Origin of the sequence: Tenacibaculum sp. 190524A05c, assembly GCF_964036595.1 — a bacterium.
GTDB lineage: Bacteria > Bacteroidota > Bacteroidia > Flavobacteriales > Flavobacteriaceae > Polaribacter > Polaribacter platacis.
Genome location: NZ_OZ038523.1, coordinates 1857844 through 2088529 on the forward strand (window position 1 = coordinate 1857844; position 230686 = coordinate 2088529).

The window sequence follows — 230686 nt, forward strand, 5'->3', positions numbered from 1 at the left end:
GAGCAGACAATTAGCTGCGGAATTTGGAAAAAATAACATTAAAGTAAACACCATCGCTCCAGGAATTATTCGAAGTCCATTACAAGGAAAAATGGGCATTGAAGATGCAGATAGTTTAGCTGGACTGCACCTATTGAATCGAATTGGAGAAGCTAATGAAATTGCAGAAGCAGCGTATTATTTAGCTTCATCTGATTTTATAACCGGAGAAACTATAAATGTAGCAGGAGGTCATACTGTTGGCCATAACTTATAAAAATCAAAATTATGTATACAGAAAATATAAAAACAATAGAACAAGTTATTACTAATTACTTTGAAGGAATTTTCTATGGAGAAGCTGATAAACTTGATTCTTGCTTTACAGAAACAGCCATTATTTACGGAGACATTAACGGAGTTCCTTATCAAAAGAGTAAAGAGGAATATGTAAATGGGGTAAGAAACAGACAAAGTCCAAATGAATTAAAAGAGACTTTCAACATGAAAATCGTTGGAATTGATGTTCTGGGGAATACTGCTATGGTTAAAGTTCATTTACCAATGTTAGGTTACAATTACTATGACTATTTATCATTGATAAAATTCGGTGATGATTGGAAAATAGTAAATAAAATTTTCTGCCACGTAGCCTAAAGCTCATCATAATTTGTAATGTAAATCGTCATCAATTTTAAATCCAACAACAATGAAAAAAAAGGTATTTAAATTCTTTAAGATCATTCTGATAATGTTCTTAATTCCAACTCTAATAATTGCTGTTGGTATTATTTGGCCTACATCAAAAATAACAACTCCAGATAGGTTTCATACTGTACTCATAAAATCGATTCATATTATTGATGTACATACTGGAGCGATTTTAGAAAATCGAAATATTTTAATTGAAAAGAATAAAATCATTCGAATTGACAGTTCAAATATATCTGTTGATAATCAAAATACGTTACAAATTGACGGAACAGGTAAATATGCTATTCCAGGTTTATGGGATATGCATACACATTCAAATCAGCATTCTCCTTGGTTGCATCATCCAATTTACATTGCGAATGGTGTTACCGGAATACGAGATATGTCAGGACAACTTAATCGCAAAGACAGTTATTGGGTTGGCAGCAAAGAACGTTTAAAGTGGAATGCTGAATTGAATGTTAATCAAAGAGTTTCTCCGAGATATATTTTACAGAGTAGTTATCAAATTGATGGACCATCTAGCGTTCCTGATGGATTTCCAAACTATTTCAAACTTAACAATACAAACCAAGTAGATTCTTTATTGGGATACTATAAAAATGAAAACGTTGACTTCATTAAAATTTATCAGCAAATCCCTGTAGAATCTTATAAAAAACTGGCTCGTAATGCTCAAAATTACGGTTTACACATTGCCGGACACAAACCAATGTTTTTGAGTTTGGAAGAAGCTGTAAAACTTGGACAAAGAAGTTTTGAACATGGACGCATTTTTCTATTTGAATCTTTTCCAGAAACAGACAGTTTAAAAAACCCTCATAATTGGAAATCATATTTCTCGAAAAACAAACGAAAATTAGTTGAACAATACAATCCCGAAACAGCTCATAAATTAATGAACTTAATGCACTCGGAAAATACACACTGGGTTCCTACTTTACAAACTCTAAAATTTGAAGCATCAGCACACAAAAAGGAATTTCTAGATAATCCGAATTTAAAATACGTAACCAGTGTAAGAAAGAACTTATGGTGGAAAATAGATGCTAATAATAATGCCAAACGAAATCAAACAGAAAACACTAAAGGTGTAAGTGGAAAATTTTACACTATTGCTAAAAAACAAATACAACAAGCTCATGATATAGGAGTTCCTATTATGACAGGAACCGATGTTACCGATTCGTATACCTTCGCTGGATTTAGTGTTCATGATGAATTAATCGATTTGACTAAATGTGGATTAACTAATCTTGAAGCTTTAAAAACAGCTACAATAATTCCAGCTAAATATGCTCATAAAAATCATCTTTTTGGAAGTATCGAAAAAGGGAAAATGGCTGATTTAATTCTACTTAATCGTAATCCATTACAAGACATTTCGAATACAAAAGAAATCCATGGAGTTCTAATAAATGGAGTTTTTTACGACACACAAAAACTTGAAGAATTGAAAATATTTACAGCATCTCAAGCTTCTAGTTTTCACATGAATGTTAAAACACTTTTTAGTCTGTTCAACAGTCCACTCATAAGAGTACAATTCGCTGATTAACTTCTTAAAACCAATAATTATGAGTACTATAAATAAAATACTAGGCTTTACAATCCTTTTATTATTGTAATTCTTACTTATGGGAGTGATGAGCATTTAGTAAACTATTTAGAAAAACTAAATAAAAAATTAAAATAGTTGATAACTTCCAAGTTTATTCTAGCTTCATAAAACAAATGTTAAGCCACTCACAATAAACTCATTATTGCAAGTTTTCAATTCCATTAAAAAAGTAATATATTCAGTTTTTAAATATTATGTAAATATCGCATAAGAAACAAAATTCATGAATATCAATAAATTAATTGTAGTGGTTCTACTTTCCTTCTCTTTTTATAATTGTAAGGTCACGAAAGGTGTTGAAAATCCAAAAGTAAAAAAAGCAATCAACCTTCAAAAAGAAGTGATAGACCATCCGTTATTTAAAAAAATCCTATTGGAATTAGAACAAGAAGGAACAATTGATTGGAGTGAAGGCAGAACTAGTTCTATTCAGGAAGATCTTTCCAATTACGAATCTAATACACATTGGTTATTAGAACAATTCGAGAAGAAAAGGGGATATCATAAAGATGTTGTTTTTTTATGGCGAAAATTCAATCCTTTTTCAAAAACCAAAGCGGCAACTTATCCTTGCAAAGACTCAACTAAATTAAATAAATGGAGGTTAAAAAGAGATAAATATTCCATATTAAATACATTGATTCATGAGCGTGTACATTCTTTCTGTCACATTCATTCACGAAATAAACAAACTAAGCGAGAAAATCTATGCGATGCAGCTTATATAGCTGGAGATTTATCCGAGGCTATTATCTCAAATAAAATGGGAATTAAAGAACGAAGAATGAGCTTACCTATTTGTCCTGCGTTGATTCAAAAAATTGATGAATATGAATTGGTTAAAATAATTAAATAACATCAATCTTATTCCCTGAAATTCAACTTCTTTATTTCAAATTAATGAATTACTTGTTAAGATTTTAATTAAGAAATTAAAAATTAATTCATTAGATTAACCAAAACAATAGACCGATAAATTACTAATGAATAACATACTGAGTACTGAAGAATTTCAACTTGAAATTGAATGGGATTTAAATTCCGGAATTATAAATTCAATATTGAATTCCAATCCTATAGAAGGCGTCGCAAACAATATTGGCGGAGAAGTATTTTTTTATCAGTATGATTTAGATATTCCTTTTAACGGAGAAGAAAAAGAAGTTTTTGAAGAAGGAGACGTTATTTATTGGAAATCTCCAACTGATCCGGAAAAATTTGGGATTTTATTTATGTATGGAAATACAGATTATGGTGATGGCACAAAACCAAGAACTTCAAGTCCTGGAATAAAAATAGGAACCATCAAGGATATAAAATCAATATCAAAAATATCAACAGGAAGTATACTTAAGTTAGGATAACATTTAAAAACAATTCAATGGTTCAATCGTACAAGAAAAAACCCAAACTACAGGAACAATATGATACAATAGTTATTGGATCAGGAATGGGTGGTTTAGCAACAGCTGCAATCTTAGCTAAAGAAGGTCAGAAAGTTTTAGTCCTTGAAAGACACTATACTCCTGGAGGATTCACTCATATTTTTAAACGTAAAGGTTATGAGTGGGATGTAGGAATTCATTACATCGGAGATGTACAGCGAGAAAATAGTATCCTTAAAAAAATATTTGATTACGTAAGTAACGATCAATTAAACTGGGAGGATATGGGTGAAGTTTATGATCGTATTATTATTGGTGATAAACAGTATGATTTTGTTAAAGGTGTTAAGAATTTTAAAGCAAAAATGATCAGCTACTTCCCTGAAGAAGAAAAAGCCATAAACACCTACATTAAATTAGTTTTTGAAGCTGTAAAAACAAGTAAAAACTATTATATCAGCAAAACAATTTCTCCTTTGTTAAATACCCTCATTGGAGGATTTTTGAAAAAACCTTTTTACAAATATTCTGATAAAACTACATACGAAGTTCTTAAATCTTTAACCAATAACGAGGAGTTAATAAAAGTTCTAACGGGTCAGTATGGTGATTATGGATTGCCTCCAAAACAAAGTAGTTTTTCCATGCATGCTTCTGTAGCTCGTCATTATTTTGGTGGAGGAAGTTTTCCCATAGGAGGATCTTCTCAAATCGTAAATACAATTTCACCTGTGATTTCTGATGCTGGAGGTACAATTTTAACTAATGCAGAAGTCGATGAAGTTATAGTTAAGAACAATAAAGCTATTGGTGTTAAAATGTTAGATGGAAAAGAAATATTTGCCAGAAATATTGTGAGTAACGCCGGAATCATAACAACCTACACAAAGTTACTACCTCAACAAACAGTACAAAAGCATAAATTATTTGATAACTTACAAAAAGTAAAACCTTCGGTTGCGCATGTAAGTCTATATATTGGATTAGACGGATCACCAGAAGAATTGGAAATACCCAAAACAAATTATTGGATATATCCTGATAAAATAGATCATGATACTTGTGTGCAAAATTATTTAGAAGATTTATCACAACCCTTCCCTGTTGTATATCTTTCATTTCCTTCAGCTAAAGATCCAGATTGGTCTAATCGTTATCCGAGTAAAAGTTCGATTGATATAATTACTTTAATTCCATATGAAACTTTCGAAAAATGGTCTGATACTTCATGGAAAAAAAGAGGTGATGAATATGAAAAAATAAAAGAAGAAATCGCTCAGCGTCTTTTAGCGGAATTATATAAACAATTGCCACAAGTAGAAGGAAAGGTTTCTTATTATGAATTATCTACACCACTTACAACAAAGCATTTCGTGAATTATCAAAAGGGAGAAATTTATGGATTAGATCATAGTCCAGAACGATATAGACAACCTTTTTTAAAACCTAAAACTCCGATTAAAAATTTCTACCTAACTGGTCAAGATATTGTTACAGCAGGTATTGGAGGCGCTTTATTTTCTGGTGTATTATCAGCAATTGCAGTAACAGGAAAAAACATTCTTAAGAAAATTCAATAAAATATTTTATAGATCATGAAAAGAATTATATCAGTTGTATTGTTCTCGTTAATTATCAGTAGTTGTTCTGATTCTGAAAAGAATGCTATTCAACTTGAAAAAATTAAATCTCTGGAAACTAAAATTGATAGTTTAAATCAATTAGTGGAAAACTCAAAAAGTACGAAGGGACAAATTGCAACCTTCTTGACTTTTCAAAAAGATAATGCAGAACAAGCCATGAATTTTTACATGGATTTATTTGACAATTCAGAGATAATTAACCTGAAACGATGGGAAAAAGGAAGCCCAGGAAAAGAAGGGAAAATCATGCATGCTACATTCAAATTAAATGATAAACTATTTATGTGTAGTGATAGTCCTGCTATCCATGCTTGGGATTTCACTCCTGCAGTTTCAAACTTTATAGAATGTAAAGACGAAAATCAAATAAAAGAATTGTTCACAAAACTTTCTGAAAATGGAAAAGTTATGATGCCCCTCGGAAATTATGGGTTTAGTCAAAAATTTGGATTTGTAGAAGATCAATTTGGAGTATCTTGGCAATTGAATTTAGAATAAGGACTATAACACGATCATGTACAACTTAGTTAAAATAGAAGATGATTCAGCTTATACTATATTCAGGTTTTGCAGGCATTACAGTTTTCTTAGGAGGAATTTTAGCAAATTACTTTAATCATCATGTTAAAGAAAGCCCAGTTAAATATGAAATAACCCATACCTTAATGTCATTCGGTGCAGGTATAATTTTATCTGCTCTTGCATTGGTTTTAATACCGAAAGGAATGCAAGAATTAAATTTATTTCCTTTCATTTTTTCATTTCTTTTTGGAGCTCTCTTATTTATGATCCTCGATCAATATCTAGCTAAAAAAGGAGGACAAACGGCAACTCTTCTGGCAATGATGATGGATTTTATCCCTGAATCTGTTGCTCTTGGAGCTGTTTATGCAATCGAACCAGATATGTCTACATTATTAGCGGTATTTATTGGTTTGCAAAATCTACCCGAGGCTTTTAATGCTTTTAGAGATTTAGTCCAAAGTGGATTCACCATACATAAAACTTTAATCATATTCTTTTTCTTAAGCTTTTTTGGGATTATTGGAGCATTAATAGGACATTTTGTACTAAGTAATTATCCAGATTTAACTTCACATTTAATGACTTTTGCTAGTGGTGGAATTCTGTATTTATTAATTCAAGATATTATCCCTGAAAGTAAATTAGAAAAAAGTTATCTAACGTCTTTAGGAGCTATTTTAGGTTTTTTAATTGGGATTATTGGTGAAAAGATTATATGAAAAATTAGATTTTCACTATTAAAAACTGAGCACATAATTCCTCTTCAATTTTCTTGTTTTGGTACAATTTTTGATTCGTTAAACCTAACCTTTAACCAATCAAAACTACTATAAAATGAAAAAGATCTTCTATCTATTTAGTCTTGCAATTATTACACTTGCTTGTAGTTCTTGCTCTAATGATGATCTCGAAATTGCTGATGATGCAACAGGTATAATCAAATTTGATTATCAAAATAAATCCGTTCATTTTACTGCTACGACTACTAATTTGGAACAAGAAGATATTTACGGATTTTCTGATCCTTCTATCCAATGGATTCAAATGCTACGCTTAGCAAAAACAAATGATTTCTCTCACAAAGTATTCATATTTATGTCGGGAACAGATTTAAACTCATTACTGCTACCCTACACGTTTCAGTCTGGTATTGTAGGTGAGGATGCTCAAATTAATTATACTGTAGATCAAAGAATTGAAACTGATAGCAACGGACAAGATTTTGTTGTTACAAATACATATGCAGCTACTACATATTCAAATGATTTCACCTTAACAATACTATCTAAAGAAGATGGTGTTTTACGAGGTACTTTTGAAGGAAGAATTGAAAATCAAGATGGTGATTCTATCATGGTAAAAAACGGAACCTTCGATGTTCAAATTGTAGAAAAGTAATATCTAAATAAAATATTTAGTACAAACTACCTGTAGAGTAGTTCAATAAATGGCAATAACTTCTCGTTCGTTTATAAATTTCCGAGTTATTGCCATTTTTCATTCTCTTCAATTAAGATTTTCCCACTCATTCATCATCATAATTTTAAATTTTTGTAACTTCAATACACAAATCATTCGCAAAAACTGATTTAAAACACGAGAATTATGACACGAAAAGAGTTTATAAAAATCTGTAGTCTGTTAGGAATATCTTCTGTTTTCCATCCCACTCTTTCGGCATTAAACAAAATTAAATCTAACAATTCAAGCAATAAAAACGATGGTAAAGTATTAATAATTGGAGCAGGAGCTGCGGGTTTAACTGCTGCTTATAAGTTATCACAATTGGGAATTGATTTTCAAATTTTAGAGGCTTCACCTACTTACGGCGGTAGAATGAAAACAGCGAAAGACTTTGTGGATTTTCCAATTCCACTTGGAGCAGAATGGCTTCATGTTGAAAGGGATGTTTTTGACGATGCAATTAAGAATCCTTCTGTTAAAGTAAATATCAAAACTGTTGGTTATTCATCTGATGATTACGGGATATACAATGGAGAAGAACTCTCTATGGACGATATGGGATTTGGAATTGATCAGAAGTTTATTGGTTCATCTTGGCTGAACTTTTTCGAGCAATATATTCTTCCTTCCGTAAAAAATAAGATTTCTTATAACCAAATCGTAAATTCTATTGACTATTCGAAAGATCTAATTAAAGTCACAACCCAAAAAGGTAAATTTGAAGCAGACAACGTAATCATAACAATACCCGTAAAAATACTTCAAAACGATACTATAAAATTTACACCTGATGTACCAGAATATAAAATTGAAGCATTTACAGAAGTTGAAGTATGGGAAGGTCTAAAAGTTTTTATTGAATTTTCGGAAAAGTTTTATCCAACTGCAATCGAAACAAAAGTAAAACCAAAAAACTCTGGTCAAAAAATGTATTACGATGCTTCTTATGGACAAAATTCAAAACGTAATGTGCTAGGATTATTTGTAGTAGGCTCTGCTACTCTACCCTATTTAGAATTATCAGATAATGAATTAATTAAATATATTTTAAATGAGCTTGATGAAGCTTTTGATGGGAAGGCATCTGCTAGTTACATGAAACACATCACACAAAACTGGAGTAAAGAACCGTTTATTGAAGGTGCATATGTAAATGACAAAGAGGGTTGGAGAACAATAAAAAGTTTAGGAAAATCAATAAATAACAAACTATATTTTGCTGGAACTTCCTACACAACTGGTGATGATTGGGGTGGTGTTCATAATGCTATATACTCAGGAATAAGAGCAATTGAAGAAATGTTAGAATAATGTTCACGCAACCATTCTACTTTTTTTACATCTTAAAATAAAAAACTTAGAACAATGATTAAAGTATTCAAAACACTAATAGCGTTAACATTTTTATTCTCAACAATCTCTTTCATGTCTTGCAATGACAATAACGATACTAATGTCAATTGTGAACAATCAGTTTGTACCGAAGAGTTTCGAACTATCCTAATCTTAGTTAAGGACCAAAATCAAAATGCTGTTGCATTAGATAGCTTTCAAACTATAAATACAGCTAATGGAGAAGATGTAACAGTTTCAGTTTCTAATTCCGGACTCGAAATGGCGCGCCAATTTGGTCAATACCCACTATTAAATGATTCCAGTCTAGATACAAATGAAGAAATAGAAGTTCGGTTTAAAGGTTTTATAGATAATCAGGAAGTAATTAATGGTCTATATAAAGTTAGTTCGGATTGTTGCCATATCAATCTAGTTTCAGGAAATGTAGAATTTATACTTCAATAGTATTAAATTCTGTAATTAATTCTTTACTCATAACTTCAATTTTTAGTTATGATAAAACATCACATTAATACCTATTAAATAAACGCAACTAAGTAGCGTTTATTTTTTATTACGTATTTTTGATTTGCGATTTCATGGAAATCTAGGTTGAATTCAAGTATTAAAAACACTACAAATGAAAACAGCAGACCTGATTAAAAATTCGATAGAAGGTGGAACTATAGATATTTTGGATAACATTCATAATAATGAGGTGAATATTGCAATTTATAATAGAAACATACATCACCTCAACTTTGAAATTTATCAATTACTTAAAAGAAAAATTTCACTAAAAGTAAACGGAACCACAGAAAATATTCTGAGCGAAATTGCTCAAACAATTTCAACAGAAGATTACAATTCGTTATACAATGACATTAAAAGCTTATTAATTACTTTTAGCAATATTACAGGCTGCACTAATTTCAAATTATTACTAGCAACTGTAAATACAAATATGTGTAAACGATTTCATATGGATTTTAATTCTTTAAGACTTTTATGCACTTATAGTGGACCTGGAACATTATGGCTTACAGAAGATAATATTAACAGAGAAGCTCTAAACGCTAATGCAGATAATAATTCAATTGTACTCAATTCGAATAATATTCAACAAGCAAATACAGGTGATGTAATTATATTAAAAGGTGCAAACTATGGAAACCAAGAATCTTTAGGTGTTGTTCATCGAAGTCCATCTATTGAAGAAACTAAATTTCAAAGACTTATACTTAGAATCGATGTAGTTCAATAAATTCATTTTTCATATTCATTATGGAATTAAACATAAGTTTTCTTTAATTTTATTGACACCAAAACAAAGATCAATGAAAGTTACTATTATCAGCATTCCAGTAAGAGATCAAGAAAAAGCTTTTCAATTTTACACCGAGAAATTAGGTTTTCTAAAAAACAAAGATATTCCCTTGGGAAATGGAAACAGATGGCTAACTTTAGTCTCTAAAGAAGATCCTAACGGACCTGAAATACTTTTAGAACCTGCACCTCTACATTTTGAACCATCTAAGATTTATCAAGATGCTTTAATGGAAGCTGGAATTCCTTATACTCAATTCGATGTTAAAGATGTTGATGAAGAATATAATCGATTACAAAAACTTGGTGTAGTATTTAGTTTAGCTCCTAAAGAAATGGGAACTGTAAAAGTCGCTGTTTTTAATGATACTTGCGGCAATAATATCCAACTGATTGAGACACTTTCTTAATGTAATTCACACTATTACTAAAATTTATTCGTTCGTAACTTTATGTAAAATTCCTCTAAAATTGTTAATTTTAGAACCTAAATCACCTTAAAGCTATGAAAAAGATATTTGCTATTTTCTTTACACTGTGTTCTTTTACAGCATTCTCACAAAGTCCTAATTATGATCAATTCGAGAAAGAATATGCAAAAGGAAATATAGAAGTAGCTATAAATTACTTGAAAAAAGCTTTAAAAAACGATGAAAAACATAAAGGACTTCTTTATGCTTGGCTTGGTGATGCCTATTTAAAACAAAAGAAATTTAAAGCTTCTGCAGATTGTTACGTAAAGGTTGTTGAACACACCGATGAACTTCAAAATAATGGTTTAATTTATTTTTCAATTGGTACCAATTATTATTTCGCTCAAGAATATAAAAAAGCGATTACTTATCTTGAGAAATCACTTGAAGCTGGTCATAAAGATTCTGGTATTGCAAATAATTTAGGTTGGTGCTATGCCGAAACAAAAAAATATTCAAAAGCTATTGAATACTTTGAAATGGCATATAATGAAGATCCTAAATTAATTAATAACATAAACAATTTAGGATATGCATATTACTTAAATGGTGAACTTAATAAAGCAGAAGAGCTAATTTTAAAAGCACAAAAAATTGATACTAATAATTCTTTTGTTTACCGAAACCTCGGACTGATTGCCCTAAAAAGAAAACAAAAAAATAAAGCTTGTACCTACCTTGATAAAGCAATAGAAAAAGGAATAATTAATGAATGGGGAGAACATTATATTAAAGAATTAGTACTGTATTGTAAAAAATAAATCTTCATTTTTAACAATTCATTTATACTAAGATTTATCCATTCATAATCTTTTCATAAAAACTTTCATTTTAATAGTAACCTATATTCCTTTTTAGGAACATAACTATATATTTACTCAATATAAACTGAAAAATCTATGGAATTAAAAACTACTCTTACAATCTTATTATGCTCTCTTTTTTTATTCATTTCATGTACTGATGAATCCAATGAAGGAAATAATTCAGACGAACCAGTATTAACAAGTCATTATTATTTTGAGGGAAAATTAGGAGGTGAACCATTTACAATTGAACAGAAAGTTTATGATGGCTACAACTTTGTTACAGAATATTCCTTTGATTATGGAGGTACAACCATTTTTTGTGCAAATCAACCTGATAATGAAGTCCATTCTGAGTGTTATTCTGTTTATGCTAGTGGTTTATTAACCTATAATACTCCTAAAGATATTATTTCGGCTAAAATGTATTTTGGACCGATTAAGGCTGAAGAAAAGACTTTAGAAAGTGAAATAAATGGAATTCACGATTTCTTTAATCAAAATAAAGAAGTTAAATTTAGAAGAGATTTCGGCAATACAAATAACTTTCAGGGTAATATAGCTTTCGATTTCTTTCCACCAGAAGGAGACAATCCAAATTACTATTATTCAACTAGATTTAATGACAATAGTGAATATATAGCAAAAATTAGTTCTGTAAATCAAATAGAAGATAATTTCATAATAATTGAAGGTACAATTGACAATTGTAAGCTATTTGATTCTCGAGATGACAAAGATGAAAATCAAGGCTTTAAAATGTTGACCGATTTTAAATTTAAAGTAAAAATTCAAGCTGATTTCAACTTTAATATTTATAATGATTAATGCAATATCAAGAAATTGAAAATTTAAAATCTGATTTTAATAATCACGATATACATATATCAGAGCCTTTTGATTATGTTCGAAAAGATTTGTTTTATATAACTCTTTCTATCGACAATTCTTCCTATAAACTTTTGATTGATGATGAATATGGTGATTTTTCACGAACCAATAAATTGATCAATTGGTATTTAATATTAGCTGCTTTAGAATCATACAGAGAAACTGAGGATATTTTAGAATGGTCTAAAGAATTGTGTATTGAACCAAGCAATTACCTCGACTACTATAAAAATTTAGATAACGTATATAGAGAAATTGAGCATCTATTAGGAAAAATAGATGCTCAAATTAGTTCTTATGATTATAGTTTAAGAACTGGTGTTATGAAAGCTTTATTGAAAGAAAAGCTCGACTGATTTTATTTTGGTTGTAACACCAATTTTTGCTCAGACTTCTCAATTTCTTCCTGATTTAATTTCATTTTAACAAACTCTCCGTTTACATATTGTAAAGCTTGATTTTTATAATACGGACTAAATACATTTCCAGACTGTCCTGTTGGAATAACAGCCACACTATTCTCAATATCAGAAAAATCAATAACTCTTCTTGTTGAAGGTCCAGATTTCACCTTATAATAACCAGTACTATCTAAATGAAATATTTGATTATTCAACACTTCATTTCCTCCTACCGTAGTAAATGGACCTACATTAAATAATTTTCTAAGTATACCTCCTGCTTTACCAATAGCATGTTCATGTTCAACAGACAAAACTCTATCCCATCTCCAATCATCAACATTTTCTCCTAATTGCTTTTCTAAAAACGAAATTGCATTATTAAAAACGCCATTTACTACATCTACTCTTTTCTCAACAGTTTTAGTATTAACGTTATCCCACCAAACTGATTCCTGTCGTTTCACTTGTTCAGCTAAAACTCTTTTTGCCGTTTGAGTATTTAAGAAAATATCAAACCCACTTCTCATTTCATCTTGGTAAGTAGCCTTATAAAATTCGAATAACAGTCTGTTATAAATGGTAGCAGCAACACTGTTTTTAGTGTAACTTCCATCCCAATTACTGACAATTTCATAAGCTTTCTTTCCTGAAGGAGATAAAGAATTCACATCAACTCCAACCAGCATATCTTTTATTATTGTTGAAGCTGTTGAAGAAGTAATATCAAAAATCATATCTTTCATTTCTTCTTTATTGAACTTCTTCTTACTTTCTAAAATATCAACAATTCTTTTAGACCTATCTTGTGGTTGATAATATCCCGGATACAATTTACCTCTAACCGTATCTATTTGATGATTTGCAGAATATACATAATTCCAATCCGGATTTGTTGCTTGCGGATTTTCTTCAAAATCAACATAATCAATAATCTCATCTTTTCCAGAAGCTCCGTCTAAATAAGCTTGTCTAAATAAGCTATCTCTGACTTGATATAATTTTGCTGAAGAAAACCATCCTACATTTCCTTTAGCATCACCATACATAATATTTAAACCTGGCGCATGAACCTTTGCTGCTCCTTTCTTAAAACTATCCATTGAATTTGCATGCGCCATATCGTAAGAAACATCTAACAATAATTGATTCGGAAGTTTCGTATAAATCCATTGCATAGCAATAGGTCTTTCATCATTTAAATGCTCAATAATATCATTCATTATTGGTCCATGACGACTAACTTTTATTTGATAGGTAGTATCTTGCTCTCCTTTAATTTTAATAGTTTTATCAACTATTTCGTACTTCTCAAATCCTTTTTCTGTTTTGTATTCTAAATGATTTTCTGGATTATTTTGTTCTATATAAAAATCAATATCATCATTTGCTAACATAGTTAAACCATAAGCATATTCTCTATTATGACCTAATAACGGAAATGGTGTTAACGCTAAATTGAAACCATAAATTTCATAAGTTGGTGTTTTTATGTGAGATTGATACCAAACAGAGGGTTGCGAAAATCCTATATGCGGATCATTAGCTAAAATAACTTTTCCATTAGCTGTTTTCTCTGGACCTAAAACCCAAGAATTACTTCCTATAAATGGAGAAACAGGTAACTTATCGTAAATCAAATTTAAAGCTTGAGCCATTGTAGCTTTAATCTCAGGATTCTTCTGAGTTTTATTTACCGTTAAATTTTCCGAGAATGACGAAACCAATTCTTGCATATGCTTACTTCCATATTTCTCTTTTATTTCATTCAATATTGGATCAGTTTTATGAGCAGCAGCAAAGCTAAATGCCATATATCCAAAAACATTGTAAATATCTTTAATGGTATATTTCTCTTTTTCTACACCTACTAAATAAAACTCTAATGGAGTTGCTCCTTCCTCTATAAACTGATTAATTCCATCTAAATAAGCCATTGTTAACTTATACGCTTCACTAGACTTATCAATTCCTTCAATACTATTTACTGCAGCTTCCTCAATTCCTAAACCAGAAAAAAGTTTATCAACCCTAACTAAATCTTTCCCAAATATTTCGGCTAATCTTCCAGCAGCTAATCGTCGAATCAACTCCATCTGCCATAATCTATCTTGTGCGTGAACATATCCAAATGCTCTTAAAGCATCTTCGTTATTTTCTGCATTAATATGAGGAACTCCATTATCGTCATAAAACACGGTAACTTTATCTTTTAATCCTGAAATTTCTATTTCTCCATTATAATTCGGAGAAAGAGATTTACTGATAATCCAATAAGAAACGGTTAATAAAATTGCGACGATGAATAAAAAAATTAGGAGTTTTTTTAGTAGTTTCATTCTTAAATATGTTTTATCAAATATAAAGGTTTTAAATTTGTACTTTTGAGTAAACAAACAGCGGATAGATGAAAAAAATTCATATGGTTGACTTACAAAGTCAATACCAAAAAATTAAGGATACCGTAGATGCATCAATACAAGAAGTTTTGAATTCTTCAGCATATATTAACGGTCCTTACGTAAAAGAATTTCAAGCAGATTTAGAAAAATATTTGGATGTTAAACATGTAATTCCTTGTGCAAATGGAACAGACGCGTTGCAAATTGCAATGATGGGATTAGGTTTACAACCTGGAGATGAAGTTATAACTGCTGATTTTACTTTTGCTGCTACAGTAGAAGTAATTGGACTATTGAATTTAACTCCTGTTTTAGTTGATGTTGAACCTGATACTTTTAACATTGATATTGACGCATTAAAAAAAGCAATAACACCTAAAACCAAAGCAATTGTTCCTGTACATTTATTCGGACAAGTGGCTAATATGGAGGCTATCTTAGAAATTGCAAAAGAGCATAATTTATTCGTTATTGAAGATAACGCTCAGGCAATTGGAGCGAATTATACCTTCAAGGATGGATCTAAGCAAAAAGCTGGTACAATAGGAGATGTTGGAACCACATCGTTCTTCCCTTCGAAAAATTTAGGTTGCTATGGTGATGGTGGAGCAATCTTTACTAATGATGATGATTTAGCTCATATCATTAGAGGAATTGTTAACCACGGAATGTATAAAAGATACTATCATGATGTTGTAGGTGTAAATTCGAGGTTAGATAGTATTCAAGCAGCAGTATTAAAGGCTAAACTTCCATTACTAGATGGATATTGTAATGCACGCAGAAAAGCTGCTAAATTTTATAACAACGCCTTTGCTTCTAATCCAAATATTGTAACACCAACTACTTCAAGTTGCGGTCAAATTTGTGAAACTTGCGATTGTCATGTTTTCCATCAGTATACATTACAAATTACAAATGGAAAAAGAGACGAGCTTCACAAACATTTACTAGATAATGGAATTGCCAATGCAATCTACTATCCAGTTCCTTTACACAAGCAAAAAGCATATGCAGATGAACGTTATAATGAGGACGACTTTAAAATTACGAATCAGTTAGTAGAAACAGTAATCTCTTTACCAATGCATACAGAATTGGATGACGAGCAATTGACTTTTATTACGAAAACTATAAATGATTTTTTAAGCTAGAATGAATCAGAAAATTAGAACCGCTCAACTTATTCATGTAACTCAGATTATTGGGTTTTGTATTTTTAATTATGTCTTAGGCGATTTTAAAAATCTTGACAAATTTAAAATTGAGGGTTCTGATTTTATTTATGTTTTAATTCCAATTGTAGCATACTTTTTAGGTCTCTTTATATCGAAGAAAAAGTTAGATAGTATTGCTAGAGAACAATCGACTTCTGATAAACTTACTGCTTATATCAGTTCCTTCATAATGCGCTGGGCTCCGTTAGAAGCGGCAGGCTTTTTTATTTTACTGGTAAAACCGGAATTAATAAATTTAAATATTGGAGTACTTATATTACTCATTCTAATTAGACCATCGAAAGAAAACGCCAAAACTGTTCTGCACTTAAGAGACTCTGATTTCAATTCTTAAATAATGAAAAAAATACTTGTCACTGGAGGGTTAGGATTTATAGGTTCACATACAGTTGTAGAATTGCAAAATGCTGGTTTCGATGTGACGATTATAGATGATCTTTCAAATTCTAAAATTGAAGTTTTAGAAAGTATAAAAGAAATTACCGGTAAGCTTCCTGAATTCCACGAAATAGACCTCAAAGTAAAGAAAGATGTAACTGATTTTTTTAACAACAACAATATTGATGGAATTATTCATTTTGCAGCCTTTAAAGCTGTAGGAGAAAGTGTGCAAAAACCATTAGAGTATTATGAAAATAATATTGGGAGTTTAGTTTATCTTCTTCAAGAAATGCGAGATCGTTCTATTGATAATTTTATTTTTAGTTCTTCTTGTACGGTTTATGGACAGGCGGATGAATTACCAATAACCGAAGAAGCTCCTATCAAAAAAGCCGAATCTCCTTACGGAAACACAAAACAAATTGGTGAAGAAATCATTCGAGATACATGCAAAGCGAATGGATTAAATGCCATTTCTCTACGTTACTTCAACCCAATTGGAGCACACGAATCAGCTAAAATTGGAGAATTACCTCTTGGAGTTCCACAAAATTTAATTCCTTACGTTACACAAACAGCTGCAGGAATTAGAGAACAACTTTCTGTATTTGGAGATGATTATAACACACCAGATGGGACGGCCATTCGTGATTATATCCACGTAGTTGATTTAGCAAAAGCACATATCGCTGCACTCCAAAGATTACTTCAAAAAGAAAATAAAAATAACTTTGAGTTTTTCAATGTAGGTACAGGTAAAGGTAGTTCTGTTTTGGAAATTGTAACTGCTTTTGAAAAAGCTACAAATCAAAAGTTGAATTATAAAATAGCACCACGTCGAGAAGGAGATATTACAGCTGCATATGCTGACACCAATTTGGCTAACAGTGAACTCAAGTGGAAGACTGAAAAATCAATTGAAGAAGCTTTACAATCTGCTTGGGAATGGCAGAAAAAACAATAAATATTCTGAGCAACTTGCTTGACTTCAATAACATTTAACAAAAACTAGTAAAGGCTTCTTTACTAGTTTTTGTAATTTCATCCCATAAATAAAATCCAAAATGACTAAAAATATACTATTGGTATGCCTTTCAGTTTTTATACTGAGTTGTACCTCTACTTCTAAAGACAAAAAAGAAGTAGCTTTAAAAATTGATTATGAGAAAATAACATTAGATAATGGACTTGATGTTATTTTTCATGTAGATAAATCTGATCCAGTTGTAGCTGTGGAACTTATGGTTCATGTTGGTTCTGCTAGAGAAATAGAAGGTAGAACAGGATTTGCTCACTTATTTGAACATCTATTATTCCTTGAATCTGAAAACCTTGGAAAAGGTGGATTAGATAAGATGAGTGCACGTATAGGAGGATCTGGAGCAAATGGTTCAACTTCGAGAGATAGAACTAATTATTTACAAACTGTTCCTAGTGATGCATTAGAAAAAATGATTTGGGCAGAAGCTGATAAATTAGGTTGGTTTATCAATACTGTTACTGATCCAGTTTTAGCAAAAGAAAAACAAGTTGTCAAAAACGAAAAAAGACAAAGTGTTGATAACAGACCTTATGGACACAGACAATATGTTATTGGTAAAAACTTATATCCAAAAGATCATCCATATAATTGGCAAGTAATTGGTTCTTTAGAAGATTTACAGAATGCGACTTTAGATGATGTAAAAAATTTCTTTAAAAAATGGTACGTTCCAAATAACGCTACTTTAGTTTTATCTGGAGATATTGATGTTGCTAAAGCAAAAGAATGGGTTCACAAATATTTTGATGAAATTCCTAGAGGAGGAGAAATCACTCCAGTTCAAAAACGCCCAGGAATTGTTAATGAAACTAAGTACTTATTTTATGAAGATAACTTCGCAAGATTACCTGAATTAACATTAACATGGCCTACTGTTGAACAATATCATAAAGATTCTTATGCTCTTGACATTCTAACAGAATATTTAACTGTTGGTAAAAAAGCGCCATTAAATAAAGTTTTAGTTGATGATTTAAAACTAACTTCTGGAACAACAATGTTTAACTTTACATCAGAAATTGCGGGACAGGTTCAATTAGTAGTTAGAGCTTTTAATAATACCAAACTCGATGAAGTGAAAACTGGAATTGACAAAGCTTTTACTGACTTTGAACAAAATGGAATTCCTCAAAAAGATTTAGATCGTATTAAAGCAGGATTAGAAACTGATTTTTACAGTAGCTTATCTAGTGTTCTTGGAAAAGGATCTCGTTTAGCTTCATATAATACATACACTGGAGACCCAGGTTATGTAACGAAAGAATTAAATGAAACTTTAGCAGTTACAACTGAAGATGTAATGAACGTTTTCAACAAATACATCAAAGGAAAAAACTTTATAGCTACTAGTTTTGTTCCTCGTGGTGATCAAGCTTTAGCTTTAACAAATTCAGAAGAAGCAAAAATTGCAGAAGAGAAAATCGTAATGGGTGCAGAAGAATCTTTTGATGCTTCAATTGCAGCAGAATACGAAAAAACACCTTCATCTTTTGATCGTTCTGTTGAGCCTGAATATGGAAAATCACCTGAAATCAAAACTCCAAATGTTTGGCAAGATAAATTGGATAACGGAATCAAAATCTTTGGTATCCAAAATAGTGAAGTTCCTTTAGTTGAATTCAACTTTGTAATTGAAGGAGGACAACTTTTAGAAGACATGAATAAATTAGGTGTTGCTAACTTAACCGCTGGTTTATTAGAAAAAGGGACTAAAAATAAAACGGTTAGTGAATTAGAAGATGCATTAGCGCAATTAGGTGCTTCTGTATTTGTTTTCGCTACTAAAAATAACATCAGAATTTCAGGAACTACTTTAACTAGAAATTACGAAGCAACTTTGGCTTTAGTAAAAGAAATGTTGTTAGAGCCAAGATGGGATGAAACAGAGTTTGATTTATTAAAGAAACGCGCTATTACGAACTTAAGACAACAAGAAGCTAGTCCGAGGTCAATTGCCGCAAATCAGTATAATACTTTATTATATGGTAAAGATAATATCCGATCTAAAAATATTTTAGGAACAATTGCCTCTGTAGAAACAATTACCATTGATGATATTAAAAACTACTATAATAATTATATTTCTCCTTCTGTTACTACAATGCATGTTGTTGGAGATATTGATCAAAGTAGTATTGTATCTTCTTTAAAAGAAATTAACGACGGATGGAAAGCCAAGGAAGTTAACATTCCTAGTTTCCCGACTCCAGAACCACCCAAAAAATCGACGGTATATTTTTACGACGTTCCTAATGCGAAACAATCTCAATTACGTTTTGGAACTCCGGCATTGGCATTTAATGATAAAGACTTCTATCCAGCTACTGTTATGAATTATATTTTAGGTGGCGGTGGTTTTGCTTCTCAGTTAACACAACAACTTAGAGAAGGTAAAGGTTATACTTACGGAGTGCGTTCTCGTTTTTCTGGAAACAAAGAAAAGGGAGCATTTACTATTTCTAGTGGAGTAAGAAGTAACGTAACTTTAGAAGCATCTCAATTAGTAAAACAAATTTTAGAAAACTACGCTAAAAACTATAACGAGAAAGATTTAGCAACGACTAAAGGATTCTTAATCAAATCAAATGCTCGTGCTTTTGAAACGATGAATGCTAAATTAAGAATGTTAGAAAACATTAGTACTTATAATTTATCTCCTGACTATGTAAAGGGTAGAGAAAAAATTGTTTCTGAAATGACTATTCCTCGCATTCAAGAATTAGCAAATCAATATGTTGATCCTAACAAAATGATTTGGTTAGTTGTTGGAGATGCAGAAACACAATTAAAAAGAATGAAAGACTTAGGATTTGGAGAGCCAGTCCTACTTAATAAACTTCAAGAAAAAGTGAAGCAATAAAAAATAAAAACGCCCTAGCAATTAGGGCGTTTTTTATTTTATAATAAATTGTTTTTTTTATTCAAAGCTTGCTCCAATAGCAGCAACGCTTCTATCAATTTTTCTCATTAAACCTTGTAAAACTTTACCTGGTCCAACTTCTACAAACTCTGCTCCACCATCTGCGATCATTTGCTGAACCGATTGAGTCCACTTAACAGCGCCTGTTAATTGTGCCACTAAATTTTCTTTTATTTCAGCAGGATCTGTAACTGCCTTAGCAACTACATTTTGATATACTGGGCAAATTGGAGTGTTAAAAGTAGTTTCCTCAATTGCTTTTGCTAACTCTTCACGGGCAGGCTCCATTAAAGGTGAATGAAATGCTCCTCCAACTGGTAATACTAAAGCTCTTTTCGCTCCTTTTTCTTTCAGAATATCACAAGCTTTGTTAATTGCTTCAACCTCTCCAGAAATAACAATCTGTCCTGGACAGTTATAGTTTGCTGCAACCACTGTTCCTTCAATTGAATTACAAACTTCTTCAACTACTTCATTTTCTAAACCTAAAACAGCTGCCATTGTAGAGGCTTGTTGCTCACATGCCTTTTGCATTGCCATCGCTCTTGTAGCAACTAATTTTAAACCGTCTTCGAATGATAATGCATTACTTGCAACTAAAGCAGAAAACTCTCCTAAAGAATGTCCTGCAACCATATCTGGTTTAAAATCTTCACCAAGTACTTTAGCCATAATTACTGAGTGTAAGAAAATAGCTGGCTGAGTTACTTTAGTTTGCTTTAACTCCTCCGCCGTTCCTTCAAACATTGCATCTGTAATACTAAATCCTAAAATTGAATTTGCTTGTTCAAATAACTGTTGAGCCAACGGTGATTTCTCGTATAAGTCTAAACCCATACCTGTAAACTGAGCACCTTGACCAGGAAAAATATATGCTTTCATATGTTTCTTTAATCATTTGTTTAATTATGCAAACATAATCAATTTTAATTTTGCTATTTTCGTTATATGACCGAGAAAAACAAACTACTTGCGCATAATATTTATCTCATTCTTGCCGCATTATTTATTGCCTCACTAGTTGCTTCCAACCTTATTTTTCAGAAATTTTTTTATTGGTATCCTTTTGATATTGAAATCTATGGCGTAAAATTATTTGAGGTTTCTGTTGGTTTATTACCTTATCCAATTACCTTTTTAATTACGGATATATTGTCAGAAATATACGGTAAGAAAAAAGCGAATCAAGTTGTAATTACAGGAATTTTTGCCTCATTGTTCTCATTAGGAATAATTTACTTAGGAAAATATTCACCTGCAACAACGTGGTCTCCAGTAAATGACGATACCTTTAATTTAGTTTTTGGAGCAGCACCATTAGCTGTTCTTGCATCTATGTTAGCTTATCTATTCGCTCAATTTGTTGATATTAGAGTATACCACTTCTGGAAAAACTTTACAAACGGTAAGCATTTATGGTTACGTAATAATTTTTCAACCTTCTCTTCACAAATTATTGATACACTAACGGTATTAGTGCTGTTATGTTCATTTGGAATAATTGCTTGGGAACAATTTTTAGGGTTATTGATAAGTGGAGTTATTTTTAAAATAATGATTGCTTTAATTGATACGCCACTATTATACATCGTAGTATATTGGTTCAGAAAAAGATTTAATTTAAAAGAAGGAGAAGAGTTTACGAATCTTCTATAAACTATGAATTCAAGAAAGATATTCTATAATCTATATACAAATACTTTTGATATTGATGCTGGTATAGCAATGTATCTTAATGTAATTACCAATCTTTTGATTGTTGCCATTTTTGGTTATATGATTTATCGATTAGTAAAACTTTTCGGTAGTAAAATGATTCGAAAAATTGCTTCAAAAACTAAAACCGAATTTGACGATATACTAATAAAGAATAAATTCTTTTTAAATTTATCTAGAGTCTTAATATTCATTGTTGTTTACTCTTTTCTAGATTACATTTTTATTGATTTTAATCGGTTATTAAATTATGCACAAAAGATAACCAACGTCTGTATTGTCATTAGTTTCATTCTATTGGTTAAAAGTGTATTGTCTAGTATTAAAGATTATTTAAGAACACTTACAATTTTCAGAGATAAACCTTTAGAAAGTTACGTTCAAATCTTTATGGTTTTTCTTTGGCTAATTGGTTTGATTATTAGTATTTCCATACTTTCTGACAGACCGTTAGCTCGTTTTTTTACAACATTAGGAGCATTTTCCGCAGTTCTACTTTTAATTTTTAAAGATGCAATTCTTGGTTTTGTTGCCAGTATTCAAATCTCAGTTTACGATACAGTTCGACTCCAAGATTGGATAACAATGGAAAAATATGGAGCTGATGGAACTGTAGTTGAAATAAACTTAACCTCTGTAATTGTTCAGAATTTTGACAATACGATTACCAGTATTCCAACATACTCATTAATATCCGATTCTTTTAAAAACTGGCGTGCTATGAGTAATTCAGGTGGAAGAAGAATTAAGCGTGCAGTTTCTATTAAAATGAGCAGTATAAAATTTCTTTCTGATGAAGAAATTGAAAAGTTCAAAAAAATTGAAATAATTAGCCCATACATAACTGCTATAAGCACTGAAATAAGAGATTTTAATACAGTTAATGAGATTAATAAAGAAGTTTTAATAAACGGCAGAAACCTGACTAATTTTGGGTTGTTTCGTAAATATCTGGATGTATACCTAGAACAGCATCCTCAAATCAACAAAAACCTTACGTTTATGACTCGACAATTAACTCCAACTTCTAAGGGAATTCCTTTAGAGATTTATGCCTTTAGCACAATGAAAGAATGGGTGTTTTATGAACGTATTATTGCAGACATTTTTGATCATGTTTGTGCCGCTGTTTCTTTCTTTGATTTAGAAATTTTTGAATCTCCTACGGGAAAAGATATATCTAAACTTAATCGTTAGTATAAAGAGGATGAAATCAACAAATTCGCTTTGGTATTTAACATTACAAAAATTCAAAAAGAATAAAACTGGATTAATCAGTTTAGTTTATATAATTCTTTGTGGATTTGTTGCGCTTTTCTGTTATGTATTGGCTCCAGACAATAGTAGTTCTGCAAACCAAATGAACATAGAAATTCATTCAAAATCACCAGGATTCTCTTCAGAATTCATTCAGGTTCCAAATCAAAATACTTCAAACGAATCATCATGGATTTCAACTTTATTATACGGCAAAAAAATCAATTACACTGAAATTCCAATTTTATCATACGAAATACAAAAGGAGCATATTGAAGTAAAAAAATATGATGGCACATTCAAATCGTTTGACTTAAAACAGTTTGGATCGTCTCCAGAAAATTATATAAAGAAAAAAAACTTCTTTCTAGGAACGGATAAATTTGGTAGAGACTTATGGAGTCGAATTCTTGTTGGAACTAGAATTTCATTTTCTATAGGATTTATAGCTGTTTTTATTTCCTTATTAATAGGAATTCCAATTGGTGCTTTAGCTGGTTATTTTGGTGGTAAAATAGATGCATTCATCATGTGGATGATTAACATAACATGGTCTATTCCTACTCTACTTTTAGTTATTGCAATTACACTTACTTTAGGAAAAGGATTTTGGCAAGTTTTTATCGCAGTTGGATTAACGATGTGGGTTGAAGTAGCTAGAATTGTGAGAGGACAAGTTATAACTGTAAAACAGCAACAATATATTGAAGCCGCAAAAGCTTTAGGATATTCTAACCTTAGAATTATTTTCAAACATATTTTACCGAATATTTTAGCACCAGTAATTGTAATTTCTGCGGCTAACTTTGCAGCAGCGATTCTAATAGAAAGTGGACTTAGTTTTCTTGGAATCGGAGCTCAACCTCCTACTCCATCTTGGGGAGCAATTATAAAGAATCATTACAATTATATTATTCTAGGAAAACCATTTTTAGCATTAGCTCCAGGAATTGCTATCATGAGTTTAGTCATGGCATTTATGCTTTTAGGAAATTCTTTAAGAGATGCTTTAGATGTAAAAAGTTAAAAACAATACTGCTTTAATTCAAGCAGTATTGCATAGTATCTAAAATTCTTAGTGCAATTGAGTTCCGCAACGTCCTGCAATACAAACTTGAAATGCTCCTTGACATTCAAAATGTGAACTGCAGTAATCCATACTTCCTCCATTTACTGATTTCTGAGCTTCTTTACTTAATGTCTTTCCTAAATTTAAAATTGATTTTTTCATTACAAATAATATTTAAAATTGATTTGCCTTGTTCTTTTATGGACATACAAGGTTTATGTCTTTTTCGCGAAAATGTTAAACTATAGATCTACAACTATTCTAACACTTCCAAAACTATCTAGAAATCAAACAAATAAAAAGCAGTGTGTCTTTCAATTTATAAATTAGAAGATAGTCAAGAGTACAATTACAGTAAAATCAAGGTATTTAGAACATTGTTAACTATGCTCTTTAAGATTGTATCAACCGAGTTAAGTTCGTAATTTCGCAACTTCATTAAAAAGAACCCAATGAATTTCACAGTACAATTTACAACTAGATGGGCAGATTTTGACGCCAATATACATATGCGTCATACTGCTTATAATGATTATGCAGCAGAATCACGATTACGTTATTTCAATAAATTCGGTATTACAATTCATGACTTTACAAAAGAAAAAGTAGGTCCAATATTATTTGAAGAAAACACTAAATTTTTAAAAGAAATACACTTAGGTGAAGATATTTCCGTTAACCTTAAAATAACAGGTTTGTCCGAAAAAGGTGAACGTTGGAAAATTCAGCACGAAGTATTCAACAGCCAAGGAAAACTATCAGCAATTATTAATGTTTATGGAGCTTGGTTAGATCTAGCTAAACGTAAATTAACAGTACCTCCATTAAAGTTTCAAGAAATTTTTAAGGATGCTGAGAAAACAGAAGACTTTAAAGAAATACTATTAAAACGTGAATAAAAAAAGAATCATTGCTGCGCTAATTTTAAGCGCAGTTTTATTTTATAAATATTACTTAGAAGACAAGGAAGATTTACAGAATAAGGAAAACAAAACCTCGAAGGATATCGAAGAACCAACCTCTCATTCTTCCTTTAATTTTTTACCTACCTCTACTACGAAACAAATTGTAAAACACAATTATTACACTTTGTCTTATAGTGAGGAACATGAACAAGCAGAATGGGTGGCGTATTCTTTAGATAAAAAAGATATTGTGTACACCAACTTTAAAAGACCCTTTTTCATTGAGGATCCTAAAGTAAAAACAAAATCTGCGCATTGGAGAAATTATAAAAAATCTGGATATGATAGAGGCCATTTATGTCCTGCCGGAGATAGAAAGTTTTCAAAAGATGCATTTGACGAAACTTTTTACACCTCAAATATTTCTCCTCAAAAACACGATTTTAACGCAGGTATCTGGAACAAGCTAGAACAAAAAGTAAGGTATTGGACAAAAAAATATAATCATCTATATGTAATTACAGGCGGTATTTTAACAGACAGTAATTATAAAACTATTGGAAAAGAGAAAGTAGTTGTACCTAAAGCATTTTATAAGATCTTGCTTGATTATACTCAACCAGAAATAAAAGCCATTGCTTTTCTTTTACCTCATAAGGAATCTAATAAACCATTATATGAATTCGTTGTTTCTATTGACGAACTAGAAAAAATTACTAAAATTGATTTCTTTAAAGACTTACCAGATGATCTTGAAGAGAAACTTGAATCTTCTACTGATTATAAAAAATGGTCGTTTAGATAATCAAAAAAGTAAAGTATAAAACAAAAAAAGATCACTTATTAAAGTGATCTTTTTCTTTATATAATAATTCTAATGATTATTCTTTGTAACGCTTAACTCCTTCTTTTAACCAGTTGTAATAAGTTAACTTATCAGTATACTGTTGTGGAGTATTTAAAACTTCCATATCTGGACTTAACTGCACGTAATATGGCTGAGATGCATTCTTGAAGTTTACTGTTTGTAAAGTAGCCCACTTCTCACCGTAAGTTCTAATTTTCTTGATTTTACCACTAGGCTTTACATAATCGAACTGTTCGTCAGCTGGTAATGGATTTTCGTTATCATCTACATAAAGAGAAATTAATACGTAATCATCTTTTAATGTATTATAGATTCTACTTTCACTCCATACATTTTCCTCCATCTTTCTACAGTTAACACAAGCCCATCCAGTGAAGTCAACTAACACAGGTTTTCCAACTTCTTTAGCATAAGCCATTCCTTCGTCAAAATCTTTGAAACAGTTTAATGCTAAAGGACACTTGTTGTTTTCTTGATCGTAAATACTATAGAATTGAGGTGGTGCAAAACCACTTAATATTGTTTGAGGCCACATTGGGTTTTTAGTAACACCAGGAGCTAAATAAACTGCAAATCCTAATACTGCTAAACCTAATATAATTCTTAATCCTGAAATTCTCTTCACTTTTGGTCCTCCAGGGAATCTGATTACACCAAACAAGAATAACGCAGCTAAAACAGTAATGAATATCCAAATTCCGATGAAGATTTCTCTTTTAAGGAAATCCCAGTTACCAACTAAGTCTGCGTTTGATAAGAATTTGAAAGCTAAAGCTAATTCAACAAATCCTAATAATACAGTCACAGCCTTCATCCAGAAACCTGATTTTGGTAATGATTTCAATAAATTTGGGAATAATGCGAAGAACGCGAATGGTAATGCTAAAGCAACTCCAAATCCTCCCATACCAGCAGTTAACTGCATTGGATCACCATCAGAAGTTAACGATCCTGCTAATAAAGATCCTAAAATTGGACCAGTACATGAGAACGATACGATTGCTAATGTAATCGCCATAAAGAAAATTCCAAAAATCCCTCCAATACCTGATGCATTATCAGCTTTACTACTCCATGAACTTGGAAGTGTAATTGTATAGAATCCGAAGAAAGAACCAGCAAAGAATATTAAAACTATAAAGAAGAAAATGTTTAACCACATGTTCGTCGAAATAGTATTTAAAATTTCTGGATCTAAACTCTCTGCAAAATGGAAAGGTAAACTTAATAAAACGTAGATCGCAGCAATAAAGAATCCATATAATAATGAGTTCGTAATACCTCTAGATCTTTTCTCAGATTGCTTCGTAAAGAAAGATACCGTTAATGGAATTAATGGGAATACACAAGGAGTTAAAAATGCAATTAAACCTCCTAAGAATCCTAACATAAAAATGTTAAATAAATTCCCTTTATTTTCATCTTTATCTGTACTTGCTTCAAGTAATTCTCTATTTTTTAAATCTAATTTTAATGAGTTTGTAATCTCTTCACTCTTTTTGTCAACTGTAGCCACAGTTTCAACAACTTCTCCTCCTGTTAATGAAAATGTGAAATCATCATCATAAGGTAAACAAAACTCTTTACAAACTTGAGCTTCAATATTAAGAGAAACTTGAGTTAATGAAGGATCTTCAACAGTAATACGTTGCACTAACGTTGCTTCTTCTACAAAGAATATTTCATCCATTCCCCATATCTCACTGTATTCTGTAACAGTTTCACTCTCTTCTGCTTTTCCTACAACTGTAAATCCAGTTTCACCTTCAGAAGGTTTGATAGACATCGGTAAAGACGCATCTTTTGGATTGTATTGAGAATACAAGTGCCAATCATCATCTATGTATACATTAAAAATTAAATCGTACTCAGTGTCTGAAATTTTCTTCACTGAAGTCTCTACTTCTACTGGATCATCTTGCGCAAATCCCGTAAAAGCAAATCCAAAAATTAATAAAAGTAAGGTAATAACTCTTTTCATTGTTTGTATTGTATTGGGGTTATTTTATATACTAATTTGTAAAACATCTGTGGTAGAGGAATCAATAGAATATCTTCTATCTTGTCTCATCCCAACTATCCATATAATCTCATTATCGGCATTACACAGTAACCATGTTTGGTCTTTTTTGAATCTTGAAAGTTTTTCGTCCTTAAAAAACTTGCTGACCTTTTTTTTGCCAGTCATGCCAATTGGATAGAAGAAATCTCCCTCCTCCCATTTTCTTAAAATTATGGGGAAAGTTACTAAATTTTTGTTAACTAAAACATAATTTTTAGTGACCGTCTCTTTTTTATCTGTATTTTTAAAAGCTAATTTAATAGGTTCCTCTATTTCCTCTATACCTTTTTCAATATAAAACTTGTGATTATCTACTGATAATTGCTCTCTTTCTTTTAAAAGCAAAAAGCCTCTATCCTTAAGTAACACATGACTTTTAGAGTAAATAGTCTTACCTGTTTGCCCTTCTAGCAAATCGGAAATATTACTCCACTCAGTGAAATTATAATTCTTTAGCACTTCATATAAATATGCTTTCCTATTGGTCAATTTTAACATTTTTTCGATGTTAATTTTTATAACATCACCATCTTTCGATTGAATTTCTACTAAAACTTCACTCACTTTTTCGTCAACTATTGCTCTACTTTCAGATAAGTGATCAATCGTCTTAGAAAAACTACTAAGAACATTAGGGTTTAGTTCCTTTAAAGTTGGAATTATGTTATGTCTTATTTTATTTCTAACATACTTCGTTTCTGAGTTAGATTGATCCTCTCTCCAATTGATATGGTTTAACTCAGCGTAGGAGATAATTTGCTCTTTAGAAAAAGGTAATAATGGACGAATTATATTACCATTCTGTTTAGGAATTCCTGTTAATCCGTCTAATCCTGTTCCTCTGGACAAATTGATTAAAAATGTTTCTAAATTATCGTCTGCATGATGTGCAGTTGCAATGTAGTCGGCATTAATTGAATCAGCTAATTCAGTAAACCAAGCATAACGTAATTCTCTTGCAGCGATTTGAATTGAAGTCTTATGTTCTTCAGAATAACTCGCTGTATCAAACTTTTTAATATGACATTTGAAATTCAATTGCTTACCTAAATCTTCAACCAACTTCGAATCAAGTTCGCTTTCCAATCCTCTTAACTGAAAATTACAATGCGCCAATTCGATATCAAACTCTAATTGATTTAACAAATGTACCAGAACAACACTATCTACACCTCCTGATGTAGCTACTATAATCTTCTTGTTTTCTAAATTAGGGAAATTAGAAAAAATGTGTTGTTTAAAGTCTTTTAACATTGGTTTAGCTATGCCTATTTAACCAGGAAATAATATCACTTACAGCTTCTTCCTTGCAAAAATCGTTGTGCAGTTCGTGATATCCTCCTTCGTATAATTTTAGGGTTACAAATTCTGAATTATTAGCCGCAAAATCTTTTGATCCCTCACAACTAATTAATTTATCATCTGTACCGTGTAAAAGTAAAATAGGTTTTTCTAATTGCTTGGCTTTTTCGATGGCCCACGCTCCTCTTTCGATGAATGACAATGAGAAGTTCGGACTAACCTTACCATGAATCAATGGATCTTCATCGTATTTTTTAACTTCATTTTTATCTCTAGATATTGAAGATGAGTCTATTTCGTTATCTAAAGTAACGGAAGGAGCAATTTTCTGAATGATTTTTCCAAAAAACATTTTCCATCCTGGTGGCTGAAAAGCAAGTTTTAAAAAAGCACTTGTAGCGATAACGCCTTTCATACTATTATCTCTAGATAACATGTAATTCAACACAGCATTTCCTCCCATTGAATGACCGTATAAAAAAGTTGTTACGTCTCCAAAAAGTTCTTTAGTCTTAACTATAAATTGATCAATACTATCTAAAACAACTTCATATCCCGGATTGTGTCCTCTTTTTCCAGAAGTTTTACCGTGACCAAAATGATCAAATGCAGCAACACCATATCCATTGTCAACCAGTTTATTTGCTACTTCTGCAAATCTACCTGAATGCTCTCCCAATCCATGTAAAATAATAACTACCGCTTTAACCTGTTCTGGTTTCCAATACTGTCCAAAAAAATCGGTATTATGAAAATTGAAATTTAATGTTTGATGCGTCATTGCTTATTTATTTTAAGAATTAGTTAGTACATATTTCATGGCTTTTGCTTTCAAAAGACATTCTTCGTATTCCTTTTCAGGCGTCGATTTTGCAGTAATTGCTCCTCCTACAGAATATGAAATATACTTTTTTTCTTGATTATACAAAATACTTCTGATGACAACATTAAAATCAAAATCTCCATTTGGAGTAAAATATCCAACAGTACCAGAATACAATCCTCTTTTCGTTTCTTCTAATTCCTCAATAATTTTCATTGCTGAAATTTTCGGCGCTCCAGTCATACTTCCCATTGGAAAAGTATCGCGAATAACATCTACAGGATGAATATCATCTTCTATTTCAGAAACTACTGTTGAAATCAATTGATGTACTTGTTTAAACGCATAAACTTTACACAATTCTTCCACTTTTACTGATCCCTTTTTTGCTGTTCTTGATAAATCATTCCTTACCAAGTCGACGATCATAATATTCTCTGAACGTTCTTTCTCATCACGAGCTAAATCAAACGCATTTTTTTCATCTTCTACAGGATCAACAAATCTTTTTGCAGTTCCTTTTATCGGTTGAGATATAATCTTACTACCTTCTTTTCTAATATACCTTTCTGGTGTAGCCGATAATAAATACAACTCATCATTTTTAAAATATGTTGCAAATGGAGGTTGAGAGATTTTGTTTAAATGGTTATATGTTTCTAAAGGATTTATTTGAGCGTTTTCTACAAAAAACTCTTGACAGAAATTAGCTTCGTATATATCTCCTCTCTTTATATGATCGATTACTTTAGAAACCTTTTTATGATATTCATCTTTATGGATTCTTAATTTCACTTTTAAGGCCTCTTCTTGACGAACAATTTCAGGATGACTTTCTCCATTTACAATTTGCTCGAAATCCTCGTCAATTTCATCGTCAACCATTCTTAAATAAGCAAAAGAGACTTCGTTTCCTTTTATAAAGATGATTTTTTGTGGTTGAAAGAAATACATATCTGGAAAATTCAAACCATCAAAATTGTTTGAAGTTAATTCTTCAGTATCATTCTTCAAGTCATAAGATAAATAACCAAAAAGATAATCACGTGTATACGACTGATATTCTTTTAACTGTTCAAATGCTTGATAATAATCTGTTTTTACAGAAGTAAACTCATCAACTGCTAGAATTGCATCATAGCTTGAATATTGTTGTTCATAGTTATTACTATCTAAAAACACCACAGTTTCGTATTGTTGTCCCCAAGTCAATAATTGCTTTTTGAACATGGCTACATCATCAAGAAAAAAAGTTTGTTCCGTACGTAAAGACATCGAGCAAAAATAAAAAATGATTAGTACATCACATCATTTTTTTTAACCCAACCAACCTTCTCTATCAAGACTTCTGTATTGAATTGCTTCTGCTATATGATTACCAGTAACTTCAGTTGAATTTTCCAAATCTGCAATAGTTCTGCTTACCTTTAAAATACGGTCATAAGCTCTTGCGGATAAATTCAATTTCTCCATAGCATTTTTGAGTAAGGTCTTACTTTCATCAGAAAGCACGCAAAACTCACGAATTTGCTTTACAGACATTTGAGCGTTGTAGTGCACATTATTAAATTCTTTAAATCGTAAAGATTGAATTTTCCTAGCTTTAATCACTCTTTTCCTAATTTCAACACTACTTTCTCCTTTTTTAACTTCCGTTAATTTCTCAAAAGGAACTGGAGTTACTTCGATGTGAATATCAATTCTATCTAATAAAGGACCTGAAATCTTACTCATATACCTTTGCATTTCAGCCGGAGAAGAAGACATGATATTATTTTCATCATTAAAAAAACCTGACGGGCTAGGGTTCATACTTGCTACCAACATAAAACTACTAGGATAAGTGATAGTAAATTTAGCTCTAGAAATGGTAACTTCTCTATCCTCCAAAGGTTGTCTCATCACCTCAAGTACGGAACGTTTAAACTCTGGAAGTTCATCTAAAAACAGCACTCCATTATGTGCTAATGATATTTCTCCTGGTTGTGGATATTGACCTCCTCCTACTAATGCTACATCTGAAGTTGTATGGTGAGGCGCTCTAAATGGTCGTTGACGTAGTACTCCAGAATTTTTCACCTTACCAATTACTGAATGAATTTTTGTTGTTTCTAAAGCCTCATCTAATGTCATCGGAGGTAAAATAGACGGTAATCGTTTTGCTAACATTGTTTTCCCTGCTCCTGGAGGACCAATCAAGACAATATTATGACCACCAGCGGCAGCAATCTCCATGCATCTTTTTATAGATTCTTGTCCTTTTACATCAGAAAAATCAAATTCTAAAGATTCTTCTCCTTGGTTAAAAGCTTCTTCAGCATCAATAATTGTCGGTTCCAAATTTTCTTCCTCATTAAAATGTTGAATAACTTGTAAAATATTATCTACTCCATAAACGGTTAATCCAGAAACTATAGCTGCTTCCTTTGCATTCTCTTTAGGTAAAACTAAATACTTAAATCCTTCCTCTTTCGCCTTTATCGCTATTGGCAATGCTCCTTTTATAGGTTGTAACTTTCCATCCAAAGAAAGTTCTCCCATAATTACATATTCGGAAATATTATCCGTTTGAATTTGACCCGAGGCTCCGAGTATTCCAATAGCAATAGGCAAATCATAAGCAGCACCTTCTTTACGAATATCAGCAGGAGCCATATTTATGATAATTTTCTTTCCAGGGAGTTTATAGTTCACATTGGTAAGTGCCGCTGAAATCCGATAAGAACTTTCACGCACAGCATTATCTGGTAAACCTACCAAATGATACCCAATTCCTTTATCAATATTAACTTCAACAATAATGGTGATAGCTTCCACCCCGAAAACGGCAGAGCCATGAATTTTAACTAGCATATTTTTTTCTTTAGCAATTTGAAACGAAATAAAAACTTTTTAATGAAATACACAATTATCAGTTAAATATTTTCGATAATCGAACTAATTCACATCATTAATTCCCGATTCGCTAGTCAATCAAAAGAAAATAAATATATTTGTGGTCTAGTCTCTATACCCAACATTAACGCTAACTAATAACATTCAATTAAATTAATTATTTGAAAGTGTTTTCTATTTTATATACGTTAAGGTTAAAGTTTACTCTTACTAGTTTACTTTTAGTGTTTTTGTTTAGTTTAAATAGTTACTCACAATCAAGAGCTACTATTTCTGGAACTGTTTCAGACGAATTTGGCGGTACACTACCTGGAGCAAAAGTAAGTATTGAAGGAACTACAATATTTACATCTACAAATGCAGATGGATTTTACCAATTTGATATTGAAGAAGGCGAATATGTAATAAACGTCAGTTTTATTATGTATAACAATATTTCTAAATCCGTGGAAGTGAAAGTGGGAGAAAATGCTACTCTGGACTTTGTACTTTCTGCTGGATTTTCTATTGACGAACCTATATCATTAGGATCGAGAGCACAGCCAAAATCACTTTTAAAAACTACGGTTCCTGTAGATATTATTTTTCCTGAGGAAATTACAAATTCATCTCATTTAGAAATCGGACAAATTCTACATTTCTTAGTACCTTCTTTTCATTCAACTCATCAAACTATTTCAGATGGAACAGACCATGTTGATCCTGCTAGTTTAAGAGGATTAGGACCTGACCAGGTGTTAGTTTTAATTAATGGAAAAAGAAGACACTCGAGTTCTTTGCTAAATGTGAATGGAACTGTTGGAAGAGGAAGTGTTGGAACGGATTTCAATGCCATTCCCAAAGCTGCTGTGGATCGAATTGAAATTTTAAGAGATGGTGCTACCTCACAGTATGGTTCTGATGCTATTGCTGGAGTAATTAATATTATTTTAAAACAACAGACTGAGTTTATAGATATTGATGGTCAATTTGGAACAAATACTGAAGGTGATGGAGAAACCAGGTACTTCGGAGCAAATTTGGGATTAGAATTGGGTAAACAAGGATTTTTAAATCTTACTGCTGAATATCGACAAAGAGAACCTACAAATAGAGCAGGTAATTATACTGGAAGCGTTTATACTTCTGATCCTACTGTTGATACACAACTTATCAATCAAAATAACTTTTTTGGTCAAACTGGATTTAGTGATCAAAGAGTTATGGAAATAGGAAATGCTGGAACGCAAAATCTTAGTTTTTTCTTTAATGGAGAATTACCGATTAACGAAAAGACTACATTCTATTTTCATGGAGGAAGGAACAACAGACAAGGAAATTCGAGAGGTTTTTATCGATTCCCTAAAGATGAGGATAGAGTTGTGTTAGAATTAAATCCGGATGGTTTTTCTCCTGAAATATTAACTGATATAAGAGATGATGCTATTTTAGCCGGAATTACTGGGATAAAAAATGGATGGAATTTAGATTTCAGCCAATCTCTTGGTATAAACACAATCGGGTTTAATGTTGAAAGTTCTAACAATGCTTCCATGGGAATTTCATCACCTAGAGGATTTAATTCTGGTGGTTTTAGATACCAGCAAAGTACTACAAATTTCGATTTAACTAAAAACTTCGATTACTTAAAAGGATTGAATCTGGCTTTTGGAGGAGAACTTCGATTGGAGAATTATCAAATTATTGCCGGAGAGGAAGCATCTTATATAGATGGTGGAAGCACATATATTGACGGTAACGGTGTTGAACAACCTAGAATTCCTGGAGCACAAGTTTTTCCTGGTATTCGACCAGAAAATGAACTGAGTAGATTTAGAACAAATGCTGCTGCATATATTGATGTGGAATTAAATCCAAATGACAATTGGTTATTGAAAGGAGCTATGAGATATGAGTTTTATAATGATTTCTCTGGTCAAACCATTTGGAAATTAGCCTCTAGGTATAGTTTTTCAGATAATTTAAGTATTCGTTCTAGTTTCTCCACTGGTTTTAGAGCTCCTTCGTTACATCAGGTGTATTTTCAAAATGTGAGTAATCAATTTATTGATGGTGATATTAAAGAAGTAGGAACTTTTAATAGCGAAAGTGCTATTGTTAATGACGCTTTTGAATTAGAAAGTTTAAAACCTGAATTATCAAATCATTTTAGTTTAGGTGTAAGTGGAAAAGTAAATAACACATTTACATTCTCCTTCGATTTGTATCAAATAAATATTGAAGACAGAATTGTATTATCGGCTCGTCTTGAAGATGGATTTGAAACTATTTTACAACCGTTTAATGTAAGTGCAGCACAATTTTTAACCAATGCGATTGATTCTCGTACAAGAGGTTTAGATGCCGTAATAAATTATCGTGATAAATTAGGAGAAGGAGAAGTTTATGCTTCTTTAGCAGCGAACTTCAACAATACTAAAGTTGATCGTATCAATATAGAAAGTGGACAAATTGGAGGAATGGATAATTCTGCAATTTTTAATCGTGAAGAAGTTGCCAGAATTGAATCTTCACAACCTAACTTCAAAATTAACTCATTAGTTTCATATGATTGGAATAAATTTATTTTCCAATTACGAAATACATATTTTGGAGAAGTAACATATATGCATCCGAGTGATGGCGATTCTAACAACTGGGCTTTAAATGAGTTTAATGGATTAATAGAATCGAGAGATCAAACGTTTGCCCCTAAAATACTTACTGATTTATCCTTAAGTTATAAATTCGAGAACTGGATTAGATTTAGTTTAGGCGCGAACAATATTTTCAACGTTTATCCAGATAAACATAAACACTCTGCCAACACAAGTCAAGGTAATTTCACGTACAGTAGACGTGTACAACAATTTGGTGTTCAAGGTGCAAATTACTTTTTACGATTAGATTTAAAATTATGATTCGATTAAAAACAACTCGATTATTCATTGTTTTTACAATCATATGTAGTGCGATTCAAATGAATGCCCAATCTAATGATGTAAAACGTCTTCAACGTGCTATTTTCATTTTTAATTTCGCTGAACAGGTTAGTTGGAAAAATGCTCCTGAAGATCAATTTACCATTGGTGTTTTAGGAAATGATAATACCATAACAGATCTTAAAAATTTAGCAAAAAAGAGAAAAATCAAGAACAAACCAGTTCATATCAAACATTTTTCTGCCATTCGAGACGTGAAAAATGTTCAACTAGTTTTTGTAAAACAGCGCTACAATTTTGACATTAATTATTTACTAAAAAAGATAGCAAACCATAATACACTAGTAGTCACCGAAGGATATAGTTACAATTCTTCTATGATTAATATTATAAATGTGAATAACTCTTTTGCTTACGAGTTAAATGAAAAACTATTATCAAGAGAAAATTTCAGAATTGCCTCTTCTTTAAAAAAATTCGCCATTACCTCTTCTGATAAATGGAAACAATTATATCAAACTACAGAGAAGGAATTAATAAAAGCCGAAGAGAAAAAAACCGAACAAAGAGAACTAATTGAAAACAAAGAAGAGCAGATACAATCTCAGCAAAAGACAATTACAGTTCAAGAAAAAGAACTTACGGTAAAAAATGATTCAATTTATGTACAAACTCAAGCTATAGAAAAGCTGTTTGATGAAAATGAATTTCAAAAAAAGAAATACGAGGAAAAACTTTTAATTGAAAAAGAACTTGAAAAAAGAATCCAACATCAGTTTGAATCGATTAAAAAGCAAAAAGAGAATATAAAATCTATAAACTCTGAAATTGAAACACAACAGAAAAAGTTAAATCAACAAGCGGAGGAAATCATTGTAAAAGAAAATATTTTAAAAGAAAAAGACCACAAATTAAATACTCAAAAAACAATTAATTATCTCCTTATTGCTGTAATAGCATTTGCGCTTTTAGTAACCTTTTTGATATACAGAAGTTATGCAGCTGTTAAAAGATATAACAAGGAATTAGCCCTAAAGAATGATAAAATTTACAAACAATCCATTCAATTAGAGTCCAAGAATAAAGAATTGGAGCAATTCGCTCATATTACGAGTCATGATTTAAAAGAGCCGTTAGCTTCTATTTTTAGTTTTGCTAATGAACTTGAAGAAAATCATAAAACCCAATTAGATGATGATGGCGCTCATTATGTGAGCTTTATTACCAGAGCAAGTAAAAGAGGATTGCAATTCATAGATGCACTTCTAGCTTATTTTAAACTGGGAACCTCTGACATTCTTAATACAGAAATTAATTGTAGTGATTTAGTAACCGATATTACAACGGATTTATCCGGTCTGATTTCTAGAAATAATGCAACTGTTAACTATAGTAATTTACCAATTGTAAATGCTTCAGCTATTGAACTTAGGTTATTATTTCAAAACTTAATAAACAATGCCATTAAGTTTAAAAAATCAGATACAAATCCAATTGTTAGTATAACTGCACAAAAAATCAGAGAGAACAATAATCAGTCAAAATATTGGCAATTTTCTGTTTCTGATAATGGTATTGGAATAGCAGATCATAACAAAGAAAAGATATTCGTAATCTTTAAACGATTGCACTCAAAAGAACAATATGAAGGTACCGGAATTGGATTAGCCTACTGCAAAAAGATTGTCGAATCTTTAGGAGGTAAAATATGGTTTGATTCAAAAGAAGGTGAAGGAACTACTTTCCATTTTACATTACCCGCGTAAATTCGTTGTAAAAATGTAACATTTTTAAAGAACCACTTCTTAAAAAACAAGTTTTCAAAAAGTTACTTTAAACACAATTATGAAACATCATTGAACTTTAATCTTTTCTAATCATTATAATTTAGTATCAGTAAAAGAAGTTAATCTTTAAGTATAAATAAATATAAACTTAATTGGGGGATGAAGTTTATACTTTTACTTAAGACTAAAAACATAAAACAACAAGGCTCTAAGTTTTGTTGTTTTTTTTATTAATAAAATTCGAAGCATAAAAAAAGTGCGAAAGAATCGCACTTTAATAATCTCTTGTAAAATATAATGAAGTCTTAAATAATCCCCCTAAAAATTCTTCATTAAATTAATTTTTTAACTAAACCCCAAAAGATTACCCTTCAAATTTAGCCAATACTATCTTACAGTACCTTCAATAATGTTACCTGAAAAAATCACACTTTAGAACAAAAAACCACAGTAAAACAAAGGGTTTGACATGAAAATTACACTGATGTTACCTCTAGAAACTAGTGTTTATGAGCATGTTTATACTCGTTTGGAGTTTGATCATATTTATTCCTAAATGCCGTTGAGAAGTAATTTGGTGATGAAAAACCAACTGAATACGCTATATCAGCAATTGACAAATTGTTATCTCCAATTAATAACTCCTTACTTTTTTCTAATCTAATATTCTGGATATAATCGCTAATTGTTATTCCTAAAACAGCTTTAGTTTTACGATATAACTGTACTCTAGAAATATGTAATTCCTCCGCTAGAATTTCAACAGTAAACGACGAGTCATCTAAATGTTTTTGGATAAGTTCATTCAACTTCCCTATAAATGCAACTTCTTTATCTTTATTCTTTCCCTCAGCTTTATTAGGACGTTCTATTGAAGTATTTAAGTATAGCTGTTTTAAATATTTTTGAATCTGTTTTCTATTGTATAGTAAAGACTCTATAGACTCAGATAACACAGAAAGATTGAATGGTTTCGTTAAAAACATATCAACACCAGATTTCAATCCTTTAATATGAGCTTCATCAGTATCTAAAGAAGTTAACATGATTACAGGGATATGTGAAGTTCTTTCATCGTTCTTTACAAACTCACAAAGTTCGAATCCGTTCTTCTGAGGTAGATTAACATCGCTTACAATAACGTCCGGTATGGTTTCCAATATTTTTGACTCAACATTAATTCCATCCGATTCATGAACCTCATATGACTTTTTCAACTTGCTTTTCAAAAAGAACCTTAAATCGTCATTATCTTCGATAATTAGAACAATTTCCTCATTAGAATTTAAATCTTCTTTAATGTGTTCTCTAGAATCAGTTAGACTATCGCTATGCCCAACCTGAATATCTTCTTCAACGATCAATTGATTCTCAGAAAAATGATCTTCTCCCTTTGGAAGCGAAATAATAAATTCCGATCCAATATTTTCTTTGGAAATGACTTCAATTGTTCCCTTATGAAGTTCAGCATACGCCTTAGCTAAATACAACCCAATTCCAGAACTTGATTGTTGATTGTTATTACCTTGATAAAACTGATTGAATATTTTTTCTTTATCTGTTACTGAGATTCCTATACCTGAGTCTTTTACAGCAATACATACCGAATTCTCTTTTTCAAAAATATCAACACTTATTTTTCCTTGAATCGGTGTAAACTTGAAGGCATTAGACAATAGATTAAAAATCATGTTTCGAACTAACTCTCTATCTACAAATAATTCAAGACTGTTTGCATTAGAATTAAACGAAAACTCAATTCCCTTTTTTTGTGCTTCTTTTTGAAAATTTGAATAGACTGAAGAAACTAAAGCAGAAATACTTGTTCTCGATACTTTTAAATCAAACTCATTATTTTCAAGTTTTCTAAACTCTAAAAGTTGATTGACCATCTTCAACAACAAGTTTGCATTATCATGAATTAAATTCAATTCTTTTGAATCATGATTGGAATTCGAATTCATTAGTGATTCCGTTGAAGACAATATTAGAGAAACCACAGTTTTAAAATCGTAAGAAATTCCTTTAAAGAAATTACTTGCCGTTGTACTAGAATCATCTAACCTTTGCACAGAATCATCATTATTTACATCTCCAGACAATTGATTTTCTTCCATTTTTATTTGCATTGATTGGAATGAGAACTTGTAATAACTTATAACCAAGTAGATACTCCAGCTCGAAACATCAGCTCAATTAACTGATATTTAAAAACTAAGCTACATTCCTCTTATTTAAATCACCGACTACTTACAATCAGTTTTCACTGCGATTTACAAAGCTTATTATACTAAAAATTAGGTTAGAATAGCGAAAGTAACAATAATATTTAAATTAAAATTCATTAAAAGTATTTCGAGATGACTTTATATTATCCATATTGAAAATATAAAAGAATAAAAAAAAGCATCTTAGAAATCTAAGATGCTTTTCAGCTTGTACGGGTGAAGGGAGTCGAACCCCCACGCCTTGCGGCACTAGATCCTAAGTCTAGCGTGTCTACCAATTCCACCACACCCGCGTGTTTTGAATTGTGGGTGCAAATATACATAAAGTATTCAAAACACAAACTTAAATATGATTTTTGTCTCATTTTTTTCTTTCTATTTGCATTTAGTGATTCGTATTTCTTTAAAAATGAATTAACTTAGCCTTAAATAAATTTTATAATGCAAACCATTCAAGAATATATATCTACTCACAAAAACAGATTTATTGAAGAACTTATCGAATTATTAAAAATCCCATCTGTTAGTGCAGATACGGCTTACTCGCAAGATGTTTTAAACACTGCAGATGCCATTATGGATTCTTTAAAAAAAGCTGGATGTGATCATGTTGAATTATGTGAAACACCTGGTTATCCTATTGTATATGGAGAGAAAATAATTGACAAAAACTTACCTACAGTATTAGTTTACGGACATTACGATGTTCAACCTGCTGATCCTATTGATTTATGGGATTCTCCTCCATTTAATCCTGTTATTAAAAAAACAGATATTCATCCAGAAGGAGCAATTTTTGCTCGTGGCGCATGTGATGATAAAGGTCAAATGTACATGCATGTAAAAGCTTTAGAGTACATGACTTCTCAAGGAAACCTTCCGTGTAATGTAAAGTTTATGATTGAAGGTGAAGAAGAAGTTGGTTCAGAAAGTTTAGCTTGGTTTGTACCTAGAAATACTGAAAAATTAGCCAATGATGTAATCTTAATTTCAGATACTGGAATGATTGCTAACGATATTCCATCAATTACAACAGGTCTAAGAGGTTTAAGTTATGTTGAAGTTGAAGTTACTGGACCGAACAGAGATTTACATTCTGGATTGTATGGTGGTGCTGTGGCAAATCCAATAAATATTTTATCTAAAATGATTGCTTCTCTTCATGATGAGAACAATCATATTACTATTCCTGGTTTTTATGATAAAGTAGAAGAATTATCTCGTGAAGAACGTGATGAAATGGCTAAAGCTCCATTCTCTTTAGAAGAATACAAAAAAGCCTTAGACATTGATGCCGTTTATGGTGAGAAAGATTATACAACAAACGAAAGAAACTCTATCCGTCCAACATTAGATGTTAATGGAATTTGGGGAGGATATATTGGTGAAGGTGCAAAAACTGTAATTGCTTCTAAAGCCTATGCTAAAATTTCAATGCGTTTAGTTCCAAATCAAGATTGGGAAGAAATCACTCAATTATTTAAAACTCATTTTGAAAATATTGCTCCCGCAGGAGTAAAAGTTAAAGTAACTCCACATCATGGAGGACAAGGTTATGTTACTCCAATTAACAACATTGGATATCAGGCAGCGAGTAAAGCATATCAAGAAACTTTTGGAGTTACTCCTATTCCGCAAAGAAGTGGAGGAAGTATTCCTATTGTAGCATTATTCGAACAAGAATTGAAAAGCAAAACCATATTAATGGGATTCGGATTAAACTCAGATGCAATCCACTCTCCTAATGAACATTTTGGTGTTTGGAATTATTTAAAAGGAATAGAAACTATTCCGTATTTCTATAAGCACTTTGCAGAATTGAGCAAATAAGAACATATTAGAGTAGCATGTTTAGGCATGCTACTTTTTTTATAAAGAAATGTACCAAGTTGTTCGAAACCATAAATTATTTTTATGCTCAGTTTCTAATACTCTGCCCAATCGGTAATCCAATCCAAATTCAATCTTATCTTTTTTACTCAATTTATATCCTAAATATGGAGATAAACGAATTTCCAAATCCTTTTCATTAAACTGATATAAATACTCATTGGATATTTTCAAATACCATTCGTTAATATCAACTTTCTCTCCATTTAATGCTTTTTGAATTGTAGCTCTGTATCGCGTTCGAAATTGCGTTTTGATATCAGACTGAAAAAACTGTTCCAACCCAAAACGATGAGCTAGTTTAAATGCTTCTAAATTTTGAATACGATTGTAATGCTGTAATAATCTATGAATAGTTTCTCCTTCTCTAAATCGTAAAATATATCCAAAATTAAAAGACTCATTAATATCGGATCTGTAAGATAAAATTGTGGAAAGGTCAACTAAATTATGAGAAAATTGAAAAGCCTCTTTATAAATATCCTCTCTAGCTTCAATACTATTTACCCACTTCAAATTTTCATTTAACTTTTTCGAGATATTAACTTTTGGCAACCAACCAAAACTTAATTTCGATTGGGCTAAAAGATTTGTTCCGAAGAACATAATGATTAAACATAAAAACCTCTTCATCATCCTAAAACTCTAGATTATCATAGTTATCTGGAAGAAATTTTAGCTCCTTAAGCACTTTATTCCCTTCTTCATTGAATAAAAACTCAAATTTTTGATATCCTTTTTTCTCCTTTCCTTTTACAATCAGTTCAAATTTTGGTTGCAAATAACAGGTTCTTTGCAAACATTTTATTAGCTCCTCACCTCTTCCTGTATATTGAAGTTGAACTTTTTTAATGCGGTACTTTCTAAATCTCTTTTTCAATATAGAACTTACATTTCCCATGACAGTCTTGCTTAAACTTGTAAACTTAACTTTTACTTCAATATCTAACACCTCTCCCTTTTCATTAAATTCTAAACTATGTTTATTTCCGTTATGATTAACTTTTGCTTCGAATGTTTTCCCTTCTTGACTTTCCTCAACAAACCACTTTACCTTTTTCTGGAATTTTGCTCTCTTAACAAAATCAATAGCCTGAACTGGAACTTCCTTTAATGAAACTCGATACTCTCTTTCAAATTTGAATTGAGAGTACGAAGTTTGATAAATCAAAATAAGTAGTAATGTTAGTAGTTTGTTTTTATTCATCACAAATCAAGTATATACACAAAACTAATAGAAACTTAATTATTCATTAGCAGGAAACAACGTTTTATTTTTTTTTATAAATTTGCTGAAAATTAAGACTATGAGAAATAAAATTGCGTATTTATCTCTATTATTATGTTGCTCTTTATTTACCTATGCTCAAGATTTGAGTTTAACTGCTATAACAATACCTGCAGAATTAACTAAAGATGCAAATGCTGTAGTTAAAGAAAGCTATACAGAGATAAATTTAAATGCCATAGATGAAATGACCGTTAAACTTAGAAAGGTTACTACGGTTCTTAATAAATTAGGTGATAGACATATTGATGCTGCCATTCACTATGACAGTGATAGGAAAATTACAAAGTTATCTGCAAAAATCTATAACGCTCTTGGAAAAGAAATTAAAAAGTTTTCTAAAAGCAAATTTATTGATGTTAGTGCTGTTAATGGGTTTACTCTTTATTCTGACGACAGATTAAAATATATTGATTACACGCCTACGGAATATCCATATACTGTTGTATTTGAATGTGAATTTAAATCATCTTCTACTGGCTTTATTCCTGAATGGAACCCTCAAGATTCTTATTACATTTCTGTTCAAAGAAGTGAATATAAAATTAACAATCCCAATAACTTTAAAACTAGAATTAGAAAACTAAATTTTGAAAACTATCCAATCAAAAAAGTATCTGATGAAAGTATTCATTATTTAGCGGAAAACGTACCTGCAATAGAGTATGAAAGAAATAGCATTAATTATACAGAAATTTTTCCCAGATTATTAGTTGCTTTAAATCAGTTCAGTCTAAATAAAGTATCAGGAACTGGAACTGACTGGAAAGAATTTGGGAAATGGATGAATGCTAAACTTCTTAATGGAAGGGCAGAGTTATCACCTGCAACAATTGAACAAGCAAAAAACTTGGTTTCTGGCTTAGATAATGATATTGAGAAAGCAAAAAAAATATATGAATTTGTTCAAAACAAAACTAGATATATTAATGTAAGTATTGGTATTGGAGGCTGGCAACCTGCGGCTGCGAATGAAGTTGACAAAATGGGATATGGTGATTGTAAAGGTTTAACGAATTATACAAAAGCTTTACTTGATGTTGTTGGAGTAGAATCTTACCATACTTTAGTTTATGCAAAGGAAAGAAGAGATATTGATAAAAATTTTTCTTCTTTGCAAGGCAATCATATGATTTTGAATATTCCTAATAATGGAAATGACGTGTGGTTAGAATGTACTAGTCAAACTATTCCTTTTGGGTTTTTAGGTGATTTTACCGATAATAGAGATGTTTTAGTAATCACTCCAGAAGGAGGAATCATCAAAAGAACTCCGTCTTATCAAAATGAAACTAATCTTCAAACCTGTAAAGCCAATATTAAATTAGATGCTAATGGAAATATTGAGGCTGATGTAGAAATTACCTCAAAAGGAGTTCAGTACGATGATAAATACCATATAGAAAGTTACTCGAAAAACGATTTAGAAAAATACTACAAGTCTTCAAGATGGTCTTACAATAACAATCTAGAGATAAAATCAACAAAACTGACAAACGATAAAAAGAATGTGATTTTCACAGAAAATATTACTACTACAGTTGCGGATTATGGAAGTATAACGGGAAATGAATTATTGTTAAGAGTGAACATTTTTAATAGAGACACTTACGTTCCTAAACGTTATAGAACAAGAAATTACCCATTACAGATTAGCCGAGGTTATAAAGATGTTGATGATTTTACCATTACTATTCCCGAAGGATACAACATAACAACCTTACCTCCTAAGTACGAAATCACTACTAAATTTGGTACGTACTCAATGGAAGTTAAAAAAGTAGATGAAAAAACTCTTACCTATCATAAATCTATATTAATCAAAGAAGGAACATTTCCTAAAGAAGATTACAAACTATATCGAAAATTCAGAAAACGTATTGCTAAACAAGAAAATTTAAGAATTGCTCTACAAAAACTATAAAATCAAACTTTAAAAGACTATGAGGAAATTATTTATCATGCTAACCTTGTTAGTGTCAATCTCAGTTGCTTCACAAGAAATTAAATTCGGAAAGGTATCCAAACAAGCATTAGAAGAAGAGTATTACCCATTAGATTCAACAGCTAATGCTGCTTACTTACTAAAACAAAGAAAAACATTCTACGAATACAATAGAAATGCAGGGTTTCGAATTGTAAGTTACTTTCATTACCGCTTAAAAGTATACAACAAACAAGGTCTTGACAGAGCTACATTCAAAATTTACTATGCTTCCAAATCTGGTAGTACAGAAAAAATTTCTAGCGTTAAAGGGTATACTTTCAATCTAAATGAAAATGGTGAAATTACTAAGGATAAATTGAGTGATAAAAGTATTTTCAAGGAAAGACAATCTGAATACAGAAGTGTAAAAAAAGTAACAATGCCAAATGTAAAGGAAGGTTCTATAATTGATTTAAAATACAAACTTACTTCCCCTTACATCTACATTGTTGATGATTTATCTTTTCAAACCAATATTCCAATAAAAAAATTACATATAGAGATTGAAACTCCAGAATGGTTTGTGTTTAATAAAATAGGTAAAGGTTTTTATACTATACCTCCAAAGAGTTCGAAAAAAACAAGGGATCTTAATTTTAATGTTGATATTTATGATGGAGAAAATATACCAGCATTGAGAGATAATGAGCCATTTGTTTCTAACATTAATAACTACTATGGTGGATTAAAATATGAATTATCTTATACTCAATTTCCAAATTCCACAATCAAAACTTATTCGGATTCTTGGGAAAATGTAAGTAAGCAAATTTATAAATCTTCTAAGTTTGGAGGAGAACTTGAAAGAACGAGTTACTTTAAAGAAGATCTACAAAATATACTTGCTCAAGCCAAAGGAGATGTTCAGAAAGCTCTTGCTATTTTCGAACATGTTAAAAACAAAGTTCAATGGAATTCAGAATATGGAAAATTCACAAGAGATGGAACGAAAGAAGCATATAAAAAAGGAACTGGTAATGTTGCTGAAATTAATCTAATCCTTACTGCTATGCTAAGAGAAGCAGGACTCGGAGCGAATCCCGTTTTAGTAAGCACTCGTAATCATAACATCCCTATTTTCCCTACTCTAGATGGATTTAATTATGTAGTTAGCTTAGTTGAGTTTACTGACGGGACTTCAATGTTACTTGACGCTACGGAAAAATATGCGATGCCAAATGTATTACCATATAGAGCTTTAAATTGGAATGGAAGAAAAGTTACTAAAGAAGGGTATTCTACTTGGGTTAATTTAAACGCTCCAAAACATTCATCTGAAACTAATACCTTAAAAGTAAAACTTGATGAAGAAGGAACGGTAGAAGGGTTATTAAGAACTAAAGATGAAATGCTTAGCGCAATGTTAGGTAGAAAACGATATAATCAATATGAAGATGATGAAGTTATTTCTAAACTTGAAGAGAAATATGATATTGAAATAGAAAACTTTAGAGCTAGTAATAAAGAAAATGTTTACAAGTCGTATAACAAAATGCTTAAGTTTAGCTCAGAGGATTTAGTTGAAAACATTAATGGTAAATTATTAATTAACCCATTATTGTTCTTAACAGATAAAACAAACCCTTTCAAGTCTGAAGAAAGAACTTTTCCTGTTGATTTTGCCTCTGCTTGGAAAGAAACAAATAATGTTTCAATTCAATTACCAGAAGGCTATAAAGCTGAATCCATTCCAGAACAATTTGCTATCGGATTACCTGATAACCTTGGATTCTTTAAATTCAAAGTAACAAATACAGGTAAAACTGTTAATATTAATTCTATTATTCAAATTAACAGTCCGATTATCGCTCCAAATTACTACAGTAGTTTAAAAGAGTTTTACACAAAAGTTATTGCGAAACAAAAAGAACAAATTGTATTAGTCAAAGGATAACAGCAGATGAAAAATTTACTTGTAATACTACTTATTTTTATAAGTAGTATTTCTGTTTACGGACAAAAAAACAGAAAAACTCCAAAGCTTGGACAAACATCTAGAGCCGAGTTAGAGCTGACAGTATATGAGAAAGATTCTACTGCTGGAGCTTTAATACTTGAAGAGAAAGGATATTCTTATGTTGATGAAGAAAATAATTACGATTTCAGAAGAGATATATACAGAAGAGTGAAAATTTTTAACAAATCTGAATTCGATCGAACAACAATAGAATTAAATTTATATAAGGAAGAGGAAGTAAAATATATAAAAGCTGTAACGTATAACATTGAAGACGGCAGAGAAACCAAGATTTACTTATTATCAAATCAAATATTTAAAAAGAAACTTTCTGAAAATTGGTCTCAAACAACGTTTACCCTTCCTAATGTTAAAGAAGGATCTGTAATTGAATATACGTACAGTTTATTTTCTCCTTATAGTCAAATTGATGAATGGAAATTTCAAACTGACATTCCTAAAGTTAAAAGTGATTTTATATCATCTTTCCCTGGAAATTGGAAATATAACATAAGAATTAGATCAACAAAAAAATTAGATAGAAACAAGTCTTACATTAAAAAATCTTGTTTGCAAGTGGGTGGTTTAGGTGCTGCAGATTGCTCTGTAATGGAATATGGAATGGACGATATTCCTGCTTTTAAGAGTGAAGATTTTATGCTTTCCGAAGAAAATTTTAAAGGGAAACTTATTTTTGAACCCATTTCATTTACCAATACTAATGGTGTAATAAAAAAATACACCCAAACTTGGAAAGATGCAGATCGAACAATAAGAAAAATATTTTTAGATGCTCAAACAACTAAAAAAGGATTCTTTAGAAAAAAATTACCTCAGCAATTATTCTCAGCAAATTCGGAAACTGAAAAAGCAGAAGGCATTTATAAGCACATACAAAATAAACTAACTTGGAATAAAGACTTTAGAACAAAATCAATTCGAGTAAAAGATATTTATAAGAGCAATTCAGGTGGTGTAGATGGAATTAATCTAGTTTTATACAACTGTTTACAAGCTGCCAATATTGAGAGTTATATCGTCGGATTGTCTACCAGAAAAAACGGAATTATTACAAAACTTCATCCATCAATTTCACTATTCAACTATTTTTTAGTTAAGGTTATCGTAGATGGTCAAACTTACTTTTTGGATGCAACTGACAAAAATTTAATATTTGGTGAAGTTCCATATAGATGTTTAAATGGTGAAGTAAGAGTTTTTGACTTTAAAAAAGGAAGTTACTGGGAGCTTTTAAAACCAAAATTCAGATCAAGTGTTCGACATAATATCTCTCTAAAATTTGACGAAACAGGAGAAATGACAGGAGATATTATCTCTTCTGAAAAAGGATATTATGCACTTCGTAAGAGAAGAGAACTACAATCACAATCAGAAGAAGATTATTTAGAAGAATTTGAAACGGATAATTCAATACTTGAAGTAGATGAGTTTACGATAATTTCCGACAAAAAGGACCTCATAAAAACATCCTATCAAGTTAGTATTCCTGATTTTACGTTGGAAGCCGATGTTATCAAACTAAATCCTTTTGTAATTGATAAAAATGGGGAAAACCCATTTAAACTTAAAGAGCGAAATTATCCAGTAGATTTTGGTTATGCTTGGTCTAAATCATATTCAATAAGAGTTTCAATTCCTGATGGATATACTGTATCTAAACTCCCGGAAAACAAAGCAGTTTCTCTTCCCGAAAAAGGAGGAAAGTTAATTTACAGAGTAAACAAAACAGATACCGAAGTAATTATTTACATGAAGTTCAACTTTAGTAAAGCAATTTACTCCAATGTAGAGTATTATTACTTAAAAGAATTTTTCAAACAATTAATTAAACTTCAGGAAGGTTATATAGAGCTTAAAAAATCATAACCAAACACATAAAATTATTTAAAAGTAACATTAGTTGATATCATTCGTCGACAAAAGTAAACCAATTAAAATATCAACTAATGTTACTTTCACAAGAGTATAGGGAAAACTGGTCTGTTTTCTCTAAAATTACCTTTCGATTTGTTTTTCTGTATTTCGGCCTATATATCTTTTTTCTCTTTACAGGACGGATGTTCTTTGAAGATTTTTTCGCTTGGGTCGGAAAAAACATTTTAAAATCTGAGGGACGATTGGAATATTTTCCAACTGGTAGTGGTGACACTACTATGGCATACATCAGTATTTTCGTTCAGGTTATTTTTACAATTATTGGAACCTTTTTATGGTCTATTCTAGATCGAAAAAGAAAATCCTACAACACATCGTTCTATTGGTTATTAGTATTAATCAGAATTGCCTTAGTTGTTTTTATGCTTGCCTATGGATTTGCTAAGGTTTATAAGACTCAATTTCCATCACCTAATCTTTCTCAACTCTTAGAACCTTTAGGAAAGCATTCTCCTATGGCTTTAGCTTGGATATATATGGGACATAGTGAAGGGTTTAATTTCTTCACTGGCTTATTAGAGGTATTATGTGGATTATTACTTATTCCAAGAAGAACTCAAACCTTAGGTAGTATCCTTACGATGATGGTAATGTTTCAAATCGTACTTCTTAACTTATTTTATGACATTCCAGTAAAACAATTTGCAATTCATTTATTCTTAATGGCATCGCTTATTTTCTTCACAGATATTAAAAGAGTTTGGACTGTATTTGTAAAAAACAAATCAGTAGAAGATTATAATTTTTTTCATCCTGTAAAATCAAGAGGCTATCACAAGTTCATTTTTTGGTTTAAACTAATTGTAACTATACTTTTTGTGTCTACTATGGCTTATCAAGGATCGCAAACGGAAAAAACATTTGGAGATGATAGAGAAAAATCCGAATTATATGGAATTTGGGAAGTACATAAATTCACTAAAAATTCAATTGAACGACCAGCAATTGTTACTGATACTTTAAGATGGCGCTACTTAATTTTTGATCAAAAAGGTGTAGCCTGTATTCGAACAATGGATAATAAAGCAACTTGGTATAATGCAGAATATGATGAATTAAAAAAGGAGTTAGCCATTTTCAGAAGATCTGATAGTATAGATCACAAACCATTTCAAATTTCGAAAACAGCAAATGAATTATCACTCAAAGGAGTTTTCAAAAACGATACACTTTCTTTAGAATTAAAAACTGTGGATTTAAAAAAATTCCCGTTAATCAATCGCCCCTTCAGGTGGATACAAGAAACTCCTAACTAAATTAAGTACTGATTTCTCTTAGAGTTTACTGAATTTCAGACAAAAAACAACTCTACACTTGTAGAATTAAATTTTAATTTCTACATTTGTAGAGTTAATTCTAATTTTGTAGAAATGCAGTTAAGCAAAACCGAGGAACAATTAATGCAATTATTATGGAAGTTAAAGAAAGGATTCATGAAAGACATCCTATCCGAATTTCCAGAACCTAAACCAGCTACTACAACAGTTGCTACGCTTTTAAAAAGAATGCGTGATAAAGGATTTATCGATTATAAATTATACGGTAAATCAAGAGAGTATTATCCTCTTGTTAAAAAGACAGACTATTTCTCAAAACACGTTAACGGTTTAATTAAAAACTTCTTTAACGATTCCGCTAGCCAATTTGCATCGTTCTTTACCAAAGAAACAGACTTATCTGTAACCGAATTAGAAGAACTACGTAAAATCATAGACAATCAAATAAAAGAGCAGAAAAAATGATTATGTATTTAATTAAATCATCTATTTGCTTAACGATACTGATGCTATTTTATCAGTTTGTCTTGGAACGCGAAAAGATGCACCAATTCAATCGTTTCTACCTTTTAGGTAGTGTACTATTTTCATTCTTAGCTCCACTCTATAACATTATCGTTTATATACCGATAGAAACAATAGTAGAACCAATGCTAATGGATGAAGCCTTTATTGAAACAGACCTGGTGGTTCAAGAAGAGCCAATAAATTACTTAGTTATTTTATTACTTATTTCAGCAACTATTTCATTTATATTTTTCATTCGCTTCGGAATTAATCTCTTTAAGATTTTTAATAAAATCCGAAGTAATGACAGTATTAAAATCGATAAAGCCGTTTTAGTTCTAGTAGATGATGAAATTAATCCACATACCTTTTGGAATTATATCTTTATTAATAAAAACGACTATACTTCTCAAAATATAGAAAAGGAATTATTAACTCATGAGTTAACGCATGTTACTCAAAAACATACTATAGACGTACTTTTTATAGAGCTATTGAAAATAATTTTTTGGTTCAACCCTCTATTCTATGTACTTAAGAAATTCATTCAGCTTAACCACGAATTTATAGCAGATAACAAGGTGATTCACCTTCATAAAAATATTTCCGAGTATCAGCACTTACTTTTAAACAGAGCTGCTTGGAACAACGATTATTACCTGGCCAGTAATTTGAATTATTCATTAACAAAAAAACGATTAGTTATGATGAGCACAAGAACATCAAAAGTCAACCATTGGCTGAAAAAAATTGCGGTAATTCCATTACTAACTGGAAGCATTTACGTTTTTGCCGAGCGTGTTGAAAAGTTTCAAGAAATAGAAACTATTAACGAACATAGAAACAACGAAAGCGATTCTTATTTAGAAGTTGTTGAAGGAGAAAACACAAAAGAAACGAGTACTCCTGAATACCATTACACCAAACAAACATTTTGGGTTAAAGGTAACAACGGTAAACAAGTTGCTAAAAAGTATTACGAATTATCAGAAAGATTACGCAAAAAATGGTTGCTATTTCCAAAAAACAAAAAGGAAAATTTAACTCAAAGTGAATTAAACACACTTAAAGATGCACAAAATTACGTTGTAAGAATAAACGGTGTTGTAATTAATAACTCTGATCTTTCTAACTACAAAAACACCGATTTTGTTGCTTACTCTTATGATAAGATTCATAAACTAGCAAAGTTAAATCAACAATTTCATTATAATCTATTAACAGGAGATGGTTTTGAGACGTTAAAAAACCTAAAAACGATTATTAAAAAAGAGAAAGCTCAAAACAATTCAAAGCAAAGTATTCCTGATGAAGAATTAACTTCAACTAGTGTAAATCCTGCCAAAAAAGAACAGTTCTTAGCATCGGTAGAAAGAACTAATAATAATGTTGTTTTAAAATGCTATAACTGCAAACGTTGGGCAAAATTAAAAATCCCATTACATAAAGAATTTACAATTACAGACTGGGGTTTCACAAATAACAGCAATATCTCAACAGGTGAATATGCATTTACGATCAAGGTGACAGAAAAGGATGTACACTTTAAAGGATTAAAAAACACTGCATGGCAAACCTTAGGTTTTACATTATTTGAAAATAAAAAGCAGTATATCAATCAGAATGGGATGATTGCCTATGAAGAAAATTTAAAAAAGGACATTGATTTAAAATTAAAGGGAGTTGACAATTTAGAATTATCATTTCCAGAAAACCCTAAATTTACAGTTTCTCAGGAAAGTTATAGCGATGATTTAATTTTTTACAATGAACAAAAATCAGACTATGATCAAATTAGAAAAATTAGCCCTAATTACATCAACAGTAGTCCTGAACGTAAAAATGAGTTAGACGAATTATACTCGCAATTAGGTCTGCTATATTGGGAACTTTCAATTGAGGATAGAAATAAAGCTAAACGCGCTGCTCGCCCTTATGCTCCGTACATAAAAATCAAAAAAATAAACGATTTTTATTACAAGTTACCGAGTGAACTTACAGATGAAGATAAATTGTTTATCCAACCAACACCTCCAAATCCTGATGCAACAGAAGAGGAAAAGGAAAAATATAAACCAATCTTTGCTAAATGGGTTAGAAAGGTAAATAAATACCTGAAAGAGAAAGAGGCACGTCAATCAAATAATGAGTCGCAAGACAAACCCAAAAAAGGAATGGTTAAAATAAATGGTCAAGACCTATATTATGTTACAAATAATAAAGGAACCACATATTATAACCGTTGGGGACAACAAGTTGACAAAACTGGGAAAATTATAAATCCTGAAAAGAAATTTCCTGTAGTAAGAAAAGGAGACGATTCAAATATTCCTCCTCCACCTCAAAAAGCTTCAAAGAAATACAAGGATGTTAAGGTAATTGAGGATAAAAAAGGAGAATTATACATGGTTTTAACGGAAAGTAATGGTAAAAAAGTGGTTAAAAAAATGGCTGACTTAACTCCAGAAGAGAAAAAACAGCTACCACCTCCGCCACCACCAGCTGACCCAAGTACAATTAAAAAGCAAAATTCAAAAATTACTATTGACAAAATAGATAAGTTATCTAATAAAGAAATCCTGTCGATTTCAAATAATGGAAGTCAAAAAGACCCAATTATATACTTAAACGGTAAAGAAATCAATAAACAGGAATACTTAAAAATAGATAAGCAAACTATTAAAAAAGTACACGTAAATAAAAAAGAGGGAAAACACGGAGCAGTATATATTACTACAAAATAACAACCTCATTTAAATATGTTAAAAGCCTCATAAAAGAGGCTTTTTTTGTAACATTATTTTTCTCTCATCGTTCTTATTGTATAAGCTTATAACTATGATCAAACAATTTTTCCTCCTTTGCTCGGGTGTTGATCAAGATTTAATTAAAGATTGTTCCAACGGTGAGCAAAATAAATACGCTGGTATTGGTGCCACTGTATTTTTCACTGCACTTATGGCTGCCATTGCAGCGAGTTATGCTCTTTACACAGTATTTGATAATCCTTATACTTCAATTTTCTTTGGGTTCTTATGGGGTTTATTAATCTTTAATCTCGATCGATTTATTGTTTCTACCATAAAGAAAAGAGAAAAAAAAAGCCAAGAACTCATACAGGTTTTGCCAAGACTATTTTTAGCAATGATTATTGCTGTAGTAATTTCTAAACCTTTGGAACTAAAAATATTTGAAAAAGAAATCAATCAAGTGCTACTGACCAAGAAAAATCAAATGACCTTGGAAAACAAAAATCAAATTGCACAACAGTACATTCCTGAGATTGATAAATTACAATCTGAAATAAAAGGTTTAAAAGATGAAATAACCGCCAAAGAAATTGAAACCAATAAACTTTACGAAACTTACATTGCAGAAGCAGAAGGGAGAAAAGGAACGAAACTTATCGGAAAAGGTCCTGTGTATAAAGAAAAAAGACAAAAACATGATGCTGCACTTAAAGAACTCACTGAATTAAAACAATCGAATTCTGAGAAAATTGACACTAAAGAATCAAAAATAGCGACTTTAATAGAACAGCAAAAAAACTCAGAGACAAAAACCCAACCGATTATTTCAAATTTCGACGGTTTAATGGCTCGAATTGACGCTTTGAATCAACTTCCTTGGCTTCCATCATTATTTATATTTTTATTGTTTTTAGCAATTGAAACTGCTCCTATTTTCACCAAACTAATCAGTCATAAAGGTGAATACGATTATAAGTTAGAAAATCATGAATCGAAGGTAAAATCATGGATTCAACAACAAGTTGATCAACGTAACAAAATAGCTGATACTGATATAGATATCAACACTAAAGTGTACGAAGATTTAAAATCAGAAGAAGAGCTATATAACTACAAACAGAAAATAGCAACCGATTTAATGAAGCTTCAAGCTGATACATTTTTCGAAAACCAAAAGAATATATTATAAATTGAAATAAAATTTAAAAAAAGCTTCTTTTCTCAAAAAATTATGCCTTACCTTTAACCATAATATTTTTAATACATTTTATAATGAAAGAAGGAACGGTAAAGTTCTTCAATGAATCTAAAGGTTTTGGATTCATCACAGAAACAGGTTCAGGAACAGAATACTTTGTACACATCTCTGGTTTAGTAGATGAAGTAAAACAAGGTGATACTGTTGAATTCGAGCTAAAAGAAGGTAGAAAAGGATTAAACGCTGTAAGTGTTAGAGTAATTTAATATAGAACAACATTTAATTTTTTGAAAGCATCTGATTTACAGGTGCTTTTCCTTTTAAATAAAGAATCGAAAACTACTCTTATATTAAAAAGATTTAATACATTTGCACACTCAAAATTCCGAGCTAATTCGGATTTTAAAAATTAATAGATTAATAACCAAGGTCGCGTACCTTAAAAATTAACAAGTATGCCTGTAAAAATTCGTTTACAAAGACACGGTAAAAAAGGAAAACCATTTTACTGGGTGGTTGCTGCAGATTCTAGAGCTAAAAGAGACGGTCGTTTCTTAGAGAAAATCGGAACGTACAACCCAAACACTAACCCTGCAACTATTAACTTAGACGTTGATTCTGCTGTAAAGTGGTTAGAAAATGGTGCTCAACCTACTGACACTGCAAGAGCTTTATTATCTTATAAAGGTGCTTTATTAAAGCATCACTTAGCTGGAGGTGTTAGAAAAGGTGCTTTAACAGAAGAGCAAGCTGAAGCTAAGTTTAACGCTTGGTTAGAAGAAAAAGCTGCTAAAGTTGCTGGTAAAGTAGATAGTTTAGCTAAAGCTCAAGAAGATGCTAAAGCTAAAGCTTTAGAAGCTGAAAAAGCTGTTAATGAAGCTCGTATTGCTGCAAAAGCTCCTGTAGTAGATAGCGAAGATGCTGCTACTGAAGAAGGTGGAGATAGCGAAGAGTAAAAAACAAGACGATAATGCAAACTAAAGATTGTTTTTATTTAGGCAAAATCGTCAAAAAACACAGTTTTAAAGGCGAAGTAGTTATCAAATTAGATACTGACGAGCCTCATCTGTACAAAAATTTGGAATCAGTATTTGTCGAACTCGGCAATAATCTGATTCCTTTTTTTATTGAAAAATCTTCATTGAGCAAAAGCACAATGTTCCGTGTAAAATTCGAAGGTGTTGATACAGAAGCTGACGCCGAAGCGATTTTACGTTCTGGTATTTACTTACCTCTTACCCTACTACCAAAACTTTCTGGAAATAAATTCTATTATCATGAAGTAATTGGTTTTACCGTAAAGGATGTAAATTTTGGTGAAGTTGGAACTATTTCGAGTATTAATGACTCTGCTGCTCAACCATTATTTGAAATAGATAGAGATGGAATTGAATTATTTATTCCAATGATTGATGATTTCATTAAAAAAGTAGATAGGGAACATAAAACTATCGAAGTAGAAACTCCAGAAGGATTGATTGATTTATACATCAATTAATAACCATCAACATAATTTAAAATATCCTTAACATCACTTTCTGAAAGGTTAGGATTATAATGCTCTGATGTATTTGAATTCCATTCAGCATTCAAAGCGATTACATCAATATCCTTCTGATTTATTAGAATCTGCTCATCCTTAATGTATTGAATTAGCCATTTCATTTCTCTTCTTTCTTTTATATTAGTAAGTATTGAATGTCGAGAATGTACTCTATGGCAACTTGAACAGCTGTTATTTAAAAATAATTCCTTACCTCTTTTTACCGACAAAGCTAACGTCGGATCAATCTGTTTAACTTTTTCATTATCTAGAGTATGTTTTGTTTGATCATAATCAGTTGTTGTTTGAATACTTACCATCCAGAAAATCATAAATAACAGAATAATAGCTACAATACTTCCGAAAATTACATTTGCAGAGATTTTCATTTTAATCTTTATTGTTAATGCTAATTAAAACTAGCCAAATAATTCAAAATATCAGTTAATTCTTGATCATTCAAATGCTTCTTATCGTGTTTTCCATTAGACCAATTGTACATTTCTTTTAAAACCAATACTATCGAATCTTTACTCTTAAGTAAGGAAGCTTCATCTCTGATAAATTGGAATAACCATTCTCGTGATACTTTACCAGTTACTAAAGGTCTAAATCCATCTAGCTTATCCGGTTTATGACAGCTATAACAACCTTCTTTGTTAAATAAATCTCTTCCCCTTTTAACTGACAGTTCCATATTTCTCGCTTCCACAACTTTATCAGTGACATCTGGATATTCATATTTCGTTTGAATGCTTACCATCCAGAAAATCATGAATAATAAAATTACAGAGATAATACTTACAAATATGGTATTCGCAGATATTTTCATAACACTATTCTAATTTTTAAATTTCATATAGCTCAATTGGTAAATTATCCGGATCATTAAAAAAGAAAAATTGTTTTCCCGTAAATTCATCAATTCTAATTTCTTGGCAAATTACATTATTAGATTCTAAATAATCTTTCCATGCTTTTAAATCTCTAACTCCGAAAGCAATATGACGTAAACCTGTTGCCTCAGGAAAAGAAGCTCTTTTTGGTGGATTTGGAAAAGAAAATAATTCTATCAAATACGTTCCATTTAAAGACAAATCCAACTTATAGGATGCTCTTTCTTTTCGATAAACTTCTTGTTCTACTTTAAATCCTAAAATCTGCGTATAGAACCACTTTGAAACATCATAATCAGAACAAATAATTGCGATATGATGAATAGTATCAATTTTCATTTATTAAAATTTGAATTCATAAACACAATCTTTTTCCCCTTCGAATACACTTTGCTTTCCTATATAGGCAAAACCTAGATTCTCCAATAATCGCTTAGATCTTTCATTTTCCGGCAATGTAAAAGCATAAACTTTCTCTTGTTCGAATGTATCCTTAATATACTCCATCATCAACACTGTAGCTTCACTTGCATAGCCTTTACCTCTTCCTTTGGGTAATAAAGCATAACCAACATCAATAAAATCTAGTTTATCTCTTTGCAATGCTGAAGTCATACCAATGGGCTCATTTGTTTCTTTAGAAATAACCGTAAAAAAACCCAAACCATTTAATAATGCGTTTTTAGGTAATGTATTTTCTAGATATGTTTTTGTTTGTTCTACCGATCTTAATCCTTTATCATTTATATAGGTAATCCAATCCGGATCATTAAATAATTCGAAATAAAATGAAGCTTCTTCAACGGCAGCGTCTTTAATAATTAGTCGGTCACTTTCAAGTCTCATTTGGCTATTTTTTTATCAATAATACGATTTTTAAAAAAGGTTATATCTTTCAGAACAAATATTTTAACATGAAAAAACTAATATTATCCCTACTCGTAGTTATCTGTTCATGCGCATCCTCTAACGAAGAACAAGATAAAAAAGAAATCCTAGCATTAATGAAACACCAGGAATCCGACTGGTCTAGACATGATTTAGATTGTTTTATGTTAGGATATTGGAAATCAGACTCATTAAAGTTCCAAGGCAAAAAAGGTATTACTTATGGATGGAAACAAACTTTAGAAAAGTATAAAAAGAGTTATCCTTATGCAGAAGATACTGGAAAGTTAAAATTTAAAATTAGATCAATCTCGAGAATTGAAAGTAATAGTTATTATGTAATGGGCGAATATCATTTGACTCGTGAAGTTGGTAATGCCGATGGAATTTTTATGATTATTTTCAAAAAGATTAAAGGTGAGTGGAAAATTATTGCAGATACTTCGTGCTAATTTTTCAATTTAAAGATTACTTTCGCAAGCACAAATACAAGCAATGAGTTTATTACAAGAATTACAAGATAGAAGTGGAAATCAATGTGAGTTATGTGCTTCAACACAAAATTTAAGTATTTATGAAGTTCCTCCTATTTCTACTGGCGGTGTTGACGGAAGTATTTTAGCTTGCGAACACTGTATCGAACAAATTAATAATCCAGAAACTGTAGATTCGAATCATTGGAGATGTTTGAATGATAGTATGTGGAGTGAATTTTCTGCGGTAAAAGTTGTTGCTTGGCGAATGCTTCATCGATTAAAAAAAGATGGATGGTCTCAAGATCTTTTAGATATGATGTATTTAGAACCAGAAGAATTATCATTTGCTCAAGCCACAGGAGATCATCTAGATGAAAGTGAAAAAATAATTCATAGAGATAGCAACGGAGCTATATTACAAGCCGGTGACAATGTAGTATTGATAAAAGATTTAAAAGTAAAAGGATCAAGTATGGTTTGTAAACAAGGAACAGCTGTAAGAAGAATTTCTTTGGATCCAGAAAATGCTGAATACATAGAAGGAAAAGTAGATGGACAAAATATTGTTATTGTAACTAAATATGTAAAAAAACTGTAATAACAGATGTCAATAACTCATAAAGAAAAACATTTACAGGCAACAATATTCAAAATTGAAAATGTAAAAAGAGAGCAAAATTTTCTTTTGAGACATCTTTGGAAAGTTATCGGTTTAGGCATACTCTTTTCGTTCTGGGCACCAACAAGAAGATCAAAAAGAGAGTTTTTACAACATGGAGAATCAATGTTAGATTTAGGAGAATATTCTTATACCAATTTAGTTTTAATATGCGCTGGTGTTTATACTTCTCTTTGTTTTTATTTATCATCTAGTTTCTAAATATCAGGATCAACGAAAATTAAAAAACCTGGAAGAGTTAAAACGCAACTTAGAAAGGGAAATCAAAGAATACAACCAATAAAAAAGCAGCTTTTCAGCTGCTTTTTTTATTTCTCTGCGTTATAATATACTTTGTAATATTTCATCTTCTTGTCCTCATCATATCCTCTTTCTAAATAGTCTGAAGCTGCGTCTGGAGCATCAATATCAATCTTTATCTGAATATTCGTATCTAACTTAATTTCTGTTTTCAACTTCCCTTTCTCCTTCTTTAAAACAATATCTGAAACCTCGAAGTTATTTCTCACCAATACATCATTCAATTTTTCGAAGTGCTTCTTATAGTCTTCAAACATATCTTTATGCTTGTCATCTTCAAAAACCTCATCCTTGAAAGCATGATAATCTACACTTTCATGTTCTTTAAAATAATCAACAGTATTAGCTAAAAAGTTTCCTTGTTCGTGTTTTCCGTATTCTGGTTTAATAATTTCCTCAGAAAAATCTCTACATAATTCTAAATAATGCTGAGTATGTAAGTTTCGATCATCAGCAAACTTTACATTTAAGAAGTTCTTAATCCAATATTGCGCATCATAATTGTTATTATCAACCGATAACACAACTGTTCCTTCTGTATCAGATGAATTTAAAATCAAACATCCCTTATCTAGTCTTTTTGTTGAAATTCCTTTTTGAACCACAACATCAAAACTATCTTCATCCAAGTAAGTTTGAAAGAAGTCTACTTTACTCTCAATTTTAAAAATTCCAACCGCTTCAGTTAACACATCTTTGTACTCAATTCCTTCAAAAAGAACTACTAAAACATCACCTGTTTTTATTTGAGCTGAGTTTGATTGTTCATACAAATGATTAACAACATTCTTTGAATTTTCAATAAACGTTTCTTCATCATCAAAAATTTGAGAAGCATAATTATTGATCTCGTTTAAACGAACATCAGCATGATGATTAAAACGATAACTCTGTGTAACTCCACCAAAAGGCTTTAGTAAAAAAGGAAGCAATAAATCGTAACTTTCTTCATCAAAACGAACTAAGCTTTCAGAAAATGCATTCTGTCCGCTATTGTATTTGTTTGCTACTTTGTGAATTATACATTTTGTTATTTCTACACGAGTTCTTTTAATCATCTTTCTAAAAATTAGGCAACAAAAATACGTATTTTAGTATCGTAAAAAACAGTTGATTTATGAAATTATTAGGTATTGGATCTAGAATTAATCATCCTGAATATGGATTTGGTGTAGTAACAAATGTAGATAACAAACATTATTGGGTTACGTTTCAAGAAAATGGTTTAGAAACTATTACTCTCGAGGACGAATTTGAAACTATCGAAGCTGTAGAGGATGAAGTAGATACTATCAGTTTTTATGAAGTTGAATCTTCATTACGTAAAATTTTAAAGCAATGGAGCGATGTCTCTGAAATCGTTCCTATTTCAGATAAATTTAAAGGAGGTAAATTGATTATAGAACCTGCTGATACTAATTTAGCTTCAAAAGAAATTCCGATTGACACATTTTTCCATAAAATTGTTATGGTTAGAGATCGAATTAGAGTCATGGAGCAAAAAATAAACTCTAGTAAAACTCTAGACGATCAGGATAAAATAGACCTACAACAATACATTACAAGGATTTACGGTAGCTTAACTACTTTCAATGTTTTGTTCAAGTTAAAATCCGATCATTTTGTTGGAGTGAAGTCTAAATAAAAAAAATGCGGCAACTAATAACCAGTAAATTATTATGCTTGCCGCACATATTTATAATAGGGATTATTATAAAAAGGTTCTCCGTCCGAGCGGCAAATGTAACTAATCCGTTAAATATCAAATGTTAAAACACTGATTTTAACATAATTTAACTAAAATCTAGTGTTAATTGATCTGGTAAAAGTTTAAAAGATTTCCTGTGATATTTAGTTGCTCCATGGGATTTAATCCCTGCTCTATGTTCTTTCGTTGGGTATCCTTTGTTTTTCTTCCAATTGTAAACGGGAAATTCTTCATGAATTTTCGCCATAAACTCATCTCTGTAGGTTTTTGCTAAAATTGATGCTGCTGCAATACTCATAAACTTTGCATCTCCTTTCACGATAGTTTCAAAAGGAGTTTCTCCGTAAGGTTTAAATTTATTACCATCTACGATTATAAATTCTGGTTGAACGTTTAACTGAGCAATTGAACGATGCATTCCCTCTAGTGAAGCTTGAAGTACATTTAGTTCATCAACTTCTTCATTATGTATAAAAGACACTCCATAAGACAGAGCGTTTTCTTCAATGTACGTTCGAAGTTCATTTCTTTTCTTTTCTGATAATTGCTTAGAATCATTCAAAAAAGGATGTTTAAAATCTTCAGGTAAAATTACTGCCGCAGCTACAACAGGGCCCGATAAACAGCCTCTCCCCGCTTCATCTGTTCCTGCCTCTAAAGTAAATCCACTATAATTTAATTTTAGCATAACACAAATTAACAGTTTTCGAAGATAACATTCACAAATATTTTCGTTTTATTATTTTACATTTGCCTTTATGAAACAATTGTTCATACTTGTATTTTTTTTAGGATGTTTAGGAACTTTCGCTCAATTTAGAACTGTAAATGGAGGATTTGGAGGTTCTGGAGTAAATAGAGTTAATGATTCTATTTCTAGTGATGAAATTAGCGTAAAATTAAGTGGAAAGACAAAGTATACGGATTACAAAGTCATCAATCTAAAAAAACGAGATACAATTTATATTGATACTACTTTAAATATTCAAAAAGAATACACTCATAACTTTAGAAGAAAAGATAATTTTGAATTATTGTCTTTTCACAACCAAGGACAAACCTTTAACTCATTAGGATATAACTTTAGAAATATTTCTGAATTTCCAGATATCGGTTTTAATGCGAAACAGTTTAATTATTTAAACATTGATGATATCGATTATTATCGTGTTCCGACACCAACTACTGAAATAATGTACAAAACTGGTCAAGAACAAGGTCAAGTGCTGGATGCTTTATTTACTTTCAATTTATCAAAGCGATTAAACCTGAGTTTTGCCTACAGAGGTTTAAGATCATTAGGACAATATCGCCGTTCATTATCAAGTACAGGGAATTTTAGAGCAACTATGACATATAGTACTCCTAAGGATCAATACAATGTTCGAACACATTTAACCACTCAAGATTTTACTAATGAAGAAAATGGTGGACTAACAACTGAATCTTTAAATAATTTTCTATCTAATGACCCTAACTTTACTGACAGAGGAAGATTAGATGTGAACTTAACAGATTCGGAAAGCTTATTCGATGGAACTCGTTTTTATTTAGATCATAATTTTAAACTTTTTAATAGTAAAGACACGACAAATACAAAGAACTTTACCAATTTAAAAGTTGGACATAAACTTCATTATGAGAAAAAGTTCTTCACTTTTGAACAGGGAAATGTTACTACCACAGCATTTGGAGAAGCCAGTAAAACTTCAGGTGAAGTAAGAGAATCATCAGATTATAGATTAATTAATAATCAAGGATACTTAGAATTCAATTCTAAATATGTTTTAGGTAGATTTAGAGTAAAAGCAAATTACACTACCGTAAATTATGGCTATGATACTATTTACAATAGTAACATATTAATAAATAAAAAACGTTTAACTGGTGACGCCATTGCTTTAGGTGCAGACTGGAACGGAAGAGTCGGAAATTTTAAAGTTAATGCAAATGCTCTTGTAACTCCGGGTAGCGGATATTTAGCAGGAAATCACTTTAGTGGTGAAGCTATTTATGAAAAAGATAGTGTATTTAAAGTAAAAGGAACAGTATTACTTACATCAAAAGCTCCTAGTTTTAATACTCAATTTTTCCAAAGTGTTTATAACAAGTATAACTGGGAAAATAATTTCACAAATATCGACACAAGAAATCTCGGATTTTCTTTTAAATCGAAATGGGGAAATGCGAGTGTTGATTTTACGAACATTGAAGATTACGTATACTTTGATACAGACAGTTTACCAAAGCAATTTAATGGCTCTATAACTTACTTAAAAGTGAAAGCAAATAAAGAGTTTAAGTTTTTCAAGAAGTTTGCGTTAAACAACACTATAATGTATCAAAATGTATCTAGTGGTAGCGAAGTATTCCGAGTTCCTGAATTTGTAACTAGAAATACATTATACTACACAGATCATTGGTTTAAAGGCAATCCTTTAGAAGTACAAATTGGAGCTACGTTTAAATATTTCATGAAGTTTAGAGCAAATGCTCATAATCCATTATTAGGTGAATTTATTCTACAAAATGATACCGAAATAGGATTCCCAGCGGTAGATGTATTTTTTAATGCGAAAGTGAGAAGAACTCGAATCTTCTTTAAAATTGATAATATAAGTTCCAACTTTTTACAAGACAAAAACTATTTTTCTGCACCTAGTCATCCATACAGAGATATGTCAATTCGTTTTGGTTTAGTGTGGAACTGGTTCATCTAACTCATGAAAGAATCCATAAAAAAATCATGGCTTTTATTCTTAATTGCTAGTCTTTCTTTAGGATTAGCTCCTTTTAAAGAACCTCATATTTTAGGAAAATTGAAATGGATAGCCGGCGGTAATGCTTTTAGCGGTAATGAAGCAATGAAGCTCATGGATTGGTTTGACACCTTTTTACACGGAATGCCGTGGATATTATTGCTAACATCCATCACATTAAACATCTTTTCTAAAAGTAAATAATTCAGATACTTTTAATACTCAATAAGTGTCCCAAAAAAAGACTTAGGTAAAATCCAAGTATACAATACTCTTACAATCAATTTCCAGTCATTTTTATAAGCGGGCTTCCATTGCAAATTTTTAGGATAAACAATACAGTCTACTTTTCCATAATGATCTTCATATGAAAACTTGTCAAAATACAAGTCACCAGTTAATCGGGTTCCACAGAGATTTTCTATTAAATCAATATTGGAAGTATGAAATAATGGTAATACATACTTTTGATACTCTTTATCGATAAAAAGGAGATAGGCCTCTTCATCATCAATCACTAATCTAGGGGATAAAATAATATACCTAATTTCTGAAATTGATAATTTAAAAGGCTTACAATATAAATACAGTCCTATTTCTTTACTAGTTCCAGTATATTCAATTATACCTTCCCTAATAGAAATCATACTAAGATTTAGCAAGCTGTCTAATTTTAATCCTGAAAGCAGCGAAGATTAACGTCATAAATGGACTTAACCAGTTAAACATAGCGTAAAAAGCGTAATCTACAACTGGTACACCTAAAACACCTGAATGATAAGCTCCACAAGTATTCCAAGGAATTAACACAGATGTAACTGTTCCTGAATCTTCTAAAGTTCTACTTAAATTTTCTGGAGCTAACCCTTTGTCTTTAAAAGCTTGTGCATACATTTTTCCTGGAACAACTAATGCTAAGTATTGATCTGATGCAGTTACGTTTAATCCAATACATGTACATACTGTACTTGCGAATAATCCAAATATACTATCGAATAAATTCAACATAAAACTACTAATCTTTGCTAAAGCTCCAATGGCGTCCATAATACCTCCAAAAACCATTGCACATAAAATTAACCATATTGTGCCAAGCATTTTCTTCATTCCTCCAGCAGTAAATAAATCTTTTAGAACTTCATTATCGGTTGCAACAGAAGTATCAACTGTAATTGCTGTCATTACTCCTTTATAAGCTGAATTAAAATCTAATTTTTCTACCCCCGCTACTTGAGCAACTACCTGAGGTTGAAAAATAAGCGCAAAAATCCCTCCTAAAATAGTACCTACTAATAAAGCGATTAATGGTGGTGTTTTTTTAATAATTAAAACAACAACAACAATCGGAACTATAAATAGTAAAGGTGTAATATTAAAAGCCTTATCAATATCAGCAATCATTTGTCCAGTATTCGCTTCTCCAGAAGCTGACTGTGCAAATCCTAATATCAAAAAGAAAATAAAAGTTACAATAAAAGTTGGTACTGTCGTATACGCCATATATTTAATATGAGTAAATAAATCAGTACCTGCCATTGCAGGTGCTAAATTTGTAGTATCTGACATTGGAGACATTTTATCTCCAAAATATGCTCCAGAAAGTACAGCTCCCGCAGTCATTCCTAATGAAATATCTAAAGCTCCACCGATTCCAATTAATGCGATACCTACAGTTGCGGCAGTTGTCCATGAACTACCTGTAGCAACAGAAATTACAGCACAAATAATTAAACATGCTACCAAGAAAATTGTAGGATTTAAAACTTGTAATCCATAGTAAATCATAGAAGGAATAATCCCACTAATCAACCAAGTCCCTGCCAAGGCTCCAACCATTAATAAAATCAAAATTGCACTCGCTGTGGATTTCACATTCTCTGCGACCTCATCCATCATGAGTTGAAAACTTACTTTATTTTTGAAACCAACAATCGCTGCAACAACACCACCTATCAATAAAATGAATTGATTACTTCCACTTAAAGCATCATCTCCAAAAACATAAACGTTGTAAGCTAACATTCCAATTAATGCAAAAACTGGTATAATAGCTTCCCAAATTGATAGATTTTTATTCTGCTGTATTTTTTGATCTTGAATTTTTATTTCAGAACCCTTGTTAGTTTCTCCCATTGGTTGATTATTTTGGTTTGTAATGTTACGATTTTGTTAAGACTTACGCAAGTGAAAACCGTTTGCTACTTTTGTATACATATGGATTCATTAACGCAAATAGTTTTAGGAGCTGCCTGTGGTGAAATTGCTCTAGGAAAGAAGATTGGAAATAAAGCTTTATTGTTTGGTGCGATAGGAGGAACAATTCCCGATTTAGATGTATTTATTGGAAATCTTTTTTACTCTAATACTATCGATCAGTTGATATTTCATAGAGGCTTTATGCATTCCATTCCGTTCGCAATACTTGCTGCATTTGGTTTTGGTTATCTGATACATTGGTTATATAATACCGGTAAAAGAAAAGACACAACAACTCGAAAAGATTGGGTTTGGTTATTCTTACTTTCTATTTTAACTCATCCTATTCTTGATTGTTTTACACCTTATGGAACACAACTATTTTTACCTTTTTCAGATTATAGAGTTGCATTTAATAATATCGCTGTAGCCGATCCATTATACACTTTACCTTTTTTAATCAGTTTGATTGTTCTTATGTTTTATAAAAGAGGGAGTGTAAAACGAAATTGGTGGCTTAAAGCTGGAATTTACGTTAGCTCTGCATACATGATATTAACTATTATGAATAAATTCTATATCGACAGTGTTTTTAAAAAATCATTTAAACAGGCTGGAATTGAATATTCAAGATTTACCGTACAACCATCTCTCTTAAATAATATTTTATGGTATGGTGTTGCTGAAACAGATTCAGACTATAAAGTGGGTTACTATTCAATTTTAGATAAGAATTCCGTTGCTACAGATTTTATTTCTGTTCCTAAGAATCAGGATTTATTGGATATGAACGATATTGATTTGAAAAAACTAACCTGGTTCAGTAATCAATATTACAACTTAACTTCATTACCTGACGGAGAGTTTCGTTACAACGATTTACGATATCCATTAATTCAGAATGATGCTAATAGTAGTTCTGTTTTTGGTTTTCGTTTGTATAAGAATGGAAATCGTTGGGAATATAAAAATGATGCTGAACGTTTTAAAAACACTTCTCCTTCAGAATTATTTAGTTCTATTTGGGAAAGAATGAAAGGAAAATAAAAAGCCTCAATTCAACATTGAGACTTTTATTTTGTATTATTAAACGAAGCTTTCTTCTTTTAAAACTCCTACTTGCTGCATACAAGATTTCATCATTTCATATGTTCGTTCAATATCATTATCTAATCCTATTGAAAAACGAATAAGTCCATCTGTCAATCCCATATCAGCTTGTTCTTCTTCTGGTATTTCTGATGAAGTTGACGAACCTGGGGCAGAGAATAATGTTTTGTAAAATCCTAAACTAACTGCTAAATACCCTAAGTTTTTATTCTGCATAAGCTCCATAAGCTCATTCGCTTTATCTAATGAACCAACATCTATAGTCAACATTCCTCCATAACCGTATTCTTCATTTATCATAGATGAAAATAACTCATGAGAAGGATGTGATGCTAAACCTGGATAAACCGTTTTCAATCCATCTGCTTCAAATTTTTGAGCCAAATACATCGCATTTTTACTGTGCTGCTTCATACGAATATGTAAAGTTCTCATATTCTTTAAAATTGAAGACGCTCTTAAACTATCCATAGTAGAACCTAATAACATACAAGCTCCATCGTTTACGTTTCTTAAATCGTCTATAAATTGCTGTGTGCCGCAAACTACTCCACCAACAGTATCTGATGATCCATTGATAAACTTAGTTAAACTATGCACAACAACATCTGCTCCTAATTGAGCTGGTGCAATAGACAACGGCGAAAACGTGTTATCAACAACTAATTTCAAATTGTATTTTTTCGCTAGTGCTGCTAATCCACGAATATCTGCAACTTCTAATAATGGGTTACTCACAGACTCACAATACAATACTTTAGTGTTTTCTGTAATGGCATTTTCTACAACATCCAATTTAGTAATGTCAACAAAAGTTGTATTGATATTTAATTTTGGAGTAAAATTCTTCAAAAAAGCATAGGTTCCTCCATAAATTGTTCTACTTGAAACGATATGATCACCAGCTCCACATAATTGCATTAACACTGGAGTGATTGCTCCCATTCCCGATCCTGCCACATTTGCAGTTTCTGTACCTTCCATTTCTGCCAATGCTTCACCTAAGTATAAATTTGAAGGAGAAGTATGACGAGAATATAAATAACATCCATCAGCGTTTCCTTCAAAGGTATCGAACATTGTTTTTGCAGAAAGAAAAGTATATGTTGAAGAATCTGATATAGATGGATTTACACCTCCAAACTCTCCAAAGTATTGTAAATCTTGAATTTTATTAGCTGGTTTAAATTTCATGAGTATAGGTTTTTGTTTTCTCAAAGCAACGTAAAAACCTAATTAAATTCAATATATTTAAATAAATACAGTTTTTTATTCACAAAAAACAAACTAAACCAGTTTAATATTCATTTTCAATTAAAATAAACCTAACTTTATAGAAATATTTTCAATATGAAACTTGACAACATTGACAAAAAACTTATAAATCTACTTCAGGAAGATAGTAAACGTACTAATAAACAACTGTCGTTATTACTAAATTTATCTGTTACTGCAGTTTTTGAACGAATCAAAAAATTAGAACGCGCAGAAATAATTACTCGATATATAGCTCAAGTAAATCCTAAAAAAGTAGATAAGTCTTTTATTGTGTTTTGCCAAGTAAAACTAATTCAACATTCAAGAGAATATTTATCTGTTTTTGAAAGTGAAATTTTAAAACTAGATGAAGTCTCAGAATGTTTTCATATTAGTGGAGACTATGATTATGTCTTAAAAATCTATGTAAAGGACATGGAAGAATATAGAGAGTTCATGGTAAATAAACTTACCACAATTAAACATATTGGTAGTACACAAAGTTCATTTATGATTGGTGAAGTTAAAAACTCAGCTAAAATCAACGTATAAAAAAAGCCATTGCTTTCACAATGGCTCTATATATTCAAAAGAAAGTACTATTCATGTTTTTGAATTTCCTTCTTTACTTCTTCATCAGTTCCTGTAACTTCTTTAACTTCAGTTTTTGTTTCTCCGTTTTCAGTAGTTTTAACAGTGATTTTTGCCTTTACTTGATCTCCACCAGCTTCTTTCATTTCAACTCTAATCTCTTTAGCAGTTTTTTCAGCATGAGTGTTTGCTGAATGTCCTCCTAAAATTGGAGCAATTACTAAACCTACTAAACAAGTTAACTTAATTAAGATATTCATTGATGGTCCAGAAGTATCTTTAAATGGATCTCCAACTGTATCTCCAGTAACTGCAGCCTTATGAGCATCAGAACCTTTAAATGTCATCTCTCCATTAATTTCAACTCCTGCTTCAAATGATTTTTTAGCATTATCCCAAGCTCCTCCAGCGTTATTCTGGAAAATAGCCCACATTACACCACTAACACAAACACCAGCCATGTATCCTCCTAAAGGTTCAGCACCAAATAAAAGACCAATAATAATTGGAGTAATTATGGTAATTAAACCTGGTAAAATCATTTCTTTTAATGCTGCTTTTGTAGAAATATCAACACACTTTGCATAATCTGGAGTTCCAGTTCCTTCCATAATACCAGGAATTTCTTTGAACTGACGACGAACTTCTTGTACCATTTCCATTGCCGCTTTACCTACAGACTCCATCGCTAATGCTGAGAAAATTACTGGAATCATACCTCCGACAAATAACATTGCTAAAACATCTGCCTTAAAAATATTAATACCGTCAATTCCCGTGAATGTAACATATGCAGCAAATAAAGCTAAAGCCGTTAAAGCAGCTGAAGCAATTGCAAATCCTTTTCCTACAGCCGCAGTAGTATTTCCTACAGAATCTAAAATATCTGTTCTTTCACGAACGTGGTCTTCTAATTCACTCATTTCCGCAACTCCACCAGCATTATCTGCAATCGGTCCGAATGCGTCAATTGCTAATTGCATTGCTGTTGTCGCCATCATTGCAGAAGCTGCTAATGCTACACCATAAAATCCAGCAAGTGCATAAGATCCATAAATTGCCGCTGCGAATAAAATAACAGATAAAAATGTTGATTTCATTCCCACAGCTAATCCCGCAATAATATTTGTTGCTGCTCCAGTTGAACTATTTTTTACGATATCTAAAACTGGCTTTTTACCAAGACTAGTATAGTAAGCCGTTACTGTTGAAATTAATGCTCCAACTGCTAAACCTATCATACATGCATAAAACACATGGCGAGAAGGAACTTCTTGTAATCCTTCACCGAAATAATTCATTTGTAAAGTTTCAGGTAACATCCAACGAATTAAAAACCAACTCGCTACTAATGTAATTACAATTGATGCCCAGTTTCCTAGGTCTAAAGCTTTCTGAACCTCTGGTTCTTTAGCTGAATTATCTTTAATATTAACTAAGAATGTTCCTATAATAGAAGCTACAATTCCAACACCAGCAATTACTAATGGCAATAAAATAGGTCCCATTCCATTGAAAGCATCAGTAAACTGAGCTGTAGTAGACATGTCTCTAATCAAATAGTTTCCTAAAACCATTGCAGCTAGTACAGTAGCAACATAACTACCAAATAAATCAGCTCCCATTCCTGCAACATCTCCTACATTATCACCCACATTATCAGCAATAGTTGCTGGGTTTCTTGGATCATCTTCAGGAATTCCTGCTTCAACTTTCCCAACTAAATCTGCACCAACGTCAGCAGCTTTAGTATAAATACCTCCACCAACTCTTGCAAATAAAGCAATACTCTCAGCTCCTAATGAGAAACCTGCTAAAGCTTCTAAGGCAATAGTCATTTCCTCATAAAAGTTTCCTTCACCTGTAACAAACATTGAAACGAATAATAAAAAGAAAAGACTTAATCCTAATACTGCTAAACCAGCAACACCTAATCCCATAACAGTTCCTCCACCAAAAGAAACTTGTAAAGCTTTTGGTAAACTTGTTTTTGCTGCTTCTGTAGTTCTTGCATTAGCATCCGTAGCTATTCTCATTCCAATATTACCTGCTAGTGCAGAAAAAATCGCACCGATTATAAAAGCAATAACTATAATCCAGTGTGTAGTATCAACATATTGAGATATAAGGAATAGTGCAATTGAGGCGATAATTGAAAATATTAAAAGAAGTCTGTACTCCGCATTTAAAAATGCTAATGCTCCTTCTTTAATACTTTTAGAAATTGACTGCATTTTTTCATCTCCAGCATCTTGTTTCTTTACCCAAGACATTTTGATGAACATAAAAACAAGCCCTAAAACAGCCAATATAATTGGCACATACACTATGTTTGATTCCATAATTTTTAATTAATTGATTAGTTTATTGCCCTAAATATAACAAAATCAAACTCTAAACAAAAAAAGCTCATTACTTAAGTAATGAGCTTGAATATTTCGCAATTGGAATCTTAGATTTTAAAGCTTCCTTTTTCTTGGTGTTCGCTTTCTTGGTAACGAGCGATACACTTATCTAAAATGTCATACGCTTCGTCAGCATCTCCCCAACCTCCTACATCAACTTTTTTCTCTTCTAAATCTTTATATACTTGGAAAAAGTGAGTGATTTCTTTCTTACGGTGAGGGTTTAAATCAGATAAATCGTTGTACTTATTCCAAATTGGATCTGAAACAGGAACACAAACGATTTTTTCATCTGGACCTTTTTCATCTGCCATATGGAATACACCGATTGGTTTTACTTCCATAACACACATTGGGAAAGTTGGCTCAGCTCCTAATACTAAAACATCTAAAGGATCTCCATCTAAAGCTAAAGTTTCTGGAATGAAACCATAGTCTCCTGGGTACATCATTGAAGAAAATAACATCCTATCAAAACGGATTTTCTTTAAATCAAAATCGTACTCGTATTTATTTCTACTTCCTTTAGGTATTTCTATTAATACATCAACAGTTTGTTTCTCTTTTGCTGTCATAAATTTTACTTCGTTTCAAAAATCGGTTTGCAAAACTACGGATAAATTAGAGTTTACACACAAACTTTAGCCGTTATTTTTAGGTTAAATTAAGATTAAAGTCCTGGTTTAATACCAATTCGAATTGCAAACTTTGGAGTTGGTACTGCAATACTATTTGCAGGTGCTCTATAATCACTTCTCCAAATTGCATCAACTCTTAAAAAACGAAGGTTTCCATACCCAATATTCTCAAACCCAAAACCGTATTCATAGTACACACGATTTGGTGCATTGTACTGAATATTCTGAACTCCTGCAGTATTTACAACACCATCATTTAAATCCCTGTTCCCTTGGTTAACCGTACCATAAGCCGCGCGGAATGTCAATAAACTTCTTAAATTTAATTTTCTAACTAACGGAATTCTATTTAAAATAAATCCATTAAAATGATGCTCTAAGTGTGTAGACAAATAAGTATCTGTTACAAAATCATAGAAGTTCAATAATGAAAATGTATTCGGAACTAATGAGAAAGACTGGTTCGCAGGAATTACATTCATCAATGAAACAGGAACCTGCCCAAACGTTTTACCTCCTTCAACTGTGGTGTCTAATAATCCGAATTTCCCTAATAAAATAGGTTGATTATATTTTAATTGAATTCTATCATAATCGTGAGTTCCATTTAAAACTCCTTTATACCCATGACGATAATTTAAAACAATAGATGGGAATACATTTCTTCCATATCGTTGTTCAACTCCCAAACCGTATACGAATCTTCCTGGAGTGAAGCTAATATATACATCCGAAGCAACATCAGTTACACTTGAAATAAAGTTGGTATCACCCGGATTCTCTCGATAACTTACTGAGAAGTTTTCTGGACTTGCAGAACTGATACGAGAATGTGATAAATTAAAACCTAATCTTAAATTATTATGTATCGCATAATCAAAATTAGCTGCATACTTTTCTACATTAGATAAGAAAAAGTTATTTCCTCTTGAGAATAATGCTGTAGACCCAAAAGTATTTCCTAATAATTGAGTTGTATTAAAAAGTGAGCTTCCTAATTGTTCAACATCTTTTTGATAAGCAGCACTAACAGCAATCCTAGGTTGATAAGACAATAGATACTTTGCCTCTAAACCATATTTAAACTCTTTATCTTTAAAACCGTATGCTAAATGTCCAGCTAATCTAAATCTATCATCTTTTGTTTTAAAGGTTCTAAAACCAATTCTAGTTCTTAATCCTTCTACTTCATTATTCGCTAAGGCAGTCCAGAAGGGTCCGAATTGAAGATTTAAAGCATCTATATTAATGTAACCACTAGAAATTGTATTGATAAATCCAGTTATTTTTTTGATTCTCTTTTTACTTTTAACTGAAGTGATTAATTTATACGTATCCTTATTATCTTCTTTCTCCTCTTTCTTCCAAAACTCTTCAGATTTATAATATTGATCTGGACGAATTTTTTGTGTTTCAAAATCGTAAAAGTCTTCTGGTAATGGTTTTTCTAAGACGTAATCTTCGTAATTAATGGTCTTTTTAATAGTCAGACCTTTATTAGCATCATTTTTATCTAAGAACGTAAAGTCTCCTTCATAAGCATTCCTTGTTGGAATATAAATACTATCATTTCTTACTTCAAATTCTTTTTCGAAAGTTAAACCTCTAACAAAATTTAAGTTTGCTCCTTTTACAACTTCCATACGAAGTTTCTTAATAGTAAAGTCTTTATCTGCAACCCAAAAATTTCCTTTAAACGCTAAATCTTGATCTCGAATTGGAAAGAAATAGATGTTGTAAAGCTTCTTATTATTGTTCACAACACTATCATATAATACATAATCATACGTAGCAAATCCATCTGTAGATAATGGACTAACAAAAGATTTACGTAACAGCGTAATATTATTTCTGAATACATCTATATTCTGAAAAGTCATAGACATTCTATCAAAAACAAATCCTTGTGCTCCTAATCCTTCAGCTTTTTCTGCAACAATATCTTCTCGTTTTTTATTTGAGACATTATTACCGTACACTTTAGAAATCTGTTCACTTAAGAAAATAGGAATGTAGTAGTTTATTCCGTCGCTATCATATTGAATTTCACTGATAGCTTCTTTATATTGATCTTTGAAGATACTTTTGATAAATACAGTATCTAAATTATTTAGACCAATCTCGATAGTTTTGTGCTTCTTGAATTGGTAATGATCTACCAAATCCACTCCATTTTTTCTCTTCCTCTTCCAAATTTCTTTTAAAATTCGATAAGCAGGATTTTCTTTTTTCTTTAATCTCTTTTTAGGTTTAGTAACAACAATAACTTCCTCTAAAACATCAGTACCTTCTTTAAGCACGATGTTTAGGTATTTTGTTTTTTTACTAACCTTAATAGTTTGAGTTTGGAAACCAACAAAAGAAACCTCTAAAACACCTCTGTTCTTCTTGATTCTGAAAGCGAATCTCCCTTCATCATCAGTACTTGTTCCTTGAGTAGTTCCTTTAATAATCACATTTACGAATGGTAAAGGATTATCATACTCATCTACCACCGTTCCTCTTAATGTTAATTGCGCATTTAATACTAAACTCGCAAAAAGGAGCAGCGCTGTAATTTTTAATTTCATAGGTATTTTACTTCAAAAATCCTTTTAGTTCGAAACTAAAAGGATTTTCTTACAATTATCATCTCTCTAATTATCAATATCTTACTTGATATACATTACCTCTTTTACAGCTTTTACTACATCTTTAGAATTTGGCAACCATTTTTCTAATAAAACTGGAGAATATGGTGCTGGTGTATCAGCTGTTGTAATTCTTTTGATTGGAGCATCTAAATAATCAAATGCTTCATCTTGTACTCTAAATGTAATTTCAGAAGATACACTACCAAATGGCCAAGCTTCTTCTAAGATTACTAATCTATTTGTTTTCTTAACTGATTCTAAAATGGTTTTATGATCCATTGGACGAACAGTTCTTAAATCAATAACTTCTATTGAAATTCCTTCCTCTGCTAATTCATCAGCAGCCTTATATGCTTCCTTAATAATTTTACCGAAAGAAACTACAGTTACATCAGTTCCTTCTCTTTTAATATCCGCAACACCAATTGGTAACACATACTCTCCTTCAGGAATTTCCATTTTATCTCCGTACATCTGCTCAGACTCCATGAAAATAACTGGATCATCATCTCTAATTGCTGCTTTTAACAATCCTTTTGCATCATATGGATTTGACGGAACAATTACTTTTAATCCTGGACAGTTTGCATACCAGCTTTCGAATGCTTGTGAATGCGTAGCCGCTAATTGACCTGCAGAAGCAGTTGGACCTCTAAAAACGATAGGACAATTGAACTGTCCACCACTCATTTGACGAATTTTAGCAGCATTATTAATAATCTGATCAATACCAACTAATGAGAAGTTAAACGTCATATATTCAACAATTGGTCTGTTACCATTCATTGCAGATCCTACAGCAATTCCTCCGAAACCAAGTTCAGCAATTGGTGTATCAATAACGCGTTTCGCTCCAAACTCATCTAACATTCCTTTACTTGCTTTATAAGCACCATTGTACTCAGCAACTTCTTCTCCCATTAGATAAATACTCTCATCACGACGCATTTCTTCACTCATTGCTTCGCAAATAGCCTCTCTAAATTGTACTGTTTTCATATGTGTTTTATTCTAGTAGTTGTTTATTCAATTTGCAAAAGTAAAAAAATTACTATTAACAGAATTAACAGAATGTTAAAATCAGCGATTTAAATGATATTTTTGAAGAGAAATTTATTATGCATGCATAATAAATCAAAAAAAATGCTTAAATTCGTCGCACGAAATTAAGTGTTTTTAAAACAAACCTATATGAAAATATTAGTATGTATCAGCCATGTACCTGATACCACTTCAAAAATCAATTTTACTGAGAATGACACTAAGTTTGATACTAACGGTGTTCAATTTGTAATAAATCCATACGACGAATTTAGTTTAACACGCGCAATGTGGTTCAAAGAAAAGCAAGGTGCTTCTGTAACTGTTGTTAATGTAGGAGGACCAGAAACTGAACCAACATTAAGAAAAGCTTTAGCTATTGGAGCAGATGATGCTATTCGTGTAAATACAGTGCCAACTGATGGTTTTTTAGTTGCTAAAGAATTAGCTGAAGTTGTAAAAAACGGTGGTTACGATTTAGTATTAGCTGGAAAAGAATCTGCTGATTATAATGGACAAATGGTTCCTGGTATGTTAGCTTCTTTATTAGGATTCGATTTTGTGAATGGTTGTGTAGGAATTGAGGTTGATGGAACGAATGCTACATTAGATAGAGAAATTGATGGTGGTGAAGAAAAAGTTTCTTCTAGCTTACCATTAGTTGTTGCAGGACAAAAAGGTATCGTTGAAGAGAAAGACTTAAGAATTCCAAACATGAGAGGAATTATGATGGCTCGTAAAAAGCCATTAAGCGTTGTTGAAGCTTCAGGAGCGAGTGCATCAACAACTACAACAACATTTGAAAAACCAGCACCAAAAGGTGATGTAAAATTAGTAGATAACGTTGATGATTTAATCAACTTATTACACAACGAAGCAAAAGCAATTTAAATTTAAAATCAAAACATTTTAGTGGATGCGTTTAAACACCATCCACTAAAATTCTAACAAAATTAAAGAGTATGTCTGTATTAGTTTTTGCCGATTCATCGGAAGGAAAATTTAAAAAAACAGCTTTTGAAGTTGTTTCATATGGAAAAAAAGTGGCAGAGCAATTAGGAACTAATGTTGTTACCTTAACTATAAATGGAGGAGATGCATCTGAATTATATACTTACGGTGCAGAAAAAGTTGTTGAAGTAAAAAATGACTTATCTTCTTTTAACGCTAAGGCTTACGCTGCTATTATCAAACAAGCAAGTGAAGCTCAAGGTGCGGATACTGTAATCATTGATTCTAGTGTTGACGGATTAACTGTAGCTCCATTAGTAGCTGTAGGATTAGAGGCAGGTTATGCTTCTAACGTAGTAGATTTACCAAGTAGTACTGCTCCTTTTGTTGTGAAGCGTAAAGCGTTTTCAAACAAAGGATTCAATAATACTGAAATCTCAACTGAAAAAAGAGTTATTGGTGTAGCTAAAAACTCATTTGGTGCGCACGAAAACGCAGTATCGGGTTCAGCTGAAGGTTTAGATGCTTCATTACCTGAATTAGGAGTTTCTTCTGTTTCTATTGATAAAGCTACAGGAACAGTTACAATTGCTGATGCAGATGTAGTAGTATCTGCAGGACGTGGGTTAAAAGGACCTGAAAACTGGGGAATGGTTGAAGAATTAGCTGACGTTTTAGGTGCTGCAACTGCATGTTCTAAACCAGTTTCTGATTTAGGTTGGAGACCTCATAGTGAGCACGTTGGACAAACTGGAAAGCCAGTAGCTTCTAACTTATACATTGCTATCGGAATTTCTGGAGCTATTCAGCATTTAGCTGGAGTTAATGCTTCTAAAGTAAAAGTAGTAATTAACAACGATCCTGAAGCTCCTTTCTTTAAGGCTGCTGATTACGGAATTGTTGGAGATGCTTTCGAAGTTGTACCTCAACTTATTGAAAAATTAAAAGCTTTCAAACAAGCTTAAAAAGTTAAATATATTAGCAAACCTCAAAAGAATTTCTTCTTTTGAGGTTTTTTATTCTAAAGAACTTTCCATACCCATATTTTTTATTAAATTGTGGCACGCTAAAGCAGTCTATTTTAGACCGCTTTTTTTTGCAGGAAGACAGATACATGAGCTTAGTAAGATTAACTATTAAAGGAATTTCGTACAGTCAAACACAGAGCGGTGCATATGCACTTGTTTTGAGTGAAATGGAAGGAACTCGTACTTTACCCATAATTATTGGTGCTTTTGAAGCACAATCTATAGCAATAGCTTTAGAAAAAGAAATACGCCCTCCAAGACCACTGACACACGATTTATTCAAAACATTTGCTGAACAATTTCAAATTCAACTCAAACAAATTATTATTCATAAATTAGTAGATGGAGTTTTTTTCTCTAGTTTAATTTGTGAAAGAGACGGAATTGAAGAATCAATAGATGCCAGAACTTCAGATGCTATTGCGTTAGCAGTACGTTTTCAAACTCCCATTTTCACTTATGAAAACATACTTGACAAAGCAGGTATTTATTTGAAAGCAGAAGAAAAGTTTAGCGATGAAGAAGAGGAATTAGAAAAAATTGAATTGATTCCTGACACCGAAGTATCTGAATTGGATGACTTCTCTGCCTTATCTTTAGGCGAACTAGAAACAAAACTACACGAAGCTGTTAATAATGAAGATTATGAATTAGCAGCTAAAATTAGAGACGAAATTGACAAACGCTCTTAAATTTGCGTAACAACATGAAAAAAATCTTTTCGATATTACTTGTATTTTTTTCAATAGTAATACAAGCCCAAACTATTGAAAAAAACTGGAACTTCTCTTCTATTGAAAACATCAATAAAGAAGGAATCGTAACAATAAACAAAGGAGATTACTTTAAACTAAAAGATGGAAAGTTTTCTTATTTCTTAGAAAATAAGGATAGTTTATATGCCTATGGGAATTATATTTCTCAGAATAACCTTTTAATATTCAACTACACTAAACCAAAAGATACTGTTCGCTATTACAACATTGTCGAATTGACTAATGATAAGCTTGCAATTTCTGAAGGTGACATTACATATAACTTTAAAGACACAGAAGCTTTAGTTCCTCCTGTTAAAGAAGAAACTACCCAAGCTTCGGATGCTTCTAACCAAATTATAGCAAGCCAAGGATTTACTTTTAAAAGTTTTTATCGTGGTGTAATTGGTATGATTGTTTTATTAATCATTGCCTTTTTATTCAGTTCAAACCGAAGAGGTATTGATTGGAAAACTGTAAGCTTAGGTTTAGCTTTTCAATTGATAATTGCGATTGGAGTTCTTAAAGTACCTTTTGTTCAGAAAGTTTTTGAATTTGTTGGTGCTATTTTCGTTAAAGTATTAGATTTTACTAGAGCAGGAAGTGAGTTCCTATTTAGTGGACTGGTATCTGACATGAGTTCGTTCGGATTTATTTTTGCTTTTCAAGTATTACCTACAATTATTTTCTTTTCAGCACTAACATCTTTACTTTTCTATTTAGGTGTTATTCAATGGATAGTAAAAGGATTAGCTTGGTTACTTTCTAAAGTCTTAAAAATTTCAGGTGCTGAAAGTTTATCTGTAGCAGGTAATATTTTCTTAGGACAAACGGAAGCACCTTTATTAATTAAAGCCTATTTAGAAAAAATGAACCGTTCTGAAATCCTATTAGTAATGATAGGTGGAATGGCAACCGTTGCGGGAGCTGTATTAGCTGCGTATATTGGATTTTTAGGTGGTGATGATGAAGCACTACGTTTATTATATGCTAAACACTTATTAGCAGCCTCAGTTATGGCAGCGCCAGGAGCTATTATCATTTCTAAAATTTTATATCCTCAATTGGAGGAAGTTAATACTGACGTAAAAGTATCTTCTGAGAAAATTGGATCTAATATTCTAGATGCAATTGCAAACGGTACTACTGAAGGATTAAATTTAGCCATGAATGTTGCTGCGATGTTATTAGTATTTATCGCTTTTATTGCAATGCTTAATTACGGTTTATTTCTTGTTGGAGGAATAACTGGATTAAATGAATGGATTGCTAGTAACACATCTTATGAGAGTTTTTCTCTTGAGTTTGTTTTAGGATATATTTTCGCCCCTTTAATGTGGTTAATAGGTGTTGCTAGTGAAGACACGGCATTAATGGGACAATTATTAGGAATTAAACTTGCGGCAAGCGAGTTCGTTGGATACATACAATTAGCGGAACTTAAAAATGTTGCTAATGCAACACACTTAACGTATAATAAATCCGTTATTATGGCAACCTACATGTTATGTGGGTTTGCAAACTTTGCCTCTATTGGAATTCAAATAGGTGGTATTGGATCATTAGCACCAGGACAAAGAAAAACGCTTTCTGAATTTGGAATGAAAGCCTTAATTGGTGGTACAATTGCATCATTAATGTCAGCTACAATAGCTGGTATGATTATAGGATAAGAAAAATAAAAAACACAAACCCCCCAACATTGTGGAATCAATTTTCGAGATAATATTGATCGGCTTTGCCGTTGTTATGATTTATGATATCATAGGATCATTATTATCAAGATATTTAGGTTTTGAATATGTTTGGTGGGCTTTTGGGTCTTTTATAATCTACGGTGTTTTTACTTCATATATAGATCGAAATAACGGTTTAACTTTAGCTTTAATAAGTGCTTTTTCACTCGGCGTTTTTGATGGAACTGTTGGATTATTAATTGCAGATAAACTTAAAGCTACTATTAGAGAGAAAGATCGTGAAGTAATTAAAATTAACTTCTCACTGATTATTCAGATGGGAATTATAGCAGTAATAATGGGTTTAATAGCTATTTTAGCCTTCTAAAAAGCAATAACAAACTGACTTTATAACACTTACTTTCTTTTTGTTCATTTTTTTATATATTTATATCACCCGAAATCCAAATAAAATGAACCACTTATTTACTTTTGAAAGACAACTATCTTTCCAAGCAAAACACTCAATTTTTTACTTTTTCCAATTATTCAAATTATCATCATAAAAAATTGATATTCATTTTTATTTGATTACATCACTTAAACAAACGAATATTTTTAATTAACCTCGGTGAGTCTTATTGACTCCCAAATAAATCAATTTTTATCATGAAGAAAATTTCTGAATTAACAGGATTTAAAGTTCTTTCCAAAAAAGAACAAAGTGAAATTAACGGAGCAATTTCAAGACCTTATTGTAAAGGAAATAATCAATGCTGCGTACGTGTAAGTCCAACTTTCGAATTCTGCGACTACGGATATTGTCAAGGATTTGGACAATGCATATGGGCATAACTTAAGAATTAATCAACCAAAATAAATCTTAACAATGAAAAAAATCTCAAATTTAAAAGGATTTAAAGTTCTTTCTAAAAAAGAACAAAGTGAAATTAACGGATCTGTAGTCAGCAGACCTTATTGTGGTGGACCAAGACAATGTTGTGTTAGAACTCCACAAGGTTTTGAGTTTTGTGATTACGGATATTGTATCGGTCACGGACAATGTATCTGGGCATAGTTATCGGTTGATAACTTGCTGAAAACAATTTTTAAAGCATCAACATTTTTTGTTGGTGCTTTTTTATTTTTACCCAAAATTAAGACGATATATGAAGCAGTATTTAGATTTAGTAAAACACGTTTTAGAAAACGGTAATGAAAAAGGTGATAGAACAGGAACTGGAACGAAAAGTGTTTTTGGTTATCAAATGCGTTTTGATTTAAGTGAAGGGTTTCCAATGGTAACGACGAAAAAGTTACATTTAAAATCTATCATCTATGAACTATTATGGTTTATTAAAGGAGATACTAACGTAAAATACTTACAAGAAAACGGAGTTAGAATCTGGAACGAGTGGGCAGATGAAAATGGTGATTTAGGTCCAGTTTATGGGCATCAATGGAGAAATTGGAATAGCGATGAAATTGATCAGTTAAAAGATGTTATAGAAACGCTTAAAAATAATCCAAATAGCAGAAGAATGCTAATCTCTGCATGGAATCCTAGTGTATTACCAGATACATCAAAGTCTTTTTCTGATAATGTAGCCAATGGAAAAGCGGCATTACCTCCTTGTCATGCTTTTTTCCAATTTTATGTTGCTGACGGTAAATTATCTTGTCAATTATATCAAAGAAGTGCAGACATATTTCTTGGTGTTCCATTTAATATTGCGAGTTATGCTTTGTTTACAATGATGGTTGCTCAAGTTTGTGGATATGAAGCTGGAGAATTCATTCACACTTTTGGAGATGCTCATATTTATAATAATCATATGGAGCAATTAGAATTGCAACTATCTAGAGATCCTAGACCTTTACCAACGATGAAAATTAATCCATCAATACAAAATATTGAAGATTTTGATTTCGATGATTTTGAATTGTTAAATTATGATCCACATCCACATATTAAAGGAGTGGTTGCCGTTTAAAATATTTTAACGTTCTTTTATAAAATTTAGACTTTTAATTAGTTAAAATCTGACTAAATTAGTAACCAAACAACTAGATTAAAATGATTGCAGAAATCGACACTATCAAAGAAGAGATATATGACATTGTAGCTGAAATTGATGATGAGAACGTTTTATTAGCTATCAAAACTATCATCACTAATATTCATTCGAATGCTATTGATCAGGTTACAGATAAAAGAGACTTAACAGGATACATTAAAGAATGGGTAAAGAACATGTAACCGTTCCCAAAATTTTATGATTACAATTATTGCCGCTATTGGTAAAAACAACGAATTAGGAAAGGATAACGACCTAATTTGGCATTTACCTGAAGACCTAAAAAGATTTAAAAGAGTAACTTCTGGACATCACATATTAATGGGAAGAAATACTTTTGAAAGTATTGGAAAACCATTACCTAATAGAACTACCGTAATTATTACTAGAAATAATGACTATTTTAAAGATGGTTGCTTAATTGCAGGAAGTATTGAAGAAGCGATTCAACTGGCAGAAAACGATGAGGAAATTTTCATTATAGGTGGTGCTCAAATTTACAAACAAGCTATTCAAAACCCTTCTGTTAAAAAACTAGATATGACTATTGTTCATGAAAGTTTTGATGCCGATGTATTTTTCCCAGAAATTGATTCAACTATCTGGAAAGAGGCGGCTAGAGAAGATTTTAAAGCTGACGAAAAAAATAAATACGATTATAGTTTCGTTACTTACCTTAGGAGATAAATAGAGTTTAACTAAAAATAGATCCCTGCCTTCGCAGGAATGACAATACTAAATGTCTATTCAACTTACATCAGTTACCAAAACATACGGAAAACAAAAAGCTGTAAACAATATTTCTTTTTCTGCTAAAAAAGGAGAAATTGTTGGATTTCTTGGACCAAATGGAGCAGGGAAATCAACTACAATGAAAATTCTTACAGGTTATATTCAACCAACAGAAGGATCTGTAACAGTGAATGATATTGATGTTATTTCGAATAGTTTAGAAACAAGGAAAAGTATTGGATATCTTCCTGAACACAATCCATTGTATTTGGATATGTATGTTAAGGAATATTTATTGTTTCATGCAGATGTTCATCAGATTAAAAATTATGATTTAGAAGAAATCATAAACAAAGTTGGCTTAGAAAAAGAAGCTCACAAAAAAATCAATCAGCTCTCTAAAGGATATCGCCAAAGAGTTGGTTTAGCAGCTGCTATTTTGCACAATCCTGATGTGTTAATTCTAGATGAGCCAACAACTGGTTTAGATCCTAATCAATTAGTTGAAATTCGCTCTTTAATTAAAGAATTGGGAAGGAATAAAACCGTTTTATTATCTACGCACATCATGCAAGAAGTTGAAGCTATTTGTGATCGAGTGATCATTATTAATAACGGTGAAATTGTAATTGATAAAAAACTAGCTGAATTAAAAGATAGCAATCAACAAGTCATCAAAGTAGGATTCGACTACAAAATCGAAGAACAATTCTTACAACGCTTATCTGATATCACCACAATCAAAAATAATTACGATAATTCTTGGACTTTAACTTTTGAAACCGAAGAAGACATGCGTCCTAAATTATTTGATTTTGCTCAAGAACATGGTTTAAAAATCTTAGAATTAAACTCTGAAAATAAAAATCTAGAGACCTTATTTAGGGAACTGACAAAAAAAATTGTTTAACATTTAAATTATAATAACATGAAAAAAGGAATAGAACTATTCAAAAAAAACAATCAATCGAAAATTATTCAAAAAAATAAACTTCATTATATATTTGGAGGTGACAATTCTGATAATGGTAAAAAAGCTATTTTCATTTACCATCCGAATGGAGCACCAACTAACAATAATTAAAAAAAGAAGAGGTTTACTAATAACCTCTTCTTTTTTTTAATTCAACTTATAATTGATGTGTTGTTTATCCAGTTCTGCTAGGAACTCATTTGATATTTTAATTTTCGTTGTTCTACTTGGAACATCTAACTCCAACTTCTCTTCTACATCGTATATTACAAAACGAAGATTATGAGAACCAGAATTCGTAACGAATAAATGTTGTAAGTTTTTAATAGTATTTTCCTTTACTTCGTTCAAAGGCATTTTTATTGTAATTTTCTTACACATTTTATCCATGATATCATGTAGCAAGTTAAATTCTACAAACCCTACTCTAGGATCTCCTTTTACACCTTCTTTATTAACCCATCCAGGCTTAACTATGGTTTTTACGTATAAGAACGAATTAGGCACTAAAAAGTGCTTGAACTTCAAGTATTCTTCACCAAAAATTCTAAACTCAAAACTGTCGTTATAATCTTCAATAGTGAATGCAGCCCAACCTTTACCAGCTTTTGACACTCTATGTTGCACATCCGTAACAATACCTGCAAATGCTAATCCTAAACCTTCATATTTCTTAAGATCCTTAAAATGACTAACAGCAGCATTACAAAAAGTCAATTCATTCTTGAAATCATCTAAAGGGTGAGCAGAAATATACATTCCAACCATTTCCTTTTCTTTTGCCAGTAATTCCATGGTTCCCCAAGTATCACATTCAGGAATTATAGGTTCTGGCAATTCAACTTCACTGGCTTCTCCAAATAAAGAAACCTGAGATGAATTTAAATTTTCCTGATATTTATTTCCAAAACGTAATGCTCTTTCTAAAAAAGTTTGGCCTTTTTCATCTTGAACATAATATTGTGCTCTATGTGTTTCAACAAAAGAATCAAATCCACCTGCTAAAACTAATCCTTCAAAAGCTTTTTTATTAGCCACACGAAGATCGACACGTTTTGCTACATCAAAAATAGATGAATAGGGTCCGTTTTCTTTTCTTTCATCTATAATTGCTTTTACCGCAGAAGCTCCAACACCTTTGATTGCAGCCATTCCAAAACGAACAGCTCCTTCTTTATTTACTGAGAATTTAGAATACGATTCATTTACATCTGGTCCTAGTACTTCTAATCCCATTCGTTTACATTCCTCCATAAAGAATGATACCGTTTTAATATCATTCATATTATTGGAAAGTACGGCTGCCATGTATTCTGCAGGATAATGGGCTTTCAAGTATGCTGTTTGATAAGCAATCCAAGCATAACATGTTGAGTGAGATTTGTTGAAGGCATAAGATGCAAATGCTTCCCAATCCTTCCAAATTTTCTCTAAAGCCTTTTCATCATGACCGTTGGCCTTTGCTTGATCAACGAACTTAGGTTTCATCTTCGCCAGAACCGCAGCTTGTTTTTTACCCATTGCCTTACGTAAAACATCGGCCTCACCTTTGGTAAAATCAGCTAACTTTTGAGACAGTAACATTACTTGCTCCTGGTAAACCGTAATTCCGTAGGTTTCCGCTAGATACTCTTCCATAGCAGGAAGGTCATATTCAATTTCTTCGTCTCCGTGCTTTCTTCGAATAAAAGAAGGAATATATTCTAAAGGACCAGGACGATATAATGCGTTCATTGCAATAAGGTCGGCAAAAACGGTAGGTTTTAGCTCACGCATGTATTTTTGCATTCCGGGAGATTCGTATTGGAAAATACCAACTGTTTCTCCTCTTTGGAATAATGCATATGTTTCTTCATCGTCAATTGGGAAGTTCTCGGGATCGAGTTCTACACCATGACGCGCTTTTACAATCTTTACCGTATCTTTAATAAGGGTTAATGTTTTTAACCCTAAGAAATCCATTTTTAATAATCCTGCACTTTCCACAACCGAGTTATCGAATTGTGTTACGTACATGTCAGAATCTTTTGCTAAAGATACTGGAACGAACTTGGTAATATCATCTGGCGTAATAATCACACCACAGGCATGAATACCAGTATTACGAACCGAACCTTCTAGTACAACCGCCTGATTAATTGTGCTTGCTTCTAATCCCGTTCCTTGTGCAATTGCTTTTAATTCATTTACATTCTCTTTTTCTTCAGCACGTAAACCAGCTACTTTTCCTTTACTTTTTTCATCTTCACCAAAAATATTCTTCAGTTTAATACCCGGAACTAATTTGGCTATTCTATCTGCTTCAAATAATGGTAAATCTAATACTCTGGCAGTATCACGTAAAGATGATTTTGCCGCCATTGTACCATAGGTAATAATTTGTGCTACTTGATTTGCTCCATATTTCTCGATTACATAATCCATTACACGACCACGACCTTCATCATCAAAGTCAATATCGATATCGGGCATGGATACACGTTCAGGATTTAAGAAACGCTCAAAAAGTAAATCATACTTGATAGGATCAATATTTGTAATCCATAAACAGTAGGCAACTACAGAACCTGCAGCCGAACCACGACCTGGACCTACGGAAACTCCCATTTCACGAGCAGCACGAATAAAGTCTTCTACAATCAAGAAATATCCCGGATATCCTGTTTTTGCAATTACATCTAATTCAAAATCTAAACGTTCTCGAATACTATCTGTAATATCACCGTAACGAATTTTTGCTCCTTCATAGGTTAAGTGACGTAAATAATTATTCTCTCCTCTTTTTCCTCCATCAACTTCATCTTGTGCATCTTGAAATTCCTCTCCAATTTCAAAGGCAGGTAATAATACATCACGGGCTAACGTAAACCCTTCTACTTTATCAACAATCTCTTGAATATTACTAATTGCTTCAGGTATATCAGCAAAAAGATTTTTCATTTCTTCGGTAGACTTGAAATAGTATTCATCGTTTGGTAAACCGTAACGATAACCTCTACCTCTACCTTTTGGTGTTGCTTGCTTCTCACCATCTTTTACACATAATAAAATATCATGTGCATTAGCTTCTTCTTTACCTAAATAGTAGGTATTATTTGTAGCAACAATTTTAACGTCGTGCTTTTTAGCGAACTCTAACAACGTACGGTTTACAGCATCTTCATCTTCTTGGCCGTGACGCATTAATTCTACATAAAGGTCATCTCCAAATTCTTCCTTCCACCACAACAGAGCTTCCTCTGCCTGTTTTTCACCAACATTTAAAATTTTATTTGGAACTTCACCATATAGATTTCCTGTTAAAACAATAACATCTTCTTTATATTGTTTTACAATTTCTTTATCAATTCTTGGTACATAATAAAATCCATCAACAAAGGCTATTGATGACATTTTAGCTAGATTATGATACCCTCTTTTATTTTTGGCTAACAGAACAACTTGGTAACCATTATCTTTTCTTGACTTGTCTTTATGATCTTCACAGATAAAAAACTCACAACCTACAATTGGCTTTAAAGGAGTTTCTGCTGATTTATTATGATTTGCAACAGCAGATGTAAAATGAAATGCCGCCATCATATTTCCAGTATCCGTTAAAGCAACGGCACTCATATTATCTTTTGCAGCAGCATTTACTAATCCATTAATTTGAATGGTTGACTGTAATACCGAGAATTGAGAGTGATTATGTAAATGCGCGAACTGAACACCTTCAAGTTTAGCTAATCCTTCAGAAGTAGACTGTGTATTTGCACTATCTGACTCTTTTGCAATACGTTTTCTGATTTTATCACTTTCAGCTTTTAAGTTTAAATGTTTTAAACCAATTAACTGAATCGGCATTGGATTGTTCTCCGAATACTTTCCGTAATAATCGTCAGCTACATCAAGCTTTTCAACCGGATAATGTTTTAAACGTAGTAGTTCTAAAAAACAACGTGTTGTAGCTTCAACATCGGCAGTTGCATTATGCGCTTCATTAAATCCTACTCCAAATAAATGTTGGTGTAATTCGGTTAGTGTTGGTAATTTAAACTTACCTCCTCTACCTCCAGGGATCTGACACATCGATGCAGTTTCCTCTGTACAGGTATCTAAAACAGGTAAACTTTCCAGATTATTTTCTACACCCAATCTATAGAATTCACAAGCCATAATGTTGACATCAAACCCAACATTTTGACCCACTATAAATTTTGTTTTTGCTAAAGCTTCATTAAACAACTCTAAACCTTCGCTTAAAGTTATTCCTTGCTCATTTGCTAAATCTGTTGAAATCCCATGAATCCTTTCTGCATCAAAGGGAATATTAAACCCATCCGCTTGAATTAAGAAATCATTGTGCTCAATTAAATTTCCCATTTCATCATGTAACTGCCATGCAATTTGAATTGCTCTTGGCCAGTTATCAGTATCTGTAATTGGTGCATTCCAGCTTTTCGGTAAACCCGTAGTTTCTGTATCAAAAATTAAATACATTCAGCAAAAAAGTTCTTGTGATTTTGAAAAAGTAAAGTTACGATTTATTCATCACATGATAAATCATTTCATTTATTATGATTATTAATAATTTCCCTTATTTTTACTTCAACCTAATTTTATATAAAATGAAGAATGTAATATATGTATTCTTAGCTGCGTTGGTACTGACATCGTGTAAGAAAAATGATTTTGTAAACTTCTCTGGGAAGATTACAAATCAAAATTCAGACTCAATTGTTATTGCTAACGGACAAAAAGGATATCAAAGAGTAATTAAATTGGATGAAAATGGTGCTTTTAAAGATACTTTAAAAGTTGATGATGGTTTTTTCTCTTTATTTGATGGAAAAGAATATGCTACGGTATATTTCAGAAATGGAGATGAAATTACTATGAATGTTGATGCTAAGGATTTCAACAACTCAATTATTTTTGCTGGTAAAGGAGCTGCAGAAAGTAACTTTATGGTAAAAACAACTTTAAATCAATTAGAGTTTAACAAAGGAGTTTTAGCAATGTTAGAATTACCTAAAGCTGATTTTGATGAAAAACTAAACTCTTATGTTTCTGGTTTTACTTCACGTTTAGGAAATAAAGTTTTAGATACTGCTTTTGTTTCTCTTCAAAAAAATAATATTGAAGGATTAAAGGCTCAATTAACAAATATGCATGATGAAAAAATGTATATTAAAAATGAGTTAGCTAAAGGTAAAGTAGCTCCTAAGTTCGTTGACTACGAGAATCCTCAAAGAGAAACTTTTTCTTTAGATGATTTAAAAGGAAAATATGTATACATTGATGTTTGGGCTACTTGGTGTCCTCCTTGTTTAGCTGAAATTCCTTCTCTTCAAAAATTAGAAAAGGATTATCATGATAAAAACATTCAATTTGTAAGTATTTCTGTAGATAAAAGAGATGACTATTTCACTTGGACGGATATGATTGAAGAGAAAAATTTAGGTGGACTTCAGTTATATGCAAATGAAGACAAAACGTTTTCTGAAGCATATAGAATTAGTTCTATTCCTCGTTTTATCTTAGTTGATCCAGAAGGAAATTTAGTGAGTGCCGATGCTCCTAGACCATCTGATCCGAAACTAGTTGAATTATTTAGTTCTTTAGGAATCTAAAATATTTAAGCCTCACAAATTGTGAGGCTTTTTTTATAGTTTAAAGTTTATCTTTTCTCCTGTCATTTTTTGTGCTAAACGATTAATTGCTTCTTCTGTTAATTGCAATATTCTTGGGTAACCTCCTGTAACTTGACAATCTCTCATTAAAATTATTAATTCTCCCGAAGGAGTTAATTGTACTGTTCCTGGTAAAACTCCAGAAGACAAAATTGAAGGTAGATTATTTTCTACTTTTTCTGTTAGCATATACCCCATCCTACTATTCTTTGGTGAAATTGAAAATGTGATAGTATTTAGTTTTTCTTGCTGTTCTTTTGTTAATAAATTGAACTCAGGTCCTCTAAAACATTCTATGATTGAACTTGTAAAATGTCCTTCGTCAATTTTAAACTTTGCGTATGTATTTTCTAGTTTTTGATTTATTGTTGGCGTAGAAATTATTTCTTCTTTACTTAAAATAGATTCTTCAGTAATTCCTTTATACATACTTCTACTATTCAACTTAACTTCAGAACAAATTCCTCCTTTAACAGCTAGATAAATCCTAAGACCGTAGATTCTATTACCAAAAGTGAGTTGATCTCCTTTTGACACAAAGATCCTTTTGTTTACAGAGATTTGTTGATTGTTTATTTGAGGAGAAAAGTTAGCTCCGGAGATGCAAATTTCATGATCTGCTAAAAACTCAAATTTTGCATTTCCATATGTAATTTCGAGTACAGCAGCATTAAGTTTGTTATTCAATATTGCATTGGCTAGTTGATATGAACGTAAATCCATTGCTCCGGAAGTAGGAACACCAAAATGAGCGAATCCAAATCTTCCTTCATCTTGAATTGTAGTTGAAATTCCTGGTGAAATTACTTTAATCATAGATTTCAATTTTACTTAATTCATACTCTCCCAAAGAAATTTCGATTTCAATTTTTTGAAACTCGTGTTTACTTACAGGATTAAATTTCAATTGATCCCCAGACTTTGCAAAACAAGGCAGATCATTTTCAAGATTAAAGAAGTTTATTGGTGTCTTCCCAATTATATGCCAACCTCCTGCACTTTTTTGCGGATAAATTCCTGTTTGTTTACCTCCTATTGCTACAGAACCTTTGGGAACTTTTAAAAGTGGCGTTGATTTTCTATTCAGTTCAAGTTTAGCATCAAGACCTCCTAAATATAAAAACCCAGGAAGAAATCCGACAAAATAAACGGTATACATTGCTGAGCTGTGTAAAGTAATTATTTCCTCAACAGAAACTCCCAGCTCCTTTGACATGTTGGAAAGATCAAATCCATATTCCAAGTCATAACATACAGGAATTGTCCAAAGATGTTTTGCTATACTATTTTGAGATTTTAATTCATTATAAATTACTTTCAACTCTTGTATCTCAGCTTGAAAATTAATTATTTCATTGTACTTGAGGACTAAAGAATTATAACCAATTATAAAATCTATTATTCGTTCTTTTTTTCTTTTAAAAATAGCTTCTTTATAATTGTTAATATCACTAATAATTTCAGGAGAAATCTTTTCCTCCCAAGCTATTAAAATTGCCTTGTCTCCAAAGTTTTTATATTCTAAAGTATTAAGCATCTTTTGCAAGCTTCTCTCTTAGATATTGAAGTAATTCGACTGCATTTTTATGATCTCCATGAACACAAAATGTATCTGCTTTAATTTGAACTGAACTTCCTTGAACTGAAGTAACTTTTTCGGAATTTACCATTTGTTTCAATTGTTGAAAAGCCAAGTCATTATTCGTAATAATAGCATTAGGTTGTGCTCTTGAAACTAAAGATAAATCATCATTATAACTCCTATCAATAAAAGCTTCATATTTAACTTTTATTCCACTACTAATAGCAAGCTCAGCTATAACTGAGTTATAAGGAGCATATAAATAAACTGATTCTTTTAACGCCAACAATTCATCAATAATAACTTTTGCGTACTCCTCACCTTTTGCAGCTATATTATATAACGCTCCATGTGGTTTTACATGATGCAAACGTTCTCCCTGTTCCTCAGTTTTACTTTTTACCAATTGAATCTGATTTCGAATACTTTCTTGAAGTTCAGAAAAGGAAATATCCATAATTTTTCTTCCGAAATTTTCTCTATCCGGAAATGATGGATGCGCTCCAATTTTGACATTATATGCTTTCGCTAATGAAATCACCTCATCAATTATCTCTGGACTTCCTGCATGTGCAGCACAAGAAATATTACACGAATTGATGTAAGGCATTAAAAACTTTTCATTACCCAATCCTTCTGCTACATCACAATTGATATCTATACTTTTAGTAAACATTTAAAACTTTTAGAATACTTTTTAAGCCTAAGAAAATAGTGAACACTAGTAAACATAATCCAATAAAGTTTTGTGTTTTGGTGTTCTTGAATTTTCCTAAGACTGATTCTTTATTCATTACCCAAAGTAAAATTCCAGCGATTAATGGTAACAATAAACCATTAGCGACTTGAGCAACTTTTATTATTTGTATTGGTTTTACACCTAATGAGGAAAATAAAATTCCTAGAACTAAAATGAAAATCCAGACTCCTCTAAAATTTTTAGATTTCAAATTTCCTTTCCAGCCTAAACATCCTTTTGCAACATAAGCAGCAGCTAAAGGTGCAGTTATTGCAGAAGTAATACCAGCTGCAAATAAACCAATTGCCAAAAAGTACTTTGCAAATGCTCCATATAATGGTTCTAATCCTTTTGCTAAATCTGAAACATTCGCAATTGTATCTGAGTTTATACTTGCTGCAGAAATGATAATAGCCATCGATACTAATCCTCCTAATGCAATCGAAATAATTGTATCCTTTTTTACACTATTGATATCCTCAGGTTTGTTCCATTTTTCTTTCACAAGAGAAGCATGTAAGAAAAGATTATATGGAACCACAGTTGTACCAATCAAAGCGATTACGGTTAATAAACCATTCTCTGGAAGTTTAGGAACTACTAACCCTTTGAAAATTTCAATTACATTGGGTTTTGTTATAATTGCTGTGATTAAGAAAGATAAACTCATAATAAGTACCAAACTCACTAAAACTCTTTCTAAAAACTTATAGTTACCCACATATAACAATGCGAATGCGATTATTCCTATTAAAATACTCAATGCATTTACATAAAATGGACCGATCATATAGTTTTGACTTCCTAGAACAGTTTCTAAACCTAATACTGCTCCGCTAATATTTCCTGCTTCATATAAAGAATTCCCGATAACAATAGCGACTAATATCAGAGCAATTAAAACACTTTTAAAAACAGGATTTTTAACTTCTTCTCGAATAACTTCTGATAACCCTTTTTGAGAAATAATTCCTAAACGAGCCGCCATTTCTTGTAAGAAGATCGTAGCCAAAATCGAAATGAGCATCGCCCAAAGCAAATTGAATCCAAAATTAATCCCTGCAATAGTACAGACAGTTACTGTTCCTGGACCAATAAATGCCGCTGCTACCAGAGTTCCTGGGCCAATATTTTTTAATAGCTTTTTAATCATTCTTAGAAGATTTTAATGCATAAATAGCAAAACTACCAAGCCAATGTCCTCCTTCATAACTATCACCAACTAAATTTGGCAATGAGTATTCTATATGCTGATTTGCAATTTTCTTTAAATGATTTAATTCTGAAGATCCTTCTATAATTTTATTTAACGCCCAAGCTCTAGAAAAATTCACACCATCTAAATGGACTAATTTACCATCTGTTCTATCCGAAACTTCTCCTACAGGAAATTGAAAATTTACATCTTTCAATTGTGGTAAAAATTTATCAAACCAATCATCAAACAATTCTTTAGATAAAACTCGTTTCATAATTGCCGCTTCTTGTAAGCATGGAGAAAGAAAATCAAATCCACTCGGCTCCCAAGACAAAGGGCAATTCTGATCTTTTAAATAGAACGCTTTTGCTCTAGTTTCAATTAACAGCTTCAATTCTGTATTACTAACAGTATTGGCGTAATCCCAAGCAAAAGTTAATCCAAATGCAGTATTAGTATGCTCTCCTACTCTAATTGGATATTTCAATTTCGGTAAAAATTCAAAGTATTTTCCAACAATCAAATCTGTAAGAGGCTGTAAGTTTTTCTCAAGGACTCTGGCAGTTTCATCATCCCATGTATGTAATTCTTCAGCTAATTTTAATAACCAAGCCCAACCATAAGTACGCTCATAACTTTTATTGTATTTTCCATAAAAGTATTTTACTTCTTTTTCTATATTCTCTTTAGATATATTTTGAAGTAATTGCTCTTTAATTGTTGCTGCATTATCAATATTCGGAAATTGTTTCAACAGTGCAACTAAACTCCAATGTCCATGCACAGATGAGTGCCAGTCGAAACAACCATAAAAAGCAGGATGTAATTCTTTTGGAGATTTTAAATCTTCTCCACTTCCAATTGTTTGATTTAACTTATTCGGATATTCAACATTAATGCAATGTATAGGTAAACTTGCTAATTTATTTGCTTGTTCAAGAGTTAAGGATAAACTCTCTACCTCCACTACTTCAACCGTATTAGCGTCTGATGATTTTGTTTCCTTTGAGTCAGATTTTCCCGTTTGTCCACAAGAAATAAGAACTATTGAAAATAGAGATATAAAAAAAGATTTCATTTACATATAATTTGGTTGTCATAAATGTAGTGAAATGAAATTACAATTAGTTTCATAATTACTTAAAGTAGTTATTAGTATTTTGATTACGATTTCTTAATTTCGCAGCCTATGAAAAGAATAATATCCCTGCTATTTTTATTTGTATACATTTTCACTAATTCTCAAGTAAAACTATCTCATAATATTGGTGATGATTTAATTCCTACGACTATTTATGCTTGTAGTTGGGGAGGTATAAAATGGGCTAGAAAATTTAATCTCAGAGATTTTGGAATTACCAACAATGAAAATTTTATTATAAACTCTGCGCAAATAGGGTTGTTCAGAACTGGTAGTTGGGATGTAAACATTCAGTTTAATATTTATAAAGTTGACTCAAACTTTCCTAATTCATTTTCCGATGCTGATTTGATTGGTAGTAGTCAAGCTCAAAGCGCTCCTTACATACCAAATAATTTTCCTCCTGAGATAATGACTATAAATTTTGATACGCCAGTTATTATTCCAAATGATGTAGAAATGATATTAGTCGAGGCCTTTCAATTGCATAGTACAGCTAGTTCAGCTATTGCCTTTGCAGCCGGTACTGAAAACGACAATGATTTTTCATGGTTTAAATCTGATAATGGTGGATGTCCACCTGATGAATATACTTCAACCATAGATTTAGGAAGACCCGATACTAATTTTTATATCACTGTAAACGGACAAAAACAAACTATACTTCCATTTGAAATTATAAACAATTCAGTCTGTAATGGAGAACAAAGCAATTTTAATTTAACAAACCAATCTGAAGTTAGTTCTGTTATTTGGAATTTTGATGAACCTTCTTCTGGAACTAATAATGTCTCAAGTAATTTAAACGCCACACATACATACACTTCTAATGGCACTTATACTGTTACAGCTATTGTTACCCATACTGATGGAACAGTTTATACTATTGAAAAAGAAACTACTATTTATTCCGTTCCAACCGTAAGCACAAATTTATTCTTAAATCAATGTGATAATGATACAGATGGTTTCTCATTATTTAACCTTAACGAGATAGACAAACAACTAATTTCAAACTCTGATAATTATAACATCTCTTATTTTGAAAGTTTAGCAGACGCTGAAAATAATAACAACCCTATTCAAAACACAAATACTTACCAAAATCAAATTGTAAGTATTGATACTATTTGGGCAAGAGTTGAAAATACAAATAGTTGTTTCTCTACGAGTGAAATAAAACTAACTGTCTCTACTACCCAAATACCGACATCTTTTCAGAAAACTTTTTACAGTTGTGATGATGAATCTAATACAAATGATGGTGTAGCGTCTTTTGATTTTAGTAGTGTTACTCAGGAAGTAAAAAATCTATTTCCTTCTAATCAAAATATTTCAATTAGTTATTTCGAAAATGAGACAGACGCTTTGTTTGGAACTAATCCTATTCCTGAATCTAATCTCAATAACTTTAGGAATATCAATAGTCCGTATCAACAAGACATTTACATTCGAGTAGAGAATTCTTTAAATGATGAATGCTTAGGATTTGGTAACTATATCACTCTAATTACGGAAAAAGTACCAGTTGCAAATCCTTTAACGATTTCTCCTGAATGTGATAATGATGGAGACGGATTATTTCCTTTCGATACTTCCAATATAGAAAATATAATTATAGGATCTCAAACCAATGTTGCTATTAGTTATTTTGATGAAAACGGGAATAGTTTACCTAGTCCATTACCGAATCCATTTAACACTAAAAGTCAAACCATAAAGGTAGTAGTTCAAAATAGCATCTCACAAGCCTCTAATGGGAAATGTAGTTCTGAAACTACTATTGACTTTATTGTAAACACTGTACCATCTGTTACAAAAATTGAAACACAAGAAACCTGCGACACAGATTTTGATGGAATAGCTTTATTTGACACCTCGCAAATTGAATCAAAAATAATAGGAAACCAATCAGGGTTAATTGTCAAATATTTTGATGAACATAATGTGGAACTTCCAAGTCCATTACCTAATCCTTTCTCATCTCACTCACAAAGTATCAAAGTTAGAGTTGAAAACCCAATTTATACAGGTTGCTTTCAAGAAACATCTGTTGAGTTTCTTGTAAATCAAAAACCTGAATTTGAAATTGAAAGCTTAGCAATTTTATGCTCTAATTTAAGTTCGACAATTGATATTAATATACAAAATCCTACTGGAAATTATATCTATCAATGGAGAAACGAGCTCAACGAAATTATTAGTAACTCAGAAAGTATTACAGTAGACGAAGGAGGAATATACTCTGTTTCAGCCTTTTCAGACAAAGGTTGTCAATCGGATATTAAGTCCATAACTATTCAAGAATCAAGTATTTCATCTTTAGTAAAAGAAAATCTTGAAATTATAGACGATTCAGATAATAATAGTATTACCATTAACACTGGTAATATTGGAATTGGTAATTATGAATTTAGTTTACTTGATAACAATAATAATACGATTTATGATTATCAAGACGATCCCTTTTTTGAAGAGTTAGATGGAGGATTCTATACAATTCTTATCAGAGATAAAAACGGATGTGGTATTCAGTCTTTTGAGATTTCAATTATAAGTTATCCAAAGTTTTTTACTCCAAATGGCGACGGAATGAACGAAGTTTGGCATATTAAAGGATTGGGAAAAAGCTTTTATACTAATGGAATTGTCAACATCTATAATCGATTTGGTATACTTTTGTACACTCTGAGTATGGATGACTCGGGATGGGATGGTAATTATCAAGGAAATCCTCTACCATCTAATGATTATTGGTTTGAAGCAAACCTTACCACTCCTGCTGGTAATAGAATTATAAAAAAAGGAAGTTTTAGTCTATTAAGAAAATAAAAAAGACTCGCTAAAAGCGAGTCTTAATTTATACTATAATAAGATTTTAATCTTAGTATCTGTAGTGTTCTGGTTTATATGGACCTTCAACAGTTACACCAATATACTCAGCTTGATCTGTACGTAATTCAGTTAACTCAACTCCAATTTTAGCTAAGTGTAATTTTGCTACTTTCTCATCTAAGTGTTTTGGTAACATGTAAACATCATTCTTATACGCATCAGCATTATTCCATAATTCGATTTGTGCTAATGTTTGGTTTGTGAATGAATTAGACATTACAAAACTTGGGTGACCAGTTGCACATCCTAAGTTTACTAAACGACCTTCAGCTAAAATGATAACATCGTTTCCGTTTACGTTATACTTATCAACTTGAGGCTTAATTTCAACTTTAGAATCTCCATACTTCTCATTTAACCAAGCCATATCGATTTCATTATCGAAGTGTCCGATGTTACAAACGATCGCTTTATCTTTTAAAGCTTCAAAGTGCTCACCACGAACGATATCTTTGTTTCCTGTAGTTGTAATAACGATATCCGCATTTCCAACAACAGTTTCTAATTTCTTAACTTCAAATCCGTCCATTGCAGCTTGTAAAGCACAAATTGGATCAATTTCAGTTACCGTTACGATAGATCCAGCTCCACGGAAAGAAGCAGCTGTTCCTTTACCAACATCTCCATATCCACAAACAACAACTCTTTTTCCAGCTAACATAACATCAGTAGCACGGCGAATTGCATCAACTGCAGATTCTTTACATCCGTATTTGTTATCGAACTTAGATTTAGTTACAGAATCATTTACGTTGATTGCTGGCATTGGTAAAGTACCATTCTTTACTCTTTCATATAAACGGTGAACTCCTGTTGTAGTTTCTTCAGATAATCCGTTGATTCCTTCAGCTAACTCAGGATATTTATCTAACACCATATTTGTTAAATCACCACCATCGTCTAAGATCATATTTAATGGCTTCTTCTCTTCTCCAAAGAATAAAGTTTGCTCAATACACCAATCAAATTCTTCTTCGTTCATTCCTTTCCAAGCGTATACTGGAGTACCAGCAGCAGCAATAGCAGCAGCAGCTTGATCTTGAGTAGAGAAAATATTACAAGAACTCCAAGTAACTTCTGCACCTAAAGCTTGTAAAGTTTCGATTAAAACCGCAGTTTGAATGGTCATGTGTAAACATCCTGCAATTCTAGCACCTTTTAAAGGTTGCTCATCTTTATACTCTTCACGTAAACTCATTAAACCTGGCATTTCAGCTTCTGCCAATTCAATTTCTTTTCTTCCCCAATCTGCTAAAGAAATATCTTTAACTTTGTAAGGAACATACGCAGCGGTTTTTGTGCTCATATTTTTGTATATTTATTATATTCTGTTTTGAGTCGCAAAATTACAAAATAACTTTCTAAATCATGCCTCTATATAAAACAATCAATATTAACAAACATTCTAAAGTTTTGATTTGGAAGATTGAAGAGTCTTTCGACACACTTTCTGAAGGAATTGAGTTATCTCCACAAAGTGCTGATCGCGTGTCTCAAATGAAATCAGAAATACATCGAAGAGGCTTTTTAAGTGTTCGTCATTTGTTGAAAGAAGTTGGTTATTCGGATAGTGATTTGTTTTATGATGAATATGGAAAACCACATTTAAAAGATGGTACTCAAATTTCTATTACGCATTCATTTATATTTTCTGCTTTAATCATTTCTAAGGAAAATAAAGTTGGAATTGACATTGAAAAAAGGCGTGATAAAATTGTAAAAATTGCACATAAGTTTACTCCAATTGAAGAGTACAAATCCATTGCAAATCATGATGCATTAGTTAGTAAATTAACTATTGTTTGGGGAGCAAAAGAAAGTTTGTATAAAATCTACGGAAAGAAAAAGTTACTTTTCTTAAATCACATTTATATCGAAGATTTCTCTTTTGACACCAGCTCAACAACAGGAAAAATATTATATGAAGGTGTTACTTCTGAATATGATATTCATTTTGAGGAAATAGAAGATTTCACGTGTGTGTATGCTTTTTAATTTTTTTTCCATAGTGTAAAGTTTTGGTATGAGTTTTGATTTTATTCTGCTCATCACTTAAAAACTAAATTACTATGAAATTACAATACTTATTACTGATTAGTCTAACAATTCTATTCTTCAATTGTAAAACAGACAAATTAGAACCATTTGTTCCTGAAAATCACTTAGCAAGTTTTCAAACTGAAAAACCTCAGTTTTTCGATTTAGATACTTTAGACTACAAAACAATTATTGGAAAACATGGCACAAAAATAATTTACTACAGAGAACTTTTTGATACTATTTATAAAGATCCTATTCAATTAGAGTTAATTGAATTGTATGACTTTAAAGAAATTCTTTATCGAAATATTCCAACCATAACAACAAAAGATGAATTATTAGAAACATCGGGAGTCTTAAAAATTAAGTTCACTTCTAATGGAAAAGAACTAGAAATTAGAGAAGGTCAGAAACTATTAATTTACCCTCCTACTGGTAAACTTAAAAACAATGATATTTTCTTGTCAGAAAAAGATTCTATAACAAATATCAAATGGAATATTACTGAACAAAATTATGTTTCTAAATCTATATTACTAGGAGGTGGTATTTCGAAAAGAATATATATTCCTTTTGACTCATTGTCCGAAAATGAAAAAAGCAGAATTAAAAGTAACCAAATAATTAATGCAGATGAATTAATTCACCTAGAGCTGAGAAACGAACTTAACTCCTTTATTTTAGAAAGTATAAAAGAAAAATGGATTAATATTGATAAATTCATTCAACCAGAGAAGAGAATTTCTTTTAATATTGAAGAAAACATTGACTTCTCGGGTTATAATACTTATGTACAGTATGAAGATCTCAATTCTTTTTTGTCTTACACGATGACAGAAGACATGTTAACTCTTAAAAACATTCCAATAAAAGGACGAGTAAACTTGATTGTTGTAGGTAGAAATTTAGAGGAAATATTCTTTGACAAAATAAATCTAAATACTATTTCTGATAATTCTGAGATTAAATTAAATATGAAAAAAACTTCAAAACAAGATCTGAAAAAACTATTTGAATAATAGTCTTTATTTTTGCAGGAAATACTATTCAATGAAAATATCAGTAGAGTTAACACTTACTCCGCTTCAAGATAATTTTGAAGAACCTATTATTAATTTCATCAAGAAACTTAGAGCTTCTGGTTTGACTATTCTTGAGAATCCTTTGAGCACTCAAGTTTATGGAGATTACGATACAGTAATGCAATTATTAACTTCAGAAGTTAAAGAAACCTTTGAAGCAATAGACAATGGACTACTTCAAATGAAAATTGTAAAAACTGATAGAAGCGACTATGAACCAAATTTTTGATTTTTTATTCAGCCAATACGAAGGATCAAGTACTCTTGATGTTACGTTAGAAATAGTGGCTGTGGTTTTCGGTTTTCTTTCAGTTTGGTATTCTAAACAAAATAAGATTTGGGTTTTCCCTACTGGAATGATAAGCACGGCTATTTTCGTTTATCTTCTTTTGAAATGGGGATTACTTGGTGATATGATGATTAATGGTTATTACTTCATCATGAGTGTTTACGGTTGGTATATTTGGACACAAACTAAAGACGGACATGTAGCACATCCAATTTCAAGAACCACTTTAAAAGAAAAGAAAATTAGTGTTGCAATTTTCTTTGCTACATTGATTTTTGTGTATGTTGTTTATGCAACTTTCGACAAATGGAATGATTGGACAGCTTATATAGATACAATTACCACTGCTGTGTTTTTTGTAGGAATGTGGTTAATGGCAAGAAGAAAAATAGAAAACTGGATTTACTGGATTATAGGTGATCTTATTTCTGTGCCTTTATATTTATACAAAGGCTTTGTATTTACAAGTTTTCAATATTTAATATTTACATTTATAGCAATACTAGGATATTTAGCATGGAAGAAAAGCTTAGACAATCCGAAATTAATTTAGTAAAGGTAGTTCTGTTTGGCCCAGAAAGTACTGGTAAAACAACACTTTCTCGTCAGCTTGCTCGACATTACAATACAGTTTGGGCACCAGAATATGCGAGGGAATATTTACAAGACAAATGGAATAATGAACGTAAAACTTGTGAAGAAAGTGATTTAATTCCAATTGCTATCGGTCAAATGGATTTAGAAAACTCTCTAGCAAAAAAGGCTGACAAATTATTGATTTGTGATACAGATTTGCTAGAAACTAAAGTATATTCAGAAGAATATTATGGTGGATTTGTAGATCCGTTATTAGATGAATTCGCTATTAAAAACACCTATGACATTTACTTCCTAACATATATAGATACACCTTGGGAAGAAGACGATTTAAGAGATAGACCTGAACAACGTGAAGAAATGTTTAACGCGTTTAAAAATGCTCTAGAAAAATATAATCGTCCTTATATTCTTTTAAAAGGAGATAAAGAAACCAGATTAAAAAAAGCCACTCAAATTATTGATGATTTGATTGCTAAAAAAGAAAATCTACATTCATATTCAGACTCTTTGATTGATTTAGATCTCCATTTTTTACATCAAAATATTGATCCAAATACATTAATGCACTAATCTTGGATAAAAGTAACATTCAAACCGAAATTCAATTTAAAGCTATTAGAAGTTCAGGACCAGGTGGTCAACACGTGAATAAAGTAGCTTCCAAAGTTGAATTGTATTTTGATATTCAAAATTCTCAAGGTTTAACTTCTCGCGAAAAAGAAATTATTACAACTAAACTTGCAAATAAAATATCTAAAAACGGTCAATTACTTTTATACTCTCAAGAAAGCAGATCACAACATAAAAATAAAGAAATTGTAACTCAACAACTTTTTCAACTACTCACTTCAAGTTTAGTACAACCTAAAAAAAGAAGATCTACAAAACCAACCAGAAGTTCATTAGTTAAAAAAGCTAAAAACAAACAAAAACATTCTTTAAAAAAGCAATTAAGGCGAAAACCTAACTTAGATTAACTAAATTTCTTACTCGTTAATTTAAAATTCCACCTTACCTTTGCACCGTTCTCATAAAGGGGTGCCAATTATAGGCTGAGATCAAACCCATAGAACCTAGAACAGGTAATGCTGTTTAGGGAATAATGAGTGCTAATTGAACATGTAAATGTTTTTTAATGAAGTATAAAAAGTTATGCTTCACTCTAAATGCGCTCATACATACAGTATTCAAAAAACAACGAATAATTGCCTCTTTTTATTCATTTATTTTAAAAATGAAGTTTTTAAACATTTGTAAAAGAGTGAAGATGTTAGTATCTCTTTTATTCATTTCAATTTCATTAGCGGTTAATGCACAAACAGAGCAAATAACTGGTAAAGTAGTTGATAGTAATTCAAAACCATTAAATGGTGCTAGTGTAGTTATTCGAACTATAAAAAAAGGATCTATAACTGATGCTGATGGTAACTTTTCTATGAGAGTTCCTAAAGGAAGTTATACCCTTGAAGTTTCTTTCGTTGGATATACTACTATTAAAAAAGAAATTGCCTCAGGAACTAAAGACGTTTTGATTACATTAAAATCAGAAGATGAAGTTTTAGATGAGGTTTTAGTTTCATCAATTCGTGTAAAAGCAGACGCTCCAGTTACACACTCAAACTTATCTAAAAAACAAATTGCAAAACGCAATTTAGGTCAGGATATTCCTGTATTATTAAATTATTTACCTTCGGTGATTTCCTCATCTGATGCTGGTGCTGGAGTTGGATACACATACATGAGAGTTCGTGGTTCTGATGCAACAAGAATTAACGTAACTATAAACGGTATTCCATACAACGATCCTGAAAGTCAAGGAACGTTCTGGGTTAATTTAGGAGATTTTGCATCTTCTACGCAAAGCTTACAATTACAGCGTGGAGTTGGTACATCAACTAATGGATCAGGAGCATTTGGAGCAAGTTTAAACATTTTAACTGATGCTATTTCTGAGGAAGCTGGAGGAGAAATTTCGAATTCATTCGGATCTTTTGGAACTAGAAAACATACCGTAAAATTTACTACTGGTAGATTGAATGATCATTTCGAATTCTCAGGACGTTTATCTAATATTTATTCTGATGGTTACGTTGATAGAGCTTTTACAGATTTAAAATCTTACTTCTTACAAGGAAGTTACTCTGATGAAAACACTTTAATTAAAGCTGTGGTATTTGGTGGACAGGAACAAACGTATCAAGCATGGTTTGGTTTAACTGCTCAGCAATTAGAGGAAGACCGTCGTCAAAACCCTTATACTTATGATAACGAAACGGATAACTATTGGCAAGACCATTATCAGCTGCACTGGAATGAGAAGTTTAGCGATAAGTTATCTACAAATATCGGTTTAAATTATACTCGTGGTAAAGGATATTTTGAGCAATATAAGCCTGGAGAATCTGCTCCAGATTTCAATAACTTAATAGTTGATGGAAGTGATGTAATTGTTCGTCGTTGGTTAGATAACCATTTCTATGTATTTAATGCGGCTGCAACTTATACTACTGATGGAATTGAAATTATTGCCGGAGGATCTTACAGTAACTATACAAATGATCATTATGGAGAAGTAATTTGGGGAAGTGATCTAGCTCCAAATACGAATATCAGAGATCGTTATTATTTTAGTGATGCTAAAAAACATGATTTAAGTTCTTTTATCAAAACAAACATTAGAGTTAATGATAAATTAAACGCTTATGTTGATTTACAAGGAAGGTTCGTGAGTTATAGAACTGGCGGACTAAATTCTGATAGAGTTCCTTTAGATATTGATAAAGATTTCAACTTCTTTAACCCTAAAGTAGGTTTAACGTATAAATTAAACGACGCTAACAGTTTCTATTTATCATACGCACGAGCGAACAGAGAGCCAAATAGAAATGATTTTGAAGGTGGAAACACACAACATGAAACTTTAGATGATTTTGAATTAGGATGGCGTTTAGCAACAGATAATATTAAAATAAATACGAACTTATTCTACATGGATTATACGAATCAGTTAGTATTATCTGGAGCTATTAATAATGTTGGAGAACCTTTAAGAGAAACAAGTGGAAGTAGTTTCCGTTTTGGATTAGAGATTGATGCAGATATTACACTAACAGAATATCTTGCAGTTAAACCTAATTTAGGTTTAAGTACAAACCAAAATAGAGATTTTAATGCGCCGATCGATGGAGTTCTTGAAAATTTAGGAAACACAAACATTTCTTTTTCTCCTAATGTGATTGTAGGAAATTCATTAGTATTTACTCCTACTGATGATCTTCAAATTGCATTTTTATCTAAATATGTAGGAGAACAATTTATGGGGAATTTAGGTGGAAGAATTTCTAATAACGAAAAATTAGATGGTTACTTTACTAGTGATTTAAATATTATCTATGAAGTTGAAACAAACAAAATTTTCGATTCTATAGTATTTACGGGATTAGTAAATAACATTTTTAATAAAGAATATGTAGATAGAGGATACTATTTCTTCTTTGATGATACTTGGACAACGCCAGGTGTTACTACTACAGTTGATGGAGCAGGATATTATCCACAAGCTACTATTAACTTTTTAGCAGGAGTTACTTTTAAGTTCTAGTTTTATATATTATCAAATAAAAAAGCCGAGTTTGAAACTCGGCTTTTTTTATATTATTGAAGAAACGATACTACCACACTAAAAACAATATAAATCGGATATCCATAAATGGAAAATTTATACTTGTAGTCTTTTTCTTCCTTATTCTTTACGCTAAAAATTGTGAATATAATTCCTGCAACTAAAAGCAAAAATATAATTATTGATAATCCCATCATTCGTATGTAAAAATTTTCCGCGCTATGCACAAGTGGAAAATAATTGTACGCTAAATATCCTGACAAAATATTCAATAACACAATGTAAACAAGAAGCCGGAAAGACCAACTCTTATAATTTGTTTCCTTTTTCATATAAATTTTTATTTCATTCTTCCTACTGCACAGCTTACAAATGATTTTGCTTTGTGCATTATATTATTAGTATCTCCAACTTCAGGATATCCTAATTTAGAAAGTTTTTCTTTTATAGTTTCTACTAAACTATCAGGAGAGTTGAACGTAACTTTTGAATCCGTAACATTAACATCTACATTATCTACTCCTTTTATTTCTGACAATTCTGAAGTGATTGTTTTTGCACAACCACCACACTTTAGGTTTTCTATATAAATCTCTTTAATCATTCTACTTTATTTTTCTTAATCCACTCCTTATATCCTCCTTTTACATTATATACATCGAAACCATTATCCACTAAAACTGATGCTGCTATTTTACTTCTACCGCCTGAACGACAATACACATATACAGGCTTTTTTTTATCTAGAACTTCAATAACTCTCGATTCAAAATTATTTGAAATCATGTTCACCTGAACAGCATCGAAAATTATTCCATTTTTAGTTTCTGAAGAGGTCCTAACGTCTAATAACTGAATATTTTTATCTTCTTTTAGAACTGTTTTTAAGTCATCAACTGTTATGTTCTTAACTCTTGAATCACTTTTGACACAAGAAGTTAAAACCAAGAGAAATAGAAAACTTAAAATTAACTTCTTCATGATTTCTTAACTGCTTAAGAGGACAAACAAACTGGCGTAGTTGTTTTAATATTCGTTTTTCGTATTGCACCAAACCCTCCAGCTACATCAATAACATTATGCATTCCTTTAGCTTTTAATATAGATGCTGCAATTACAGATCTGTATCCTCCTGCACAATGAATAAAGAAGTTTTTATCTTGAGGGAATACACTAATATAATCATTTAAATAATCTAATGGCGTGTTTTTCACATCTTTTATGTGTTCATTTTCATATTCTCCAGGTTTTCTAACATCAAAAACAATAGCATTTTTTCCAATTTCAACTTCTAAATCTTCAGCTGAAACAGATTGTAATGTATCTATAGTTTTACCAGAATTCTTCCAGCTTTCAAAACCGCCTTCTAAATATCCTATTACATTATCAAAACCAACTCTAGCTAACCTTGTAATAGTTTCTTGTTCTTTACCTTGAGGTGTTACTAAAACAATTGGTAGATTAATATCTTTAATTAATGCCCCTACCCAAGGTGCAAACGTTCCATTCAATCCAATAAACATTGATTTTGGAACGAATCCATCAATAAAATCAGATTGGTGACGCACATCTAATATTAAAGCATCGTATTTTTCAGTTTTCGAAATAAAATCTTCTACAGATAAAGACTTGGTTCCTTTTTCAAGTATTGTATCTATAGATTCATATCCTTCTTTATTCAATTTTACATTCAAAGGAAAATAGTCTGGAGGTGGTAATAAACCATCAGTAACTTCTTTAATAAACTCCTCTCTAGTCATATCAGCTCGTAAAGCATAATTTGACTGTTTTTGGTTTCCAATAGTACTCACAGTTTCTTTACTTAAATTCTTCCCACAAGCCGAACCAGCTCCATGAGCAGGATAAACTATCACATCATCATTCAATACCATAATCTTATTTCTTAGGCTATCAAATAAAAAACCTGCTAAATCCTCTTTTGTGATATCACCTTTTTGTGCTAAATCTGGCCTTCCAACATCTCCAATAAATAAAGTATCTCCACTGAATATTGCATAATCTTTCCCTGATTCATCTTTCAATAGATATATTGTACTTTCCATCGTATGACCTGGCGTATGAATAGCAACAATTTCTAAATCTCCAACAAAAAATGATTCATTATCCTTTGCTATATGCGCATCAAAATTTGTTTTTGCAGTTGGTCCATAAACAATTTGAGCTCCTGTTTTTTCTGCTAACGTAATATGTCCACTAACAAAATCAGCATGAAAATGGGTTTCAAAAATATATTTAACCTTAGCATTATCCTTCTCTGCTTTGTCTAAATAAGGCTGCACCTCTCTCAAAGGATCGATTATTGCTGCCTCTCCTTTACTTTCTATGTAATAAGCTCCTTGCGATAAACATTTGGTATAAATTTGCTCTATCTTCATTCTCTTTATTATTTATTTATACGCCTGATGTATATACTGCGCATATTTCTTTTGATTTTGATTATCTCCTGTTTTATAAAATAATACAGCCCAGTTTACTCTCATAAAAAAATGATCAATGCTAACAACATCTAACATTCCTGCTTTGAAAATTGCATCTCTAACGGGACCTTTAATACCTGCAAAATAAAATAGAATTCCTTTCCTTTTATAAAATACTATTAATTGCTTCAGCATTTCAATTCCTGTACTATCTACTCTATTTATACTCTCACCATCTAAAACAATTAGTTTTAAATTTTCACCTTTCTTATTCGCCATATACTCCAGTTGCTCTCTAAAGTAATTTGAATTTGCATAGAATAATTGGGCATCAAATCTAAAAACTAACACGTCGTCATCTATAATAACTTCTTTAAATCGGTTTTTATTTCTATAAAAATCTGAATCTGGCACTTTACCTAATTCTACTACATTTGGTCTAGAAGTTCTAAAAATTAAAACGATTAATGATAATCCTACTCCAATAAGGATACCATACTCTATACCAAAAAATAATGTCCCACAAAAAGTAGCTAGTAATAACCAGAAGTCCAAATTATTTGCTCTCCATAAATATCTTGCCTCCTTTATATTTACCAATCTAAATACAGCAACTATAATTATTGCAGCCAGCACTGTTTTAGGTAAAAAATAAAATACTGGAGTTAAAAACAATAATGTTAATATCACTAAAGCTGCAGAGATAAATGCTGCCATTCCTGTTCGAGCTCCAGCATCAAAATTAATTGCCGATCTAGAAAAACTAGATGTCGAAGGATATGCTTTAAAAAACGATCCGAAAATATTACTTAACCCTAAAGCTATTAACTCTTGATTGGAATCTATCTTATATTCATCCTGTTGCGCTTCTATAAACTTACCTATTGAAATAGTTTCTAAATATCCTACCATAACCAAAGTAAAGGCCATTGGTAACAATTCTCTTATCAATCCAAAATTTAAATCTGGCATTGCACACCCTGGTAATCCAGAAGGAATACCTTCAACAATAGCAACTTCAGCAAAATATCCTCTAAATAAATACATTGCTGCAATTCCTAGTACTACAACAATTAGCGCATTTGGTATCTTCTTATTAATTCTTCTCAGAACTATAATAATAATACTAGTAATAACACCAATACACGTAGTCTTTGTATCGAATTCTAAGACTTTAGAAAGAATATCATCTAATAGAATATGTATCTGATCGCTTTGTAAAAAATCAACTCCGAAAAAGTTTTTAAATTGATTTAAACCAATTGTTATTGCTACAGCCGAAGTAAAACCCGTAATAACAGGTTTAGATAAAAAGTTCACAATAAAACCTAGACGGAACACGCCCATAAGAAACTGTATAGTACCTACAAGTAAGGCTAAAAATATCGCAATAGCGATATAACTCTCCGACCCTATTAAGGCAATGGTAGAAATACTTGCAGCTACTATCAAAGAATCTGTTGCTACTGGACCAATTGCCACATGCCTTGATGATCCAAATATAGCATAGACTATTTGCGGAATTAATGCTGAATACAATCCATAAATTGGAGGTAACCCAGCAATTAATGCATAAGCTATACCTTGAGGTATTAATACAGTTGCTACGGTAATTCCTGCGACAATATCACCTTGAAGTTGCTCTTTTTTATACTTTGGCAACCAATTTAAAATCGGTATGTATTTCTCTAGCTTCACTTAAAACAATTCTCCTTGACTACTTCCTTTTATCTTTCCTAAATGTTTATAAGCTAAATCGGTAACTTCTCTACCACGAGGAGTTCTCATAATAAATCCTTCTTGGATTAAAAACGGTTCGTAAACTTCCTCTATAGTTTCTGAATTTTCTCCTACTGCTGTTGCTAGTGTTGTAATTCCTACAGGACCTCCTTTAAACTTATCAATTATGGTGTGTAAGATTTTATTATCCATTTCATCTAACCCGTGAGCATCAACATTTAATGCTTTTAAGGCATATTGGGCAATACCCAAATTAATCTTTCCGTCTCCTTTGATTTGAGCAAAATCTCTAACACGCCTCAATAAAGCATTTGCTATACGAGGAGTTCCTCTACTTCGTCCTGCAATTTCAATTGCTGCTTCCATTGAAATTGGAACTCCCAATATCATTGCACTACGTTGGATAATAGTTGTTAATAATTCCGTAGAATAATAATGTAATCGACTACTAATTCCAAAACGCGCTCGCATTGGTGCTGTCAGTAAACCAGATCTTGTAGTAGCTCCAACTAAAGTAAATGGCTCTAAGTTGATTTGTACTGTTCTTGCATTCGGACCAGATTCGATCATAATATCGATTTTATAATCCTCCATTGCTGAATATAAATACTCTTCTACTACCGGACTTAGTCGATGAATTTCGTCTATGAACAACACATCTCTTTCATCTAAATTTGTAAGTAAACCAGCTAAATCTCCTGGTTTATCCAAAACAGGACCTGAAGTAACTTTGATTCCAACGCCTAATTCATTGGCAAGAATGTTTGCTAAAGTTGTTTTTCCTAATCCTGGAGGACCATGAAACAATGTATGATCTAAAGCCTCATCTCTTTGATTAGCTGCTTCAACAAATATCTTTAAATTTTCAATTGCCTGATCTTGGCCTGTAAAATCATCAAAGGAAAGGGGACGTAGTTTCTTTTCTACATCCATTTCTTCTCTCGAATAATTTGTATTTTCAGGGTTTAAATGCTCATTCATCTGCAACAAATATAAAGTTTTTCAACCTCATTGATAGACTAAATTCTCCATCATAAATTCAAGGATTTTTATAAAATTATTCAAAATCACTAAAATTTGTTAAAATTTTATATCAATAACTTATCTTTGTTGCCCACTCATTCCTAAAATAAAATGAAAACAGTATTTAAAAAATTATTTTACTTATGTCTGTTCACATTAATAACAAATGTTTATGGACAAAAAGACGATTCTAACCAACCGCAAAAAGCAGTTTGGAAAGGAAAATTAGATTATCGATTCGTTCCAAGTATTAAGGAACAGTTACAAAACAAAAGTTTTATTCCCGCGACTATTAACAAGGATAACTTTTATGGTAAAGATAAAAGAGCAAAAGGAAACAAAGTTGTTCCAGGTAAAGGATTACCAGTAGGTTTAGATCCTTTATTAAACACGCAAAGTAGAGCTCCTCAAAAGCGAATCAAATCTACAAGTTTAACCTTTGAAACTACAAATAGTACTTCTACGCCATCAGATCCAACTGGTGCTGTAGGTAGAGATTACTATATCGCTTCATGGAATACTTCGTTTAGAATTTTCAATAAAGATGGAACTCCTGCTACTCCTGCCGCTAGTTTAGCTACATTATTCCCTGGTGGAGCTGATGGAGATCCTATCGTACTTTATGATTCTCAAGCCGATCGTTATATCGTAACGGAATTTGAAGATGCTCCAAATGGATTTCATGTGGCTATTTCTCAAACGAATGACCCAGTTAATGGTGGATGGCACGTATATAGTGCAACATCTTTCCAAACAGGTACTTTCCCTGACTATACAAAATTTTCTATTTGGTCAGATGGATACTATGTAACAGCTAATATTTCTGCGAGTGATAACGCTGGAAATACAAGAAACGGACAAGTTTGGGTATTAGAGAGAGATAAAATGTTAACTGGTGATACTTCTGCTAGTATTCAAGCATTCTCTTTACCTGGAATGGCAACAAATGGTTTTTATAGTCCGCAAGCATTTAATGTTACAGACGGTAATTTACCAGCAAGAGGAAATGCGACTATTGTATATATGCAAGATGATGCTTGGGCAGGTGTTACATCTGATCACTTAAAGTTATGGACAATAAATGTAGATTGGACAAACTCATTAAATTCAACAATTTCAGCTGCAACTCAAATTCCAACGGCTCCGTTTACAGGAGTATTTGACGGTGGAGGATTCGCAAACCTTCCTCAACCAACAGGACCAAGTATTGATGCTATGCAAGCTACAATAATGAATCAAGCACAATTTAGAAAGTTTGCTACACACAACTCAGTTGTATTTAACTTTGTTGTTAATACAAATGCTACAGGTAAATTGGCTGGTGTTAGATGGTACGAATTAAGACAAAATGGCGATGGACAACCTTGGTCTATATTCCAAGAAGGTACTTATGTCGCTCCTGATGGAAGACATGCTTTTGGTGCTAGTATGGCTATGGACGGTGCTGGTAATATTGGTATGGGATATTCTTCTGTAAGTTCTACTGAAAGTATTTCTCTCAGATATACTGGACGATTTAAAGATGACCCACTAAATTCAATGACAGCTTTAGAAGAATTAATCGTTCAAAGTACTTCTGACAATACAAACACTAGGTATGCAGATTATTCTCATTTAACGGTTGACCCTTCTAACGATGCTGATTTTTGGTTCGTGAGTGAGTATTTCAACAATGGAGCAAGAAGTAATATGGTAGGTGTTTTTCAACTAAGCCCCCCACCGAACAATGATGTTGGAGTTAGAACTATCACCAATCCAACTAGTGGAGTATTAACTAATACAGAAGACATTACTATTTCAATTAAAAACTTTGGTACCGATGATCAATCTAATTTCCCAGTAAGTTACTCTATAAATGGAGGAACGACTGTAACTGAAACTTACACAGGTACTGTTTCTCAAAATGAAACTGCTTCTTTTACTTTCGCTACAAAAGGTGATTTTTCAATATCTAACCAGATATATACCATCGTAGCATCTACAGGATTATCTGGTGATGAAAATGCATCAAACAACGAAGCTACTGTTGAAGTAATTAATGCAGTTAATACTTGTACCCCTATAGCACTTCAAGGGTGCGGCCTTGATGGTATTAAACGGTTTATTTTAGGAACTATTGATACAGATGATGGTAACGATGGTTGTAATACTACCGGAACAGTACAGGGTTATGTTGATCGTAGACTTTTAACTACAGATCTTGATAGGTCATCTACAACATCATATACATTAAGAGCACAACATAATTGGACAGCACAACCTACGAGTGAAGTATTGTCTGCTTGGATTGATTTCAATGATAACGGTACATTTGAATCAACAGAACAATTAATTACGGGAGTTTCCTTTACTCAGGCTAACAATTTAGATAATTTTGAATTAAACATCCCTACATCAGCACCTTTAGGAAGCCATATTTTGAGGGTTAAAGCGATTGATGGAACTGCTGCGGGTGATATTAATGACCCTTGTAGTAACTACGATTATGGTGAAGTTCATGATTATTCGGTTAAGATTGTTGATTCAACTTTAAGTACGGATGATGTAATCTTAGAAAATTCGGAGATTAAAGTTCTTACCTTACCAAACAAACAGTATCAAATTGAATTGATAACAGATTATGAAGATTTAATTAGTTTTAGAGTATTTGATATTTTAGGTAAACAAATAGTATTTAACAATATTATTAAGCAAGGTAATAAATACAGTTACTCTTTAGATATGTCTTATGCTACTCCAGGAGTTTATTTAATTAAAATGGGAAGCGCAAGAAGTTATAAAACAGTCAAGTTATTAGTTAAGTAATTCTATAACTATTGTAAAATAAAAAAAGAGATGAAAATTATTCATCTCTTTTTTTTATTTCTAACACTTTTATTGGACGGGCTTCAGTACATCTATTTTGCATTCTAAGCGAACTATACTTGAGCCAAATATTTTGACCAGATTTACCATCTGTGTATTCAAAATCAACAGGATCTAAGACTTCCTTAGAATCTGTTAAATTAATTAAGATACTTCCGCATCCTGAGTTACTCTTATTTTCGTTTAGAACGGCTTTAACATAGCCATTTTGAAGAAATGATTCATCCGTATTACTTCCATTTTGTGATTCTGCTGCCTTTTTACTTGAATTACAGCCAAAAAAACAAATACTTAATGTTAATACTAGGGTAAGGTTTTTAAGTTGATTCATAAATTTAAAATTAATCCATTCGGAATATAAGCAAAAAAAAACCTTTCATCGAAATGAAAGGTTTTTTATTTTATATAAACATCTTTATGATGGTTCTTCCCCGTCCTTTAATGGTGTTGTTTGTAAAACAAAATCTTGTCCGTGAATATAATTACCATTATCATCTGTCTTACTATAGTCATACGCCCAACGGTGTACTTCTGGAATTTTACCTGGCCAGTTACCGTGAATATGTTCTACAGGCGTTGTCCACTCCAACGTATTTGACTTCCAAGGATTTTGTGATGCTTTCTGACCTCTGTACATCGAGATAAAGAAGTTCGCTAAGAAAATTAACTGTGCTAAACCTCCTATGATCGCCATTACTGTCATGAAAACATTGATATCAGCTAAATCATCAAACATTGGGAAATACGTATTTGTATAATAACGACGTGGTAAACCAGCTAATCCGATAAAGTGCATTGGGAAGAATACTCCATACGCAGAAATGATCGTTAACCAGAAGTGCCAGTATCCCATTACTTTATTCATCATTCTACCATACATCTTAGGATACCAGTGATAAACACCTGCAAACATTCCAAATAAAGCAGATACACCCATTACTAAGTGGAAGTGTGCAACTACGAAATATGTATCGTGAATATTAATATCCAATGCAGAATCTCCTAATACTAATCCTGTTAATCCTCCTGTTACGAACGTAGATACTAAACCTATTGAGAATAACATGGCTGGATTTAATTGTAGATTACCTTTCCATAACGTAGTAATATAGTTAAATGCTTTTACTGCAGATGGAATTGCAATTAATACTGTTGTGAATGTAAATACCGAACCTAAGAATGGATTCATTCCTGAAACGAACATGTGGTGTCCCCATACGATTGTAGATAAGAATGCGATACCTAAAATCGACCCGATCATCGCACGATAACCAAAAATTGGTTTTCTCGAGTTCGTAGAAATTACTTCAGATGAAATACCTAATGCCGGTAATAAAATAATATATACCTCAGGGTGACCTAAGAACCAGAATAAGTGTTCAAATAATACTGGAGATCCACCTTGATAATGTAATACCTCACCTGAAATGAAAATATCTGATAAATAGAACGATGTTCCGAAACTTCTATCAAAAATTAATAATAATGCTGCAGATAATAAAACAGGGAATGAAATAACACCTATAATAGCTGTTACGAAGAAAGCCCACATTGTTAAAGGCAATCTTGTCATTTTCATACCTTTTGTGCGTAAGTTTAATACCGTAACTATATAATTTAATGATCCTATTAAAGATGATGCAATAAAAATTGCCATTGAAACTAACCATAATGTCATTCCTGTACCTGAACCTGGAATAGCTTGCGGTAATGCTGAAAGCGGAGGATAAATTGTCCATCCTGCAGATGCTGGACCTGCCTCAACAAATAATGAAACTACCATTACAACAGATGAAAGGAAAAATAACCAATATGAAATCATGTTTAAGAAACCTGATGCCATATCACGTGCTCCAATCTGTAATGGAATTAATAAGTTTGAAAATGTACCACTTAAACCAGCAGTAAGTACAAAGAATACCATGATTGTACCGTGAATAGTAACTAATGCTAAATACGTATCAGGATTCATTATTCCATCAGTTTGCTGATGAGAACCTAAAAAAGCTTCAATAATTGAAAATGACTTTTCTGGCCAAGCAATTTGTAAACGGAATAACATTGACATGAATACACCAATAATTCCCATGAACATTCCTGTAATCAAAAATTGCTTAGAAATCATTTTATGGTCAGTACTAAAGATGTACTTTGTTACAAATGTTTCTTTATGATGGTGATGTTCTGCTGACATAATTTAATATATATCTTAATAAATTTATTTAAAACCTTACTTAATAACTTGAGCTAATGTTTTTTGCTCTCCTAACCACTTTTTGTAGTCTTCTTCTTCTACAACTGTAATCTTCATCTGCATGTTATAGTGAGAAGCTCCACAAATCTTGTTACATAATAATAAATAATCGAAAACATAAGGATCTTCTCCTTTTGCCTGACGAATTTTATTAATTCCTTTTGCCTTAGCAATTACCTCTGGATTCTTACGCATCTCTTCAGTAGTAAACTTTGGAGTAAATGCGAACTGAGTTACCATACCTGGAACACAATTCATTTGTGCTCTAAAGTGAGGCATGTAGGCTGAGTGAAGTACATCTTGCGAACGGAATTTGAATAAAATCTTTTTCCCTTTAGGTAAATACAATTCTGTAACCTGCTTATCATCCTGAGCTTTTGGATCAGTCATATCAACACCCATTGTATTTTGTTTGTTGATATTGATAAAATTCACATTACCTAAACCTAATTCGTTATCAGCACCTGCATAACGAGCATCCCATCTAAATTGTTGAGAATAAACCTCAATTACAATTGGATTCTCATCATCTCCAACATACATAATGTTGTTCCATTGCCATAAACCGTATCCGATTAATAAAACAATTGTTACAGCTGGAATAACCGTCCAAATTAACTCTAACTTGTGGCTATCAGCAAAGAATAATGCCTTTTTGTCTTTATTACCTCTATACTTGTAAGTAAAGAAGAAAATTAAGAATTGCATGATAAACTGAACAACACCAATTAAAATAAATGTGATGTTAAAAAGCGTATCGTCATGCTCTCCTTCTAAAGAAGCACTTTCTGGTAACATGATTACATTCATTGCTAATAAGCAATAAATCATCATTGCATACAAGAAAACCATAAACCCTAGGGCTATCTTTCCTTGTTTGTTGTTATCATCATCCGTTGCAATTACGCTACGTAAATTCATTACGCGTGTGATTTGCCAAAAACTTACTCCTAGTGCTACTGCAATGAAAATATAAAATAGAGCTAGCATACTTATATACTTATTTTTTTATTCTTAATATTAATGATGGGCGTCGTTATCTTCTCCTCTGTGTTCAATGATATAATAGTGGTGCGTTTCACTTTCATGTAAGAAAGGATTCCCTTTTGCAACCGGATCAGCTTTAGAAAATGCCGTAAATGTTGCGAAAATGAATAATCCTAAGAAGAATAAAAACGCGCTAATTTCACCAATTCCGAATCCCCATTGTCCACCTACAGTACCTGGCATAATCATAACAAATAAATCTACATAGTGACCTACTAATATGAATAATCCACCAATTACTAAAATCCAAGGCACAGTTTTGAAATCACTGTTAATTAATAATAGGATTGGGAAAATGAAGTTTAAAGCTAACATTCCAATGAATGGTACAATATACTCTTTGAAACGTAATGCATAGTAAACAGTCTCTTCTGGCATATCTGCATACCAAATTAACATGAACTGTGCGAACCATAAGTATGTCCAGAATACAGAGAAACCAAACATAAACTTAGCTAAATCATGGATATGACTATCGTTTACCATTGGTAAATGACCTTTAGCTCTTAAGTACAATGTAACTAAACAAATAACTGTTAATGCTGATACTAAGAATGTAGCTAAAACATACCAACCGAATAATGTTGAGAACCAGTGAGGATCAATACCCATAATCCAATCCCAAGACATCATACTTTCTGTAATCATAAATACTACTACAAATCCTACAGATAAATTGTAAAGATTCTTATGTAATTTTAAATCTCCATTATCTTGTTGAATTGACTTTTTTCTAATAATATAACGGAAACCATTCCAAGCTAATAAATAAAAGATACTTCTAATTACCCATCCTGGAACATTCATAAACCATTTCTTCCCGTCTACGATTGGATCATAGTTTTCATGACCTAGTGTAAACGTACCTTCAGCCATCCAAGGGAATAAGTGATTAAAATGCATTACCGTTAAAATGATAAAAACAAGCATAATAACACTTACATAATGAATGTTTGCAGTGATAGCCTCCATTACTCTAAATAATGCGATTGACCATCCAGCTTGAGCAACTCTTTGCGCAGCATAAAAAGCAAAAACTAATAAAGTAATTCCTAAGAAAAACAATAATGATACGTAAACAGCCGACCAAGGTCTATTTTGCATTTGATGAAATGCATGCTCAGCATGGTGATCTCCGTGATGTCCTGCATCAGCGTGGTGTCCTCCAGCTTCAGCATGAGCAGCATCAGCCTTTTCAGTATGTGCTTTGTGCTCTTTTACAGTTTCGTCGCCATGAGATCCTACTACGTGATCTGTATGCTCTGCTACTGTTTCCTTTGCGTGAGTTGAATCTTTAATATGTTCAGCATGATCTTTATTAGTTTCATTAACTAAAGTATCTCCTGCATGTTTAGCGTGGTCAGCAACAGTTTCTGTCGCGTGCTCTCCTACTTCATGCTTTACATGATCAGATACCTTTTCGTTATCATGACCATCTGCTTTAGTCTCTTTGTGATCAGCTGAATGCTTATCTTCTGTTTTATGACCAGCATCTACATGATGAGTATCATCTCCGTGAGATGCTCCATGTCCACCATGATGTGACGCTTCCTGAGCTGCTAAAATTTCTTTTGCTTCTTCTAATGAACTCGGTGCATCCATGAAACTGATAACAGTTCCTAACAAACCTACAGCCATTAAAACAATAGCAACCATTTTTAATTTTCCTGAAAACTGGTACATATCTTAACTATCTATTATAGACTTATTTTTTTAATTCGCTTCTTAATTTTTCTACATACTGAACAACTTGCCAACGCTCTTTGTAAGTAAGTTGAGAAGAATGAGATCCCATCATGTTTTTACCATACATTAAAACGTGGTAAATACTTCCTTCAGTAATATCTCTGTCTTTGTAATTAGGAATACCTAAGAACTTTTCTCTCTCCATTAAGATTCCGTTCCCGTCACCTTTCTTACCATGACAAACAGCACAGTAGATACCGTACATTTTCTTTCCATTCTCTAAATTCTCTTCAGTTTTAGCTAATGGATTTTTTAACTCAGTTTTAGCCTTTTCATATCCGTCATTAGTATCAGGAATATCATAAGCTACAACTCCATTTCTACTAACTGTTCCAGCAACAGGTAATCTGTTTACTGGCACATCTCCAGCTGAAGAAGTTCCGTTAGCATCGTATGGTACAGACACATACATGTCTGGCATATATTGTACTTGAGGTTTACGTTTATCGTTACAAGAAGCAAATACTGTAACAATAACTAAAGCAATAACTATTTTTATACTCTTCATATCTGTCTATTAGTGCTTATCTACTACTTTAATTTCTACTGCTCCTGTTGTTTCTAACAAAGCTTTTAAATCTTCTTCGTTATCATGAACTGGAATTTCCATTAGGAAATGGTCATCTGTAGTTCTAGGATCTGGGTTCTCAGCTTCTTTAAAAGGCCAAATTCTACTTCTCATGTAGAAAGTAATAACCATTAAGTGAGCTGCAAAGAATACTGTTAATTCGAATAAAATTGGAACGAATGCTGGCATATTCTCATACCAAGTAAAGCTAGGCTTTCCTCCGATATCTTGAGGCCAATCTGCAATCATTGTATACCAAGTTAACCAAATTGCAATTGACGTTCCTGTAATTCCATATAAGAACGCAGTAATTGCTAAACGAGTTGGAGCTAAACCTAAAGCTTTATCTAACCCGTGAACTGGGAAAGGAGTATATACTTCTTCAATATGATGATGTTCTCCTCTTACTTTCTTAACGGCATCCATTAAGATATCATCATCATTGTATAATGCGTGAATTACTTTATTAGTGCTCATTGTTCTCGTCTCTTTGTTTTTTATAATTCTCTCCTGAAGATTTTAAAATCGTCTTAATCTCTGCTGTTGGAATCACTGGGAATGTTCTAGCATATAATAAGAATAATACGAAGAAGAATCCAATAGTTCCGATGAAGATACCTACATCAACAAATGTTGGCTCAAATCTCCACCAAGTAGAAGGTAATTGACCTTTACTTAATACAATCGCGATAATATCAAAACGCTCAAACCACATTCCGATGTTAATTGCAATAGATACTAAGAAAGAAACAACGAAACTTCTTCTATACTTCTTAATCCATAAGATTTGAGGAATGATGATATTGAATATCATTAATGACCAGAAAGCCCATCCGTAAGCACCAGCTTCTGCACCAAATGATAAATATGTATAATTTTCATATGGCGAACCTGTATACCAAGCGATAAAGAATTCTGTAGCATATGCAACAGCTACAATACCTCCTGTTAAAATAATTACGATATTCATATACTCGATATGTAAACGAGTAATATATGCTTCCATGTTAGTTACCTTACGCATAATACCTAATAAGGTTTGTACCATTGCGAATCCTGAGAAGATCGCACCAGCAACGAAGTAAGGAGGGAAAATTGTTGAGTGCCATCCTGGGTTTACAGAAGTAGCGAAGTCAAACGATACAATTGTGTGTACAGAAAGTACTAATGGAGTTGCTAAACCAGCTAACACTAATGATACTTCTTCAAAACGTTGCCAATCTTTTGCTCTTCCTGACCATCCGAATGATAATAAAGCATAAATCTTTTTTTGGAAAGGCTTTACTGCTCTATCTCGTATTGTAGCAAAATCAGGTAATAAACCAGTCCACCAGAACACTAATGATACCGATAAATACGTAGAAATTGCAAATACATCCCATAATAACGGAGAGTTAAAGTTAACCCACAATGATCCAAATTGGTTAGGAATTGGTAATACCCAATATCCATTCCATGGACGTCCCATGTGAATAATTGGGAATAATCCTGCTTGGAATACGGCAAAGATTGTCATTGCCTCCGCAGAACGGTTAATTGCCATTCTCCATTTTTGACGGAATAATAATAACACGGCTGAGATTAGTGTACCTGCGTGACCGATACCTACCCACCAAACGAAGTTGGTAATATCCCAAGCCCATCCAATGTTTTTACTTAATCCCCAAACACCAATACCTGTTCCTACTGTGTAGAAGATACATCCAAATCCCCATAACATTGCTGCTAAAGAAATGTAGAATGCAACATACCAGTGTTTGTTAGCTTTTCCTTCTATTGGTCTAGCTATATCTTCTGTAATATCATGGTAACTCTTATCACCAAGTATTAAAGGTTCTCTATAAGACGATTCGTAATGACCCGACATAATCTATATTCTTATAATTTAATTAAGCTTCGTTTGTATTTCTTACTTTCACTTGATACACTACGTTTGGTTTGGTACCAATGTAATCTAACACGTAGAAAGCTCTTCTATCTTCTTTTAACTTCGCAACAGCATCTTTCTCGTTATTAACGTCTCCGAATACCATAGCTCCAGTTGAACATGCTTGTGAACATGCAGTTTGGAATTCATCAGCTTTAACAGCTCTACCTTCTCTCTTAGCTTTTAAGATGGTAGCTTGTGTCATTTGAATACACATAGAACATTTTTCCATAACTCCACGAGAACGAACAACAACGTCTGGGTTTAATACCATCTTACCGTATTCGTTATTCATGTTGAAATCAAATTCCTTATTATCCGCATAGTTGAACCAGTTGAAACGACGCACACGGTACGGACAGTTGTTCGCACAGTAACGAGTTCCTACACAACGGTTATATGCCATTTGGTTTTGACCTTGACGACCGTGAGAAGTTGCAGCAACCGGACAAACTGTTTCACATGGTGCGTGATTACAGTGTTGACACATCATTGGTTGGAAAGTAACCTCTGGATTCTCAGCAGGATTTTCTAAAGCATCGAATAAGTCTCCTTTACTTAATTCTAATACTTTCTCAGTATATCTTCTTTCTAAATCCTTGTTAGGAATATTTGGATTCTGAGCTTTAAACTCATCCATAGTCATAGCTACACCTTCAGCGTATTGCTTATCTTCTACAGTTGAAGAATAGTAACGATCAATACGTAACCAGTGCATATCTCTACCTACACGTACTTCATCTTTTCCTACAACTGGAACATTGTTTTCAGCATGACATGCTACAACACACGCTCCACATCCTGTACATGAAGTTAAATCGATAGATAAGTTAAAGTGATGCCCTAAACTTCTATCGTGATCATCCCATAAGTCTACTTTTTTGTCAGTAGCTTCAGTTTCTTGGTGATCGTAAGATACCATGAACGGTTGATTCCACGTATGTTTTGGATCTAAAGATTTATCATTTACTTCTTTTAAAGTAGCTTCTCTTAAGATATCGTGACGACCAGCTAATGTACTTTGAACCTGAATACAAGCAAACTTATGAGTTCCACTTACTTTCTCAACAGACACATTATACTGAACGTTTTTACTATTTGCATATAAAGGATAAGCATTTACCCCAACTTGCATTTCTTTTTTAAGACCTTGAGTTCTACCGTAACCCAAAGCTAATCCTAAAGATCCATTAGCTTGACCTGGTTGAACAATCACTGGCACTGTAACTTCTACTCCATTTACAGTAACTTTTGCATAATCACCATCGATAGCTCCATTATCTTTAACAGGATTGGTAAATCCTAACTGCTTAGCATCTGCCATAGACATTGTTAAGTAGTTATCCCATGAAGCACGAGTAATTGGATCTGGCAATTCTTGTAACCAAGGGTTATTTGCTTGTTTACCATCTCCTAATGCCGTAGAAGTATACAAAGTTAACTCGAATTGAGTTGATTTTGTTTTTGCTAATTCATTTGCAGCAGCATTTACCGTTAAGGCTCCTGAAATAGCATCTTCATTTGAAGACTCTTCAGAAGTTTCAGTTGATGCAGCAACAGGAGTTCCCATGTAGAAACCATCATGTAAAGCTTGATTCCAAGAAGAACCATTTAACACAGTAGTACTCCAAAACTCCTTTAAAGTATCATAATAGTTTTTACTTGCTCCAGACCACTTTAATAACACATCTTGGAATTGACGCGTATTAAATATTGGCGCTATTGTTGGTTGTACTAAACTATACTTTCCTGCTGTAGCCATTACATCTCCCCAACTCTCTAAATTATGAGGAGCTGGTAATGTAATTTTAGCAGCAGTTGCAGTTGCATCATCTTGAGTTGAAAGCGCAACTGATAAATCTAAGTTCTTAGTAGCTTCACCAAATCCAGTTAAAGAATATACTGGATTCACATTATAAGTTACAAGACCTTTAGCTTTTCCTGATTTAATATCAGCAACTAATTCTGCCACCTTGGCATCGTTTCCTTGACGAGTTAAGTTTACAGCTTTAGTATCTATTACTTCACTATTTAATGCTTTATTAATTGCTAAAGCAATCATTTGAGCATTTTTATCATTTATTCCAGTTACAACAACAGCTTTACTACCTGCGTTCTTTAAATCGGTTGCAAGTTTATTGATTTGAGCATCAATTGGAGTGTTTTCTGTTGCAATGTTTTGACCTGTAATAGCATTAAACAACTTGATTAATGCATTCACTTGGATAGAAGGCTTAGCCACAATACGCTTATCAGCATTTGCTCCTGATAAAGACATGTTACTTTCGATCTGAACATGGTAAGACATTTTACCAGAATCAGCTCTTCTTCCTTCCGCATAAGACTTTTCGTACCCTCCTTGCCAATCTCCTAAGAAATCTGCACCGATAGAAGCAATAACTCCAGCCTTACTAAAGTCATAATTAGGTAATGCACGAACTCCATACATTGCTTCAAAAGCATCTGTTGTTCCACTCTCAGAAACAGCATCGTAAGTTACATGCTTAACATTTGGATATTTTACTAAGAAATCAGCAACTACTTTCTCTGTAGATGGACTTGCTAAAGTTCCAGTCATTAAATACACTAATGCATTTGCGTTTTTAAGACTCTCTAACTTTGCAATGATTTCTTTATCAGCATCAGCCCAAGTAATTTGAGCATCACCTTTTCTTGGTTCTTTTACACGTAAGTCGCTATCGTATAATGATAACACAGAAGCTTGAGTACGAGCATTTGTTACTCCACCTGCTTCTTTGTTAGGCATTACTTGAATTGGACGACCTTCTCTAGTTTTCACTAAAACGTTTGCAAAATCAAATCCGTCTGCAATTGTAGTTGCATACCAATCTGCTACACCTACCACTATATCGTTAGGTTGAACTACATAAGGGATTGATTTTCTTACAGGTCCTTCACATGCTGCTAATGAAGCTGCAGCTGTTGAAAAACCTACATACTTTAAGAAATCTCTACGTGAAGTAGATGAACCTTCAAGAGTTTCTTTATCTCCTAAAAACTCGTCTGTAGGTATTTCTTGTACAAACTCTTTATTACGTAGCGTTTCAACAACAGAACTATCGTTTAGTTCTTCAACACTTTGCCAGTATTTTTTGTTTGAAGCCATTTATATAACGTGTTTTTCTACTTTCTTAATTATTAATAGTGGCACTTACCACATTCCTTACCACCTAACTGAGCAATCGTTACTTGATCAACTCCATACTTCTTAGCTAACTCTGCGTGGATTTTAGCATAGTACTCATTTCCTTTCAAGTCAACGTTAGTTTCCTTGTGACAGTCAATACACCATCCCATAGTTAATGGAGAATATTGATATAATTCTTCCATTTCTTCTACTGGTCCGTGACACTTTTGACATTTAACTCCAGCTACAGTTACGTGCTGTGAGTGATTGAAGTATGCAAAATCTGGTAAATTATGAATTCTAACCCACTCGATTGGCTTAGTATTACCAGTATATTTTAATTCATCTTTATCCCAACCTACATGTTCGTAGATTTTAGCGATCTCTTTATCTAACTCAGTTTTTCCAACTACTCGACCACCTTCTTCTAAAACAACTTGAGTTCCTTCAGCAACCTCAGAAATATTCTTGTGACAGTTCATACAAACATTTAAAGAAGGAATTCCTGAATGCTTCGAGTGCTTCGCTGCTGAGTGACAGTACTGACACTCGATTTTATTATCTCCTGCGTGAATTTTATGTGAGAATAAAATTGGTTGAACTGGTTGATAACCTTGATCAACACCAACTTTAAATAAAGTCCCGAATAAAACGTATGCTGTAATTAAAGCACCGAAGATTACGAATAACACATGTAAGAATGTATTTTTCTTTACTCCTTCCCAAACTTCAGCAGCTTGACCTAATAAACCAGGAGTTTTTGGAGCCCCTTTAAGCTCACTTACAGTCTTTAATAAATTACCGATGATTAAGAATGCAACAACGATTGCTGCAGCTAAAATCCAGATTAACCACTTAGGAGCAGGATCAACTGGCTCACCTCCAGTTGGTCCAGTTGGACCTGCCGAACCACCTCCAGTAATATTCCCTACAGTAGTGTAATATAGAATATCATCAATATTTTGATCTGTTAACTGAGGGAATGCAGTCATGTTTGATTGACCCCATTCTTCATATAAAGCAATTGCATCAGCATCACCTGAAGCTCTTAACTCAACATTGTTACGAATCCATTTTTTCAACCATTCGTTTTCTCTTCTTTCTTCAACTCCACCTAAAGCTGGACCTGTAGATTTTTTATCTAACTTGTGACAAGACGCACAGTTAGCGTTAAATAATTTTCTACCCGCTTTTTGACGTTCTACATCAACATCTTGGGCATTTACCGAAAAACTTATTAGAAATACAAATAAGAAAGTAAGGCTACTAACGAGGATTCGACTAAGTTTACTGTGATGATTCACACTTTTCATACTGTAAAAATATATTTTTTGTATCTATTCTGTATGTTATTATAACAAATGAAATCGTTTTATTTCATTCCTATAAACTCGGACAAAATTACTACTTATCTATAAAATAGGAAATGTTAAGAGAATCCTAATTTGTAATTTATATTTATTCTAAATAACAAGACTTAGCAATCTATTAAATAACAAGTCGTTACTTTTGTAGAAAACATGGAATATGCGTAAAAGTTGTAAAAATTTAATTGTTTTAACCTTCTTTTTAATAGGCTTTATAAATGTAAATTCTCAGTCTAATTACACAGACAATGAGAGCATTAAATCCTTGTTAAAAAAGAAAAGGAGTTACAATAAGAAAAACGAAACTATCTACAAAATTCAGTTGTACAATGGAACTGAAGGAAGAGCAAGAAATATTAAGCAAAACTACATGATGAAGTTTCAGGGTGTTCCAAAATTAAAATATGAAGCACCTGAATGGAAAGTTCAAGTTGGTAAATACTACAGCAAAATTCAAGCTGATAGAGCCTTAAATAAAATCAAAGAAAAATTCTCTGGAGCTATAGTTATTCGTTTTAAGAAATAATCGAACTTAGCTTTTTAGCAGAAAATATTCAACACTGACTCCTTCATTTCATTATGAAGGAGTTTTTTTTTGATTTAAAAACAAATTTTATATTTGGATAAGGGAAGGATAAATTTTTAGCATTAATAAATGAAGCATAGACATGTTATTTCCTTAGTGATTTATTTCTTCTTTACCGTTGGAATATTAGCCTTAACTAGAACCGTTATTCTAGAAATTAAAACAGGTAATATCTGCCCTCGAGTTTTGGGAATACCAATGTGTTTTCCCATCCTCACATGTTTTATAATAGCCTTAATTACGCACATTACAAATAGAGCAACGTACTTATACTTCGTTTGTATTGGTTTTTCTTTTACCGTAGCCCTAACAGCTTCTATTTTACATATCGCAGGATACTTTACTTGTCCTTTAACTATTTTAAAAGGCGTACCTAAATGTTTTTATGCAGTTGGATTATTATCCGGTTTATTGATATTAAAAACAATACAATATAAAGAAATAGAAAAAGGCCCTGTTTAAAACAAGGCCTTTTATAATTTATGTATAGAAAAGTGATTATTTCAACTTTTTCTTAACTGCTACTTCAATGTAAACTTCGATTACATCCATCTCTTTGATATCATTGTATCCTTTGATTTGTAATCCACAGTCATATCCTTTTGTAACCTCTTTAACATCGTCTTTGAAACGTTTTAACGAAGCCAATTCACCATCATGAACTACGATTCCATCTCTAATAATTCTAACATTAGAATCTCGAGTAATCTTACCACTCATAACCATACATCCTGCAATATTTCCAATCTTAGAAATTTTATAAACCTCACGGATTTCAACATTACCAATAACCTCTTCTTTCATCTCAGGAGATAACATTCCTTCCATTGCATCCTTAAGGTCATTAATAGCATCATAGATGATAGAATATGTTCTGATATCTACCTCTTCTCTATCGGCAACATTTCTTGCATTTCCTTGTGGTCTTACATTAAATCCGATAATAATTGCATCAGATGCCGAAGCTAATAACACATCAGATTCTGTAATAGCTCCAACTCCTTTGTGTAAGATATTAACTTGAATTTCTTCAGTAGATAATTTCTGGAAAGAATCTGTTAATGCCTCTACAGAACCATCCACATCTCCTTTTAAGATAATGTTTAACTCTTTGAAATCTCCTAACGCAATACGACGACCAATTTCGTCTAACGTTAATGTCTTCTGAGTTCTTACAGATTGCTCACGTTGTAATTGAGAACGTTTAGCAGCGATTTGTTTTGCTTCTCTTTCGTCTTCAAACACATTGAATTTATCACCTGCTTGAGGTGCACCATCTAATCCTAAGATTGATACTGGAGTTGATGGACCTGCTTCTTTAATTTTGTTACCTCTTTCATCAAACATAGCTCTTACTTTTCCACTATGTTTACCTGCTAATAAGTAATCTCCGATTCGTAAAGTACCAGCCTGAACTAAGATTGTAGAAACATATCCTCTACCTTTATCTAACTGAGCTTCCACTACAGTTCCAATAGCACTCTTATCTGGATTTGCCTTTAACTCTAATACTTCAGCTTCTAACAATACTTTTTCTAATAACTCATCAATTCCTTGACCAGTTTTTGCAGAAATTTCTTGTGATTGAATATTACCACCCCAATCTTCAACTAATAAATTCATAGATGATAATTGAGTTTTAATATTATCTGGATTTGCGTTTGGCTTATCTACCTTGTTAATTGCAAATACAATTGGTACATCTGCAGCTTGAGCGTGAGATATTGCTTCTTTCGTTTGCGGCATTACATCATCATCGGCAGCAATTACAATAATTACTAAATCCGTCACCTGCGCACCACGTGCACGCATTGCTGTAAAGGCCTCGTGACCTGGTGTATCTAAGAAGGCAATTTTTTGACCTCCATCTAAAGTAACACTATACGCACCAATATGCTGAGTAATTCCTCCACTTTCACCTGCAATTACATTTGCCTTACGAACGTAATCTAATAACGATGTTTTACCGTGATCTACGTGTCCCATTACAGTAATAATCGGAGCACGAGGTAATAAATCTTCTGGTTTATCTTCAACCTCTTCGATAGACTCTTCAACCTCTGCACCAACGAACTCAACTTTATAGTTAAATTCTTCTGCAACTATTTGAAGTGTTTCTGCATCTAAACGTTGATTCATTGTTACCATCATTCCTAACATCATACATGCAGAGATGATATCTGTAACAGGTTTATCCATCATGGTTGCTACTTCACTTACAGTAACAAACTCGGTTACCTTAAGCACATTTTCTTGAGCAGCTTGCATTTCAGCTTCAGCTTGTTGTCTGTGCTGATCTCTCTTCTCTCTTCTATACTTAGCTCCTTTACCTTTACTAGATTTTCCTTGAAGCTTTTCTAGAGTTTCTCTTACTTGTTTTTGGATTTCTGCTTCTGTTAGCTCTTCCTTTTTAACCTCAGGTCTTCTCCCTCTTCTATTACCTTGATTTCCTCTTCTGTTACCTTGGTTTCTATTTCCTTGACCGCCACGATTATTACCTTGTCCACCACGGTTGTTGTTTCCTTGACCACCACGGTTGTTTCCTTGTTGATTTTGGTTTCCAGTTCCTGGCTTAGTAATTCTTCTACGTTTCTTTTTATCTGCGTCGTTACCCTTATTTGCTTCTGGCTTCTTTTTCTTTGGTCTTTCAAATTGTTTTAAATCAATTTTCTGACCTGTCATTTTAGGACCATCAAGCTTTTGGTACTTCGTCTTGATTTTTTCTGCGTTATCTGGAGTAATCTCCTTTTTAGGCTCAGCTTGCTTTTTAGGCTCTGGCTGCTTCTTAGGTTCAGTTTTTTCAACAAAACCTTTAGGAGCTTCTTTCTTCTCAACCTTAGGAGTTTCTTTCTTTTCTACTTTAGGAGCAGGAGTTACTGGTACAGTCTCCACCTTTTTAGGTTCAACTTTAACCTCTTCCTTCTTAACTTCAGGTTTCTTTTCTTCTACCTTTGGTTTTCGCTCTTCTTTAGGAGTTTCTACTTTAGGCTCTTCTTTTACTTCAGGAGCTTTGTCAGCATTAATATCTATTTTTCCAACAGTTTTTAATTGAGGCTTTTCGGCTTTAGCTCTAAGAACTTCTTGCTTTTTAGCTTCTTCTTCAGCACGCTTTGCTTCTTGTTCAGCTTCGATTCTTTTGCGTATTTCCTCCTTTTCTTTACGCTTTTCTTCGCTTACTTCTTGAGAAGCAACACGCTTAGACTTATCCGTTTGGAAACCGTCTAATAACACTTGGTACTCAGAATCAGAAATCTTGGTTGTTGGACGCGCCTCGATTTCGTGACCATTCTTTGCCAAATGTTCCACTGCTCTATCTAAAGAGATATTTAATTCTCTTAAAACTCTGTTTAGTCTTAATTTTTTAGCTTCAGCCATAAATAGTTTAATACTTTATATTTTATAAGTAGAAACATTATCTACTTATTGATTTCGATTTAAAGGCACCGAAAAACCTTAATATTATTAATCTTCGAATTCTTCTCTTAAAATTCTCTGAACCTCAACAATAGTTTCTTCTTCTAAATCTGTTCTTTTTACTAGCTCAGTAACATCTTTATCTAAAACACTCTTCGCTGTATCAAGTCCAATTTTTCTGAATTCTTCGATCACCCATGCTTCGATTTCATCAGAGAATTCTGTTAATTCTACATCTTCTTCTTCAATTCCTTCACGTTGTACATCAATATCATATCCTGTTAACTGACTTGCTAAACGAATATTAACTCCTGATCTACCAATTGCTTTAGAAACTTCCTCTGGTTTTAATAGAACATTTACTCTACCTTTTTTCCCATCCTTCTCCTCTTCAAATTTGTTGATCGTTACTGAAGTAACCTTAGCTGGACTTAATGCCCTTGCAATATACAACTGTTCGTTCTTAGTATAGTTAATTACATCAATATTTTCATTACCTAACTCACGAACGATTCCGTGGATACGAGAACCTTTAACACCAACACAAGCTCCTACAGGATCAATTCTATCATCATAAGAATCTACAGCGATTTTTGCTTTATCTCCTGGTATTCTTGCAACACCTTCAATTGTAATTAATCCATCAAATACTTCAGGAATTTCTTGTTCAAATAACTTCACTAAGAAACCTGGAGCCGTTCTAGATAACACAATAGATGGTTTATTTCCTCTTAATTCGACCTTCTTGATAACTCCTCTTACAGAATCACCTTTTCTAAAGAAGTCTGAACGAATTTGCTCAGTTTTTGGTAATACTATCTCATTACCTTCATCATCTAATAAAATAACCGCATTGTGACGGATATGGTGAACTTCAGCACTGTAAATCTCTCCTTCTAAATCCTTGAACTGCTTGAATACATTTGTACTATCGTGCTCATGGATTTTAGAAATTAAATTTTGACGTAATGCTAAAATTGCTCTTCTTCCTAAATCGATTAATTTAACCTCCTCAGATACATCTTCACCTATCTCAAAATCTGGCTCAATTTTTCTTGCTTCTGATAGCTCAATCTCCTCATTATCATCTTCAGACATTCCATCTGCTACAACGACACGATTTCTCCAAATTTCTAAATCTCCTTTATCTGGGTTTATAATGATATCAAAATTATCATCAGAACCGTATTTTCTTTTTAATGCAGAACGAAATACTTCTTCTAAGATAGACATTAACGTAACCCTGTCTATACTCTTATTGTCTTTAAAATCTGAAAACGACTCAATTAATGCAATATTTTCCATTCCTGTATTATTAAAATATGATCTTCACTTTTGCTTCTGTTATAATATCCATCGGTATTTCTTCAACTTTTTCTACCGTATGTTTTCCTTTACCAATTGGTTTTGGTTCTCTTGCTTTCCAAGTTAGCACTATGCTATCTTCTTTAACTTCTATTAACTTTCCTTCGAATTCATTGTCGCTAGTTTTCACTTTCAACGTTCTATTCAAATTCTTGTTATACTGACGCTTAACCTTTAACGACTCTGATATATCTGGAGAGGTAACTTCTAAAGAAAAATCTTCTTCTTCCCTATCTAAGTTATGCTCTATGTTCCTACTGATTCTAATAATTTCATTTAACGGAACACCTGAATCTCCATCTACAATTACTTTGATTTTGCTATTTGCAAGAAACTTTAAATCGATTAAAAATAGTGATGGATTTTCATCCAAAGCTTCTTGTAATAATGCTCTTACTTTATCTTGATTCATTTTAGGTATAAAAAGAGGGGACTTGCGTCCCCTTCATACATCTTATTTGAGAAATTCGGTGCAAATATAATAACTAATTCTATATAAAACAAACGTTATAGCCTTATAAGAATGATATTCAAACCAATAAAAAAAGAGAAATGAACCTACAGAAAAAAATGCTTTTCACCCTTTTAGCTGTAAGATTAACCTTGTAATTTTATAGGATTAAAAATTAAACACTATGATTGTATTACTTGATAATGGACATGGAGGTCTTATAAATGGGGAATATCAAACCAAAGGAAAAAGAAAAGATTGGGGTGATGATGGAATAATTTATGAAGGTGAATTCAATAGGGCTATTGTGAACGGAATCATTGAAGAACTCACCAAATTAAACATCTCGTATGTGAATCTTGCTCCAGAATATAGAGACGTTACACTAGAAACACGAGTAAAAAGAGCTAACAAATACCCAAAGAATTCTTGCTTCTATTTGAGCATACATTCTAATGCGGGAGGTGGACACGGAAGTGAAATATTTACCTCACCAGGAGATACTAAAAGTGATAAAATTGCTACAATTTTTGGAAATGAGTTTAAAAACGAGTTTCCTGACCGAAAATTAAGAACTGATTTTAGCGATGGTGATTTAGACAAAGAAAGACGATTCTATGTTTTAACAAACACCAAAATGCCAGCAATTTTGACCGAGAGTTTCTTCATGGACAACTTAGATGAATTCAAAAACATACTCAACACAAAAGAGGGAAGACAAAAAATTATAAACTACCACCTAAAAGCTATCATTAGAACCAAAAACGAACTGTTCTGATAAAAACAAAGCCTCTTAATATTATTTAGAGGCTTTAGAAGGATTAAAAAAAAGTAAAACTTACGGTTCACTATATCTTATTATCGTTGTTTTTCTTTTGAAACAAAGTAGGCTTAACAATCAACATTGCCCATCCCCAATTTTGGGTACTGGATGGATTCGAAACTCCTTTTAAAACCTCCATTGCATCACTTGCAAACAAATGGGAATAACCTATTTTTAGCGTAGCAAATGACATTACCTTTTGAGTAAAAACCACATCTACTTCTGTTCCTAAATAATTCTCTGCTCCAATATCTTTATCAGACATGAAATAATGAATTTTACCAAGAAGACTAGACTTTGTACCCGTTTTAAAAACAGCTTTCGCATACATATCTTTCAAACCAACTGAGTTTGCATGATTTCCAACATAGAAATAATCCATAAACCCATTAAACTTATGATTAGTTCCAAATATTGGAAAGAAAGAACTTATTTCCCCATCGGTAGCCCCATTGTCATCTCCACTTAAAATCTCGAAACCTAAACCGAACAAAGTTTTGTTAGGTTTATAATTTAACTCAAGCATTGCATTATAAGCAGACAGATCAACATTATCGAAAAACTCACCTGTTTGCGCATAAAGATTTGCCAATATTTTAAATGAATTGTTAGGCTTAGAAACCAAATGAACACCAAAGGTTTGACGATTAACCACTCCTTCTACAGGTGTTTGACCAGCCAAATTTTGATAGGAATTATTAGCGAAAAGAAAACTACCTGAAAAAGATTTCCACTTTTTATTGGCCCAAACATAAATCATGGATTTATAATCAAAAACAGCTCGCGCATCTCCAGCATTATTAGGGTCAAAAAGAGTTCCTTGTCTACTTACACCGTTTTGATTGAAAGACAAACCAAAATCCAATTGAAATCCATTTTGCTTGTAATTAACCAAAGCTGCATCATGAAATCGTCCTTGCATTGCCCAATCCAATCCTCCAAAAATCCTTTGGTCATCATAAGACAAAACTTGTCTTCCAACTTTAATCATCCAATTTTTATTGAAATTAAATCTAACCCAAGCTTGAGCTAACGAAAAACTATTATTCCCATCATTTGGACTTATTTGAGGAGTATCTCCCCAAACACTTACATCTTGTACACTAAAAAAAGTTGAGAAATTTTCGATTGCATATCCTAAGTTCAGTCGAGATCTTTGTTGAACAAATAATCCTGGATCAACACCTTCTGGAATTAAATTACCAAAACCGTGTGAATACTCTAATCGCGGCCTAATATCTAACCCTACATTGAACTCTTGAGCATCCAAATAATTTGAACACAACGCCATTAGGATTATTCCAACTATATATTTTTTCATACCAGAAAAGTTTTAATGAATAGTAAATCATATAAATCAGACTCAATAATTTAAAGTTTAACCTTCTCATAGGAGATGGTAACTTTATTAAAAGCCTTAGTTAAATCATTACTAAGCTTGTACATTTCCTTTGGAGTAAAACCATTCTTAAACAACTTTTCTTCATTATTCCTTACCAATTCCCATTTTGCCATTGCAGCACCAAGAACTTCTTCAACTTTTGCATTATTGAAATTTGATATCAGTAAATCGGTAATCGCATCATCAATATTCGAATACACACCTCTAAGACGCGCTTCATTATTCTTGTCTTTTAAACTACCACTATTAGCAAAGTAATATAAAGCCAATCTCTGACTCAACATTCTTTGTTTACCTGCCCTATTAATCGTCTGTTTCAACTCAACATCCTCTTCAGACAAACTATCGTCTGAGCTGGCATTATTAGCATTTTTAGACTCTAAAATTACTGCTTCAACAACATCGTTCGTTTCTTTTAGTAAAATAGAATTTGTAGCTATCACTTCTTTAGCGTTTTTCAAATTCGGCACACCTTCAATCAAAGACTTAAACTTACCCCAAGTTTTATTCACTTTAGAAATCAAGTTCTTTGTTAATTGAGACTGAGAGTTAGCTCCTAAAATTTTATTCTGTTTTTCAAATATGATCTTAGTAGTTAATAAATCTCGCTTTGCTTTTGCATCTGTAGGATTTCCCAATAAATACAAATATGTTTTAGCGAGTTTTTGCGTTAACATTCTTTGTTTTCCTGAAATATTAACGGCTTTATTAAAAGTCAACATTCCATATTTAGACTGACCATTAATATTCATTGGTTTTGCAAATAACAATACTGTACATGTTAGTGCAAATATTTTGAATAACGTAGTTTTATTCATAACTGTTTAAATTAAGTTAGTATTAATAATTGTTTGTTTTAGGAAGACTAATATTCCTGAATACTGAAGTTTGAAATTTTACCTTCGGGAGACAACTTTAGAACAACTAACATAGAAGCATTTTCGAATTCAGTTAAATAACTATTTCCGGACTCCTCTTCTAAAATCAATTCAGAATTACCCATTGCTCCTTTTTCAGAATGAGTATCCTCTATTATTTTACTAAGTTTTTGTTTTGTTAAAACTGCTTGTAGATCTGCAGTAAATAAATCGAAAATTTGATCTGTACTTTTCGCATTAAAAGCCTTGACTATAGAACCCAAAACATTATTATAATCTTCTTTCGTTTGAGAGAATGAAAATTGTACAAAAAACAACAGTGCAATTGAAAGAATAATTTTTCTCATATTACTAGGGATAAAGAATTAAAAATTATTTCTTCGGGGAGATGCTGTTCGGTAAATATAGTTAAAATTTTGTTAATGAGCGATTTAAAATGTTAACTCATTAAGAAAACTACAATTTTAGAGGCAAAAAACAATCATTTTGATAACGGAGAAAGATATATAAAACAAAAAAGCTTCTAACAATGTTAGAAGCTTCTGTTGGCCTACAAGGACTCGAACCTTGAATATCGGTACCAAAAACCGGTGTGTTACCATTACACCATAGGCCAATTTTGTGGGTGCAAATATAACACAAAATAACGTCTTAAAAAATTAAAACGTTATTTTTTTTTGAAAAAATCATTACTCGGATACTAGTGTACCTTTATATGCTAAACCTCCACTATCAATTATCATATACTTAAATATTCCTTTCTTATCTGATTCTAAATTAAATAACACTTCTTTTCTGTTGTTACTCTTTGTTTCTAAGTCTCCATTAAAAATTGCTCTTCCTAAGATATCATAAACCATTAAAGTAACTTTATCTGATTCTTGAGGTAATCTAATTGTTGTTTGTCCTCTAAAAGGGTTTGGGTAATTTGAAACTCTATCACCACCATCTACACTAAAATCATCAACAGACAATACTGAATTACTAGCTCTAAATGCAACGTTATTAATTTCTAATTGAAAATCTTCAGTATTCACATAATCTCCGATTACAGAAAATACAATTGTTTTCACATCGTTAATTTCAGAACTATTTCCATTTCCGTCTACAAAATCACTAAACGCAATTTGATGTTCAGTTAGATCTTCATTTGCTGGAATTACATATCTCATTCTATTATTCCAATTATCTAAACCTTCAGTCATTAAAACCACTTCTATATCATGAGACGTTCTCATTTCAAAAGCTGCAAAGTTATACGCCGCTACATCTAATGTTTGATCTCCCGGTAATACATGTCTAAATACATTCATTGTTCCGAAAACTTCTCCGTATACTGAAATATTACGATTCACTTCATGTACACCTTCTTCGTCAAAAATATCATCATTCGAAACTTCAAAACTTGAAATTGAAGCATGTTCGCTTAAGTAATCTAAACCCCATGGCCCGTCCGCTAAATACAATCCGTCTGTTGCACTTGAAGTAGTTGTTGATAATGAAAAACCAACATCAAATAATACTCCTGTATCAATTACTAACATTTGATTCCACTCTCCTGTTAATTCTAAACTTTCCGTATAATTAACCATATCCGAAACTTCAGTAGCTTGAATATTTCCATTGAAAAGAACCTCTTCAGATTCATTTTTATTAATTACATTAAGATATAATTTTCCGTTTGAATACGTTCCTGAACTCACAAAAACCGAAGGGATTTCTGTGTTAGTTCCATCACTTACTAAAGCTTTTTCATTTGTAAACGTATCTAATATGTAATTTACATTAGAGAATACTTGAGAATATGTGCTTCCCCAAACTTGGAAATTAAAATAGTTTCCTTCTGGATATTGCTCAATGTTCCAATAACTATGTAATTCATTTTGAGCATCACCAATTTTAATTGAAAAACCTACAGTGTATTCTACTAAACCATTAGCTCTTTTAATTTTAGAACTTACCATTTTATGGCCTCTTGTAATTATGGTTCTAATATCTTCAATTGTTGAACTATTCAAACGATCACAAATTGCTTTTGAATGATCATATACCGCTCCTTCTGTTCTAGTTGCTAAAATTGCTGAAACTCTGTCACTACCATTATAATAATCCGCTGCAAAAACTTCTAAAGCGTTTGTAATTCCTAATAAGTCATCAGGACTAGAAATCGATGCTGTTTCAATACCATACATTCCAGTTTCAGGTAAATAACCCATGATTGAATTACTACTCTTATTTTGCATTGAACTCTTATCGAATCTCTCTTGGAACTTCTGCAAGTTCTTATATGTTTTGTTTTTACTTCTCTTTAAATTTCTTTTCGCTATTAACTCTGCTAACTTACCATTACTTTCTAATCCTCCATCATAAGATGAAGTCACATTACTTCTTGAAGAAACGTCTGCTACATTAGTCGTTCTCATTGCTTCATATGGAGAAGCCGTGATGTAAAAAACTGCATCATTAAAATCGTTATCACAACTATTATAATCTCTACGAATATCTTCAAAACCTAGAATTACTCTTTCATTTTCAGGATCTGCTAATAATACATTATGATGTCTTAATTCTGGATTTGATTCTGGATTAAAATCAGGATCAGAAAAAACAGTCCAATGCCCCCATCCTACTTTTTGTTGAGAAGAACTCCAAGCATTTGCCATTAACACCCATCCAATTCCTGTATTTGCAGGAAAACTTCCAATCTTAACCTTATCACCAACTTGTAATCCTCCTCCACTACCTAAAGCAGAAGCATTAGGGAAAATTATAGTAATATCTTCTTCAGCTGGAGCTGATGTTGGTGGATTATCTAAATCATAAGTGTAAAAACCTAAAACATTTCTGTATCCCGCTCCTTCAGAAATAAACGTAACAAACACATCAGCTGCTTGAACTAACTCAACATTAGTATCGTAACCTGCTGTAATATATTGAGGATTATAATCTGGTACTGGATACGACTCTGGAAGTGCATCACTAATCATTTGTAAAGTTTCAACTGAAACATTATCACCAGGATTTTCAAGATAATCTGGAGTTCCATTAGAAGAATAAGTTCCTAAATATTGGTAGTTCTGAGCAATTGCCAATTGCGATATAAAAACGATAAGAAGTAATAATTTTTTCATAATGATAAATTTTATACCTCTAAATTACATTCAAGCTTTTTAAAAAATCGCAAATACAGCCGAATGGTAGCTAAGTGTTGCTTAAATAAAAAAAAGTGAGCACTAACACTAAATATGAAAAATAAAAAAAGCTTCAGCAATACTACTGAAGCTTTCAACGTTGGCCTACAAGGACTCGAACCTTGAATATCGGTACCAAAAACCGGTGTGTTACCATTACACCATAGGCCAATTGCAAATGCGGTCGCGAATATACAACAATTTCCAAATTACGAACAAAAAAAATTACTTTTTTTAGTTTTAACATTACTTTAGAATGTAAAAACTATCAGCAAATAAGTTATAGTGTACTTTTGTTTGTGCTCGTAAAAAATAATATATCTACTATATTAATAATAAATTATAGTACATTCGCATTGATTTTTTAACTCTATTATGAAAGACTTTAGCTACAAAAAATGGAACATTATTTTAGGATGGGTTTCATTTGGTATTGCATTAATCACGTATACTTTAACCTTAGAACCTACAGTTAGTTCTTGGGATTGTGGAGAATATATTTCAACCGCTGTTAATTTAGAAGTTGGTCACCCTCCAGGTGCACCTTTATTCCAAATGCTGGGAGCGTTTTTTGCTATGTTTACTAATGACCCAAGTAATTGGGCCTATATGGTGAATTTCATGTCTGGATTAGCTAGTGCTTTTACTATCTTATTTATGTTTTGGACTATTACTAATTTGGCAGAAAAAGTAGCTAGTAGAAATGGAGTTTTTTCAATTGGAGAACAAATTGCTGTACTGGGAAGTGGATTAGTAGGATCCTTAGCATATACATTTTCAGATAGTTTTTGGTTTAGCGCAGTAGAAGGTGAGGTTTATGCGATGTCATCGTTTTTAATGGCACTACTATTTTGGCTTGGTTTAAAATGGGAAAGTGAAATCAATACACCTAGAGGACATAGATGGCTTATTCTAATTAGTTTTGTTGTTGGACTTTCTTTTGGTGTTCATATACTTTCATTATTAGTAATCCCTTCTATCGTTTTGATCTACTTCTTCAAGACATACAAGGAGATCACATTAAAAACAACAGCGATTGCAACATTAGTTTCAATATTTGTTTTAGCTTTTGTATTTAAATTCTTATTCCCGTTTACATTAAAGTTCTTTAGTGTATCGGAGCTTTTCTTTATCAACTCTATCGGATTACCATATAATTCTGGGACTATAATCGCCGGAATTGTTTTAGTAGCTTTATTCTATTTTGGATTAAAATACACCAGAGACAAGAAATTGGTTTTTACAAATACCATAATTCTTTCGTTATTATTTATCATGATTGGATTTTCTACTTGGTTAATGTTACCAATTAGAGCGAATGCAGATACAATTATTAATGAAAATAATCCTTCAAGTGCTCGTGAATTATTAGCATATTATAATAGAGAGCAATATGGAGATGCTAATGTTTTTTATGATAAGTATTATTCATTCGCCTACAAAAAAGAGCAAGAAACTACTACCGACGATTACGGAAATACAGTTTATGCTTACAGAGATGATAAGCCTAAATATGAGAAGATTAATGGTAAATACGAAATTGTAAATAACTACAAGAATGTATTACCAAAATGGTCAGATAAACATAAAGGATTCATTCCAAGAATGGTTGATCCTGGATCTCAGCAGTATTATAAACAAATTGCTGGTATTCCACAAAGAAGTACTCGTAGACCGACTTTCTTTGAAAACATAAAATTCATGATGAATTTCCAATTTGGTTACATGTACGGAAGATACTTTATGTGGAACTTTGTTGGAAGACAAAATGATATTCAAGGTCATTTAGATAATAATGGAAATTGGTTAAGCGGTATTAAGGTTATAGATGAAGCTAGATTAGGTTCGCAAGAAAAACTTCCTGACAATTTAAAAAACAATAAAGGAAGAAACACTTACTTCTTTTTACCTCTTATTTTAGGTATTCTTGGATTACTGTATCATATTAAAGAAGATAAAAATAACTGGTATACATTGGCCTTATTCTTTGCTTTTACTGGTTTTGCAATTATCTTCTATACCAACCCCAAACCTTTTGAACCAAGAGAGCGAGATTATGCAGTTGTTGGATCATTCTACGTATTTGCCATCTGGGTAGGTTTCGGAGTATTAGCTTTATATGATAGTCTAAAAGGATTTATGGATAAGAAAATGGTTGCATTAGGAGTTTCCATATTCTCTTTGTTGGCTGTACCAGCTTTAATGGGATTCCAAAACTGGGACGACCATGACAGAGGAGATCGATACTTAGCTCAATTAAATGCTCAAACTTATTTAGAAAGTTGCGATCCAAATGCTATTTTATTTACCATTGGAGATAATGATACTTTCCCTCTTTGGTATATGCAACAAATTGAAGGTGTTCGAAGAGATATTAAAATTGTAAACACGAGTTTATTTGCTACAGATTGGTATATCGATCAGATGAAGAAGAAAACATATGATGCAGATCCAATTCCATCTAAACTTCAACATCACCAATATAAATATGGAACCTTAGATGTAGCATATCACATGCCACACCCACAATTAAAAGATTCGGTAATTTCTTTAAGCACTTTCATGAAATGGATTGCAAGTAGTAATGATGCAACTTATTACGAAACTGAAAGTGGTGTAAAAGAAAAGATTTATCCAACTAATAAAATTAGAATTCCTGTAAATAAAGCTAATGCTTTAAAGTATGGAATCGTTGCTGCTAAGGATGCAGATAAAATGGTTGACTATATTGATATTCAAATTGATGATGTAATCACAAAGAATAGAATATTAATGTTAGACATTCTTGATAATTTTGACTGGACTAGACCAATATATTTTACTGGTGGTGCAAATGCTTCGGAAGAATACATTTGGTTAAAGGATTATTTACAGTTAGATGGAATGGCTTTTAAATTGGTTCCTATTAAAACTCCTATAGCAGACAGATCTATGTTTGATATGGGAAGAATCGACCCAGAAAAAATGTATGAAAACATTAAAAAATGGGATTGGAAAACAATCAATAATGGTGAAATATATTTAGATGAACAAGCTAAACGAAATGCCATTTCACTTCGAAATAACTTAATGCGTTTATCAGAAGAGTTCTTAATTAAAGGTGATACTGCAACAGCTAAAGAAGTTCTCGACCTTTCTTTACATAAAATGCCAATTGAAGATTTTGATCATTTCAGTATTTCTTTAGGATATCCTGAATTATACTATAGAATTGGAGATAAAGATAAAGCAAGACAAACCTTTGAAACATTAGCTACAATTTTCAAACAATATTTAGATCATTACTATACTTATAGTGTTGAAGATTTCCAATATGCTAAGGATGATATTGAAACTAATTTATATATGTACCGTACTTTAGTTTTAAATCAAGTATTAAGGTTTGATGATGATGAAACTTATGGAAAGAACGCCTTATCAGAATATCTTGAGATAGAACGTCTATTCATGGGTGATAATGGTATTGAAGAACAACTTCAACAACTTCAAATGTTAGACTCAATGGAAACTAAACGACAACAAGCGATAGATTCCGTTAAACCATAAATAAGTTAAGGCTGCCAATTGGCAGCCTTTTTTATTCTCTAGTATTTTTCACTCTAAATAATTCAAGAAAACATTCATGCTTAGAATCACCATTCTTATAACTCATTTTTAAAGCCTTGTTACATTTTTCCAAAAACAGAACATAACCGATGGTAAATTTGGTTGTAACCTTAAACCAAATTAAAATGAAACTACGTATATATCCTTCAATAGGAATTGCAAGACTAGGAAATGGTCCAACAAACAAAAAAGATGTTGTGTTTACACCAGAAGTTCCATGGGCAAACTTATATGAAGAAAACTTAGAATTTCACACCAATGATGGCGCATTAAAAAAGCAGGCTCAACGATTTTATATTTATGAGTGTGATGATAATGGTAAACCTATTCGTAAAATTGATCCATCTTCTTGTGATATTCAATGGACGGTAGAAGTAGCGAATAAAAAACCATTCTGGTACGATTTTAATAATAGTTTGGATTTATCAGTAAATACTGATAATCACAATTTGAGTCCTAATTTTTTCACAAAAAACATTGCTCCAGGTATTAGTACATCAAGAAGAAATCCAAATGTTTTAAACGAACAATTAATCAACAATAAGGATTATGATTATAGACAAGAATTAGTAAATAGTCCTAGTCCAACCACAATTAACTCAACAAATACCTCGCCTGTAAAATTAGGTGGTAAATTTCCATTTCCGTTAAAAGGTGAAACTGACAGTAAGATTGCAGCTGCCATGAATTTAGATGCTAGAGATGTAAATTTAGGTGCAGTTGAATATGATGAAGGAAGCCTTATATTTTATCCCGGAGACGGAATCTCTGCTGCTTTAATCCCATCTGATTTAAACACAGATTTTGCCGACAACTCCAATTGGTACGATGATATATGTGATGGAAAAATCACAGCTAAAGTCACAATGAATGGAAATACGTATGAATTGAATGATGCTGACTCAGCTGCGTGGGTTGCTACTGCTCCACCAGATTATGCTCCGCAAATTCAACCTTTATCTACAATGTATGATCTTATTTGTGGTATAGCAAGTGAAGATTTTACCACAGATTTTAGTTTAATATTCCCAGTATTATATCGTTTATACAGGATGCAATGGGTGAATTTAAGTGACTTCTTAGCTCCTTCTTTCAGAGAAACGATAGATGAACTAACACCAGAAGAATTCAAAGCTCTATATAGTAATTCCAAAGCGGCACAACCAGTAAGAAATAAAATCTTTAACTTATTTAGAGATCCTTTATACAACTATACTAACGAACCTATAATTCCAAGTAAAAGTAAAACCGACATCACTAATATTGGTAGCGGTACACAGGAACTAAAATATCCTTTTTATCCAGGAGATGGGATTAATTATCCAGGTAGTCCTGCACAATGGTTTGCTATACCTCCAGTTTTATATCATGAACTGAAAAAATGGAAAGATGGTAATTTCAGCTCGTTAGAAGGTGATTTTACTAATATGGATGAATTAGGAAAACATTATCAAAATCAATATCTAGAAGCTGCACAAGACCCAGCTAAATCTGCTTTATTGATGACAAGAGCTGTATTGGAAACTCTTTATGGAGGTGGATTTCATCCTGGAGTCGAATTAACTTGGCCGATGCGACATGCTCAAATGTATGCTGAAAACTCGTTAGCTTACGCTGATATTACTCCTGGAAATTCATTCTTTGGATTACGAGAAATTCGAGTTGCAGCTGCTTCAAAGGAGGAAAAAGAAAAGATCTTTTATAATGATTTTGGATTTCAAATGAATTCAGATGATGTAAAAGCCTCTATGAATGATGGAGATGCTAAAAGTTGGTTATGGAAAAGTACACCAGGAGATTTAACCAAATGGATGGGGATTCCTTGGCAATCCGATGCAGGAAGTTGTCAAAAAGTGTTTTTAGATAGTCAATACCCAATTCCAGCTTGGTGGGCAGCAAACTTACCAGTTGATGTATTAACTGAAGAAAGTTTAGTAGCCATGAGAAATACTGAATTAAAGTCGGAAACTATTCAATACGTTTATGCGAACAGACTTCCTTGGTTAATGACAACAGACACTGGATATGTAGGATATCATGCTGAAGGAGGATATATGAATGGTTTAATAAACATGGTATACAAATGGAAGAATGTAGGAGTTGTAGCAGGAAGAAAATCTAACGTTAATGGTATACCAGAGTTAGTATATGTTGCCGCTGAAAGTAAAAACGTAAAAAATAAAACTTCTATATTTTTAGGAAAAGCTGTACCTGGAAAACCTGTAACATTAAGTCCTCCTAGTACTTTTTATACAAACACTAGAGAAATGGTTTGGATACCTGATAATGCTACTATCGTACTAGCTTCTAACTTAGAAGGTACAGGAGAAGTTTTTGTTGATGATGTTTTCGAAATGAAAGTAAATGGTGAATCAGTTTTCAAACACGATTTCAGTAATAATTGTAGTGGTAAAATAACACCTCAAGCACCTATAGATATAACTTCTAATCTACAAAACGTAGTTAATTCTTTTGTAACCATTGAAGTAAATTATATTGATAAATGTGGAGGATATGAATCTTCTTCAGAATTTTACTTAGTTATAAAATAGAAATATGAGTCCTGAGACATTACATACCGATGCACTAATTGTAGGAAACGGAGTTTCAGGACTCATTTTACATTATGTATTGCAACGAAAAGGAATTAACAGCATACTGCTATCAAAAAGTAACAATCAACAAAACTTACCGCTAGCCGAGACTTTGCCTCCTAGTACTTTGGAATTATTATATGAGATTGGACTACTGAATTTGTTTGCATCACAGGCTAAGAAAACATATGGATACCAATCAAAATGGGTTGGTTCAAATATTATTGATGAATCTTTCTTTTTAAAGAATAAATTCGGATATGGATTAAAAATTGACAAGAAAAAGGTTATTCAATCTTTAAAAGAACGATGCAATCAAATCATTGAAATTAATGAAGTTCATATTGACTCTAAAACTGAATCAAGCGGTAACATATTCGTAAAGAATAATGAGAATAAAAGTTTAAACATTCATACATCATTATTAATCGATGCCACGGGTAGAAAAAGACATCTATTAAAACAAGCAAAGATTAAAGAAATATCATACGATGATACTTTAGCATTTCTATGTTATGTTCCAAAAACAGGACCTAATTTAAAATATGGATTTTTAACTGAAGTATTTTCGAAAGATTCTTGGGGAACAGTTTCAGACCTTAATGAAACAACAAGAATTATATCGCTTTATACTTCAAAAGAAAACAAACAAATTTCTCTATTCAAGCAATATAAAGAATGGGAAAACTTATTATACAAAACTGATGTTTTAAAACATTGTCTCCCAAAACAAGGAAGCTTTAAAGTATATGGACGACAGGCAAATTCATCGATTCCAGAAAAAATAACACATAACAATATACTCAGCATTGGAGATGCTGCTTTAGCTTTTGATCCAATTGCATCACATGGAGTTTCTAATGCAATATATACGGCAAAAGAAGCCGCACGTTCTATTGAAAAACATTTAGCTAATGACCATAAGAGTTTAGAAAACTACGAACAAAAATTATATTCAATTTTCAATGAATACATTTCGCAAAAAGAAAAGCTTTACAAAATGAACTTCCATAAGTTAACAACATAAAAAAGGTTGCCAATTGGCAACCTTTTTTATTAATAATATATTTTCAAAATTCGTTTAGAACTTAAACATACTGTTGAACTAAACCAATTAGAGTATTTGCATCTTGCTCTCCTGTCTTTCTCCACATCATCTCCCCTTTTTTATAAATCATAAAAGTAGGATTTCCTTTTACTCTAAGTGCATCAGCTAAAATTTCATTCTTTTTAATATCAATCTTAATAACCTTTGCCTTATCTCCTAAAGCCGCAGCAACATCTCTTAATGTTTCTACACTGTTTTCAGCATCATCCCAATCAAAGTAAAAATCGATTAATACGGGGATATCGATGTTGATGATTTCGCCAAACTTTGTCATTTTTTTAATAATTTATTTAAAAAATACGGCTAAAATTACTATTTTTTTATTAAGCATCAACGATTTAACTCAGAAAAAACGTTAAAATCACGCTTTTTTTAACTCAATTACAGTTATTTCCGGCCAAATTCCTACTCTACCCGGAAAAGCATGATATCCAAATCCTCTATTTACATTAATATATCTTCCGAATTCTTTATATAGTCCAGCCCATTGCTTGTACACATATTGAGAAGGACTCCATCTAAAAAACCCTGGAATTTCTATACCAAACTGTAAACCATGTGTATGTCCACTTAATGTTAAATGATAGTTGAAATCATTATCCTTTACTTTTAAATCCCAATGTGTAGGATCATGTGTCATTAAAACTTTAAAATCTTCTTTTTGAATTCCTTCAGAGGCTTTATTCAAATCACCAGATTTTTTAAATCCTTTTCCCCAATTTTCAACACCAACTAAAGCTATTTTCTCTCCATCTTTTTCAATATATCGATGTTCATTTAATAACAGATCAAAACCGATTTTCGGATGAATATCTTTAATCGCATCAAAGTTTGCTTTTTTATCAGCTTCTGTTTCCCATTGAGAGTAATCTCCATAATCGTGATTTCCTAAAATAGAATACTTTCCCATTGGAGCTTTCAAAGCACTGAACATATCAATCCAAGGATCCATTTCTTTGGCAAAATTATTTACGATATCTCCAGTAAATAAAATCATATCTGAATTCTGCTCATTGATTAAATCCACACCATACTGAATTTTCTCTTTATTATCGAAACTTCCTGAATGGATATCTGTGATTTGAGTGATGGTAAATCCATCAAAAGCTTCTGGTAAATCTTCAAAAGCTAATTGATATTTTAAAACTTTATAATTGAACTTTCCTTTGAATATCCCATATAGCATACTTGCAAAAGGAATTGCAGCTAATCCTAAAGCGAGCTGAGAAACAAACTTTCGTCTACCCGCAACAGATTCGGTGGTTTCTGATGAAAAGAATGAGATTCCTTTTTTGACATAACGAAACACATCTTCCCCAAACATTACGATCAGAATAAATAATTTTGGCAATAACGCTAGTAGCATAAAACCAGCTGCCCATTGAAACTGTCTGGTTTGACCCGAAGTTCTATCTGATGAAAATATAACGTAGAAAAAATTAAGATAAGCCAAAGCTCCAAAAGCCAGCCAACCATATTTTATGAATTTGTTTTTTGTAAGTGTTTTAATTGCTTGAAACGCATAAATTTCTAAAACTATAATAAGAGAAGAAATAATAATTACAGGGATTACCCAACGAGGCATAATTTTATTTTTAATTTAACCCAACAAAGATACGGCTATCTTACAATACATTATATACAGCTAAACAATGGAATATGATAAATAAGTGTTAATAAAAACTATAACCCTAGTAAGAATTCCTTTTATTTTAAAACTTTCACTAACTGTTTCACAATTGCATTAACATTCATACTTGTTGAATTATCAAGGACAACAATTGCATTTTTAAGTTTAGTATTTCTTGCGAAACTTGTTCTCGCTCCTAACCAAGAACCATTATGGGCATGTGCATCTTTCCCAAAAATAGACCAACCAAAACCATAATTGATAACAGTTCCATCATTTAAAACTGTTTCTTTAAAAGCTTCTTCCATGGTAGTTTTAGATAACAGATGATTATCATACCAAAACTGATTCCATATTATAAAATCATCAATACTAGAAAACACTCCTCCATCTCCAGCTATGCCATCTAAAACTCCTGGTTTTAACTCTACAACATCTCCTAATATATTTTCAAAAGACCAGGTTTTATTTGGAAAAGTTTTATCCTTGGAAAGTAAATTCCAAACTCTTGTATTCTTCATCTCTAACTTATCAAACAACTCGGTTTGCATAAATTCTTCAAATGATTTTCCTGAAACACTTTCTATAATTGCTGCTAATAGCACATATCCTGTATTGTTATAAGAATGAACTTCATTCGGGTTATTTTCTAAAGGTAAATTTTCTTTAGCTAATAATTCAACCATCATAGGAATGGTTAAGGCACTTCCTATTTCTTTCTTATATTTTTTAGGAAAATCCATATAAGCGTCTGGAATTCCTGATGTATGAGTCAATAAATTTCTAATTGTTACTTTTTCATATGGTAAAGCAGGTAAATACTTTGTTATAGCATCATCAAAATTCAATTTACCTTTTTCTTTCAACAACATAATACCTACTCCAGTAAATTGTTTTGAAACAGATGCCAATCTAAACGATGACTGAGGTGTTAATTTTTCCTTTCTTGTATAATCTGTAAAACCATATGTCTTTTTAAGCAATACACTATCATTTTTAATCAACAATACTGCACCATTAAATTTATTATCTTTTTGAAGTTTGGCTAACCATTTATCTGTTTTCTCTACTTTTTCGATTAGACTATCATTCTCACTAAGGACTAATTCGTCAATTTTTGACATTTTATTAAATGCCCAAATACTAGCAACTCCAAAAGCTAGAATCCCAAGTATTACAACCGAAATTATAATTTTCCAAATTAGTTTCATTAGTTTAGATTTTATGGTTAACTGTCTGACGTAAATTACAAAAGTTTGTTTCAATTTTTACTCTTTTTTTTCGAACGGCAGTATTATTTTGTAGTTTTACATTCTTCAATTCGAATACACATATGACTACCAAAAAAAGACTTTTTTTATTAGATGCGTATGCATTAATCTTTAGAGGATATTATGCTTTCATAAAAAATCCAAGAATTAATTCTAAAGGAATGGACACTTCAGCCATTTTAGGATTTACCAATTCTTTGTTAGATGTTATAAAAAAAGAAAAACCAGATTATTTAGCGGTTTGTTTTGATAGAGGTGGTAGTGTAGATAGAGTTGAAATGTTTCCTGAATACAAAGCAAATAGACAAGAAACTCCTGAAGCTATTAGGATTGCTGTTCCTTACATTGAACAAATCTTAGAAGCAATGAATATTCCTGCGATTGTTAAAGAAGGATTTGAAGCTGATGATATTATTGGAACTTTAGCAAAGAAAGCAGAAAAAGAAGGATTAGAAACGTATATGGTAACTCCAGATAAGGATTATGCTCAACTGGTTTCTGATAGTATTTTTATGTATCGTCCTCCAAGAATGGGCAATGGATACGAAAAATGGGGAGTTGAAGAAGTTCAGAAAAAATTCGAAGTTGAACGACCTGAGCAAGTAATTGACTTCTTAGGAATGATGGGAGATTCAGTAGATAACATTCCAGGATTACCAGGTGTTGGTGAAAAAACAGCTAAAAAGTTCTTAGCAGCATATGGTTCTATGGAAGGTTTATTTGAAAACATTCATGAGCTAAAAGGAAAAATGAAAGAGAAGGTTGAAGCTAATCAAGAATTAGGTTTACTTTCTAAAAAGTTAGCTACAATTATGCTTGATGTTCCTGTTGAACTGGAACAAGACAAGCTTATTTTTGAGCAACCTGATATTGAAAAAACGAAAGCAATTTTTGCAGAATTAGAATTTAGACGATTAACAGATAATTTCTTAAAAACATTTTCTCAAGAAAGTTCTGCATCAACTTCTGATCCTAAACCACAACAAGCTCAAAGCACATCTGGACAATTTGATTTGTTCGCTACTCCAGGCGCTGGAAATGCAGCGACAGAAAGCATTAATGGTTTTAAAACTGTTACAAACACTTCGCATTTCTATCAACTGGTAAATACACCTGTTTCTAGAAAATTGTTGCTAGATAAACTTATGCTTCAATCATCAGTTTGTTTTGATACGGAAACTACTGGTTTAAAATCTTTAGAAGTTGAACTAATTGGAATTGCTTTTTCTTGGGAAGAAGGAAAAGGATATTATGTTTCTTTCCCAGAAGATCAAGAGGAAACACAACAGATTTTAGAAACATTCAGACCGTTTTTCGAAGCTGAAAACATTGAAAAAATTGGCCATAATATAAAATACGATATCAAAGTATTATCTAATTATAATATGCCTGTAAAAGGTAAATTATTTGATACGATGATTGCTCATTATTTGATCAATCCAGATATGCGTCATAATATGGATATACTTTCTGAAACGTATTTAAATTACCAGCCAGTTTCTATCACTGAATTAATTGGTAAAAAAGGAAAGAATCAACTTTCAATGAGAACAGTTGATTTAGATAAGCAAACAGAATACGCAGTTGAAGATGCTGATATTACTTTACAACTAAAGAATCATTTTGAAAAAGAATTAGCAGCAGGAAAACTTACCGAATTATTTGAAAATGTTGAAATTCCATTAGTATCTGTATTAACAAATATGGAGATTGAAGGGATTAATTTAAATACTGAATTTTTAAATAATTTCTCCAAAGAACTTTCTTCGGATATTTCTTCTTTAGAACAGAAAATATATGAGCAAGCTGATGAAGAATTCAATATTGCTTCTCCGAAACAATTAGGTCCAATTTTATTTGAAAAACTAAAATTAGTAGACAAACCTAAGAAGACGAAAACTGGTCAGTATTCAACAGCTGAAGATGTGTTATCATCTCTAAAAGAGCATCAAATTGTTTCTGACATTTTAGAATATCGTCAATGTAAAAAACTATTGAGTACTTACGTTGATGCCTTACCAAATGAATTGAATCCTAAAACACAACGTGTTCATACTGTGTATGCTCAAGCTGTTGCTGCAACAGGACGATTAAGTTCAAATAACCCTAACTTACAGAACATTCCTATTCGTACAAAGAGAGGACAAGAAGTTCGTAAAGCCTTTATTCCAAGAGATAAAGATTATACTTTATTAGCTGCGGATTATTCTCAGATTGAATTACGTATTATTGCTGCGTTAAGTGAGGAGGAAACAATGATTAAAGCTTTCCAAGATGGAGAAGATATTCATGCCTCCACTGCGGCAAAAGTTTTTAATGTGGCTTTAGATGAAGTTACTCGTGAACAACGTAGTAATGCGAAAACAGTAAACTTCGGAATTATCTATGGTGTTTCTGCATTTGGATTAAGCAATCAAACAAATTTATCTAGATCAGAAGCAAAAGAGTTGATTAATGCGTATTATGAAACCTATCCGAAATTAAAGAACTTTATTGCGCAACAAGTAGATTTCGCGAGAGAGCATGGTTATGTTGAAACTATATTAGGTAGAAAGCGTTATCTAAAAGATATAAATTCAAGAAATGCTATTGTTAGAGGTGCGGCGGAAAGAAATGCTGTAAACGCTCCAATACAAGGTAGTGCTGCAGATGTTATAAAACTGGCCATGATTAACATTCAAAAACGTTTTGAAAAAGAACAATTCAAATCAAAAATGTTATTACAAGTGCATGATGAATTGGTTTTTGACGCTCATAATGATGAATTAGAAACCATTAAACCAATTATTAAAGAAGAAATGGAAAATGCATTTAAACTTTCTGTTCCTTTAGATGTAGAAATTGGATTAGGAACAAATTGGTTAGAAGCACATTAATTTTAGTCAAAATATTTTAATATTAAGAGCTCACGAAACGGTTTCGTGAGCTTTTTTTATTTCTATCTAACTTCTAAAACCTAAAGTTATTAACACGAAATCGTATGCGTAATTCATTTTAACTTTTCGCATTATTTTCTTCATACTTTTTTGCTCTACATTTAAGAAAGCTAAGAATTCTTATTGAGCATTCTCTTCAATAAAATTCTAAAAGAGTTATGAAAGATTTTGAATGAAAATTGACCTCCCAGTTGCTTGAAAGCATCTTTTTACTCTCTTCTTTTTATGCTATTACATTGATTTAATAATAAATCAATCACAATAGATTGCGCAATTCAGACCTAAGAAATTATGTCTATAAACTGGTATTTCAAATTTAGCGGAAACCGAAAAGCTTACGAGTAGGTATAATTTTAATCAATCACGTAATGAAAGAAGACATTTTAAAACAGATCAAAGCAACTGTACTTAGTAAAAAAGAGACTAAAACAATAGTTGGTGGTTATGATGGATCTTTTACAGGAAGTTGTTCATTTATAATTTGTGGTGGAATTGGCAACACAGACGGATGGGCTTATAAACAAGGTTGTCCAACTACAAGTTCTGGTAGAAGACTTTATGTTTACAAACCAAACCCATCTTTATTTTGCTGGCAATAAACCGTCATATTAAATAACTAAAAACTCATGAGACTCTTAACAATCTAGGAGTCTCATGTTCTCACATCTCACATTCAAAATATACATATGAAAGTTATTCAAAGCTTTTGGTCAAAACCAAGCATGAATCAATCAAACGATCCTAACTCTCGATTTAAAGGAGGCTGGTTAAAACAAAAATATTCCTTTTACAGTCAGGCATTGAGTTGCTTAACATTTAAACAATTTTACAACGATGTTGAGTTATACACGGATACTAAAGGAAAGGAATTACTAATTGATCAATTGAATCTTCCATATTCTAAAACACATATTACTTTAGACAAAATCAATTCCTATAACCCGAAGCTTTGGGCACTTGGGAAAATTGTTTCTTATGCAGAACAAACAGAACCTTTTCTCCATGCTGATTCTGATGTGTTTATTTGGGAAAAGTTTCCAGAAGAGATGTTGTCTTCTCAATTATTTACTCAAAATATTGAAGTTAACTTTCCGGCCTATCAAGATGCTTTTAATGATATTCTAATCAACTTTGATTGGATTCCTACTGAATTGATTAACTCATTATATAAAAATCAAAACATCCATGCTTTTAATGCTGGAATTATTGGAGGTCAGAATCACGAATTCTTCAGACTATTAAAAGAGAAAGTTTTGTCTTTTATTGACGAAAATGTTCATCTTTTCGAAAAGATAGATGTTGGTATTTTCAATACAATTTTCGAGCAACAATTAGGATTTGCTTTGGCAGAGAAAAACAATATCCCAATACATTACTATTTACAAGATGTTGACTCCGATTTTTCAAAAGTAATTAATTTTCATACCGTACCTTTTGATTCTAAATATGTTCACTGCATTGGATACGCTAAAAAATCAGAGTTTGCTTGTGAACAATTAGAAGCTAGATTACAATATCATTTCCCTGATTTTTATACCCAACTCAACGATAACTTGAAGTCAGCATTTCCAGACGATAATTTTGATTGCGATTTTCCAACGGAGCGAATGGATCACTTATTTAAAATCTATAGTTGGTTAGAGACTAAAACCATAGAAGATATATTCAATTCTGAATTTCAATTGAACCCGAAGGTTAATATTTCCGAAGATAACGGTCGTTACTATATTGAATATCCATTACCACAAAATGGAACGCTTCAAAGGGAAGAAATAAAGGACTGGTTGGCTATCTTATTATACTTTGAACAACCAACTAGTATCAAACAACTGTATAATGAACTTTGCCTAGATGAAGACTTTTTAAAAGACACGAATAAAGATGAGCTAAAGGATAAGCTAATCTCTTATGTGATGGATAAGTTTATGTTGTTAGAAATATTGAAAACAGAGTTTTAAAGATCACTTTAAAATACTCTTTATTCTTTGCTGTAACTTTGGAATAACATGTTCCTCAAACCATGGGTTTTTTGACAACCAAAATCTATTCCGTGGCGAAGGATGTGGTAAGGTAAAAAACATTGGAAGATACTCTTCATAATGATTGACAGTATCTGTAAGTGTTCTTTTTGCTTTCTCTTTTAAATAATATTTCTGAGCGTACTGCCCAATCAAGAGAACGAGTTCAACTTGCTCTAATTTGTCAAATAAAGGTTGATGCCATTTAGGAGCACATTCTTTTCTTGGTGGTAAATCTCCAGATTTTCCCTTTCCTGGATAACAAAAACCCATTGGAATTATTCCGAAAAGTTCTGGATTGTAAAACTCCTCATCTGAAACAGACAACCATTTTCTTAGCTGTTTGCCACTTGCGTCATCCCATGGAATACCAGAAGCGTGAACTTTTGTACCTGGAGCTTGTCCAACAATAATAATTTTAGAAGATTCTGTAGCCTTTACTACAGGACGTGGTTGGATAAAATCTTTACAGATAACACAAGAACTTATTTCATCTAATAACTGTTTCATAAAACTAAGTAACAAAAAAAACACCTACTATGTATATGATAGTAGGTGTATTCTGTAAAATAGTTTTTGTTTTTTAGTGTCTGATTGCGTAGCTCGCTCCGCTACCGAATTCAGCTAAAGTAGTAAATAAACTTCTAAAAAAACTATTTACCCTTTTAAGTAATAATTTCCCCATGATGTTAATAATTTAAAATAATCCCAATACAAATATACGACACAAACGTCTGATTTTCACAGGATTTTACCCCTTTTTGTATCAAAAGCATAAAAAACAGCATGGTTGGATGCAAAATCCACATAATTTACATGGAAATTAATACTAATTAGTCAATTTTAAGAAGTTTTCGAACGCTACATAATAAGGTTGATCCTTCAAAACAGGCAAATCTACGCTCTCCGCATTAGCAAGCCCAACACCTGCAAACCAGACTTTTGCGTTCTGTTTTTTTGCGTGTTCTTTAAAAGTTTCCATCCAAACTGTATCATAAGAATTTGGATTTTGAAGATTATTAGAAGCCTTCACTAAAACAAAAATTGTAGGTTCTCCTTTTTTAAACAATACGAACTGTGGATGTTTTTTCAATTCACTATTAATTGCAACAAATTCATACCCCATTTCTTGCAATTTCTTTCCAACAATGTTCATCGCCAAATTATGTAATTCCTGATCGGTAAGAACTCTCATTATTTTCTTTTGTTTCGTTTGTTGTAATTTTTATCTCCTCTTGTTTTAGGCTTTTTATATTTTTTTGCAATTTCTCGTCTATAACTTCCACCTAAATTCACCTTCTTATTCTTTTCTTTCTTTTCATGAAAAGCTGGTCCAGGAACATACTCTTGTGAAGTTCTATTATTAGACTGGGATTTATCTTCTCTTGGTCTCTCCTCTTCGGTTAATTGACTAGAAATCTCTACAGGCTCAGGTATTGTAACTAAAGGAATTTCATAATTCATTAATTCCTCAATTCTTTGCTTAGCTTCTTTTTCCCTCTCTGTAACTAATAAAATCGATTTTCCTTTGTGCTCTGCCCTACCTGTACGACCAATTCTGTGCATATAGTTTTCAGGATACTGAGTAGGATTAAAATTAATTACGTGCGAAATTTCTTGTAAATCTAAACCACGAGCAATAACGTCTGTTGCAATAAGTATTCTGTGTTTTCCCTCGTTGAAGTTTTCAATAGACTTCATACGATAATTCTGTGTTTTATTTGAATGAATTACACAGTTTTGTCCAGGAAACTCTTCTTCTAACAAGTTAAAAATCCTATCAGCATTTCTTTTGTTCGGAGCAAAAATTAATACTTTTTCATATTCTGATTTATCGAACAATAAAAAGTTCAGAAGATTCATTTTTGTATAAAAATTTGGAACATCATATGTTGTTTGCTCAATATTATCTAAAGGTGTTCCACTTACAGCAATTGCTATTTTTCTAGGAGCCGTAAAGAAATCCTCAATTAAAGCTTCGACATCTTCCGTCATTGTAGCAGAAAACATAATATTTTGTCTCCTTTCTGGGAGTAAATCAAAGATGTTTAACAGCTGAAATCTAAAACCTAAATCAAGCATTACATCTACTTCATCAATAACCAACTTTTGGATTGACTTCAATTTTAAAACTCTACTTAACGCTAAATCGTACAATCTTCCGGGAGTTGCGACTATAATGTCACATCCTTCGGCAACTGCCTGCTTATGCCTATTTAAGTTAACTCCACCATATACACCAAGTACACGTAAGGTCATATATTTTGCCAACTTTTCGATTTCATCAACAACCTGAATTACTAATTCTCTTGTAGGCACTAAGATTAATACTCTTGGATTTAATTGCTTTGAAAATTTTAAATCTCTAAGAATAGGTAATACATACGCAAAGGTTTTACCTGTACCTGTTTGTGCAATCCCTACAATATCTTTTCCTGATCTAACTACAGGAAATGCTTCTTCTTGAATTGGTGTTGGATGTTCGAATCCTAAATCGAGAATTGAGTTCCTCAATGGGTTCGATAAATCTAAATCTTCGAAAGTTGTCATTTAACTTAATTTCCGCAAAGGTACAACCAATATTTTGTATATTTAAAGTGATAATTGATGATGATATGAATACTCCGAAACGTTTAGAACAAGCCCTAATAAAACTATACAACGCCTTTCATAATAACCAATTAAATCCAGAATGTTGCTCAGCTTGTGCAGTAGGTAATATTTTAGATAATCATGATAGTTGGAAACATTTATCTGATGACCATGGTTCTACGGATTTAAGTTATGTTGGACGTGTTCACCAAAGGTTAGGACGCAGATTTAATGGTTACACTCCTATAGAATTATTACAAATTGAAAAAACCTTTCTAGAAGCTTGTGGATTTACTGTTCCACTTTGTCATTACAATCCTAAACCTAAAAACTCTACAAACAAAGACAATCTTTTTAATGGTTTAAATGCCGTAGTGGCCTATTTATGTGAATTAGAAGGAATTCATAATGTTATGGATTATTCAAGGATTTTTGAATTTGAAAACGAAGATCCTGTATATCAATTCGATGTAATTTATCAGTAGTATAAATCAGTTAAAACTTAATTCTTTTCCTATCTTTCGAGTTGTAATACATGTTTAGTATTTCTTTAAAGCAACTATGGAAGTTATTGAGTCTTTTAAAAGTTTTTATAGAAAACATGCAGTTATAATTAGAAATTTAACTGTACTGATATTACTTTCTATTATTACGAGTCACTTGACCAATCATGAATTATTTTCTCCAAATTCTTCTTACGATTTTCCATGGGAGTCCACATTAATTTCCGTTGGATTAGGGATTATAATTAGCTGGATTGCCCATCAAAATTTTAAATACTACACTACACATTACTTTTCCAAATCCGTATCTACAACTGTAATTATAAGATATGTTTTATCCACTTTAGGCATTATATCTATTGCTTATCTTGTTGTTTATTGTTTGCTTATTTGGCTCACACATAACAATTTTGAATTCTATTATTTCTTAATAGGGTTACTTGTAACATTATTATTATGTGTAATTGCAATGACCTTAATGTATGGAGAGAAAATTTATAAACTTCATAAATCAAACTTTTCAAATCTATCATTAACTGTTCAAAGAAATGGAAAAACGGTCAAGGTTTCTTATCAAGAAATTGCCTATTTCTTTAGCGAAGAAAAAGTTGTTTACATTATGAAAATAAATGGAGAATCTATTGCAACTGAATTTACCTTACAAGAGCTTGAAGAGAAGTTAATCCAAAATGTATTTTTCAGAGCTAACCGACAATTTATTTTACATCTCTCATCCATAAATGAAGTTACTACTATCGAAAATGGTAAACTTCAGGTTTCATTGCAACCTAAAAAAACAGATTCAGATCACTTACAATTAGTTGTAAGTCGTTATAAAAAACAAGAATTTTTAAATTGGTTTAATCCATCTGAAAAATAACAGCTACTATTCAGTATTTATTTTACTACCATTCAGTAAAACATCAGTAAAAACAGTAGTTTAACACTATCTAATCTTATTGCTTTGTAATCGAATTAATACTTAAACGAATTACAAATGACCACTTTTAAAACTAAGATTTTACCAATTATTACTATTCTTTTAATTTTCTTGTTCTGGTATTCTTCATTATCAGTTTCATATTTGGTAATGATTGTACCAATGCTTTTTGTTCTTTTAGTAAGCTATGTTGAATTTAAATCTAATTTTTTAAAACAATTAGGATTTTCTAGTTCTAACTTCAACAAAAAAAACATATTGATTCATGCTCCTTTAATAGCTTTTGGCCTTTTCTTAATTTACTATTATGTGTTGCTTCCTTTGTTAACTTACATAACAAACCAACCTATTGACTATTCTGATTTTGATGCTGTGAAAGGAAATCCTGTTTCATTAATATTTCTATTGTTATTTGTTTGGATTTCTGCAGCGTTTGGAGAGGAAATCGTATGGAGAGGTTATTTTATGAAACAGTTTGCGAAGTTTTTTGGAGATGGAAAAATTAGCATGACTATCAATATTCTATTATTCGGAATTCTCTTTGGGCTTATGCATTCTTATCAAGGTATAACTGGACAATTATTAACTGGTATAATTGGTATGATATTATCCTATATTTTTTATAAAAAGAAATATGATTTATGGTTAAATGTAGCTATACACGGTTGGTTTGACACCATTGCTATATTAGCTTTATACTTCAACCTTGGGCAATAAATTAGACAAAAAAAGCCGATGCAATGCATCGGCTTTTTCAATATTTCTTAAAGTAAAGACTATTTGTAAACTTCTTTGATAAAGTCTTCGTAACTTAATTCTTTACTCTTAAACTTCATGTTTTCTTTGAAGAACGTTAATAATTTCTGAGAAATTAATTGAGTTTGTAAACGTTGTGCTTCATCTTTGTTAGATAATACTCTTCCTGCGATGTTGTTTAACTCCTCTTCTTCTGGATTCATGTTACCAAATTGAGCCATTTGAGCTTTGATAAATCCTTTTGTATACTCTAATAACTCTGGGTACTCTAACTTGATTTCGTTATCCTTCATAATCTTTCCTTCGATTAATTGGTAACGTAATCCTTTTTCAGACTTAGTATACTCTTCTTTAGCTTCCTCAACTGTTAATTCTTTTTCTCCAGCAGTTTGTAACCACTTTTGTAAGAAATCAGCAGGTAAATCAAACTTTGTGTTTTCAACAAAATGCTCAGTTACTGCATTTAATAATTGTTGATCAGCTTGTTGTTGGAATTGACCTTCAGCATCTTGCTTGATTTTCTCTTTTAACTCAGTTACAGTAGTAACACTTCCGTCAGGGAAAATCTTTCCAAATAACTCTTGATCTAAATCTGCAGGCTCAGTTCTATTGATCTCTTCAATAGTAAATGTTACTTTAGTATCTAACTCATCAGCTACTTCTTTAGTAACACCTAAAACTTGAGATAATTTGAAATCTTCTTCGAAAAGTTTCTTAGTATCTAATTCGATAACGTCTCCAACTTTAGCTCCGATAAATTTCTTTTCGTTTTTCTTTCCTTTTAAATCATTTACTAAGAAAGTAGACTTTTTGTTAATTTCATTTTCTTCATTAACAAAAGTACCTGTTACATTAGCATGCTCTTCACCTTCTTCTAAAGTGATTAACTTTCCGTAACGGTTCTGAATATTCTCAACTTCTTTATCAATTAACTCATCTGTAGCAACGATTTTGTATTCAGTAATCTTGTTCTTACCTTTTACATCAACGTCAAATTCTGGAGCTAATCCTAATTCGAACTCAAAAGAAAACTTTTCAGTATCCCAAGAAAAATCATCCTTAACAACTGGTAATGGATTTCCTAAGATGTCTAATTTTTCTTCTACTAAGAAGTTGTTTAAACTTTCTTGTAAAAGCTTGTTTACTTCATCAATCATTACTGCTTTACCGTACTGCTTTCTTACCATTCCCATAGGAACATTTCCTTTTCTGAATCCAGGAATATTAGCTTTTTTACGGTAATCGTTTAAAACCTCTGTTACTTTATCTTTATAATCTTCAGCAACAATATCAACTTTTACAATGGCATTTAATGCGTCTATGTTTTCTTTTGTAATATTCATTTGACTATTATCTTCTTAAAAAATTGGGTGCAAAATTACTATTTTTAAATTAGTCTAACAAGCATTTTATACATTTGAAATAAAGATACTTATATAAAACTTATCTATTCTTTTTTTCTTCTTTCAGCATACCGAACAAAACCGACCTAAATATTGACAATAAAACGCTAAATAAAAGTGCAGTAAAAAATCCGTTCACATAAAATCCTGAAACTAATTTCCCTGCCATTAGAATGATTATTGCATTAATTACAAATAGAAATAATCCTAATGTTAGAATTGTTACCGGTAATGTGAGTATGACTAAAATTGGACGTACAAATAAATTAAGTACTGCAATAACTACTGCAATGATAACCGCTGTCATATAATTATCTACAACGATTCCACTTAATAAATTTGACAATACTAAAACAGCTAAGGCCGTTAGTAATAATTTAACTATTAATTTCATTTTCTTCTTTTTACATTTAAATAATCCACAACTATACCAAACTCAAAAACAAGAACTTTTGGCATAAAGTATTTGAAATTCATGTATAAAATGGCATTTAATTTAGAGAAAGGTTTATTTTTACGAAAAAAAGTATGGAAACCTATAATGATTACAGTTTCGGATTAATAATTGGTCAATTGATCTCTTTTGTTTTTATTATTCTTCTGTTCTATGTAGCATTTAGATTTGTAAAATACTTAAATCTTAGAATAAAAGAAATGAGCGAAAACAAATAATCAAAAATCCAAAATAACTTTATTTCAATTTAATTTACATTAAATAAATTTTTCATAACAATACTTGAACTGCTAATGAAAAGTATCTTCAAAAAGTATAATCTTGCTATTAAGAACAATATCGTTACTTCTGAAGATAGTAGCAAACAAATTTTAGTTCATTTTCTATTATTTTGGAATAAAATTAAAGACATAGAGGAAGATTTATTACCAGAACTTATGTTAATAATCAATGAAGTATTGGACTTTAATGATATTGGTGCTGATGTTATAGGTTTAGCCTATGTTGAAAAACTAAAGACAAAGTTAATGGGAAGTGATTTAGGGCATCCCGAACTTATCCTTCCTACTAGCGATTTTCACAAGATAATTATGGAATGGCTTACAATTTTAAGAAACACCATCAAAACATAAAGAAAAATTAACCTATAGAGCATTCATGAAAAAGGGATTTGAGCTATTACAATCACGAAGCTTTTCTGACCAAGTCAATTTTATTAACTTGGAGAAAAATCACAAACTTGAATTACCTCCTATATATAAATTATTCGCTAAAAACTTCTTACTTAAAAATAGTTTTATAAGTTATGAAACTTACATTCATCCAGATTACAATGATGAAAGATATTTAACCTATTATAGTTACACACCAAAACCAAAAATTGATTTTACAGGATTTAATTCCATTGAAAAATCCATACTTATTTCTAAAGAAATTGAACAAAATGATGATATTCATTTCTTAACTATAGGATATTGTACTATTGGTGGGATTTTATTAGGAATAACAGGAGAAAACAAGGATAAAATCTATTATTATGATCCTGACGGACATCCTAAAACTCACATAGAACTAACTAATGATATTTTTGATTTTGTTCGCGGGCTAGAAGAAAAATTGGTGCCAGAAAATGAGCTACCTATAATAAAGTACTCACAACTTTATAAAAAATGGGGAACTAATTCTTGGTTAGTTAAAGAAATAGGTGAATAACGATTTGGAAACAGAATACCTCTGCGCTTTGACACTTTATTTTATTTCCTATAAATTAGCGCACAAAAAATTAAACATATTCACCAATGCTTGGAATTATTTTTACCTTATTAATGCTTGTAATGCTGCAAGCCGTTTTAGGATTCGATAACTTATTATACATTTCTTTAGAATCTAAAAAAGCACCAGAATCAGAACAAAAACGAGTTCGTAAAACAGGAATCTTAATTGCAATTGGTTTACGTATAGTTTTACTTTTCATTTTAGTTTCTATTATTGATTTTTTCCAAGAGCCATTTTCTTGGTTAACTGGTGGCGTCGATAACGTTGTGAAGTTTGCTTTTAATGGACATAGTTTAATTGTATTAGCTGGAGGTGGTTTTATTATCTATACAGCCATCAAAGAAATTTGGCATATGATTTCTATTAAAGATTTAGATCATGATGTGGAAGGAAATGGAAAAAGAACTAAATCTGCTAATGCTGCAATTGTAAGTATTGTAATCATGAATTTGGTTTTCTCTTTTGATTCTATTTTAGCAGCAATTGGTTTAACTAGTGAAATCGATAGTTCAACTACTGCTTTTATTGTAATGGCAATTGCTATTGTAATTAGTGGTTTATTGATGTTATTTTTAGCCGATAGAATTTCTGCTTTCTTAGCAAAAAATAGAATGTACGAAGTTCTTGGTTTATTTATTCTTTTAGTTGTAGGAATAATGTTAGTAACTGAAGGAGGACATTTAGCGCACATCAAATTATTTGGAAACCCTATTGAGCCAATGAGTAAAACTACGTTCTACTTTGTAATTGTAGTTTTAGTAATTACCGATATTGTTCAAGGACGTTACCAAAAGAAAATATTAGCAGAACAGAAGAAAGAGCAATAATCTCTCAAAAAATATTTTAAATAAAAAGCGACACCAATTAGTGTCGCTTTTTATTTACTTTAATAATTGCATCTCCATATAACTATCGTGTTCTAAAGCCATAACAAAACCATTTACTTTTTCAATAGTTGCTCCGACTTTCTTCTTTTCCATTTCTGCAGTATATGCAAGATCTAAGCTTTTACACCCAAGCATTTTGGAACGTAAAACAGTTTGATACAAAAGTTGCTTATAAATACTTTTCTCTCTTGCATAATTATAATCTAAACCGACTAATTGAGCGTAATACACTCCAGCAATAACAACACTAATCATAACACCAAGTAGAGTTTCAGAGTCTTCTTTAGCATATATATTTATGAAATCATAATCATCTCTTTTTTGAAAACTCTCAAAAAGTTTAAATGGCAATTCAAACACAGATATTTCAGCAGATTGACTATGAACCTCTTTATAAAGATTATAGACTTTCAATAATTCTTCATCAGTTTTAGGTTTATTATAATCAATCACAAAATCATCTTCATATTTTAAGATTTCTTTTCGTAGAGAGTATCTGTATTTTTGATTCATTTGTCCCATAAAATTTTGAAATGAATTCCAGTTCAAATCTTTAACAGAACAATTATTTGGAAACTCCAAATTCAGAAAACCAAGTTCCATTAAATAGGACTCCAATTTTTTGTTTTCATCATCTGTAAAATCTCGAAGAATAATTTTAGACACCTTTTCTTGTTCAGCAACTTGCTGTAGATTTTCTACATATTGTTGAACTGCAAACTTCCAATCAGAATGCTTATAGTTGATATATATACTTCTTCCTTTAGTAAAAGGTGTTCCTGTAAGCAATGTTCTAGACGTTAAGTAATATTTATTTTCCGTTCGCAGCTGCCTGATTTTTTCAGATAAGCTTTTATCTTCTAACAAGTCCTCCATCATCAAACTAACAGAAAATACTGAAGCTAAGACAATACTACCTTTTGAATCTTTAATAATCTGATATTTAAAATCCCAATTATCCTCTTTATGTAAATTATCAGAAAAAACATTTTCTAAGGCCAATAGGTTCTTAGAACTATTCATTCCATTTTTAGAAAATAATCTATCCCATTGCTCATTATCGATTTCTGAAATACTGTTGAATCTCTCCTCCTTTAAAAATGAATTTTCGTTTTTCGTAGTTAAAGATGTATCGTAATCACCTAAGAAAGGGTCCAATCTAAATTGTTTAGCAACATAATTCGGTGAACTTCCTTCATCTAGCAAACCAAGTAAATATTCTTCTTTTAATGCAACCAACATTGATTCTATTTGAGAAACACTTAAGTTATTCGTAATCATAAATCGAATTCCTCCTCTTTTAATTGGAGTTGCAGGATAACCTGCACTATTAAGAAAAAAACCACGTTCTTTCATTCTTCTTATAATGTTCAAGATTATTTTAGGTAATCCTACTGGAATAAAAAACAAAGGAGAATCCGTAATCATATATTGAGGTAGATCTAGTTCTTTTAACCTTCTATTCGTGTAAGCAACTTTTTCTTTTAATGCCATTTGAATATCCTCGAATTCATCAGATTGATGAAGTTTGGCTGAGGCAATTCCTGCCCCCAACATTGGTGGTTGTATTGGACCAGAAAATATTAAAGTAGTTCCACAGTTTTTAACCTTTCGATACATCTCTTTGTTAGGAAAAACTAAGATTCCACCAGAAGCTGCAAAAGATTTGTTTAACGAAGTAGCTAACACCATTTTTTCATGATGCTTCATTTTGCTTCTAACATAACCTGCTCCTTTTACTCCAGTCCATCCCATTCCGTGTGCATCATCAATATACAAATGAAACTTTTTATACTTATTTAAAAGTTTCTCTAGTTGAACTAATGGCGCATAATCTCCATACATAGAATAGACTCCATCAGCCATATACCAAATCTTATTAGCTTTGTCACTTAGTGATTTGATTTTACTTTCAAGAGCATCCATATCATTATGAGGAACAAGATAAACGGGGGTTTTATTTGCTTTTAAAATCTGAGTAGCCATTTGTACACTCGAATGCACTTGTAAATCCAGTATCACAACATCATTTGGCTCAACTATAACAGGTAGTGCGGCTAAATGACCTAAAGTTGTACTTGCTGTTGCGATTACAGGTTTTTCGAAAATTGTAGATAATTCATGTTCCAATTCATCATAAAGTCCAATAGATAAATACGTTCTTGATGTGGAGAATTGTGTACCATAATTATCAACGGTAGCTTTTACTGCATTTTTAAGTTCGGGGTGATACTCTAAACCGAGATAACTACAGGATCCAAAATTCACAAACTTATCTCTATCAACAAGAATTTCGGCAGAGTCTAATCTATCTCCATTTGTTGATTTCTGTAGAATTCCTCTTTCTACAGCATCGTCAATTAGTTTGTCTAAACTATTAATCATATTTTATTTGGTTAGTGGGTTAATTTAATTTCATCTGGAAACACAAAAAAAGGCATTTTCGTATCTCATCAAGTTTATTTTTTTACATTTTTAAACCTTTTACAAAAAACATAGTCTTAGATAAAAAACAATGAGATTATGAGGACATTAAAAACACTTTTATTCGCAGGTTTAGTATTATCAATTAGTACTGTAAAAGCACAATCATTAGGAAACACGAAAGAGGCAATTGACAATAGAAAAGCAATGGTTGTTAACAATAAACAATTAAAAAAAGATATTGCCCAACTTCATACATTTAAGAAGAAGATTATTGCTTTTGAAGAAGCATTTATTGCTCACGATACAAAACAAATAAAGGTTCTAAAAGCTGATATCTTATCTGATATGAAAAGAGAGATTAAACAAAGTAAGCGCAAAATAGAACAAGATCAGAAAGAATTAAAACAAAGCCGAAGAGAGTTAGCTAGATCAAGACGAGAAGCTTCAAGACATAGAAACAAAAGATCGAGGGCTCATAGAGATGATGTACGTGATAAAAGAGATGATAGAAGAGACAAGAATGATGATGTGCGTGATTTAAAAGCACAGATTAAAAGAACAGAACGTCAAAAAGAAATTATGAAAACTATTAAGGCTTATAATTTCTTGGCAAAAAAGGCTCCAGGAAAACACAAATTAATGACAAATTCAAAATTATTAAATGAGTTTGCTAAAACTATGGAAGCTGATATTGCGGCAACAAAACTAGAGATTATCGAAGATAAAAAAGAGATAATCGAGGACCGTAGAGAAAGAAGAGAAGACAGAAGAGGATAGATTAATGAGGCATTCCCTTACCCAGAAAGCATCTTGTAAAATTACAAGATGCTTTTCTTTATTTTATAAAATTGATTACTGCTTCATAAAAATCCTTAGGATTTTCTGCATGTAACCAGTGCCCGGCATTGGTAATTGTTTCCAGACTATATTTCGGAAAGTGCGCATTCAATAATGGAGCATCTTCATCTAAGATATATTGAGAATTCCCTCCTCTTAGGAACAATGTATTTCCATTAAAAACACTTCCAACAGGCAAGGATTTTATAATCTCTTCATAATTCTCAGTAAGTGATTTTAAATTAAAACGAAATGCTAATTGTCCTTTTTCTATCCAATACGTATTCTTAAGTAAAAACTGACGAACACCCATTTGAGGAATTAGCTCTGATAATTTTGCATCGATTAATTTACGAGTACTATGAATTGAAAAATCAATTGAGTTTAATGCTCTTATTATATCTTGATGATGTGGCGGATAAACTTTAGGAGCTATATCAGCAACCATTAATTTATCGATTACTTCTGGATATTTAGTAGCGAATAACATTACAGTCTTCCCTCCCATTGAATGCCCAAGTAAATCTATCTTATCTAAGTTATGATATTGAATGTACTTGTATAAATCCTCAACTAAAAGATCATAATTAAACTCTTCTGAATGAAAACTTCTACCATGATTCCTTTGATCAACTAAGTGAACCTCAAAATTTTCTTCAGCAAATTTATTAGCCAAGCTTTTCCAGTTGTCACCCATACCAAAAAAACCATGTAATATTAGTAATGGTTTTCCTTCTCCAACTATTTTAGAATGTAAAATATTCTCCATAATTATTGTAGTCGATGTAAATACATATTCACAACATTTTCAATTCCTAAATAAATACTTTCAGAGATTAAAGCATGACCAATTGATACTTCAGCTAGATTCGGAATATTATTTTTAAAAAACTCAATGTTATCTAAGTTTAAATCATGACCTGCATTTATACCTAATCCTAATTCATGAGCTAAAACTGCAGCTTCTATATAAGGTTTAACAGCTTCTTTGTTTCCTTTCTCAAATTCCTTAGCGAAATCCTCAGTATACAATTCAATTCTATCTACTCCTGTTTTTGCAGCTCCTTCGATCAATTTTAAATCAGTTTCAATAAAAATCGAAGTACGGATCCCTGCATTTTTAAACTCAGCTACTACTTCTTTTAAATAAGATTGATGTTTAATTGTATTCCATCCTGCATTTGAAGTAAGTACATCTTCACCATCTGGTACTAACGTTACTTGAGTTGGCTTGATATCTAACACCAAATCAGTAAACTTTTGAATTGGATTCCCTTCAATATTGTATTCTGTGGTAACTACAGGTTTTAAATCGTAAGCATCTTGATAACGAATATGACGTTCATCTGGCCTTGGATGAATTGTAATTCCATTTGCTCCAAAATCTTGAACATCTTTTGCTACTTGTACTAAATTAGGCACATTTCCACCTCTTGAATTTCTTAGCGTAGCTATTTTATTAATATTTACACTTAATTTTGTCATCTCGGTATTTTAAGGTTACAAAAATAACCTATTAAAAGTTTTTAAACTATATTCGTAACAATGAATATTAATGACTACATTTTAAAGGAAATTAAAGCGCTTTCCCCTGAGAACACTGTAAGTGACGCGCTTAATTTATGTGAACATTTACCTATTACACATATTCCAGTTGTAAAAGACAATAAATTAGTTGGATGCTTTGCGGAAGATGATATTCAAACTATTGAAAATACAAATGCATCTTTACAGGAATACATTCATTTAATTCAGCATTTTCATGCTCATAAAAAATCATCATTACTAGAATTAATTTCATTGTTCGCAGAGAACGATTGTAACATTATTCCTGTATTAGAAGAGCAACAAAATTATATTGGTTATTATGATTTAAGAGATATTTTGGATGTTTTTGCTGATAGCCCTTTTATGCATAATGACAATATTACGCTTATTGTTTCGAAGTCAAAAGCGGACTTTTCTATGAGTCAAATCTCTCAAATAGTTGAAAGTAACAAAGCGAAACTATTAGGTTTATACGTTTCTAGAGAAACTGTTGATGATGTTGAGGTAACTTTAAAAATTTCTTCAGAAGAAATGAATGAAATTATTCAAACTTTTAGAAGATATGATTACAGTGTAATCTCTCAGTTAGAAGACGACATGTACCTAGAAGAATTAAAAGACAGAGCGAATTATTTCAAGAAATATCTTGACATGTAATTCTTTGAATTAAAAACCATTATCCATTGAAAAAAGTAGCTATATATGCGCAATCTTATTCTGTTTCTAGTGAGAAAGAGATTAAAACTTTAATCAAGGTTTTAGAAAAATATAATACCGTAATTTTTATTGAAAAGGATTTTTACAACCTGCTTTCAGAACATGATATTTTAAACAAGAAATATCCTGTTTTTGCAAGTTTCGATGATCTTTCAGATTCTTTTGACGCATTATTTTCTGTTGGTGGTGATGGAACGATTCTTAGAGCAGTAACTTATGTTCGTGATTTAAACATTCCTATTTTAGGCATAAATTCAGGTAGATTAGGTTTTTTAGCAACAGTCCAAAAGAAAGAAATCAAAGAAGCAATTGCTTTATTGATGGAAGGGAAATATTCCATTCAAGAAAGAACACTTTTACAGCTAAAAACAATTCCAGAAACGAATACGTTTTCGGAAGTAAATTTCGCGTTGAATGAAATAACTATCGCCAGAAGAAACACAACTTCTATGATTGGTATTAAAACCTATTTAAATGAAGAATATTTAACCAATTATTGGGCAGATGGTTTAATTATCGCCACTCCTACTGGGTCTACAGGATATTCATTAAGCTGCAATGGTCCTGTAATTTTACCCGACTCTACAAGTTTAATAATTACACCAATTGCGCCTCATAATTTAAATGCAAGACCAATAGTTATTCCAGAAGACACCTCTATTCAATTAGAGATAAGCGCGAGAGAAAAAGATTTTCTTATCTCTTTAGATTCAAGGATAACCACTGTACCTCAAGAAACTAAGGTATATATTGAAAAAGCACCTTTTACAATCAAAACTATACAACTAGAAGATCAATCATATTTAAAAACATTACGAAAAAAATTATTGTGGGGAGAAGATATCCGAAATCAAGCATCCTCTTAAAACCATAATTCACCACAATAATTCTCTAAAAAGAAAGTTAATCAAAAAGACAGATTATTAACTTTTTAAAGCAAATTCAATTCCATATATTTGCACGCTATTTCTTACAATGAAGAGGTTTATATTAATATTATTTACATTTATAACAACTGTTTCTTTTGCACAAATCCATGAAGCAGGGATTTTCCTTGGTGGATCAAACTTTATAGGAGACATAGGACGTACTCATTATGTACTACCTAACAAATTTGCAGGAGGAATTGTTTATAAATACAACCTTAATCCAAGAATAGCATTAAGAGCTAACTATACAGCTCTTCCTATCAGTGGAGATGATAATGACGCTGATAATTTATTCAGAGAACAAAGAAACTTTAGTTTTAATAATACCTTACACGAATTCGCAGGAGGATTAGAATTTAATTTTTTCGAATATAACGTTCGTTCATTAGGACAAACATTTACACCATATATATTAGCACAAGTTGCTGCTTTCAACTATAAAGTTCCAGAATCTATAGTAGGTGGAAATGTACAATTTACAAACGAATTTTCACTGGCCGTTCCTTTAGGAATAGGAATTAAAGGTAGAATTTCCGATCATTTAGCTTTTGCATTTGAGTCTGCCGTTCGCCTTACTTTTGTTGACGATATTGATTACACTACGGATAAAATTACTTCACTAAATTTTGGTGGTAATGGTAATGATTTTTATACTTTTACCGGGTTTTCATTAGTATATACTTTTGGAAGACCGGCTTGTTATGCAGATAATGAATGATTTATGGATGAAAAACTACGAGGTATAAACTTAAATAACGTTCCTAGACATATCGCCATTATTATGGATGGTAATGGTAGGTGGGCTAAAAAACAAGGCATGCAGCGTGTTTTTGGTCATAGAAATGCCTTAACAGCAGTTAGACAAGCGGTTGAAGCTTCTGCCGATATTGGAACAAAATTTATTACTCTTTACGCCTTTTCTACAGAAAACTGGAATAGACCAAAACTAGAAGTTGATGCATTAATGAGTTTATTAATAAACTCTCTTCGCAAAGAATTACCTGATTTTCATAAAAACGGAATTAAGGTAAATAGCATCGGAGCTACAGAAAAATTACCTAAAAAAGCACAAAGAGTGCTTCAAGAAGTTATTCATGAAACTCGAAACAACAGCACTATAACACTAACATTTGCTTTAAGTTATGGTAGCCGTGAGGAAATTGTTAATGCTATCAAAAACATATCTAAAAAAGTTGTTAATAACGAAATTGATGTAAAAAAAATTGATGAAAAAATTATAAATAATCATTTATATACATTTAATTTGCCCGACGTTGATTTAATGATTCGAACTAGTGGGGAACAAAGAATCAGCAATTTCTTATTGTGGCAAATGGCATATGCAGAACTCTACTTTACGGATGTATTATGGCCAGACTTTAGAAAAGAACACCTTTTCGACGCAATAATAAACTATCAAAACAGAGAACGTAGATTTGGAAAGACAAGTGAACAGATTGGAACAGATGTATAGAAAGTTATTATTAGTATTTTTAGTTTTCGCTGGTACCGCGATTACAACAGCTCAGGACACACCAAAAGATACTATTAATCCTAGTACAAAGGTTACTACTAAAATTGATTACGAAAAAGGTAAAGAATATATTTTAGGTGGCTTTACAGTTACAGGATTACAAAAATTTACAGAATCTACAGTAAAAGTTTATACAGGATTAGTAGAAGGACAACCTATCAAACTACCTGGAGACAAATTAACTAGTGCAATTAAAAAATTATACGAGAGTAAGCAGTTTAGTGCTGTTGACGTATACTTATCAAAAATTGATGGAACTACAGTTTATTTACAATTTGATGTTGTTGAACTTCCAAAGTTAAATACAGTAACAATAACAGGAGTTAGTAAATCTAAAACTAAAGAAATTCAGAAAGAAACTGAATTAAAAAGAGGTGTACAGGTTACCGATAACTTAATTGTAACTACGCGAAACTACATTACAAAAAAATATACCGACAAAGGATTCTTAAAAACTAAGGTATCTTTAAATACCAAAAGAGACACTACAGATACGAATACCGTAAGTATGTTTATTCATATTGATAAAGGAGATCGTATTAAGATTAAGAATATTGACTTTGTAGGAAACAAAGCATTATCTCAAGGAAAGTTAAGAGGATTAATGAAAAACACTAAGAGAAAGTTCTTGGGTCGTTTTTGGAAATCTTCTAAATATATTGAAGATGATTTTAAAACGGATTTAGAAAGTATTTTAGAACGCTATAGCGAGTTAGGGTATAGAGATGCACGAATCTTGAATCACCAACTTACTTGGAACGAAGACAATACAATTAATATCCAAATTGAATTAGAAGAAGGAAGACAATATCGTTTTGCTGATATTGTATTTGTTGGAAATAAAAGATATACTGACGATTTCTTAAATCAATTTTTAAAGATTGAAAAAGGAGATGTATACAACGGAAAAGTTTTAAAAGAAAGAATATCTGGTGATGGTACTCCTGATTCTCAGGATATCCAAACATTATATCATAACAATGGATACTTATTCTCTTCTGTAAATGCAGTAGAAACTAAGGTAAAGAATGACTCTATTACAGTTGAAATTAGAATTAGAGAAGATGAACCTGCAAGAATTAGAAAAGTAACTGTTGTTGGTAATGACAAAACTAATGATCATGTAATTTATAGAGAATTAAGAGTTAAACCAGGTGATTTATTTAGTAGACAAAATATTATCCGTTCGATTCGTGAAATTGGTCAGTTAGGTTTCTTTGATACAAATGTTGTTCCTGATGTAAAACCAGACTATCAAAATAAAACTGCTGATATTGAATTTTCTGTAGTAGAAAAAGGAGGTAGTCAAATTGAACTTCAAGGAGGATTCGGTGGAGGATCGTTTATTGGAACTTTAGGACTTTCATTTAACAACTTCTCTATCAGAAACATTTTCAATAAAGATGCTTATACTCCACTTCCTATGGGAGACGGACAAAGCTTATCTTTACGTTTACAAGCGAGTAGAACAAACAATACCTATAGTTTATCATTTACAGAACCTTGGTTAGGAGGTAAAAAACCACAATCTTTATCATTCTCTGTTTATTTCTCGAATCAATATCGTTTTGATTTCAGAACAAACACTGTTGATAGAGGACAAAGTTTAGGTATTTTCGGAGCATCTATCGGGTTAGGTAAAAGATTACAATGGCCAGATGATTTCTTCCAATTATCACAAAATATAAGTTATCAAAGAATTGCTTTAGATGATTTCCCTTATCGAGTGGGTAACTCTAACTCTATTCTGAACAATGGAGATTTAAACAACCTTGCATATACTGTTACATTAAGTAGAAACTCTGCAGGTCCAAGTTTAATTTTCCCTACTTACGGTTCACAATTTACATTGAGAGCGAAAGCAACTTTCCCTTACTCTTTAGTAAACGGAAAAGACTTAACAGAACCAGCTAATTTAACAGATGATGAGCGTCAAGACTTTTTAGCTGATCGTTACAATTGGCTAGAATACTATAAAATATCTGCAAAAGGTAAATGGTATACTTCATTAGCTAAGAAATTAGTTTTAATGTCTAATTTTGAAATGGGTTATTTAGGAACTTATAATGACGATTTAGGATTAACTCCGGTTGAACGTTATTTTGTTGGTGGAGATGGAATTGCTCAAGGACAATTAGACGGTAGAGAAATTGTAGGTTTAAGAGGTTATGAAAACAACAGAATTTCTTCTGTTGAAGGAGGATCCATCTACAATAAATTCCAATTAGAATTACGTTATTCAATCACAGATAAACCATCTGCTTCCATTTATACACTAGGATTTTTAGAAGCTGGTAATGCTTATGACAATTTTAGTACATTTAATCCGTTTGAATTGAAGCGTTCTGCTGGACTAGGTGTTCGTATATTTATGCCAGCGTTCGGATTATTAGGTATTGATTTTGCCCACGGATTCGATCCTTTACCAGGATTTACAGAAAAATCTGGATGGCAAACGCATTTTATTATTGGAAGACAGTTCTAAAAACTTACATTTGTGATGTGTATTGCTTTTGGCACGGTTTTTTCTAAACACATTATAAAGATGAAAAAAAACATTTTAACATTCGTTCTTTTACTTATTGTAAGTAGCGTTGCTGCGCAAAAATATCAAAGACTTGCTTTTATTGATATGGATTATATTTTACAAAATATACCCCAATATATAGAAGCTCAAAATGCTTTGAATGATAAAGTCGCAAAATGGAGAGCTAATCTTGATAAAGAAGCAAGAGCTATTGAAGTTTTAAAAACTGACTTAGCTAATGAAAAAGCCATATTAACTCCAGAGCTAATCGCAGAGCGTGAAGAAGACATTTCTGTAAAGCAAGATGCACTTAGAAAATTAGAGTCTTTATACTTTGGCACGGATGGTGATATGTATATTATGAGAAAGAAGCTAATTCAGCCGATTCAAGATCAAGTATACAATGCTGTACAGACGATTGCATCTCGTAAAAAGTACGATTTTGTTTTTGATAAATCTAGTGAGTTAATAATGTTGTATTCTAATAAAAAACACGATATTAGCGGCCTAGTTTTGAAGCTTATAAATATTGATCAGAAAAAGAAGTCTAAGCGTGATAAAATAGCTGCTAAGAAAGAATTATTAAGTAATAATGAATTATCTGAAGAAGCGAAGCAAAGACAAGCTAAAAAAGAAGCTTTAAAACAAAAGAAGTTATCTGATAGAGAAAAGAAATTAAAGGAGATTGAAGAAAAAAGACAAGCTCGTTTAAAGGCAAGAGAAGAAAAAAGAAGATTACTTAGAGAAAAGAAAGAAGCTTTGAAAAAAGCAAAAGAGGCGGCGAAAAAGAAAGAAGAAGAAGACAAAAAGAAGCAGGAAGAAGATAAGAAGACTGACGGAGATAATAAAACAGGTAAATAACACGAAAAAAGGAACATAAAATTAAAATTATAACAAACATGAAACATTTAAAGACGTTATTATTAGTTGCGATTTTTACGATTGGATTAGGTGGTGTGGCGAATGCTCAAAAAGTGGCACATATTAATACCGACAAATTATTAGCTGAGATGCCAGAAACAAAAGCATTAAAAGCTGAGCTTGATAAATTAAGAACTACATATAGAAGCGATATCGAAGGAATGTTTAAGAAACTTGACGCTAAAATTAAAAAATACGAAGCTGAAGGTAAAACACAAACACAAGAGGTTAACGTAAAAAGAGCTCAAGAAGTTCAGTTAGATCGTCAAAAGATTGCTCAAGCTGAGCAAACTATGAATCAAGAAATGGCTAAGAGATACCAAGAGAAAACTACACCAATTTTAAAGAAAGCAGAAGATGCAATTAAAGCTGTAGCTGCTGAGAAAGGATTCATTTACGTTCTTGATGCTTCTCCAGGTAAAGGTTTATTAGTTTACGACAAAGGAGAAGATATTCTTGCTGCCGTAAAAGCTAAATTAGGATTCTAATTATAACCTAATAATATTATTATAAAATCCTGCTTCATGTAAGCAGGATTTTTATTTTTGTATTAGTAATGAATTCATCAGAAAAACAACCTATAGGCATTTTTGATTCCGGAATTGGAGGAACTTCCATTTGGAAAGAAATTCATTCATTATTACCTAACGAGCAAACTATTTATCTATCCGATAGTTTTAATGCTCCTTACGGCCAAAAATCTCGTCAAAAAATCCTTGAACTTTCTATAAAAAATACTGAGTTTTTACTAGAACAAAATTGTAAAATTATAGTTGTTGCTTGTAATACTGCTACTACTAATTCAATTAAATATTTGCGTAGCTCATACGATGTACCTTTTATTGGTATAGAACCTGCTATAAAACCTGCTTCCATTCTTACCGAATCAAAGAAAATTGGAATACTTGCTACGAAGGGAACTTTAAATAGCGAATTGTTCGAAAAAACCTCTTCTAAAATTGATCAAGAAGTCCAAATTATTGAACAAATTGGTGAAGGATTAGTTGAGCTAATTGAAAGTAATCAGATAAATTCTCCAGAAATGGATGAATTATTACAACGATATTTACAACCTATGCTTAAAGAACATGTAGACTGTTTAGTTTTAGGTTGCACACATTATCCTTACTTGATACCTAAAATAAAAAAAATAGTTGGAGAAAGCTTAAAAATCATTGATTCTGGCGAAGCTGTTGCAAGACAAACAAAGAATATTCTTCAGCAATTAAATTTACTATCTCAACATCCCAATAGTAAAGAAAATGTTTTTTATATCAATAAAGACAAAACCGTTCTACAGCACATCCTAAAAGGATACACCAATGTAAATATTATTCAAAAACACTTTTAAGTAAATTTCTTTTAGAATAATTGTCCGTTGATATTTGGACAAGCAGCTAATCTCTTCTTTCTACACAACACATTTAATCCTAAAGAGATTTGATGAAATCCTGCATCTGAAAATAATATATCTCCAAATTGTTTAGTGTAGGTATAAGAAACCATAAAACGATTAAAGTTAACTCCAAATATTGGAGATATATGCTGAGAATTACCAAAAGTATTTCCTCCAAAAGAACTTCTAAATGAAGCCGCTAACCATAATCTGGTCTTTTTAAAATTTTTGTAAACTTTTACGTTAAGATCCAAAATCTTCTCTTGAGTTTGTTCTTTAAACTGGAACATAAATGAAGGCTCGTATTGAATCTTAGTTTCATCTCCAAAAAAGTAACCTGCTCCTAAAATGTAATTTCTAAGATTTAAAGCATCAAATTCGTTTCTTAGATTATCTTTAGCAGATAAAAATATATTCTTAATGGTTAAATAACTAGACAATCCTTTGTAGTGATATCCTAAACCGAAATCCGCATTAACATATAATTCACTTTCAATTAATTGTCTTACCGTAGGATCTCCTGAAAATGTACTTTGATCAACTTGATTTTGAACTGCAGACATTGACAAACCGAACGATAATTGGTTAAAGGTATTTCCTCTATCTAACTCTAAATGGTAAGCATAAGTTCCTTGGAATGCTTGTTGAGAATGAAAACCGTTTTTATCATTAAAAACAATTGCTCCGTAAGCTGCTTTTGAATCGGGACCTGTTTTTGCGTGAAAACTTAATGTTTGTAATTCTGGTGCATTATCTACACCTAACCACTGGGTTCTTGCAGTTAATCTAATTTTACCACAATCTCCAATACCAGCAGCCGCTGGATGGATTAAATAAACATTATCAGATAAGTAATCTTGATATATTGGTAAGGTTTCTTGAGCCTGTATCCCCACAGCCGCCAAAACCAAAAAACTAAATTTAATCAATCCCTTCATTGAAACATGTACATTAAGCTGGCAAATATATACTTTTTCCCTCGCAACTCATTAATATTAAATGTTAAAGAAGGTGAAATGTTTGCAGAAAACTTAGGTTTAAATTCAAAAAAAAACAAAAAATTCAATAAATAGAACTTTCCGTCTAAGATTTCGTACAAAAAAATTACTCCTCCCTTATTTAAACGAGCTGAACATCATATACGCCAAATGATTAACGATAACTCTTTAAATATCTTATATAGATGTGTCTCTTTTTAAAAATTATATCTAAAAAAGACAAATTTTAACTAAAGTCAAATCTTATTTAGCTTTTTATTAACATAAGTTAATATTATCTTTAGTTCACATTCCCCCCACGTTCTTCTCGAACTACCGAATAAGAAATGAGCCCTTCTAAAAGCATAGAAGGGCTTCTTTTTTAGATTATAGCAAAAGCTATAAGGCTTATTATAAAACTATACATAATTACCAATGTAATTTCGAACGTGTAATTATCTTTACTTTTATTCATAGTATAACATCTCGTTTGATATGATTCTACACTTAAAATGAACATTTAACTACCTTCACTTATAAGTTATGCCTTTTGCTAAAGTTTTGAGCATTAGTTATTACATCTATAATAACAGTTAACCTAACCTCTTCCCCTACCAACTATATTAAGATTTTCTCAATAGCCAGAATTTGAAGTAATAAATAATCTTGTATATAAAAAAACTCCCCTTTTATAGAGGAGTTTCAATTTCTAAAGCAAAGCTATTAGGTAAAAAATGATGCTATACATTAAAATTAGTGTCATTTCAAACCGGTAATTATCTTTACTCTTTTTCATTATGAGTTATCTTTTTATAAACCTTCTTACTCCTTTACCATTCTCTGTTTCAATAATCATAAAATAGATTCCATTAGCAAGATTTGTAACATCAATTATATCAGACGTAGTTGAAGAAATAATTACTTCTCGACCAAGACTATTATAAACTTTTACCTTTTTAATGCTTTCTTGAGATTCGATGTGTAATAAAGTATTAACAGGATTTGGATACAACTTAAATGGAACTTTAAACTGTTCTTCATTCACTCCTAAAGTTGTAGAAAAACTCGCTGTAACTGTTTTATCAGCATCCATAGTAATTGTAACTTGAGTTGTCGTACCAGTTGCATCTCCACTCCACGAATCGAATTGATAACCTGAATCTGGTATTGCAGTAAGTGTAACTATAGTACCATCGTCATATGTTCCATTAACAGGATTTGGACTTACTGTAACACCTCCGTTAGTTGCATTTATAGTTAATGTTCTTTGAATTGGTGAAAACATTGCTGTTACCGTTTTATCAGCATCCATAGTAATACTTAATGGATTAGTTGTACCAGATGCATCTCCACTCCATCCATCAAACTGGTAACCAGCATCAGGAGTAGCCGTTAATATAACCGATGTTCCATCATCGTATGTTCCACCAACTGGATTTGGATTTGTTGAAACTGAACCATTCGTAGCATTTAAGGTAAGTGTTCTTTGGATTGGTGAAAACATTGCTGTAATCGTTTTATCCGCATCCATAGTTATGCTCAATGGATTGGTTGTACCAGATGCATCTCCACTCCAACCATCAAACTGGTAACCAGCATCAGGAGTTGCAGTTAATGTAACCGATGTTCCATCGTCGTATGTTCCACCAACTGGATTTGGATTTGTTGAAACTGAACCGTTAGTAGCATTTATGGTAAGATTCCTTTGGATAGGAGAAAATATTGCTGTAACTGTTTTATCCCCATCCATAGTTATACTTAAAGGATTTGTTGTACCAGATGAATCTCCACTCCAACCATCAAACTGGTAACCAGAGTCAGGAGTAGCTGTTAATGTAACCGATGTTCCATCATCGTATGTTCCACCAACTGGATTTGGATTTGTTGAAACAGAACCATTTGTAGCATTTATTGTTAATGTTCGTTGTATTGGTGAAAACATTGCTGTAATCGTTTTATCCGCATCCATAGTTATGCTCAATGGATTGGTTGTACCAGATGCATCTCCACTCCAACCATCAAACTGGTAACCAGCATCAGGAGTAGCTGTTATTGTAACTGATGTTCCATCATCATATGTTCCACCAACTGGATTCGGATTTGTTGAAACAGAACCATTCGTAGTATTTAATGTTAACGTAAATTGGTCTACCGTACTAGGATTAAACTCATAAGCTCCCATATCTACGGTTGTATTAAAAATACGTTCGTTACCTTGTAAATCAAGTGTAAATATTCCCGAAGGAATTTTTGAATTGTCTCCAGTGTCTATAACCGGCGAGTTTGATTTCAGTGTAAAATCACCGTTCAAAGCATTAGTGAATAAAGGATTACTAGTACCTATTCCTGTAGTATTTGAAATATTACCAAAACCATCTTGTCCTACCGAATTTCCAACTTTATACTCTTGAAAATCCAATTGATTGGTATCATTTAGCATAGAGATCATTACATTATTAGCCGCATTTCTATTTTCCCAAATGATAGAATTATATACATGTAAAGAATTGAGCTGACCTACACTTGAAATTCTCGACGCATTTATTAATGTTGCATCACTACTTGAATTGGTGTTATTTTTATTATACGCAAAAGTACAATTGGTAATTGTTACTCTTTGAGAAAAATTAAGGTCTTGTCTAAACCAAATAATTCCAGAATTACCTTGACCTGTAGGATTAATTGATTCTAGAGTATTATTTTCAAATAAACAGTTCGTAATTTTTATATCCAAAATATCATTACTTGCTCTGGTATACAACGTAACCCCTCCGTTTCCATAGTTATTTTTGAATATCGTGTTCTCAATATTTAAAAAACCATTTTGATCGATCATTTGAACAACACCAAAACGACTTACTACATTTTTCTCAATGCTACAGTTTTTAACCGTTACATTAGTCGCTTGTATTAATATTGCACTTCCTTCTTGAGATTCATTTGCTGATGATTTATCGGCGTGACCGTTAGCTATTGTAAGTCCATCGAGAATACAATTATCAGCTTGAATTTTTACAATATGAATTGTATTATCAGTACGATTTACGCCTGTATAACCTACACCAGAATCATCACCGTTAACATCTCCATCCAAAATAGTTTTGTATTGTGTAAAATCCCTATCCGATAACTGGCTTTCTGTTCCATTAAATCCGCCATATAGTTTAACATTCGATTGATCAAGTACAAAACTATCTGTTCTAATTGATCCAGGAGAATACATTCCTTCTGCTATCCAAACTACAGTGTTACTCGCATCGTTAGCTAGTGCATCTTGTAGGTCGGTATATGCATTCGTCCAAGAACTTCCATCATTATTTCCTGTTGCATCCTTATCAACAAAAATCACATTTAAATTTGCTGTAGTATGCGAAGATTCATAACAGCCATAATCTATACTTAAAGATTGAATTCTTTCATTGCCTAGAAGGTCTGTAGTAATTCCACTCGGCATTTTAGAAGAATCCCCGTTATTTACAAATGGTGAAGAAGATTGAAGAGTAAAATCTGTACTACTTGTAAAGACTGGATTAGCATTGGAAATGTTCGCTGTACTAGCGTTAATATTAAAAATAAAATCGAGCGTAGGGAAATTATTGAAATTATCTTCACCAACAGATGTTTCAACTACAAAATCATTAGTTCCTGTCTGAGAAGTATCATTCCCAACTGAAGTCATAGTTCCATTTATAGAGTTCCTATTTCCCCAAAAAATAGAATTATACACGTTTACAGAAGAAGATCTTGTATTCGAAGACGACCTAGATGCATTAATTAAAGTTGCTGGAACACTTACATTAGCAGTTCCTCTAGTTTCATTTTTATTATTCACTAATGTACAGTTCGTAATTGTTACATTTTGTGAAAAATTAAGATCCTGTCTAAACCATATAATACCCGTACTACCTCCTCCTGAAGGAGAAGCAGATTCTAAAGTGTTATTTACAAATAAACTATTAGTAATAGTAATATTTAAAGTATCTCCACTTGCTCTTGTATATAGAGTAACACCTCCGTTACCATAATTATCTTTAAATGTTGTATTTTGAATATTCAAAAAACCACTTTGATCAATCATTTGAATAACTCCAAAACGTTGAACAACATTCTTCTCAATACTTGAATTTTTTATAGATACATTTTGAGCATCTATTAAAATGGCACTTCCTTCTTGATTATCGCTTGTTGAAGAATCATTTGCATGACCATTAGCAATCGTAATTCCATCAAGAGTACAATTATTCGCCTGAATCTTTACAATATTTAGAGTATTCTCATCTCTGTTAACTCCAGTATAACCAACACCAGTATCGTCTCCATTAACATCACCATCTAAGATTGTTTTGTATAACAATACATTTCGATCAGACAAAAGAGTTTCTGTACCGTTAAATCCACCATAAAGTTTGACATTAGTTTGGTTTAAAATGAAACTGTCCGTTCTATTTGTCCCGGGAGAATAATTTCCTTCTGCTATCCAAATTTCATCACCGCTGGAATCATTTGCCAGTGCATCTTGTAAATTGGTATAAGCATTTCCCCAAGAAGAACCATCATTACTTCCTGTGGCATCTTTATCTACAAAAATTTGTGCGTTTACCAGAACACATGTAAATAAAAACAATAAGCATAATTTTATTTTCATAATAAATTTCATTTTTACATTATGAAAACAAAGGTGTTATTTTAAACAGCTGATCTTGTTTTTATTTAGTGAACTGTTAGGTTTTTTAAGTGAATTGCAATTAGTTAAATACTCTATTCACCATTTGAATAAATTCGTCTTTACGATCTCTAGCAATTGGAATAGTATTAAGGTTTTTCATCACAATATGAAAACCATCTTTCTTCACCAATTCTTTCATAAATTTTAAGTTTATCAGATACGATCGATGCGGTTTATAGAATAAAGGTTGGTTCACTAATTGCTCGGTAAAATGTTTTAAGGTTCTACAAATTAATTCGGTTTTTCCATTTTCTAAATGGACCTTTGTATAAACACCATCAGCCTCGAAGTAAATAATATCTTCATGAGAAACGAAAATGATTCCCTTTGGAACTTCTAATGCAATTTTATTTAGTGACAATTGATGTAGAGCTTTTTCTAAATTTTCTAATTTATTTTTAATTTGATTATCGCTATTTACCTGTTTTGCTCGCTCAAATGCCTTGACAATTTCTCTCTCATCAATTGGTTTTAATACATAATCAATAGCTGATAATTTAAATGCTTCAACGGCATATTGTTCATAAGCCGTTGTGAAAATTATTTGAAAGTTGATAGGTTCATTTTCGAAAAAATCGAGAATTTCTAACCCTGAATGTTTCGGCATTTCAACATCAAGAAATACAATCAATGGTTTTTCATCTTTAATAAGCTTAACTCCTTCAATAAGGTTTGAAGCTTCTAAAATTGTATGAATTTCCTTACAACTGTCTTCTAAAATAGATCTTAATACTCGTCTAGATCTATTTTCATCATCGATTATTATTACTTTCATAGGGGCAAGTTTATAGTTACTACAGTACCAATTCCTTTTCGCTCTTCATCATAAAGATCTACTATTTTTACTTGGATGTTTTTATTCATAGCTGAATTTAAAAGAGTAACTCTTTTTTGATTAGCCGATGTAGCAAAAGAAACATGGCTTTTATGTCTTTTTTCGTTTATTTTCGCTGCAGACTCTCTTCCTATTCCATTGTCAACAATGGTACACTGTAATGCTTTTGTATCACTATTTTTTACAAACGAAATTTCCAGTTTTTTATCATCCGTTTTGTGTAGCAAACCATGTTTTAGAGCATTTTCTACATAAGGTTGAATTAATAATGACGGAACATAAATATCCTTTTCTATTAATTCTTCATCAACACTAATTTCATAATCAAAATCACCTTCAAATCTTTCCTTTTCGAGTTCCAAATATAAATTTAGAGTACTCAATTCATCTTCTAACGATATTTCGTTCTTCCTACTTTGATCCAAATACAAACGAATAAGTTTGGCAAATCTAACTAGGTAATCTCTTGCAAGCTTTTTCTCATTGATTATTATATAATCCTGAATTGAATTTAATGCATTAAAAATGAAATGCGGATTCATTTGAGATCGTAAATTCTCTAATTGAGAAAAGGTCAAATCACGATTGATCTCTGCTTTCTCCAATTGTATTTTTTGTGTTTCTTTTAATCTTCTTGTTCTTTTCCTAAAGTAAAAGATCACAATCATTATAGATACCACGGATGAAAACAACCAAAACAATTCAGTTTTATAAAAAGGTAAAGTTACTTTAATATTAATGCTATCGCCTTCAGAAACTTCTCCATTTACCTCGTCAATAATTCTAAATCTTAATTCGAAATCACCTTCAGGTAAACTATTAAACTTCACATAATCCGAACCTCTTGTTAGTGTTATCCAATCTTTATCAACTCCTTTTAAAATGTATTGATAGATTATAGATTGATTGGAATGAAAACCTTTGATATTAAAATTAAATCGAACATTACTTGATTCTTGGGGTAATTTATAATTGGCAAGAATCAAAGTGTCTTTCTCTTGAATTTGAACCGATTTGATATACGGTTTCTGAAGTTTGCGCTCTTTGAAAATTTTCGTTTTGTCAAAACTGAATAATCCCAAATTTGAAGATAACAGTACATCATTTCCTAAAACTTCTATATGCTTAATGGCATAAGAGTTTATTCCGTCTTGCTTTGTTAAAATTTTAAATGAATCAGTATTGGAATTGTACAGTTGAACTCCTTTTTCTGTAGCAATCCATAAATCATTTCCGTCAGTATTAATTGTATTCACAAAATTTGAAGCAAGGCCATTTTCTTCATTCAATTTCTTTATTACAATACCATTTTTAATTCCATAAATACCTTTATCATAAGTAGAAACCCATACAATTTCATTTGTAGATTCAGTCATTTTAAAAGTATAAATAGGATTTTGATTAATCTTAATTTCCTTTTTAGCCTTTAAATCATTCGAATATAAATTCAAACCATCAACATCACTAACATAAAGTTGATTATTAGATTTTGAAAACAAAGATGTATAAGCTCTTTTAAAAGTAATTCTTGCTATTTGACTTTTCCCTTTCACAATATAAACACCGCTAGATGAGCTAACAACATATGTAGAATCGTTAATTACATCAGTATTTTTAATTCCAGATGTATTAATTATATTGATGCTATCCTTTCGGTTAAAAGCATCGAAGGTGAAAAAACTCTTATCTGATGCATATAATGTTTTTCCTGCCTTTTTATTGAATGATATACTCCTTATAAATGAATTATTAGAAACCAGGTTTGTTTTAAAAATATTAGATGTTTTATAATACTCTAAAAGTTTACCTGATCTGGTTCCGATGTAACATGATGAATCATTTATCTTTTCTAAAACAGAGATATTATTCACATTGGAAATCTTTTTTAATTGCTCATTAGGTATTATATAAATACTATTATTTAATGTTGATATCCATAAATTATTATTAACATCTATCAATGCTTTTGTTACAAATATTCCTTTGAGGTAATGATCCTTAATTTTTAATGAATTATTCTTTTTAGTGCATATATACATGCCATTGGAAGTTGAGAAATAATAGTTATTATCTCTTTCGAATAATCCTTCGATTCTATGGGTATTTAAAGCTCTTGGAATTTCAACTGGTAGCAACTCATTATCGTACTCATAAAAACTATTATTTCTATGTTCAGCATTGCTTTTTATAAGACAAAAACCTTCTTTAAGTTTATAAAAATTTGAAAAAGTAATATTATGAATCGTTCGATCACTAATTAATTTAGCTTCCTCATTTTCAAAATCATATGATTTCAACTTAAATCCCTTAGAAGTGTAATATAGAATATCATTAAATACAAACCCCATAGAAGTACCAGTAACTGTTAAAGGTAAATCTCTTTTTTCCTTTGTCTTTATATCTATTGCACAAACTTTTTGGGCTCCTTCTCCTAAATAAATTCTAAATACAAGCTGATCATTCAAAAAAACAAAATCCGTATACGCGCCTTTGATAATGTTTTGATAGTTTCCAAATAACTCTAATTTATTTTCTTCAACATAAAAAAACTGTCCTGCTAAATTATTACACCAAACACGGCCATAAGGGTCTAAGGTTAAATTAAAGAATGATCGTCCTTGCTTTTTCGGATGCGTTAATTGAGTAAAGTTTTTTCCATCAAATTTGAACAATCCTTTATTTGCTGCTATCCAAATATCTCCTTTTTTATCTTGCAGTAAATCATAAATCTCATTATCAGGAAAGCCATCCTTATCAGTAATATGGATAGAAATTGGATCTTGGGCATGAATACCCAAGAAAAGTAAAAGAAAGTAAATATGGAATAAAGACTTTTTCAATACATTACTATTATATCTCAAATTTACGATTAATTAGAAGTTGATGAATAGAAATTTAATGAACTGTTATCTTTTACTTGTAAACCGCAAAACTTTAAATAAAAAAAGCTCTTCTAAGTTAGAAGAGCTTTTATGTTTACAGCAAAGCTATTAGGTAAAAAATGATTCCATACATAATTATTAGGGTCATTTCAAACCGGTAATTATCTTTACTCCTTTTCATGTATTATAAACTTATCTCTTTATAAATCTTCTTACTCCTTTTCCTGTTTCAGTTTCTATCATCATGAAATAAATTCCGTTAGCAAGATTTGAAACATTTATAGCGTCAGATACAGATGTAGAAACTTTTACTTCTCTACCAAGACTATTGTAAATTTTCACCTCTTTTACATCCTCCTGAGAATCGATATGCAATACATCATTCACTGGATTTGGATATAATTTAAAAGGAACTTTAAACTTCTCTTCATTTATACCTAATGTACTTACAGAGAAGATAGCTGTTACAGATAAATCTGCATTCATTGTAACACTAATAGGGTTTGTAGTTCCAGTAACATCACCACTCCAACCATCAAACTTGTATCCTGAAATTGGTGTTGCAGTAAGCTCCACTACAGTACCTACGTTATAAGAACCAACACCTGTTGAAGGATCTACTGAATCTGGTGCAGTATCTACTGAAATATTACCATTAGTTGAAGCTAATATTAATCTAAATTGAACAATAGCGAACATCGCTGTAACCGTCTTGTCAGCATCCATTGTTATATTCAATGGGTTTGTAGTTCCTGATACGTCTCCACTCCATCCAATAAATTCATAACCTGCGTTTGGAGTTGCCGTTAATGTTACCGCAGTTCCATCTCTATAAATTCCATTAGTAGGATTTGGGTTGGTTGTAACAATTCCGTTTGTAGCGTTTATAGTTAATGTTCTTTGAATCTGTCTGAATACAGCTGTAACACCTTTATCCGCATCCATAGTAATATTAATCGGATTTGTAGTTCCAGAAAGATCTCCTGTCCATTCTACAAACTCATAACCTGCATCTGGTACTGCTGTTAACGTTACTACTGTTCCATCGTCATAATTTCCATTTACTGGATTTGGATTCGCTGTTATCGTTCCATTAGTTGAATTAAGCGACAATGTTCTCTTAATAATTTGGAATACAGCAGTTACAGTTTTATCTGCATCCATTGTAATGTTTATTGGGTTTGTCATTCCAGCAGCATCTCCACTCCATCCTACAAATTCATAACCCGCATCTGGAGTTGCAGTTAATGTTACTGAAGTTCCGTCATCGTAAGTTCCGTTTGTTGGATTTGGATTGGTTGAAACAGATCCATTGGTAGCATTAATTGTAAGCGTTCTTTGAATCTTACTAAACATTGCCGTTACTGTTTTATCAGCATCCATAGTCACGTTAACTGAATTTGTAGTTCCAGTTGCTGCTCCACTCCATCCATCGAACTGATAACCAGCATCTGGAGTTGCAGTTAATGTTACTGTAGTTCCATTCGTATACGTTCCATTAGTTGGGTTTGGATTTGTCGAAACAGATCCGTTTGTAGCGTTAATAGTTAAAGTATATTGAGTATTAGCACTAGGATCATATTCAAATGCTCCCATATCTACAGTCGTATTCAAAATTCTATCATTTCCTGCTAAATCCTTAGTAATTCCAGATGGAATTTTAGTATTATCTCCAGCATCTATAGCAGGCGATCCCGTTTGTAAGGTAAAGTCGTTATTGTTAACATCAGAGAATAATGGATCCGCATTACTCGTATTTGTCAAGAACAATAAATTAGAAAAGTTATCCTCACTAATTGAGTTGTTTACAAATGTTTGATTTGGTAATGAAGTATGACCTGGATTTATAGAAACTCCTGTTACTCCTGAAACTCCTTGATCGTTAAAATAGAAAATCGAGTTATTAATTGTAGCAGTATGTGTACTATTTCCATCAGTTCTTCTACTTAAGGCTAAAGTTCCATATTGAGAACTTGCAGTAGTTCCTCTATCTAAGTTATTCGCGAAAGTACAGTTGTTAATTGTAGTTGTTAACGTAGAACTTGTACCATTTGCACGAGCCCAAAGCGCACTTCCTGTAAATCCTCTTGCACTTGTACTTTGATCAACAGAAATATTTTGTTCAAACAAACAGTTCGTAATATCTAAAGTAACCGTTCTATTGTTATTCACTAAGAAGTATAAACCACTACCATATCTACTGTAGTTATTATAAAACTTACAGTTTTCAAATGTCATTCCCGTATTCACATTTAAATATGTTCTAATAGCTCCACCATTAATTCCAAGATTTTGGTTAAACTCACAATTTCTAAAAATTAAGTCTTCAGTTTCACTTTGAATAAAAACTCCACCTGCATATGAATTTGTGTCGCTTCCATTAGCATGCCCATTGTTAATTTTAAATCCATCAATAATTACATTATCTGCATTTAAAATTTGCATCACGTGATAATTGTTATCTGATCTAAATGATGAAGAAAAACCAATTGCTGCTTGATCATCTCCATCTACATCTCCAGATAAAATAGTTGGATTACTCTTTACATCTCTTTCAGATAACATTGTTTCCGTTCCATCGAATCCTCCGTAAATTTTTATTCCATCAATACCTACATTAAAAGAATTTGTTCTTGCACTACCTGGCACATAAGTTCCTGCTGCTACCCAAATTTCAGTTGTATTTGAATCTGCTTCGCTTAACGCTTCAGATAAATTAGTCATGGCATTTGCCCAAGAATCTCCAGAACCATTTCCTCCTGAAACATTTGCGTTTACATAGTATTTTGTTAATGCTGGAGTTTCTGTGAATTTTTGCATTGATAATTTCCCTCCATCTTGATACATTACATAAAGACTATTATCTGCCTGATTTACTTCAATATCTACTATAAATCCAGCTGCTGCTGTAGAAATAGGTAATGTTGGTAAACTACTCCATTGAGAAGAAGACGTTTTATATCGTTGAATTTGTAATTGATTAGACGCATCTGAAAACATTAAATACATAAAGTTTCCTTGTGCTCTGTCAACCAGTTTTAAATAATCTCCTGTATTTCCTCCAGTATTTAATGGCTGTGGTAATCCTAAATTCGTAGACTGACCAAAGAAGATTCCTGAAGTTGCACTTATAATATTATTACCTACCCAATAGTTATTAACCATTGAAAGTTTATTGAAACGGTTTCCAACCAAATTACTTCCAGAAACTGTAAATAACGAACCTCCAGTAGCATTATTAGCCTGAACTTGTGAAGTATTATTGTTAGCAATAACCTGAGTATTCATAATAGTTTCACCATTTCTACTTGTTGTAACTATATGATCATTCGATAAGTTTGGAGCAATTGCTGTTCCAGACCAAGATCCATTTTGTTTTACAATATATACATACGTTTGTAACGTACTACTTACCGTTCTATGATAATAAAGTACAGGTTCATTATTTGAGTTAAAAACAAACTCTAAAGGTGCAGTTCCTCTTGGTGACCATAATGGTGGCTGACTATCAAAAACCCAACTAGTTCCGTCAAATCTATATACTTTAATTACGTTATTATCTCTCCAAGCAACCCAAGGTTGATTATCTACTGGGTTAATTGCTATTGACACTAACGAAGCATCCAATAATCCCCAAGCTGATGTTGTTCCTACATTAACCCAACCAGCACCATCTAACTTTTTTACAAGCGGAGCTCCTAGCCCACTAAAAGTAGGATCTTGATATACAACATATGGTGTTCCATTTGAATCAAATGTGAAATCTGCATCACTGGTAAAAGAAGAAAACTGTAGATTTCCTACTTGACTCCACTGAGCAAACCCAACGGTTGTTACAAAAAATAAAAGGTAAAGTAATTTTAATCTCATGACTGTAATTTTATGTTCCTTAATGACACAAAATTGTTCCATTTTCATGGAATTTTATGAGTACAACTTCTGAAAGTAGGTTTTGAGTTGCTGAATTGTATCTTCTTCTTTTTTATGATTTTACACTTTAAAAAAGCACATATAAAAACAAATAAAAAAACCTTGCGAACATAACGTTTGCAAGGTTTAATCCCCGAAGTAATCAAAATACTAATACTACATAATAGTATGATTTATTTCTTAAAATATTTGTTTACTAAACTTACTGGGATATCCTTCGAGAATTTATCTGAATAGTTTTTTTCGATTACTAATTCTTTTGAAAAACCACTATCTGTACTCTTTTGATTGATCTTAGCTGCATGAATATCTGTATCATCTCCATTTACATATAAATAATAAGCAATCAATTGTCTGTCTGTTACCTCATCAGTAACTCTATCCATTTTTTCTTTCCACTCATCTGAGTATACAACTAGCTTTCTAATTTCTAAGTTTGCGTTATTTCTGTATTGCTTTAACTTCTTATAAATTGCTTGTTCACAAAGTTTAGCTAATTCAGGAGTATGTAATTTTCCTTCTTTCGGCATGAATTTAAAACATCCAATTTTCACTCTCTTTTCAAAGTCTTTCACATAATTTTTCGCCTTTTCACCGCTCCATTCGTCAAACTTCTCGGCACTTGGCGCGGCAATTACGAAAGGACCTTTGATATTAGATTTTGAAGATGCAAAATATGGATACTTACCTCCAATTTTTTTCCCTCCATCGAAAGCGTAAATTAAGTATACATTATCTGGAGTTTTAATTACTCTCTTTGATGGTGATGGAACTGGCGTAAACGAATGCTTTGTTCCGTTTTGATCTGTAACGTCTTTTAATTCATCAATATGAAAAACTTCTTCACCTTCTTTTACAAAATTGCTGCTGTATACTCCGTCAACACCTCTATGATAATCGTCTTTAGCAAATCTTGGGTGTAATACAAAAGCCAATTTATTCTCTGCTCCGAAATAATAAGCCGTGTATTCTTTTCCACTTCTCTTTTCTGTTTTTGTGCGTACTTCTAAATTTGTAAATCCGCTTGCAAATCTAGAACTCATTTTATTCTTTGAAACATAATTTGCTTCGCTCTTAGAACTTGATGAACTAGATTTTGACTTTTTAGAACTTGACTTTTTTGATAATGATTTTTTAACTTTTTTAAAAAATTGCGCATTAACCTCAGAAGTTCCTAAAACTGTAAAAATTGCAAGTGCGAAAAACACTAAACTCTTTTTATTTAAATTTTTCATGATATTATGATTTTATAGTTTTTGATACTCCAAAGTTGGGATAACTATATGATAATTAGGAGCTCAATTTTCTGAAAGTGGCGTTTCAATTTCTGAAATGATAACTTCTTATCCTTTTCATTTTAAGATAATAAGCATAAAAAAAGTCGCTAAACGCGACTTTGTAGTTTATTGATAATCAAAAACTTAAACTAAATACTTTGAACAATTGTAAGAAACTCATCTCTTTTATCTTTTGAAATAGAAACTGCCTTGTTGTTTTCCATCACAATATAACCTCCATCTTTTTTAACATACTCTCTTAGATATTTTAAGTTCACCAAAAAAGATCTATGTGGGCGATAAAACACTTTTATATTATTTAAAGCTTCTACAAAAAATTTAAGTGGTTTACTTACAAATACGTTTCCTCCCATTGTTGAAACTCGAGTATACATTCCATCAGCTTCAAACATTATGATTTTATCTACTTCTACAAATTTAATTCCGTTGGCGTTGGGTAATCCTATCTTTTTGAAATTAGACTTTTCTAAGCTGGATTTTAGTTCTTGTAATCTTATATTGATTTGTGAATCTCCCACAAAATTCAAAACGCGTTCAATTGCTTCTTTTACTTGATTTGGTCTTACCGGTTTTAATAAATAATCAATAGCTGATAACTGAAATGCTTGAACTGCATATTCGCTATATGCTGTTGTGAAAATAATCTCAAAATTATAGGAATCTTTCTCTATAAAATTTAATAATTCTAATCCTGAATGCTCTGGCATTTCTATATCTAAGAATACAATTCTCGGTTCTTCTTCCTTTATTAATTGAACTCCAGATAGCAAATTATCAGCTTCTGAAATTTCAGTAATCTTAGGACAGTTTTCCTCGATTAGGATGCGAAGAACATTTCTTGCTCTTTTTTCGTCATCAATTATTAGTGCTTTCATCTTAAGATTTTATGATTGGTATGGTTAAAATCACTCTCGTTCCTTTAGGTTCTTCACTCTCTAATAAATCAATTATCTCAACACCTATTTTTCGCTCTTTCCCATAATTCAATAAATCTAACCTTTGAGTATTTGCATTTAAAGCGAAGGATTTATGATTTGGTTTTAGTCTGCTTTTTATTTCTTCTGATTTCTTTCTTCCAATTCCATTATCTTCAACAATACATTGTACCACTGCATCTGAAACATGAGAAATACTAACATTTAATTTTCTATGATTCTTTTTATGTAACAGTCCGTGTTTTAATGCATTTTCGATATAAGGTTGAATTAACATTGTTGGAATTTTAATGAGCTCGGAATTCACTTTTCCATCAACATGAAAATAATAATCTAATTCATCTTCAAATCGAAGTTTTTCTAATTCTAAATACAGATTTAGATTATGAACTTCCTCTGGTATAGAAATTAATCCAGTATCACTGTAATTCAAATAATTCCTAATTAGGTCGGCAAATTTCCCGAGATAATCACTAGCTAAAGACTTTTGATTCAATACAATGTATTCTTGAATTGAGTTTAATGCATTAAAAATAAAATGCGGATTCATTTGTGCCTTTAACGCTTTTAATTCCGAATCTCTATACTGCTTCTCTACCGCTAATCTCTTTTGAGTTTCTTTTAATTCTAATGCAATTACTTCGGCTTTTTTCTTTGCTTTCATTCTACTTAAATAAAACAAAGAAGCAATCAATATTAATACTCCAATGATTACCGAACCGATGAATAAGTTTCTGTTTTTTGAACTCTCTAATTCCGCATAATTCTTTTCCTGTTCAATTTTATCTGTTTCATATTTGATTCGAACGTCTTCAATGATTTGTTTCTTTTCTTTACTATCAATACTATCTCTAGCTGCTATATAAATCTTATTGATAGAATCGGCCAGTTTATTTTTCTGCTGAATACTGTAATTGACATATAAAATCTGAGCGATTCTCTTTTTCCAAAACAGATTTCCTTGATCTTCATAAATTCTTAAAGATTTTAAATACCAAGGTTCTGCTTCTTGATGTTTAAACTGCATAGAGTACATTGTCGCTTTTGAAAAGTAAGGTCCAGCTAATCTTGCTTTGTTATTGGTTTCATAAAAGTTGATGATATCATCAATAACCAATTTAGCTTTATCAAATTTTCTATGGTCTTTATACAATGAAGCAAGGGAAGATTTAAAAGCATATTCTCCTCCTTTATTTTTTACTTTTTGTGTAATTTCAATCCCTTCTTTAAACCGCTTTTCAGCTCCATTAAAATTTTTACTCATTCGTTCCGCTTCTGCATAATAATACAGATTTCGGAAGTGACTTCTACTACTCGGTTTTGATTTTGATAAATTATAATTCTCTTCCGCTAAAGACTTTGCTTGCTCATAATTTTTATTGTTAGAATAGGCAGTAAGCAACTGAACATTCGCTTCTTGAATTAGCGTACTATTTTGCAAAGAATCGGCTATTTTTTTAGAATTAATTCCAAATTCCATAGCTTCTGTTAGCTTACCACGCTGTAAATAAAGTCTTGCTAAACCTGTTAAACTAGACGATTCTAATTTTTTAGATTTTAATTGTTTAGAAAGCAACAATGCTTCTTGAAGTTTTTCTTCAGCTTCTTTATAATTTGCCCTTTGAATTCTTTTTGCAAATGAGAGTAATTTTTGAACTTTAAGAGTATCTTCAGTTTTATAATTAGCAATTTCTGTTCTTAAACTATCAATTAACTTGTTTTGACTGAAGGAAAAATTAAAACATATAAAAGTAAATAGAAGTAGTAGTTTTCTCATATTGTGCTTTTTACGGTATATCAATATCCATAAAAAAACCAAAATACTTTAATTACAACTTCTAAAAATCAATCCTTAACTTCTAAATACAAGTTTTATAAGGCTAAATGTTTTGTACTATAGTTAAGAATTCTTCTTTTTTATCTTTTGAAATAGAAACAGATTTGTTGTTTTCCATAACAATGTAACCTCCATCCTTTTTTACATACTCACGGAGGTATTTTAAATTCACTAAATACGAACGATGAGGACGATAAAACGTGTTAATTTTTTGTAAGGTACTTACGAAAAACTTTAAAGGTTTGCTTACCAAAACTTCTTCTGAAACCGTTGAAACTTTTGTATACATTCCATCTGCTTCTAGCATTATAATTTCGTTAAAATCGACAAACTTAATTCCGTTACTATTTGGTAAACCGATCTTTTTAAAATTAGATTCGCTTAAGCTTACTTTTAGCTCATTTAACTTTTTATGAATGTCTTTATTCCCAATAAGTTTTTCAGCTTTATCAATCGCTTCTTTAAGCTCATCTCCATCTATAGGTTTCAATAAATAATCAACTGCATTTAGTTTAAAAGCTTCTATAGCGTAATGATTATATGCTGTTGTAAAAATGATTTGAAAGTTAATTTGATCTTCATTTAAAAAATCTAAGATTTCTAAACCAGAATATTCTGGCATTTCAATATCAAGAAATACAATTTCTGGTTGAAATTCTTTTATAAGCTCAACACCCGAAAGCAAATCATTTGCCTCTTTTGTTTCCTTAATCTTTGGGCATTCTTCTTTTATAAGTGTTTGTAGTACACTTCTCGCTTTTAATTCATCGTCTATAATAACTGCTTTCATATGGGAATTTTTTAGGAATACTTTAGTGCTACTTAAACAGGAATATCAATAGTTACAATTGTTCCTCTTGGCTCTAAAATATCGTTGTACTTATCTTTAATTTCTAGTTTTATTGGAAATTCTCTCGTTTTATTAAGCAAGTCAATTCTTTTTGCATTTGCTTCTGATGAGAATGACTTTGGTTTAAACGCTTTTCTATTATTTATTTCAGTAGATACTGCTCTTCCTACTCCATTATCTTCAATAACGCAATGCAGAGTACTTTTATCGTAATCGAAAGAGAACGTAATGTCTAATTCTCTATTTTCCTTTTTATGTAATAATCCGTGCTTAATAGCATTTTCAACATAAGGTTGAATCAAGAAAGTTGGAATTTCTATCAACTCTTGATTCATGCTTTGATCCACTTGAACAGAATACGTAAAAGATTCTTCAAATCGATCTTTTTCTAATTCTAAATAAAAATTTAAAGCGGATAACTCTTCATCTAATGAAATTGTATTTGACTGACTGTGTTCTAAATACATTCTGATTAACCTCGAGAATTTTACTAAATAGGTCCTCGCTAATTTCTTCTCGTTATTAAGAATATAATCTTGTATTGAATTTAATGCGTTAAAGATGAAGTGTGGATTCATTTGACTTCTTAAACTCTCTAACTTTAAGAATATATTTTCTAACTCTTTAGTTTGTTTATCTATAATTAATTTTTGTCTTTCTTGAAGCTCCTTATTCTTTCGGTTGAAATACATCCAAATCAAAAATCCGAATAGTACTGTTAGCAAAAGAAAAAACCACCATTGCTCATAAAAAACACCTTTTACTTTTAAATCGATTGTTTTAATCTCTGAGTATTTATCTCCTTTTTTGGCTCGTAATTGAAAGGTATAACTTCCTTGTGCCAGCTTATTAAAAATAACGGTATTGGTTTTCGAAGATTCTTCTTGCCAATCACCATCATCATCTGAGTTCGTTAGTAATCTATACTCATATGAGATATTTTCACTGGATAAAAAACCTGTGGTATTGAATCTGATTTCAATTTTTTCACTACCTGTCGGAATACTATAAGAAGATGTTATTTCTCTTTCTATATTATCAACACTAATAGTTGTAAAATATGGTTCTGGTTTAGACTTATCGATACTATTAAAAACAGTATTCACATCAAAAGAGAATAATTCATTTGGAGTACTAACATAGAGTCTATTTTTTATAAATTCTAACCCAACAAAATCATAAGATGGTATTCCGTTTTTCTTGGTTAAGTTCCTAAAGGTTTCGTCTTTGAAATTGAACTCTTGAATACCCTTCTCTCCAGCAATCCAAATCGAATTTTTATTAGATCTGAAGAAACTGTTGGTATTAGATAATAATCCATCATCAGTTGTATAATGTTTTACAACCTTATTATCAATTACTTTGTAAAACCCGTTCTTAAAAGACAAGCACCATAATGTATTATCATTGGTAGTTATAATGTCTCGAACAAATAATGAATTTCCATTATGTTTTATTTCTTTCTTTTCAGAAAAATCTTGATTAAAAACAAATACTCCTTTAACAGAACTTATGTAATGTTGTTTTAATCTTTTACTACTTAAACAGCTATATCCACGGTTTTGATCTAGTGCTTTCTTTCTATTCCATCTAAACTCATATTCACTCAAATCAAATACAGCAGAACGGCTTCCGGTGGTTATGATCACAGAATCATTCCCTATAAAAGAATAATCCTTAGCATTTAAATTGATATATTTTTTAAAAAAACTAAGTTTATTATTTGTTCTTTGAAATGACTCACTACCTCTAGATGCCTGAAGAAAGTATCTATTTCTTATAGAATCATACATAATGAATTTGACATCATCTTTTCTATCATAAATAAATCTTTGGTTTTTATTGTTTTGGGCATCAAACATATAAAAATCCCCTTTACTTCCAACCAAAATTAACTCATTGTATTTTCCTCTAATCATCTTTTTAATTCCATTCGGTTGGGAACAATTAAAATTTGACTTGAAATCTAGGTTTGGATACACATGAATTCCGTCGTAATTTGAAGACACCCAAAAGTTGCCATTCTTATCTTTAATTATATCTGTTGTTGAAGTTCCTTCTAGAATCTTTCGCTTTAAAACTAAGTTACTATCCTCTAGTTCATAAACATAAACTCCTTCATTAGACAATACATAATAGACATCATCGATAACTCTTATTTCCTGAGTTATAAATCCAGGATCTGAATTTCTTATACTGTATCCGAAATTATTCTCTACATCAGAATTTATAATGATTTTATTTACTGATCCACTACGACTTAACGTGTTTAAAACTAAAACATCTTTAATTCTAGATAAGTGTGCTCTTTTAAGTCTTGTACTGTTATAATCAATTTTTTTATTAGTAATTTCTACCTTAAAATCACTAGTCAACTTACATAAATACCCTTCATCATTAAAAAAATATGCGACATTATTTATAACAATTATATAGCTATAATAGTAGTTTGAACTGACATTTGTGTATAGTATTTCTCCACTTATTTTATCAAGAACCAAGAGCCTTGAAGAAACCGAGAGATATAACAAATTATTATGTGCTTGAATTCTTGGCAAATTTCCATTAAAGAAATCTTTCAATTTTTTAAATAATATTACCTTATCGTTTTTAATACAAAAAAGCTGTCCCGATAAATTCGTGTACCAAATTATCTTATCCTTATCTAATATTGGAGTAAAAACAGATAAACCAACTTGTTCAGGATGTGTGTATAATTTAAATTCATAACCATCATATCTAAACAGTCCTTTATTTCCTGCCAACCAAACAAATCCCTTATCATCTTCAACTATACTATAAAACTCTTTATCTGGAAGCCCTTCCTTCTCCGTTAGATGAATAGAAATGGGTTCCTGCGCTGAAAGAAATTCAACACAAAATATGATAAAAAAAGATAGCATAATCCTCATATACCAAAGCTACATTAAAAAACGGAGTTTTTACAATTCAGTTAATTCTCAAAGATATTGTGAATGTCGCGTAAAATGCATTGTGGATTTCTAAAATATGAATTTGAGTTTCTAAACGGAAGTCATTAAAAAAAGAAACCCACTCAACTGAAAAGCTGAGTGGGAAAATTGCTATGAAAAAGAAGCTAACACGTCTGCTAGCGTTTTGTATAACACAATTAGCGTGCCAAAAGTGTATATAAAAAACATGTTCGGAATATTTTAATACTCCGAACATGCCATAACCAAACTAAATCAATTTGAAAACTATCTTCTTTTTATAAAAGTGGTTTTCCTTTTAATCTTGATTCTATCCTACGTTTTTTAACGGTAATTCTCTTCATTATGTCCATCAGCTTTGAATCTTTCGTTTTTTTATAAATCTCGTTCAAAGCTAAAACAAGTCTCTTCGCTTCTCTTGAAGCTACAACTCTATCACTAGTGGACATATTTTTCATTTTTGCTTGCTCAAATGCTAGTGCTTCTGCTACAATATCCATAATAACCTGTTTTTTGTTTAACTTTACATAAAAATACATAAACAAAACTAATTACAGAAATATTAAACAACTATTTAACAGAATTTTAAAAATCTTTTAATTTTCAAATTATTAATCTTCAAATCTAATACTGCTTCAACAAAAATTGAATCAAATCAGTTGTTGTTACAATTCCAATTAATTCTCCTTCTTCAACAACAGGCAACGCATGAAACTCTCTAGCTGCTAAGATTTCTGCAACTTCTCTTATCGTATTGTTTTTTTCAATAGTCACAACATTTTTTGTCATCACTTGTTCAATTGTAAAGACACTATTTAACACTACATCAACTTCAGTTTCAAACTCCTCTACAGTTTCCGCATAACTCACTCGCATTAAATCAGTATGGCTCAACATTCCTATAACTTTTTGACCTTGTACTATCGGAATATGACGAATTTGATGTGTTTTAAAAAGTTCTTCAGCAGTAGTTAAATCGTCATTAGAATTTAAAGTGATTACGTTATCACTCATGATTTTTGAAATTGGTTCTCTTTTTCTCATAAGATTATCCTTAAATATTTAAAATTGAAGTTTATTACATTTTAACTGTTAAGACAGGTAACGCAGCATGATTCACAACATCTTCTGCTATACTTCCTTCTAAAAAGTGTTCGATTCCGTGTTTTCCATGCGTAGGCATTACGATTAAATCACTTTCATTTGTTTTTGCGAATTCTAAAATTCCTTCTTCTATACTAAAATCAGAAACTTCAGCAACGGTTAAATTTCCTGTTTCACCTACTTTCTCTAAAAATCGTGCAATTCTATCTTTCTTCTCTCTCGTAGTTCTAAACTTAGCTCCAGGAGTATTAACGTATAACAACTGTAACTCGCAATTAAATAAATCGGCCATTGCTTTAGCTTTCTTAAATGGTTCTATAAAATCATCAGAAAAATCACAAGCAAAAATTGCCTTTTTAAATGTATCTGCAACTGGTAGTCCTTTAATAACCAACACAGGAATTGTTGAATTTCTAACGACAACTTCTGTATTAGATCCGTAAAAAATCTCCTTTAAACCTGTTGCTCCTTTAGATGATAATAGAATTAAATCTGCTTGCTCATCTTCCGCTACTTTATGCAAATCAGAAAAACTTTTATGATGCTTTATTATTGGAGTAACTGTTACATCTTTTAAATACGGTTTATCTAAAAATTCTTTGAACTTTTTCTCTGTTAGTTTCAACTCAAAAACAATCTGTTCGTTGATATATGAATTCGATACAGAAATAACCGAATTAGAAGTTTCTAACATATGAACAACTACAATTTCTGCTTTATAAGTATTTGCAAAAAAAGCTGCAGTTCTTAATGCATTCTCAGAATGTAAAGTAAAATCTACGGGTACAATAATTTTTTTCATTTGACTAAGCTTTAAAAGATTACACTATAAAAGTACCTCGAGAATACAGTTTAAACTATGATATTTATCAGCTAGAAGAATTAAATTATTAGTTACACAATGGAGTTTGTTCAACTAAATTACTGACAGAAGCGGCTGGAGAAATATATGGAATATTCAATCCTAAACCTCTTAAAATAAATAACACACCAATGGCAATAACTACCATTGGAATGACTTTTTTAAAGTATCGGTTCAATCGAAGATTTGTGAACTTACCAATGTACACGATAGAGCTCATTAATGGGATTGTTCCTAAACCGAATACAATCATGTATAAACTTCCTTGAAAAGTTGAGTGTGTTGCAACAGCTCCTATTAAGGCCATATAAACTAATCCACATGGTAAAAAGCCATTCAAAAAGCCTATTGCGAAAAATGTATCATTCCTTTTTTGTTTTAACTCTTTACCGAGAGTAGACTTTATTTTTGAAATGTATGTGTTTAAAGCTTTGGTTGCTTTTAGTTGATATACCAACTTTGGGAACAGTATAATTATAATCATTAAAGCCCCCGTAAATATTGACAGATGTTGTTGAAAAACGAATAATTCAAATCCTCGTCCTAATAATCCAAAAAGAACTCCCAATAATCCATAGGTAAGTAATCGTCCACTATGATAACTCATTAATTGAAAGAACTGCTTTACTTGATTAGTTCTGTCTAATGGTAACATAAAAGCAATTGGACCACACATACCTAAACAATGTAAGCTTCCTAACAATCCTAATATGAATGCAGTGTAGAGCATTAATAAATTATTTCCTTTTTGTGGAAATAGTTTTGATTATTGTAAGTAAAATCAATTACCACATCCCAACGACCGTTCACTAAAGCTTTTTCAGAAATAACAAATCTGTGTTGGTTCAAATTGATTTCTATTTCACTATCCAAGGCTTTATTTGACGGACGATACAAAAAGATTTTTCCTTTGATTTTCGTTGGAATTAAATCCTTTGGAAAATTTACTTCTAGTCCATCAGGTACTTTCTGAATTACTAGAGGATGCTCTAACTTATTTAAGTTTTTTGAAGCATCAATATGATATTGATATTTTAATTCTTTCTGATAGTAATTTTCCGTTACTAAATCATGATTATACTCATTATTACTAATCATCGTAACCACCATAAACATAATGAATGTTATAAATGCAATAATTGCAATTACGATTCCAGTACTCCAATTAATTCTCATCTTTTACTTCTTTTTATTTACCAAAATTTTCTCGGTCCGAGGAAATTTGTGGTTGTAGTTTCAATAAGTTTATCATTACTATAAACTCCTACTTTTAGTTTTACTTTATCCTTTGTTAATTGAGATTGATGCAGTTCTATAAATAACGATCCTTCTGCCATTCCTTGTTTTGGAACTACGAATGATTGATGTGTTACGATCTCTATTTTTCCTTCATGTGATAGTAATTTATAGGTAATATCTCCAATCTCTTCCGTGGTTTTATTCACTATTTTATATGAATAGACATTACTAATAATACCATTGTCTTTTCGTTCATAAAGTTGACCAGGTAATCTGAATATTTTAGCTTCAACATCATTTCTTAAGAATAACATTCCTATTAATACTCCAAACAGAATTGTAAGGACTGCTGCATATCCTTTCATACGAGCGGTAAACTTAAAAGGAGTTTTCTTCTCAATATTATCAATACTTGCAAAACGAATCAATCCTTTTGGATAGCCTACGTTTTCCATCATAGTATCACATTCATCAATACAGGCTGTGCAATTAATACATTCTAATTGAGTTCCATTTCGAATATCAATTCCGGTTGGACAAACATGTACACATTGTTTACAATCAATACAATCTCCTTTTCCTGAAGCTGCCCTGTCTTCTTTCTTATTGAATTTTGCTCTTCCTTTTTCTTTTTCTCCTCTTTTATAATCGTACGCAACAACCACTGATTGATTATCTAATAATACTCCTTGTAATCGACCATAAGGACAAGCAATAATGCATACTTGTTCTCTAAACCAAGCAAAAACAAAGTAGAATACTCCTGTAAAAATCAGTAGAGCAATAAAGGTTGACAAATGATTCAATGGGCCATTTTGAATGTATAATAACAATTCATCACTACCTATAATGTAGGCTAAGAACACATTGGCAATTAAAAATGAGATTACAAAAAACACAAACCACTTTAACAAACGCTTTCTAATTTTCTCTGCATTCCATGGTTGTTTCGATAAACGAATTTGCTTTCCTCGATCACCTTCAATCCAATATTCAATTTTTCGAAAAACCATTTCCAAGAAAATTGTTTGAGGACAAATCCATCCGCAAAACACGCGGCCAAACACTACTGTAAAAAGGGTTATAAAGACAACACCAATTATCATTGATATGACTACCAAATGAAAATCTTGTGGCCAAAATGGATAACCAAAAACTACAAATTTTCGCTCTAAAACGTTGAATAGCAAAAATTGATTTCCTTTTACTTTTATAAATGGTGAAATGAAAAGAAATAACAACAATGCATAGCTCACATAACCTCTATACTTGTAGAATTTTCCTTTTGGTTTTTTAGGAAACACCCAAGCACGTTTACCTTCTTTATCTATAGTCCCAATACTATCTCTAAAATGTTCTCCCTCGGGTGTTTCCATCTATTACCTATTAAAAACTAATTATTACAGTTACCTATTATTCTATTTATTGTTCCAGATATTTATTCTTCCGTCCATATCTCTCCTTCTGGTTTCTTTGGTTTAGCTGGAGTTGTTCCTCCTAAAGAAATTACATAACTCGCTACCTTCTGAATATCTTCAGGTTTTAAAACACCTTTCCATGCAACCATTCCTTTTCCATCTCTTCCTCCTTTATAAATGGTATTGAAAACATTGTTGAATCCACCTCCTAAAATCCAATATTCATCGGTTAAGTTTGGACCAATTTTACCTCCTCCATCACGAACATGACAAGACGCACAATTCAAATTAAATACAGCCTTTCCTCTTCTTAAATCGGCAGAATCTGTTGATAGTGCAACTTTCTCTATATCGAAAGCATTCGGAGTTTTCTGTTTGTATTGTTCCATTTCATATTTTGCCTTAGCCATGGCTTTTTCATATTCCATTTCTTGCGTATCTCCACCAGCAATATGAAATCGAATTAAATACACTACGCCAAATACGATTGTAGCATAGAATAAATATACCCACCATGGTGGTAATACATTATCCAACTCTTTAATTCCATCATAGTTATGATCTAAAATAATTTCTCCTTCTTCTTCAAGTTCACGAGATTTCGTCCAACGTTTATATTGCTTTTTTAACCAAGCCCATTCATCAACTTCCTCTGGGACAATTCCTTCTTTTTCCATTTTTAAATCTTCAGCTATTTTCTGAATGGTAAAACTGAAATATTCCTTAGCTAGAATTACTAAACCTAAGAAGGTTATGAGAATCCATACTAACGGGTTTTCATATAAGCTAAACGGATTTTCATAAGCTAGTACCGCTTTTATAATTGCCCAAAAGCTTACAAAAACAAATACTATATATAGTATCGATTGAAAAATTCTTTTCATGATTAACGGTTTAATTGTCTAATGGTAAATTGCTTACTTTACTGATATACTCTTTTTTTGCCGTTGCTACCCACCAGAATAACAACACGAAAAAGGTGAAAAATATGGTTAAGGAAATGATTGGATAAATCTCTATTCCTATGATACTCTCTAAATGGTTCTTTACAAATTTTAACATCGCCTTATTTTTTTGAAAGTTTATCCTTAACGTCTTTTACTCTAATATCTACACCTAATCTTTGGATATAGGCAATCAATGCTACAATCTCTCTATCTTTCATTTCCACGAAAGGCAATCCATTTTGCTCAGCATACTTTTTACTTTCTTCGTAATTCTGAACAAAATCAGGATCGTTGTATAAGTTCTGTTGAATTTGCATTCCTTGCTCATCCATACTCTTTTGCGCATTAGTAATATCTTCATCCGTATAAGGAACACCTAGTTTTACCATGGCACGCATTTTTGCTTCTGTTTGCGATTTATCTAACTTATTCTTGATAATCCATTGGTAAGCTGGCATGATAGATCCTGGTGATGTACTCTGTGGATCGTACATATGATTAAAGTGCCAGTTATCATTATACTTTCCTCCAATACGATGTAAATCTGGACCGGTACGTTTACTTCCCCATAAGAATGGATGATCGTATACAAATTCTCCTGCTTTTGAATATTCACCATAACGCTCTACCTCACTTCTAAACGGACGAATCATTTGTGAGTGACACGATACACATCCGTTTGAGATATAAATATCTCTACCTTCTAATTCTAAAGCACTATATGGTTTTACTTCCTCGATATATGGAATGTTAGACTTGACCATTAAGGTTGGAACAATCTGAATCAACCCTCCAATAAGAATCGCTATTGTTGCGTAGATGGTTAATTTGATTGGCTTACGCTCTAACCAAGTGTGCCAAGTTTCTCCTTTTGTTCTGTATTTTGAAACTTTTGTTAACGGAGCTGCTTCTGCTAAATCATCGGTTACTTCTTCTCCTCTTTTTACTGTTTTTACGATGTTGTATAACATTACAATCGCTCCAACAATGTATAAACTTCCTCCGATGGCACGAATCCAATACATTGGAACAATTTCTTGAACTGTTTCTAAGAAGTTTCCATACGTTAATGTTCCATCAGGATTGAATTGTTTCCACATAAATGCTTGTACAAATCCTGCTACATACATTGGTAGTGTATAAATTACAATACCTAAAGTTCCTATCCAGAAGTGGAAATTGGCTAACTTTCTAGAGAATAATTTTGTCTTGAATAACTTCGGCACTAACCAATAAATCATACCGAATGTCATAAACCCATTCCAAGCTAACGCTCCTACATGCACGTGTGCAATAATCCAATCCGTAAAGTGAGCAATCGCATTTACATTTTTTAAGGATAACATTGGACCTTCAAAGGTTGCCATACCATATCCTGTAATGGCTACTACCATGAATTTCAATACAGGATCTTGACGTACTTTATCCCAAGTTCCACGAAGTGTTAATAATCCATTGATCATTCCTCCCCATGATGGTGCGATTAACATAATTGAGAATACCACACCTAAGTTTTGCGCCCAGTTTGGTAAAGCTGTATATAATAAGTGGTGTGGACCTGCCCAGATGTAAATGAAAATTAACGACCAAAAGTGAATAATCGATAAACGATACGAGTATACAGGTCTATTCGCAGCTTTCGGAACAAAATAATACATCAACCCTAAAAACGGTGTTGTTAAGAAAAATGCTACCGCATTATGTCCGTACCACCATTGTACTAATGCATCTTGAACTCCTGCATACACAGAGTAACTTTTTAATCCGCTTACAGGCAACTCTAAACTATTAAAAATATGTAATACTGCTACCGTAACAAAGGTTGCTAGGTAAAACCAAATCGCCACATATAAGTGACGTTGACGACGTTTTAAAATCGTCCAAATCATGTTTACACCAAATACCACCCATACCAAAGCTATGGCAATATCAATGGGCCATTCTAACTCTGCGTATTCTTTAGAAGTGGTATATCCTAAAGGTAATGTAATAGCGGCTGCAACAATAATCAACTGCCATCCCCAGAAATTAATGTTACTCAGCAAGTCGCTGGCCATTCTTGTTTTTAACAAGCGTTGTAACGAGTAATACACTCCCGCATAAATAGCATTTCCTACAAATGCAAAAATTACCGCGTTGGTGTGTAACGGACGCAAGCGACCAAAACTTAACCAGGAAATTCCGTCGGTAATATTGGGAAATAAAAACATGAACGCTAAAAGTAATCCTACTGAAAACCCGACTATTCCCCATAGTAAGGTTGCGTAGATAAATTTTTTCACGATTTTGTTATCGTAATAAAATTGTTGCATCTCCATAATTAATTGAATTATATATCTATTCTTTGTTAGTTTCCTCTGTGATTAACTCGTCGTCGAACAACATTCTTACGGAAGGTGTGTAGGTATCGTCATACTGTCCTCTTTTCACACTTACAATGAAGGCGATAAAAAACACAATCGCTACAATTACACTGGCGGTAAGCATTACATATATCACTCCCATGTTGTTGAATCTTAATTACGGACCAAATGTATTCTAGCATTCTTCTTTATACTATGACATCGGTCATGTTTGGGAAGTTTTCACTTAGGAATTTGTTAATTATGGGTTGAGAAATTGTTGTTAGAAGTTTTCATATGCCAGTTCGAGTGATTTAGAAAACCGATTAGATTTCTAAATTGTATCAAGAACGGTTTTGAATGAGTAATTACATCTCGATACTAAATCATTATGCATTTCATTACTCATCTTTTCACTCGATTTGACAAAAGAGTTCCATTGTCAGTTCGAGTGGAATTGATTGGAATGCAGTGGAAAACAATTTTGTACCGAGAACGAGTTTTGAGTTACAAACTACATCTAGATAAAAAATCATGATACATTTCATTTCTCATAATTTTACTCGATGTGACAATTCGTAATTAAAAACTCATAATTGCTTCTATATCGTCATAGAAAACAACTTTGTTTCTGGTTGTTTTCGTTGTAATCGCATATCAAAAGCCATGCAGATGTTTCTTATAAATGGTCGTGCTTCTTTTCGAACTTGGATGGAGTTGTTGTTGATATCTATTAACTCATCCACAGCGATTTCTTCTAATAATGTTAAAGATTGTGGCAACTCTGTAAACATCTGGTTTTCTTGTTTCCAATCTGTTTGAAAATGACACATGATGTTTAAAATATGCTTACGAATTACTAAATCTTCTTCTGTTAATATATGTCCACGGAATACTGGAATTTCTCTTTGTTCTACCAACGATTGATATTCCTTTACCGTTTTTACATTTTGTGCAAATCCGTACCAAGAATCACTAATCGATGACATTCCCAAACCAATCATTAGTTGTGTTTTGCTCGATGTATATCCCATGAAGTTTCGGTGCAAGGTTTGCTCTTCTGTAGCTTTATATAAAGGATCGGATGGCAATGCAAAATGATCCATTCCGATTTCGTGATAACCAATATCTGTTAGTAATTGTTTTCCCAATTCGTATAGTGCACGTTTCTCATTATCTTTCGGTAAATGCTCTTCACTAAATCCGCGTTGCCCAACTCCTTTTACCCAAGGCACATGTGCGTAACTGTAAAAGGAAATACGATCTGGTAATAATTCTTTCGTTTTTAAAATAGTATCGGTAATACTTTCACGCGTTTGAAATGGCAATCCAAAAATTAAATCATGACTTACCGAAGTATATCCAATTTCTCTTGCCCATTCCGTAACTAATTGTACTTGCTCGTATGACTGAATTCTGTGAATGGCTTTTTGAACTTGAGGATTATAATCTTGTACTCCATAACTCACACGAGTAAATCCGACATCGTACAACGCTTGTAATTGTTCTTTGGTTGTATTGTTCGGATGTCCTTCAAAACTAAATTCAAAATCTGCATGTTTGATACTTCCTTCTAATAATCCGTTCATCAATTTCTGCAATTGACTACTTGCAAAAAATGTTGGAGTTCCACCACCTAAATGAATTTCTTTAATTACTGGAGTTTCATTCATGTGAGTTTTGTACAACTCCCATTCTTTTAACAACGTATTGATGTATGGTTCTTCTACTTCGTGACGTTTGGTAATCTGTTTATGACAAGCACAAAATGTACACAAACTCTCACAAAACGGTAAATGAATATACAGACTAATTCCTTCCTTTTCATTGCTTTCTTGAAAAGATAATTTAAAACTTTCTATCCACTTTTCTTTTGAAAAGGTATCTGCATCCCAATACGGAACAGTAGGATAACTGGTATAACGTGGACCTGGAATATTATATTTTTGAATTAGTGATTTCATACTACTCTTGCTATTTTTTACTAAAAATGATTATTTCATTGAAACGGTATGAAACCAAAAAATCAACATTAAATTCTAATAAGAATCTGTATTTGTAGTTCCTGAAGTAACCAATGCAACACCCGAAGACGTTCCTAGTCGAGTTACTCCCATTTCAATATATTTCTTTGCGGTTGTTATATCTCTTATACCTCCAGCTGCTTTAATTTGTACTTTATCCTTTACTATGTCTTTCATCAATTGAACATCTTCAAAAGTTGCTCCGCCAGTTCCGAATCCAGTAGATGTTTTAATGAAATCAGCTCCAGCATTCAATGCTAATTCACTCACCTTTTGGATTTGCTCTTTGTTTAAATAACAGTTCTCAAAAATGACTTTCAATAGGTTCTCTCCTATTCCTTCTTTGATTAAACGGATTTCGTTTTCTACATAATCAAAATCTCCCTCTAATAACTTTCCAACATTAATAACCATGTCAATTTCTGATGCTCCGTTTTTAATACAATCTTTCGCTTCAAAAACTTTAGCTTCTGTTGTCATTGCTCCCAAAGGAAAACCAATAACCGCAGCTACTTTCACATTTGTTTCAGTCAATTCTTTTACTGCTAATTCCACATTCGAACCATTAACACAAACTGCATAAAAATTGTGTTGTTTTGCTTCTGCACACAGTGTTTTTATTTGTGCTGATGTTGCTGTAGCTTTTAACAAAGTGTGATCGATATATTTATGTATTTCCATATTCATTATTTGATTTTTCTTCCTACAAAATTCGTTGCAATGGTAGTAAATACCACAATACTAATTGAACTTAACGGCATTAAAATTGCCGCAATAACAGGAGATAACTGTCCGGTTACGGCAAAATACAATCCGATAAGATTGTAAAATATAGAAATAATAAAACAATAATGAATAATTTGAATCGCTTGCTTTGATGCTTTTACAAATGCTGGCAATTGTTGAAACTTCTTCGCGTCTAAAATGGCATCGCATGCCGGTGAAAACACGTTGATATCTTCCGAAATGGCAACACCTACATCACTTTGTTGTAGTGCTCCTGCATCATTCAATCCGTCACCAATCATAGCCACTTTTTTATTTTCTTCTTGTAGAGAAGCAATGGATTTTAATTTGTCTTCTGGTTTTTGATTGAATACTAACTTAGCGTCGTTTGGTAACAGTGCTTCCAATCGTTTTTGTTCACCATCATTATCACCAGAAACTACCGAAAGGTCATAATTAGAAAACGCTTTGAATACCGTGTCCACATCTTTACGATAGCTATTCTTTAAAGTAAACTTTCCTTTGTAATCGTTTTGCATACTAATATGAACAGAAGTATCCGCATTATGATTCCCTTCATTCTTTACAAAAGGAGCTGAACCTACTTTTACCAAGGTATCATCTACCACTGCTTCAATTCCTTCTCCCACATGTTCTTTCACCATTTTTGGAGCTATTGTTTCAACTGTAGCAAAAGAATTATATATCGTTCTACTCAATGGATGATTCGAAGTTCTTAGTGTAGACTTCAATTGAACTTTCTCTTCATTATTCAACTGAACTCCTTCATAACGAATTTCTGTATCCATATTGGTAGTTAAAGTTCCTGTTTTATCAAAAACCAATGCATTGACATCTGCCAGACGTTCTATCACTGAAGCATTCTTCAAATAGAATTTTTGCTTTCCGAAAATGTGCAACATATTCCCCAATGTAAATGGAGCAGCCAATGCAATTGCACAAGGACAAGCAATGATTAATACAGCAGTAAATACATTCAATACTTTTGAAGCATCAGTAACAAACCAAAATAAACTTGCTAACACAGCAATTGATAATACAATTACTGTAAAGTGCTTACTGATTTTATTGGTGATGCTTGTGTAAGATGAAAGCTTGTCTTTTTTAAATACGTCGTTACTCCATAATTGAGTTAAGTAACTTTGTTCTACCGCATGCATGGCTTCAATTTCAATAGCACCTGCCACTTGTTTTCCCCCTGCAAATAATTTATCACCAGATTGTTTCGCTATTGGAACAGCTTCACCTGTCACAAAACTGTAGTCAATCTCAGTTTGTTTACTTATTAAAATGCTATCTACCGGAATGATTTCCTGATTACGAATTAACAATCGATCTCCTTTTTGAATATCGAAAATTTGAATATTTTCTTCCTGATTATTCCCTACAATTTTGGTTACTGCAATTGGGAAATACGATTTGTAATCACGTTCAAATGATAAATAGCTGTAGGTTTTTTGTTGAAAGAATTTCCCTAATAATAAAAAGAAAACTAACCCTGTTAAGCTATCGAAGAAACCACTTCCTATATCTAAAATAATTTCCGCTGAACTACGAACAAACAATACGATGATTCCCAAAGCAATTGGAATATCGATATTTAATAGTTTTGAACGAATCCCTTTATAAGCCGAGATAAAATAGTCTTGTGCTGCGTAAAAAACCACTGGTAATGAAAAAGCGAACATCAACCAGCGAAACATGTGTTTGTATTGCTCCAGCCAAAACTCGTTTACTTCAAAATATTCTGGAAACGACATTAACATTACGTTTCCGAAAGCAAATCCCGCTACTCCTAATTTGTAAATTATACTACGATCAACTTTCTTATTTTCTGTGCTATAATCCTCTAACGAAATATATGGTTCATAACCAATAGAACTTAATAATTCCACCGTTTGCTTTAGAGAAATTTCATCTTTAGCAAAGGATATTCTCACACTCTTTTTAGGAAAATTAACTTGAGAACTCTTAATTCCAAGATGTAGTTTTTGCATGTTTTCCAGAATCCAAATACAAGAACTACAGTGAATATGTGGAATGTATAAATTCACTACTTGAATGGTTGCATCATTGAATTCTAGTAGCTTTTCAATAATATCTTCATTCTCTAAATAATCGTACTTGCCTTTGATATCTTCTGGAGTTGCACCTGGGCTATTTTGCAAGTCATAATAACAGGTTAAATCGTTTGATGAGAATATCTCGTACACCGTTTTACAACCGTTACAACAGAAACTTTTCTCGTCAAAAGTAATTGTTGTATTCGGCTGACATTCGTCTCCGCAATGGTAACAAGTTGTTTTCATCTTATTCGTTTAACCACAGCAAAGGTTTGAATTGTAGGAATGATAAACTATGATATTTATCAGGCTTTATTCTGATTCATATATTTTTCAACTTTACTTCATTCTGTTCATTTTGTCTTGAAACAAAACGAACCAAAAATTCAAGACTTAAATTCTCATCGGTCTAATCTCATTTCATATTGGAAATAAATGAACTCCTCCGAAGTATCGTCGTCAAACAGCATTTATTCCTGATCAATATTTCAATGGATTGACACTCGACTACGAATTCTATGTCCTTTGAAATAAATCTAAATGACAAGCTTTCTATAAATAATAGTTGTTCTTAATGCTTCTTTAAACAGCTTGACCTCGATCCTGAAGCATCAGGACGGGAGAAGTAATATCTCTAATTCTCCTTTTTATTCTGAAATAAATTCAGAATGAAAAAAAGGGCTTAATCAAATTGTTTAAACCCTTTTAACACAACTATTGCTACTAACGATCAACTATTAAAAACTAATTATATAATATCCCTTTACTATAATTAGATCTTCATTTCATTTATGAAAAAATCTCTAACATATGCTTTAATTTGATTCTCAGTCATACTGTCTTCTTTTTTAAAAGCAACGATTTTATCAAAGAGATCTTTATTCGAAATTTCTATATGTTTATGAAAATATTGTGGTACTTCAGCCGGACCAATAATTAACAATTCATCTGTTTCTTCAATTTGATCAACTATTGAATTGAAATAATTTTTCAACTGATGTTTTTCTTTCTTCATGTATTTACTGTCTTGCACTACATCTTGTGGTCCTCCTTTAAAACGCGTTCCTGATCCACCCCAAACTTTAAAGTCGTTAACTTCAGATTTTACAACTATTAAATTTTCTACCTCTTGTTCTATTTTCACGATAAACGCATTTCGCTTATCTAACCAAATTCCTGTTTTCATCTTCAACTATTTTAAAATTAATTTGCTTGTGGTACTACCATTAATGGTATTGTAATCTTATGACCTAGTTTTTGAATTACAGGTTCTCTAAAGATTTTCTCTATGAAACTATGTTCATTTTTGGTAATTGCTAAAAGATCAATTTCAGCATCTTCAATAAAGTCTAATATTTCTTCTGCAACTTTATCATATAAAGGCATTACATGGAAGTAATAATCAATTCCTTCAAATTCTTTCTTCAGTTTATCAAGGTTTTCTTGTTGAATATCTGTGAGCGTATCATCATCAAGTATATGCATTATCAAAATCGTTGCATTATGAAGTTTTGCTAAGAACTTAACATCTTCAATAACCTTTGGAGAAATTGATTTTAAATCCGTTGGAAACCCTATTTTATTAATAGTTTTAAACTCCATTTCATCTGGAACAATTAAAGTTGCACATTCTTCTGTTTGATTTAAGACATTTACAGCATTACTACCGAAAAACATTTTACGTAAACCTGTCATTCCTTTAGTACCCATAACCACCAAATCTATCTTGTGTTTTTTGGTATTTAGTTTTACAGAATCTACCAGGCTATCGAAACTTAAAATGGTCTTCTGACGGTTTTTGAATTTCGTATCTGTAATGGTAAAATATGATTTTAACTTATTCAGTTTAATCAATGCTTCTTCCCTGATCGATTGGGTAAATTTATGAGTGAGATTATTCAATCTAGACACTTCTATATCTACAGAATGTAGATGATAAAACTTACATTTTTCATTCTCAAATAAATTCAATGTATACTTTGCTGCATCAGTTGCATTCTTCGAAAAATCGGTTGGTATTAAAATATTCTTCATTTTAGTAAGCTTTAAATTTAGTATTGAGGTTAAGCCGCTTTATGTTTATCAAGTTGTCTTTTAACTTGATCTATAGCATTTGTTACTGCGATTTGATAATCGTTTTCATTGGCAGAAGCAAATAAATGCAAGCCTGGCTTCTTCATTTCAACTTCACAAATTCTTCCTTTATTCTCTGAACTATTTTCGTATTTGATGTACACATTAATATCAATTAGATTTTGATAAAACTTTGTCACCTTTTCTAATTTCTTTAAAATGAACATTTCTAGATTTTCACTAGTATTCATTCGAATAAATTGAATATTAATATTTGCCATAACTCTTATCTTTTTGGTTCATAACAAAGGTATTTCTAGAATATTTTTTATGTAATGATATAAATCAGTTTTGGTGTTTTTTTCAGTATTTTATTGATGTAGAATTAAAATTGGTTTAAATAAACTTTTATTGATTTTTGTGGTGGAATTATCAATAAACAAACGATCTAAAACTGAAGTTTCTTCAATCAACAAAACCGTTAAATCAATTGGATTTGTTTGTAAAACGTAAGATTTTACATAATTCAACGGAATATTTGATATCAACTGGTAATTAACTTGATCATGATTTTTTAAAATGAACTGATCTTTACTTGCAGTGGTGTAATCATTATTATTAACCACTCTTACCACTTTCAATATTTTATCTTGTAATATAGAAGGAGAAAGTATAATCTCTAAACTATCCTTATCATCTAATAAACATAGAACTTCTTTAGGTTTTGACAATACTGCTTCCTGCGGAACAATTATTGTTTCAGTTCGAATAGAACGAATTAGCTTTAAAGTATTACTTCCAAATATTTTTTCTCTTAAACTATTCGCACCGTCAAATCCTGTTACAATAGTATCGATGTTATATTTTGATACATATTCTTGAACAGCATCAATAAAATTATTGAATCGGATACTAGCTTTAAAAGTGGTATTATATTGATTTTCTAAAGTGTTTTTGATGATTTTAAGTTTCTCTTTATCATCACCAATTACTGTATCATAAATACTATCAGAACTTGCTAATTTCGACAGAGATAAATTTCCCGCCTTGCTAACATGTAATATGAAATAATTATGCTCTTTCTGAGAAAATAATGAACATCCGTAATGCATTGCATGCATCGAAGATTCTGAAAAGTCCGTTAAAAAAAGAATGTTTTTCATAATAAATACTTTTAATCAGCTTTATTTTACTGAGATAAAAGTATTTATACGATGGAAGTTACGAAATGATATAAATCATTACTCAACTAATTTCAAGGCTTCAACATCTAAGATTTTAATGTTTCTTCCTTCTATTGAAATAAGTCCTTGCTTTTTTAATTTGGAGATACTTCGAATTAGCGTTTCTGTAGCAATACCCGCAACACTAGCTAAATCGTAACGAGAAATTTTTATTGGATCTTCTGGCTTTCGATTTATTTTCTCAGCAAACTTTAATAACGTAGCTGCAGTTTTTTTGTGAACAGAGTTATATGCCATATCTATCAACTGTTCTTTTACGTCTTTCAGATTATCCGTTAATAAATCTACCAATTCTAAAACTACCTTATGGTTTTTGTGTAGCACATTTGTCAGTTCAGATTTTTTGATTCCCACTAATTCAGTTACACTAATAGCCACAGCAGTTTCTTGATATGCCTGATTCTGAGAAAAAGAAGTATACCCAAACAAATCATCTTCTTTATATAGCGAAGTTGTTAAATTCTTTCCTTGTTCGTTGAGTTTAGAACATTTTACGGCTCCTTTAGTTACTAAAAAAATATAGTTAGAATTGTCTCCTTCTTCGTAAACAATATCATCTTCTTTATATTGAAAAATTGTTCCGTTATCATCAAAGAAGTTTTTTAAATCATTTAAATTTCTTAGTTCTCCCTCAACTTCTTCTTCAACATTTTGCTCTCGACGTTCCTGTAAAATAGAAGATTTTGCCAACCTACTTTCAATTGCTTCTAACAATTCTTCCTCTGTAAAGGGTTTAGTGATATAATCATCTGCTCCTAAATTCATTCCTTTACGAATATCTCCTCTTTCTGTTTTTGCAGATAAGAAAATAAATGGGATAAATTGAGTTTCTTCATTCTGAGACAAAGCTTCTAAAACACCATATCCATCCAATTCTGGCATCATAATATCACAAACGATTATATCCGGTTTGGTTTCTTTTGCTTTCTCTAAACCTAGTTTACCATTTGCTGCAGTAACTACATTATAATACCCTGAAAGTTCTAATAATTCTTCTGTGTTTTCTCTTAATGTTACATCATCTTCTATGAGTAAAATTGTTTTCATATTACTGCTTTGTTTGGTATTTGTATGGTAAATGTTGATCCTTTATGCTCTTCACTAACAAATGTAATTGTTCCACCTAAATTTTCTAAATGACTTTTTACAATGTTTAACCCGATTCCTGTCCCTTCATTTAGCAATACATTCTCTGCTCTAAAATAACGTTGAAAGATATTCTTCTGATCTTTTTCTGGAATTCCAAAACCTTCATCAATTACTTTAATTAATGTATTTCTATTCTCTTGTGAAGTAGCAATTGTAATTTTTGTGTCTTCTGGTGAATATTTAATGGCATTACTTAATAAGTTCGAAATCGTCAGTTCTATAATCTTTATATCTTGGTAAATTTCATCTTCAATTATATCACTCTTTACAATAATTTCTTGTCCACGTTTTAGTAGTAAATCTAAATTACTGATCGTTTCAGATATTACATTTTGTAAACTAAAACTAGATAAATTATAGTTTACTTCACCTTTTTCAAGTTTTTCAATTGATAAGAAATCGTTTAAGATATTATTTAAATAGTGAACTTTATTGTTAATTATAGAAAGATGTTTTTCTCTCTTTTCCTGTTGTTCCGTTAGTTTATACTTTGCCAGTAACATACTTGAAGTTAAAATACCGCTTAAAGGAGTTTTAAACTCGTGAGAAACTAGCGATAAAAACTTTGTTTTTAACTCATTTAATTCTCTCTCTTTCTTTAATGCTACTTTCGCTTTCTGTTCTGCTTCAATTCTCTTTTTGTTTTCTTCGTCTAGTTCCTTATTTATCTTCTCTAATTCATCAACCGTCGTTTTCAAGTTTCGAGTTCTTTCTTTAACCTTATTTTCAAGCTTAGTATTTAATTCAAGAATCTCTAACTCTTGATGTTTCCTCAAAGAAATATCAATTACTAAAGCCATAATATATTTTTGACCTTGTATTTCTAACGGATTTAACCCTACTTCAATTGGAAAAATATTACCTTCTTTATGAACAGCATACAAATCTCTCCCTCTACCCATTTGTCTTTTCTCACGAGATCCCATAAAACTTTTGAAATGTGCACCATGGTTTCCCTTATATTTTTGAGGAATCAGAATTTCTAGATGTTGATTCAGAATTTCTTCTTCTTTATATCCAAAAGTCTGTAAGGCGGAAGAGTTAACTACTGTGATTTTTTGAAACTCATCTACTACAATTACCGCTTCAGAAACAGCTTCAAAAAGGGTATCAAAAACTACTTTATCTTCTTTTGAAAACATTACTAATTCTATTTACAGTAAAGATAATCCTTTCTAAAATATTGAAAACTGACTTTTATCATTTACTCAACAAGATCCTTCCAATAGCTTTGTATATAAATACTTACAAATGAAGGCTAAAAACCTAAATATTACTTTTTATCAAAATATCGCTAAAATATTTTATGCTGTTGCTAAGGCAGATAATATTGTGGCTAAAGAAGAGATTAAAATCTTAAAAAAAGTAGTTAAGGAAAATTGGCTGGAAGTAGATGAAACTTTTGATGTATTTGGTACTGATACTGCTTATCAAATAGAAATTGTTTTTGATTGGTTGTATAGTAAAAATGCAACTTCAGAAGATTGTTACAATGATTTTGTAGAGTATTACCAAAATCACTCTTATTTCTTTACATCTGAAATCAAAGCGTTGATTCTAGAAACATCTGGTAAAATAGCGAGTTCCTTTGCTGAGAAGAACAAATCCGAACTTATGCTATTGGCGAAACTAAGTATTGAATTCAAAAAAGAAATCGCTTAAAAGTATTTATTATGAAAACAGTATTTCGATATTTATTACAGTTAGCCCTAATTTCTATTATACTAACTAGTTGTACTTTGGAATCTAAATTTGGATTACCCAACACAGATAAAGTTGATCAAAATTTAATTGGTGTTTGGAGCACACCTTGTATTATTAATCAAGAAAGTGATACACTTACCATAAAACCATTAAATGAATATTCTTATAAACTACTTTTTGATACCAATGAAGAATTAGCAGCATATTCAGTAAAGATTAAAGATTATAACATTATCAATATCATCTCGAACGTAGATGGAAACAACCTGTTTTATGGATATGAAGTTGAAAAAGATACACTTCGTTTTTATGAAGTAAATCCAGAATTATTAAAGAGTGATATTTCATCACAAAAAGAACTCAACGATTTCTTTACTAAAAACATAAACAAGCATAATTTCTTTATGAATGCTTGTATTATGATTCGAAATAAAGACCTTTAACTAATTCATAACACCAATTATTATGAAGAATATTATACTCATATTGATAGTAGCAACCTTACTTACAAACTGCTCTTCTAATAGACTAGTGCATCAATATAAAAACCCAGAAACTGGATTTTTTGAATCGAATAAACTGTTTATAATTGGTTTAGAAGGTAACCTAGAACTGAGAGAAGAATTTGAAAAGAAATTATCCCAGGCTTTTGATAAAGAAAAAGTGAGAAGTGTTAAGAGTATCGACTTTTTTGAAGATTCTTTTACCAAAGAAAAAAAGACTTTAGAAGAACTCAATACAATTGAACAAACATTGTTAAACGCAGGATTTGATGCTATTCTTATTACTAAGGTTTTAGGAACAGAAAAGAGATATTATACTTCTAGAATGTTACATGAATTTATGACTAGTAATCAGACCTTCGAAGATTATTACTTTGGAAATCAATACAAGTATCTAAAGCAAAAAGGTAAAAAAGAGGATTATACCATTCACATTATTGAAACTTCATTGTACTGTATTTGTCCTGAAAAGGAAAGAGAATTATTATGGAGAGGAGAAATAGAAATCAAAGATTCAAACAATAATTCAAAGAACATTCATAATTTCATTGATGTACTTTTTGAAAATTTAAAAGAAAACGAGTTGCTACTTATTTATGAATAAGACCATTACCTATTGATGGTGTGAAAACTATTTAAAACCAATAGATTATCCTTACTTTTTTAAGAGTTTATTAATGAATATATCAAATAAAAAACTGTAACTTTCGTTATTAAATAATTATAAACTCTAAAAACCAATCACACTATGAAAAAGCTTATGTTAGGCTTATTCGCCGTTAGCCTTGTTGCGTGCAACAACGCTGAACCTGTAAACTACGTCCTATTTAATGGAACAATTAAAAATCCAAACAGTAAAAGTTTAACCATTCTTGATGGTTCTAACAAACCTGTTAGACAAATTAAAGTATCTGACACTGGAGCATTTGCTGATACTATTTTTAATGCCAATGGTTACTATGCTTTTAATGACGGAAAAGAAAGATCTGAAATTTATCTTCAAGATGGCTATGAATTGACTTTAGACATGGATGCTAAAGAATTTGATGAGACAATTAAATATTCTGGAAACGGAAGTGATGTAAACAATTACTTGTCTCAAAAATTCATGACTAAGGAAAAAGCTGGATCAACGTTTCAGTTATATTCAATGGATGAAGATAAATATTTATCTACCATGAATACCTTAAAAGAGGACTTAGAAAAATCTTTAGAAAATGTAGATGCTAAGTTCGCGAAACAAGAGAAGGTAAATTTAAATTACGAACATCTTAATCATTTAACTCAGTACGAACCTGCACATGGTTACTTTACAAAAAATAGAGATTTTAAAGTTTCTGAATCATTCCCAAATGCAATCGAAGGAATTGACTTGAATAATGAAGAACATTATAAACTATATAACTCATATAAAGGAATTGTAGGTTATGGTTTTGCTAAAGTTGCTAGAGAGAATGCTAAGAAAAATGGTACTTCATACGAAACAGAAGCAATTGCACATTTGAAAGAATTAAAGAGTGATGTTATTAAAAATGATATCCTTAATGGTTTTGTAAGACAAGTAAGTGTTATGAATCCTAATGCAGAAGCTTTATACAAAGGAATTATGGAAATTTCTACTGATGAAAAGCTTAAAGAGAGATTAACAAAACAATATAACGCTATTTTAACTCTAGCAGAAGGTAAAGATTCTCCTGTTTTTGTGAACTACGAAAACAATGCTGGTGGAACTACTTCTTTAGCTGACTTAAAAGGTAAATATGTATATATTGATGTTTGGGCAACTTGGTGTAAACCTTGTAAAGATGAAATCCCTCATTTAAAGAAAGTAGAAGAAAAGTATCATGATAAGAATATAGAATTCGTTAGTATTTCTATTGACGAAGAAAAAGATCATGAATTATGGAAAAAGATGATTAAAGACGAAAGTTTAGGTGGAACACAATTAATGGCAGATGCTGCTTGGGGTTCTAAATTTGTGCAAGAGTATCAAATTAACGGAATTCCACGTTTCATTTTAATTGATCCAACAGGGAAAATTGTAAAATCTTATGCTCCTAGGCCTTCAGATAAAAAGTTAATCGAATTATTTGACGGATTAAAAATCTAAAAGTTCAATTACTTTATAAAACATAAAAAACCACAGTAAACTTTACTGTGGTTTTTCAATTATGAAAAGTTGATTCGACTAAAATCCATCTCCAGGAGCCTCTGGTGAAGCTGCTTGAGCTTTTTTCGGATTTAAAATTAAATATGTTCCTAAAGCTGTTATTGCTGTATATTTTCCGTAATTCCCAATTTTTTGTAGGGCTTCTTTTCTAGTTATATCTTCTTTTTTTGACTGTATTTCTTTCATGATAAATTTCTTATTGAGTGTTTACTCTACAATTACCTTCTTAGTTATAGTTCCAAAATCTGTGGCTAATTTTACAATGTAAATTCCAGCAGAGACATTTGACAAGTTTATTCTATTAACGCTGTTAACATTAGCTTTAGAAGTTGTTATTTCTTCTCCCAATATTGAATATACTTTTGCAGAAGCATTAGCAGTTAAACCCGAAACAGTAATTTCTTTTTTCCCAGATTTAAAAATATTTACCTCAGATAAATTACTATCAATATCATCTGTACTTAATTTTGAAGAAATGGTATGAATATAAAATCTACCCACTCCATTTATTGCAGAAGATGAAGTAATAGCATAATCATTTTCATCATTCATTTTTACAATCTTACCTTCTTCTCTATCTTCAATGTATACTTCTAATTCAGAAGGTAATCCTAAGCTTGAAACTGTAAATGAAACTTTAGTATTTGCAGCAAGCTTTAATCCAACAGGTATAATCATATTCTCATAATCAGAATTTGGCAACGATTGAATAGTAAAATCTTCATTAGATTCTTCTAATAAATGAGTAAACACATCAAAATTTGCAGCTCCAAAGTTTCCAACATCATAACCTGGATCTAATCCTTTTGTTGTATTTGAAAAATACTTGATTGTTGTTTTTACTGAAACCTCATTTGCAGTAGCTATTACATTAATAGTTGGTGTTTGGTTAGCTGTTCCTTTAGCAAAAATCCCTCCAGTAGTTGGTTGAGTTAAAAGTTGACTATGATCTAATGTTATTGAGCTTGCACTAGATCCTGCTTTTATAAAAAATCCTTGACCTGGAGCTAATGAATTTTCTGAAGTAACTAAGGAATTGGCAACATACTTATTCTGTGTATTATCCCAAACATATGCTGCAACAAAAGCTGGATCCATACTTGCATTATTATCTGCTACGAAATTATCTCCTGTATTTTCATTTAATGGTAAAAATGCTGTAAACGGATTACCAACAGCGTTCCATTCTGAAGCTACAACAGTTTTAGTTACAGTACTCGTTTCTACAGTTCCTGTGAAACTTACTTGTCCATCAGTAGCTCTAGAAATAGCATAACCTCTACCTTTTTCAAAAGTTAAGGTATTCGTAGTTAAATCATCTGTTGTATAATACACCCATTTCGCTCCATCTGCATTACTATCATCATAGTATGCAATTGCATATCTATTTGGTGTTACACTTGTATTAATCCTTATATTATTAGATGCATTTTCAGCAAACTCTTTAATGCTTTGTCCAACCACAGGAGAACTTACAACATGCCATTTATTGGCAAGTAATCCTCCTCTTAAATACGTCACTGTTCCCGAACCAGAAGCTGTTCCTTTAACTATTAAAGAACCACTATTTGTTTCTCCTGAATTTATTGTAACAGTTCCATTGTTTGTAAAATCTCCATCAACTTGAGCACTCGACATGTCAAGAATTACTAATGATGAAGAAGCATCTATGGTAAGATCTTTCATTTGGGCATCTGTTCCAATTCCTATAACAGGTTTATCAGTTACATTCGGAATTGTAATATCATAAGTAGTTTCTGGAAGTGCATTAATATCCCAGTTTCCAGCACTTGCCCAATCTGGATCTACTGCTCCTGTCCATGTTGCAGAAGTAATTACAACTGCTCCTGTAGAATCAAAACTATCTCCTGTAATTTGTGAACCTGGAGTATTTGTGCAATCAGCCGTATTAAAACCAGAAGTTGTTGGTCCACACGCTGTAAAAAACTGATCTAAGAATACAGAACCTTCTTCAAAAGTTACATTTGGACTTTCATTAATATCAGCATATTTAAATTTAATACTGAATAAATGTGCTGCTGTACTCGTAACATTATTTCCAGCAAAAGATCCGCTACTCGCCAATTGTTGAAATGACGTAGAAACTCTAGAAGTAGTATTATCATTTACAACGAACGATTGGTAAGCTGCAACTGCTCCTCCAAAGAATGAAGTTGCTAAAATTGAACCATCTGGTTGAGTCATTTCAAAATTTCCATTGGTATGCACATTATCTCCAAATGCAGCTGTATTGTAGTTAAAATAAATTTGTCCTGAGCCTATAATAAAATCAGTATCAGACGAAATGTAAATATCTGCTTCATAATAATCATTTGTACCGTCATTAGTATTTCTAGCATTTACAAATGTGAAGCTAATATTTTGGGCAAAAGTAATTGCCGAAATAAAACTTAGTATTAATGTAATTATACTTTTCATTTTTAAATTTTTAATAGGATTATGTTATACTCTTTGTATGTTTATTACTTGCATATGAATTCCATTGAACGATTTTTCAATTTGTACTTTCGACAGCCAAAAAAGCGTTCCATGATGGATAATTGGTAGAAAAGCAAACTTTTGTATTACTCTTCTCATCTTTGGTTTTCTATGAGATTTTAATATTATTTTCATTATCGTATTTCTTAAATTACTTATAGGATGTAAGTAGCACATGAGAGAAGGATTTAATGGTATATCCCACAAGTATAAAGTGTGTGTGTTACCTTCTCTTCATGTACTTCTATTTACCCTAAGTCTTAAAATTGTTCTCCTTTACCTATATTTTGTAGTATTACATTGATATCTGAGTTTTGAACTTGACCGTTCATATCGACATCAAAAATGCTGTAACCAGAAATTCCAATTTGTAAAACAGCTCCGTTTAAATCTGCATTTTGAACTTGACCGTTTGCATCAAAATCTCCTAAAAGCAATCCATAATTTCCATTAGTTAAATCACTTAAAGCGGCAGTACCTCCAGTAATATTATTTGGATCGTTAAAATTTATTAAGGTTGCTGTAGTGTCTAAAGCATAACTGGTATTAGATAAAATTGTGACATGATTTCTATGAGCAATAGCAACATAAAACTCATCCTTCCAAGCTGTTATTGTAGGATTTGAAACACCATCAACATCTACAATAGTTCCATCTCTTAATAGTAATGCCGATTTGGTATATCGTATCTCAGAAACATCATTTGCATTTCTTAATTGTATTTCAATCCAATCGACCACAGCACTATTTCCTGTTGTATCAAAAACAGTTGGCTCGCAAGTAATTGCATCTGCATAAGGAGAAGTAGTCGGAATGTGATTATTGATTCTTAAATCATCATTCATAATTCCCGTATTCCTATCAAAAGGACCTTCTAAAAACACGTTAACATCAACTAAACATGATTCACAATCTGTGCTGAAATATGATTGTGCATCAATAGAAGTCCAATTTGTAGTTGAGTACGCTACATCATCAACTTGAATACAATTTAAATCAGGATTTCCATTTGCTGCCATCCTTAAGAAATTTGAATTATTTCCATTATTCAATTTCAAAACAGATAAATTTGAATTATCTACTCTAAGATCATTCAGTTGACTATTTTCAGAAATATCTAATGCCTTCAAATTTGTTTCTCCTAGATCAAGAGTTAATAAAGAGGACAATGAAGAAACATCGATAGTTTCAATTGCTGTTCCATCGGCATAAATAGTAGCCAGATTGTTTAAGTTCTCACCAAAAATAACTGTCGTTAATAACGGATTGTCATCGATATCGATTCTGGTAAGTGCTGTATTTGCTGAAAAATCTAAGCTTGTAACTTGGTTCAAATCGATATCAAAATCTTCTAACAGAGTATTACTTGATAAGTCAACAGTTGTTAAATTATTAGACTCTAAATTCACATCATTAACTAATGTGTTTTTCGATAAATCAATTGATGAAAGATTGTTATAACTTAAATCAGCATTTTCTAACAGTGTGTTTTTCGATAAATCAATTGATGAAAGGTTATTATTATCTAAATCAAAAACCTGTAAATTAACATTGGTAGTAAAATCAATTGCATTAATAGCATTGTTATCAATTTCTACATCTCTTAAAAGTGTACAACCAGTAAAATTTATAGCAGTTAAGGTTGCCATATCATCCGCATCTACAGTAGTTAAGAACGTATTATTACTAAAGTCTAAAGTGGTGAAGCTATTCTTATCACAATCAATTGTCTCTAATTTTAAATTTCCAGAAAGATCTAATGTTGTTAATGAATTAACTGAGCAATTCAACGTGATTAATGATGCGAAAAATTCAATTCCTGTTAAATCTGAAATACTTTGACTATTCACATCTAATTCTTTTAAATGAAAAATATTCTCTAAAGGAATTTGATTGTCGCTACTAATATCATCATACGCAGCTAAAGCGGTTTCAAATGCAGAATCTGGAATGGAAATATAGGAAGTACATTGTGTAGCATTAAATGTAGTTTGATTATCAATATTTGTAAAATTAGCAGTTGCATACGTTTCATTATCAACAGTAATACAAGTTAAATCTGCATTGTTACGAGCATCAAAAGAAGTTATACTTGTGTTTGCTCCATTTTTAATATTCAAAATTAGTAATGCATTTGTACTAACATCAATACTAACAAGCTTTGTTAAGCTAGACAGATCTAAAACCTGAAGTGCATTGTTTTGCATATTCAGATTTTCAAGCTCTGTATTTTTTGAAAAATCTGCTGTTTTTAAGCTGTTACCACTTGTATTCAAAGTTTTCAACGCTATAAAACCTTCTATTCCCGTTAAATCCGCAATATTTTTATTTGAAATATCTAAGTCTTCAATAGTTTCTATACTCGCTACAGGAATGTGATTATCATTTAGAATATCATCAATAGCTGAAAATTCCGCCTCGAAGTTATCATCTGGTATATAAATATGTGAATCACATCCAATGCTATACGTTACATCTGAAGTAAAGTTATTTGTAGCATAATTTACATCATCAACTGATACACAATTTAGATCTGCATTTTGTCCAATACTTAAATTACTTAGTTGTGTTAAATCAATATTTCTTAGATCTAAACTATTTAGGTTATTACCGAAAATCTGAATAACAGTAAGCTTAGTATTATTACTAAGATCTAAACTTTCAAGTTCATTTGATCCAGCACTCAAAAATGTAAGATTGATAGCATCAGTAAAATCTAATGTCTTAATAGCACCTGTATTTACTTGAAATAATTCTAAAGCGGAATTTCCACTTAGTGTTAATGTCGCTAAATTGTTATTTGCACTACCGTTTATGGTATTTAGGTTTGATAATCCAGTAAAATCAAGACTGGTGAAGTCACTACTTCCAAAACTAAACGACTTTAATGCAGTATTATTTGTTAGATTTATTGTAGTCATCGTAGTTTTTTCCACAAATAAATCTTCTAAGTTTACTAATGCTGAAACATCTAAACTTGTTAATGGATTTTCATCTAACTCCAAATAAGTTAAAGCGGTATTATTAGAAAGATTTATACTACTCAAATTACAATTCTCTGCTGTCAGTCTGGTAAGATTTGTGTTTTGTGAAAGATCAATTCCAGAAGATAAATTCAAATCACTGATATATAAGTAATCTAAATTTATGTTTGCTGATAAATCTAAGGTTGTAAAACTATTCTCACCAATGAATAATTGTTCTAATGCAACGTTTTTACTTAAATCTACAGAAGTTAAAAGATTGTTGTTTGCTCTTAATTCTTCAAGTATTGGAAAAGCTTCAATTCCTGTTAAATCTGAAATTTGATCTCCACGTACATCTAAACTTGTTACTGTTGCTACATTAAGTCTTGGAACTTGCCCATCATTAGCAATATCATCATATGCTGCTAGTGCAGTTTCAAAATTAGCATCTGGAATAGAGACATATGTACAATCAGTTTCATTGAAAGTTGTATACTCATCAATACTTGTCCAATTTGCATCACTATACGTAACATCATCCACTAATACGCAGGTTAAACCGCTATTTCCAGAAATACTAAATGTATTTATATTAGTATTATTTCCGTTTTTAACGTTTAAATAGGTCAGTTCATTTCTGCTGATATTTATTGATTGTAACAATAAATTATTAGAAAGATCTAAAGATGTAATTTTATTATCTCTAACATCAATTTTGTCAAGATTTGCTAATGTTGATACGTCTATACTCGTAATAATACAATCGTCGATAACTATTTCTTCTAACGATGGTAAATTCCCAAAAGTTACTGTTGTTAGTGCTGGGTTTTCCTCTGCATTTATATCTTTAAGAGTAGGAATATCTGGAAAGTGTAAACTTGTAAATAAATTCTCTCCTAAATCAACATCAAGTAAGGCTATATTTCCTGAGAGATCAATTGTAGTTAACTGATTTTCTTCTAAATCTAATTCTTGTAATGCCGTATTACTAGTTAAATTAATAGAATTAATTTGATTAGTAGACAAATCTGCTTCTCTTAAAGCTGTGTTTGAAGATAAGTTTAAGGTTGTAAGGTTATTTCTTGCTAAATCAATTTCCGTCAATTTAGTATTTGAACTTAAATCAATAGATGAAAGTTGACAGTTTCCCAAATCAAATACTTGTAACTCTATATTTCCACTTAAATCTAACCCAGCAGAGAAATCATTACCATAAGTATATAAATGTGTTAATGCCGCATTACTATTTAGATTTAAAGTTGTCAAATTATTATAGTAACAACGTAAATCTTCTAAAACAGGATTACCGGTTAAATCAACAGATGCTAATTCATTACTTGGAATTCGAAGTATTTTTAGCTTTGAACTATTGGTAACATTGATACTTGTAAGATCATTATTCTCACAGATTACTTCTACTAATTCAGTATTAGCACTTAAATTTAAAGAAGTTAGTTGATTCCTACTCACTTCTAAATATTTTAAGTTTTTGTTAGATGAAAAATCAACTGTTATAAGCGAATTATTAGAACAATTTATCTCTTCTAAAAGTACAAATCCCTCTATTCCTGTTAAGTCTGAAATCCCTCTATTATTAAGATCTAATGTTTTAACTGAGTACACCACATCTCTTGGAACTTGCCCGTCTCCATCAACATCGTCATATCCCATATCAAACAAAACTCCTTCAAAAGTACCGTCCGGTATTTGAATATAATTGGTACAGTTAGTATCACTAAATAAAGTTTGATTATCAATATTCGTAAAGTTGGTTGTTGCAAAAGTTGCATCATCCACCAAAACACAAGTCAAGTCAGAATTTCCTGTAGCATCAAAACTCGTTACGTTTAGATTGTTTCCATTTTTAAAATTTAATGAAAATAGCTCATTGTTGCTGGCATTAATACTTGTTAAATTTACCAATTGAGAAGTATCTAAAACTCCTAAAGAATTATTGGAAACATCCAAAGAAGTAATTGCTGTATTAGCACTTAAATCTAGAGACTGGATATTATTATTAGCAACATTTAAAGTCGTTAACGCTGTAAAGTTCTCAATACCTTGTAAACTTGAAATATTTGAATTTGAAACGTCTAAAGATTGTAAACTAGAAATTGAAAGAATAGGGACTTGATAATCATTTTGAAAATCATCTAATCCTAAATTATATAAAGCATTTTCGAAGTTTAAATCAGCGATGTAAACATATTGATTACAATTCGTTGTAAAGTTAGTATTCGTATCTGCATTAAAATTGTTTACCGCAAACGAAACTTCATCTACAGAAACGCAACTCAAATTTGGGTTGTTCTCAATATTACAGGTGTGAATATTTTGATTATTTCCATTTCTTAAATCAATTGATGTTAAATTGTCTGAAGTAATATCTAGACTCGTTAAAAGTGGATTATTACTTAGATCTAAGGTAGTAATATCGGTACCAGTTAATGAAATACTGCTAAGTTTAGCTGCATCTGAAAGATCAATTGAACCAAGACTTGTAAATGCTAAATTAATACTCGTAACGTTTACTGCTCCAGAAAGTGTTAGTGTTGTAAAGTTTCGGTTGTTATAACAATTGATATTTTCAATACTTAACAAGTTCGTTACATCTAAAGAAGTAAGATTATTATTCGTACAATTCAAGTATCTTAAACTACTATTGCTTAATACATTTAAGCTCGTAAGATCGTTATTAAAAAGATTTAGATTTTCTAATTTAGTTAATGCTGAAATATCTAAACTTGTAAAATCATTATTACTCAGAAACAATTCTGTTAACTCAGTATTGCTAGACAGATCAATTGATGAAAGGCTATTTCTTTGTGCATTAAGACTCGTTAATGAAGTAAATCCTTCAATTCCTGATAAATCAGAAATCCCTTCATTTTCTATGGTTAAACTTGTTAGGTTTTCAATATTTGCTGTTAAAACTTGTCCATCTCCTGAAACCGTATCATAACCTAAAGTTACTAAAGCAGCTTCAAAATTGGCATCGGGGATTTGGGTATACTGCGCATTAAGAAACGAAGTAATTCCAATAGTGAAATAAATTATTAATTGTACTTTTTTTCTCATTTTATTTAAATTAAACTCCCTTTATTACAAGGAATTACACACACTCTATTTTTAGGACAAACCTAAGTTCTGACTTGATAATTTTTATTGATTTGTAGTGGACAATTGGACTACACCTAGGAAGACATTTAGGAGACTACACATCTATATTGAATACAAATTGTCGCAGAGATTCTTTCGGAGCAATACTTAATCTAACCTTGATTCTTTGAATAGCTTTCTTTACTCCTGCCATTGAAATACCTAGAAAAAATGAAATCTCTGAATTGTTAAATCCCATTTTTATAAAGGAAGCCAGTTTTAAATCATTACTCGTTAAGTTCTTATTATTCTGGAGTAATTTTTTGTAGAACAAAGGATGAACCTCCTCAAAATGAGCTTTGAATAAATCGTGATGATATCCTTGTTTTAGTTGCTTCGAAATTTCATTGCTTAGACTGTTTAATTCTTTGCTTATTTCTGAACCAGGAAGTTTAGTTAAACTATCTATCTTCTTTTTCACTTTTTCCAAATACTCATTTTTAGAATCTATATTTAGGTAATTGGTAGATAGTATTCTGTTTAACTGATTTGTTTTGATTAATGAATCTCTCAAATCAAACCAATATTTAATTGCTGTGGTTAATGTTTTTACAATCGATTCATAATTGTCTTTATAAGCATAAGAAAAAACACCTTGATCTAAAATTGTAAAGGCTTCTTTAATTGAAATTCTTTCGGACAATAACAGTATCACGGGAACATCTTTGTATTCCTCTATTTCTTTTAACGATTGAAGAAACAACTCCCATTTAATTCTATGGCTCGTATCTATTAAAATTGCATTCGGACTTTCTTTCCACAGGCTAATTTCTTGCGGAATACTTTCTATGCATTGTACTTTGAAATTACTTTCTGCTAATTTCTCTCGAATACTACAATCTGTATTTTCAGTTATAATCGTTACCGAAAAAGTATTCGTTGCTACCTTACTTTTAAAATCGGTACTAATCATTAATTAAATATTTCATTGCTGTTTCCTTATCCGTAAAATATTTGATATTACTTTTCGTATATGAGATATAAATCTTCATTAAAAGCGACAATATTCCTGATGCACCTACAATTACAGATTTCTTCATTTTTGGTTGTACTTGCTTTCCCAACATCTTAATAGTTCTCATTGCTCTAGGACTTGTTTTCATTTGATATGCATAAACAAAAGCTCTGATTGATTTATCTGGTCTTCGCATTCCTAAATCAACTGCTTTTAATACATAATCAATGATCTCATCATCCGTAGTTAATCCAGAAAAATCAATTTCTATATACTCTACATTTTCATAATGCTTCCAAACTGGGTGAACATTCAATCTTGTGTTATTTGCTAAAACCATTTCCATAAATTTTAGGGATACATAATATTTCCGCTAAGTAACAATTGAAATGATTCTTAAGAAAAAATCAAGAGGAGACATCTGGGGAGACAAGCCTTAAAAACACTGTTAATCAACTATTTGAATCTGTTCTCCACGACCTAGATTTTGACGAATTATATTAATATCCGTGTTTTGAATTTGCCCATTCATATCTACATCAAAGATGGAATATCCTGAATTTCCGAGTTGTAAAATTGTACTATTTACTCCCGAATTCTGAATCTGACCTGTACCTTCAACATTACCTGCTGGTAAAGCAAAAACTGAATGTATTACTTCAACTAAAGCATTACTACCGTTTAAAACGCTTCCGTCTGAGGTAAAATCAACATTAGCTTCATTTCCACTAAAAGTTATCGGATTCTTAGTTACAACCGTTAAATGATTTCTATGAACAACAGCAACATAATAGTTCCCTTGCCAAGCACTAATTGAAAGATCTGAAATACCATCAGCACTACTAACACCACTATTTTTTTCTAATAAGAATGATTTTGCCGCAATTATTGTATTTATATCATCTGCACTTCTCAATTGAATTTCTATCCAATCTACTGCATCAGAATTTTCTAGTACTGAAGCTTCGCAAGTAGCTCCATCTGAATATGGAGAAGTAGTTGGTAATAAATTGTTAGTTCTTAAATCATCGTTCATCTCAAAAGTTGAACTATTAAATGGTCCTTCTAAAATTACTCTCGCGTTAAAAGTGCAGGATTGGCAATCTTCACTGAAGGAATTTTGAGCATCAACTGAGGTCCAATTAGTTGAAGAATATGTTGCATCATCAACCTGAATACAAGTTAAGTTTGGAGTTCCTGTTAATAATAGATTAGTAACATTTAAATTATTTCCGTTCTGAAGATTCAGCTGGTTTAAATCGTTATTACTACTCGCTACCAGATTCGTAAGCTTCGAATTTTTACTTAAATCCAAAACAGAAATATCAGTATCATTAACAAATAAGTTTTCTAGTAAAACATTGTTACTTACATCTAATGTTTCTAATCCTACATTATATCCACACCATAACCTTGTAAGTTTTAAATTTTGGCTGACATCTATTTTTTGTATTGAACCATATAAAACATCAAGTTCTTCAAGTGCTGTAAAATCTTCAATACCGGTTAAATCTTCTATTGAATGAAAGTTAATTTGAATTTCAGTAACAGTTTCTATCAAATCTGTTGGTACCTGACCATCTCCAGAAATATCGTCGTAACCGAGGTTTTCTAAAGCAGATTCAAAATTACTGTCGGGAATTGAAGTATAGTTACAATAGGCATCTGTAAAACTGGTATGATTATCAATATCTCCTGAAAATTTTGTCTCAAAGTGATCCTTATCTGATACAGCTATACAAGTAAGATTTGTATTTCCATATGCTCTAAAACTTGTTAATGTACTATTAGCACCGTTTTTGATAATTAAATTAGTGAGTTCATTATCATTTACCCAAACTGCTTTTAGTTGTGTATTTTTAGAAAAGTCGAGATTATTGAATTTTCCTCCATAAAAATAAGCGGTCTGTAAACTGGTATTTGTACTTAAATCAACACTCGTAAGATTCACATTGGTAAGTGATAAACTTTTTAATTTTGTATTAGTACTTAAATCAATAGTATTTAAAGCCGAATCATCGATAGATAAATGTGTTAACTCTGTATTTGTACTCAAATCGATAGTTTCAAAAACTGCATCTTTCAAAAAGATACCTGAAAGCTTGGTATTTAATGATACATTCAAAGAAGTTAAAGGACTATCTTCCAGGTAAATTTCAAGTAAGTTTAAATTATTACTAAAATCAGCAGTTGATAGTTCGTTTCCGTCTCCAAAAATGGATTGAACAGCGACGAAATCCTCTATTCCGGTTAAATCTTTAATCTTGTAAGCAGAATAGTCAAGATCTAAATATTTAATTGTTTCAATACTTGAAGTTGGAACTTTTCCATCTTGTGAAATATCATCATATCCTTGATCTTCTAAAATGGCTTCAAAAGCAGTATCTGGAATATCAGTGTATCTACAATCATGATCTGCAAAATACGATTGACTATCTCTTGTACTACTCCAGCTATTTTCAAAAGTTGATGGATCATCTACTGTAATGCAAGTTAGATTTGCATTTCCTGTACTCGTAAAATTTGTTACGTTGGAATTGTTACCGTTTTTAATATTTAGAGAAGACAGATTATTGTTATTTACTCCGATAATCCTTAACACTGTATTCTTACTCAAATCTAAATCAGTAATTGCATTTCCTCCAGCATATAGTTGCTGGAGCGCTGTATTTTGAGTAAGATCCAAACTGGTAAGATTACTATTACTAATTCCTAATGCTCTTAATAGTGGACTTTTAGTTGGATCAAAAGTTTCAATATCATTATTCTGCACCCAAGCACGCGTTAAAGCAGTACATTTTGTTATGTCTAAATTTTTAAGATTATTATTCTCAAGTAGTACTAAATCCATTTTAGTACACCCGGTAATATCTATACTTTCTAGACCATTATAACGTCCTGAAACAACTGTAAGCTCTGTATTATTACTCAGATCTACACTAGTTACCGAATTATTATTAAAAATTAAAGATTGTAACGCTAAAAAATCTTCAATTCCTGATAAGTTTGCAATTGATTTATTTGAAATATCTAAAGATGTAATACCTTCAATTTGATCTGTCGGAACTTTTCCATCTCCGGAAATATCATCATACCCTAAATCTTCTAAGGCCGTTTCGAAATTACTATCAGTAATTGTAGTATACTCTTTTACCGTAAGGGTTGCAGCACTTGATAGTATATCATTTCCACAATCATCTGCCAAATACACTCTGAATTTATAGCCATTAGCACTTAAAGGAACATTTGTTAACTCTAAAGTTGTACTATCTTTTCCGGTAACAGTTAAATCATCAAATCTTGTGTTCCAAGCGTTTCCATCTTCACTTACCAACCACTGTGCAGAAGTAAAATTTACACCTTCAACTGTAAACTGCACTGTTCCATTTACCTCAACAGTAGCATTTGCTGGCGATGTAGTTATTTCAGGAACTACAGGAACGTGTGCTTCACCAACACCCACAGCATAAAATGCATTTGTAACAGAAGTAACCTCTTGAGAACACGCTCCATGTAAATCAGTTGCAGCTTGGATTGCCGCTACTCTTGCATCTGCATAATCTGAAGTTGATGTTAAATAATTTTGTTGCATTTGCCAAACAATATTAGCCGCATCATACACATTGATGGCTGTAACACTATAGGCATTACCAATATCATTGGTACCCGATCCTCCGTTGTACAATAACCAAAACCAATGATTCAACACACCACTATTGGTATGAACTCCACAATAATCATTTCCATTTTGACTTGGAGTACAATTAGTTGTATCATACCAATACGTTCCTCCATAGGTATCGGGCTGACCATAAGAATTTGGATTTGAAAAAGATCGTAATGCACCACCTGCATTTTGGTCGTTAATTCTAGAAGGATCTGTATTGGTT

At 31.6% G+C, this 230686-nt stretch carries 194 protein-coding genes, 3 tRNA genes and 1 riboswitch (2 of these 198 running past the window's edge); of the genes, 96 read left to right on the forward strand and 101 right to left on the reverse strand.

The window, feature by feature from the left end; genetic code table 11:
* The 16 genes from ABNT61_RS08095 to ABNT61_RS08170 all read left to right on the forward strand — a co-directional run.
* A protein-coding gene (locus ABNT61_RS08095; RefSeq protein WP_348745535.1) for an SDR family NAD(P)-dependent oxidoreductase crosses the window boundary here: on the forward strand, nt 1–256 show its 3' end. 488 nt of this gene lie to the left of the window's left edge; only the last 256 of its 744 coding nucleotides appear in the window; the start codon falls outside the window, past its left edge; its stop codon occupies nt 254–256.
* An 11-nt stretch (nt 257–267) separates the two neighbouring features.
* Complete coding sequence (locus tag ABNT61_RS08100; protein WP_348723600.1) at nt 268–636, forward strand: nuclear transport factor 2 family protein; 369 nt, start codon at nt 268–270, stop codon at nt 634–636.
* 52 nt (nt 637–688) lie between these two features.
* Nucleotides 689–2251 (forward strand): amidohydrolase family protein, encoded by a 1563-nt coding sequence (locus ABNT61_RS08105; RefSeq protein WP_348745536.1) that lies wholly within the window; start codon nt 689–691, stop codon nt 2249–2251.
* Between the two features lie 286 nt (nt 2252–2537).
* On the forward strand, nt 2538–3170 hold the full coding sequence (locus ABNT61_RS08110) for a hypothetical protein (RefSeq protein ID WP_348745537.1): 633 nt from the start codon (nt 2538–2540) through the stop codon (nt 3168–3170).
* 127 nt (nt 3171–3297) lie between these two features.
* The gene (locus ABNT61_RS08115; RefSeq protein ID WP_348745538.1) at nt 3298–3678 is read left to right on the forward strand and encodes a cyclophilin-like family protein; all 381 of its coding nucleotides are present in this window, start codon (nt 3298–3300) and stop codon (nt 3676–3678) included.
* 17 nt (nt 3679–3695) lie between these two features.
* On the forward strand, nt 3696–5279 hold the full coding sequence (locus ABNT61_RS08120; RefSeq protein ID WP_348745539.1) for an NAD(P)/FAD-dependent oxidoreductase: 1584 nt from the start codon (nt 3696–3698) through the stop codon (nt 5277–5279).
* A gap of 15 nt (nt 5280–5294) precedes the next feature.
* A complete protein-coding gene (locus ABNT61_RS08125; protein ID WP_348745540.1) occupies nt 5295–5840 on the forward strand; it encodes a VOC family protein in 546 nt (181 codons plus the stop codon).
* A 41-nt stretch (nt 5841–5881) separates the two neighbouring features.
* Nucleotides 5882–6586: a ZIP family metal transporter gene (locus ABNT61_RS08130; protein WP_348745541.1), complete on the forward strand. Its 705-nt coding sequence runs from the start codon at nt 5882–5884 to the stop codon at nt 6584–6586.
* Nucleotides 6587–6701: 115 nt separating this feature from the next.
* Nucleotides 6702–7265 carry a hypothetical protein gene (locus ABNT61_RS08135; protein ID WP_348745542.1) on the forward strand — a complete coding sequence of 188 codons (564 nt, stop codon included), beginning with the start codon at nt 6702–6704 and terminating at the stop codon, nt 7263–7265.
* A gap of 207 nt (nt 7266–7472) precedes the next feature.
* Entirely contained in the window at nt 7473–8642 is a 1170-nt protein-coding gene (locus ABNT61_RS08140; RefSeq protein ID WP_348745543.1) for a flavin monoamine oxidase family protein, read from the forward strand.
* 54 nt (nt 8643–8696) lie between these two features.
* Entirely contained in the window at nt 8697–9131 is a 435-nt protein-coding gene (locus ABNT61_RS08145) for a hypothetical protein (protein ID WP_348745544.1), read from the forward strand.
* A 175-nt stretch (nt 9132–9306) separates the two neighbouring features.
* Nucleotides 9307–9930, forward strand: a complete 624-nt coding sequence (locus ABNT61_RS08150; protein ID WP_348745545.1) for a DUF1826 domain-containing protein — start codon at nt 9307–9309, stop codon at nt 9928–9930.
* Nucleotides 9931–10003: 73 nt separating this feature from the next.
* Entirely contained in the window at nt 10004–10402 is a 399-nt protein-coding gene (locus ABNT61_RS08155) for a VOC family protein (RefSeq protein ID WP_348745546.1), read from the forward strand.
* A gap of 95 nt (nt 10403–10497) precedes the next feature.
* Complete coding sequence (locus tag ABNT61_RS08160; protein WP_348745547.1) at nt 10498–11226, forward strand: tetratricopeptide repeat protein; 729 nt, start codon at nt 10498–10500, stop codon at nt 11224–11226.
* Between the two features lie 138 nt (nt 11227–11364).
* Nucleotides 11365–12099 (forward strand): hypothetical protein, encoded by a 735-nt coding sequence (locus ABNT61_RS08165; protein WP_348745548.1) that lies wholly within the window; start codon nt 11365–11367, stop codon nt 12097–12099.
* Nucleotides 12099–12518 carry a hypothetical protein gene (locus ABNT61_RS08170; protein ID WP_348745549.1) on the forward strand — a complete coding sequence of 140 codons (420 nt, stop codon included), beginning with the start codon at nt 12099–12101 and terminating at the stop codon, nt 12516–12518. The genes ABNT61_RS08165 and ABNT61_RS08170 overlap by 1 nt, the downstream gene beginning before the upstream one ends.
* 2 nt (nt 12519–12520) lie before the next feature.
* On the opposite strand, the gene ABNT61_RS08175 is transcribed toward ABNT61_RS08170, so the two are convergent.
* Nucleotides 12521–14902: a penicillin acylase family protein gene (locus ABNT61_RS08175; protein ID WP_348745550.1), complete on the reverse strand. Its 2382-nt coding sequence runs from the start codon at nt 14900–14902 to the stop codon at nt 12521–12523.
* Nucleotides 14903–14970: 68 nt separating this feature from the next.
* Between ABNT61_RS08175 and ABNT61_RS08180 the strand changes: the two genes are divergently transcribed.
* The 4 genes from ABNT61_RS08180 (at nt 14971) to ABNT61_RS08195 (ending at nt 20486) form a co-directional block, all read left to right on the forward strand.
* Complete coding sequence (locus ABNT61_RS08180; protein WP_348745551.1) at nt 14971–16119, forward strand: DegT/DnrJ/EryC1/StrS family aminotransferase; 1149 nt, start codon at nt 14971–14973, stop codon at nt 16117–16119.
* Nucleotide 16120: 1 nt separating this feature from the next.
* Nucleotides 16121–16537 (forward strand): hypothetical protein, encoded by a 417-nt coding sequence (locus ABNT61_RS08185; RefSeq protein WP_348742450.1) that lies wholly within the window; start codon nt 16121–16123, stop codon nt 16535–16537.
* Nucleotides 16538–16540: 3 nt separating this feature from the next.
* Nucleotides 16541–17548: a UDP-glucose 4-epimerase GalE gene (gene galE, locus ABNT61_RS08190; RefSeq protein ID WP_348745552.1), complete on the forward strand. Its 1008-nt coding sequence runs from the start codon at nt 16541–16543 to the stop codon at nt 17546–17548.
* 100 nt (nt 17549–17648) lie between these two features.
* Entirely contained in the window at nt 17649–20486 is a 2838-nt protein-coding gene (locus ABNT61_RS08195) for a pitrilysin family protein (protein WP_348745553.1), read from the forward strand.
* Nucleotides 20487–20543: 57 nt separating this feature from the next.
* Here ABNT61_RS08195 and fabD read toward each other — a convergent pair whose 3' ends face one another.
* The gene (fabD, locus tag ABNT61_RS08200; RefSeq protein WP_348745554.1) at nt 20544–21428 is read right to left on the reverse strand and encodes an ACP S-malonyltransferase; all 885 of its coding nucleotides are present in this window, start codon (nt 21426–21428) and stop codon (nt 20544–20546) included.
* 66 nt (nt 21429–21494) lie between these two features.
* On the opposite strand from fabD, the gene ABNT61_RS08205 reads away from it, so the two are divergent.
* The 3 genes from ABNT61_RS08205 to ABNT61_RS08215 are packed head-to-tail and all read left to right on the forward strand — an operon-like array spanning nt 21495 to nt 24546.
* Complete coding sequence (locus ABNT61_RS08205) at nt 21495–22202, forward strand: queuosine precursor transporter (RefSeq protein ID WP_348712520.1); 708 nt, start codon at nt 21495–21497, stop codon at nt 22200–22202.
* A gap of 3 nt (nt 22203–22205) precedes the next feature.
* Nucleotides 22206–23459, forward strand: a complete 1254-nt coding sequence (locus ABNT61_RS08210) for a mechanosensitive ion channel family protein (RefSeq protein ID WP_348745555.1) — start codon at nt 22206–22208, stop codon at nt 23457–23459.
* Nucleotides 23460–23469: 10 nt separating this feature from the next.
* Nucleotides 23470–24546, forward strand: a complete 1077-nt coding sequence (locus ABNT61_RS08215) for an ABC transporter permease (RefSeq protein WP_348745556.1) — start codon at nt 23470–23472, stop codon at nt 24544–24546.
* A 48-nt stretch (nt 24547–24594) separates the two neighbouring features.
* Here ABNT61_RS08215 and ABNT61_RS08220 read toward each other — a convergent pair whose 3' ends face one another.
* Nucleotides 24595–24750, reverse strand: a complete 156-nt coding sequence (locus ABNT61_RS08220) for a hypothetical protein (RefSeq protein WP_348723627.1) — start codon at nt 24748–24750, stop codon at nt 24595–24597.
* Nucleotides 24751–25040: 290 nt separating this feature from the next.
* Between ABNT61_RS08220 and ABNT61_RS08225 the strand changes: the two genes are divergently transcribed.
* Together ABNT61_RS08225 and ABNT61_RS08230 are read left to right on the forward strand one after the other, a co-directional pair.
* Complete coding sequence (locus ABNT61_RS08225) at nt 25041–25487, forward strand: acyl-CoA thioesterase (RefSeq protein ID WP_348712524.1); 447 nt, start codon at nt 25041–25043, stop codon at nt 25485–25487.
* Complete coding sequence (locus ABNT61_RS08230) at nt 25480–26298, forward strand: DNA/RNA non-specific endonuclease (protein WP_348745557.1); 819 nt, start codon at nt 25480–25482, stop codon at nt 26296–26298. The genes ABNT61_RS08225 and ABNT61_RS08230 overlap by 8 nt, the downstream gene beginning before the upstream one ends.
* A 76-nt stretch (nt 26299–26374) precedes the next feature.
* Here ABNT61_RS08230 and ABNT61_RS08235 read toward each other — a convergent pair whose 3' ends face one another.
* The 5 genes from ABNT61_RS08235 to ABNT61_RS08255 are packed head-to-tail and all read right to left on the reverse strand — an operon-like array spanning nt 26375 to nt 33401.
* Nucleotides 26375–28342, reverse strand: coding sequence for a protein-disulfide reductase DsbD family protein (locus ABNT61_RS08235; RefSeq protein WP_348745558.1), 1968 nt, complete (start codon nt 28340–28342; stop codon nt 26375–26377).
* Nucleotides 28343–28366: 24 nt separating this feature from the next.
* Complete coding sequence (tilS, locus tag ABNT61_RS08240) at nt 28367–29677, reverse strand: tRNA lysidine(34) synthetase TilS (RefSeq protein WP_348745559.1); 1311 nt, start codon at nt 29675–29677, stop codon at nt 28367–28369.
* Between the two features lie 4 nt (nt 29678–29681).
* Nucleotides 29682–30506: a lysophospholipase gene (locus ABNT61_RS08245; RefSeq protein ID WP_348745560.1), complete on the reverse strand. Its 825-nt coding sequence runs from the start codon at nt 30504–30506 to the stop codon at nt 29682–29684.
* A gap of 12 nt (nt 30507–30518) precedes the next feature.
* Nucleotides 30519–31823: an aminodeoxychorismate synthase component I gene (pabB, locus tag ABNT61_RS08250; protein WP_348745561.1), complete on the reverse strand. Its 1305-nt coding sequence runs from the start codon at nt 31821–31823 to the stop codon at nt 30519–30521.
* Between the two features lie 42 nt (nt 31824–31865).
* On the reverse strand, nt 31866–33401 hold the full coding sequence (locus ABNT61_RS08255) for a YifB family Mg chelatase-like AAA ATPase (RefSeq protein WP_348745562.1): 1536 nt from the start codon (nt 33399–33401) through the stop codon (nt 31866–31868).
* Between the two features lie 209 nt (nt 33402–33610).
* On the opposite strand from ABNT61_RS08255, the gene ABNT61_RS08260 reads away from it, so the two are divergent.
* Both ABNT61_RS08260 and ABNT61_RS08265 read left to right on the forward strand, forming a co-directional pair.
* Nucleotides 33611–36343, forward strand: coding sequence for a TonB-dependent receptor (locus ABNT61_RS08260; protein ID WP_348745563.1), 2733 nt, complete (start codon nt 33611–33613; stop codon nt 36341–36343).
* Nucleotides 36340–38130, forward strand: a complete 1791-nt coding sequence (locus ABNT61_RS08265) for a YfiR/HmsC family protein (protein WP_348745564.1) — start codon at nt 36340–36342, stop codon at nt 38128–38130. Before ABNT61_RS08260 ends, ABNT61_RS08265 begins: the two co-directional genes overlap by 4 nt.
* A gap of 521 nt (nt 38131–38651) precedes the next feature.
* Here ABNT61_RS08265 and ABNT61_RS08270 read toward each other — a convergent pair.
* The gene (locus ABNT61_RS08270) at nt 38652–40268 is read right to left on the reverse strand and encodes an ATP-binding protein (protein ID WP_348745565.1); all 1617 of its coding nucleotides are present in this window, start codon (nt 40266–40268) and stop codon (nt 38652–38654) included.
* 322 nt (nt 40269–40590) lie between these two features.
* Nucleotides 40591–40672, reverse strand: a tRNA-Leu gene (locus ABNT61_RS08275).
* A gap of 148 nt (nt 40673–40820) precedes the next feature.
* On the opposite strand from ABNT61_RS08275, the gene ABNT61_RS08280 reads away from it, so the two are divergent.
* Entirely contained in the window at nt 40821–42209 is a 1389-nt protein-coding gene (locus ABNT61_RS08280) for a dipeptidase (RefSeq protein WP_348723640.1), read from the forward strand.
* 39 nt (nt 42210–42248) lie between these two features.
* Here the strand turns inward: ABNT61_RS08280 and ABNT61_RS08285 are convergent, their stop codons facing one another.
* Together ABNT61_RS08285 and ABNT61_RS08290 are read right to left on the reverse strand one after the other, a co-directional pair.
* Nucleotides 42249–42905: a DUF2490 domain-containing protein gene (locus ABNT61_RS08285; protein WP_348745566.1), complete on the reverse strand. Its 657-nt coding sequence runs from the start codon at nt 42903–42905 to the stop codon at nt 42249–42251.
* 1 nt (nt 42906) lies between these two features.
* Nucleotides 42907–43476 (reverse strand): hypothetical protein, encoded by a 570-nt coding sequence (locus ABNT61_RS08290; RefSeq protein WP_348745567.1) that lies wholly within the window; start codon nt 43474–43476, stop codon nt 42907–42909.
* Nucleotides 43477–43576: 100 nt separating this feature from the next.
* Between ABNT61_RS08290 and ABNT61_RS08295 the strand changes: the two genes are divergently transcribed.
* The 10 genes from ABNT61_RS08295 (at nt 43577) to rimM (ending at nt 56687) form a co-directional block, all read left to right on the forward strand.
* Nucleotides 43577–45481 (forward strand): DUF3857 domain-containing protein, encoded by a 1905-nt coding sequence (locus ABNT61_RS08295; RefSeq protein WP_348745568.1) that lies wholly within the window; start codon nt 43577–43579, stop codon nt 45479–45481.
* A gap of 19 nt (nt 45482–45500) precedes the next feature.
* On the forward strand, nt 45501–47438 hold the full coding sequence (locus ABNT61_RS08300) for a DUF3857 domain-containing protein (RefSeq protein WP_348745569.1): 1938 nt from the start codon (nt 45501–45503) through the stop codon (nt 47436–47438).
* A gap of 6 nt (nt 47439–47444) precedes the next feature.
* On the forward strand, nt 47445–49388 hold the full coding sequence (locus tag ABNT61_RS08305; protein ID WP_348745570.1) for a hypothetical protein: 1944 nt from the start codon (nt 47445–47447) through the stop codon (nt 49386–49388).
* A gap of 251 nt (nt 49389–49639) precedes the next feature.
* On the forward strand, nt 49640–50713 hold the full coding sequence (locus ABNT61_RS08310; protein WP_348745571.1) for a hypothetical protein: 1074 nt from the start codon (nt 49640–49642) through the stop codon (nt 50711–50713).
* Nucleotides 50714–50827: 114 nt separating this feature from the next.
* Nucleotides 50828–51199, forward strand: coding sequence for a BlaI/MecI/CopY family transcriptional regulator (locus ABNT61_RS08315; protein WP_348712542.1), 372 nt, complete (start codon nt 50828–50830; stop codon nt 51197–51199).
* A 62-nt stretch (nt 51200–51261) separates the two neighbouring features.
* Nucleotides 51262–53985, forward strand: coding sequence for a M56 family metallopeptidase (locus ABNT61_RS08320; RefSeq protein WP_348745572.1), 2724 nt, complete (start codon nt 51262–51264; stop codon nt 53983–53985).
* A gap of 94 nt (nt 53986–54079) precedes the next feature.
* Nucleotides 54080–55180, forward strand: coding sequence for a DUF4407 domain-containing protein (locus ABNT61_RS08325; protein ID WP_348745573.1), 1101 nt, complete (start codon nt 54080–54082; stop codon nt 55178–55180).
* Between the two features lie 83 nt (nt 55181–55263).
* Nucleotides 55264–55455 carry a cold shock domain-containing protein gene (locus ABNT61_RS08330; RefSeq protein WP_348712545.1) on the forward strand — a complete coding sequence of 64 codons (192 nt, stop codon included), beginning with the start codon at nt 55264–55266 and terminating at the stop codon, nt 55453–55455.
* 189 nt (nt 55456–55644) lie between these two features.
* A complete protein-coding gene (locus ABNT61_RS08335; RefSeq protein ID WP_348712546.1) occupies nt 55645–56145 on the forward strand; it encodes a 30S ribosomal protein S16 in 501 nt (166 codons plus the stop codon).
* Between the two features lie 14 nt (nt 56146–56159).
* The gene (rimM, locus tag ABNT61_RS08340; RefSeq protein WP_348745574.1) at nt 56160–56687 is read left to right on the forward strand and encodes a ribosome maturation factor RimM; all 528 of its coding nucleotides are present in this window, start codon (nt 56160–56162) and stop codon (nt 56685–56687) included.
* Here the strand turns inward: rimM and ABNT61_RS08345 are convergent.
* From ABNT61_RS08345 to ABNT61_RS08360, 4 genes are read right to left on the reverse strand one after another with little or no spacing between them, the layout of a single operon-like run.
* Entirely contained in the window at nt 56684–57121 is a 438-nt protein-coding gene (locus ABNT61_RS08345; RefSeq protein WP_348745575.1) for a c-type cytochrome, read from the reverse strand. The two genes, rimM and ABNT61_RS08345, sit on opposite strands and share 4 nt — an antisense overlap.
* Nucleotides 57122–57141: 20 nt before the next feature.
* The gene (locus tag ABNT61_RS08350) at nt 57142–57564 is read right to left on the reverse strand and encodes a c-type cytochrome (RefSeq protein WP_348745576.1); all 423 of its coding nucleotides are present in this window, start codon (nt 57562–57564) and stop codon (nt 57142–57144) included.
* Nucleotides 57565–57580: 16 nt separating this feature from the next.
* Nucleotides 57581–57967, reverse strand: coding sequence for a VOC family protein (locus tag ABNT61_RS08355; RefSeq protein ID WP_348745577.1), 387 nt, complete (start codon nt 57965–57967; stop codon nt 57581–57583).
* A gap of 3 nt (nt 57968–57970) precedes the next feature.
* The gene (locus tag ABNT61_RS08360; protein WP_348745578.1) at nt 57971–58474 is read right to left on the reverse strand and encodes a GNAT family N-acetyltransferase; all 504 of its coding nucleotides are present in this window, start codon (nt 58472–58474) and stop codon (nt 57971–57973) included.
* 68 nt (nt 58475–58542) lie between these two features.
* On the opposite strand from ABNT61_RS08360, the gene ABNT61_RS08365 reads away from it, so the two are divergent.
* Genes ABNT61_RS08365 through ABNT61_RS08375 form a run of 3 tightly spaced genes read left to right on the forward strand, consistent with a single transcriptional unit; the run spans nt 58543 to nt 59872 of the window.
* Nucleotides 58543–58968, forward strand: a complete 426-nt coding sequence (locus ABNT61_RS08365; RefSeq protein WP_348742422.1) for a DUF4440 domain-containing protein — start codon at nt 58543–58545, stop codon at nt 58966–58968.
* Between the two features lie 43 nt (nt 58969–59011).
* On the forward strand, nt 59012–59590 hold the full coding sequence (locus ABNT61_RS08370) for a PhnA domain-containing protein (RefSeq protein ID WP_348745579.1): 579 nt from the start codon (nt 59012–59014) through the stop codon (nt 59588–59590).
* 6 nt (nt 59591–59596) lie between these two features.
* On the forward strand, nt 59597–59872 hold the full coding sequence (locus ABNT61_RS08375; RefSeq protein WP_348745580.1) for a hypothetical protein: 276 nt from the start codon (nt 59597–59599) through the stop codon (nt 59870–59872).
* 107 nt (nt 59873–59979) lie between these two features.
* On the opposite strand, the gene ABNT61_RS08380 is transcribed toward ABNT61_RS08375, so the two are convergent.
* Nucleotides 59980–61029 carry a nucleoid-associated protein gene (locus ABNT61_RS08380; RefSeq protein WP_348712555.1) on the reverse strand — a complete coding sequence of 350 codons (1050 nt, stop codon included), beginning with the start codon at nt 61027–61029 and terminating at the stop codon, nt 59980–59982.
* Nucleotides 61030–61088: 59 nt separating this feature from the next.
* On the opposite strand from ABNT61_RS08380, the gene ABNT61_RS08385 reads away from it, so the two are divergent.
* Nucleotides 61089–61616, forward strand: coding sequence for a hypothetical protein (locus tag ABNT61_RS08385; protein ID WP_348745581.1), 528 nt, complete (start codon nt 61089–61091; stop codon nt 61614–61616).
* 148 nt (nt 61617–61764) lie between these two features.
* Here ABNT61_RS08385 and ABNT61_RS08390 read toward each other — a convergent pair whose 3' ends face one another.
* Entirely contained in the window at nt 61765–62367 is a 603-nt protein-coding gene (locus tag ABNT61_RS08390) for a ribonuclease HII (protein ID WP_348745582.1), read from the reverse strand.
* A gap of 70 nt (nt 62368–62437) precedes the next feature.
* On the opposite strand from ABNT61_RS08390, the gene ABNT61_RS08395 reads away from it, so the two are divergent.
* Nucleotides 62438–64399 carry a putative porin gene (locus ABNT61_RS08395; RefSeq protein WP_348745583.1) on the forward strand — a complete coding sequence of 654 codons (1962 nt, stop codon included), beginning with the start codon at nt 62438–62440 and terminating at the stop codon, nt 64397–64399.
* Between the two features lie 3 nt (nt 64400–64402).
* Nucleotides 64403–64642, forward strand: coding sequence for a hypothetical protein (locus ABNT61_RS08400; protein ID WP_348742416.1), 240 nt, complete (start codon nt 64403–64405; stop codon nt 64640–64642).
* A gap of 11 nt (nt 64643–64653) precedes the next feature.
* Here the strand turns inward: ABNT61_RS08400 and ABNT61_RS08405 are convergent, their stop codons facing one another.
* Complete coding sequence (locus ABNT61_RS08405; protein ID WP_348745584.1) at nt 64654–65085, reverse strand: hypothetical protein; 432 nt, start codon at nt 65083–65085, stop codon at nt 64654–64656.
* A 1-nt stretch (nt 65086) separates the two neighbouring features.
* Nucleotides 65087–66571 carry a Na+/H+ antiporter NhaC gene (nhaC, locus tag ABNT61_RS08410; RefSeq protein WP_348745585.1) on the reverse strand — a complete coding sequence of 495 codons (1485 nt, stop codon included), beginning with the start codon at nt 66569–66571 and terminating at the stop codon, nt 65087–65089.
* An 81-nt stretch (nt 66572–66652) separates the two neighbouring features.
* Here nhaC and ABNT61_RS08415 point away from each other — a divergent pair, with 81 nt between their 5' ends.
* Nucleotides 66653–67681: a metal-dependent hydrolase gene (locus ABNT61_RS08415; protein WP_348745586.1), complete on the forward strand. Its 1029-nt coding sequence runs from the start codon at nt 66653–66655 to the stop codon at nt 67679–67681.
* Nucleotides 67682–67720: 39 nt separating this feature from the next.
* On the opposite strand, the gene ABNT61_RS08420 is transcribed toward ABNT61_RS08415, so the two are convergent.
* On the reverse strand, nt 67721–68938 hold the full coding sequence (locus tag ABNT61_RS08420) for an aminotransferase class I/II-fold pyridoxal phosphate-dependent enzyme (RefSeq protein WP_348745587.1): 1218 nt from the start codon (nt 68936–68938) through the stop codon (nt 67721–67723).
* 156 nt (nt 68939–69094) lie between these two features.
* Here ABNT61_RS08420 and ABNT61_RS08425 point away from each other — a divergent pair, with 156 nt between their 5' ends.
* A complete protein-coding gene (locus tag ABNT61_RS08425) occupies nt 69095–69553 on the forward strand; it encodes an Lrp/AsnC family transcriptional regulator (protein ID WP_348723677.1) in 459 nt (152 codons plus the stop codon).
* A 47-nt stretch (nt 69554–69600) separates the two neighbouring features.
* On the opposite strand, the gene ABNT61_RS08430 is transcribed toward ABNT61_RS08425, so the two are convergent.
* From ABNT61_RS08430 to ABNT61_RS08445, 4 genes are all read right to left on the reverse strand, one after another.
* Nucleotides 69601–71934, reverse strand: coding sequence for a sodium-translocating pyrophosphatase (locus tag ABNT61_RS08430; protein WP_348745588.1), 2334 nt, complete (start codon nt 71932–71934; stop codon nt 69601–69603).
* 110 nt (nt 71935–72044) lie between these two features.
* On the reverse strand, nt 72045–72572 hold the full coding sequence (locus tag ABNT61_RS08435) for an inorganic diphosphatase (protein ID WP_348712566.1): 528 nt from the start codon (nt 72570–72572) through the stop codon (nt 72045–72047).
* A gap of 95 nt (nt 72573–72667) precedes the next feature.
* Entirely contained in the window at nt 72668–75205 is a 2538-nt protein-coding gene (locus ABNT61_RS08440) for a DUF5686 and carboxypeptidase-like regulatory domain-containing protein (RefSeq protein ID WP_348712567.1), read from the reverse strand.
* Nucleotides 75206–75286: 81 nt separating this feature from the next.
* Complete coding sequence (locus ABNT61_RS08445; protein WP_348723679.1) at nt 75287–76267, reverse strand: pyruvate dehydrogenase complex E1 component subunit beta; 981 nt, start codon at nt 76265–76267, stop codon at nt 75287–75289.
* A 192-nt stretch (nt 76268–76459) separates the two neighbouring features.
* Between ABNT61_RS08445 and ABNT61_RS08450 the strand changes: the two genes are divergently transcribed.
* The 12 genes from ABNT61_RS08450 to ABNT61_RS08505 all read left to right on the forward strand — a co-directional run bounded on the left by ABNT61_RS08450 (nt 76460) and on the right by ABNT61_RS08505 (nt 84613).
* Complete coding sequence (locus ABNT61_RS08450; RefSeq protein WP_348745589.1) at nt 76460–77200, forward strand: electron transfer flavoprotein subunit beta/FixA family protein; 741 nt, start codon at nt 76460–76462, stop codon at nt 77198–77200.
* A 71-nt stretch (nt 77201–77271) separates the two neighbouring features.
* Nucleotides 77272–78225 (forward strand): electron transfer flavoprotein subunit alpha/FixB family protein, encoded by a 954-nt coding sequence (locus ABNT61_RS08455; RefSeq protein ID WP_348745590.1) that lies wholly within the window; start codon nt 77272–77274, stop codon nt 78223–78225.
* Nucleotides 78226–78374: 149 nt separating this feature from the next.
* Complete coding sequence (locus ABNT61_RS08460; protein WP_348712571.1) at nt 78375–78980, forward strand: bifunctional nuclease family protein; 606 nt, start codon at nt 78375–78377, stop codon at nt 78978–78980.
* Nucleotides 78981–78994: 14 nt separating this feature from the next.
* A complete protein-coding gene (locus tag ABNT61_RS08465; RefSeq protein WP_348745591.1) occupies nt 78995–80716 on the forward strand; it encodes a nucleoside transporter C-terminal domain-containing protein in 1722 nt (573 codons plus the stop codon).
* Between the two features lie 31 nt (nt 80717–80747).
* A complete protein-coding gene (locus ABNT61_RS08470) occupies nt 80748–81107 on the forward strand; it encodes a hypothetical protein (protein ID WP_348745592.1) in 360 nt (119 codons plus the stop codon).
* A 281-nt stretch (nt 81108–81388) separates the two neighbouring features.
* Nucleotides 81389–81574 (forward strand): hypothetical protein, encoded by a 186-nt coding sequence (locus ABNT61_RS08475; protein WP_348712574.1) that lies wholly within the window; start codon nt 81389–81391, stop codon nt 81572–81574.
* Between the two features lie 34 nt (nt 81575–81608).
* Nucleotides 81609–81797 carry a hypothetical protein gene (locus ABNT61_RS08480; protein ID WP_348712575.1) on the forward strand — a complete coding sequence of 63 codons (189 nt, stop codon included), beginning with the start codon at nt 81609–81611 and terminating at the stop codon, nt 81795–81797.
* Between the two features lie 91 nt (nt 81798–81888).
* The gene (locus tag ABNT61_RS08485) at nt 81889–82713 is read left to right on the forward strand and encodes a thymidylate synthase (protein ID WP_348712576.1); all 825 of its coding nucleotides are present in this window, start codon (nt 81889–81891) and stop codon (nt 82711–82713) included.
* An 83-nt stretch (nt 82714–82796) separates the two neighbouring features.
* The gene (locus ABNT61_RS08490; protein ID WP_348723691.1) at nt 82797–82979 is read left to right on the forward strand and encodes a hypothetical protein; all 183 of its coding nucleotides are present in this window, start codon (nt 82797–82799) and stop codon (nt 82977–82979) included.
* Between the two features lie 16 nt (nt 82980–82995).
* Nucleotides 82996–83484: a dihydrofolate reductase gene (locus ABNT61_RS08495; protein ID WP_348745593.1), complete on the forward strand. Its 489-nt coding sequence runs from the start codon at nt 82996–82998 to the stop codon at nt 83482–83484.
* 52 nt (nt 83485–83536) lie between these two features.
* Nucleotides 83537–84439, forward strand: coding sequence for a gliding motility-associated ABC transporter ATP-binding subunit GldA (gldA, locus tag ABNT61_RS08500; protein ID WP_348745594.1), 903 nt, complete (start codon nt 83537–83539; stop codon nt 84437–84439).
* 18 nt (nt 84440–84457) lie between these two features.
* Nucleotides 84458–84613 carry a hypothetical protein gene (locus ABNT61_RS08505; RefSeq protein ID WP_348745595.1) on the forward strand — a complete coding sequence of 52 codons (156 nt, stop codon included), beginning with the start codon at nt 84458–84460 and terminating at the stop codon, nt 84611–84613.
* Nucleotides 84614–84649: 36 nt separating this feature from the next.
* Here the strand turns inward: ABNT61_RS08505 and dnaE are convergent, their stop codons facing one another.
* Complete coding sequence (gene dnaE, locus ABNT61_RS08510; protein ID WP_348745596.1) at nt 84650–88984, reverse strand: DNA polymerase III subunit alpha; 4335 nt, start codon at nt 88982–88984, stop codon at nt 84650–84652.
* 128 nt (nt 88985–89112) lie between these two features.
* On the opposite strand from dnaE, the gene ABNT61_RS08515 reads away from it, so the two are divergent.
* Complete coding sequence (locus ABNT61_RS08515) at nt 89113–90117, forward strand: TlpA disulfide reductase family protein (RefSeq protein ID WP_348745597.1); 1005 nt, start codon at nt 89113–89115, stop codon at nt 90115–90117.
* A gap of 33 nt (nt 90118–90150) precedes the next feature.
* On the opposite strand, the gene ABNT61_RS08520 is transcribed toward ABNT61_RS08515, so the two are convergent.
* The 5 genes from ABNT61_RS08520 to ABNT61_RS08540 are packed head-to-tail and all read right to left on the reverse strand — an operon-like array spanning nt 90151 to nt 94774.
* A complete protein-coding gene (locus ABNT61_RS08520; protein ID WP_348745598.1) occupies nt 90151–90993 on the reverse strand; it encodes a biotin-dependent carboxyltransferase family protein in 843 nt (280 codons plus the stop codon).
* Nucleotides 90986–91714, reverse strand: a complete 729-nt coding sequence (gene pxpB, locus ABNT61_RS08525) for a 5-oxoprolinase subunit PxpB (protein WP_348745599.1) — start codon at nt 91712–91714, stop codon at nt 90986–90988. The genes ABNT61_RS08520 and pxpB overlap by 8 nt, the downstream gene beginning before the upstream one ends.
* Complete coding sequence (pxpA, locus tag ABNT61_RS08530) at nt 91707–92435, reverse strand: 5-oxoprolinase subunit PxpA (RefSeq protein WP_348745600.1); 729 nt, start codon at nt 92433–92435, stop codon at nt 91707–91709. The genes pxpB and pxpA overlap by 8 nt, the downstream gene beginning before the upstream one ends.
* A complete protein-coding gene (locus ABNT61_RS08535; RefSeq protein ID WP_348745601.1) occupies nt 92425–93651 on the reverse strand; it encodes an Nramp family divalent metal transporter in 1227 nt (408 codons plus the stop codon). Before ABNT61_RS08535 ends, pxpA begins: the two co-directional genes overlap by 11 nt.
* Nucleotides 93644–94774 carry a DUF2891 domain-containing protein gene (locus tag ABNT61_RS08540; RefSeq protein WP_348745602.1) on the reverse strand — a complete coding sequence of 377 codons (1131 nt, stop codon included), beginning with the start codon at nt 94772–94774 and terminating at the stop codon, nt 93644–93646. The genes ABNT61_RS08535 and ABNT61_RS08540 overlap by 8 nt, the downstream gene beginning before the upstream one ends.
* 111 nt (nt 94775–94885) lie before the next feature.
* Here ABNT61_RS08540 and ABNT61_RS08545 point away from each other — a divergent pair, with 111 nt between their 5' ends.
* Nucleotides 94886–97669, forward strand: coding sequence for a T9SS type B sorting domain-containing protein (locus ABNT61_RS08545; RefSeq protein ID WP_348745603.1), 2784 nt, complete (start codon nt 94886–94888; stop codon nt 97667–97669).
* Between the two features lie 52 nt (nt 97670–97721).
* Here the strand turns inward: ABNT61_RS08545 and ahcY are convergent, their stop codons facing one another.
* Nucleotides 97722–99038: an adenosylhomocysteinase gene (gene ahcY / locus ABNT61_RS08550; RefSeq protein ID WP_348712591.1), complete on the reverse strand. Its 1317-nt coding sequence runs from the start codon at nt 99036–99038 to the stop codon at nt 97722–97724.
* A gap of 62 nt (nt 99039–99100) precedes the next feature.
* On the opposite strand from ahcY, the gene ABNT61_RS08555 reads away from it, so the two are divergent.
* From ABNT61_RS08555 to ABNT61_RS08585, 7 genes are all read left to right on the forward strand, one after another.
* Complete coding sequence (locus tag ABNT61_RS08555; protein ID WP_348745604.1) at nt 99101–99727, forward strand: 4'-phosphopantetheinyl transferase family protein; 627 nt, start codon at nt 99101–99103, stop codon at nt 99725–99727.
* Nucleotides 99728–99801: 74 nt separating this feature from the next.
* Nucleotides 99802–100791, forward strand: coding sequence for a hypothetical protein (locus tag ABNT61_RS08560; protein WP_348745605.1), 990 nt, complete (start codon nt 99802–99804; stop codon nt 100789–100791).
* A 31-nt stretch (nt 100792–100822) separates the two neighbouring features.
* The gene (locus ABNT61_RS08565) at nt 100823–101083 is read left to right on the forward strand and encodes a thiamine-binding protein (protein ID WP_348745606.1); all 261 of its coding nucleotides are present in this window, start codon (nt 100823–100825) and stop codon (nt 101081–101083) included.
* On the forward strand, nt 101067–101696 hold the full coding sequence (gene pnuC / locus ABNT61_RS08570) for a nicotinamide riboside transporter PnuC (RefSeq protein ID WP_348745607.1): 630 nt from the start codon (nt 101067–101069) through the stop codon (nt 101694–101696). Before ABNT61_RS08565 ends, pnuC begins: the two co-directional genes overlap by 17 nt.
* Entirely contained in the window at nt 101660–102313 is a 654-nt protein-coding gene (locus tag ABNT61_RS08575; RefSeq protein ID WP_348723717.1) for an ATP-binding protein, read from the forward strand. The genes pnuC and ABNT61_RS08575 overlap by 37 nt, the downstream gene beginning before the upstream one ends.
* A 2-nt stretch (nt 102314–102315) precedes the next feature.
* On the forward strand, nt 102316–102720 hold the full coding sequence (arfB, locus tag ABNT61_RS08580; protein WP_348745608.1) for an alternative ribosome rescue aminoacyl-tRNA hydrolase ArfB: 405 nt from the start codon (nt 102316–102318) through the stop codon (nt 102718–102720).
* A 47-nt stretch (nt 102721–102767) separates the two neighbouring features.
* A riboswitch (TPP riboswitch) is annotated at nt 102768–102860 on the forward strand.
* Nucleotides 102861–103010: 150 nt separating this feature from the next.
* Nucleotides 103011–105344, forward strand: coding sequence for a TonB-dependent receptor (locus ABNT61_RS08585; protein WP_348745609.1), 2334 nt, complete (start codon nt 103011–103013; stop codon nt 105342–105344).
* A gap of 361 nt (nt 105345–105705) precedes the next feature.
* On the opposite strand, the gene ABNT61_RS08590 is transcribed toward ABNT61_RS08585, so the two are convergent.
* The 5 genes from ABNT61_RS08590 to ruvB are packed head-to-tail and all read right to left on the reverse strand — an operon-like array spanning nt 105706 to nt 110524.
* Nucleotides 105706–105969, reverse strand: coding sequence for a heavy-metal-associated domain-containing protein (locus ABNT61_RS08590; RefSeq protein WP_348745610.1), 264 nt, complete (start codon nt 105967–105969; stop codon nt 105706–105708).
* Nucleotides 105966–106346: a rhodanese-like domain-containing protein gene (locus tag ABNT61_RS08595; protein ID WP_348723723.1), complete on the reverse strand. Its 381-nt coding sequence runs from the start codon at nt 106344–106346 to the stop codon at nt 105966–105968. Before ABNT61_RS08595 ends, ABNT61_RS08590 begins: the two co-directional genes overlap by 4 nt.
* A gap of 14 nt (nt 106347–106360) precedes the next feature.
* Nucleotides 106361–107761 (reverse strand): MBL fold metallo-hydrolase, encoded by a 1401-nt coding sequence (locus ABNT61_RS08600; RefSeq protein WP_348745611.1) that lies wholly within the window; start codon nt 107759–107761, stop codon nt 106361–106363.
* A gap of 12 nt (nt 107762–107773) precedes the next feature.
* Entirely contained in the window at nt 107774–109501 is a 1728-nt protein-coding gene (locus ABNT61_RS08605) for a solute carrier family 26 protein (RefSeq protein ID WP_348745612.1), read from the reverse strand.
* Complete coding sequence (gene ruvB, locus ABNT61_RS08610) at nt 109502–110524, reverse strand: Holliday junction branch migration DNA helicase RuvB (protein ID WP_348723727.1); 1023 nt, start codon at nt 110522–110524, stop codon at nt 109502–109504. It abuts the gene before it with no gap.
* A gap of 153 nt (nt 110525–110677) precedes the next feature.
* Here ruvB and ABNT61_RS08615 point away from each other — a divergent pair, with 153 nt between their 5' ends.
* A complete protein-coding gene (locus tag ABNT61_RS08615) occupies nt 110678–113371 on the forward strand; it encodes a GEVED domain-containing protein (RefSeq protein ID WP_348745613.1) in 2694 nt (897 codons plus the stop codon).
* Nucleotides 113372–113408: 37 nt separating this feature from the next.
* On the opposite strand, the gene ABNT61_RS08620 is transcribed toward ABNT61_RS08615, so the two are convergent.
* From ABNT61_RS08620 to ABNT61_RS08660, 9 genes are all read right to left on the reverse strand, one after another.
* Nucleotides 113409–113762, reverse strand: a complete 354-nt coding sequence (locus ABNT61_RS08620) for a hypothetical protein (protein WP_348745614.1) — start codon at nt 113760–113762, stop codon at nt 113409–113411.
* An 84-nt stretch (nt 113763–113846) separates the two neighbouring features.
* Nucleotides 113847–115625 carry a cbb3-type cytochrome c oxidase subunit I gene (locus tag ABNT61_RS08625; RefSeq protein WP_348712607.1) on the reverse strand — a complete coding sequence of 593 codons (1779 nt, stop codon included), beginning with the start codon at nt 115623–115625 and terminating at the stop codon, nt 113847–113849.
* Between the two features lie 36 nt (nt 115626–115661).
* On the reverse strand, nt 115662–116675 hold the full coding sequence (locus ABNT61_RS08630) for a cytochrome c oxidase subunit II (protein WP_348712608.1): 1014 nt from the start codon (nt 116673–116675) through the stop codon (nt 115662–115664).
* A gap of 30 nt (nt 116676–116705) precedes the next feature.
* Complete coding sequence (locus tag ABNT61_RS08635) at nt 116706–118415, reverse strand: quinol:cytochrome C oxidoreductase (RefSeq protein ID WP_348745615.1); 1710 nt, start codon at nt 118413–118415, stop codon at nt 116706–116708.
* A 22-nt stretch (nt 118416–118437) separates the two neighbouring features.
* Complete coding sequence (locus ABNT61_RS08640; RefSeq protein WP_348723736.1) at nt 118438–118986, reverse strand: cytochrome c; 549 nt, start codon at nt 118984–118986, stop codon at nt 118438–118440.
* Nucleotides 118987–118995: 9 nt separating this feature from the next.
* Nucleotides 118996–119523 (reverse strand): DUF3341 domain-containing protein, encoded by a 528-nt coding sequence (locus ABNT61_RS08645; protein ID WP_348712611.1) that lies wholly within the window; start codon nt 119521–119523, stop codon nt 118996–118998.
* The gene (nrfD, locus tag ABNT61_RS08650) at nt 119513–120913 is read right to left on the reverse strand and encodes an NrfD/PsrC family molybdoenzyme membrane anchor subunit (RefSeq protein ID WP_348745616.1); all 1401 of its coding nucleotides are present in this window, start codon (nt 120911–120913) and stop codon (nt 119513–119515) included. The genes ABNT61_RS08645 and nrfD overlap by 11 nt, the downstream gene beginning before the upstream one ends.
* Before the next feature lie 22 nt (nt 120914–120935).
* Nucleotides 120936–124100, reverse strand: a complete 3165-nt coding sequence (locus ABNT61_RS08655) for a TAT-variant-translocated molybdopterin oxidoreductase (protein ID WP_348745617.1) — start codon at nt 124098–124100, stop codon at nt 120936–120938.
* 32 nt (nt 124101–124132) lie between these two features.
* Nucleotides 124133–125434: a c-type cytochrome gene (locus ABNT61_RS08660; RefSeq protein ID WP_348745618.1), complete on the reverse strand. Its 1302-nt coding sequence runs from the start codon at nt 125432–125434 to the stop codon at nt 124133–124135.
* 214 nt (nt 125435–125648) lie between these two features.
* Here ABNT61_RS08660 and ABNT61_RS08665 point away from each other — a divergent pair, with 214 nt between their 5' ends.
* Together ABNT61_RS08665 and ABNT61_RS08670 are read left to right on the forward strand one after the other, a co-directional pair.
* Nucleotides 125649–126014 carry an SPOR domain-containing protein gene (locus tag ABNT61_RS08665; RefSeq protein ID WP_348712615.1) on the forward strand — a complete coding sequence of 122 codons (366 nt, stop codon included), beginning with the start codon at nt 125649–125651 and terminating at the stop codon, nt 126012–126014.
* Nucleotides 126015–126143: 129 nt separating this feature from the next.
* On the forward strand, nt 126144–126536 hold the full coding sequence (locus ABNT61_RS08670; RefSeq protein WP_348723744.1) for a hypothetical protein: 393 nt from the start codon (nt 126144–126146) through the stop codon (nt 126534–126536).
* Nucleotides 126537–126572: 36 nt separating this feature from the next.
* On the opposite strand, the gene infB is transcribed toward ABNT61_RS08670, so the two are convergent.
* The 3 genes from infB to rimP all read right to left on the reverse strand — a co-directional run bounded on the left by infB (nt 126573) and on the right by rimP (nt 131265).
* The gene (infB, locus tag ABNT61_RS08675; RefSeq protein ID WP_348745619.1) at nt 126573–129449 is read right to left on the reverse strand and encodes a translation initiation factor IF-2; all 2877 of its coding nucleotides are present in this window, start codon (nt 129447–129449) and stop codon (nt 126573–126575) included.
* 87 nt (nt 129450–129536) lie between these two features.
* A complete protein-coding gene (gene nusA / locus ABNT61_RS08680) occupies nt 129537–130793 on the reverse strand; it encodes a transcription termination factor NusA (protein ID WP_348745620.1) in 1257 nt (418 codons plus the stop codon).
* A 10-nt stretch (nt 130794–130803) separates the two neighbouring features.
* On the reverse strand, nt 130804–131265 hold the full coding sequence (rimP, locus tag ABNT61_RS08685) for a ribosome assembly cofactor RimP (RefSeq protein WP_348745621.1): 462 nt from the start codon (nt 131263–131265) through the stop codon (nt 130804–130806).
* A gap of 223 nt (nt 131266–131488) precedes the next feature.
* Here rimP and ABNT61_RS08690 point away from each other — a divergent pair, with 223 nt between their 5' ends.
* Complete coding sequence (locus ABNT61_RS08690; protein WP_348723747.1) at nt 131489–132082, forward strand: N-acetylmuramoyl-L-alanine amidase; 594 nt, start codon at nt 131489–131491, stop codon at nt 132080–132082.
* Nucleotides 132083–132152: 70 nt separating this feature from the next.
* On the opposite strand, the gene ABNT61_RS08695 is transcribed toward ABNT61_RS08690, so the two are convergent.
* From ABNT61_RS08695 to ABNT61_RS08720, 6 genes are all read right to left on the reverse strand, one after another.
* Nucleotides 132153–133448: an alginate export family protein gene (locus tag ABNT61_RS08695; protein WP_348745622.1), complete on the reverse strand. Its 1296-nt coding sequence runs from the start codon at nt 133446–133448 to the stop codon at nt 132153–132155.
* Between the two features lie 50 nt (nt 133449–133498).
* Nucleotides 133499–134347 (reverse strand): type IV pili methyl-accepting chemotaxis transducer N-terminal domain-containing protein, encoded by an 849-nt coding sequence (locus ABNT61_RS08700; RefSeq protein WP_348745623.1) that lies wholly within the window; start codon nt 134345–134347, stop codon nt 133499–133501.
* Between the two features lie 47 nt (nt 134348–134394).
* Nucleotides 134395–134754, reverse strand: a complete 360-nt coding sequence (locus ABNT61_RS08705; protein ID WP_348745624.1) for a hypothetical protein — start codon at nt 134752–134754, stop codon at nt 134395–134397.
* Between the two features lie 198 nt (nt 134755–134952).
* Nucleotides 134953–135023: transfer RNA gene (locus tag ABNT61_RS08710), tRNA-Gln, on the reverse strand.
* A 73-nt stretch (nt 135024–135096) separates the two neighbouring features.
* The gene (locus ABNT61_RS08715) at nt 135097–137538 is read right to left on the reverse strand and encodes a DUF4114 domain-containing protein (RefSeq protein ID WP_348745625.1); all 2442 of its coding nucleotides are present in this window, start codon (nt 137536–137538) and stop codon (nt 135097–135099) included.
* Between the two features lie 160 nt (nt 137539–137698).
* A tRNA-Gln gene (locus ABNT61_RS08720) sits at nt 137699–137769 on the reverse strand.
* Between the two features lie 204 nt (nt 137770–137973).
* On the opposite strand from ABNT61_RS08720, the gene ABNT61_RS08725 reads away from it, so the two are divergent.
* From ABNT61_RS08725 to ABNT61_RS08735, 3 genes are all read left to right on the forward strand, one after another.
* Nucleotides 137974–141144: a DUF2723 domain-containing protein gene (locus ABNT61_RS08725; RefSeq protein ID WP_348723756.1), complete on the forward strand. Its 3171-nt coding sequence runs from the start codon at nt 137974–137976 to the stop codon at nt 141142–141144.
* A gap of 185 nt (nt 141145–141329) precedes the next feature.
* Nucleotides 141330–143756 carry a LodA/GoxA family CTQ-dependent oxidase gene (locus tag ABNT61_RS08730; RefSeq protein ID WP_348745626.1) on the forward strand — a complete coding sequence of 809 codons (2427 nt, stop codon included), beginning with the start codon at nt 141330–141332 and terminating at the stop codon, nt 143754–143756.
* A gap of 4 nt (nt 143757–143760) precedes the next feature.
* Nucleotides 143761–144825: an NAD(P)/FAD-dependent oxidoreductase gene (locus tag ABNT61_RS08735; RefSeq protein WP_348745627.1), complete on the forward strand. Its 1065-nt coding sequence runs from the start codon at nt 143761–143763 to the stop codon at nt 144823–144825.
* A gap of 61 nt (nt 144826–144886) precedes the next feature.
* Here ABNT61_RS08735 and ABNT61_RS08740 read toward each other — a convergent pair whose 3' ends face one another.
* The 3 genes from ABNT61_RS08740 to ABNT61_RS08750 all read right to left on the reverse strand — a co-directional run bounded on the left by ABNT61_RS08740 (nt 144887) and on the right by ABNT61_RS08750 (nt 147747).
* Nucleotides 144887–145180, reverse strand: coding sequence for a thioredoxin family protein (locus tag ABNT61_RS08740; RefSeq protein ID WP_100923649.1), 294 nt, complete (start codon nt 145178–145180; stop codon nt 144887–144889).
* A gap of 87 nt (nt 145181–145267) precedes the next feature.
* On the reverse strand, nt 145268–146491 hold the full coding sequence (locus tag ABNT61_RS08745; RefSeq protein ID WP_348745628.1) for a metallophosphoesterase: 1224 nt from the start codon (nt 146489–146491) through the stop codon (nt 145268–145270).
* A gap of 122 nt (nt 146492–146613) precedes the next feature.
* Nucleotides 146614–147747, reverse strand: a complete 1134-nt coding sequence (locus ABNT61_RS08750) for a serine hydrolase domain-containing protein (RefSeq protein ID WP_348745629.1) — start codon at nt 147745–147747, stop codon at nt 146614–146616.
* Nucleotides 147748–147869: 122 nt separating this feature from the next.
* Here ABNT61_RS08750 and polA point away from each other — a divergent pair, with 122 nt between their 5' ends.
* The 3 genes from polA to ABNT61_RS08765 all read left to right on the forward strand — a co-directional run bounded on the left by polA (nt 147870) and on the right by ABNT61_RS08765 (nt 152701).
* A complete protein-coding gene (polA, locus tag ABNT61_RS08755) occupies nt 147870–150683 on the forward strand; it encodes a DNA polymerase I (RefSeq protein ID WP_348745630.1) in 2814 nt (937 codons plus the stop codon).
* 428 nt (nt 150684–151111) lie between these two features.
* The gene (locus ABNT61_RS08760; RefSeq protein WP_348745631.1) at nt 151112–151342 is read left to right on the forward strand and encodes a hypothetical protein; all 231 of its coding nucleotides are present in this window, start codon (nt 151112–151114) and stop codon (nt 151340–151342) included.
* 87 nt (nt 151343–151429) lie between these two features.
* Nucleotides 151430–152701 carry a DUF6734 family protein gene (locus tag ABNT61_RS08765; protein WP_348745632.1) on the forward strand — a complete coding sequence of 424 codons (1272 nt, stop codon included), beginning with the start codon at nt 151430–151432 and terminating at the stop codon, nt 152699–152701.
* Between the two features lie 3 nt (nt 152702–152704).
* On the opposite strand, the gene ABNT61_RS08770 is transcribed toward ABNT61_RS08765, so the two are convergent.
* The 3 genes from ABNT61_RS08770 to ABNT61_RS08780 all read right to left on the reverse strand — a co-directional run bounded on the left by ABNT61_RS08770 (nt 152705) and on the right by ABNT61_RS08780 (nt 155311).
* The gene (locus tag ABNT61_RS08770; protein WP_348745633.1) at nt 152705–153271 is read right to left on the reverse strand and encodes a uracil-DNA glycosylase family protein; all 567 of its coding nucleotides are present in this window, start codon (nt 153269–153271) and stop codon (nt 152705–152707) included.
* A gap of 319 nt (nt 153272–153590) precedes the next feature.
* Nucleotides 153591–153956 carry a Na(+)-translocating NADH-quinone reductase subunit F gene (locus ABNT61_RS08775; protein ID WP_348712632.1) on the reverse strand — a complete coding sequence of 122 codons (366 nt, stop codon included), beginning with the start codon at nt 153954–153956 and terminating at the stop codon, nt 153591–153593.
* Complete coding sequence (locus ABNT61_RS08780; RefSeq protein WP_348712633.1) at nt 153956–155311, reverse strand: DEAD/DEAH box helicase; 1356 nt, start codon at nt 155309–155311, stop codon at nt 153956–153958. Before ABNT61_RS08780 ends, ABNT61_RS08775 begins: the two co-directional genes overlap by 1 nt.
* Nucleotides 155312–155376: 65 nt before the next feature.
* Here ABNT61_RS08780 and ABNT61_RS08785 point away from each other — a divergent pair, with 65 nt between their 5' ends.
* From ABNT61_RS08785 to ABNT61_RS08795, 3 genes are all read left to right on the forward strand, one after another.
* A complete protein-coding gene (locus ABNT61_RS08785) occupies nt 155377–155838 on the forward strand; it encodes a Na(+)-translocating NADH-quinone reductase subunit F (protein WP_348712930.1) in 462 nt (153 codons plus the stop codon).
* Nucleotides 155839–155914: 76 nt separating this feature from the next.
* Complete coding sequence (locus ABNT61_RS08790; RefSeq protein WP_348745634.1) at nt 155915–156736, forward strand: LytTR family DNA-binding domain-containing protein; 822 nt, start codon at nt 155915–155917, stop codon at nt 156734–156736.
* A 117-nt stretch (nt 156737–156853) separates the two neighbouring features.
* Nucleotides 156854–157513 carry a CPBP family intramembrane glutamic endopeptidase gene (locus ABNT61_RS08795; RefSeq protein WP_348745635.1) on the forward strand — a complete coding sequence of 220 codons (660 nt, stop codon included), beginning with the start codon at nt 156854–156856 and terminating at the stop codon, nt 157511–157513.
* A gap of 59 nt (nt 157514–157572) precedes the next feature.
* On the opposite strand, the gene tig is transcribed toward ABNT61_RS08795, so the two are convergent.
* Together tig and ABNT61_RS08805 are read right to left on the reverse strand one after the other, a co-directional pair.
* The gene (gene tig, locus ABNT61_RS08800; RefSeq protein ID WP_348712637.1) at nt 157573–158895 is read right to left on the reverse strand and encodes a trigger factor; all 1323 of its coding nucleotides are present in this window, start codon (nt 158893–158895) and stop codon (nt 157573–157575) included.
* Between the two features lie 100 nt (nt 158896–158995).
* A complete protein-coding gene (locus ABNT61_RS08805; RefSeq protein WP_348712639.1) occupies nt 158996–159349 on the reverse strand; it encodes a phage holin family protein in 354 nt (117 codons plus the stop codon).
* Between the two features lie 353 nt (nt 159350–159702).
* Here ABNT61_RS08805 and ABNT61_RS08810 point away from each other — a divergent pair, with 353 nt between their 5' ends.
* From ABNT61_RS08810 to ABNT61_RS08820, 3 genes are all read left to right on the forward strand, one after another.
* The gene (locus ABNT61_RS08810) at nt 159703–160041 is read left to right on the forward strand and encodes a hypothetical protein (RefSeq protein WP_348745636.1); all 339 of its coding nucleotides are present in this window, start codon (nt 159703–159705) and stop codon (nt 160039–160041) included.
* A gap of 25 nt (nt 160042–160066) precedes the next feature.
* The gene (locus ABNT61_RS08815) at nt 160067–160621 is read left to right on the forward strand and encodes a hypothetical protein (RefSeq protein WP_348745637.1); all 555 of its coding nucleotides are present in this window, start codon (nt 160067–160069) and stop codon (nt 160619–160621) included.
* Nucleotides 160622–160707: 86 nt separating this feature from the next.
* The gene (locus tag ABNT61_RS08820; protein ID WP_348745638.1) at nt 160708–161511 is read left to right on the forward strand and encodes a TerC family protein; all 804 of its coding nucleotides are present in this window, start codon (nt 160708–160710) and stop codon (nt 161509–161511) included.
* 54 nt (nt 161512–161565) lie between these two features.
* Here the strand turns inward: ABNT61_RS08820 and ABNT61_RS08825 are convergent, their stop codons facing one another.
* Nucleotides 161566–163956 (reverse strand): aminotransferase class I/II-fold pyridoxal phosphate-dependent enzyme, encoded by a 2391-nt coding sequence (locus tag ABNT61_RS08825; RefSeq protein ID WP_348745639.1) that lies wholly within the window; start codon nt 163954–163956, stop codon nt 161566–161568.
* Between the two features lie 138 nt (nt 163957–164094).
* Here ABNT61_RS08825 and ABNT61_RS08830 point away from each other — a divergent pair, with 138 nt between their 5' ends.
* Nucleotides 164095–164775 (forward strand): hypothetical protein, encoded by a 681-nt coding sequence (locus ABNT61_RS08830; protein ID WP_348723780.1) that lies wholly within the window; start codon nt 164095–164097, stop codon nt 164773–164775.
* A gap of 58 nt (nt 164776–164833) precedes the next feature.
* Here ABNT61_RS08830 and ABNT61_RS08835 read toward each other — a convergent pair whose 3' ends face one another.
* Nucleotides 164834–165604 carry an alpha/beta fold hydrolase gene (locus ABNT61_RS08835; RefSeq protein ID WP_348745640.1) on the reverse strand — a complete coding sequence of 257 codons (771 nt, stop codon included), beginning with the start codon at nt 165602–165604 and terminating at the stop codon, nt 164834–164836.
* A 2-nt stretch (nt 165605–165606) separates the two neighbouring features.
* Complete coding sequence (locus tag ABNT61_RS08840) at nt 165607–166320, reverse strand: pyridoxine 5'-phosphate synthase (protein WP_348745641.1); 714 nt, start codon at nt 166318–166320, stop codon at nt 165607–165609.
* 60 nt (nt 166321–166380) lie between these two features.
* Here ABNT61_RS08840 and ABNT61_RS08845 point away from each other — a divergent pair, with 60 nt between their 5' ends.
* The 8 genes from ABNT61_RS08845 (at nt 166381) to murI (ending at nt 174362) form a co-directional block, all read left to right on the forward strand.
* Entirely contained in the window at nt 166381–167040 is a 660-nt protein-coding gene (locus ABNT61_RS08845; protein ID WP_348745642.1) for a CBS domain-containing protein, read from the forward strand.
* Nucleotides 167041–167066: 26 nt separating this feature from the next.
* Nucleotides 167067–167966, forward strand: a complete 900-nt coding sequence (locus ABNT61_RS08850; protein ID WP_348723788.1) for an NAD kinase — start codon at nt 167067–167069, stop codon at nt 167964–167966.
* A gap of 109 nt (nt 167967–168075) precedes the next feature.
* Nucleotides 168076–168747, forward strand: coding sequence for a DUF6089 family protein (locus ABNT61_RS08855; RefSeq protein ID WP_348745643.1), 672 nt, complete (start codon nt 168076–168078; stop codon nt 168745–168747).
* A 3-nt stretch (nt 168748–168750) separates the two neighbouring features.
* Nucleotides 168751–169503 carry an isoprenyl transferase gene (locus tag ABNT61_RS08860; protein WP_348712652.1) on the forward strand — a complete coding sequence of 251 codons (753 nt, stop codon included), beginning with the start codon at nt 168751–168753 and terminating at the stop codon, nt 169501–169503.
* Nucleotides 169496–172048, forward strand: a complete 2553-nt coding sequence (gene bamA / locus ABNT61_RS08865) for an outer membrane protein assembly factor BamA (RefSeq protein ID WP_348745644.1) — start codon at nt 169496–169498, stop codon at nt 172046–172048. The genes ABNT61_RS08860 and bamA overlap by 8 nt, the downstream gene beginning before the upstream one ends.
* 60 nt (nt 172049–172108) lie before the next feature.
* Nucleotides 172109–172951 (forward strand): OmpH family outer membrane protein, encoded by an 843-nt coding sequence (locus ABNT61_RS08870; RefSeq protein WP_348745645.1) that lies wholly within the window; start codon nt 172109–172111, stop codon nt 172949–172951.
* Between the two features lie 38 nt (nt 172952–172989).
* Entirely contained in the window at nt 172990–173499 is a 510-nt protein-coding gene (locus tag ABNT61_RS08875) for an OmpH family outer membrane protein (protein ID WP_348712655.1), read from the forward strand.
* 68 nt (nt 173500–173567) lie between these two features.
* On the forward strand, nt 173568–174362 hold the full coding sequence (gene murI, locus ABNT61_RS08880; RefSeq protein WP_348745646.1) for a glutamate racemase: 795 nt from the start codon (nt 173568–173570) through the stop codon (nt 174360–174362).
* Between the two features lie 11 nt (nt 174363–174373).
* Here the strand turns inward: murI and ABNT61_RS08885 are convergent, their stop codons facing one another.
* The 29 genes from ABNT61_RS08885 to ABNT61_RS09025 form a co-directional block, all read right to left on the reverse strand.
* On the reverse strand, nt 174374–175345 hold the full coding sequence (locus ABNT61_RS08885) for a type IX secretion system membrane protein PorP/SprF (protein ID WP_348723798.1): 972 nt from the start codon (nt 175343–175345) through the stop codon (nt 174374–174376).
* 841 nt (nt 175346–176186) lie between these two features.
* The gene (locus ABNT61_RS08890) at nt 176187–180029 is read right to left on the reverse strand and encodes an InlB B-repeat-containing protein (protein ID WP_348745647.1); all 3843 of its coding nucleotides are present in this window, start codon (nt 180027–180029) and stop codon (nt 176187–176189) included.
* Nucleotides 180030–180129: 100 nt separating this feature from the next.
* On the reverse strand, nt 180130–180885 hold the full coding sequence (locus ABNT61_RS08895) for a LytTR family DNA-binding domain-containing protein (protein ID WP_348745648.1): 756 nt from the start codon (nt 180883–180885) through the stop codon (nt 180130–180132).
* Nucleotides 180882–183785, reverse strand: coding sequence for a histidine kinase (locus tag ABNT61_RS08900; RefSeq protein WP_348745649.1), 2904 nt, complete (start codon nt 183783–183785; stop codon nt 180882–180884). Before ABNT61_RS08900 ends, ABNT61_RS08895 begins: the two co-directional genes overlap by 4 nt.
* Before the next feature lie 234 nt (nt 183786–184019).
* Nucleotides 184020–187697, reverse strand: coding sequence for an InlB B-repeat-containing protein (locus ABNT61_RS08905; RefSeq protein WP_348745650.1), 3678 nt, complete (start codon nt 187695–187697; stop codon nt 184020–184022).
* A gap of 233 nt (nt 187698–187930) precedes the next feature.
* Entirely contained in the window at nt 187931–188992 is a 1062-nt protein-coding gene (locus ABNT61_RS08910) for a hypothetical protein (protein ID WP_348745651.1), read from the reverse strand.
* Between the two features lie 191 nt (nt 188993–189183).
* Nucleotides 189184–189930, reverse strand: a complete 747-nt coding sequence (locus tag ABNT61_RS08915; protein WP_348745652.1) for a LytTR family DNA-binding domain-containing protein — start codon at nt 189928–189930, stop codon at nt 189184–189186.
* Between the two features lies 1 nt (nt 189931).
* Nucleotides 189932–191767: a histidine kinase gene (locus tag ABNT61_RS08920; protein ID WP_348745653.1), complete on the reverse strand. Its 1836-nt coding sequence runs from the start codon at nt 191765–191767 to the stop codon at nt 189932–189934.
* A 103-nt stretch (nt 191768–191870) separates the two neighbouring features.
* Nucleotides 191871–192617, reverse strand: a complete 747-nt coding sequence (locus ABNT61_RS08925; protein ID WP_348723810.1) for a LytR/AlgR family response regulator transcription factor — start codon at nt 192615–192617, stop codon at nt 191871–191873.
* 32 nt (nt 192618–192649) lie between these two features.
* Entirely contained in the window at nt 192650–195580 is a 2931-nt protein-coding gene (locus ABNT61_RS08930) for a histidine kinase (protein WP_348745654.1), read from the reverse strand.
* A gap of 326 nt (nt 195581–195906) precedes the next feature.
* On the reverse strand, nt 195907–196128 hold the full coding sequence (locus ABNT61_RS08935) for a hypothetical protein (protein ID WP_348712670.1): 222 nt from the start codon (nt 196126–196128) through the stop codon (nt 195907–195909).
* A gap of 124 nt (nt 196129–196252) precedes the next feature.
* Nucleotides 196253–196672, reverse strand: a complete 420-nt coding sequence (locus tag ABNT61_RS08940; protein ID WP_348745655.1) for a CBS domain-containing protein — start codon at nt 196670–196672, stop codon at nt 196253–196255.
* A 34-nt stretch (nt 196673–196706) separates the two neighbouring features.
* Nucleotides 196707–197534, reverse strand: coding sequence for a universal stress protein (locus tag ABNT61_RS08945; protein WP_348745656.1), 828 nt, complete (start codon nt 197532–197534; stop codon nt 196707–196709).
* 88 nt (nt 197535–197622) lie between these two features.
* Complete coding sequence (locus ABNT61_RS08950; RefSeq protein WP_348745657.1) at nt 197623–198324, reverse strand: sulfite exporter TauE/SafE family protein; 702 nt, start codon at nt 198322–198324, stop codon at nt 197623–197625.
* Nucleotides 198324–198770, reverse strand: a complete 447-nt coding sequence (locus tag ABNT61_RS08955) for a FixH family protein (RefSeq protein ID WP_348745658.1) — start codon at nt 198768–198770, stop codon at nt 198324–198326. Before ABNT61_RS08955 ends, ABNT61_RS08950 begins: the two co-directional genes overlap by 1 nt.
* 17 nt (nt 198771–198787) lie before the next feature.
* A complete protein-coding gene (ccoG, locus tag ABNT61_RS08960) occupies nt 198788–200209 on the reverse strand; it encodes a cytochrome c oxidase accessory protein CcoG (protein ID WP_348745659.1) in 1422 nt (473 codons plus the stop codon).
* 62 nt (nt 200210–200271) lie between these two features.
* Nucleotides 200272–201135 (reverse strand): cbb3-type cytochrome c oxidase N-terminal domain-containing protein, encoded by an 864-nt coding sequence (locus ABNT61_RS08965; RefSeq protein WP_348745660.1) that lies wholly within the window; start codon nt 201133–201135, stop codon nt 200272–200274.
* Between the two features lie 10 nt (nt 201136–201145).
* Nucleotides 201146–201313 carry a CcoQ/FixQ family Cbb3-type cytochrome c oxidase assembly chaperone gene (locus ABNT61_RS08970; protein ID WP_348712680.1) on the reverse strand — a complete coding sequence of 56 codons (168 nt, stop codon included), beginning with the start codon at nt 201311–201313 and terminating at the stop codon, nt 201146–201148.
* Nucleotides 201314–201317: 4 nt separating this feature from the next.
* Entirely contained in the window at nt 201318–203516 is a 2199-nt protein-coding gene (ccoN, locus tag ABNT61_RS08975; RefSeq protein WP_348745661.1) for a cytochrome-c oxidase, cbb3-type subunit I, read from the reverse strand.
* 19 nt (nt 203517–203535) lie between these two features.
* Entirely contained in the window at nt 203536–203703 is a 168-nt protein-coding gene (gene ccoS / locus ABNT61_RS08980; protein WP_348745662.1) for a cbb3-type cytochrome oxidase assembly protein CcoS, read from the reverse strand.
* A 439-nt stretch (nt 203704–204142) separates the two neighbouring features.
* A complete protein-coding gene (gene hemN, locus ABNT61_RS08985; protein ID WP_348745663.1) occupies nt 204143–205504 on the reverse strand; it encodes an oxygen-independent coproporphyrinogen III oxidase in 1362 nt (453 codons plus the stop codon).
* 75 nt (nt 205505–205579) lie between these two features.
* Nucleotides 205580–206245: a deoxyribose-phosphate aldolase gene (gene deoC / locus ABNT61_RS08990; protein WP_348745664.1), complete on the reverse strand. Its 666-nt coding sequence runs from the start codon at nt 206243–206245 to the stop codon at nt 205580–205582.
* Between the two features lie 5 nt (nt 206246–206250).
* Complete coding sequence (locus ABNT61_RS08995; RefSeq protein WP_348745665.1) at nt 206251–208620, reverse strand: heavy metal translocating P-type ATPase; 2370 nt, start codon at nt 208618–208620, stop codon at nt 206251–206253.
* A gap of 526 nt (nt 208621–209146) precedes the next feature.
* Nucleotides 209147–209560, reverse strand: coding sequence for a hypothetical protein (locus ABNT61_RS09000; RefSeq protein ID WP_348742952.1), 414 nt, complete (start codon nt 209558–209560; stop codon nt 209147–209149).
* Between the two features lie 17 nt (nt 209561–209577).
* On the reverse strand, nt 209578–210408 hold the full coding sequence (locus tag ABNT61_RS09005; RefSeq protein ID WP_348742953.1) for a universal stress protein: 831 nt from the start codon (nt 210406–210408) through the stop codon (nt 209578–209580).
* Nucleotides 210409–210437: 29 nt separating this feature from the next.
* On the reverse strand, nt 210438–210728 hold the full coding sequence (gene hpf / locus ABNT61_RS09010) for a ribosome hibernation-promoting factor, HPF/YfiA family (protein ID WP_348742954.1): 291 nt from the start codon (nt 210726–210728) through the stop codon (nt 210438–210440).
* 90 nt (nt 210729–210818) lie between these two features.
* Complete coding sequence (locus tag ABNT61_RS09015) at nt 210819–211610, reverse strand: universal stress protein (protein WP_348742955.1); 792 nt, start codon at nt 211608–211610, stop codon at nt 210819–210821.
* Nucleotides 211611–211688: 78 nt separating this feature from the next.
* On the reverse strand, nt 211689–212738 hold the full coding sequence (locus ABNT61_RS09020; RefSeq protein ID WP_348742956.1) for a response regulator: 1050 nt from the start codon (nt 212736–212738) through the stop codon (nt 211689–211691).
* Entirely contained in the window at nt 212735–213982 is a 1248-nt protein-coding gene (locus tag ABNT61_RS09025; RefSeq protein WP_348742957.1) for a PAS domain-containing sensor histidine kinase, read from the reverse strand. Before ABNT61_RS09025 ends, ABNT61_RS09020 begins: the two co-directional genes overlap by 4 nt.
* A 109-nt stretch (nt 213983–214091) precedes the next feature.
* On the opposite strand from ABNT61_RS09025, the gene ABNT61_RS09030 reads away from it, so the two are divergent.
* The 4 genes from ABNT61_RS09030 (at nt 214092) to ABNT61_RS09045 (ending at nt 217157) form a co-directional block, all read left to right on the forward strand.
* Nucleotides 214092–214502 (forward strand): hypothetical protein, encoded by a 411-nt coding sequence (locus ABNT61_RS09030; RefSeq protein WP_348712696.1) that lies wholly within the window; start codon nt 214092–214094, stop codon nt 214500–214502.
* An 11-nt stretch (nt 214503–214513) separates the two neighbouring features.
* Nucleotides 214514–214987: a hypothetical protein gene (locus ABNT61_RS09035; RefSeq protein ID WP_348742958.1), complete on the forward strand. Its 474-nt coding sequence runs from the start codon at nt 214514–214516 to the stop codon at nt 214985–214987.
* A 22-nt stretch (nt 214988–215009) separates the two neighbouring features.
* Entirely contained in the window at nt 215010–215651 is a 642-nt protein-coding gene (locus ABNT61_RS09040; RefSeq protein WP_348712699.1) for a hypothetical protein, read from the forward strand.
* Between the two features lie 144 nt (nt 215652–215795).
* Nucleotides 215796–217157, forward strand: coding sequence for a TlpA disulfide reductase family protein (locus tag ABNT61_RS09045; protein WP_348742959.1), 1362 nt, complete (start codon nt 215796–215798; stop codon nt 217155–217157).
* A 78-nt stretch (nt 217158–217235) separates the two neighbouring features.
* On the opposite strand, the gene ABNT61_RS09050 is transcribed toward ABNT61_RS09045, so the two are convergent.
* From ABNT61_RS09050 to ABNT61_RS09075, 6 genes are all read right to left on the reverse strand, one after another.
* Nucleotides 217236–217403, reverse strand: a complete 168-nt coding sequence (locus ABNT61_RS09050) for a hypothetical protein (RefSeq protein ID WP_348742960.1) — start codon at nt 217401–217403, stop codon at nt 217236–217238.
* Nucleotides 217404–217424: 21 nt separating this feature from the next.
* Complete coding sequence (locus ABNT61_RS09055; RefSeq protein WP_348742961.1) at nt 217425–219656, reverse strand: T9SS type A sorting domain-containing protein; 2232 nt, start codon at nt 219654–219656, stop codon at nt 217425–217427.
* Between the two features lie 320 nt (nt 219657–219976).
* Entirely contained in the window at nt 219977–225760 is a 5784-nt protein-coding gene (locus tag ABNT61_RS09060; protein WP_348742962.1) for a hypothetical protein, read from the reverse strand.
* Nucleotides 225761–225896: 136 nt separating this feature from the next.
* Complete coding sequence (locus ABNT61_RS09065; RefSeq protein ID WP_348742963.1) at nt 225897–226754, reverse strand: hypothetical protein; 858 nt, start codon at nt 226752–226754, stop codon at nt 225897–225899.
* Nucleotides 226747–227136, reverse strand: coding sequence for an STAS/SEC14 domain-containing protein (locus ABNT61_RS09070; RefSeq protein WP_348742964.1), 390 nt, complete (start codon nt 227134–227136; stop codon nt 226747–226749). Before ABNT61_RS09070 ends, ABNT61_RS09065 begins: the two co-directional genes overlap by 8 nt.
* Before the next feature lie 108 nt (nt 227137–227244).
* Nucleotides 227245–230686 carry the 3' portion of a M4 family metallopeptidase gene (locus tag ABNT61_RS09075; RefSeq protein WP_348742965.1) on the reverse strand. 1292 nt of this gene lie beyond the right edge of the window, so the window shows 3442 of its 4734 coding nt (coding positions 1293–4734); its start codon lies off the right edge, out of view; its stop codon occupies nt 227245–227247.

Bases quoted from the DNA above. Each gene is read 5' to 3' on its own strand.
- ABNT61_RS08910 (WP_348745651.1), bottom strand. From the start codon at position 188,992: ATGAAAAATTTAAATAAAAAGAGTTTAGTGTTTTTCGCACTTGCAATT.
- ABNT61_RS08150 (WP_348745545.1), top strand. From the start codon at position 9,307: ATGAAAACAGCAGACCTGATTAAAAATTCGATAGAAGGTGGAACTATA.
- ABNT61_RS08700 (WP_348745623.1), bottom strand. From the start codon at position 134,347: ATGAATAAAACTACGTTATTCAAAATATTTGCACTAACATGTACAGTA.
- ABNT61_RS08450 (WP_348745589.1), top strand. From the start codon at position 76,460: ATGAAAATATTAGTATGTATCAGCCATGTACCTGATACCACTTCAAAA.
- ABNT61_RS08725 (WP_348723756.1), top strand. From the start codon at position 137,974: ATGAAAGACTTTAGCTACAAAAAATGGAACATTATTTTAGGATGGGTT.
- ABNT61_RS08810 (WP_348745636.1), top strand. From the start codon at position 159,703: ATGAAAAGTATCTTCAAAAAGTATAATCTTGCTATTAAGAACAATATC.
- nrfD (WP_348745616.1), bottom strand. From the start codon at position 120,913: ATGTCGGGTCATTACGAATCGTCTTATAGAGAACCTTTAATACTTGGT.
- ABNT61_RS08490 (WP_348723691.1), top strand. From the start codon at position 82,797: ATGATTGCAGAAATCGACACTATCAAAGAAGAGATATATGACATTGTA.
- ruvB (WP_348723727.1), bottom strand. From the start codon at position 110,524: ATGAATGAGCATTTAAACCCTGAAAATACAAATTATTCGAGAGAAGAA.
- ABNT61_RS08165 (WP_348745548.1), top strand. From the start codon at position 11,365: ATGGAATTAAAAACTACTCTTACAATCTTATTATGCTCTCTTTTTTTA.
- fabD (WP_348745554.1), bottom strand. From the start codon at position 21,428: ATGAAAGCATATATTTTTCCTGGTCAAGGTGCTCAGTTTACAGGTATG.
- ABNT61_RS08825 (WP_348745639.1), bottom strand. From the start codon at position 163,956: ATGATTAATAGTTTAGACAAACTAATTGACGATGCTGTAGAAAGAGGA.
- ABNT61_RS08620 (WP_348745614.1), bottom strand. From the start codon at position 113,762: ATGAATCAACTTAAAAACCTTACCCTAGTATTAACATTAAGTATTTGT.
- ABNT61_RS08125 (WP_348745540.1), top strand. From the start codon at position 5,295: ATGAAAAGAATTATATCAGTTGTATTGTTCTCGTTAATTATCAGTAGT.
- gldA (WP_348745594.1), top strand. From the start codon at position 83,537: ATGTCTATTCAACTTACATCAGTTACCAAAACATACGGAAAACAAAAA.
- ABNT61_RS08955 (WP_348745658.1), bottom strand. From the start codon at position 198,770: ATGAGAATTAATTGGAGTACTGGAATCGTAATTGCAATTATTGCATTT.
- ABNT61_RS08855 (WP_348745643.1), top strand. From the start codon at position 168,076: ATGAAGAGGTTTATATTAATATTATTTACATTTATAACAACTGTTTCT.
- ABNT61_RS08415 (WP_348745586.1), top strand. From the start codon at position 66,653: ATGGATTCATTAACGCAAATAGTTTTAGGAGCTGCCTGTGGTGAAATT.
- ABNT61_RS08460 (WP_348712571.1), top strand. From the start codon at position 78,375: ATGAGCTTAGTAAGATTAACTATTAAAGGAATTTCGTACAGTCAAACA.
- ABNT61_RS08140 (WP_348745543.1), top strand. From the start codon at position 7,473: ATGACACGAAAAGAGTTTATAAAAATCTGTAGTCTGTTAGGAATATCT.
- ABNT61_RS08820 (WP_348745638.1), top strand. From the start codon at position 160,708: ATGCTTGGAATTATTTTTACCTTATTAATGCTTGTAATGCTGCAAGCC.
- ABNT61_RS08590 (WP_348745610.1), bottom strand. From the start codon at position 105,969: ATGATTAAAGAGATTTATATAGAAAACCTAAAGTGTGGTGGTTGTGCA.
- ABNT61_RS09055 (WP_348742961.1), bottom strand. From the start codon at position 219,656: ATGAAAAGTATAATTACATTAATACTAAGTTTTATTTCGGCAATTACT.
- bamA (WP_348745644.1), top strand. From the start codon at position 169,496: ATGTATAGAAAGTTATTATTAGTATTTTTAGTTTTCGCTGGTACCGCG.
- ABNT61_RS08105 (WP_348745536.1), top strand. From the start codon at position 689: ATGAAAAAAAAGGTATTTAAATTCTTTAAGATCATTCTGATAATGTTC.
- ABNT61_RS08300 (WP_348745569.1), top strand. From the start codon at position 45,501: ATGAGGAAATTATTTATCATGCTAACCTTGTTAGTGTCAATCTCAGTT.
- ABNT61_RS08305 (WP_348745570.1), top strand. From the start codon at position 47,445: ATGAAAAATTTACTTGTAATACTACTTATTTTTATAAGTAGTATTTCT.
- ABNT61_RS08315 (WP_348712542.1), top strand. From the start codon at position 50,828: ATGCAGTTAAGCAAAACCGAGGAACAATTAATGCAATTATTATGGAAG.
- ABNT61_RS08635 (WP_348745615.1), bottom strand. From the start codon at position 118,415: ATGTACCAGTTTTCAGGAAAATTAAAAATGGTTGCTATTGTTTTAATG.
- ABNT61_RS08630 (WP_348712608.1), bottom strand. From the start codon at position 116,675: ATGCTAGCTCTATTTTATATTTTCATTGCAGTAGCACTAGGAGTAAGT.
- ABNT61_RS08195 (WP_348745553.1), top strand. From the start codon at position 17,649: ATGACTAAAAATATACTATTGGTATGCCTTTCAGTTTTTATACTGAGT.
- ABNT61_RS08875 (WP_348712655.1), top strand. From the start codon at position 172,990: ATGAAACATTTAAAGACGTTATTATTAGTTGCGATTTTTACGATTGGA.
- ABNT61_RS08925 (WP_348723810.1), bottom strand. From the start codon at position 192,617: ATGAAAGCAGTTATTATAGACGATGAATTAAAAGCGAGAAGTGTACTA.
- ABNT61_RS08295 (WP_348745568.1), top strand. From the start codon at position 43,577: ATGAGAAATAAAATTGCGTATTTATCTCTATTATTATGTTGCTCTTTA.
- ABNT61_RS08115 (WP_348745538.1), top strand. From the start codon at position 3,298: ATGAATAACATACTGAGTACTGAAGAATTTCAACTTGAAATTGAATGG.
- ABNT61_RS09020 (WP_348742956.1), bottom strand. From the start codon at position 212,738: ATGAAAACAATTTTACTCATAGAAGATGATGTAACATTAAGAGAAAAC.
- ABNT61_RS08100 (WP_348723600.1), top strand. From the start codon at position 268: ATGTATACAGAAAATATAAAAACAATAGAACAAGTTATTACTAATTAC.
- murI (WP_348745646.1), top strand. From the start codon at position 173,568: ATGAATTCATCAGAAAAACAACCTATAGGCATTTTTGATTCCGGAATT.
- ABNT61_RS08870 (WP_348745645.1), top strand. From the start codon at position 172,109: ATGAAAAAAAACATTTTAACATTCGTTCTTTTACTTATTGTAAGTAGC.
- ccoS (WP_348745662.1), bottom strand. From the start codon at position 203,703: ATGGGAGTGATATATGTAATGCTTACCGCCAGTGTAATTGTAGCGATT.
- ABNT61_RS08815 (WP_348745637.1), top strand. From the start codon at position 160,067: ATGAAAAAGGGATTTGAGCTATTACAATCACGAAGCTTTTCTGACCAA.
- ABNT61_RS08765 (WP_348745632.1), top strand. From the start codon at position 151,430: ATGAAAGTTATTCAAAGCTTTTGGTCAAAACCAAGCATGAATCAATCA.
- ABNT61_RS08655 (WP_348745617.1), bottom strand. From the start codon at position 124,100: ATGGCTTCAAACAAAAAATACTGGCAAAGTGTTGAAGAACTAAACGAT.
- ABNT61_RS08110 (WP_348745537.1), top strand. From the start codon at position 2,538: ATGAATATCAATAAATTAATTGTAGTGGTTCTACTTTCCTTCTCTTTT.
- ABNT61_RS08615 (WP_348745613.1), top strand. From the start codon at position 110,678: ATGAAAACAGTATTTAAAAAATTATTTTACTTATGTCTGTTCACATTA.
- ABNT61_RS09035 (WP_348742958.1), top strand. From the start codon at position 214,514: ATGAAAACAGTATTTCGATATTTATTACAGTTAGCCCTAATTTCTATT.
- ABNT61_RS08405 (WP_348745584.1), bottom strand. From the start codon at position 65,085: ATGATTTCTATTAGGGAAGGTATAATTGAATATACTGGAACTAGTAAA.
- deoC (WP_348745664.1), bottom strand. From the start codon at position 206,245: ATGGAAATACATAAATATATCGATCACACTTTGTTAAAAGCTACAGCA.
- ABNT61_RS09060 (WP_348742962.1), bottom strand. From the start codon at position 225,760: ATGAGAAAAAAAGTACAATTAATAATTTATTTCACTATTGGAATTACT.
- ABNT61_RS08400 (WP_348742416.1), top strand. From the start codon at position 64,403: ATGAAAGAATCCATAAAAAAATCATGGCTTTTATTCTTAATTGCTAGT.
- ABNT61_RS09045 (WP_348742959.1), top strand. From the start codon at position 215,796: ATGAAAAAGCTTATGTTAGGCTTATTCGCCGTTAGCCTTGTTGCGTGC.
- ahcY (WP_348712591.1), bottom strand. From the start codon at position 99,038: ATGAGCACAAAAACCGCTGCGTATGTTCCTTACAAAGTTAAAGATATT.
- ABNT61_RS08695 (WP_348745622.1), bottom strand. From the start codon at position 133,448: ATGAAAAAATATATAGTTGGAATAATCCTAATGGCGTTGTGTTCAAAT.
- ABNT61_RS08185 (WP_348742450.1), top strand. From the start codon at position 16,121: ATGAATCAGAAAATTAGAACCGCTCAACTTATTCATGTAACTCAGATT.
- ABNT61_RS08155 (WP_348745546.1), top strand. From the start codon at position 10,004: ATGAAAGTTACTATTATCAGCATTCCAGTAAGAGATCAAGAAAAAGCT.
- rimM (WP_348745574.1), top strand. From the start codon at position 56,160: ATGCAAACTAAAGATTGTTTTTATTTAGGCAAAATCGTCAAAAAACAC.
- ABNT61_RS08265 (WP_348745564.1), top strand. From the start codon at position 36,340: ATGATTCGATTAAAAACAACTCGATTATTCATTGTTTTTACAATCATA.
- ABNT61_RS08640 (WP_348723736.1), bottom strand. From the start codon at position 118,986: ATGAAGAGTATAAAAATAGTTATTGCTTTAGTTATTGTTACAGTATTT.
- ABNT61_RS08145 (WP_348745544.1), top strand. From the start codon at position 8,697: ATGATTAAAGTATTCAAAACACTAATAGCGTTAACATTTTTATTCTCA.
- ABNT61_RS08175 (WP_348745550.1), bottom strand. From the start codon at position 14,902: ATGAAACTACTAAAAAAACTCCTAATTTTTTTATTCATCGTCGCAATT.
- ABNT61_RS09025 (WP_348742957.1), bottom strand. From the start codon at position 213,982: ATGTTTTCAAAAGAAGATAAAGTAGTTTTTGATACCCTTTTTGAAGCT.
- ABNT61_RS08770 (WP_348745633.1), bottom strand. From the start codon at position 153,271: ATGAAACAGTTATTAGATGAAATAAGTTCTTGTGTTATCTGTAAAGAT.
- ABNT61_RS09000 (WP_348742952.1), bottom strand. From the start codon at position 209,560: ATGAAAACAGGAATTTGGTTAGATAAGCGAAATGCGTTTATCGTGAAA.
- ABNT61_RS08835 (WP_348745640.1), bottom strand. From the start codon at position 165,604: ATGGAGAATATTTTACATTCTAAAATAGTTGGAGAAGGAAAACCATTA.
- ABNT61_RS08885 (WP_348723798.1), bottom strand. From the start codon at position 175,345: ATGAAGGGATTGATTAAATTTAGTTTTTTGGTTTTGGCGGCTGTGGGG.
- ABNT61_RS08535 (WP_348745601.1), bottom strand. From the start codon at position 93,651: ATGATTAAAAAGCTATTAAAAAATATTGGCCCAGGAACTCTGGTAGCA.
- ABNT61_RS08780 (WP_348712633.1), bottom strand. From the start codon at position 155,311: ATGACAACTTTCGAAGATTTAGATTTATCGAACCCATTGAGGAACTCA.
- ABNT61_RS08660 (WP_348745618.1), bottom strand. From the start codon at position 125,434: ATGAAAAGTGTGAATCATCACAGTAAACTTAGTCGAATCCTCGTTAGT.
- ABNT61_RS08775 (WP_348712632.1), bottom strand. From the start codon at position 153,956: ATGAGAGTTCTTACCGATCAGGAATTACATAATTTGGCGATGAACATT.
- ABNT61_RS08235 (WP_348745558.1), bottom strand. From the start codon at position 28,342: ATGAAAAGAGTTATTACCTTACTTTTATTAATTTTTGGATTTGCTTTT.
- ABNT61_RS08380 (WP_348712555.1), bottom strand. From the start codon at position 61,029: ATGATTAAAAGAACTCGTGTAGAAATAACAAAATGTATAATTCACAAA.
- pxpB (WP_348745599.1), bottom strand. From the start codon at position 91,714: ATGCTTAATACTTTAGAATATAAAAACTTTGGAGACAAGGCAATTTTA.
- ABNT61_RS09065 (WP_348742963.1), bottom strand. From the start codon at position 226,754: ATGATTAGTACCGATTTTAAAAGTAAGGTAGCAACGAATACTTTTTCG.
- ABNT61_RS08545 (WP_348745603.1), top strand. From the start codon at position 94,886: ATGAAAAGAATAATATCCCTGCTATTTTTATTTGTATACATTTTCACT.
- ABNT61_RS08325 (WP_348745573.1), top strand. From the start codon at position 54,080: ATGATCAAACAATTTTTCCTCCTTTGCTCGGGTGTTGATCAAGATTTA.
- tilS (WP_348745559.1), bottom strand. From the start codon at position 29,677: ATGTTAAAAGACTTTAAACAACACATTTTTTCTAATTTCCCTAATTTA.
- ABNT61_RS08840 (WP_348745641.1), bottom strand. From the start codon at position 166,320: ATGACAAAATTAAGTGTAAATATTAATAAAATAGCTACGCTAAGAAAT.
- ABNT61_RS09070 (WP_348742964.1), bottom strand. From the start codon at position 227,136: ATGGTTTTAGCAAATAACACAAGATTGAATGTTCACCCAGTTTGGAAG.
- pnuC (WP_348745607.1), top strand. From the start codon at position 101,067: ATGAACCAAATTTTTGATTTTTTATTCAGCCAATACGAAGGATCAAGT.
- ABNT61_RS08950 (WP_348745657.1), bottom strand. From the start codon at position 198,324: ATGCTCTACACTGCATTCATATTAGGATTGTTAGGAAGCTTACATTGT.
- ABNT61_RS08285 (WP_348745566.1), bottom strand. From the start codon at position 42,905: ATGATGAAGAGGTTTTTATGTTTAATCATTATGTTCTTCGGAACAAAT.
- ABNT61_RS08455 (WP_348745590.1), top strand. From the start codon at position 77,272: ATGTCTGTATTAGTTTTTGCCGATTCATCGGAAGGAAAATTTAAAAAA.
- ABNT61_RS08560 (WP_348745605.1), top strand. From the start codon at position 99,802: ATGAAATTACAATACTTATTACTGATTAGTCTAACAATTCTATTCTTC.
- ABNT61_RS08440 (WP_348712567.1), bottom strand. From the start codon at position 75,205: ATGAAATTAAAAATTACAGCGCTGCTCCTTTTTGCGAGTTTAGTATTA.
- ABNT61_RS08625 (WP_348712607.1), bottom strand. From the start codon at position 115,625: ATGTCAGCAGAACATCACCATCATAAAGAAACATTTGTAACAAAGTAC.
- ABNT61_RS08370 (WP_348745579.1), top strand. From the start codon at position 59,012: ATGAGTTTATTACAAGAATTACAAGATAGAAGTGGAAATCAATGTGAG.
- ABNT61_RS08120 (WP_348745539.1), top strand. From the start codon at position 3,696: ATGGTTCAATCGTACAAGAAAAAACCCAAACTACAGGAACAATATGAT.
- hemN (WP_348745663.1), bottom strand. From the start codon at position 205,504: ATGAAATCACTAATTCAAAAATATAATATTCCAGGTCCACGTTATACC.
- ABNT61_RS08715 (WP_348745625.1), bottom strand. From the start codon at position 137,538: ATGAAAAAATTATTACTTCTTATCGTTTTTATATCGCAATTGGCAATT.
- ABNT61_RS08215 (WP_348745556.1), top strand. From the start codon at position 23,470: ATGAAATCAACAAATTCGCTTTGGTATTTAACATTACAAAAATTCAAA.
- ABNT61_RS08160 (WP_348745547.1), top strand. From the start codon at position 10,498: ATGAAAAAGATATTTGCTATTTTCTTTACACTGTGTTCTTTTACAGCA.
- ABNT61_RS08350 (WP_348745576.1), bottom strand. From the start codon at position 57,564: ATGAAAATATCTGCGAATACCATATTTGTAAGTATTATCTCTGTAATT.
- ABNT61_RS08365 (WP_348742422.1), top strand. From the start codon at position 58,543: ATGAAAAAACTAATATTATCCCTACTCGTAGTTATCTGTTCATGCGCA.
- ABNT61_RS08135 (WP_348745542.1), top strand. From the start codon at position 6,702: ATGAAAAAGATCTTCTATCTATTTAGTCTTGCAATTATTACACTTGCT.
- ABNT61_RS08485 (WP_348712576.1), top strand. From the start codon at position 81,889: ATGAAGCAGTATTTAGATTTAGTAAAACACGTTTTAGAAAACGGTAAT.
- ABNT61_RS08220 (WP_348723627.1), bottom strand. From the start codon at position 24,750: ATGAAAAAATCAATTTTAAATTTAGGAAAGACATTAAGTAAAGAAGCT.
- ABNT61_RS08225 (WP_348712524.1), top strand. From the start codon at position 25,041: ATGAATTTCACAGTACAATTTACAACTAGATGGGCAGATTTTGACGCC.
- ABNT61_RS08565 (WP_348745606.1), top strand. From the start codon at position 100,823: ATGAAAATATCAGTAGAGTTAACACTTACTCCGCTTCAAGATAATTTT.
- infB (WP_348745619.1), bottom strand. From the start codon at position 129,449: ATGGCTGAAGCTAAAAAATTAAGACTAAACAGAGTTTTAAGAGAATTA.
- ABNT61_RS08585 (WP_348745609.1), top strand. From the start codon at position 103,011: ATGTTAGTATCTCTTTTATTCATTTCAATTTCATTAGCGGTTAATGCA.
- ABNT61_RS08375 (WP_348745580.1), top strand. From the start codon at position 59,597: ATGTCAATAACTCATAAAGAAAAACATTTACAGGCAACAATATTCAAA.
- ABNT61_RS08270 (WP_348745565.1), bottom strand. From the start codon at position 40,268: ATGGAAGAAAATCAATTGTCTGGAGATGTAAATAATGATGATTCTGTG.
- ABNT61_RS08920 (WP_348745653.1), bottom strand. From the start codon at position 191,767: ATGAGAAAACTACTACTTCTATTTACTTTTATATGTTTTAATTTTTCC.
- ABNT61_RS08730 (WP_348745626.1), top strand. From the start codon at position 141,330: ATGAAACTACGTATATATCCTTCAATAGGAATTGCAAGACTAGGAAAT.
- ABNT61_RS08845 (WP_348745642.1), top strand. From the start codon at position 166,381: ATGAATATTAATGACTACATTTTAAAGGAAATTAAAGCGCTTTCCCCT.
- ABNT61_RS08435 (WP_348712566.1), bottom strand. From the start codon at position 72,572: ATGACAGCAAAAGAGAAACAAACTGTTGATGTATTAATAGAAATACCT.
- ABNT61_RS08420 (WP_348745587.1), bottom strand. From the start codon at position 68,938: ATGAAATTTAAACCAGCTAATAAAATTCAAGATTTACAATACTTTGGA.
- ABNT61_RS08935 (WP_348712670.1), bottom strand. From the start codon at position 196,128: ATGGATATTGTAGCAGAAGCACTAGCATTTGAGCAAGCAAAAATGAAA.
- tig (WP_348712637.1), bottom strand. From the start codon at position 158,895: ATGAATATTACAAAAGAAAACATAGACGCATTAAATGCCATTGTAAAA.
- ABNT61_RS08475 (WP_348712574.1), top strand. From the start codon at position 81,389: ATGAAGAAAATTTCTGAATTAACAGGATTTAAAGTTCTTTCCAAAAAA.
- ABNT61_RS09005 (WP_348742953.1), bottom strand. From the start codon at position 210,408: ATGAAGAATATTTTAATACCAACCGATTTTTCGAAGAATGCAACTGAT.
- ABNT61_RS08355 (WP_348745577.1), bottom strand. From the start codon at position 57,967: ATGAAAATTGATACTATTCATCATATCGCAATTATTTGTTCTGATTAT.
- ABNT61_RS08465 (WP_348745591.1), top strand. From the start codon at position 78,995: ATGAAAAAAATCTTTTCGATATTACTTGTATTTTTTTCAATAGTAATA.
- ccoN (WP_348745661.1), bottom strand. From the start codon at position 203,516: ATGGAGATGCAACAATTTTATTACGATAACAAAATCGTGAAAAAATTT.
- ABNT61_RS08690 (WP_348723747.1), top strand. From the start codon at position 131,489: ATGATTGTATTACTTGATAATGGACATGGAGGTCTTATAAATGGGGAA.
- ABNT61_RS08540 (WP_348745602.1), bottom strand. From the start codon at position 94,774: ATGAAATCTTTTTTTATATCTCTATTTTCAATAGTTCTTATTTCTTGT.
- ABNT61_RS08495 (WP_348745593.1), top strand. From the start codon at position 82,996: ATGATTACAATTATTGCCGCTATTGGTAAAAACAACGAATTAGGAAAG.
- ABNT61_RS08170 (WP_348745549.1), top strand. From the start codon at position 12,099: ATGCAATATCAAGAAATTGAAAATTTAAAATCTGATTTTAATAATCAC.
- ABNT61_RS08890 (WP_348745647.1), bottom strand. From the start codon at position 180,029: ATGAAAATAAAATTATGCTTATTGTTTTTATTTACATGTGTTCTGGTA.
- ABNT61_RS08575 (WP_348723717.1), top strand. From the start codon at position 101,660: ATGGAAGAAAAGCTTAGACAATCCGAAATTAATTTAGTAAAGGTAGTT.
- ABNT61_RS08335 (WP_348712546.1), top strand. From the start codon at position 55,645: ATGCCTGTAAAAATTCGTTTACAAAGACACGGTAAAAAAGGAAAACCA.
- polA (WP_348745630.1), top strand. From the start codon at position 147,870: ATGACTACCAAAAAAAGACTTTTTTTATTAGATGCGTATGCATTAATC.
- nhaC (WP_348745585.1), bottom strand. From the start codon at position 66,571: ATGGGAGAAACTAACAAGGGTTCTGAAATAAAAATTCAAGATCAAAAA.
- ABNT61_RS08330 (WP_348712545.1), top strand. From the start codon at position 55,264: ATGAAAGAAGGAACGGTAAAGTTCTTCAATGAATCTAAAGGTTTTGGA.
- ABNT61_RS08520 (WP_348745598.1), bottom strand. From the start codon at position 90,993: ATGATTAAAGTAATTTCACCAGGAATTTCAACTACAATTCAAGATGAA.
- ABNT61_RS08130 (WP_348745541.1), top strand. From the start codon at position 5,882: ATGATTCAGCTTATACTATATTCAGGTTTTGCAGGCATTACAGTTTTC.
- ABNT61_RS08245 (WP_348745560.1), bottom strand. From the start codon at position 30,506: ATGACGCATCAAACATTAAATTTCAATTTTCATAATACCGATTTTTTT.
- ABNT61_RS08290 (WP_348745567.1), bottom strand. From the start codon at position 43,476: ATGAATAAAAACAAACTACTAACATTACTACTTATTTTGATTTATCAA.
- ABNT61_RS08445 (WP_348723679.1), bottom strand. From the start codon at position 76,267: ATGAAAACAGTACAATTTAGAGAGGCTATTTGCGAAGCAATGAGTGAA.
- ABNT61_RS08930 (WP_348745654.1), bottom strand. From the start codon at position 195,580: ATGCTATCTTTTTTTATCATATTTTGTGTTGAATTTCTTTCAGCGCAG.
- rimP (WP_348745621.1), bottom strand. From the start codon at position 131,265: ATGAATCAAGATAAAGTAAGAGCATTATTACAAGAAGCTTTGGATGAA.
- dnaE (WP_348745596.1), bottom strand. From the start codon at position 88,984: ATGTATTTAATTTTTGATACAGAAACTACGGGTTTACCGAAAAGCTGG.
- ABNT61_RS08385 (WP_348745581.1), top strand. From the start codon at position 61,089: ATGAAATTATTAGGTATTGGATCTAGAATTAATCATCCTGAATATGGA.
- ABNT61_RS08480 (WP_348712575.1), top strand. From the start codon at position 81,609: ATGAAAAAAATCTCAAATTTAAAAGGATTTAAAGTTCTTTCTAAAAAA.
- ABNT61_RS08965 (WP_348745660.1), bottom strand. From the start codon at position 201,135: ATGAAAAGAATTTTTCAATCGATACTATATATAGTATTTGTTTTTGTA.
- ABNT61_RS08915 (WP_348745652.1), bottom strand. From the start codon at position 189,930: ATGAAAGCACTAATAATTGATGACGAAAAAAGAGCAAGAAATGTTCTT.
- ABNT61_RS08180 (WP_348745551.1), top strand. From the start codon at position 14,971: ATGAAAAAAATTCATATGGTTGACTTACAAAGTCAATACCAAAAAATT.
- ABNT61_RS08895 (WP_348745648.1), bottom strand. From the start codon at position 180,885: ATGAAAGTAATAATAATCGATGATGAAAATAGATCTAGACGAGTATTA.
- ABNT61_RS08785 (WP_348712930.1), top strand. From the start codon at position 155,377: ATGAATACTCCGAAACGTTTAGAACAAGCCCTAATAAAACTATACAAC.
- pabB (WP_348745561.1), bottom strand. From the start codon at position 31,823: ATGTCTTTACGTACGGAACAAACTTTTTTTCTTGATGATGTAGCCATG.
- ABNT61_RS08205 (WP_348712520.1), top strand. From the start codon at position 21,495: ATGACCGAGAAAAACAAACTACTTGCGCATAATATTTATCTCATTCTT.
- ABNT61_RS08555 (WP_348745604.1), top strand. From the start codon at position 99,101: ATGCCTCTATATAAAACAATCAATATTAACAAACATTCTAAAGTTTTG.
- ABNT61_RS08735 (WP_348745627.1), top strand. From the start codon at position 143,761: ATGAGTCCTGAGACATTACATACCGATGCACTAATTGTAGGAAACGGA.
- ABNT61_RS08945 (WP_348745656.1), bottom strand. From the start codon at position 197,534: ATGAAAAAAATTATTGTACCCGTAGATTTTACTTTACATTCTGAGAAT.
- ABNT61_RS08860 (WP_348712652.1), top strand. From the start codon at position 168,751: ATGGATGAAAAACTACGAGGTATAAACTTAAATAACGTTCCTAGACAT.
- ABNT61_RS08645 (WP_348712611.1), bottom strand. From the start codon at position 119,523: ATGAGCACTAATAAAGTAATTCACGCATTATACAATGATGATGATATC.
- ABNT61_RS09015 (WP_348742955.1), bottom strand. From the start codon at position 211,610: ATGAAAAACATTCTTTTTTTAACGGACTTTTCAGAATCTTCGATGCAT.
- ABNT61_RS09030 (WP_348712696.1), top strand. From the start codon at position 214,092: ATGAAGGCTAAAAACCTAAATATTACTTTTTATCAAAATATCGCTAAA.
- ABNT61_RS08515 (WP_348745597.1), top strand. From the start codon at position 89,113: ATGAAGAATGTAATATATGTATTCTTAGCTGCGTTGGTACTGACATCG.
- ABNT61_RS08970 (WP_348712680.1), bottom strand. From the start codon at position 201,313: ATGTTAAAATTTGTAAAGAACCATTTAGAGAGTATCATAGGAATAGAG.
- ABNT61_RS08750 (WP_348745629.1), bottom strand. From the start codon at position 147,747: ATGAAACTAATTTGGAAAATTATAATTTCGGTTGTAATACTTGGGATT.
- ABNT61_RS08345 (WP_348745575.1), bottom strand. From the start codon at position 57,121: ATGAAAATCTCTGCAAATGTAATTTTCGGAAGTATTGTAGCTATTATT.
- ABNT61_RS08390 (WP_348745582.1), bottom strand. From the start codon at position 62,367: ATGCTAAAATTAAATTATAGTGGATTTACTTTAGAGGCAGGAACAGAT.
- ABNT61_RS08255 (WP_348745562.1), bottom strand. From the start codon at position 33,401: ATGCTAGTTAAAATTCATGGCTCTGCCGTTTTCGGGGTGGAAGCTATC.
- ABNT61_RS08425 (WP_348723677.1), top strand. From the start codon at position 69,095: ATGAAACTTGACAACATTGACAAAAAACTTATAAATCTACTTCAGGAA.
- ABNT61_RS08665 (WP_348712615.1), top strand. From the start codon at position 125,649: ATGCGTAAAAGTTGTAAAAATTTAATTGTTTTAACCTTCTTTTTAATA.
- ABNT61_RS08210 (WP_348745555.1), top strand. From the start codon at position 22,206: ATGAATTCAAGAAAGATATTCTATAATCTATATACAAATACTTTTGAT.
- ABNT61_RS08595 (WP_348723723.1), bottom strand. From the start codon at position 106,346: ATGAAGAAGTTAATTTTAAGTTTTCTATTTCTCTTGGTTTTAACTTCT.
- ABNT61_RS08830 (WP_348723780.1), top strand. From the start codon at position 164,095: ATGAGGACATTAAAAACACTTTTATTCGCAGGTTTAGTATTATCAATT.
- ABNT61_RS08360 (WP_348745578.1), bottom strand. From the start codon at position 58,474: ATGAGACTTGAAAGTGACCGACTAATTATTAAAGACGCTGCCGTTGAA.
- ABNT61_RS08740 (WP_100923649.1), bottom strand. From the start codon at position 145,180: ATGACAAAGTTTGGCGAAATCATCAACATCGATATCCCCGTATTAATC.
- ABNT61_RS08705 (WP_348745624.1), bottom strand. From the start codon at position 134,754: ATGAGAAAAATTATTCTTTCAATTGCACTGTTGTTTTTTGTACAATTT.
- ABNT61_RS08430 (WP_348745588.1), bottom strand. From the start codon at position 71,934: ATGGAATCAAACATAGTGTATGTGCCAATTATATTGGCTGTTTTAGGG.
- ABNT61_RS08760 (WP_348745631.1), top strand. From the start codon at position 151,112: ATGAAAGAAGACATTTTAAAACAGATCAAAGCAACTGTACTTAGTAAA.
- ABNT61_RS09050 (WP_348742960.1), bottom strand. From the start codon at position 217,403: ATGAAAGAAATACAGTCAAAAAAAGAAGATATAACTAGAAAAGAAGCC.
- ABNT61_RS08670 (WP_348723744.1), top strand. From the start codon at position 126,144: ATGAAGCATAGACATGTTATTTCCTTAGTGATTTATTTCTTCTTTACC.
- ABNT61_RS08995 (WP_348745665.1), bottom strand. From the start codon at position 208,620: ATGAAAACAACTTGTTACCATTGCGGAGACGAATGTCAGCCGAATACA.
- ABNT61_RS08280 (WP_348723640.1), top strand. From the start codon at position 40,821: ATGCAAACCATTCAAGAATATATATCTACTCACAAAAACAGATTTATT.
- nusA (WP_348745620.1), bottom strand. From the start codon at position 130,793: ATGGAAAATATTGCATTAATTGAGTCGTTTTCAGATTTTAAAGACAAT.
- ABNT61_RS09040 (WP_348712699.1), top strand. From the start codon at position 215,010: ATGAAGAATATTATACTCATATTGATAGTAGCAACCTTACTTACAAAC.
- ABNT61_RS08790 (WP_348745634.1), top strand. From the start codon at position 155,915: ATGGAAGTTATTGAGTCTTTTAAAAGTTTTTATAGAAAACATGCAGTT.
- ABNT61_RS08905 (WP_348745650.1), bottom strand. From the start codon at position 187,697: ATGAGATTAAAATTACTTTACCTTTTATTTTTTGTAACAACCGTTGGG.
- pxpA (WP_348745600.1), bottom strand. From the start codon at position 92,435: ATGTTTACTAAAAGTATAGATATCAATTGTGATGTAGCAGAAGGATTG.
- ABNT61_RS08805 (WP_348712639.1), bottom strand. From the start codon at position 159,349: ATGAAATTAATAGTTAAATTATTACTAACGGCCTTAGCTGTTTTAGTA.
- hpf (WP_348742954.1), bottom strand. From the start codon at position 210,728: ATGGCAAATATTAATATTCAATTTATTCGAATGAATACTAGTGAAAAT.
- ABNT61_RS08940 (WP_348745655.1), bottom strand. From the start codon at position 196,672: ATGAGAAAAAGAGAACCAATTTCAAAAATCATGAGTGATAACGTAATC.
- ccoG (WP_348745659.1), bottom strand. From the start codon at position 200,209: ATGGAAACACCCGAGGGAGAACATTTTAGAGATAGTATTGGGACTATA.
- ABNT61_RS08600 (WP_348745611.1), bottom strand. From the start codon at position 107,761: ATGAAGATAGAGCAAATTTATACCAAATGTTTATCGCAAGGAGCTTAT.
- ABNT61_RS08505 (WP_348745595.1), top strand. From the start codon at position 84,458: ATGAAAAAAGGAATAGAACTATTCAAAAAAAACAATCAATCGAAAATT.
- galE (WP_348745552.1), top strand. From the start codon at position 16,541: ATGAAAAAAATACTTGTCACTGGAGGGTTAGGATTTATAGGTTCACAT.
- ABNT61_RS08745 (WP_348745628.1), bottom strand. From the start codon at position 146,491: ATGCCTCGTTGGGTAATCCCTGTAATTATTATTTCTTCTCTTATTATA.
- ABNT61_RS08395 (WP_348745583.1), top strand. From the start codon at position 62,438: ATGAAACAATTGTTCATACTTGTATTTTTTTTAGGATGTTTAGGAACT.
- ABNT61_RS08795 (WP_348745635.1), top strand. From the start codon at position 156,854: ATGACCACTTTTAAAACTAAGATTTTACCAATTATTACTATTCTTTTA.